Here is a 230,686-nt window from a genome sequence, read left to right on the forward strand (position 1 = left end):
GTCGGCTCTCAGAGGCGCGCATCCGGGGCCTAATCTGCGTCACAAAGTCCAGGCTTTCGGTGTCAGAACAAACTCACCGGATACGCTAGTAGCGATAGCTAATCACCACCGCCTTCAAGATACAAGGTGTCAGACACCCCCAGTCCCGCACATCCGCTCCAAAGGCGTCAGACACCCGCCAACGCACCCCGCCCCGTCAGCGGAATCCGCCGAAGCGCCCCAGGCCTTTCATGCCGCCCATGGCGCGCATCATCTTCGACATCCCGCCCTTTTTCATCTGCTTCATCATGCCCTGCATCTGTTCGAACTGGGCAAGCAGGCGGTTGACTTCCTGCACCGGCACTCCCGCGCCGGCCGCAATGCGGCGCTTGCGCGAGGCCTTGATGAGCTCGGGCTTGGCGCGTTCGCCGGGTGTCATGGAATTCAGGATGCCCTCGGTGCGACGCAGCTGCTTTTCGGCCTGGCCGCCCTGCAGCTGGCCGGCGGCCTGCTGGAACTGCGCGGGCAGCTTTTCCAGCAAAGACCCCATGTCGCCCAGCTTCTTCACCTGGCCCAATTGCTCGCGGAAATCGTTCAGGTTGAACTTGTCGCCCGACTTCAGCTTGGTCGCCAGCTTCTGCGCTTCGGCGATATCGATGTTCTTCTGCGCCTGCTCGACCAACGACACAATGTCGCCCATGCCCAGCACCCGCTGGGCCATGCGGTCGGGGTGAAAGGGTTCGAATCCATCGAGCTTTTCGGACACCCCCACGAACTTCAGGGGCTTGCCCGTTACATGCCGCACCGACAGCGCCGCGCCGCCGCGGGCATCGCCGTCGAGCTTGGTCAGCACCACGCCGGTCAGCGGCAACGCCTCGGCAAAGGCGCGTGCGGTGTTTACCGCGTCCTGGCCCTGCATGGCGTCCACCACGAACAGCGTTTCCACCGGACGCACCAGGTCGTGCAGCGCGCGGATCTCGCGCATCATGGCTTCGTCGATGCCCAGGCGGCCCGCCGTATCCAGGATCAGCACGTCGTAATGATGCCGCCGCGCGTGTTCTACCGCATCGCGCGCGATATCTTCGGGCTTCTGGCTGGGGTCCGACGGCAGGAAATCAATGCCTGCCTGCTGCGCCACCGTTTTCAGCTGTTCGATAGCTGCGGGACGGTAGACGTCGGCGCTGACCGTCAGCACTTTCTTCTTGCCGGTGTTGCGCCCATTCTGCACGTGCAGGCCCTGCGCCAGCCAGCGGCCCAGCTTGCCCGTGGTCGTGGTTTTGCCGGCGCCCTGCAGGCCGGCCATCAGGATGACGGCCGGCGGCTGCACCGCCAGCGACAATTCGCCCGCCGCCGCGCCCAGGTCGCCGCCCATGAGCGAGGTCAGTTCCCGGCTGACCACACCCACCAGGGCCTGGCCGGGGCTCAGGCTGCCCACCACCTCTTCGCCCAGTGCCTTTTCTTTTACCCGGGAGATAAAGTCGCGCACGACCGGCAAGGCCACATCGGCCTCGAGCAGCGCCATACGGACCTCGCGCAGCATTTCCTGCGTGTTGGCTTCGGTAAGGCGGGCTTCGCCGCGCAGTGTCTTGACGACACGCGACAGGCGTTGAGTAAGGTTATCGAGCATGAGAGGCGTTTCCGCTTACACTAGTTGATTGAACAGAGGCCCGGGCGGACGGCTTTTGCGCCCACCGGCGACGAGCGCCCCAGGGGCCCCATCCAGACAACGGTATTTATGTCATTAGGCATTGTATTTCACGCCGTGGCCGCGCTGGCATACGCCGTACTCGTTGCGGGGTTGTGGCGCCGCCTGCAAGGGGCGGGCAGCATCGAGAAAACCGGCCGCATCGCGCGCGCGTTCCTGCTGCTCGCGCTGGTAATCCATGGCGCGGGGCTGCAGTACGCCATGCTGAGCGGTTCCGGGTTGTTTGTCGGGTGGGCGCTGGCCCTGTCGGCCACGGTCTGGCTGGGGCTGGTGGTATTCTGGCTCGAAAGCCTGCTGGTGCGCATCGACGGCCTGCAACTGCTGCTGTTGCCGGCCGCGGCCGTCGTATGCGCCATGGCGGCGTTGTTCCCGCAGGGCCAACTGGTTCCGCACGCCGACAGCGGCTGGCTGCGCCTGCACTTGCTGATCGCCCTGGCCGCCTACGCCCTGATCACCGTTGCCGCCCTGCATGCCCTGCTGATGGCCCTGCTCGACCGCCATCTGCACCGGCCGCTGGACGCACCCGCCGAACGCAGCATCGTCGGCCGCATCCTGGATGCCCAGCCGCCGCTGCTGGTGCAAGAACAGCTGCTGTTCCGGGTGATCTGGATCGGTTTCGCCGTACTGACGGCCGCGGTGGCCTCGGGCTCGATCGCGTCCATGCAGCTTACCGGCAAGGTGCTGCCGTTCGATCACAAAACCGTTTTCACCCTGCTGTCATGGCTGACCTTCGGCGTATTGCTGCTCGGGCGCCATATCCGGGGGTGGCGCGGGCGCGTGGCGCTGCGCTGGACGCTGACGGGCTTCGCTTTCCTGATCCTGGCCTATACCGGCAGCCGGTTCGTACTCGAAGTCATACTGCATCGGAGCTGACGTGGGTAAGTTGTTACTTTGGGTCATCATCATCCTGGCGGTCATGATGATCGCCCGCATTGTGTCGTCCCGCGCAGCCAGCCGGCGCGAATCCAGGGGCGCCGGCACGCCAGCGCGACGGCCCGGCGAAGAGCCTGTCGAATCCATGGTGCGCTGCGCCCATTGCGGCATTCACCTGCCGCGTTCCGAAGCCGTGCTGCTCGACGGCAAGACCTGGTGCAGCAGCGACCACGCCCGTCTGGGCCAACGCTAGGCGCCCCGGCCGGGTCGGCCAAGGCAGGCATAATGGGGGCAACGCTTACCCCACGAGATGAGCCGTACCCATGTATTTTCAGCTCGATCGACACGGGTGGCTGGCGCCCGCGCCGGGCGTGCGCCTGATGCCATCGCCGAATTGCGACGCCCGCCCCCGCGGCATGCCGGTTTCGCTCCTGGTCATTCACAACATCAGCCTGCCGCCCGGACAATTCGGCGGCCCGCACGTTGCCAACCTGTTCCTGAACCGCCTGGACTACGGCGCCCACCCCTGGCTCGAACGCCTGCGCGGCCTGCGCGTATCGGCGCACTTTTTCATTGATCGCCAGGGCAATATCACGCAGTTCGTCTCTACCGAAGCGCGGGCCTGGCACGCCGGCGTGTCGCGCCTGGACGGGCGCGAGCGCTGCAATGATTTTTCGCTGGGCATCGAGCTCGAAGGCACCGACACGCAGCCCTACACCGACGCGCAATACGCCACGCTGGCGAAATTGGCGCGACTGCTGCGCACGCGCTATCCTTTGCGAACGGTTCGCGGCCACGAGCATATCGCCCCCGGCCGCAAAACCGATCCCGGCCCCGCTTTCAACTGGCCACGCTTTGGCCGGCTGGCCAGCTTCGCGCGCCGCCAGCTGCCGCCACGCTAATCAAGGAACCAACATGCTCAAGATCTGGGGACGCCCGAATTCGGTCAACGTACAGAAGGTGCTCTGGACTGTCCGCGAACTGGCGCTGCCTCATACCACCGAGCACGTGGGCGGGCAGTTCGGCGGGCTCGACACACCCGAATACGGCAACATGAACCCCAACCGCAAAGTGCCCGTCATCGACGATGGCGGCCTGGTGTTGTGGGAATCCAATGCCATCGTGCGCTACCTGGCCGCCCGATACAACGAGGGCGGGCTATGGCCCGCCGATGTGGCGGTGCGCGCTCAGGCCGACCGCTGGATGGACTGGACTGCCACCGAATGGCAGGTCGCCATGGTGCCGGCCTTTGTCGGCCTGTGCCGCACTCCCGAACCGCAACGCGATGCGACCGCCATTGCCGAATCGATCCACAGAACCAACCAGCTGGGCCAGATGCTCGATGCCGCGCTGCAAGGTTGCGAATACATAGCCGGCAGCCATTTCACCATGGGCGACATCGTCCTGGGCTGCGTGGCCCATCGCTGGCTGGGCATGCCCATCGAACGCCCTGCCACGCCGGCCCTGTCGGCCTGGTATCGCCGCCTGATGATGCGCCCGGCGCCGCAAGGCGTGCTGACACTGCCGTTGTCGTGATCCGCGCGGGCGTCCTAGCCCAGCCGGCCCAGCAAGGCAATCAGCTGCGCGCGCTCGGCGGCGCCCAGCCGGGCGCTGATACGCGTATCGTGGGCGCGCACTGCCCGGGTTATTTCCACATGCGCGCGCTTGCCGGCCGGCGTGGCCACCAGTGAATACGCGCGGCGGTCGCCGGCGGCATCTTCCCGACTCACATATCCCAGGGCCTGCAGCTGATCCACCAGCTGCACCGCGCCCGACCGGGCGATGCCCAGGATGCGAGCCAGCTCGGTCAGTTTCAGGCGCGGGTTCGCGGCAATCAGCGTCAGTGCAGAAAACCGCTGCGGCGTAATGTCCCAAGGCGCCAGCGCGGCCAGGAAATCTTCGTAGATAAGAATCTGCGCCCGCCGTATGGCGTAGCCCACCAGCTCGTCCAGCACGCCATATTCCACGCCGGGCACGTGCGGGTCGAAGTGCTCGCCGCGGGCCAGGGGCCGGCGCGGCCTGAACGATGAAGCTGGTGGCATGGCAAACACAATCGCTGAAAAGGGGACTACACACTACCCCAGACTTCCCGTGCGCGCTACCGGCTCGGGTTAGTCCCAGTGTGCGTCCGCCGACACATTTGTTATGGTGCATAACAATAAAAAAATGCCTGGAGAGAGACCATGCAGATCACCATCGCCGGTGCGGGCATCGGCGGGCTGGCGCTCGCGCTGATGCTGCACCAGCGCGGCGTCGATTGCCGCGTCTACGAAAGCGCGCAGGTGCTGCGCCCCCTGGGAGTCGGCATCAACCTGCTGCCTCACGCGGTCAACGAACTTGAACAACTGGGGTTGCTCGACCTGTTGTCCGAACGGGCGATTGCCACGTCGTCCCTGCACTACTACAACAAACTCGGCCAACCCATCTGGCGCGAGCCCCGTGGCCTGCAGGCCGGCTATCCACTGCCGCAATTTTCGATTCACCGCGGCGAATTCCAGATGCTGCTGGCCGACACCGTACGCGCGCGGCTCGGGCCGGATGCCATCGTCACCGGCATGGCCCTGGAAAGCGCCAGCCAGGACGGTGACCGCGCCTGCGCCACGTTCCGCAGCCGCGCCGACGGCTCTGTGCATACCGTCCAGGCAGACGCGGTGGTCGGCGCCGATGGCATCCATTCCGCCTTGCGCCGCCAGTTCTATCCCACTGGCGACGAGCCCCGTTTTTCCGGGCGCATGCTGTGGCGCGCGGTTACCGAAGCAGACCCGTACCTGGACGGCCGCACCATGTTCATGGCCGGCCACCAGGACCAGAAATTTGTTTGTTATCCGATTTCGGAACCCCTGCGGCGCGACGGCAGGTCGCTGATCAATTGGATTGCCGAACTGGCGATTCCCGACGCCACGCTGCCCGCCACCGACTGGAACCGCAGCGTCGACAAGTCGGTGTTCGCCGACCGGTTCGCCGACTGGCGCTGGGACTGGATCGACATTCCGGCCATCATCGATGGCGCGCAGGCCATCTACGAGTTTCCGCTGGTCGACCGCGACCCGCTGCCGCGCTGGACGCGCGGCCGCCTGACCTTGCTGGGCGATGCCGCCCATCCCATGTATCCCATCGGGTCGAACGGATCCGCGCAAGCCATTCTGGATGCCCGGTGCCTGGCCGACTCGCTTGCGCAGGTCCGGCGCGGCCAGTTGCGCGCACTGGAAACCGCCCTGCTCGAGTACGAGGCCGAACGCCTGCCGCGCACGGCCGGCATCGTGCTGCGCAATCGCCTCAATGGCCCCGAGCAGGTCATGCAAATGGCCGAAGAACGCGCGCCGCAAGGCTTCCAGAACATCAACGACATCATCTCCAACGACGAACTGCAGGCCGTCTCGCTGCGCTACAAGCAGCTGGCCGGGTTCGACCCCGCGGCGCTGCGCCGCCAAACCGGAGCCCAACCATGACCGAGATCACGCATCCCGCCCCGCCCGGGCTCGAGCACATTGCCACGCTGCACGTACAGGTCGGCCCGCCGCAAGAAGTCGGCGACACGCCCCAGGGGCGCCGGCGCATCATCCCCATCCTGGGCGGGCAGGCGTACGGCAAGCTGGCCGGGCGCATCCTGCCGGGCGGCGCAGACTTCCAGGCCATACGCTCGGCCACATACACCGACATCCACGCGCGCTACATCATCGAAACCGACGAAGGCCACCGCGTCTACGTAGAAAACACCGGCATCCGCACCGGCAACGCCGATGACATCGCCCGGCTCGCCCGGGGCGAAGCCGTTGATCCGGCGCGCCTGTACTTCCGCACCTACCCGCGCTTTGAAACCGCTGCGCCGGGCCTGGCCTGGCTCAACGAACACCTGTTCGTGGGCACGGGCGCCCGTTACCCCGACCGTGTCGAGCTGGCGTTCTATCGCGTCTGCTGACCCTTTCCCCACCTAGCTGAAACGCCCAGCCGCAGGCCATGTACCCGCGGCATTCTTCCAGGAGACACACCATGCAACTGCGATTGCGCCGCCTGTTCGCCGCCGCCCTGTTCTGCCTGCCCGCGGCCGGCCTTGCACAGTATCCCGATGCCCCCATCCGCCTGAACGTGGGCTTTCCTCCCGGAACAGGCCCTGACATCGTGGCGCGCACCCTGTCCCAGCAACTGGGCGAGCGCCTCAAGCAAAGCGTGGTGGTCGAGAACCGCGCCGGCGCGGGCGGGCAGATCGCGGCGCAGGCCGTCGCGCGCAGCCCGGCCGATGGCTACACCCTGTTGCTGGGCGAAGTCGGCTCAATCAGTATTTCGCCCGCCACCTACAGCAACCTGAACTACAACCCCACCAAAGACTTCGCGCCGATCTCGGAAGTGGTGCGCGTGGACTTCGTGCTGGTGGTGCCCGCCAACTCGCCCTACAAAGACCTGCAGGCCTTCATCGCCGCCGGCAAGCAGGCGGATGACCGCATCAACTTCGGCACCTTCGGCGCAGGCACGCCCGGCCATTTCGGAGCCGAACTTTTCGCGCGCGAAGCGGGCTTAAAGATCGAACCGGTGCACTACCGCAACACGGGCGATGCGGTGTCGGCCCTGGTCTCCGGCGGCGTACAGGCCGCGTTCGTCACCACCGCGCTCGCGGCCCCGCAGGTCAAGGGCGGCAAAATGCGCGCACTGGCCGTAACCGGAAGCGAACCTTCGGCAACCATGCCCGACGTGCCCACCTTCAAGCAAGCGGGTTACGGCAAAGTGGATTTCGGCGCCTGGTTCGCGCTGTTCGCCCCGGCCGGCACGCCAGACGCCGTGCTGAACCTTCTGCAAACCGAAAGCGCCGCCGGCCTGCGCGCCCCCGAAGCCGCCCGCACCCTGCAAGGCGCCGGCTTCACCATCGTCGGCTCCTCGCGCCAGGACTTGCAACGCCTGCTCGACAGCGAAGCAAAACGCTGGTCCGACATCGTCAAAGCCACCGGCTTCAAAGCCGACTGACCCAAATCCGCCCCCTCGCGCGAGCAACATTCAGAAGACGCAAAAAAGGTGTCTGACACCAAAAGGTGTCAGACACCCCACAACCTCACACAGACAACCAATCTCCCCACAAAAAGGTGTCTGACTCCGAAGGTGTCAGACACCCCACAACCCCACACAGCCAACCAATCTCCCCACAGAAAGGTGTCTGACACCAAAAGGTGTCAGACACCCCCCGCAAGCAATCAAGCCTTCAACAGCAACGCATTCATGCGCTTCACAAACGCCGCCGGATCGGCAATCTGCGCGCCTTCGGCCAGCAGCGCCTGATCCAGCAGCAGCCGCGCCCACTGTTCGAAATCGGCATCATCCGCATCGCGGATCTTCGTCACCAACGCGTGCTCCGGGTTGATCTCCAGCACCGGCTTCACGTCCGGCGCCTGCTGGCCGGCGGCCTTCAACATACGCAGCAGATGCGGGCTCAGTTCATTCTGGCCCACCACCACGCAAGCCGGCGAATCCACCAGGCGCAGCGTCACGCGCACTTCCTTCACCTGGTCTTGCAGCGACTTCTGCAGCCGCTCCACCAGCGGCTTGAACGTCTCGGCCACCTCGGTCTGGCGCTTCTTCTCGTCCTCGTCCGCCAGCGCTTCCAGGTCCAGCCCGCCCTTGGCCACCGACACCAGCGACTTGCCGTCGAACTCGCGCAGGTACGAAAGCATCCATTCGTCCACGCGATCCGACAACAGCAGAACCTCGATCCCCTTCTTGCGGAAGATCTCCAGATGCGGGCTGTTGCTGGCCGCGGTAAAGCTGTCGGCCGACACGTAGTAAATCTTGTCCTGCCCTTCCTTCATGCGCGACACATAATCAGCCAGCGAAACCGTCTGCGCGGCATCGCCCGTGTGCGTCGACGCAAAGCGCAGCAGCTTCGCGATGCGTTCCTGGTTGGACGGGTCCTCGCCCGTGCCTTCCTTCAGCACCTGGCCAAACTCCGTCCAGAAAGCGGCGTAATCTTCAGGCTTGTTCTCGGCCAGGTCTTCCAGCAGCGACAGCACCCGCTTGGCAGACCCTTCGCGTATCGCGCGCACATCGCGGCTTTCCTGCAGAATCTCGCGCGACACATTAAGCGGCAGGTCGGCCGAATCAATCACCCCGCGCACAAACCGCAGGTACGACGGCAGCAACTGCTCGGCATCGTCCATGATGAACACGCGCTTGACATACAGCTTCACGCCGCGGCGGGCGTCGCGATCCCACAGGTCAAACGGCGCGTGCTTGGGCACATACAGCAACTGCGTATATTCAGTCCGGCCTTCCACGCGGTTGTGCGTCCAGGCCAGCGGATCATCATAGTCGTGCGAAATCGTCTTGTAGAACTCGCGATACTGCTCCTCGGTGATATCGCCCTTGCTGCGCGACCACAACGCATTGGCCTTGTTCACCGTTTCCAGCTCGTCGCGCCTGACCTGCTCGCCCTTATCGGCATCCCACTCTTCCTTGGCCATCTGGATGGGCAGCGAAATGTGGTCGGAATAGCGCCGCAGAATCTCGCGCAGTTTCCAGCCATTGAGCAGTTCGTTCTCGTCGGCGCGCAGATGCAGCGTAACGTCCGTGCCGCGCGTTTCTTTCTCGGCGGCCGCAATGCTGAACTCGCCCTGGCCGTCGGACTCCCAGCGAATGGCTTCCGACGAGCCCGCCCGCCGGCTCAGCACCGTTACCTTGTCGGCCACGATAAACGCAGAATAAAAACCCACGCCGAACTGGCCGATAAGCTGCGCGTCTTTCTGCTTGTCGCCCGTCAGCTGCGAAAAGAACTCGCGCGTGCCGGAACGGGCAATGGTGCCCAGATTGGCGATGGCCTCGTCGCGCGACAAGCCGATTCCATTATCCGAAATGGTGATGGTACGGGCGCTCTTGTCGTAGTCCACCCGGATGGCCAGCTCGCCATCGCCTTGCAGCAGGTCGGGCTGATCAATCGCTTCAAACCGCAGCTTGTCGCAGGCGTCCGACGCATTGGACACCAGCTCGCGCAGGAAGATCTCTTTATTGCTGTACAGCGAGTGGATCATCAGGTGCAGCAGCTGCTTCACCTCGGCCTGAAAGCCCATGGTCTCGGGCGTAGAGGGCGTCGTGGTCTCAGTCATAGTGGCATTTATGGTTTAAAAAACGGGACGGAACCCTGCGGCGCTGCCGCGGGCCCGCAACCTCGTGGTCATAAAGGGCTCGCCAGTTATAGGGGCAATCCGCAGAATTTCAAGACCCCGGAGTATCGTTGGCCTATCACCCCTGAGCACCCAAGACATTGTTTTTCGTCAAGGTCGACACTCGCCCCCATCGATAAACTGTGCTCTTGTGCGACGCGTCACCGGCGTACCGCCCGGCTCGCCATCGCCTTATTACCGGAGATTCCCCATGTTGGTCAAAGCCTCACTCGCCATTCTGCTCTCGGCCGCCGCCCTGCCCGCGCTGGCCGCGCAGTGCGAAACCACCGTCGAAAGCAACGACGCCATGCAGTTCCTCACCAAAGAAATCGTCGTCGACTCCAGCTGCAAGCAGTTCACCGTGCACCTGAAGCACGTGGGCAAAATGGCCAAGGCCGCCATGGGCCACAACTGGGTACTTACCAAGCAGGCCGACATGCAGCCCGTGGCCACCGACGGCATGAGCGCCGGGCTGGCCAACGACTACGTCAAGCAGGGCGACGCCCGCGTCATCGCGCACACCAAGGTCATCGGGGGCGGCGAATCCGACTCCGTCACGTTCGACACCGCCAAGCTGGCCGCTGGCGAAAACTACACGTTCTTCTGCTCGTTCCCCGGCCACTGGGCCATCATGAAGGGCACGCTCAAGCTGGGCAGCTGATCCGCCTCTAAGCATGCCATCGGGCGCCCCTAGCGGGCGCTTTTCTTTTGCCTTTTGTTTCTACTTGACTTCAGACAAGGCGGTATCCACGGCCACTGCTTAGCATGGTGCGCAAACAAGTTCACAGAGTTGTCGCATGCCAAGGCGCACCGTTTCAGCAGGCTTCACCCCCACGTTTCGGGCGCTGTTTCTTCTTTTCCTTGCATTGGCCGCCCTGCTGGCCGCACCCGCCCACGCGCAACGCCTGGCTCACTTTCTTTCTGCGTACCCGCCCGCCGAACTCTACCCCGGCGCCGACCGCATCGGTCCGCCCGAAGGCAAGCCGCTCGCGGCCCGGGCCTATGCCGGCAACCAGCCGCTTGGGTACGTCTACCTGACGACCGACATCGTCAACACCCGCGGCTATTCCAGCAAACCCATCGACATCATCGTCGCCCTGGCCGACAACGGCCAAATCGCCGGCGCACGCCTGGTCGAACACCACGAACCCATCGTCCTCATCGGCATCCCGCAATCCAAGGTCGAAGCCTTCATCCATGGCTACGTGGGGCTGAACTTCATCGAATCCCCGCCGCGCCATGGCGCCCCGCCGCCTGTCGACATCATCAGCGGCGCCACGGTCACCCTGATGGTCATCGGCGACAGCATCACCCGCTCGGCCATCGCCGTGGCCCGCGCCCACGGCATAGGCGGCGCGGCCCAGCCATCCGCCCCAGGCCAGGCTCCGGCCCAATCCGCGCCCGCGCGCGAACCCGACCCCACACTGGGGCCCGCCCAGTCCTGGCAAACCCTGCTCGACAACGGCGCCGTCCGGCGCCTGCAGCTATCGGTCGGCGACGTCAACCAGGCGTTCGCCCAAACCGGCCGCGCCGATGCCGCCGCGCGCCCCGAAACCTCCGACCCTGCCGATACTTTCATCGACCTGTACGCAGCCCTGGTCAGCGTGCCCACCATCGGCCGCAGCCTGCTGGGCGACGCCGCCTGGCAGCACCTGTCGCAGCGGCTCTCGCCCGGCCAGCATGCCCTGCTCGTCGCCGGCAACGGGGCATATTCGTTCAAAGGCTCGGGCTACGTGCGGGGCGGCATCTTCGACCGCATCGAAATCATCCAGCAAGACGCCAGCTTCCGGTTCCGCGACCGCAATCATCAACGCCTGGCCGACGTCGTCGCGGCCGGCGCGCCGGCGTTTTCCGAAGTCGCCCTGTTTGTCGTGCCCGACGACGCCAGCTTCCATCCCGTGCAGCCCTGGCGCCTGCAACTCATGGTGCAACGCGTGCTTAGCGTGCAGGACAAAGCCTTCGTCACCTTCGACCTGCCCTACGAACTGCCCCAGGCCTATACCCGCCCAACCGCTGCAGCGTCGCAGTTCGAGCCGGCGCCCCCAGCGCCGGCCCAGGCCACGCCCCATGACGCGCCCGCCCTCGACGCCGCCCCCGCCCTCTGGAAACAGATCTGGGCCGCCAAACAAGGGCAAGTGACCATCCTGGCCATCGGCCTAGCGGTACTGGTGGGTATCTTCTTCTTCCAGGACCAGCTCGCCCGCCGCCCCATTCTGTACGACCGCACCCGCCTGGCGTTCCTGGCCTTCACACTCTTCTGGATCGGCTGGTACGCGCAGGCCCAGCTGTCGGTCGTCAACGTTCTGACGTTCACCACGGCGCTGCGCAACGAATTCCGCTGGGACGCCTTCCTGATGGACCCGCTGGTGTTCCTGCTGTGGTGCGCCACCGCCATCTCCATGGTGTTCTGGAACCGCGGCGCCTTCTGCGGCTGGCTGTGCCCCTTCGGCGCGCTGCAAGAACTCGCCAACCGCGCGGCCCGGCGGCTGGGCGTCCGGCAGATTGCCGTTGCGCACGGAGTCAACCAGCGCCTGGCCACACTCAAATACGTCATCTTCCTGCTGCTGTTCGGTTTCTCGCTGTACGACCTGGCCTTTGCCGAGCGCCTGGCCGAAGTCGAACCCTTCAAAACGGCCATCATCCTGCGCTTCCTGCGCGACTGGCCTTACGTGGTGTTCGCCGTGCTGCTGCTGGTGGCAAGCCTGTTTATCGAGCGCTTCTTCTGCCGATACCTGTGTCCGCTTGGCGCCGCCCTGGCCATTCCTGCGCGCCTGCGTGTCTTCAACTGGCTGCGCCGCTACCACGAATGCGGCAACCCCTGCCAGCGCTGCAACGTCGAATGCCCCGTTCAGGCCATCGAACCCACCGGGGCCATCAACCCCAACGAATGCATCCAATGCCTGCACTGCCAGATGCTGTACCACCACGAGGGCAAGTGCCCTCACCTGATCCAGAAAAAGGCCAGGCGCGAACGCCGCAAGGCGCCACCCCACGAGGCCGTGCTGCAGCGCATGCCCAGCCCCAAGGTCCACGCCGAGCCGCCCGCCGATTTCTGACCCACCGGCACCACGCCAACACTCACTAGGAGTAACCATGTCCGATCAGAAACCAGACCGAACCGGACTCAGCCGCCGGGGCTTCCTGGGCACCGCCGCATTGTCCGGCGCCGCAGGGCTCATGGGCGGCGCGCACCTGACCGGCGCGCACGCCAAAGACAACAAATCGGCCGGGCAGTCTGGCCACATCGCCCCCGGAGAACTCGACGAATACTACGCGTTCAACTCCGGAGGCCAATCGGGCGAAGTCCGCATCCTGGGTCTGCCGTCCATGCGCGAACTCATGCGCATCCCGGTGTTCAACCATTGCAGCGCCACCGGCTGGGGCGTCACCAACGAAAGCCGCCGCGTACTTACCGAGGGCCTCACGCCTGAAACCCGCGAGTTCCTCAAAGACAAGGGCGGCGTGTTCCTCAATGGTGATGCCCATCACCCGCACATGTCGTTCACCGACAGCACCTACGACGGGCGCTACATCTTCATCAACGACAAGGCCAACAATCGCGTCGCCCGCATCCGCTGCGACGTGATGAAAACCGACAAAATCATCGAAATCCCCAACGCGTCGGGCATTCACGGCCTGCGTCCGCAACGCTATCCGCGCACGGGCTACGTGTTTGCCAACGGCGAACACATCGTCCCGCTGCCCAACGACGGCATCAAAACCGACAACCCCAAAGAAAACTACTTTGCCATCTACACCGCCATCGACGGCGACACCATGAAAGTCGCCTGGCAGGTGCTGGTAGACGGCAACCTCGACAACGGCGACGCCGACTACCAGGGCAAATACGCCTTCGCCACCTGCTACAACTCCGAAAAAGGGGTAACCGTCGAAGAAGCCTCGGCCAACGAGCAAGACTGGGTCGTGGTCTTCAACATCAAGCGCATCGAAGCCGCCGTCAAGGCCGGCGACTTCAAAACCATGGGCGGCGTGCCCGTTGTCGACGGCCGGCACGGCTCCAAGTACACGCGCTACATTCCGGTGCCCAACTCGCCGCACGGCTGCAACGCCGCGCCCGACGGCATCCACGTCGTGCTCAACGGCAAGCTCTCGCCCACTGTCACCGTGCTAGACGTTCGCAAGCTCGACGACCTGTTCGACGACAAAATCCAGCCGCGCGACTGCGTGGTGGCCGAACCGCAGCTGGGCCTGGGCCCCCTGCACACCGCCTTCGACGGCCGGGGCAACGCCTACACCACGCTGTTCATCGACAGCCAGATGGTCAAGTGGAACATCGACAAGGCGCGCCGCGCCTACCAGGGCGAAAACGTCGACCCCATCCTGCAGAAGCTGGACGTGCACTACCAGCCCGGGCACAACCACAGCACCATGGGCGAAACCCGCGAAGCCGACGGCAAGTGGCTGGTGTCGCTGAACAAGTTCTCGAAAGACCGCTTCCTGAACGTAGGGCCGCTCAAACCCGAAAACGACCAGCTGATCGACATCTCGGGCGACGAAATGAAGCTGGTGCACGATGGCCCCAGCTTCGCCGAACCCCACGACATGCTGCTGGTGCACCGGTCCAAGGTTCATCCGGTCAGCGCCTGGAAGCGCGACGACCCCATGTGGGAAGACGCCCGCCAGATGGCCAAGAAAGACGGCGTGGTGCTCGAAGAAGCCGCCAAGGTCGTACGCGACGGCAACAAGGTGCGCGTGTACATGATCGCCGTCGCGCCCATGTTCAGCATCCAGCACTTCGAAGTCAACCAGGGCGATGAAGTCACCGTCGTCGTCACCAACATGGAAGTCATCGAAGACCTTACCCACGGCTTCACGCTCGAAGGCCACGGCATCGCCATGGAAATCGGGCCGCAGGCCACGGCGTCGGTCACCTTCACTGCCGACCGGCCAGGGGTCTACTGGTACTACTGCCAGTGGTTCTGCCATGCGCTGCACATGGAAATGTCCGGGCGCATGATCGTGCGGCCCAAAAAGGCCTAGCGCGCATGCCTGATGTGCCTCGCGCCGCCTTGCGCGGCGCAGCCGCCATCGCCGCCGTCCTGGCCGGGCTTGCCCTGGCCGGCACGGCGGCATCGGCCGTCATTCAGGTACCGCCCGGCGCCGATCTGCAGCAGGCCGTATCGAATGCCGGCGAAGGCGATATCTTGCAGCTGGCGCCCGGCACTTACCCGGGCAACCTGGTCATCTCCAAACCGCTTACGCTCGAAGGCCCGCCCGACCGGTCCGCCGTCATCGTAGGCGAGCGCCGCGGCCGCACCGTATGGGTGCAGGCGCCGCACGTCACCCTGCGCCACCTGGGCATCCGCCAGTCGGGGCTGAGCCTGCCCGACATGGACGCCGGCGTCTTCCTCGACCGCACGGCCCACCACGCCGTCGTCGAGCACAACGACATCATCGACAACCTCATGGGCGTGTACGTATGGGGCCCCACCGCCGCCCTGGTACGCGCCAACCGCATCGTCGGCAACACCGAACTGCGCATGTCCGAACGGGGCAACGGCGTATCCGTATGGAACAGCCCCGGCAGCCGGGTGTTGAACAACGACATATCCGCCGGGCGCGACGGCATCTTTTCCAACACCAGCAAAAACAACCTGTTCAGCGGCAACCGCTTCCGCCAGCTGCGCTATGCGGTGCACTACATGTACACCAACGACAGCGAAGTCAGCGACAACATTTCCGAAGACAACGACATCGGCTACGCCATCATGTATTCGCACCGGCTGGTGGTGCGCAACAACGTAGCGCTGCGCAGCCGCGACCAGGGCCTGATGTTCAACTACGCCAACGACGCCACCATTACCGGCAACAGCGTGCGCGGCGGCGGCAAATGCGCGTTTCTGTACAACGCCAACAACAACCGCTTCGAACTCAACCACTTTCAGGATTGCGACATCGGCATTCACTTCACCGCCGGGTCCGACGGCAACACCATATCCGGCAACGCGTTCATCAACAACCAGAACCAGGTCAAGTACGTGGGCACCCGCGTCATCGACTGGTCTCGCGACGGCCGGGGCAACTACTGGAGCGACAACACCGCCTTCGACCTCGATGGCGACGGCATTGCCGACACGGCATATCGCCCCAACGGCATCATCGACCAGATCCTCTGGCGCGCTCCCGCCGCCCGCATCCTGCTCAACAGCCCAGCCGTATCCATCGTGCGCTGGGCGCAGGCACAGTTTCCCGCACTGCTGCCCGGCGGCGTCATCGACAGCGCGCCCCTGATGCGCCCGCCGCCGCTGCCGGCCGCCGTTTCACACGAAGCATCGCCATGACCACCACGCAAGTCGAACTTGCCGCCGCCGCCCGGCATTACGGCGCCCATCGCGCGCTGGACGGCGTGCATCTGCAATTGCAGGCCGGCGAATGCGTCGCCCTGGCCGGCCACAACGGCGCCGGCAAAAGCACGCTGATCAAGCTCATACTGGGTCTTATCCGCCCCACCCAGGGCCGCGTACTGCTCATGGGGCACGACGCCGCCAGCCGCCAGGCCGCGCGCCTGCGCCATCACATCGGTTACCTGCCCGAAACCGTGGCCCTGCACCCCGCCATGACCGGCGCCGAAACCCTGGACTTCTACGCCCGCCTCAAGCGCCAGCCCGTGGGGCGCAACGCCGCCCTGCTCGAGCGCGTGGGCATCGCCGACGCCGCCCGGCGGCGCGTGGGCGGCTATTCCAAAGGCATGCGCCAGCGCCTGGCATTGGCCCAGGCCTTGCTGGGCCAGCCGCGCATCCTGCTGCTGGACGAACCCACCACCGGCCTGGACCCGGCCTCGCGCCTGATGTTCTACGACATCGTGCGCGAACTGCGCAACGCCGGCGCCACCGTCCTGATCAGCACCCACGCCCTGGCCGAAATCGCGTCCCAGGTCGACCGCGTCATCATCATGAAGCGCGGCCGCAAAATCGCCGACGGCACGCTTGCACAATTGCGCCAATCCATCGGCATCCCCCTGCGTATCGCCGTCACCCTGTCGCAACCGGCGCCCGCCCATGCCCTGCCCCACCCCTGGCAGCAAACCGCGCCCGCGCGCTTCGAATGCCTGTGCACCGAAGCCAGCAAGGTCGACACCTTGCGCGGCCTGGGGGCCATCAGCCTGCCCATTGCCGATATCGACGTCCACGCGCCCAGCCTGGACGAAATCTACGCGCACCTGCTCGAACGGACCCCATCATGAACGCCGTACTCGCCATCATCGGCAAAGAAATCCGCGACGGCCTGCGCAACCGATGGGTGCTGGCCACAGCGCTGCTGCTGGCCGCGCTGGCGCTGTCCCTGGGCCTGCTGGGCAGCGCGCCCACCGGCGACGTCAAGGTCGACCCGCTTACCGTCACCGTCGTCAGCCTGTCCAGCCTGTCGATCTTCCTGGTGCCGCTCATCGCCATGCTGCTGGCCTACGACGCCATCGTCGGCGAAATCGACCGCGGCACACTGGCCCTGCTGCTCAGCTACCCCGTATCGCGCTGGCAGGTCATCGTAGGCAAATTCATCGGGCACCTGGCCATCCTGGCCCTGGCCACCACGGCCGGCTACGGCTTTGCCGGCCTGGCATTGCAGTGGCTGCACGGCGGGGCCGACGCCGCCGCATGGCGCCCCTTCGCCATGCTGATCGCCGCCAGCGTGCTGCTGGGCGCCAGCTTCCTGGCCATGGGTTACCTCATCAGCACCCTGGTGCGCGAACGCGCCACCGCGGCGGGCATCGCCATCGCCGTCTGGCTGTTCTTCGTCGTCATCTACGACATGGCCCTGCTGGGCCTGCTCGCCGCCGACCAGGGCCGCAGCGTCACCCCCGCAGTACTCGACATCCTGCTGCTGCTCAACCCATCCGATGTCTACCGGCTGATGAACCTTACCGGCTTCGAAAACATCGCCATGTACGCCGGCATGGCAGGCGTCGGCAGCCAGGCCAGCCTGGCCGTGTCCACCCTGGCACTGGCCCAGCTGCTGTGGATCGCCGTTCCCTTCCTGCTGGCGGCCCTGTGCTTTCAACGCAAATCCCTATGAACCCATTGCACCACCTTCGCCGCCCCGCCCGGCTGCTGGCCGGCGCACTGCTGGTGGCCACCCTGGCCGCCTGCGGCAACGACACCCAACAGGCGGCCGACATGCCGGCCCCCCACACCAACCTGGCCGACGCCGTCGGCCACTACTGCAGCATGGCGCTTGACGAACACACCGGCCCCAAAGGCCAGATCTTCCTGCAGGGGCGCGACACGCCCGTATGGTTCTCGGCCATCAAGCAAGTCTTCGCCTACACCGTACTGCCCGAAGAACCCAAAACCATCCGCGCCATCTACGTCAACGACATGGCAGGCGCCGAACTCGGCCACGAACCCGATCCGGCCGCCTGGATAGACGCCCGCCAGGCCCACTACGTCATCGAAAGCCGCTACATCGGCGGCATGGGCGCCGAAGACGCCATGCCATTCAGCCAGCGCAGCCAGGCCGAAGCGTTCGCCCAGATCCACGGCGGCCGCGTGCTGGGCTTTGCCGACATACCCGAAAACTACATCTTCTCGCAACAGCCGCCCGTCGCGGCCCCCTGATCGTCGAGACCAACATGAGCACCCCGCTGCCCGCCCGCCGCCGCTTCATCGGCATCACCGCCGCCGCCGCGGCCCTGTCCCTGGCGCCCGGCGCGCTGCGCCTGGCGCACGCCACATCCCGGCCCCAACCTGCCCAAAGCATCAACCCCATCACCTGGCGCGGCGTCGCTTTGGGCGCCGACGCCGAACTGCGCCTGTACCACCCCAGCCCCGCATTTGCCCAGCGGCTGCTGCACCAGGCCCTGGCCGAAATCCACCGCCTGGAAAGCCTGTTCAGCCTGTACCGCCACGACAGCGCCCTTGCCCAGCTCAACCGACAAGGCCACCTGGCGCATCCGCCCGCCGACCTGGTGCGGCTGCTTAGCGAAAGCACCCACTACAGCCGGCTGACCGGCGGCGCCTTCGACCCCAGCGTGCAGCCCCTGTGGAACCTGTACGCGCAACACTTCCAGCAGGCCGGCGCCAACCCCGCAGGCCCCGCGCCCCGCGCCCTGCAAAAAGCGCTTAAGCGGGTCGGCTACCAACACATCCACATCAGCCGCAGCCACATCCGCCTGCAGCAGCCCGGCATGGCCCTGACACTGAACGGCATCGCCCAGGGCTACATCACCGACCGCATCACCGACCTGCTACGCGCAGGCGGCCTGCCCCGCGCCTTGGTCGACCTGGGCGAAATCCGGGGCCTGGACGACCAGCCCGGCTCGGCCCCATGGCGCGTAGGCCTGGCCTGGCCCGACCAACCCAATCAAACCCACACCACCGTCGCCATCCATAACCAGGCCCTGGCAACATCGGGCGGCTACGGCACCCCGCTGGACCCCGCCGGCCGCCACACCCACCTGTTCAACCCCCGCACCGGCCACGCCCAACCACGCCATCGCAGCGTTTCGGTATTGGGCGGCACCGCCACCATGGCCGACGCCCTGTCCACCGCCTTCTCCAACATGCCCCTGGCCGATACCGCGCCGTTAGTGCAGCAACTGGGGCTGACAGCCTGGTTCGTACTGGCAGACGGCACCGTCCAGATACAGGGCAGCCCGCCACCTGCGCAAAGTTAAAAGTCAGCTTATAATTGCCAGCTTTCCGCCAGCCAACCTTCGCAGGTTGCGCGCGCCCCGTGCCCGGGTGGTGAAATTGGTAGACGCAGGGGACTCAAAAATAGGGACTTCTACCTATACGCAGAACCCCAGCAACGCTGCTAAAGCCGCGCCAGGCAAGGATTTTGAAGGTTTTAGGGCTGTTGGACAGAAAGCCGTTTTTTCGGTCCAGGAGCCAAATAGGAGCCAACTGTCATCCAGGTGGCTCCTGACAGGTAGTACGAGGTAGTAGTTGCTGTAGACTGCTTCACGATTTTGCCCGGGTGGTGAAATTGGTAGACGCAGGGGACTCAGACCAAATTTGAGCCCTCCGAGGGAAACCTCAGAGGTGAAGCCCGTCAAACTCGGTGAAGGCCCTGGACGCAAGTCCGAGCTAATGCCGAGCCAAGCCCTGGAGCCGAAAGGTTCCTCGGAAGGTGTAGAGAGCAGACGGCGGGCACCTAAGGCTGAAAAGCTATGGTGAAGGCGTGCTCCAGACCACGAACGTCATGCGCAGGCATGCCGGCGGCGAAAGCCGAAGTGGGAAGAAAATCCCCCGCCGCAAGGCGTGCCGGTTCGATTCCGGCCCCGGGCACCAGCCACAAGAGAAAGCCGCCCCTGTTCACGCAGGGGCGGCTTTTTCATTTCTAACCTACACGCTCGGGGCAACAAAAAAGAGCCGGTGTCAAGCCCTTCGTACAAATCGCGCGGGGCTTGAAATCATATACGGGGCAACAGGTTAGCTCTGTTTCGTGCCACTTGCAGGGGATGCGGCGTTGTGGGCGGGGAGCCACATAAGAGCCTTGCGAAAGCAAGTCGGGGCGCGCTGTAGCGGCGACGTTCTGCAAAGCACGGGCAGATGCCCAGCCATCATAGCTCACTCCTTCACGCCACTGAATTATTCGAGCTGCTCGATCAGTTCGGTCGCCTTTTCCCAAGTGCTCCCTATCCTGACAGACACTCTAATCGGGATTGCCTTTTTGATGGGGTCTGTAAGATTGGATGCATGAATTTCCACATGCAACGCCCCTACACAGTCATCCCTATCAAGTGCTGAAATAATCTCGAATTCAAACGATTCGGGCTCTGCACGGTGCCGCCATTGTTCGCAGGTGAGCTCAGTCCCAGGCCTTGGGTATTCCGGACGTGACCCCATTTTCCAATAGAAGGCATCGGGTTCGCGGGGAGTAGGAAACGCAGGGGGATTGATAAGAGGCGTTAGAGGACGCGCCAATGAGGACAGCCTCGCTGCTTGCTCCATTGCCCCCATCAAACTACTGCCACTAGTTCTCTTCCAATGCCCAGTTGGTGCGGACGGCGGACGCGGCAGTGCAATGCGAGGCCTACCTATTTCAATTTCTCCACTTAGGTTTCCGTCGCCATCACTCTCCGACACATCGTCTTCTTGAGGCAGTTTCAGCAATAAGCCGCCACCACGAAGATAAAATACCACCCTCACTCCTTCGGCAGGGCGTGAACCTTCGTTGAGCAAATCCATTTCGATTCTCGGCAGTTCTTGAGCATTTTGGAGTTGGTAATGCAGCTCGTGGAAACACGTCTCACAGCGTGACAGCCAATCTGGATATTGCTCTTTCTGGTAGAGAGCTATTTCGTCATCGGACGCGGGAACGAACTCCTCCCGTCCATAAAGTGCATAAATTCCGCTTAGTCCGAGTCCTGGACGGCGCTCAGCTTTTTCTCGTGAACCGAAATCAGTTGCCGCTGGAAATCGTTCCTTAACCATCTCAATCAATGATTGTATTTGTTCTTCCGTCAAAGGCTGGAAGCGCTTCGCACCGAACTCCCATGGTTCCCCATGTGGCTGGATAACGCACATCGGCTCAGCACTTTTCAAGCGTTTGACTTCCCCCTCCAGCGCTCGTAGGCGCTTTTGATCATCGTCACCCTCCGCAGGAAGCAGCCAATCTGACGGCACCCGATGAAACGGAACGCTTACACGGCGCGCACTCATCAATGGCCCATTGTCATTTGATAACAGGGCAGCTTGCCGCCCTTCTTGAGCATTTATAAACGCTGAAACGATACCCACGATGGAATCATCAGCCTGGGTGTAATCTAAGTCGTCTTGAAGAGAGGGATTTGGCCTGAGCTCAGGCATAGCAACCAAGGTTACTGTCGGCTTCTCTCCATCGGCTGCAAGTTCAACGGCAGATGAGTCAATGAGCCGGCCAATTAGGCTATTGGCAGTTCTCGCACGTTTAGCCAAACGGCCCTGTCCTCCTTTTTGCCTATCAATTTCCCTTATTACGGGCGCAACAAGCACCACGACAATGGCATCCCATTCTGGAAATGCCGTACTCCAAGGCAACTCGTGAAGGTGCCTGCATTGCATGAACACATTAGTGTCTGGAATGAGGTGAAGTGTCTTGTGTGTGGCAGGCATCGAGGCGGCGTCCAAGCTTCCGAACAAGCAAGGTTTCAGGATTCGTGTCATGGAAATTCTGCGTATCTCCTTGCAACCTATGAATACCATTTAATCACCAAAAGGGGCCTTTCGCCCTGGAGTCAGGAGGTTTTCCTCTTGAATCCGCGATCTCCGGCAACGAACGCCCCCAGCATGTGCGGGATCAGCGTCACGGCATCTACGGCCTCGCCATACGCCTGCGCGTGCAGCGCGGCGTAGCGTTCCAAGTCGGCTTTCAGGTCAGCCGGGCATGAGAATATGACCTTGACGGTCTCGGTCTTCGGCAGTGGCCCGAGCCGCAGCTTCTTGGTCGTGCTCATCGTGAAGTCCCCCTGTTGAAGAAAAGCGGCTGGTATGGCCGCAGCACCAGATCACGATTGACGATGATGCGAACCGGCAGGCCTGGCCGCTCGGTCAAGGTGGGCTGAATGTTGAGATTTCTGCGGGTCATCTCCTGGCCGACCTGATTGATGCTGTCCTGCGCGCTATCACGCCCGGCGATGATGACGCGATCGCCGTCCTGCCGGTTCTCCGGCGCGGCCAGCTCGGCGCCGATGCCCAGCAGCGTGGTCAGCGCCGCCCCGGCAAAGACACGATCCCAATGCCAGTCCACATCGTCTTCCAGGCCGGAATAGCCGGCCGGGTCGGTGCCGGCCAGGTTGTCGAGCGTCAGCGAAGACGTGTCCGGCAGGATGATGCGGTTCCACACCACCTGCACGCGGCTCTGCCCGTAACTGACCTGGCTGTTGTAGCGCCCGAGGATGCGCGAACCCTGCGGGATCAGCAGGAACTCGCCGGTAGCAGTGTCTTTGACCGGCTCCGTCACCGTGGCGATCACGTCGCCCGGAAGGTCGGACTTGATGCCCGTTACCAAGGCACCTGCAATCACCGTTCCGGCCATGACCTGATACGGCGAGGCCGGCAGGGTGAGATTGCCGGAATTACGGGTTTCCGTAGAACCACTTTTCAGGAAAGCCTCTTTCTGGTCTTGCCGGTTCTGCACGGCGGTCGGGTCGGCCGGCTGGGCCGCCGTCGAGGCCGGCCCGGCGGCCATCGGGTCGAACGCCGCATTGGCGGCGAAGCCCGGCGCGGCTGCGACCTGCGACTGCGCGACCGGCGTGGCCTTCTGCGAACCCGAGCGGAAGAACACGGACGAAGCCGCGGCCGCTTCGGCCTCCTTGCGCAGCGCGTCGTTCGGGTCATGGCCAGGGGCCGCATAGGCGGCTGTCACCGGCTGTTGGGACTTAACGATGGCCGGGCCAAGATCGCCCGGCAGCGGCGGCCCCAGCTCGGGAACGGTGGGCGGTAGCTTCGAGTAATCCGACGGCAGCGCATCCAGTCCTTCGGACTTCGACACGCGATCCACGTTGTAAAGCTCGGTCTGCTCGCTGGCTCCGCGCCGCTGCGGTTGCAGCGACCACATCAGCGCGCCGAGCACGGCGACCGACAGGCCGCCGGCGAGGATGGTAAGCGTGCGCCGGTTCAGACGCGTAACCGGGCGCGGCTGCGCGCGCAGCGCCACCGCCTCGGGCGCGATCTTGCCCGCCGCCTGCGGCGTGGCGAGGTCTGAGGTGTCGTCCTGGCTCATGGTCAGTTCGCGGGTCAGTGGCACGTTGCCGGCTTGGCCGGCGAGTGCTGCGGGATGCAGCGACAGCGCAGCCGTGGCCGCGCCAGCGGCAGGCGAAGCGGATGCGGTCATGGTGTGTTCTCCATCCGGTGTTCTGGAAACTCTCGTTCCAGCAAACCGCGCAGCAGTTCCGCGACGGTCACGCCCTGCGTGAATGCCGACACCTTGATGCGCGCCCGCATCGCGGGCGTGATGTCGAGGGTCAGGCGCGCGGTGTAGAGGTCGCCTTTCTGGATGCCGTCGGCCTCGCCCTGGCGAACCCACGCCTCGGCGTGCGGATTCGCCGGCGGACGTGCGCCGATGCCGACGCGCTTGCTGCGCGGGCTCCTCATGTCGGCCACCGCAGCAGTTCATCGGCGAGCGCGGCAATCTCGCGCGCGGCGGCACTGTCGGGTGCCGTCTCGCCGGCGAGCCGGCCAGCGGCCACGCTGTCGGCGAAAGCGATGCGCTGGCGCACCTCGGCGCGCAGCGCCGGCAGCGGCTGTTCGGCCAGCGATTGCCGTGCTTCCCTGCCGATGATGGTGGTGCTGACGCGCCGATTGATGACGAAGGCCGCGCGCAGCGCAGGCCGGAACACCTGTGCCTCGCGGATCAGCGCCACCATCTCGGCGCTGGCCCAAAGGTCATACGGGCTGGGCTGCACGGGAATCAGCACGCGCTCGGCCGCCAGCAGCGCGGAACGCGCCAGGGCGGCAATGCGCGGCGGGCCGTCGATGATGACGTGGTCGGCGCGGCGGGCCAGCTCCGGCGCTTCCTGATGCAGCGTTTCGCGGGCGAGGCCCACGGCGCTGAACAGCCGTGGCAAGCCCTGCTGACTTCTGCGTTGCGTCCAGTCCAGCGATGAGCCTTGCGGATCGGCGTCCAGCAGGATGACGTGCAGGCCGCGCATCGCCAGTTCGCCCGCGATGTGGGTGGCGAGCGTGGTCTTGCCGACGCCGCCTTTCTGATTGAGAAACGCGAAGATCATGGCGCGGCCCTCCCTGCTGGAAAGCCGGCCTGGCGGTGCCGTTTCATGGTTGTCCACCGAAGCGGCACGCTTCTACTAAAAGTTAGAGATTTATAGTTAGGTAAGTTAGAGGGAGCGAAAACCCGCGCCGTTACTGGCTTTGCGGCGTTTTCATACTCCTGATAGCACGATGGTCGTACTCCCGATAGCACGATACCCCGTACTCCTGATAGCACGAGGCCGTCCGCATCTTTTCCCGCAGTTATCCCCGTGCCGTGAACGGCACGGGCCGGAAGGTCAGCAGTTCCAGCCTTTCGCCCGGCATCGGCTCGATGCCCAGGACGTAGCCGGGCAGCGACTGACGTGCGACCAGCACGCGCAGGTCGTAGGCGAAGTCCGAGAAGCGCGCCGCGCTGCCGGACTTGCGGTGCAGATGCCGGAAGTCGAACTGCCAGCCGTGTTCCTGCCGCCCGCCGTGCTTGCGCACCAGGCGGTACAGCCAGCGTTCGATGCCACCCTTCAGGCGGAAATACGCCGGGTCGATGGTCAGCACCAGGGCGGCGTCGAGTACGCCGGCATAGAACCAGTCCGGCAGGATCAGCTCGATGCCCAGCGGCGTGCCGCTGGCGTCGGCCAGCTCGCGCCATTCGTTCACCCACGAGAAGCGATGCAGGCACCGGCCGGTAGTTTCGCGGATGGAAGTCGCCACGCTGGTCGATTGCAGCCGGTCGAGCGCGGCTTTCAGGCGCCGGTAGTCGTTGAGGGACGTGCCGCGCCCGATGAAGCGCAGAATTTCGTATGGGGTGGCGTATATCAAGCGCGACGGGCGAATGCCTGCGTCGCGCGCTTCCACGATCTGCGAGGCCGCCCAAATCAAAACGTCGGCGTCCCATATCGTGGCGATGCCATGCTCGGCCGTGCCTTCCACGCGGATGGTGAGGTTCCCGCTGCGGAAGTCGATCGGCGCCGTGCGCCGCGACTTTGCCAGCGAGAAGAACGGAAAGGCCATCAAGTCCTGGCTGTCGCGCGGCGCCATGCCGTCGCCCGGCAGCGCGCGGAACAGGTCGAGCTGTTCCCGCTGCTGCGATCGCTGCCCCGATGGCAGCGATGGGCTGGACATGATGGTGGCCACCGGCGAGCCGACGATCAGCGGCCATCGCGATAGTCGCCTGCATGGCGCTCGGCGTATTCCAGGTCGGACGTGGCCTCGTAGCTGCGCTGGTCGGCCCAGGCATCGAGGTCGGCCACGGCGTACATGACGCGGCGGCCGAACTTGCGAAACTTCGGGCCGCCGCCGATCACGCGCTGCTTCTCCAGCGTGCGCGGCGACAGGCGCAGGTATTCGGCGGCTTCGTCGTTGGTCAGGTAGCGTTGGGCCTGCACGGGCGCAGCGACAGCAGCGGCGGCAGGCCGCAAGGGAGCGGGTCGCATGGGATGTACCTCCATCAAGCCCGGCCACACCACGCGGCCGGATAGAGGCACTTTCAAGAAAGCAAGGCTTCCTGCTCAGGGACGTTTTGCAGGGGATGCAGCACGTCCCTGTGCAAGGGGCGGAAGCTGTGCAAGGCGGCGGTAGCCGCCGCGCATCAGCGCATCGCCGCGGCGTACCAGCCGGCGAACGCGGGCGCGCAAGGCGCTGTCGGCGTACCAGTCGTCCGAAACGGCATCGATACCGAACAACCCTTCGGCCACGTCGCGCAGCGACGCGCCCGCCAAGGTGCCATCGAGCGCCTGGAGCGTGTTCAACTCCAGTAACGCGGCGGTTGATGGCCGTGGCCGTGCTGTTCCCGCAGGCACGGCATCGCCAGCGGTGGCCAGCTTGTCCAACTCGGCCACTAGCGCCTGAAAGCTCGCGCAGGGCGCGGTGCAGGCACGGATGGCATAGGCGTAGGCCATGCCATCGGCCAGGCCGGGAGCGACCACGAGCCGCAGGCAGCAACGCGGCCAGCGTGTCAGCAGCACCAGGCGCTTGCCATCGTGAATCAGGTTCTTCCGGCCGGGGATGCACCAGAAGGCGAAGGCCGCCGCGTCAGGTGGCGGGTCGGCGTCAGGATAGAGCTGCACGACGGCATCGTGGTCGGGGAACCAAGCCGGGTGCGCGTCGCGCGCATCCAGGGCGGGATCTTCCAACAGGCGCAGTCCCCAGCGTCCGGCGGCCTCCGGTTGGCGACGCCGGCGCAGCCAGTCGCGGCGGTAATCTGGGTGACGGCGCAGGTACTCCCAAGCCAGCGCGGGGCCGTCGAGGTGCAGTGTGTAGAGATACGCAGCGGTCGGATACCAATGTTCGGCGCTTGGGTCAGCCATGACGCAACCTCCTGTCGATCAGCAGGAACGTCGCCACGGATTCCAGTACGCGGAAGCTATCGAATCGCCATCAAGTCGTCATCAGAATCGGAGTACGCTGTTAAGCGCTGGGGTCAAGACCGATTGGCTCCAAGGCATTGCGGAAATCGTCTCAATGCGACGGCTGCACCGCCGGGAAAGTGGCGTGCAACATTGGGCACCATGCCGCAGCCCGCTCCGGAGATCATGACTGTGTGCATCAGAAGCGCACCGCTTCGGTGCAAGGGTGCAGATTCAGACCTTCCGGGTCTTGAGTAAGACTGAAATAGTCAGGATGCGCCATTTTGGCTGAGGTTGGTCAGTCAGTGATCGAGCCGTTTCCCTCGGCCAGCCGCAGGTACTCCGACAGCCGCCGTACCGGCTGGAAGTAGCGATCGCGCATCACCGGCTGCTTGCGCGGCCCGACGATGGACGCCAGATCGGACAGCTTCACATGGCCCAGGCCAGGCATGCCTATTCCCAGGTCGATTAGCCCCCAGGCCGTATCGCCATCGGCTGGGTCGAGCGCGGCCAGCAGCCAGGTGGCGTGCGCGTCAGGGGTGAACAGCCGCACCGCCGGCGTCGGGTCGATGCTTCGGCCAGCGGCGCGCGCCGCTCCGACCGCGAGCAGTTGCGCCCGCTGTTCAGCGGTGACGAGCGGCTGGGTCATGGCCCGAATCCCCACGCATCCGAGGATGCACGGATACGATTTTCCACCGAAGCGCGGAACCGCCGAAGCGCATACGTGCTTTGGCGGGAAAGCACGAAGGCGCAAGCCATCGAATCCGTACATGCACGGAAACGCAGAAGCGGAATTACGCAGGCCAAGAAAGACACAGATGCGGTTCCCCGATTCTGTCGGAATCCGCCGATGCGGATTTCCGTAAAAGCACGAAAGCGGTTCGACCAGGCAGGAATGAACACTTTAGATTGTAGCTCTATTGGGTGCAATGGGCTGTCATCTTGGTTTTTACGGGGAACCCAAGTTGGTGACAGCGAAACACTCATTGGCAACGGCAATACGGACGGTCAGGAAAGCGCGCGGCTTGAGCCAGGAAGCGTTCTCCGACGTGTCCAGCCGTACCTACATGAGTTCGCTGGAGCGCGACTTGAAAAGCCCGACCATGCACAAGCTGACCGAGCTGTGCGAGGTCATGGACGTGCATCCGCTCACGCTGCTGACGCTGGCCTATGGCCGATCAGCTTCTGGCGCAGGTGCGCCAGGAGCTTGAGGCGGTGTTGAAGGAACGCGACACGCCGTAGGCGCGTGCGTGACGTGCTGCGCCAGCAGCACGGCGCCCCGCCGCAATGGGCGGGGCGCCGTGGGCGTCCGTCAGGCAGCCTTGGGCTTGCTGCGCGACCAGATCAGGTCGTGCGTGCCGTCCTCGTTCTCGATCAGGCGGGCATAGACCGTCGCCGGGAACGAAGGATCGTCGAGGGATACGGACACATAGGGCCGCCCGGCTTCGCTGGTCTTCTTCCACGCCGCGCCGATGTCGTGGCCGGCCGCCTGAAGGCGGAAGTCGGGGGCGTTCTCGGTGTCGCCCTTGTCGTTGGGAATCAACTTGACCTTGACGTTCAGGGTCAGGGTGCGGAACTGGCCGGTGAAGCCGTCTTTCTCTGCGGTGAAGGTGCCGATGTTAGCCATGATGTTTCTCCTTTCGGGTTGAACAAGGTCGCGCCAGTGCGTCCTTGTTGTGATCCGGCCGGCGGGGGATGGGCTGGCCGCACCGCGCAACGGTCGCAACACCGTGGAGAGTCTGGAAGCGAAAAGAATTTGTCCCGCGAGGAATGCGCGCAGCGCAGGGGAAATTGTTTTCGCTGGAAGGTTGCGGGCATGAAGCCCAAGGCGCAGCAGTTCCCTCGCGAGGATTTACGACAAGCCAAGGACGCACGGGCCACCCGCTCCCGAATGGAGACGTGGCCGACTCGGCATCCCTGCGTGACGGCTTCACCGGCTTGCGCCCTGACGCGGGCAAGGCCGACACCCCAACGACGAGCGAGAACGCTCCTTGCCGCAGATTGCGGCGACGGGCTTGAGGCGTGGCGCGGATGCTCCATAGCGAAGCCGGGGACGTGTCGGTAAACCGTCCTTCGTGACGTACAAGCGCGAACCGCCAGCGTCGAGGACGGCACGCTTTGGCACAACCTGCCGCAGCAAGCCAGGGCGCAGCCCGAAGACCCGGCGGCACATCGTGCCGACACGCCCATACAGCCTTAACACCCAGGTAGAGTGACAGCGGGAAATGACTCGTCACCGCTATTATTCGACAACGAGTCATCAAGGGAACAGGGAGAACCATATATGCCATATCCCGTTGTGCCGTGGGAGCACATTGCCCCCAATTACCATCGAGGTACGATTCTATTGGGCAATGGGGCGAGCATTGCTGTTTCAGCGGGCTTTGGCTATGGCTCGTTGCTGGATCATGCCCAGCGAGCAGGCTTACTCGGAAATGATGTACAGCAACTCTTTGGCTCTTTCGGAACATCCGATTTCGAGTTGATCCTTCGACTGGTCTGGCAAGCGTCAAACGTCAACAGGTCACTACGGATACCAGACAATCGCACGCATCAAGCCTACCTGAATGTCAGAGAATGTTTGATTCAAGCCGTTCGCGACGTGCATCCGGCATATGATCTAGTGAGTGGTCATTTGCCAAGCATGTACCAGTTCCTCAAAGGGTTCGATACGGTAATTTCCTTGAACTATGACTTGCTGGTCTATTGGACGATGACCTATGGGCTCGACATTCAGGACGGCCATCTATTCAAGGATTGCTTCCTGAGGAATGGCATGTTTGACGATGCTTGGCAAAGATTTCGCGCCCCCTATAGGGAGCGGACTAACACCTTGGTGTTCTATCCGCACGGAAGTCTGGCTCTATGCCGAACGGTAGTGGAGCAGGAGTTCAAGATTCACAACGCTGGGGAAGGTTTGCTGGAGGCCATCCTTGCGGAGTGGCGCAGTGAACGAGTTGTGCCGCTATTTGTCAGCGAAGGAACTATGCTGCAAAAAGTTTCATCCATCCAGAATAGTTATTACCTTTCTATGGTGTACCGGGAGGTACTTACTTCACAGCGATTCACATTGACGTTATTCGGCTGGGGACTCGGAGAGCACGACCGGCATTTGTTGCGACGGATGCGCGGAACTGGCATCCAACGGGTGGCAGTCTCCGTTTTTGGTGGCAATCAGGTCTATTGCAACTATGCCTACCAAGTCATTCAGGATGATTTAGGGCCTGTCCATGTGGACTTCTTTGATAGTGAAAGTCCTGGATGCTGGATTCATGCGGTGCCGCCGGCGTTGCCAGGACTTGGCTAACCCTACGCTGGCTTCCAGCGTTATTCGATGACATCGCACAGCATACAATGCCATCACAAGCGCCTGCGTCGCCGCGAAGACGCGCCGCTGTTTTGCGGTGGACATTTAAACCGGGCGCGGCAGACCTTCCGCGCCCGGTTGCTGCGTCGTGGCGCGAAGCGTCGCCACGTCCACCGTGGAAGCCACGCACACGGCCAGCAGTCGCACTAGTTCGTCTTGCGGCTTCGCCAGCAGCGCGGCGAACAGTTCGGCGCCGTCCTCCGGAAAGGCTTCGCCCGCGACTTCCTATAAGGTACGCAACGCCACCGCAACAGGCGATTCGGGCCAGTCGGGGGCAGGCCTTCCAGCCGGTCCTGCACGGTCAGGCGCACGCCCAGCGGCAAGTTGCGGATAAAGCACAAGGAGCGCCTTGCGGCGCTCCAGGGCCGGTCAGACAGCGATCCGCCCAGCCAGCCGCGCATCGCGGGTGTAGGCACTCAACCGATTCTCGGCGCGGAACGACAAGTCGCGCTCAATCGGCAAGCCGAGTCGACCCCGCACCGTTGCCAGCTCGGCCAGGCTGACCCAGCCGATTTCCGGCATCCCCGTGCCCAGGTCGCACAGGCCAAAGGCGCGGTCGTGTTCGCCGGGATCAATCTCCGTCAACAGCCAGGTCGAACCGGCATCTGGCGTGAACAGCTTGACCACGGGCACCGGATCGAAGTCCGGGTTCTCCAAAGATTCACGGCCGTTGGCCAGCAGCATGACGCGCTGCTCGTCAGTTATGAGTGCGTTGTTCATGGTGAACTCCTAAAAAGTTGCCGGGCGGAATTGCCCGACCCTTCCGGAGCACGGCGCAGCACACGCGGTCAGGGGGCGGAGACGGCCGGAGGCCGCAAGCGGGGAACACGCGCAGCCCTTGACGGCGCGAACGCCGTGGCATGATGAAGGGAACAGCAAGCCGCCTCCCCTCCAACAGAAGGCACGGACGGGCAAGCGAAGCGCGCAGCGCCGCAGGCGCAGAGGAACGGCACTGGATGCAGCAGAAAAAGTGCGCAAGCCCTTGCAGAGACGATGCACCGACGGATGTCCGAGCAGCGCCTGGGAGCCCAATCTGCCACTTCAATAGGAAGGATTGTTCAAGCCTGCCGCAGCGCTTATCCCCGGGGGAAAGTGGGCAGTCTGGATAGGCTTAACATACGTTTGTTTACCAGCAAACAAACATGATAAATTCCTACCTATGGCAGAGAATTTTTCCTACGTTTTTCCAGCAATTCGCGGGATACAAGCGGGGCGTGAATATTACGTTTCGATGTGTCCCATGAAGCTATTGCCCCGGCTGTTTTCCTTTGACGAGGAAGAGTTGGTGCCGGAATTGCGTGCGCAACGCACCTTGAACAAGGCTCGTATTCCCGATATCGCCCGCTATATCGTCGAAAACAAGGATAGTTACACCTTCTCGGCGATCACTGTATCGATCGATGGAGAGATTCGTTTTGAGGCGATAGGAGACAAGGGCCCTGCCAATTTTCGCATGGGCTCCCTGACGGTCTCTATGACGTCCAAATTCATCGTCAATGACGGGCAACATCGCCGTGCAGCCATCGTTCAAGCGTTAGAAACACGTCCGGAAATAGGTGAAGAGACTATTGCTGTCGTGTTCTTCGTTGATCGCGGGTTAGAGCGCTGCCAGCAGATGTTCGCTGACTTAAACAGATATGCGGTCAAACCATCTGCCTCGCTCGGTGTTCTTTATGACCACAGAAGCGCTACGGCAAGCTTGGCGCGCCATCTCAGCCAGACGTCGCCAGTATTCAAGAACTTGATCGAGACAGAGAGGTCGTCTTTGTCACCTCGATCAAGGAAACTTTTTACGTTAAGTGCTATCAATTTCGCTACCAGCGAGTTGTTGACCGACAAAGAAATAGAGGACTTCCATACTGCGAGCGAAAAATGCCTCGAATTTTGGGAATCGGTTGGTGCTCAAATACCTGAATGGACGTACGTTCGCGAGTCAGAGATGACCTCCGGCGAAGTACGACGAGACTTCATTCATTCCCATGCGATTGTTTTGCAGGCACTGGGGCGAGCTGGTCGTGCGCTGTACCAACTGCCACCCGCCGAGCGCGCTAAACGTCTCAAGCGGTTGAGAAAAGTGGACTGGTCTCGCAAGAACGCCATTGTATGGGAAGGGCGGGCGATGGTGGGTGGCGCGATGGCCAAGTCTGGACAGAACATTACGTTGACATGTAATCAGATCAAGCGTGTGCTTGGTCTTGAATTATCGAATGACGAGGCCACGGCGGAGGCAGCGCTAGGCGCCGCCCGCACGCAGTTGGATCAACGTCGAAGGAAATCATGAGTAGACCATTCGAAGAGATCGTCGAGGAAATACGCGATCTATATCAAGCCGACACGATTCCTTGGGTCGTGGGCTACAGCGGAGGAAAAGACTCGACCGCTTGTTTGCAACTGGTATGGACGGCAATATCTTCGCTTCCAAAAGCAAAACGCCATAAGCGTGTCTATGTAATTAGCACAGATACCTTGGTGGAAAATCCGATTATTGCGGCGTGGGTCGAACTATCCCTGACAAGGATAAATGTTTCGGCACAACAGCAGGATCTACCCATCGAAGCACATCGTCTAACGCCCTCGGTCGAAAATAGATTTTGGGTCAACCTTATCGGGAAAGGCTACCCAGCCCCTCGGCCCAAGTTTCGGTGGTGTACCGATCGACTCAAGATTAGCGCTTCAACGAAGTTCATCCAGGAGCTTTCGGAAGCTAACGGTGAAGCAATCCTGGTGCTAGGGCAACGCCGCGGGGAAAGCAATGTGCGCGACAAAGTAATGGATCAGTACAAGGACAGTACGCGCGCGCGACTAAGCAAGAACAAGGACCCTCGACTATCTCGCGTATGGGTGTACCCGCCGGTGGAAAGCTGGAGTAGCGACGATGTCTGGGAGTACCTAATAACGGAGCCAAACCCATGGGGCATCGACAATCAAGAGCTTTTTGGTATCTACCGCGGAGCGACGCCAGACGCCGAATGCCCTATTGTCGTGGACACCTCAACGCCGAGCTGCGGCGATAGCCGCTTCGGGTGCTATGTTTGCACTATGGTGTCGCAAGATAAGTCAATGCAGGCGATGATCCAGAACGATGAACAAAAGCAGTGGATGCAGCCCATCCTGGACTTCCGCAACAAACACTTGGCGATTGAAGACCGAGAGCTTCGTGATTTTAGGCGTATGAACGGCCGCTTGACGGTATTTCGCGGCGAGCTAGTCCACGGTCCCTACACACAGAAACACAGAGAAAACCTGTTGCGTGAACTGCTGCACACGCAACGCATCGTACGTAATGCTGATAAGAAGCAAGGCACACACCTCATCGAATTGATCCCTATCGAAGAACTCGAAGAAATACGCCGAATTTGGGTCGAAGAGAAAGGTGAGATTGAAGATTTGGTTCCACGCATCTACACCGAGGTGTTCGGGGAACCGTACCCGGGCAAAGATCTCGAACAATCGCCACTAAACCCCGCTGATTTCGCTTTGTTAGAAGCTGTCGCTCAAGAAGTAGACGGCGAAGCCGCTGGGGAGCTTTACAAACTCACTCGAAGCCTCTTGGCGGTGCAATTTCAAACAATGGAGTCACACAAACGCTCCAAGCATTTGAACCGTCTAGAAAAGGTACTGAATCACTACGCCTTCCGCGATGAAGATGAGGCGCTGGAATTTGCCCTCTCCGACATGACGGGTAAAGATCAGGAGGCTGATTCAGCAGATACGACCGCAATAATTGTTTGATTCATGGCAAAAATAACAATTTCCAGTATTTCCATTGAGAATTTTGGCCCTTTTCGTGAGCGGCAGACCATAGATCTGACCGTTAAGGCCGCGCGCCCCGTCATTCTCGTTAAAGCACTCAACGGTAGCGGCAAGACCACGCTATTGACGGCCCTGCAGGTTGGGCTTTATGGCCATAAAGCGCTGACGGACTTTCGCCGCTCCGAGTACGAACAATTGCTACGCGGGCTGCAACGCAAAGACACCCAAGGCAATGCTGTAATTGAGATTGGAGTGGCCGTCGAAATTGGCGGCTTACGCCGCCGCTTGATGGTCCAACGCGAATGGACAAGAAAAGGTAACGAGCTCGTCGAAAGACTGTCCGTGTTTGAAGGCGGAAACAAGGATCTTCATTTCTCCTTAACCTGGGATGAATTTATTGGGTCTATCCTTCCGGCGGAATTGGTCCAACTGTTTCTTTTTGATGGCGAAAAAATCGAGGCACTTGCAAATCCCGATCGACTTCCTGATCTGCTCAAGCGCGCGACGGAAGTATTTCTAGGTATCGGTGGAATTGAATCACTAGCGAACGACTTGAAAGCGCTCGAGCGTCGTGCGATGTTGAAGAGTAAGAATGTGTCGGCAGACTTCGATGCTGCTCGAACAAGCGTCAGCACGTGGCGGCAGCAAGCTGAAGAATTAGAGGAAAAGCTGCAACGCCTGGCTCAAGACCAAGCGGCCTCTCGGAACTCTGTAGAGCAAGCGCAGTTGGAGCTAGATAGGTTTTCTGTGGAGGCTCAGCGACACGGCTTAAAAGCATACGAACAAGCTGCTGAGATCAAAAATTCCGTCGTCGTAGGAAAGAAGAATGCCGAGCTCGCTCGCGCCAAACTGGTAGAAGCTATTTCCGACCCCGTATTGCCGATCGCCTGGCTACCAAAGCTATGGGCCAAATACCGAGAGGCTTGGGACCAAGACCAACATGCTCGCCATGCAAGGCTTCTCGCGCAGGAGTTTAAAAGGCGCGATCAACGTATCGTGACACTGTTGGAAAGCTCATTGCCGAGAGACATGTTGGACGCGCTGCGCAAAACTCTGTCTAGCGATCTTCGCTCCTATACCGTGCCGCCGACCCAGAGTGTAGCCCTCCAAGAGGCTCCTGCAAAAGATACAGAGCGCGATCTGAGCAACAGTAAGTCTCGCCTTAAGGAAGCGCTCGCTGATCTGAAAAAAGCTCAGTCTGAATTGGATAAGGCGGAGCAACGCATTGGACAAATTCCGGCGGAGGAACAAATAGCTGGGGTTTTGAGAGAATTACAAGAGCGATCTAAAGTGGTATCTGCTGCCGAGACCCAACTGGCCGATACCACACGTCGAGTTGAAGAAATGCAGGGACAATTGAATCATGTTCGAATTCGTCTAAACGCCGCACAGGAACGCCTAGGAGTCGAGTTTCGAGACCGTTCGCTAGAAGCAAAGAGCCTGGACGCATCGGGGCGTGCGCGAAAAGCACTCGCACTCTTTAAGGAACGTTTGCTGGCTTCGAAGGCACAATGGCTGTCCACGGTGATAACGGCGGAGTTTCGCAACTTGTTGCGCAAACGCAATTTGATCGCTAAGGTTCTTGTCGATCCTGAAACCTATCGTGTTTCGATTGAGGACAACAAGCATCAAGAGTTACCGATGGATCGGCTATCGGCCGGGGAACGCCAATTGCTTGCAATTTCAGTTTTGAGCGCCTTAATTAAAGAACGCAAAGGTCGGTTTCCTGTCGTTGTCGATACGCCTCTCGCTCGACTTGATCAACAACATAGGTCTACGCTCATCAAGCGCTTCTTTGCAACTGTCTCGCATCAGGTAGTCGTTCTATCAACCGACCAAGAAGTAGACGGTCTCGCATATGAAACTCTTAAGCCATTTACTAACGCCGAATATTCACTTGATTTTGACGACGCCACCGGGTGCACTGCAATTAATTCAGCACAAGGTGCGATAGCATAATGGAACGCATCAAACTTACATCAAGTGCTCGCACCCAGCTTGCTACTATTAAGCGCCGCACGGGCATTGAGCATAACAATGCAATATGCCGTCACGCGCTCTGTATGTCCTTGGCAAATCCTTCCCTCCCCCCGGATGAAAATTACAATTTTTCAGGCGGACTGGAAATTGACTGGAGAACATTGACCGGTGGCAAAGAAGCTCTCTACCACAATCTATTAGTAGTTCGACTGATAACGGATAAAATTGAAGTAAATGACGAATCGATTCGACAAACGTTCATAAAACATGTGCATCGCGGGCTTTCATATCTCGTGAGCAGACGGGACGATGACCTTCTTGTTGCTCTTGCGAACGATTTAGTTCCCTAGCATGGATACAGTTCCGTGAGGGCTGTATTGGGTGCACTATTTGACCTCCAAATGTCACTGCCGGGGCACATAATATCTGGAGAGTCGGCGCGGGGATGACCAGCTAAGAGCTAGCGGTCCACTCAGGGAGTTTGCGATAAACCATTAATCCCCGCAGGGTGTTGACGGGAGCGCCTCAAACCGCTTTCATCATTTTCTCGTAAGTACCGACAAGCTGGGAAATCTTTGCCAGAATGGGGCGCAAGTGCTCTTGCTGGGACACTAGCGTGTCCACCTTAAGGTCCTGCAGCGTGTTCAACAACGAACTCAACGCTTCGATCGGTGTTCGTTGCGTCTTGTGTTGTAGAAATTCAGCCTCAATAACTCGGATGGGGCGCGCCTCCTCAGGGGCATTGACGTCCAGCTGCTTTGCGAAGTTGGTACGCGCCTTACCGTCGTAGGTAGCCATCTGATTCCATAGACGCACGCTCTCGGCCTTGTAAAAGATGTTCTCGTTCTCATCCTCTTTGCCGCTACGCGGCTTAGAGAATGCCCACTGGAACAAGACCTCCTCCGACTCAGGCGGTAGACGTAGGGCATCTTTGGTAACGCTGAATTGTTCCTTGGGGTAAGAGTTCTGCAGGATCAACTCAAAAAAGTAGTGGTCCTCGTCGCTAAACGACTCACCTTCGGGCAACCGGTCCTCAAAATCGCGTTTGAAGTGGGTGAATGCTGACGCTGCTTGGATATTGCGGCGAGTCTTGGTGCTTCCCAGGGAGACAAGCTCGCTTACTTGATTGACAAGATCGTCTTCCAGCCTCAAGGCACCCTTGTCGCCGTGACGCTGGCGAAACAGCCGTTCGTACAGGGAGAGGATGTACAAGTTGGTTGCATACGGCTTCCATTCGCGTGCGTGGCTGATGTGCCGTACGCCCAGCAGGCGCGGCAGAATAGCTTGCAGTTCCTCTACGGTCTTGGCCGCCACCGGGAAGACGCGCAGCATGCTCGTCTTGGCAACAATGGCTTCCAACCGGGCGACCGTCTCCTCCTGCACTTTGAGCTCCTCGGCAAAGCGCGAGGGTGTCTTCTTCAGCTTTGCCAGCTTCTTCTGTTCGCGCTCTAGGCGCTCGCCTCGTAGCGAACGCAGAGCCACAGTGCGCGTGTTGCCTTCGACGACGACAAAATGGCCCGGCTTTCTAGGGTGTTCCCAAACGATGATGGAGTCGATCGGCACCCAGCCGTGGGCGACGATAGACTCCTCGAGATTAGTAACGTCATACACTTCACGCACGCGCCGCTCAAGGTCGAGTTGGAGATTGGGTGCGAACAATGCTTCTGTATCGCTGTACCCGGGTGGGCTCTCCGGGGCGATGCGGGGATTGTTTGGGTCGAGGTATATCTTGTCGAACGAGACCTCTTTCGCGTCTTGCAGTTCGCTGATGGGCTTCTGGTTGTCAGGCATGGAACACCTCTTTCAGGTCAAGGTTCAAGGGATCTTTCAGGACGAGAACGCGCTCGCGGCGGTCAGCGTTCACAAGAAATTCAGCACGGTGCAGCAAGCGCGCGGGAAGTTCCTTGTAGGAAGCGCCGACGATGAATGCTGCTAGCACCCCAAATTGGTCTTCCGGCTCGGCCTCGGCCAGCTTGGTACGGAGCGTAGAAGTCGCGTCATCGAACTCCTGCTTCGCCACGCTGTCCAGAAGGAACGCTTCGCAGCCCCCCAGAGGAAGCGGCACTTTCACCGCAACGGCATACTTAGCAACGTCCTCCAAATACAGCGATGCGACTTGTTCTGCGTTGTGACAGTCACCCAAAAAGTCCCCCAGCGCCGAGGGCACAGCGGGTCGATAGGAGAAGGTGACGTACTTCAGCCAGGTTGTTGCACCGTTAGCGCGGTAGGGACGGCTACCGGAGGAATCGATCGGCGTCGGCCCGTGCACTTCACGCTTGGCGAAATAGGCAGCTGTGAGCAAGCCGGTCATGGCCAGCCATATGCTGCCCGGCGACGTGTCTTTGACAAGGCCGTGTGCCGCCCCGTCGCGCAGCAGGTAATCCGAGGGGTCTGACAAGTCTGCGCCCAATGCGCAAAACCCATTGAAAAGAGCGCGCATCAGGTTCGACACTTCAGGAGATTCGAGCGTAGCGCCCCATTTTGCGTCGACCTCGAAGTGCTCTGCAGCACCAAAATACGGCAATCCATATAGGAAGAGCCGACAAGTCTCGCCCGGAACGATCGATTCAATACGAGTCAGTAGGCGGGCCGACACGGCAGGATCGACATTGTGCGCCAACAGCACTTCGGTAGCTGCCGATCGCAGGTCGTCTAGGCTGCCATATTCCAGGTCCAGAAGCCGAGGCCGTAGGAAATCGTCGATCTCCTGGTAGAGCCAACGCTGGTCGAAGTGGTAAGCCAAGCTATCATTACGGGCCTGTACCACGTAAGCCGCTCGCTTGTCTGGCGCGTAGCGTACACATCGACCTGCAGCTTGCATCAACCGAATAATGGAGCTAGACGGATAGGTCAGGACTACCGTGTTGATGGCAGGATCGTCGAACCCTTCCAGTAATAGCTGTGCGGAGATGAGGATGGCGCGCGGCTTATTGCTAAAGCGTGCCAGGAAGTCTTCGTTGCCGATACCCAAAGAATTGCCTGTGCCGTGGACATAACCGAGATCCTCCTGCTCCAACGGGTGGTCCAGCGGGAGTCGGTTGGCGAGCGCGTGATAGAACTCCTCCACCCGATCAACACGTGGTGCGAGCACTAACACCTTGGTGAATTCGGAGGCAGCACGCTCGACGATGAAGTCGGCAAGGTCATCGATCGCCTCTGGGGACCAATCAAAGTTGTCCACCGGCAGGTCGAGGAACTTGGGCGTAAGGACCGCACGGCGTTCGGCCAGCTCACGATAGGTGATCGTGTACGCGATCTCGTCGATACCGATAGGAAGCGCGTCAGAGCGGTTCGGCGTGGCAGTCAGAAGGAGCACGGGTGCATTCCATGGATTGACGAAGACCGGACCATAGGAGGGAGCAGCTGCGTGGTGCGCCTCATCGACAACAATAAGGACCGGCTTGATCACCGCCCCCTCGAGCAAGGCTGGGAGGTCGCCGACCATGACGAACTTAATTCGGTTTGCGAGTTCCGTCAGCCGCTCAGCTGACAACTGCTCATGTCCCTGGACGATCAGTTTCTGCAGTTCGCGGTGCGCTTGCTCGCGCAGATTGCGACGGTGTGTGACCCAATAGACCGGCGACTTCACATCCGCAGAGCGGGCGAGCATCGCCAGGACGATGCGAAGAGCAGTTCGCGTTTTGCCGGCCCCCGTCGGAAGGATGAGGCCAATGCGGCCGTTGGGCCGGCGGCTGAATGCTTCCAAGCAGCGCGAGACGGCGGTGTCCTGATAGCCCCAATCTGGCGGCAAGACGCGTTGGTCTGCTAAGTCCTCGGCAGAGATGGTCGATGGGTTGGCCAAATACGCTCCTGCTGCGAATGCCGGGTTCAGCCGGATGGCAACCGCCAGCGGAAGACCCAGACGGGTAGCCGCCTCTGAGCCTGTCGCATCAGCAAAAAGGTGCAGACGCGAGGCTTCGCTTCGCAACGCAGCGATGGCCTCAGCGGCGCGATCCTTCAGCGAGGAATCCTGCGCAAAAGCCAAGCCGGCAGCCTTCTCAATGAGCTCAATAGTGGATTCATTGACGCCTCGATCGAGGTCGTTGGAAAGGAGGGTATGAAGCCGATTCGGGTGGAGCGTGCCAGCAACGCGGGCATCCCGCAGCACGCTGTTGAGCACTCTGGTCAGAGCACCAATACTGCCGTGCACAAAGAAGAGTGGAATGAGACGCTCGTCGATCAGGCGCTGCACCCGCTCGCTTTGTACGTTCAGTCTAGCCACGAGAACACTCCAACAGTTGATGCAGGCCATTCTACAAAAATGGAATTAGAATTGTCAATTCCATAATTTTGGAATTTCAGTAAAACCGTTTGCCTGATGGCCTGCAGAGGCTACTACGGAGTCAGGTCACACCTACGCGGACGCCAGCCCTCGCAATCAAGAGGCATACACAAACGTGATACGAAGCTCAATGAAAGCCTGGGGCCCACGCGCTTGTCGCAAATTCCGGCCAGCACCTGACGAGGCACAAACGCCTCCTCCAATCCGCCTGAGTATCAGGAATGGGAAGGCGAACCGTCGTTCATACAACGAGGCGGGTTCGTAATGACGCACAAAGCCGTATTTGCGCCTTGAAGGCGGCATCCGCACGGGCATAGTACGAGGTCGCCCTCTCTGAGACAGCGACCGTCGACGACCAAACAAAGATAATCAAGCCTTGAGCGGAGTCATCCGCGCAAGGTAGTATAGGTAACGAGGCTGTGGAACCCGCCTATAGGCGCCGTGGCAAGGACACTTTTGCCGCATCGACACCCAGAGTTAGACCGTAAGCGCTTTGTAGTTCGGCCGGATCAACTGAAAGCCCGGCCATGTAACGCACCAGTTTGTGCGCCAGCACCTTCTCCCGAGCCACCTTATGTCGATCCGGGTCCCAAATGACATTGAGATACGGCGCCCGAGCAAGGTCAGTGGGCAACCGCTTCAACCTCATCACTGCGTCAGGCAAAGTGATGCCGTGAACTTGAGCAATTTCAACGGCAGTCTTGGTGACGATGTCCAACCCGATCGGACGAAACAATAGATGACCACCATGCGGCCCCCGGTGCACCTCAGCAACCGATGCAGGATCCTTGGCGGAAAACAGGCTACCAACAGGTTTGAACGTTTTGCCAAGCGCCGTAAAGTATGAGACAGCAAGATCGTAAAACTCGTCCAAGCGTGCGTCGGATGGCCGATTAAATTGCAACTTTTGATCGGCCCGCTTTTCGAAACGCTGTTTGATTTCGTACGTGAAGATGACCTTCAGCGTGTCGTACAAACTCGAGATAGTGGTGAAGCACGTCCGGTTGGCGACGGGAATATTCTGGCTGGCTATAACAGCGATCTTGGGGTCGCGAAACCATGCATTAGTTTCAACTAGCCGGCGCGCAATAATCGCCATCACGTCATCCTCGTCCAGGGCGATGATGTCTCGTTTGTGTACTGGCTTAGCAGTCTTGTTCAATGTGGTGAACAGGCGACGCGTCCGCTGAAGCCCTGCCGCATTCTTCTTGTGTCCCACCAGGAGCACTGGCAACTGCTCCCCGGACACATCAACGCCTTCGTTTATAACGCGCTTGATACCAGCAAGGCGATGCTGCCCATCCACAGCGAAAATCCTCTCCATACCAGTTAGACTCAGGAAGCCGAGCGAATCCGTCGCACTCTCCGGAAGAGACTCCACCAGAGCTTGGTTAGCGGTCGATTTGAAGTTCCCTATCTCAAGCCAATCCGGACTGCCGCCATAGGTTGCCAACACAAGGGAGCTGAAAAACCGCTCCTTGGTAGAGGTAAGATACTCGGCAATGTGGCGCGCCCGAGCCCCCTCTAGGCTCCGCTGAATCAGCTGGGACAGAGCCTTGTCAGGATGTATCGCTTCCGCGTAATCCACCCGCGTCCCGATCTCAACCATAGGCATCAGGCAGGCGTAATAGATCCAGTCGCCGATCGCGCCCCGCAAGGCGGGTATGATTAAAGGATCGTGTTTCATCAAAAGGCCGCCCTCCTCACCGCGGTAATTTCCGCGCTGAAATCTTTAATGTTGATAGGAGGTATCACAGCGTCCAGAAAGGCATCCTCCAGCTTACGGAGGTCGACCTTAGGATTTGGGAGTGGAACGAAATTGAAGAATAGGTCATCCGACCAATTTTCCAAGAACATGGACACACGCGGGCGCCCGACCTTGTTTTTCATCTGTCTCAGATATTGGGCATATCGCTTGTATAGATTTGCACTGGAGGTATCTCCGGTAATACCCATGTACAGGATATATCCGTGCATGGGCAACTTGGACGGCGCAAGTTCCACTGTAAAGGCATAGATGCCTCGTTCCTTCGGCACGGATGCATGACTCGCGTCACCGAAACGCAGTTTTTGCCATTTCAAGTTGTGCCTTGTTTTAAACTTCCGCCAGCGCTTCAGATCGAGAAAAAACTCGTACAAATCGCCTTTGTACTTCTTGGTGAAATTCACTAGGTCGTGATGTTTACCGGCCACTCGCCCCCTCCACTAGAACTGCGGCTATTGGCTTATGAGCAAAGCAGCATACCGCGATTATTTCAAGAAGTAAAATGAGTTACATTCAACTATCCTGTCCCGCAACTCGGGATGGCTAATTTCGTGGAGGCGGTGGTGGCCCTCGATTATCAAGCGCTTGAACGCAACGACGAGTACATAACGGACCTCGGCTTCGAGACATGGTTGATGGACAACCATAAGTGGGCGCTGTGGGTCTGGGAACGCCACGCCGAAGGGGCTGGCGTGAGGAAGTTCACTCTTGTCCACGCGGATTATCACTGGGATGGATGCTATGACTTCTTCGAAAGTCCCGCAGAGGAGGCAGCAATGCTGGCCGCCGACCTCAACGGACTGCATCTTTTGATCTCTGAAGACGACTGGATCCGATACGACTCGTTTATTGCACCGGCAGTTATGCGGGGCCGCTTCGATGTCGTCCATTTCTTTTGCAAACAGGATAATGAATGGGACATCGGGGTCGGAGACGAAGTTCTCGCTGCGTCTGGCACCACACAAATGCTGCACACCTCCGCCGAATCGTTAGCCAGCATAGACCCGGCATACCCACTGATATTTGACCTTTGCCTCGATCTCTTCAACAGAGAGTCTACGACGGAATATGGCAGCGATCTATGGCCGGATGAAGAAATCGTTAGATTCTTGAATACCGTGCAGCCTCTCATCGAATCGGCTTGCCTTGTTACTATATCGCTCTCATTTGGCTGCTCGGGAACTTCGGATGACACCAAGCGCCTTGCCGAGCTTGTCGTGCCTATAGTTCTGGCCTGGCGTGCGAAGCAGCACCAATAGCAGCTTGGCGCGCCGGGCCATCCTCGGTGTGAACGTTGCGCATAAACATTACCACGGTTTTCTTATCGAATCCTTAACCCAGTCAACGTTCCCGATATCCGTCAATTAGCCGAGCGACGTCACTCGCACGAAAATAAACTCTTCGACCAATCTTCTTCTTGATAGAGCACCACGTCCTAGCGAACTCCGAATTTCCTACCAATGCGATGCGTAACCCATCTTTGCTTCGCTTAAGTACATCTGCCAAATCACCCAGCGATAGCAAGATGCCGTAGCGCTCTACGAGTTGCTCTTCTGTCGCCGTTCTCTCAGTCACCATGGCTACCTCACCTTCGACGTATCGGCGTGGTTGCTCCCAGGACGAACAGCTCGATCCAGTCCCCTGCGATGTCGATATGGTCGATACTTCCCCAAACTGGTACGCAGCCAACTATTTTCAACCGGCCTGAGAGCAACCTGGAAATCAGCTCTCTCTTTTTGTCCTCCCACCAGATCCTTACGCAAGCTGGCGACACGCTCGGCAGCCTCCCGGACAGGACTATCTTCTGCATGTACATAGCGCATGAACATCGTTGCTGTTTTATGCGCCGTAAGTGCCATACCGATCTTGACCGACACCCCAGAATTGGCAATATCTGTAGCCGCTCGATGTCGAATACCGTGTGTGCCGACATGAGGGACCTCAGCACGCTTCAGAATACGCGTCCAGCCATTCTTATACGTGCCCTCAGACATCGGCTTATCTGCACGAAACACGCTAGGACACACATACGGTGATCCTTGTATACGAGGAGCCGTAGAGAGGAGCTGATAAGCATCTTCGCTCACCGGCTTGGAAATTTTTCCCGTCTTGCTGTCAGGCCACTCCACCCGACGCTTCTCAAGATCCACCCAAGCCCATTCGAGCATCCTAATTTCAGACATGCGTGCCGCAAAAGAAAACTGCAGACGTATACCAAGGGTCAATAGCGGATGCTCCAAGCCCTCTTCATCCGCTCGATCCAGATACTCGTATATCCGCACCAACTCCTCGTCGGTGATGAAGCGAGTCTTTCCTTTCTCTGGATACATCGGCACATGACGACAAGGATTCGAGCCGTCTGGACGATAGCCCCACACCTCAGCCATATTCAGCATCTTACGCAGGCACGCAAAAGCCCGGTTGATGGTCGAAGGTATTCGTGAATAAGCACGCATCATTTCACTCACATCAGCGCGTGTTAGGTCTGGCACTTTGATGCGGCCTAAGGTCGGGATGATGTAGCGATCGATGTGCTCTTGATAAGTCTCAACCGTAGTGGGCTTGTTCCGCGGCGTCGAGTACTCCTCAATGAATTTTTTGCACAGATCTTTGACAGTCAAAGCTCGACGGGCTGCAGCCTTCTCCGCGCTAGGGTCGTGCCCCTTCCGAATATCGGCAAGCCAGTCTCGTGCAATCTCTCGCGCCTGTTCAACGGTCAACTCTCCAAAGCGACCGATGGTCGGCTTACGGCGCTCCCCCGCATTTGTGCGATACTGAAGCGCAAATATCCTTTTTCCCTTGGTGGTGACTTTGCAAACGAAGCCTGGAACGAGTGTGTCACGAAGCTCGTAGTCCTTGGCCGCAGCGACGGCGGTTTCCACAACGGTTTTGGTCAACTTCAAAATAGCCATAACGCCTCCTGTTAAATGACGATTTCCAGGAACCAAATAGGAGCCACGGGAGAGCGAAGCTGCCCAAAATCGTCCAATTCCAGCGTAATGCTAAATTGAGCCGACCCTCCGGAAAACCAAGCCTGGCGCGGCTTAGCGGGTTCCAGCGGGTTTTATCATCTCAAATTCCGTCATTCTCAAAATCCCCCGCCGCAAGGCGTGCCGGTTCGATTCCGGCCCCGGGCACCAGAATTTAAAAGCCGCCATGGCTCAGCTCTTTTCCTCATCAACGAGGGATGGGCATTCATCAGACCCGGTCAATCCCCCCATTTCCACCGCACTCAGCGACGACGCCTGATTAGCTTGGCAGCATTGACTGAACCCGCCAGCCAGACTAGCGCCATCAAGAACGGCCACGCCCGACGTTTCCTCAGCCCGGTCGTCCACCACGCGTCGCTTCAGGGCTGATATCGGTGCTTTGGCACCTGATTGATCGCCCCATCGAGGGCCTTGCCGGCATGGGCCTGGGCGTCGGTAGCTGCCGTACCGGCCAACAAATGTGGTACCTCCATGAGAAAGCATAAACAAAGGCCGCCTGGAACGTTTATGCTAACCATCGCTCAGTAACATTCACTGCATACGATGTATATCGACAAGCCGATGAAGGGCCATAACCTGATGCAGGCCATCGCCCATGTGAACCGCGTATTCCGCGACACACAAGGCGGCTTGGTCGTGAACTACATCGGTATCGGCAACGAACTCAAAGCCGCGATGAAGGAATACACCGCCAGCAAGGGTCGTGGCAGGCCGACCGTCGACGCCCCCGAGGCCTTGGCGGTGATGCTGAAAAAGCTCGATGTGCTGCGCGCCATGTTGGACGGATACGACTACTCTGGATTCAAGACCGGTGGTCACAAGACGCTGGCGGGAGCGGCGGACCACATCCTTTCGATACGTCCGCCGCCGGGCCCAAAAAACGCCAAACTCGACGGCAAAAGCAGCACGGGATCGGCACGCATATGCGCCATATCGCGGATGGCCTTTTCCAATTTCTTGTCGTGTGACGTCAAAATCTTGAATGGGTACCGAAGAGGTTACGGGAAATATGAAAACCATGTGGATGATTCGAGGAGACGCCGGGCGCCTCTATGACGAGTTTCGCGATAAGAACGTCGCTGCTATCGGGTGGCGTCAAATTGCCGCGCAAGCGAAGCCTGGCGTTTCCCGACAAGCATTAACCCAGAAATACCTGGCGGTAGAACCCGGAATCAAAGAAGGCACCGCTATTTCAGGTGCATCGCAGGTCTACCGCTTTGTGAATGAAGTGAAAGAAGGAGATGCGGTCGTCACCTATTCACCGGCGACCCGCACGTATTTAATCGGAAAGTTCACTAGCAGCGCTCGATACGACCCCGAGATCGTTGAGGACGGAATGGCGCTCATCCGCACCGTCGAATGGAGCACGACCGAGGTTGATCGAGACTTGCTCAGCACGGCCAGCAAGAACAGCCTCGGTTCAACCCTCACTGTGTTCAAAGTTCCCGACTTTGCACGAGACGAACTTCTGGCATTAGCGTCGGGCAAGCCTAGCAACGTAATACCCACGCTCGAAAAACTCGATGACGAACAGCTGGACGACCCCCTCAAAGGTCTGAGCGAAATCGCATTCGAGCGTATCAAGGATCAGATCAACCGCTTGGATTGGGATGAGATGCAAGAGCTCGTCGCCGGTTTATTGCGGGCGATGGGCTACAAGACAAACGTGTCCCCGGCTGGTTCAGACCGAGGAAAAGACATTCTTGCGTCTCCCGATGGATTCGGGTTTCAACAACCACGCATCGTCGTCGAAGTAAAGCACCGCGATGGCCGTATTTCCAGTCACCAGATACGGAGCTTCTTGGGTGGTCGCCACAAAGATGACCGAGGCCTTTATGTCAGTACCGGAGGTTTCACCAAAGACGCGCTGTACGAAGCCGACCGCGCCAACGTACCGCTCACGCTTTGGACGCTAGACGAACTCGCTAGAACACTCATGGCGAATTATCAGGAAACGGATACGGTCACTAAGCAATTAGTGCCACTGAGGTATTTTTATGTGCCGGCATAGGGGAGCTGGTCCTTAGGCTGATTAGGGGCGACTTCGTGCGGAGATGACGGCTTTCGGCCAACTCCGGCCGCTCGGCCGTGCTGCGACGATCGTCGACAATGGGGTTTCAATCGAAAATTAACTCGAGAAGCTATGCCAGTTTATGAAATGCGCAGTGACACGATTCGGCCTTTACAGGAAGTCACGTTTTCTAGCCTCGGTTTGCATGAGCGGGCCGACATTCAGCGCCTTTTACGGGAATGCATCGACGTCATCTCACCGGACACGTTGGTTATTTCTGAAGAATTCAATAGTTGGTCTGAAGGCAACCGGCGAATCGATCTGCTCGGGGTCCACAAGACGGGCGATCTAGTGGTTATTGAGCTAAAGCGAGACGATGCAGGCCACATGGAACTACAAGCGCTCCGCTACGCTGCGATGGTGTCAACAATGACACTTGCGCAGGCTATTGACACGTACCAGACCTATCTGAGCTCCCGTGGGATTCCTGGCGACGAAGCCGAACGGAAGATTGCCGACTTTCTTGAAATCGACGCGAAATTCGGCGAATCCGTGCGCATAGTTTTGGCTGCGTCGACGTTCCACAAGGAGATCACATCGACCGTCCTTTGGCTCAACGATAGGGGCCTCAACATTTCATGCGCCCGACTGACGCCATACAGCAATGACGGCAAGGTCTTCCTCGACGTCGATCGTTTTATACCGCTACCTGGAGCGGAGGAGTATCAAATCGCGGTCAGAAACAAGGTGGCTGTTGAAAGAATAGCTGAAAGCGAGCGGATTGCACGCAGTCTCGCAAAGTACTCTCTTCACACACCGTTCAAAGACTTCAATTCCTTGAGTAAACGAGATTTAATCTTTAACGTTGTGAAGGTCGCGCTCGAATTGAACGTTGGGGTTCAGCAGATTCAAGAAGCAATACCCTGGAAGCGGGACCTCTTCGTGTCTGCGAAAGGCTCGCTTCCGATAGATGAATTCCTCCGACAGGAAGGGCCAAGGGCTACAGCTGCCGGGTTAAATCTCGAACGTCACTATTTCAAAGATCAAAAACGATTACTAGAGCACGCCGGCATGACTCACCTCATGCGCCGGGATTGGGGCCCCAAGACCGAGCAAGCCGTACAAAACGTTATCAGGCTTCTACCTGTAGGGCACGGTGTTACTTACAGCCTTCAGGAAGGAGACGAATCCGTTTAAGGCCGCGGTGCATTGAACGGCCGCTCCCGGCAAGATCGAACGTCCCTTCCAGGTCGAACGCGGACAGACACTCTCCTACCGCGCAAGTTGCGATGCGCAGTGAACAGCGATATGAAAACGGTACAAACCGGATTGTGCGTCCGCGCCGATATACGCCCTCCCCGCCCACTAGCCATAAAACCCAATGTGGGTCGCTTCGATTCCGGCTTACAACGCTGCGCCCCCGTTTGCCTCGCTGCGCTCCGCTGATATGTCTATCGCTCAAGCAACCGATATTTGCTCTTTTCGGTTATGACCCTCACCAACCACCCACCCACCCCACCACCCCATAATCAAACCGATAACCCCCCACCAAAATCCACCGCTTCTACGCAGTCAGGCAGCAAGCAAAACCCCTCGGCGAATATGTCATTCCCCGACGCCTGCCAGATCAAATCCCCATTTAGTGATAAGCGCGCAATACCGAGTTCCCCCTGGGAAATCAGAGCGGCCCGCTCTGGCGCCCAATAGACATCAGAACACGTCGCTGTATCCACTTGCGTTGACCAGGCAAGCTCAAAGGGCGACGCCATCGACAAGCACGCCACCTGGTTACCAACGGCCGAGTAAAGCTTATCGTCAATCGCCACTGCCGAATGAGCATGCACCCTGGAACGTCCTCCCGTGGGGCCAATGACCAAAATGCGGTGGCCGTCTAGCGCCAGGCCGTGGATGGACGTGAGCGAGTCGCTTGAAAGACGCATTTCGTGTGTCTACAAACGGACATTGCCTTGCGACATGAACGAGTAGGTCGGCTCATCAACTATGGCGACCTAGCCATATCGCTTATCCATTTCCAATCACACTTTCGATTCTCACGTCTTTTCGGACGCCGGTCGATCTGGGACGAGCCCATCTGCATCCGAAGTTCATTACCCCATCTCCCCGCTACCAGCTTTCGCCGCTCTGCGCGCACCGGCGACCCGCCGCGATTGGTGCCCAATTATCAACAGTATGCTTCCCGGCATGTGTCTACCGCGCATTCTCGCGCGCTCCTAGGATACAGCCATCCTTTTCGTTTATACGGCGCGCATCTGCAAACCGGTACCCCCGGGCATTCAGGGCAAGCCGTTGCCGGCATACCAAGCTGGTTTGAAAGGGATGGGCTTCACGCCGGACGACGCCGCATGTTCCTGCTCCGTCCGCGACCTAACCTGGAGAAACGACCATGCTTGCTGTTGAAACACCTTTGTCTTCCACCGTCCAGCCACCCAAGGACCTGGTTCCGTCCCGCTACGCGATTCAGATCGGCAAGATCGAAGCGCTGGTGATCAGCGACGGTGTACTGCCCTTGCCTACCGCCACGATGGCTACCAATGCAGACCCGGCAGACCTTGCGAACTGGCTGGATTACATGTGCATGCCGCCCGATGCCTTCGACTGGCCGTTGAACGTGATGGTGGCTCGCAGTGGCGACCAGACGATTCTTATCGATGCGGGCTTGGGAGGCCAGTTCTCCGGCTTTCCTCGTGCGGGGCAGCTGCCGCAACGACTGCAGGCCGCGGGCATCGCGCTGGAGTCGATCACGGACGTGATCATTACGCATATGCACATGGACCATGTCGGCGGCCTGCTGGTGGATGATATGAAAGAGCGCCTTGGCTCGCATGTACGCATCCATGTCTGCGCTACAGAGGTGGACTTCTGGGTGTCGCCCGATTTCTCGCAGACATTGATGCCGAAGCCGGTTCCCAATGTTCTGCGCACGACGGCCACCAGCTTCTACAACGAGTATCGCGACCGGATACATGTCTTTCATGACAAGTGCGAAGTCGGGCCGGGCGTGTTTGTGCGAATGACGGGCGGGCACACCCCGGGCCATAGCGTAGTGGACCTGGTATCCGGCGACGCAAGACTCACCTTTGCCGGCGACGCCATGTTTCCGGTTGGTTTCGACCATCCCGAGTGGCACAACGGCTTTGAACACGACCCCGAAGAATCGGCGCGTGTGCGGATCGGGCTGTTTCGTGAACTCGCGGAAAACCGCGGCTTGCTTGCCGCCGCGCACCTTCCGTTTCCCTCGATCGGTCGCGTCATGATCGACGGCGACGCCTTTCGTTGGGTGCCCGTTCTCTGGGATTACTGACCGCCTTCCCTGGGCATCAATAGGGGTGCCCCTGCGCCCCGCTGCCCGCACTGAAATATCAACTACCAAGGAACCATCATGGCCCAACGACTGAATGCCTACTCGCAATCTCCCGAACTGTTCAAGAAGTTCGTGGAATTTGGAATGCTGCTGAAATCGGGCGCAATTGAACAATCGATCCTGGATCTGATCGAGGTTCGTGCTTCACAGATCAATGGCTGCGGCTTCTGCCTGGATATGCACGTCAAGCAGGCCAAGATTCACGGCGAGCGTGAACTACGCCTGCACCATGTCGCGATCTGGCGGGAATCCACTGAGTTTTCGCCACGCGAACGCGCGTGCCTGGCCTGGACGGAAGCGCTGACGACGCTGGGCCAGCATGGCGTGTCCGACGAAATATACGAACGCGTGCGCACACAGCTGTCGGAAAAGGAAATCTCTGACCTTAGCTTTGCCGTCATGGCGATCAATGGATGGAACCGCCTGAATGTGGGCTTCCGCACTGTGCCTGGCTCGGCTGATAAAGCGTATGGCCTGGACAAAGCCAAGTTCAATTAAGGAGCAGAACATGAAAATCCTTGTTATTGGCGGCACGGGCCTCATCGGCTCAAAGCTGGTAAGCCTGCTCGAAGAACGCGGCCATGAAGCCATAGCCGCCTCGCCCGCTACCGGTGTCAACACGATTACCGGCGAAGGCCTGGACGCAGCGTTGGCGGGGGTGCAGACCGTTGTGGACGTGGCCAACTCACCGTCTTTTGAAGACAAGGCGGTGCTTGATTTCTTCCAGACATCGGGGCGCAACCTGCTGGCAGCCGAAGCGCGCGCCGGAGTTCGGCACCATGTGGCGTTGTCGGTGGTGGGCACGCATCGTCTGGCCGAAAGCGGGTACTTTCGGGGCAAGATTGCCCAGGAAACATTGATTCAGGCAGGCGGCATACCTTTTTCCATTGTGCAAAGCACGCAGTTCTTCGAGTTCCTGGGTGGCATTGTGCAATCTGCCACGGTGGATGACGAGGTGGTGCTTTCACCCGCCTTTGTGCAGCCTATTGCGTCAGACGACGTGGCGCTGGCCATGGCCAACGCCACGCTGGCCCCGCCTGTCAACGCATCGGTGGAAATCGCCGGCCCGCATCGGGTACGCCTGGCGGAGCTGGTGCAGCGCTACATGGATAAAATTGGCGATGCGCGCAAGGTGCGGGCGGATCCGGCAGCGCGCTATTTCGGCGCACAACTCGATGACGCCACTTTGGTGCCCGGGCCTGCTCCCTGGCTGGGCGCGACAACCTTCGAAGCGTGGTTCGACCGGTCACGGACGCAGTAGCAACGGGAAATTCGAGGATATACATGAGCAATTTGCAGCCCCCTCCGCAGTCCATCCTCGAAAAGTACCGGGGTGGCGACTTCCACCCTCTTTACACGACCAGCGTCACGGTGCGCGGCGGCGAAGCCGCGCACGGACGCGCTTCGGGCATCGCGATCTCGGACGACGGCGAATTGGCGGTCGAGCTGCGGCTGCCCGTCGAACTGGGCGGCCACGGGGGTGGGACCAACCCGGAGCAACTGTTCGCCGCAGGCTATGCCGCCTGTTTTCATGGTGCGCTGGCCATGCTGGCCGAGCGCGCCGGCGTCGTCCTGACGGACGCGGCAGTGACGGCCACTGTTGCGTTCGGGCGCGACCCGGTCGATGGCCTGTTTGCGCTGACAGCTGATATCAATATTCATCTGCCCGGGCTCGACAAGGCAGTGGCCGAGGAACTGGTGCGTAATACCGAACGCTTGTGCCCCTATTCCAAAATGGCCCAGGGCGGCATTCACAGCGTGGTCGCGCTGACCCAGTGAAAATCAAGTCGCCGGGGTCAGCACGCTGTCCAGGGTCTGCAGATCCAGGGCACGGATGTGCTCGGTCATGTAGTCGATGAATACGCGCATGCGAACGGGCAAATGCTGGCGGCTGAGAAAGCACAGGTAATGGCCTCGGTCCTCTGGGGCATATTGCGGAAGGCAGGCCACCAACGTGCCGTCACGCAAATGCTCGCATACTTGATAACCCGCCATCTGCGCGATGCCCTGCCCTTCGAGCACGGTTTGCAGCACCAGGTCGGCGTCATTGAACGTAAGCCTGGCGGGCGGCGACACTTTGTGCAGCCGGCCGCCTATCTTGAATTCCCACTCGAACGCCCGGCCTGATGCCAGCCTGAAATTGACACACTTGTGCTTGGCCAAGTCTTCCACACTGGCCGGCAGCCCATAGGTGGCCGCATAGGCTGGCGATGCGCACAGCAGCATCTGCATGGGTATGATCTTTTTCGCGATGATCTGGCTGTCTTCCATGCGCCCATTGCGAAAAGACACATCGATGCGATCGGCACTGAAATCGGTGGGGCCATCATCGAGCACCAGCTCTACCGATACATCGGGGTAGGTGTCGCAGAATCCCCGCAACAGCGGCGCCACCACTTTGCGCCCGAACCCCACCGTTGAACAAACATGCAGCTCTCCGGCCGGAGGGCCTTCACGAAGTTCGCGCATACTGTCCAGCGCCTGCACAATGCGCTCGACGCCCGGTCGACATTGCTCGTAAAAGCGCTGCCCTTCCGCAGTCAGTGACGTATTGCGCGTGGTGCGCACGAATAATCGCGTGCCCAGCTGGTCTTCGAGCTTTTGTACGCTGCGACTGACCGCCGAGCGGCCAATGCCCAGCCGGTCGCCGGCTTTGGCGAAGTTGCCTTCGGCGGCCACGGCGATGAACGCTGTCACGCCTGCGTAGCTGATCGCAAAACTTTCGGCCAGCGAGTTGCGCCCCTGGGTCGGCTGTGCGACTGAAAACGCAGTGGAAGGTGTCGTCATGATGGTGCCGCCGTGAGTAGTTTGATTCTAATCACTAAGACGTACCAGCCGGTCAGTTTGTGACGCGCCAAGCAAAAAAAATGGCCTTATTCAACAAAGGCCTTTTTAATCAAGCAGTTAAGCAGATCTTTTACTGCATTACTGAAATTTCTTGGTTTATTTCAGGGGGATCAGCGCTGGCGCCCCCTGTTTCTTGATCAGAACCGCCAGGAATTTGGCCGGCTCGGTCTGGCTCGCGTTGCGCCCCACAAGATGAATATCGTTCGGGCCTTCGTAATAGGTCTGGCCCGGCCGCAGGGTGACTTCCTTACCGCCTTCTACCTGCATGACGATGCTGCCTTCAAGCACATAGACGAAGGCGGACGCATCGTGGCGGTGTACGGGGTCGGCGCCGCCGGGCGGGTAGTCAACGATGATCATCATGCCTTCGTTGCCGGGGAAGTTCGGCAACGACTGCGTCATCAAGGCGGTAACGGTAGGGTCGGCGGCGCTGCCTGCCGGGGCGCTGTGGTGTGCCGGGCCGGCGTGCGCAACCAAGCTGGCAAACAGCAGCGCGCCAACGGCCGCGCAGCGCAAGCCATGTGTGCGGATATGGAACATGGGATCTCCTTTGATGATGATTGGCCATCCCATCGTAGGATCTCTGAAGATATTCCGGTACCGCCACACTAGGGATCACCGTGTTGAGCGCCACGCACCAAAGGTAGGCAAGAATGCCTGTTCAACCGCGTCCCAGCGACTTCGCGATGCGCTTGAGTTTGTCGGGATTGCGCTGCACCAGCACACGAGTCAGGCGTTCGCCGTCGGTTTCGTATGACTGTACGGACTCGAGTTCGCCGTCGATAAAGCGCAGCAGGGCCCATTGCCCGTTGATTTCATGTATTTCGGTGTGCAGCGCCTCGCGGAACCGTCGCTTACCGGCATAAAACAATTGGGCCAGGCGTTTGCCGCCAACCAGGCTGGCAAAACTGGTAGCTTTGCCGCCACCGTCGCCAATAAGTTGCGCGTCGTCGCTCAACAAAGCATGCAAGCCGTGGAAGTCGCTCGACTGCATCGCGTCAGAAAATGCTGTCAACAAGCGCCGCAACGTGGCGCGAGGCACGGACTGCCGCGGCTCGCCGCCGCGCAGTTGCTGCCTGGCACGGCTTACCAGTTGGCGCACCGCCGCCTCGGTTCTGCCGAGCGTCTGGGCGATGTCATCATAGTTCGCGCCAAACACGTCGCGCATCAGGAATGCCGCACGCGCGCCAGGGGACAAGCGTTCGAGCATGAACAGGAAAGCCACCGACACATCGTCTGCCTGCTCCTGGAATTGTTCAGGAGTGACTGGCACAGGCATCAACATGGGTTCGGGAAGCCAGACTCCCACGTAATTGGCGCGCTCGGCCTTGGCTGCCCGCAAGCGGTCGAGCGCCAGCCGCGTGGTGACCCGAACCAGCCAGGCCTCGGGATTTTCTAGCGTCGCGCGCTCGGCGCCATGCCAGCGCAGCCAGGCGTCTTGCACCACGTCTTCGGCGTCGGCGACCGCGCCCAGCATGCGGTAGGCGATGCCGTACAGGCGCTGCCGGTACCGTTCGAACACTTGCACAGAGTCGGTCATGAGTGGGTCACGCCAGAAACTCTAAGGGCGGACGACAGCCGTACCGCCGCCGGGCCGCCGCCACGGGGCGACGTCATGGCCTGATCAATTCAGGCCCGGCCTGTAGCGGTGCGCAGATTTTACTGCGTAAGACGGGCCCGGGCCCGTCTCGTACTGCGGGGGCGATACACGACAGCGACGCCTTCGGCGCCTGGGCAATGGTGCCTATGACGCAACAGCGTGCTTCCCGCCGCATGTCTACCGCGCCGTGCGAGACATCCCTACGATGGCATCACCACCCAACACCCAACCACGCCCCGCCAAGCCAGGAGTTACCCACCATGAAGCGCAACACCATTACCACCGCCGACGGCACGCAAATCTATTTCAAAGACTGGGGTGACGGCCCCGTGGTCACCTTTTCGCACGGCTGGCCATTGAATTCCGATGCGTGGGACGGCCAGATGCAGTTTCTCGCCAGCAAGGGCTTTCGTGTCATCGCCCATGATCGCCGCGGGCATGGCCGTTCGTCGCAGCCTTCTACGGGCAACGACATGGACGGCTATGCCGATGATCTGGCTCAGCTGATCGAGACCTTGGATTTGCGCCAGATTACGATGGTGGGCCATTCCACCGGCGGCGGCGAGGTAGTCCGCTACATTGCTCGTCATGGCAACGCGCGCGTGGCACGCGCCGTCTTGATCGGTGCGGTGCCGCCGGTGATGGTTAAGTCGGCGGCGAACCCCGACGGACTGCCTTTGTCGGTCTTCGACGGAATTCGTGCTGGCGTCGCCAGCGACCGGTCTCAATTCTATAAAGACCTTGCCGCACCCTTCTATGGCGCCAACCGCCCCGGCTCAAAGGTATCGCAAGGCTTGCTGGACCAATTCTGGCTTTGGAGCATGCAAAGTGGCCAGTTGAACGCCTATGAGTGCATCAAGGCATTTTCCGAAACCGACTTCACGGAAGATCTCGGAAAGATCACGGTACCGACGCTATTCATGCACGGCGACGATGACCAGATCGTGCCGGTAGACGGCGCCGCCAAAAAAGCCGCTCGGCTCGTGAGCAAATCGCGCGAGATCTATTACCCCGGCGCGCCCCATGGCCTGACCGCCACACATCAGGACCAGATCAACGCAGATCTGCTCGCGTTCATCGTAGAAACCGCCACACCCGCGCGCGCCGCCTGAAGCGGCGAGGCAAGACCTGGCCCTTGGCTTCGTATGCAGGCGGCTTGGCTCACAAAGGAACACCAATGAACTCATTATCTGGAAAAACGGCCGTTATTACGGGTGGAAATAGCGGCATCGGCTACGCCATCGCGCAAGCCTTCATCGCTGAAGGGGCGTGCGTCGCCATTCTGGGAAGACGCCGGCAAGCGGTGGACCACGCCGTCACTGAACTGGGCAGCGCCGCCTTTGGCATCGTCGGCGATGTGGCCGACCTGGAAACACATGACAGATTGGCCGCCGAGGTCGGAAAACGCTTTGGTGCGGTGGACATGTATGTGGCAAATGCCGGCATGAACCGTATCGAACACACCGAGGCCGTCAGCGAACAAAGCTTCGATGAACAATTCGCAACCAACACCCGGGCCGTGTTCTTCGGCGTCAAAAAGATACTGCCTCTGATGCGCGATGGCGGCTCGATTATCTTGACCGGCTCAATCGCCAGCACCAAGGTGCTGGACAACCACGCTGTTTATGCCGGCTCCAAGGCGGCGATCTGCGCCTTTGCGCGAGCTTGGGCATTAGAACTGAAAACGCGCCGAATTCGGGTGAACGTGCTGAGCCCGGGCCCCACCGATACTCCGATACTCGCCAAGCTGGGCGTTTCGGAACAGCGCCGGCCGGCGTTCGAACAACACATGGCCCACGCCATTCCGCTCGGACGCCTGGCAAGCGCCCACGAACTCGCTCGCGCCGCAGTATTCCTGAGCTCGGACGACAGCACCTTTATTACGGGTACCGAACTACGAGTCGACGGCGGCCTTGCGCTGACTTGACGACAGCCGCCCACTATCTATCCCACGCATCCTAAGGAAAGCCACCATGAAAACCCATTTCGCTATCACTGCCCTGACCCTTTCTGTATTAGGTCTGAGTTCTTACGGGTACGCCGCCGAGGAAACTGATGTTCCCGCCAGCCAATCTACCGAAACTCGCGCCGCCGTAGCGGCTGAGCTGGCGTCCGCCAGGTCGAACGGCCAACTGCATGACGAAGAGCAGACCTACGTGCCGGCAAGCCACTCCACGCTCAGCCGCGATCAGGTTGCCGCTGACCTTGCGGCTTGGAACCGCGCTGGCCTGGCACAGGAATGGCAAAGCAATCTCACGCCGGATACCGCCAGCGCCGCTTATCAAAACAAGCAACTGCAGTATTTGCGGTACACCGGTACGCAGCAGATCGTTCATTTGAACTGATGCAGCACTGCCCTGACCTTCGAGACGACTCGTTGCGATATGCAGCCGGGCATGATGGTTACTGCTGGGCGAGCCAACAGCATGATTGCGGGCAACAATCATGTGGGATCCAACCTATCGGCAACACGTCTTGCAGAACATGGGCAAGAACGGGGACCGGCAACGGGCGGCTCCGTCAACGGTAAGTGATGTGTATGTTGCGTCCGCATCGGCCTCGCCATCAGCGAGGCCTTTTTATTCATGGGCGCACATATCTCGGCGCCACGCTTGGGCAACCCCTTCGGTTGCATCCCGTGTCCGTTCTTGCCGAACGGGCTGCGGGGGCGGGCCCAGCGGCTTCGCCTAGTTTCTCCCCCCGGCCGACAGGCTGCATGGCTTCCAGAGGCATCAAGGGTGAAGGCTTCGCCCGGGATCCTCGCCCGTTCCCTGCGCTGCGCTTCGGGCTGCGGCTTCCGGTCCCGCCCTTGACCCCTCTTCCGGCCAAACGGTGTCAGTAGCAGACACGGCCCCTTGACGCGGCAGGAGCGCCCCACGCTATGCCCGAGGGAAGGAATTCCGGGCCAGAGCCCGCAACCCCTGCTCCCGAGGCTCCCGCCGGCGAGGGTGGAGAGCCCAGAGAGGCAAAGCTTCTTTGGAAACTACGGCTAGTACGCAGCCGATATTGGCGTCCATAGCAGGTAAAACAAGACACTCAGCACACCACCTCTGTGGCTGCGCGTACCTAAACCAAATTTCCCATACTTCTTGTAAGATCGAGTTACCCACAGCAAGGAGACACCATGGCTGGCACGGGTAAATGCAGGCAACAGCCCCGCAAACCATATCGGATGCCGAACGCAGCCGCTGGCGATCGGCAGTTAACTATGCGCGCGCTGACGCATTAGCGCCCCCCCAAGTCTTCGTCATGACGAAGGAATTTAGGGTTTGGGGACTAGTTCAGGATAGGCTGTCGCCGGTTATTGTGTTGCAAGCGCGGAGACAAACCAGTGCACGACCAATCTTTTAACCAGAAAACACTGGCGCAAGCCTTCAATAAGCCCGATTTCGTCGGAATAACTGCGCCTGCGCATCTGGACGCATTCCGCGAAAACATGCTTAGTAAAGCAATAACTTGCTCCACTAACGGATTTGTAGTTTCAGCGAATCCACTTACGACCTTCCCTTTGAACGGGCGAAGAGTTTTTGTTTTTAAAAACCTCTGGGAAGAGCTAGTCGCACGAAAGCTCTGCATAAACATTAAGGAGGTGACGAGAACAGTGCCGCGAGGGCGCACACAGATTGTGTCGAACTTACGCTTGCTACTAGAGGAAGGCGTTCCTTTTCGAATTTATCGCCTCGATATAAAAAGCTTCTACGAGTCTTTCAAAGCATCTTATGTGATGTCGAAAGTTAACGAAATCGCTGAACTTAGTCCGTTGAGCAAGCGATTATTGCACGATTTGCTGTCTTGTCATGCCGCTCTTGGCGGCACCGGAATACCCCGTGGTCTCGCACTTAGCGCAGCGTTGGTCGAGCACTTAATGAAAGAATTCGACTATAAAGTAGCTAGCCATCAAGAGGTGTTCTTCTTCTCCAGATACGTCGATGACATTATAATAGTTACATCGGCGAGAGAAAACGAAGCCGACTTTGTCCGTCAAGTTAAGAATTTCTTGCCTTCAGGTTTGAATTTCAACCCTTCAAAGCGTCAAATAATTGGAGCAGAAAACCGGGTTAGCCCAACAAAGCCATCCGCCATAGCGACAACTCTGTTTCGCTTTGATTATTTGGGCTACTCTTTCAAAGTCAGCGAACCCGAAAGAAATAGCGACCAGCTCCCCTGCGCACACCATCGCATAGTTGTCGTGGATATAGCTGACAAGAAAATATCTCGATTTAAAAAGAGAATATCCAGATCCTTTCTTGATTTTTTGAGAACGGGGGATTTTTCGCTGCTACAGGACAGAATTAGATTTCTGACAAAAAATTTTAGCGTCTATAACGCAAAGGCCGGTGGAAAAAAAATCGCGGGAATTTTTCATAGTTATCCGCTAGCAGCAACTGACGCCGGAGGAATGGCGGCACTGGACCGATTCTTAAAAAATGCAATTCTGTCTAGAACAGGGCGCATATCTTCTCGGACCTTCCCCCTCCTAACAGGAGCGCAAAAAAGACGGCTATTGTCTCATAGCTTCACTGACGGGCATAAAAAGGCAACTTTCGTACACTTTTCCGGGACGAGACTCAAGGAAATCCAAATGTGCTGGGAATATTGAGGCGGCATGAAGAAGAGAAACCGAATTAAGCGCTCTGATTACAATCGCGTTCTAATTACCGAAACGTTGCCTTTTGAGACGCCAATAATTTTCTCAAACGATGGACTATACAATCAAATATCATTGCTTGAGTCGGCTGGGGCAATACAGAAGACAATTACAGACACTCTCATTCTTGGAAAAGAACTCCCTAAAAGGATAAGCTCAACAAGCCCTTATCTATATAAGATTCGAAAAAACTCAAAAGAATTTCGACGCTTAGCGCTTCTGCATCCCTTATCTCAGTGGAAAATGAAGTGCTTCTATCAGAAATATGAGCAGTTAATACTGCACTATTGTTCGCACAGTCCTGCATCGATCCGCGCACCTCACAAAATTGCGGGAAGTTTTTATAGCAAGACCTCATGGGAGAATTTAAATCAGTACAAGAAAGGCGCTGTGGCGCTAACAAGCCTCGATCGCTATGTCAAGCACACACCTTCTTTTTTTTCCTACTTGGGTTACGATCGTCTGTATAAATTTTTTAATTCAAGAGACTACTTTTCCCTGGAAAAACAATTTTCTATACTGAGCACTCTCGACGTCTCGAAATGCTTCGACAGCATTTATACCCACTGCCTATCATGGGCTGTTAAATCCAAGGAATTTACGAAAAACCATGTTCAAGTCTCATCTACTTTTGCACAGGATTTTGACGAAGCTATTAGGCATGGAAATCATAACGAGACGAACGGAATCCCAATCGGTCCAGAAGCTAGCCGCGTTTTTGCTGAAATTATTTTTCAAGAGGTTGATCGCAGGGTAATTGCCAAGCTACATGGTCGCAAGTTTGGTGCAGACTATGCGTTCCGTCGATACGTGGACGATGTTTTTATCTTCACCCCTAATGAAGAAACCGCGCAGCACATCTACGAAGTTTATTCGGATGTCCTATTATCTTTTAACCTACACGCTAACCAAGCCAAGTCCACGACTCTTCGCCGCCCTTTTTTAACGGCTAAATCTCGCCTTATCCATGAAGCAGGAAGAAACACAAATGACTTTCTTTCCAAATTTTTAGATGAGCCCACTACCGGTTCCCTATATCCGAAGCGAATATTCTCGAAATGGAAACTGACTAAGAGTTACGTTGATTCAATAAAATCACTTTGCTCAGCCAACTCTTCCAGTTACGATGACGTCGCCTCTTTCCTGATTTCCGTCATCACTGAACGGGTAAAAAAATTAGTAAACGAGGAATTAGATAATTGCGATGCCGATTTACAGAACGACTACTTTACCGCCATCGAAGTTCTAGTTGATATATTGTTTTTCTTATATAGCGTAGCCCCTTCAGTTGGAGCATCTTACAAGCTAAGCACCTCCCTAATATTAGTTTGCAGATTTTCAAAGAAGTATTTACCTATCCACTCCAGCACCATCTTTCACTACATATACACTTTAGCAGCGCGTCTCCTACTGGAACAATGTGGCAAGCCACATGCGGAAAGCGTTGATGGCTTTGTAAATCTAGAATATTTAAATGTTGCACTTGCGATTCGCGAGTTAGGAGACCATCATCTTCTCCCTCCGCGGGTCTTGGATGAACTTTTCATTAAAGACAGAAAGCTTTCATATTTCACAATAATCTCGTGTCTTTTTTACATAAGAAACAATGAACAGTACAAGTCGATAAAAAAGAAGATTATTAGATCTGCGAGGTCAAAGCTAAAAAATATGTCTGATATTCTGGTTAATAGTGAAAAAGCATATTTATTTCTTGACCTACTTAGCTGCCCTTTTATTCCAGAGCAGAATAAATCACAATGGCTGACGACGTTTTATTCTACTTTTGGGAAGACTTTTCCTAACGCCGCCGAGGTCAGAGAATTTTTAGGAGTTTCTGGCGGCCGTTCCTGGCATACAGATTGGCAAGATATTGATCTTCTTAATTCCCTAGAGAAAAAAGAGCTTAAACGGGCGTATTAATGCTACACTTCCCGCTGAAGGGTGAGTTGACTTCTCCTCGATCGCTGGGTAACCGGCGATCGCAATGGGCTGCCCTAAAAAGCAGCTTTTCAACGTTTTATCGAATTTGCCAGCCAGCAATGGGGGCAACGGCGCTGGAACGTTTGAGCGGTGACTCTGTCATCCACACACTCAGCTAGTCGCTCATCCTTCACCATCAGTGTCCCGCGCGGTTCCACAGCCCCTCTAAGGTTGTTGGTAACCATGCATATTGCGTCGTGATCCCATCGTCATAGTTGTCGCGGCGCTGCGTAAGTTGCCGGCGCCAACAGCAAGCATTCCCGCCAATGCAAGGCTGGCCATTCTGCCTTGTAGAATCTTTCTGTTATGCCGTTGTACCGAAATATCGGTACAGGGCAGCCGCGGCAGTCAGCTCGCCTAATTCAGTAAAAAATGCGCTACTGACTTGATCCTGGTTTTTCCTATTCCAACCTACGCTAAAATTCGCCGAGTTTCCCTGTAGAAACACTATAAATCACCCACTCAAAATCCCCCGCCACGAGTGCCAGCTCATTTCTGCCCTTGGATATTATTCGAGACCTCCTGACACCTCCCCTCTACCGCGTATACAACGGATACGCATGCATTACACGCGGTCGGTGCTCACTCGGCCACAATTCCACCCCACCGAAATTCTCCAAAGCAGGCCTGGCGAACACCCGACGCCGCGCAGCCGATCCACACCGACGCACTCAGTCGTGCGCAAGGATCTCCGTCACGATCTCAGCCTTGAGCTTTTCGTTGACATACATCGTGCGCACGCGGGCGTTCTTCCTGCCCGCCATAGCGACAAATCCCTGCCGCAACACCTCTAGCTCCCCTTGCAGGCCGTCCCCAACTGATACCAAGTTCCCGCCATAGCCTTTGTCTCTACCATCAAACAACCACCCCACGACCCCCATAATCAAACCGATACACGCCCCCAGAAAAATCCACTGCTTCAACGTAATCGGGCAGCAAACGAAACCCTTCGCAGAATATATCTTTCCCCGCAGCCTGCCAGATCAAGTCGCCCTGTAGTGACAAGCGCGCAATGGTGAGTTCGCCATGGGAGATCAGGGCGGCCCGGTCTGGCTCCCAATAGACACCAAAGCAAGTAGCGGTATCGACCTTCGTTGACCAGGCCAGCTCAAGGGACGGCGCTATCGCCAAACACGCCACCCGATTGCCGACAGCCAGGTAAAGCTTATCGTCTATCGCCACTGCTGAATGGGCATGTGCCGCCGAACGTCCTCCCGTGGCGCCGATGACCAGAACGCGGTGGCCGTCCAGTTCAAGGCCGTGGATGGACGTGAGCGAGTCGCTTGAAAGACGCAATTCACGCGGATATGAACGGACGTTGTCCTGGGACGTGAAGGTGTAGGTCGGCTCGTCAACTACGGCGATCAGGCCGTATTGGGTGTCTATTTCCAATCGCACTGTCGCGTCTAACCTTTTTTCGGATGTCGGTCGGTTTGGAACAAGCCCAGCTGTACTGTATCGAAGGCGAGTAGCAGCCGTTCTACCAGTTTTCGCGCATCCACGCGATCCTGCTTTCCGGATTAACTACTTCTTCCACCCTTCCCCACTCACCATCGTCTCGATCATTCTTACTCCCACGCCCACGCCATCCTCTTTCGCCATAGCGCGCCCGACCTCGGCCGCGCGCGCGGCAACGCCGGGCTGCTCTACAAAAGCGATCGCTCGGGCAAGCGTGTGGACGTTCAACCGCTTTGCATCGACCGCCTTGGCCGCGATGCCCCGCCGATGCAATCTATCCGCCCAGAACGCCTGGTCTCCGGCAAAGGGTATGAGGATGGATGGCTTGCCTGCCCGGGCGGCGGAGTGTGATGTGCCCGAGCCGCCATGGTGAATGACGGCGGACATTTGGGGAAACAGCCAGTCGTGCGGCGCGGCGTCGATGCGCAGGATATTGTCTGGAAGCGCCATCGTCCCCATGTCGCTCCAGCCCGGCCAGACGACGGCGCGGCGGCCGTTCAGGGCTTTGACGACGATGCGCAGCATGCTGGGCAGGTCGATGCCTGTCATGCTGCCAAAGCCTACGTAGATGGGCGCAGGGCCGGCGGCGAGGAACTGCGTCAGCTCGGGCGGTGCAATGAAGTCGGCGGCAGGCGGCGGCACCCATTGGCCGCACATTAAGGCGTGATCGGGCCAGTCTTGGGGCTGAGGCAGCAGGCTGGGCGATATGCCGTACAGCATGGGATGCCGGGTCCAAAGCCTGGCCCGGGGCGGCAAGCCCAGCACGTCGGCCCGGGCCTGGTTCAGCGCGTTTTTTAGCGCGCGCCACAGCAGCTGGTTGGTCAGGGCAAGGCTGGCTCGGTTCAATCGGGCGGGAACCCAGGACGGGGGCAGGAAAGGGGATGGAAACTCGCGCGATGGCGTCAGGGGGATCATGCCGGCGCCGATGGCCGGAATCGCCAGGTGTTCTGCGACGGAAAGTCCCACGAAACCAGCCAGCCCCGACACTACGATTGCGTCGCAGCCTTGCGCGGCCTGCAGGGTTTGCGCCATCCAGGCGGCGGCGTTGGCGTTGGTCAGTTGCACTAGCGCCTTGGCTGTGCCTCGCGCTCCGGACTGGCCCCAGTGGGTGTACAGCGTTCGGATGTCACCGGATAACGGCGCAACCGGCAGCGCGAACTGGCGCGCCGCCCCCAATGATCGCGCTTCGCCTAGCAATGAAACCTGATGGCCCGCGCGCATCAGCGCGTGGCTCAGTGCAATCAATGGACGCGTGTCGCCTTCGGTGCCGTAGGTAAGAACGACTAGTTTCATGGGCGCGCCAATTAAGTAAACGACGTATACTTTAGCAGATTCATCGTTATCGACCACCACGCGTCCAGCATGCCCCGCCCCCCTGTACGACCCGACCGCCGTGCCGAGATTCCTGCGCATATTGTTCGCGTGGCTCGCCTTCTGTTCAGGTCCCGCGGCTATGCGAACGTGACAATGGAACAAGTCGCGGCCAAGGCGGCAGTGTCCAAGCGCACGCTGTACAAGTATTTTTCGGTGAAAGAGGCGCTGCTCGAACGTGTGCTGGAAGACGAGCTGGCGAATGATCTTGCCCACCGGAATTTCCACGTTGATGTGCAGGCAAGTTTCGGCAGCAGTGTTTTGCAGGTGCTGTACTTATCTGCGCAATGGTGCGAGCAGCACACTGATTATCTGCTGCCGTATATCCGGCACAAGTTCGCAACGTTTGATCCGGGCGCGACGGCAGACAAGAACAATGGGCTTTTGCCGGTGTGGACGATGCTGATCGCCGCGGCGCAACAGCGTACGGAACTGCGCGCAGACCGCCCTGCGGGGCAGCTGGCCACCTATTTTCATTACCTGTATCTGGGTGCGTTGATGCGCTGGCTTACGGAGCCTGGCATCGACCTGCGCCGGGAGTTCGACATGGTGGTTGCGCTGTTTGTGGACGGCGCCACCCTGGCAAAACCCTTCCCAGCGTATGCATTTCATGATGCAATCCCCGAAGCACCATGAGACGCCACGGCATTTCCATGCCCCGCCGGCCAATAACCAAAAGGGAGAAGGATAATGATGCAGGGTAATACTCGGCTTGCGTATCTTAGTGATCAGATAACGATCTGGGGCCCCAGGATCCTGGTAGCGATCCTGATATTGGTGGTTACCCACTTTGTTGCCCGCGCAGTTCGATGGGCGCTGATCAAGCTGATGGACGGCATTCCCTGGCTCAAGAAAAGTGCCTCGGCCCCGGGTGAAAGCCTGTCTGCGTCGATGGGCACTCTGGGCTACTGGCTGGTGTGGCTGGTGGGGTTGCTGGTGGCGTTGCAACCGCTGGGCCTGACACAGGCCATGGCGCCGATCAATGCGCTGACCCAAGAGGTGTTCACCTATCTGCCGCGCATCGTGGGCGCGGCCATCATCTTCTTCGTGGGGGTGCTGATCGCGCGCATTGTGCGCACAATTGTCGAAACCGCGCTGGGCGCGGTCAGGTGGAACAAGCTGTGCGCCCGCCTGAGCGGCGCGGGTTCCACATCGGCAACCACACCGCCGCAGGACGCGCCGCCCCCGGGCGATCGGTGCGGCGCGCTGGTTCGCGCCGCCGGTATGCTGGCGTTTACCGTCGTGGTGATTCCCGTTGCGATTTCGGCTTTGGAAACCCTGGGTATTGCGTCGATTGTGCAGCCCACGGTGTTTGTGCTGCAAACCATCCTGGATGCGATTCCGCGCATTTTTGCAGCGGCGTTGCTGATGGCGATTGCCTATGTGATTGCGCAATGGGTGCGCGGGCTGATCGAGCAGGTGCTGGCGTCTACGGGCTTTGACCGCGCGCTCACCGGCTTTGACGGGCTGCCGTCCAATGCGCACCCGTCGCGCATTGCGGGCTGGATCGCCCTGGTGGCGATCATGCTTTTTGCGGCGATCGAAGCGGCCAGTTTGCTGAAGTTCGAGCTCGTGGCCATCATGCTCAGCCAGGTTACGGAACTGGGCGGGCAGGTGGTGTTCGGCAGCGTGATCGTGCTGGTGGGCGTCATCATGGCGCGCCTGGTGGCCAAGCTGGTGGGCGACTCTGTGGGCGAAAGCGGGCTGCCTTCCATTCTGAAGTACGCCATTATTGCCCTGGCGGTGGCGATGGGGCTGCGCTTCATGGGGCTGGCCAACGAAATCGTCAATCTGGCGTTCGGGCTGATCCTGGGGTCGGCGGCCGTGGCGTGCGCGTTGGCGTTCGGCCTGGGTGGCCGCGAAACGGCGCACCAAGTGTTGCAGCGTTGGCTGCACAACCGCAAGACCAGGCCTGCCGATGAACGCGACACATAGCCGGCGCACGGCAGTAATCGCGCGGGCTGGTACCGTTATGGCCATACCGCTATAGCAGCGCCAGCCACGCCACACAGGCCATTAGCAACATCAAGGAGTACCGATGGCAGAAGATAGCCCAGAAAAGAAAGACCCGATGATTCCCGACGGAGAGGTCAACCCCATCGACACCGATTACCAGGTGGGGCAGGACAATGTCATTGTCAATGTCGGGCCGTTCGGCCTGGATATCCACAACCCCGTGTTCGGGGTAGCGGCCGGCCTGGTGATTGTGTTCGTGGCGTTGACGCTGGGTTTTCACGAAGAGGCCGAGCTGTTGTTCAACGGGATGAAAGACTGGCTGACGTCGCAGCTCGACGGGTTCTTCCTGGTGGCCGGCAATATTTTTGTGTTGACCTGCCTGATCATCGCCTTTTCGCCATTGGGCAGGGTCCGGCTGGGAGGCACCGAGGCCAAGCCCGACTACACGTACGTGGGCTGGTTCTCGATGTTGTTCGCCGCGGGCATGGGCATCGGGTTGATGTTCTTTGGCGTATCGGAACCTCTGACGCATTTCGGCACGGCGTATGACGGCATCGAGATGGCCGACGGCGTGCGCACCGACTGGGCGCCGCTGGGCGGGGCCGCCGGCGATGCGCAGGCAGCCGCTCGCCTGGGCATGGCGGCAACCATCTACCACTGGGCGCTGCACCCCTGGGCGATCTATGCCGTGCTGGCGCTGGGGTTGGCGCTGTTCTCGTTCAACAAGGGGCTGCCGCTGACGATACGTTCGGTGTTCTACCCGCTGCTGGGCGAACGCGTGTGGGGCTGGCCGGGTCACGTCATCGATATTCTGGCGGTGCTGGCGACACTGTTCGGCCTGGCGACTTCGCTGGGGTTCGGGGCGTCGCAGGCCAGCTCGGGGCTGAATTTCTTGTTCGGCACCCCGGAAGGCACGGGCTTCCAGGTTGTGCTGGTTATCGGCATTACGGCCATCGCGCTGTTTTCGGTCGTGGCCGGGCTGGATGCGGGGGTCAAGCGCCTGTCCGAAATCAACATGGCGCTGGCCTTGCTGCTGATGCTGTTCGTGATTGTGGTGGGGCCCACGCTTAGCATCATCACCGGCTTCTTCGCGAATCTTGGCGCCTATTTGCAGTACCTGCCCGCGCTATCGAACCCTGTGGGCCGCGAGGACACCAATTTCCTGCAGGGCTGGACGGCCTTTTACTGGGCATGGTGGATTTCCTGGTCGCCCTTCGTGGGCATGTTCATCGCGCGTGTGTCGCGTGGCCGCACTGTTCGGGAATTCATTATTTCGGTGCTGATCGTGCCATCGCTGGCCTGCACGCTATGGATGACGGTATTTGGCGAAACGGCTATTTCGCAGGTGGTGCGCTACGGCTATGAAGCCGCCCGCGATGCCGACCTGCCGCTGCAGCTGTTCATGATGCTGGATGCGTTGCCGCTGAAGTCGATCACGTCTTTCATCGCCATCGTGCTCGTGGTGGTGTTCTTTGTCACCTCGTCGGATTCGGGGTCATTGGTCATCGACGTGATTTCTGCCGGCGGCAAGGTCGACGCGCCCATGCCTCAACGCGTGTTCTGGGCCATTTTCGAAGGCCTGGTTGCCATCGCGCTGATCCTGGGTGGCGGACTGGTGGCCCTGCAGGCCATGGCGGTATCGACCGGATTGCCGTTTGCAATCGTATTGCTGGCGGCAACGCTGGCTATCGTGAAAGGGTTGATGTCAGAGCCCAGGCGCTGATCGGCCGCGCCCCGGCCGGATCGGCCGGGGCCGTCCCGCGCTCGGCTTCGCCGCCCCCCACCTCGGTAGTATTGGAACCATGCAGATCGAGCAGCTTGAGATCATCGATTTTCTGCGCGCTCACCCCCCTTTCGACGCGCTGCCGGATGACGTGCTGGAAAACCTGGCCAGCGCCATCGACGTGTCCTATTACAAGGCAGGCGAGCAGATCATCGAACTGGGCCAGCCGTCCGGGCACTGGTATGTGGTGCGCAGCGGGGCGGTCGAGGTCTACCGGCGCGACGGCACGCTGTACAACCGCCTGACATCGGGGGGGTATTTTGGCGAGTCGGGACTGTTGCGGCATGGCCGGGTACGGTTTCCGGCCAAGGCGCTGGAAGACTCGCTTGTATATCTGATTCCGGGCCCGGCGTTTCTGGACCTTTTCGAAAACCACGACGCGTTCGCCGACTATGTAGAACTGGAAGACCACGCCCGCCTTCGGCAAGTGATGTCGCGCCGTGAAGATGCCAATGACTTGTCGTCGGCCACCGTAGACACCCTGGTCACGCGCGAACCGGTAACCCTGGAACGCAGCGCCACCGCTCACGATGCCGCGCAGCGCATGACGCAAGAAGGCGTGTCGTCGCTGCTGATCGTCGACGAAAACCCGGATGTTGCCGGCACGCCGTTGTTGTCGGGCATTCTTACCGACCGCGACTTGCGCACCCGGCTGCTGGCGCCGGGCCTGCCGCTGGACACGCCGGTGGCAGACATCATGACGCCGAACGTGGTAACGGTGGCCCACAACCAGCTGGTGTTTGAAGCGATGCTGGCGATGTTGCGCCATAACGTGCACCATCTGCCCGTCATGAAGCACCAGCGTCCGTTGGGTATCGTTGTGCTGTCGGACATCATCCGCTACGAATCGCGCAACAGCCTGTTCCTGGTGGGCAGCATTTTCCGCGCGCAGAACACGGATGAACTGGCCGCCCTGGTGCCGGACATGCGCGCCAGCTTCACCCGCATGGTGGCCGAAGACGCCAGCGCCCATATGGTGGGCAGCGCCATGTCGGCCATCGGGCGCGCCGTCAAGCAGCGGCTTCTGGAACTTGCAGAAGCCGAACTCGGGCCGCCGCCCGTGCCGTACTGCTTCCTGGCCCTGGGGTCGATGGCGCGCCAGGAACAGTTGATCGTAACGGACCAGGACAACGCGCTGATCCTGGACAACAGTTTCGATGCCGCCCGACACGATGCGTGGTTCAAGGCGCTGAGCACCTTCGTTTCCGATGGCCTGGCGCGTTGCGGCTATACCTATTGCACCGGCGGCGTCATGGCCACGAACGAAAAGTGGCGCCAGCCGCTGGCGGCATGGGAACGCCTGTTTACCGATTGGATAGAACGCCCCACGCCGGAATCGTTGCTGCACGCCGGTATCTTCTTCGACCTGGATGGCGTGTGGGGCCGCACGGATTGGGCCGTGCACCTGCGCAAGCTGATCGCGCGCAAGGCCCGCGGCAACACGCGATTTCTGGCCTGCATGGCGCGCAATGCGCTGCTGCGCACGCCGCCGCTGGGGTTCTTCAAAGACTTTGTCGTCGAATGCGACGGGCGCCACACGCGTGCCATCAACCTCAAGCGGCGGGGCACAGCGCCGCTGGCCGACCTGATCCGCGTGCATGCATTGGCGATAGGGTCGCAGGCGCTTAACTCGTTTGACCGCCTGCGCGAAATCATCGATGCGGGCATTCTTCCGCAGGGCCGCGGGCAAGACCTGTACGATGCGCTGGAATTCATCTCTACGGTGCGCGCCCGCAACCAGGCCGATGAAATTGCCGCGAATAACGAACCGGACAACAGTATCGAACCGGAAACGTTGTCGGACTTCGAGCGCAAGTCGCTGCGCGATGCGTTTCTGATACTGAGCAACGCGCAAAAGTACCTTAAATTCCGTTATCAGCCGGGCCGTTCCAATTGATGATGGCGACGCAATGCTGCACCTGGACGACCTGAAGCCCAACGCCGCAAGGCGCGGCGGCGCCGCCCCCGATTGGCCGCAGCGGTTTGCCGCGCTGGCCCGCGCGGCGCAAGACCCGCGCCTGCAGGCCTTTTATCGGCAGGGCGCGCCGTCCGGCGACTGCCCTTTGCGCGACGTGCCCATGGCCGCGCTGGATGTCGAAACCACGGGGCTGGATGTGCGGCGCGACGAAATCGTCAGCATCGGCATCGTACCCATGACGTTGGCGCGCATCCAGGCCAGCGCCTCGCGTTATTGGGTGGTCAGGCCCACCACCGATTTAACGCCGGAATCGGTCACTATCCACGCGATCACGCATTCCCAGATCACCACGGCGCCGGACCTGGGCGCCATACTGGAAGATGTGCTGGATGCCCTGGCGGGGCGGGTCGTGGTCGTGCATTGCCGCGACATCGAACGGCTTTTCCTGAACGCGGCGCTACAGTCCCGCATTGGCGAAGGCCTGGAGTTCCCGGTGATAGACACGATGGAACTCGAAGCGCGACTGTATCGCCAGCCGCCCGGCCTGCTGAACAGGCTGCTGGGGCGCAAGCCGCGCCACGTGTCGATACGGCTGGCCCCCAGCCGCGAACGCTACAGACTGCCGCGCTACCGCGCCCACCATGCCCTGACCGACGCCCTGGCCACAGGCGAATTGCTGCAGGCACAGGTTGCGCACCGGTTCTCGCCGGATACGCCTTTGCGCAAACTTTGGAAGTGATGCCGCCATGAACAGCCGTAAAGACCACGGCAATTACTTCAACCCTGTAGAATCGTCACGCCAGTTCACTGCGCCCACCAATCTACGAAGGTACAAAGGAGCCTGCATGACGCCCGGATATTCATATCGCCGCTTTGCCCGCCTTTCTTTGCTGGCCGCATGCCTGACTGCGGCAACCGGTGCGGCGGCGACCGACAACGTGCCGGCCGTGATGCAGGTGCCGGCCGGCAACTATCCCGCGTGGCGCGCGTCCGCCGAAGGCGTCGTGACGTATGTATGCCAGCAGGCTTCGGGCATCCCGCCCCGGCAGGCCTGGTCTATCCAGAGCGCCAAGGCCACGCTCACGGGCGACGGCCAACAGGGCGAATACGCCTATCCGCCCGAAACCTGGCGCGCCGCCGACGGCTCGACGCTTACGGGCCTGGGCATAGTGCGATTCAATGCCGCCCCCGACCGCCTGGACGACCAGCTCGTCATCGCAAATCCGGCGGGGGGTGCGGGGGTGCTTTCCGGGGTGACATACATCCAGCGGCTGGTGCAGTCGGGGGGCGGCGCCCCTGCCAGGGCGTGCGATGCCGCTGCGACGGGTCAACGCGTGGATGCGCCGTTCCGGGCGGTGTACATGTTCTGGAAGCCCAACTGATACCTGCGCCGAAGGTATAGGCGGGCTTGCCCGACCGCTGCCCGATGTACGGAACACTGTAGCGTTGTTCTTGCCGGGATACAGCCTGCAACGCACACTCGGCAGGCCCCGATCCAGCACCAACTCTATGGAGCCACATTGAACATGCGCTACGACGACTTCCAATTCCTGGTATGCGAGCCGCAGGCCGACGGCGTTGTGCTCGTGACACTCAATCGGCCAGAAGCGATGAACGCCACCAATGACCGCATGCATTGGGAACTGACCAAGATCTGGGGCATCCTCGATGAGGACCCTGGCGTCAAAGTGGTGGTAGTTACCGGCGCGGGGGATCGGGCGTTTTCGGCGGGCGGCGATCTTTCTATCGTAGAAGCCATGTCCAACAGCCACGACACCACCATGCGCGTCATGAAAGAGGCATCGGACATTGTCTACAACATGCTCGCCTGCAACAAACCGATTGTCTCGGCGATCAATGGCACGGCAGTGGGCGCCGGCCTTGCGGTGGCGCTGCTGGCCGATGTCAGCGTCATGGCTGAAGACGCCAGGCTCACGGATGGACATGCGCGGCTGGGCGTGTCGGCGGGAGACCATGCCGCGATCATCTGGCCCATTCTCTGCGGCATGTCCAAGGCCAAGTACTACTTGATGACCGCCGATTTTGTAGACGGCAAAGAGGCCGAGCGCATTGGCCTGGTTACATTCTGCGCGCCACGCGCCGACGTGCTGCCGAGGTCGCTTGCCATTGCCGCGAAGCTGGCACAAGGCAGCCAGACAGCTATACGCGCCACGAAAAAATCCCTGAACAACTGGATGCGTATCGCGGGGCCCGTATTCGATAATTCACTTGCACAGGAAATGCTCTGTTTCCTGGGGCCTGACGTCAAGGAAGGGTTGGCCGCATTGCGCGAGAAGCGCGCGCCGAAGTTTCCATCCGCACAGCTTCCCGCCCACTGACGCAAACACATCGCCCAAGGCGGCGGGCGGTTACGCCGGCCCCCCGCCGGCGCCCTTAAATTACCCCCTGCTTTCTCAGCCGCGCGATACTGGCGGCATCGACGCCGATATCGGCCAGTATCGCGTCGGTATGCTCTCCGTTCAGCGGCGCGCGGCGCTCGATGGAGGGCGGTGTGCGCGATAACGCCACCGGGGTATTGAAAACAGGCACTTTCCCGGGCGCGCCGGGGTAATCCATCCACCTGATGAGATTGGCGGCCTTGACTACATCGTCTTCCAATGCCTGCCGTGGCGAATTGATGCGGGCAGCGGGAATGCGCGCCTGCTCCAGCAGTGCCAGCGCTTCCTCCAGACTCTTGTCCAGGCACCATTGGCTCATGATGCCGCTCAGAAGTTCCCCGTGTTCGCCACGCAGTGCATCATCGGCGAACCGCTCATCCGCAAACAGCTCGGGGCGGCCTACGAGCCGAGTCCAACGCTTGAACATGGCCTGCCCGATAACCTGGATAATGAACCAGCCGTCGCGTGCCTTGAATATGTCCGACGGGGCATAGCCCGATGCGCGGTTCAGCGTAGCCTGCCGGTTCACATGCAAAAGCGCTTCTTCAATCAGGGCGCCACTGGCCATGTTAAGGCCGGTGCACAGTAACGATGCACTGACCTCCTGTCCTGTACCGCTACGTTGGCGTTCATACAGGGCGAGCACCGCACCCAGCGCGCAGGCGAACGATGTCGCGAAATCCACGACGGGCACCATGGACTTCTGCGGCTGCTCGGGCGTACCCGCCAGGTAAACCGATCCGCTTAGCGCCTGTCCAACGCCATCGAAGCCCACCCTGTCCCGCACCGCCTGGGCATTGCCGAATGCACTGGAAGCAACGAGGATGATCCGGGGATTGACGGTCTTGAGCGTCTCATAGTCCAGGCCCAGGCTCTTGAGCGTGCGCGGCGGCATATTGGCGACGACTACATCAGCGCGAATCACCAGCTTGCGGACGATCTCGCGTCCCTGCTCGCTATCCAGATCGAGAGTCATCGACCGCTTGTTGCGGTTCAGCTGCAGAAACATGGCGCCCTCGCCGTCATCGGTCACGGGCACGATGTAACGATCCTCCCCTCCTTCCACGCGCTCGACTCTGATGACATCGGCGCCGTAGTCAGCCAGCAGAGCGGCGCAGTACGGACCCGCGATAAAGCGGCCGAAATCCAGGACTTTGATACCTTCGAGTACCTTCATAAATTGCTTCTCGTTGTCCATGAGCCCATATGTACGGATCACCAGGTGCTCAGGGTTCTATGGCGTTGAATTCGCGTTGCAGAGCTTCTCCCATGGCGAGCAGGCGCGGACCCAGTTCTCTGGTTACGCGAGCCCGCGTCATGGCGCGGCTGGCGCCTACGCACGCCAGTACAAATGGCGAGTTTCCTTCCAGCAATACAGGGGTGGCCAGCGCGCCGAGTTCAGGTTCCCACTCGCCGATGGACACGCAATACCCGGTTTCGGCGACCTGCGCCATGCCTTCCCATACGCGGCGCCGCAACCGGCTCCAGTCCCGCGGCATCCGACGTTGTACGTTCTCCAGCAAATAGTTGCGCTCGAGCTCCGGCAATCCGGCGAGCAACGCCCAGCCCATCGGAGACTGCGCAATTCCTACGCGTATGCCGACATGCAGGGGTAGCGCCACCGGCGACTCCGGACTGCGACGGCATTCCAGCACGACCAGATCGAGCCGGTCGCGCAATGCCAGGCATACGTGCACCTTGTGCTGCCGCGCAAACGCTGCCATGCGTTCGCCAGCCAGACCCTGGATGGCGGAGTGCGCCATTGCCGCATAGCCCAGTCCCAGCACCTTGGGCGACAGCCGGTACTTGCGTTCGTCGGCGTCATGCAGCAGGTAGCCCAACTGCGCGAGCGATTGAGCCATGCGCGACACCGTGGACAAGGGCAGCCCCGTCCGTTGCGACAACTGACTGTTGCCCAGCCAACGCTCCTGGGGAGAAAACGCCGAGATAATGAGCAGCGCGCGCACAACCGGGGTAACGACGGCGACCCCGGGCTCGCGCTGCAGCGAGGCAGACATGCCGAGCAATGCGGGCTGTGCGGCACTGGTTCTGGTGCCGACCTGGGCGCTGTATGCCATTTGACGCGCCGCGTCAGCGTGCCGCCGCACGCACTTCATCAAGCGCGGCCGGGTTATCCAATGAAGAAAGATCGCCGGGCGGCTGACCGCAATAAACACTGCGGATGGCTCGCCGCATGATCTTCGAACTGCGGGTCTTGGGCAGCTGGCTTAGCACGTGTACCCTGCCTGGGCGGAAAGGTCGGCCCAGACGTTTCTCTACATGTCTTGCCACCAAGGCCTCGAGCTCGCTCTCGGCTACGTTCGCATTGGGACGGGGCACCACGAATACAACAAGTTTCTGGCCCTTGACCTCGTCCGCGACGCCAATGGCGGCGGCTTCGGACACGTCGTGGATCTCCAGGACCACCTCTTCTACTTCGGCCGGACCCAGTCGCTTACCGGCGACCTTCAGGGTATCGTCCGAACGTCCCATCATAAAGAAGCACCCGTCCGGCGTGCGCACGGCCAGGTCTCCATGCACCCATACGCCCGGGATCGTTCGCCAATAGGTTTCCAGGTACCGGGCATCGTCGCGCCAGAAAGACTGCGTCATGCCCACGAAGGGCGCACGAACCGCCAGCTCGCCAACTTGTCCCGTCAGACTGTTTCCCTGGTAATCGACGACATCCACCGCCACACCGGGCGAAATAGTGTTGAAGCCGCTCGGTGGTATGGGCCGGATGGGCACGCTGGACAGCAAAGCTCCGGAAACCTCTGTTCCGCCGGTGTAATTCACCAATGGAGCGGTGCCGTCGCCGAAGCGCTCCTGGAACCAGATGAAATGCTCCGGCGCAATGCCTTCCCCGGCCGTGATGAGCACACGCACGGTGGAGCGATCCCCCTGCAGGGCCACGGCTTCGTTGCCTGCCATGCCGCGGATGAGCGTCGGCGCGGATCCAAAATGCGTAACTTTGTGGCGCTCTATCAGGCGGGACATGCGCGACCAGTCGGGATAATCCGGCGCACCGTCATAACAAACAAGCGTCGCCCCGCGCAGCAGGGCGCTGGCCAGTACGAGTGTTCCGGCGATCCACCCCATGTCGGCTGGCCAGCAGTACACATCACCTGGCTTGACATCAAAATGGACCAGCGAGTCATGAGCGATTTTGATGGGAAAGCTGCCGTGTGTGTGTACGACGCCTTTCGGCTTGCCTGTCGTGCCGGAGGTGTAGATCACCATAAACGGCGTGTCGGGCGTTACCGACAATGCGTCCTGCCCTGGCCCGTGCGCACCGCAAGCAACTTCTTGCCAGTCCAGATCGCGAGCGTCCTGCGCGCGCTCACCCTCTGCATACTTCCAGACTACGTGTTCCAGCAAGGGTAGCTGCCGCCATGCATCGCGTAGTGCGCCCTGGACATCCACGCGCTTGGTACGGCGCTGGAACCCGGTGGACGCAATTACCATGCGGGCCTCGGCGGCAGACAGGCGGGCCACGATGGCATCGACGCCAAACCCGCTGAAAAGCGGCACCACGACGGCTCCGAGATGCACAATGGCCATCAGCGAAATCGTGGCGTCCACCCCATTTTCCATCAATAGGCCTATGCGATCGCCGGGCCCAATGCCGCTGTTGGACAGGCCGGCGGCGAATTTCCGCACTCGCTGCTCCAACTCCCGGAAAGTCAGCGAACTGCTGCTTCCGTCTTCTCGTTCGCCGACCACGGCTATTCGTTCGGCCGTGTCCGCACGCCTGGCCCAGCTATAAATGCTGTTGACCCAGTTCAGTCTACCGCCAGGAAACCAACTGGGGAATTCGGGCCCGCGCGACAGATCTACGTAATCCTTGGGCGGTTCATCCCAGACGATGCAGCACTCCTGCATCACGGTTTCCCAGTAGTGACGGGGCTCTTTCACTGACGCACGCATGAGCTCCTCGTAAGAGGTGACTCGCAGCGCTCCCATCAGGTGCGCAATTCCGGAGTTCTGCAATTCGCGCTGGCCGGGCTGCCAGACATGTGAAGGTTCTTGCTTGCTCATTGTTCAGATCTTCTCGGGTGCATGGAAGGGCTTGAACGTGGTTCGAGACCCCATGGCGGTATGACGGGCCGCCACGGGAAAGCGTGGGGCGCGCTGTTGCGTAAGATGAAATCCGCCTCGAAAGAGGTCAAACGTTATCCATAGCGCGTTCCGTACCTCGGCACGCCCCCGCCGGTCCCAAGATGACGATTTGCCGTAGAAACCCACAGTTTTCCTATTCCAACACTCGGAACATTGCTCACAATCTGCTTGCCCCCTTGCGTCCGGGCTGCGACATAATTGGCGCTGGGCCTGCCAAGGCCCCGTGTATCCTCCGCCGACGCTAGCGCATGGCCAGGGATAACCCTAGGATTGCGTCACCGATTAACGTACCAAGTGGTTAAGTGTGTTTTATGAACGACATGCTTCCCCAATCCCCCGAGCAGCAGCACGGCCTGCGAGTCTGCCGTCCCACTGTTGCCCCGTTCGCTCGCGCGTTGTCGATTCTTGCCTCGTTTTCCCCCGGGGATCAATGGCTCACCAACCGCGACTTCGCCATCCGCAGCGGCCTGCCGGCGTCCACCGTCACCCGGATGACTAACACGCTGGTTACGCTGGGATACCTGCATTGCGATCCGGGCACTCGCAGGTTTTGCCTGAAGTCGTCCGTGCTGGCGCTGGGCTACGGGGCCGCAGTGGACGCCGAGATTCATCACCCCACTAACGAGCTGATGCGGGTTTTTGCCGAGCAGTACCAGGTCAATGTGCAACTAAGCTGCCGCGACCGACTGGATCTGGTCGTTACCGACAGCTGCCTGACGAATGCCCTGCCTGCGATGCTGCAAACCGGCATAGGAACCCGGCTTGGCGTGGCATCATCGGCGCCGGGCTGGGCCCTGTTGGCCAGCCTGCCCGAAGCCGAGCGCGATTTCCTGTTGCGCAGCGCTCGTCAGCAGCCCCCGGATGAAGTCAAGCACGGACGCCACGCGCTGCATAAGTATGCGGGCGAAGCGATTCTGCGGGTTCGCGAAAACGGATTCTGCGTCGCGTTGGGGGAGTCGGGCCGTCCGATGACGACGGTAGCCGCTCCCGTCCGCCGGCCGGGCCTGGCGCCGCTCGCGGTCAGCTGCATGGGTCCCGCAACCCGTGTCGACAGAAACCGTAGCGCACACGAACTCGGGCCGGCGCTCGTGCGCATGGCGGAAAAGATCCAGCGCGTATGGACGACGCCATGAACGCCCAGCCCATGCATGGCGAAGCGCAGGATTCCGAGAGCGCGGCGCTGATGACGGTAGAGCGGGGCCTGAAGGTGCTGCGCGCGTTCCGATCCGACCGCACGCCATTGAGCAATGCCGAGTTGGTGCGTCGTACCGGTCTGCCCAAAGCCACCATATCCCGCCTGACCTCCACCCTGATCCAGGTAGGTTTTCTGCGACAGGTTCCGGGCCGCCGCGAGTTCGAGATCGCCACTGGCTCGCTCAGTATCGGACACGCCTACCTGGACACCAACGAAATGCTCCAGGCTGCGCAGCCGCTTATGCAAGATCTGGCCGACCAGCTGAATGTGTCCGTTGCCCTGGGCATTCAAGATGGCCTGGATCTGCTTTACATTGCCTATCGAGTCAGCCGCAAGGTCGCGACGCTGCGCCTCGGCGTCGGTTCAGTGTTGCCCATGGGCACCACCTCAATCGGACGCGCCTACTTATGGGCCCTGCCCCAGGCGCAAAGAGAGCCGCTGATCGCGGAATACAAACAACAGGCCGGGCCCGACGGCGATGCCCTGGAACAATCGATACGCGCTTCGTTTGACGATCTGGAAGCCACGGGAACCTGCGCTGTGCTGGGTGGATTCCAGCGCAGCACTTACGGAGTCGCCACCCCCATCTGGGCGGGGCGCAACCGTATACCTATCGCCATGAGCTGCGGCAAAGCAGACGTCAATCTCGATCTGGAAGCCGAGCGGCAGCGCATCGCGCCTGCGCTCAAGCAGACAGCCGCGGAGCTCCAGGCAGCGCTGCGCGACTTCGAAGGCCCCCTCTGATCCGTATTTGTAGGCCTGACCCAAGGGCCCGATCAGCATACCGGGCCTGCGCCGCCGTTGTACGGAACGCGCCATACGGCGACATTGATACACGCAGGCTGCCCCGATGTAATTCCCACTAACAGGAGACAAATATGGATCTGAAACTATCGGGTCAGCGCGTGTTGGTAACCGGGGCCTCGCAAGGCATCGGCGCGGGTCTCGCCCACGCCTTCGCGGCCGAAGGCTGTCACCTGGCTCTGGTGGCCCGTTCGGCAGACAAGCTCCAGGCGCTGGCAGACGGCTTGATATCTGACTACGGCGTACAGGTTTCGTTGCTGCCGCTGGACATGACCCTGCCCGGAGCGATCGAGCGGGTGGCGGAATTCGCGGGCGATGTGGACGTACTGGTAAACAACGCGGGCGCGATTCCGGGCGGCGACCTTTGGGATGTGGACGCGCAGGCCTGGCGCAAGGGCTGGGAACTGAAGGTCTTTGGCTATATCGACCTGGTCCGCGCCATCTATCCGCGCATGAAGACGCGAGGCAGAGGCGTCATTCTCAACAACATCGGCAATGGCGGCCAGAACCCCGACTTCAACTACATCGCAGGCTCGACAGGCAACGCCGCTCTGATGGCGTTTACCTGTGCCCTGGGCGGCCGAAGCCTGGAAGACGGTATTCGTGTCATCGGCGTGAATCCCGGGCCGGTGGCGACGGAACGCATTGCCAAAGTGCTAAAGAGTCATGCCGCCCGGCTGCTGGGCGACGAAAACCGATCCAGCGAACTGCTGGCTGCCTATCCGCGTGGGCGCGCCGCTACGGTAGAAGAAGTGGCGGACGTGTTCGTCTATCTGGCCTCGCCGCGCTCTTCGTACACCAGCGGCACCATTGTCACTATCGACGGCGGCATCTCATCTAAACGTTCGGTGGCATGACTGCGTATAGAAATCTCTTCTCGCCGCTGTTGATCGGAGGCGTCGAGATTTCGAATCGCATCGTGCGGACGGCGCATGCGACGCGGCTGGCGCAAGGCTATGTCAACGACGACCTGATCGCCTATCACCTCGAACGAGCCAAGGGCGGAGTCGGACTTTCCATTCTGGAAAGCACGTCGGTTCATCCGTCCTCTACGTTCTCGCTCACTGCAGCGGACGACGGCGCGATCGCACCTATGCGCCGCCTGGTGGACGCCATTGCACCCACCGGCATGAAGCTCTTCACCCAACTGTGGCACGGAGGATATACCGACCCGGCGGCAGATGGAGGCCTGCCCTGGGCGGTAAGCGCGCTGCCCGGTCGCTACTCGGTGGCGCCGCCGGTTCCGATGACCACCGGCCAGATCGGCGAGCTGGTCGAGGCTTACGGAAAGGCAGCGGCCCGCATGCAGGCAGCCGGCCTGAATGGCGTCGAGGTTCTGGCGGGCGCGGGTTATCTGTTTTCACAGTTCTTCTCGCCGGTGCTCAACCAGCGAACAGACGTCTACGGTGGCCGCCTGGAAAACCGCATGCGCGCGTTGCTGGAAACTCTGCGCGCCATACGGAGCGCAACCTCGGCCGAGTTCGCCGTCGGTATCCGCGTCAGCGCAAGTACGGACCCACGCATTCTGTCGACCGAAGATGTCAACGCGATTCTGCTGAGGGTGCAAGACGAAGGCTTGGTCGACTTCGTCGATATCACCCACGGCGACTATTACTTCCATGTGGAACGCTACGCCGGAATGGATCGGCCGGTTGGCTACCAGCTTCCCGCAAGCGACCGCATAAGCCACGGTGTCACTGTGCCGCGCATCATTGTGGGCCGTTACGCCACGCTGGACGATGCGGAACAGGCCATCAGGGAAAGCCACGCCGAAATGATAGGCATGGTGCGCGGCATGATCGCCGACCCGATGCTGATCGAGAAAGCGCGTGCCGGACGCGGCACCGATGTGCGCCCCTGCATCAGCTGCAACCAGGGATGCATCGGCGGTGTATTCACCGGGCGCATGCGCTGCGCCGTGAACCCGGTCGTGGGCGACGAACGGCATCTGGCGGAAAGCCGCCTTGTCGCCGCGGCGGCGCCTCGCAAGGTCGTGGTGGTTGGTGGTGGGGTGGCAGGCATGGAGGCAGCGCGCGTTGCCCGGCTGCTGGGCCATCACGTCACATTGCTGGAAGCCGGCGCCACGCTGGGAGGCCTGCTCAACTATGCCAAGCAGCTGCCCAAGCTGCACCTGATAGGCGACATCGCCCTTTGGCTGGAGAACGAAATCTACCGGCTGGGCGTAGAAGTGCGCATGGCAACCTATGCCGAGGCAGAAGACGTCTCGGCCGAGCAACCTGACGTGGTCATTGTTGCAACCGGGTCCATGCCGACGGACGCCACCGCTTTTCGCCAGACGGCCGACCCGGCCGCCAGCCTGGCCATTGCGCCTGATGCAAACGTGCTGACGTCATGCGAGCTATGCATGAAAACGCAAGGCCAGTATGGAACGACCGCTTTGGTCTTTGACGATATCGGCCATTATGAGGCCATTGGCTGCTGCGAAGCCTTGATCGAGTCTGGCGCCGCGGTAACCTACGTCACCCGCCATTCGATGTTCGCGCCCGCAGTAGAAGGAACAGGACGCACACAGGCCGCGCTGCAACGGTTTTACAAAGCAGGCGACTTCCGCATCTTGACGCAGTTCGCTCTCGTTTCCATTGACCAGGGATCGGCGCGAGTTCGGCCGCTATATGGCGAGCACGCTACTGTCGTAAGTGCCGACACCGTGGTATTGGTTGGGTACCGGCAATCATTGAACGATGTCTGGAGTACGCTGCAAGGTCGGGTTCCACAGCTGCACATCGTCGGCGATGCCCTTTCAACGCGTGACGTGCAGGCGGCGATTCGCGAAGGGCATCTGGCGGCGCGGGCCATCACGTAATCTGCGGCGGCCGCGGTGCCGCCGATCAAAGACCCAAGTATGCCTTTTTGATGTCCGGGTCGTTAAGAAACACGGACGCCGGACCATGCTTGACGACCTTGCCCGATTCCAGCACATAGCTGTAGTCGCTGACTCGTAACGCGACTTCCGCGTTCTGCTCTACCAGCAGCACTGTCACGCCCTGCCGATTGATATCGCGCACCACCTTGCTGATGACGTTGACGAAGGCAGGCGCCAGCCCGATAGTAGGTTCGTCCAGCAACAGCATACTTGGCGAGCTCATAAGGGCGCGCGCCACTGCCACCATTTGCTGCTGCCCTCCGGAAAGCGAATTTGCCGGACTGGACAGCTTTGCCTCCAAATCTGGAAAGTAATGCAGGCACGTCGCGAGCAGATCGGATCGTTTCTGCACACTATCGATCAGGTACGCTCCCATCTCCAGGTTTTCGCGCACCGTCATGCTGCCGAACAGGCGCCTGCCTTCCGGCACCAGCGCCACGCCATGACCAAGGATAATGTTGGGCTCGCAATTGACGAACGACTTGCCTCCATAGGCGATGTCACCTTTGGAAGTTTTCACCAGGCCGGTAATTGCTTTGATCAAAGTGGATTTTCCGGCGCCATTGGCCCCGATCAGGCTCACGATGGCCCCGCCTTTCACCTCCAGGCTCACATCCATGATGGCGGGTACGGTTCCGTAACTGACTGACAGGTTCCGCACCATCAGAGAATTTTCAGAGGTCATGCGCTTCCCCCAGATATGCCCGAAGCACGGTTTCACTCGCCTTTACCTCATCCGGCGTACCGCTGCAGATTATCTCTCCGTGATGCAGTACGTAAATTCGATCGCAGATGTTCATCACGGCGCGCATATTGTGTTCAACCAGCAAGATCGACATATCGTGCTCTGCCCTGAGCCGCCTGAATACGCCCAGTGTCTCGGCCACTTCTGTCTGGTTCAGGCCGGTCAGGGGCTCATCCAGGCAAAGCAGCGAAGGGCCGGCCGCGAACGCCATGGCCATGCTGACCAGCCGCTGTAACCCATGCGGCAGGTTCCTGGCGATCTCGCGTTCATACCCCGCCAGGCCGAACAGTTCGATGGCCTGCGAGATCACCCGATCTTGATCGCCGGACGACACCCGACCTACGCGCTTGCCTCCCAGGCATCCGATCAGCACGTTATCGCGCACCGACATCGAAGGCAGATAGCTGCCATGCTGGAACGTGCGCACCAAGCCTTGCTTGCTGATGCGCTCGGGTTTGGCGTTAGTCATTCTTGCGCCGTTGATCTCAAGGCGTCCCGATGTCGGCCTCAGGAACCCGGACAGCAGGTTGAACGTGGTGCTCTTTCCGGCACCGTTGGGGCCGATGAGACCTACGATTTCACCTTGCCTGATCTCGATATCGACCTTGGAAACTGCCAGCAGCCCCTTGAACTGCTTGGATAGGTTCTTGCCTGAAAGTAGCGTTGATCCCGTCTGCATGGTGTCCTCTCAGCGGCTCTTGAACAGGCCCATCAGGCCCTTGGGCAGGAACAACACCGAGACAATGATGGCCAGGCCATAGAGTATGTGCTCATTGCCGCCCAACGTCTGCGCGTAGCTGGCGATGCCCACGAGCAATACGGCCCCGATGACTGGCCCCAGCGGACTGTCTTCGCCACCCACTTTCAGGTATGCCAATGCAAATGTAGAGAGCATGAAGCCAAAGTCCAACGGGCTGATTACATTGTTGGCATAGGCATGTACAGACCCAGCCAGTCCAGCCACCGCCGAAGCCACCGCGAAGCACAGGACCTTGGTCATGAACACCGGAATACCAACGCTGCGCACCACGTTTTCGTTATCGCGGATGGCGATGAACACCTTGCCCAGGTTGGAACGCTCGACGAACCACATCGCCGTGATCAACCCGAAACTTAGTATTGTCACAAAGTACTGGTAATAGGCGTCGAGCCATTCTGGCGGAAATATGCCTACCAGGCCGGAGTTGCCGCCCAGTACGTCGGTGCGGCTGTACAAAATGCGCATCGCCTCTGTAAACGCAAAGCCGATAAGCAGGAAGTACGGCCCCTTTACCCTGAGCGTAATGCATCCGAACACCACACTGACCAGCAGTGCCAGGATCGTGCTGGCAGCCAGCGTCAGCAAGAATGGCCATTCCAGATAGTTCACGATATAGCCGGTGCAATATGCACCGATACCGAAGAACGCAGCAGTGGCGAAGTTCAGTTCGCCTATCAGCAACACAAACCGCAGGCTGGCCGCCATGACGGCGGCGATGCTCATCCATACGACCAGGTTTCCGGTGTAGCCGCCGCCAAACGCGATGCAGCCCACCAGTACCGCGGCAATGAGCAAGATAAGTGGAAGGTCGGTTCTTTTAGTCATTGCCGAAGAAGCCCTTGGGTTTGATCAGCAGCACCAGCATCACGATCACAAAAATAGTCAGGTTTGCGGCCGACGGATCAAAGTAAAAGCCGACAAAGGTCTCCAGGATGGCGATCAGCAAACTGCCGAGTATGGCGCCCACGATGCTGCCCATGCCCCCCACCACCACGGCTATGAAACCCTTGACCAAGTATGAATCGCCCAATGTGGGAGTCACCGCCGCAACGGGTGCGATCAGCATGCCCGCAATCGCCGCCACGCCGGTCGCGATCAGAAATCCATGCAGTGCTATTTTTCGGTAGGCAATGCCCTGCAGCATCGCTGCTTCGTGGTCGATCGCCACGGCCCGCAGCGCCTTGCCGAAACGCGTGCTCTTGAGCAGGGCGATGATGACCCCCGTGAGCACCGCAGCAAAAACAAACAGGATCAACCGTTGCTTTGAAACGGAAATGCCTGCGACATCGAGATTGCCTTCCACGAGAGATGGAACCGGCCGGACTGCGCCGCCGAAGACCTCGAGCATGAGGCCCTCAAAAAGCAGCACCAGCCCCGCCGACAGGATGAAGGAGCCGATCATGTCGCGCTCCAACCGCTTGAATCCGAACTGATATAGCACCAGTCCGAACAGCAGGCACGCGGCCAGCCCGCCCATACCGGCCAGCGCATACACCAAGTAGGGGTTGCCGATGCGCGGAGCCAGCCAGGACAGCCCCAGCGACAGCATCAAGGCTGCAAACGTAAAGAACTGACCGTGCGCAAAGTTCACGACCTTCAGTACGCCGAAGATGATCGTCAGCCCTAGTGAGAAAAGGATGTACACCGAGCTGATCTGCAGCGCCGTGAACAGCAGCTGGAGGTTGTCCTGCATGTGCATGGCTCCTTATTTCTGCACGCGCCCAACTTCCTTCAGCGTCGTCCCGGCGATTTGGGTAATGATGACGGGCAGTTGCATCTGCTGGTCGCTACCGTATACATCCTTTCCGCCGAAACCGACCTCGCCGAAGAACGACTGGAACTTGACCTCCGGCATCACTTTGGCCACCTGCTCCGGGTCAACGCTCTGCGCCTTTTCCATTGCGGCTTTCAGTGCCCATACGGCGTCGTACATTCCGATCTGCACCGAGTTGATGTCTTCCCCCGTTACTTTCCGCACCCCGTCGTTCAGCTCTTTCTGGTGCGGATTCATGCTGGAAACCGCAACCGCGGCTCCAAGGTAGGTGCCATCAACGGCGTTCTTGCCAGTGGCCAGCAGGCCGTCGGCCCCCGTGCCGACTTCCACGACCTTGATGCCGTTCCATCCCAAAGCGTTCAACTCTCGGAACACCAGCCCTGCGTCGGCGGGCGGAGTGGATGCCAGATCAACCACATCGGGTTTGAGCGAGTTCAGCTTCGCCGCAATCGGCTGGAATTCGCTGGTGCCGCGTTCATACCAGTCGCTGACCAGTACCTTCACGCCATGGCGCTCCCATGCGGCGCGCGCCACCTTCTCGGTTTCCTGGCCTGTGGCGTCGTTGGGATTGAGCAATGCCACCGTCTTGATCTCTGGATGCAGCTTCTTCACATGAGCGATCATCGGGTCGGATATCTCGTTGACCGAATTCATCTGCGAGAAGGTCAATGGGAACTTGGGCCCCTTGATCGAGTTTCCCCAGGCGGCAGTGAACAGCAGCACACCCCTGCGTTCAGTCAGTGACTGCAGCGCCCGCACGGGCGCCACGCCGATACTGCCTGCGACATACTTCACGCCATCGCGTGCGACCAACGCCTGCGCGACCTTGGCTCCTTCCGCCGCGTTGTACTTGTTGTCGTAGCCTACACATTCGAAGTTATAGGTGGCGTCCTTTACCTTGACTCCGCCGGCAGCCTTGATTTCTTCGGCCGCCTTGGTGCACAGCCACTCAGACCCTTTCCCCCAATTGGCGCCCGCGCCAGACAATGGGATGGACATGCCCAGCTTGATGGTTTCCGCGTGGGCAAAAGCGGACGCGGCGAACAAAGCAATCGCGAAGCCGGCCTTGATCGACATCGTCTTTTTAATCGGTGCTTTCATAGTCTCCTCCGGTAGGGTTCGTATGGCGCACGCGCCAGACCCGTACGAATTAGAGTCTTCGCCACAGAAGCGGGTCAAATTAGATTCTGCGCTCGTTCCGTACCCTGGAATCGTTGCCGGCGCGGCTGATATGCCCAATTCGCGACGATCACCCTGCCCGGAGCGACGTGGATGTCCCGCGACAGACGACATCCTTGGACGGCGCGCAACGCGCGCCGAATAAGCCAGTAGAAGCCCGATTCCAGTCGACGAACTAGTTGGCCCGCGCCTCGGCCTTCCATTCCCGAGGCGACCTGCCCGAATGCGCCTTGAATGCGCGCGATAGCGCGGCTTCGCTGCCGTAACCCACCTCGGCCGCGATGATCTTCAACGGGCGTCCGCGCTGAAGCGCCTTTTGCGCAAGCCGGACGCGCCAGCTTTGCAGGTACTGCCCGGGCGTGATGCCCACGGTGTCGCGAAAGGTGGTGGCAAACACGCTGCGCGACATGCCGGCCGCCTCGGCCAGCGAATCCAGCGTCCATTCCTTCGCGGGCGCTTCGTGCATGGCCACCAGGGCATTGCGCAGGCGCGCATGCGCCAGGCCCGACAGCAGGCCGCCGCGTACTTTGCCGGTTTCCATCAACTGGCGCAGCACCTGAATCATCACGACTTCGAACAGACGTTCTACCAGCGCGACGCGCCCGCACCGCTGTTCCTGCGCCTCGTCGAACAGCACGGCCAGCACGGGCGCTGCGCCATCGATCTCTTCAAGCGGCAGGCACACCAGGTCCGGCAAGGCTGCGGCGATGGGGTTGTAGGCGCCCCCCTCGAACGACAGCGTGGCGCCCACCATGTCGGCGCCGGGTTCGGGCGCGACGACGAAGCCCGGGTTGGGCAACCTTGAAATAAGCAAGAGGCTGGGCCGCTCGACGCACAAGGCCTGCTGGCCATATCGAAAATCCACCCGGCCGCTGCGCACCAGATGCAGTTGGCCGTGAAGGTCGTTGCTGCGCGCAGCGATGAAGCCCGGGGCGGCGCCTGCTCCGTACACCTTTGCGCTTACGGGGAAATGCGCCATCAGCGCAGCGAGCCGGTCGGCCATATCGTACTCGTGATCAAGTTTTCAGAACTTTACATCACCAATGGTGTTGCCGGGGCCTGCAGAATACGCCTTACCCAAGCAGCAAACACCACATCAACCCCTTTACAGGAATCAACGCCATGAATGCTACCACCCGCAACCTTGTCGCCGGCGTGCTCGCCGCCACCTTGCAATCGGGCGTCGCCGCGCAAGCCGGCACCCCGGCCGAAGTCGCGGCGCAAGCCACCGTGCAAGGCAACTACGTCGTCACCGCCGACGGCGTGCGCCTTTACTACAAAGACTGGGGCCCCAAAGATGGCCCGGTCGTCACGCTGAGCCATGGATGGCCGCTCAGCTCCGATAGCTGGGAATCGCAGATGCTCTTCCTGGCCGAGCAGGGCTACCGCGTGGTCGCGCATGACCGCCGCGGCCATGGCCGATCGAGCCAACCCTGGGACGGCAACGATATGGACCATTACGCCGACGACCTGGCCGCCGTGATCCAGGCACTGAACCTGAACAACATTACCGCCGTGGGCTTCTCGACCGGCGGCGGCGAGGTCGCCCGCTATATCGGACGCCACGGCACAGACCGCGTAAAGAAGGCGGTGCTGGTCAGCGCCGTGCCGCCGTTGATGGTGAAGACGCCCGACAACCCCGGCGGCGTGCCGATTGAAGTGTTCGACGGGCTGCGCAAAGCGTCGCTGGATAACCGCTCGCAGCTGTACCTGGACGTGGCGTCGGGCCCGTTCTATGGCTTCAATCGCCCGGGAGCGAAGGCCTCGCAAGGGCTGATCAACAGCTGGTGGTCGCAAGGCATGCAGGCCGGCCACAAGAACACCTACGATTCCATCGCGGCGTTCTCGGCCACTGACTTCCGCGCGGACCTGAAGAAGTTCGACGTGCCTACGCTGGTGATCCATGGCGACGACGACCAGATCGTACCGCTGGACATCTCGGGCAAGGCGTCAGCCGCGCTGGTCAAGGGCGCAAAGCTGATCGTGTACCCGGGCGCACCGCACGGCCTGACCGACACGCACAAAGACCGCTTCAACCAGGACTTGCTGGACTTCTTGAAGCAGTGAACGTCGGGCGCGGCATGCCGGCTGCGGGGCAAGCCCCTGCAGCCGGCCCGTAACAACCCGATAGTCAGGCCCGCATATCCTGCCTGGCGGCGCGGGCAGCGGGAAGCCCCGCGAAAGCAGCCGCCGCGCCTGCCACCGCCACGCCCACCGCAAGGCCTATCCACGCGCCATGCAGCGCATGGCTCAACAGAAGCCCGCCTACAACGGGCGAAGCAACATCGGCGACGGCGATCAGGGCTTGTGCCGCGCCCAGCATCGCCCCCTGGCGCGGCAGCGGCGTTCGCACGGACAGGGCGGCCAGGTAGGTAGGTTTGGCGATGGCGTCTCCGATACTGACGCACAGCACCGCGAAAACGAGCACGGGTATGGTGCCGGCCAGCCCCAGAACCACGAAACCGGTGCCGAGCAAGGTAAATATCAGGACGATCAGGCTCCTGTCGCTGAACCTTGCTCCCAGCCAGCCCAGCAGCGTGAACTGCACCAGCACATTGACCGCCCCATCGGCCATCATCAAATAGCTCAGTTGTTTCGGCCCGAAAGGATGGCCGTTCCAGACAAACGTGTCGGCCAGAAAAACCGGCACCTGCGAGGTGTACATGCCGAAGGCAAAGAAATGGCACATCATCACCGCGAGCAGAATGCGGATGGCCGGCGCCCGCAGGACCGACGCAATCGAGCCGCCGGCTCGATTGGCCTGGCCAGGCTCTGCCGGCGCGGCGTGCCCGTCGTCCAGCCCGTACGTCGCCGCGCACAGCGCCAATAGCGTCAGCACCAGAGCTGCATATATGGGCGCGTTCAGCGACACATCGGAAAGCAGGCCGGACAGGCCCGCACCGACAATGCCCCCCAGCCCGACGCTACCTGTCAGTATGCCGATAGCCTGGCGCCGATGGTCGGGATGGGACCGCTCCGCAACATAGGCCGCCGCTGCCGAAAGGTTTCCCGCGGCGGTGCCGAATAGCGCGCGAGCCAGTAGTACGCACAGCAGCCCCGGGGCAGCCGCCAGCAACAGCAGACTTGCCGCCGCGACAACCTGGGTGCCCAGCAGGACACGCTTGCGGCCATAACGGTCGGACAGTTGGCCGATAAGCGGCGCGAAGACGAACTGGCTTAGCGCTTCAATGGCAAAGACTACGCCGAGCATCAGCGCAGAGCCGCCCATTTCCCTGACATAGAACGGCAGTACCGGCAGCACCGCGGCCATGCCGGCCCCGTACATGCAGACGATAAAGCCCACGATGGCAACAGTGCGCCACGGGATGGCCTTGTGGCCCGGGCGGTGCTCGCCCGCCTGCATGCATGCGGTCATGTTGGGTACTCTGGTGTGCGTCTTAGTCTGCGCGGGCAGCGTACGCCGGCATGGCCATGCGGCGCAGGTAAGCGTCGAGCTCGGCAAGGCGGCCGGCATGGGCGATGGCCGCCACGTAGCCGTCAGGCCGCACCAGCACACAATCGCCGGGCGCCAGGCCGTATGCGTCCTGGACATGGCTCCATGCGTCGACCGTGTCGCCGTCAGGGCCGACATGGCGCACGCGCAGCCCAGCGCGGGTAGCAAATGCGCCGAGCCGCGCCTGGTAAGCCAGCAACGTCCAGTGCGTACCCTGGAACAGTTGGAACAAGCGCGTCGGCTGGCCCGATGCGCCGCGTACAGGCGCATCCGGTGCGCGGTCGCCTGCGCGCAGGCCGTGGATGCGCGCAGGCAGTTCCAGGGCAAGCGCGGAATCGCGGTAGCCAATATCCAACTGGCGCACCTCGCGGCCGCGCCGCATGTCGCCGTGTTGCTGGGCCTGTAGCAATCGAGTGGAAAGGCCCAGCATGGATTCGGCTACCGGACGCCGCTCGGCCTCGTAGGTATCGAGCAACGCCTGATCCGCTCCTTTCAATACTGCCGCGAGCTTCCAGCCCAGGTTGTAGGCGTCTTGCACACTGGTGTTCAGGCCCTGGCCACCCGTGGGAGGATGCACATGCGCGGCGTCGCCCGCCAGAAACACCCTGCCCGCGCGATACTGGCCCGCAAGCCGCGCGCTCATTTGATAATCGGACGCCCACGATACGGACTGGACCTTGATGTCATCGCGCCCGCTGCGCTCGGCCACGAGAGCGGCCAGCCCGTGGCCCGTAAGATCCACCGGCGCATCCGAGGCGACGGCGGCCTGAACCTGGAAAAGCCCGGTGCCCGCCAGCGGGCAGATGGCCATCATGCGATGCCTGTCGCCCATGTTGAACTGGTGCCAGGCGTCGCGGCCCAGGCCCGACAGGATCACGTCGGCCACGATGGCGCGCGCTCCCAGCGACCTGCCCGCGAAGGGCACGCCCAGTGCGCCGCGCACGTAGCTGTGGCCGCCATCCGCGCCGATCAGGTAGCGGACCCGGACGGTCGTGTCGCCCCCGGCGCTGTGCACGCGCGCCGTGACGCCGTTGGCGTCCTGATCGAACCCGGTCAGCTCCGTGCCCCATTCGACCTGGTGCCCTAGTTCGGCCAGCCGGTCGCGCATGACGCGTTCCGTGAGAAACTGCGGCACCATCAGCGCAGACGGGTGCGGTTCGGCCGCCGTAGGTTCGACGCGTTCGGCGATATCGGCGTCGAACCAGCTGCCGTCGTCGCGGTACGTGCGCGCGGGCGGATAAATGCCGCCCGCCGCGAACAGGGCGTCGAGTATGCCCAGGTCTTCGAATATTTCCTGTGTTCGCGGTTGTATTCCCTTGCCGCGCGAGCCGGGAAAAGGCGTGGCGCTTTTTTCGATCAGCCGGAAGGGTATGCCCCTTCGGGCGAATTCCAGGGCCAGCGTCAAGCCCGTGGCGCCGGCGCCGCAGACCAGTATGTCGGGGGACGAATGCATGGTCGTCTCGTGGTAGATGTGTGTATTATGCACACGATAGGAGCAATACTATGGCATCGCGAAAAAATGTGCAAGATACACATATATCGGCGCAGATGAAGGCGCTGCATGGGGCGCTTATCAGCATCGCAAGCACGCTGAACCGGCCCCAGAATGACGAGAACATGATCCAGAAGGCCGGCATACGGCTGGATCGCGCCCTGTTCTCGGTGCTGGTCAGCATCGAGCGGCTTGGGCCGGTAGGTATCGTGGAGCTGGCCGATCGTACCGGGCGCGACTACACCACGATCAGCCGCCAGGTGGCCAAACTGGAAAGCCTGGGGCTGGCACGGCGCCACGAAAACGCGCAAGACCGCCGCATCCGCGAGGCGTTGGTCACACCCGAGGGCAAGGCGATGACGGATCGCATCGACGCCGCACGAGAACGCATGGCCCGGACGATATTCAAAGACTGGACCGCTGACGAAATCGGCAGCTTCGTCGCTCAGTTGCGCCGCTTCGCGGACGCCCTGGAAAAAGAAGCGCAGCGCTCATGATCAAACGGGTTGCGACGCGCCGTGCGCCCGACGTGTTGCGCCGCGCGCGCAAGACCCCAGGCGTCAGCCGGCCAACGCCCTGTGCAGGACGCGCGCCACATGCTCGGCCTTCATGCGCGCGTCCGCCCGGGTGCCGTCGGCAATCTGGTGCCGGCAACTGGTGCCGTCGGCCACCAGCAGCGTATCGGCCCCGGCGTTGCGCACCGCGGGCAACAGCGACAGTTCGGCCATTTTCATGGACGTGTCGTAATGCGAAGCCTCGTAGCCGAAGCTGCCTGCCATGCCGCAGCAACTGGATTCGATCAGCTCCACTTTCAGTTCAGGAATCAACCCCAGTATCTGCTGCACCGGCCTGACCGCGTCGAAGGCCTTCTGGTGGCAGTGCCCGTGCAGCAGCGCCCGCTTTTGCGGCAACGGTTTCAGCTTCAGGTTCAAGCGCCCCGCTTTCAGCTCGGTGGATAGAAACTCTTCGAACAGGTAGGCATGCCGCGACAACGCCTGGGCATCGTCGCCCAGGCCCATGACCAGGAACTCGTCGCGCAGGGTCAACAGGCACGACGGTTCCAGGCCCACGATCGGCACGCCGCGTTCGACAAAGGGTTGCAGGGCATTGACCACGCGGCGGGCTTCGGCCCTGGCCTGATCGACCATGCCCGCCGCCAGATACGTGCGGCCGCAGCACAGGGGCCTCCGCGGTTCGGCATCGCCGGGCGCGGGCGCGGCGACGTGCACACGGTAGCCGGCCGCCTGCAGCACTTGCTGCGCGGCACGAGCATTGTCCGCCTCGAAGTAATTGTTGAAGGTGTCCGCGAACAGCACCACGTCTGCCGTGTTCGAGTCGGCGGACTTGGCGTGGCGGGTGAAGACATCGCTGCTCCATTGCGGCAGCGTGCGCTGCGCGGAAAAGCCCAGCAGCCGTTCGGACAACCGCGCCAGCCCGGGCAGCGCGTCGCGCAGGTTCAGCAAGAACGGCACGCGGCTGGCCCAGGGCGCCCAGCGCGGCAGCGTAGCGACCATCTTGTCTTTTAGCGCCAGCCCGCGCTTCTGCCGCCATTGGTTCAGGAACTCGATTTTCATGCGGGCCATGTCGATGCCGGTGGGGCAGTCGCGCTTGCAGCCTTTGCAACTGACGCACAGGTCCATGGTGGCGCGCATTTCGTCGGACACCAGCGCATCGGGGCCCAGCTGCCCCGACAGGGCCAGCCGCAGGGTATTGGCGCGCCCGCGCGTCAGGTGCTGTTCATCGCGCGTGACACGGTAGCTGGGGCACATGGTGCCCGCATCGAACTTGCGGCAATGGCCATTGTTGTTGCACATTTCCACGGCCTTGCCCAGCCCATGGGCAGGGTCTCCGCCAGTGCCGGGCGCGGTCAGCGTCTCGGTGGCGGGGTCGCTGTTCACGTTCCAGGCCGACCAGTCCAGCGCGGGCTTCAGCGCAATGACCTGGTATTCGGGCTTGAAGCGGAACAGCGTGCGATCGTCCATGCGTGTGCTGCGCACGATCTTGCCCGGGTTCATTAGGCGGTCGGGGTCGAAGGCGTCTTTGATTTCTTCGAAGGCGCGCGTCAGCCGGGGGCCGAACTGCCACGCCACCCACTCGCTGCGCACCAGCCCGTCGCCGTGCTCGCCGGAAAACGCGCCCTTGTAGCGCCGCACCAGCGCCCCGGCCTCTTCGGCGATGGCGCGCATCCGGGCCGCGCCGTCGCGGCGCATATCCAGGATGGGCCGGACGTGCAGCGTACCCACCGATGCATGCGCATACCACGTGCCCTTCGTGCCGTGCCTGGCGAACACCTCGGTCAGCTGGCTGGTGTATTCGGCCAGGTGCTCCAGGGGCACCGCACAGTCTTCGATGAACGACACAGGCTTGCCGTCGCCGCGCATGCTCATCATGATGTTCAGGCCGGCCTTGCGCACGTCCCACAACGCCTTTTGCGCGGCCGCGTCGGGCATTTCGACCACCGACCCCGGCAGGCCCAGGTCGCCCATCAGTTCCACCAGCCTGGCCAGGTTGGCCAGCTGGTCTGCATGCGACTGGCCCGCGAACTCCACCAGCAGGATGGCCTCGGGTTCGCCGATGAGCGCCTTGTCGATCACCGGGCGGAAGGCCGGGTTGCCGCGCGCCAGGTCTATCATCGTGCGATCCACCAGTTCGACCGCACAGGGCCCCAGCCCCACGATATGGCGGGTCATGTCCATGGCCTGGTAGAACGTGGGAAAGTTCACCACGCCTAGTGCCTTGGCAGCGGGCAGCGGCGACAGCTTCAGGGTGATGCCGCGCGTGTAGGCCAGCGTGCCTTCGCTGCCCACCAGCATGTGCGCCAGGTTGACCTGCCCGTCGGCCGTATAGGGGCGCGGGCTTTGCGGGTGAAAGATGTCCAGGTTGTAGCCGCCCACCCGGCGCAGCACGGCGGGCACCTTGCCCGCGATTTCGTCGCGCTCGCGCGCGGCAATGTCGGCCAGCCGGTCCATGATGGCGCGCACGCGCGGCGGCGCGTTGCCCATGCGGCTGGTGTCGGTGAACGTGGCCGCCGTGCCATCGAGCAGCAAGGCATCGATGGCCAGCACGTTGTGCACCATGTTGCCATAGGCGATGGATCGCGACCCGCAGGAATTATTGCCCGCCATGCCGCCCAGCGTGCACTGCGCCGATGTGCTCACATCCACCGGGAACCACACGCCATGGGGCTTGAGCCAGGCGTTCAGGTGATCCAGCACGATGCCGGGCTCCACCGTGACGGTCATGGCTTCCAGGTTGAAATCAAGGACGCGGTTCAAGTACTTGCTGTTGTCGATGACCAGCGCCGCGCCCACCGTCTGCCCGCACTGCGATGTGCCCGCGCCGCGAGCGAGCACCGGCACGCCCATTTCGCGACACAGCCCCAGCGCCGCGGCGACATCATCGGCCGACCGCGGCACCAGCACGCCCACCGGATCCACCTGGTAGATGGATGCATCGGTGGCATAGCGCCCCCTGGCGCCCCGCTCGAACAGCACTTCGCCCTGTGTGGCGCCCTGCAATCGCGCGGCCAGTTCCAGGTGCAAGGGGTTCAGTTCGGCATGCAGGGGCGGGGGCAGGGGCGCGTTCATAAGCCTTTTGAACAGAGAGTGGCGGGTCAGGCGGCATCCGACGGGTCTGGCCCATCGGCGCCGTCGGCGGACTGAAGGTGCTCTAGCACCGCTTCGCACTTGCGCCGCAGGTGCTGGCGCAGTATGTGGGCTAGCCGGGGACCGTCTCGCGAGGCCAGCGCATCGGCCATTTCCAGGTGTTCCTGCATGGCCTTGTCCCACTTTTCGAGGTTCAGGTTGGAACGGAACCGCAGGTTCTGCAGGCGCAGATTGATGTTGGTATATACCTGCGCCAGCAACTGGTTGTGCCCTGCCGCATTGATCCGGTCGTGGATGACCCGGTTCAAGTGGTAGTACGCCGACAGGTTGCGTCGGGCGTGGCATGCCTGCATTTCGAACGTCAGCGCCTTGATCTCGGCGATTTCCTGGTCGCTGATGCGCTCGCAGGCCAGTTCGCCGGACAGGGCTTCCAGCGCGCCCATCACTTCGAAGCTTTCGCGGACATCGTGCTGGGACAGCGCCACCACATGCGCGCCGCGGTTGGGCTGCATGCGTACCAGCCCTTCGGCCGACAACAGGCGGAAGGCCTCGCGCAATGGTGTGCGCGACACCTGCAGGCGGTCGCACAAGGCGCGTTCATTCAAACGCACGCCCGCGGCCAGTTCGCCCTCGATGATCATATTGCGCAAGCGCTCGGCAATCGCGGCCGGCAGCGTGCGCCGGTCTACCGCCGCAGACGGGGGGATGGCTTCGGATGCGGAAGGGACCGCCGGGGTATGCAGGCTCACGGGCTCGATCTTCATTGGTATACAAAGTGGCAAGGGCGCATATCGTCGCCGGATTGGCCCCCGCGCCGCGTCGTGGCGTTGGAGCCGCCCCATTTTAATGGCTGCTTCCTTTCCAGAAATTGCTGTGCCGCCGCATTGAATCTGCTTGCAGAACTGCTTGTTTAGTGCGTATTCTTCCCCACAATTGGTATTTTGTATACCAAATTCTCAGGAGCTCAACATGCAGCCGTTGTACTCGCACCCTTCCGGTCGTCACTTCCTGCAGATTCCGGGGCCCACCAATGTGCCCGATCGCGTGCTGCGAGCCATAGACCACGCCACCATCGACCATCGCGGCCCGGAATTCGGCGAGTTGGGCAAGACGGTGCTGGCCGGCATGAAGAAGGTGTTCAAGACCGACGGCGACGTCATCATCTACCCGTCATCGGGCACCGGCGCCTGGGAAGCCGCCCTGGTCAACACCCTGTCGCCCGGCGACAAAGTGTTGATGGCCGAAACCGGCCATTTCGCCACGCTATGGAAAAAAATGGCCGAGCGCCTGGGCCTGCAGGTCGAGTTCCAGGATGGCGACTGGCGCCACGGCGCCGACCCCGAGCAAATAGGCAGGCGCCTGGCGGCGGACCCGGGCCACGAGATCAAGGCGGTGTGCGTGGTGCACAACGAAACCGCCACGGGCGTGGTCAGCAACGTGCCGGCGGTGCGCAAGGCCATCGACGCCGCCGGGCACCCTGCCCTGCTGATGGTGGACACCATCTCGTCACTGGGGTCGCTGGACTACCGCCACGATGAATGGGGCGTTGACGTCACCGTGTCCGGCTCGCAAAAGGGCATGATGCTGCCGCCAGGGCTGTCTTTCAATGCAGTCAGCGCCAAGGCCCTGAAGGCTGCCGATACGGCCCGGCTTCCCCGTTCGTACTGGGACTGGAAAGAAATGCTGGCGATCAACCCGCGGGGTTATTTTCCGTACACGCCCGCAACCAACCTGCTCTACGGCTTGCGCGAAGCGCTGGACATGCTGTTTACCGAAGGTCTGGACAACGTGTTTGCGCGCCACCAGCGCCATGGCGAGGCCACCCGCCGCGCCGTGCGCGCATGGGGCCTGGAGATTCTGTGCGCGCGGCCCGAAGAATACAGCCCCGCCCTTACCGCGGTGATGATGCCCGACGGACATAGCGCCGACGCCTTGCGCAAGACCGTACTCGACCATTTCAACATGTCGCTGGGACAAGGCCTGAGCAAGCTCTCGGACAGGGTTTTCCGTATCGGGCACCTGGGCGACTTCAACGACCTGACGCTTTGCGCCACCTTGTCGGGCGTGGAAATGGGCCTGAAGAAGGCCGGCGTGCCGCATCGCGCGGGCGGCGTGCAGGCGGCCATGGACTATCTGGCAGAGACCAGCCGGCCCTGCCCGGCGCAAGCGACGTAAGCGCGTACGGCCGGGCCGCAAGCGTAGCGCGGCATCAACAAGGAAGTCCGCAGCAAGGGGAGCAACAACAGGACTAGCAGTACAGGAAGGCTCGAACCAGGCGTACCGATACCGGGCGTCCCCGTGACACCACCGGAGGAGACACACATGAAGCACCTGACTCAAAGACTGTCGAAGAAAACCTGCTTGATCGCATCGCTGGCCGCACTGGGCGGCCTTGCGGCTGTGCCGGCCCAGGCCTGGGAACCTACGCGGCCGGTAGAAATCATCGTGCCGGCCGGCGCGGGCGGCGCATCGGACCAGATGGCGCGCACGCTGCAAAGCATCATCCTCAAGCACAACCTGATGAAGCAATCGACGCTGGTGCTGAACAAGGGCGGCGCCAGCGGAGCCGAAGGCATCATGGACACCAAGGCGTCGTCCGGCAACCCGCACAAACTGATGGTGGCGTTTTCCGCCATCTACACGCTTCCCATTGCGGTGAACCTGCCCTTCAACTGGCGCGACCTGAACCCCGTGGCCATGATCGCGCAGGACGAATTCCTGCTGTGGACCAACTCGGAAGAGCCATACAAAACCGCCGCTGAGTACCTGGATGCGGTGAAGGCCGCGCCGCCGGGCAAGTTCAAGATGGGCGGCACGGGCGCCAAGCGCGAAGACCAGATCATTACGGTGGCGCTCGAAAAAGCGGCCGACGTGAAGTTCACCTACGTGCCCTACAAAAGCGGCGGCGAAGCGGTGACCCAGCTTGTGGGCAAGCACACCAACTCCAACGTCAACAACCCCAGCGAGAACATCGCCCAGTGGCGCGCCGGGCAAGTCAATGCCTTGTGCGTGTTCTCGAATGAGCGCATGACCTTCAAGGACAAGATCACCAAGGATCAGTCCTGGGCCGACATTCCCACCTGCAAGGAAGAAGGCTATGACGTGCAGTACCAGATGCTGCGCGCGTTCTTCCTTCCGCCGGAAACCACGCCCGAGCATGCGGCCTACTACGCCGACCTGATCAAGAAGATCAGCGAAACCCAGGAATGGAAGGATTACCTGGCCAAGCAGGCGCTCAAGGGCGACTACCGCACCGGCGAAGCTTTCGTGAAGTTCCTGGAAGAGGACGAAGCCAAGCACAAGACCCTGATGCAGGAAGCCGGCCTGGCCGCGAAGAAATAAGCCGAGGAGCGCAGGATGGATCAACAGCAAGCGCAGGGCGGCGCGTCGTCGGGCGGGCTGACACACAGCACGGTCGACGCCATAACCGCAGTCGTGTTCTTCATCATCGGCGCGGTGATGATGGTGGACAACCACCGTATCGGCACCAGCTGGGCGGCAGACGGGCCGGAAACCGGCTATTTCCCGTACCACGTGGGAATGATCATCTGCCTGGCCAGCGTGGCGGTCTTCGTGAAAGCGGTTTTCGGCAAGAACCGCAACCGCGAAGTGTTCGTCACCTGGAACCGGTTCCGCCTGGTGCTGCTGGTGCTGCTGCCCACTGCCGTGTATGTGCTGTTGATCCAGTTCCTGGGCATCTACGTCGCATCGACGCTCTTCATTGCCGCGTTCATGCGCATCCTGGGCAAGATCTCCTGGCTGAAGACGCTGCTCGTCAGCGTGGGCGTGAACGTACTGCTGTTCTGGATGTTCGAGGTCCAGTTCCTGGTGCCTTTGCCCAAGGGGCCGCTTGAAGCCCTGTTTGGCTACTGATCCGGCAACGGGAGACCGCAAGTGGATGAACTGAACGCGTTATTCCATGGCTTTGGCACCGTCCTGAGCTGGTACAACCTGGCCATGATGTTCATCGGCCTGGTGCTGGGCGTGATCATCGGTGTGCTTCCCGGGCTGGGCGGCCCCAACGGGGTGGCCATTCTGCTGCCCCTGACCTTCACCATGCCCCCCACGTCGGCCATCATCATGCTGTCGTGCATCTACTGGGGGTCGTTGTTCGCGGGGGCCATCACCTCGATCCTGTTCAACATCCCCGGCGAAACGTCATCGGTGGCCACCACCTTCGACGGCTATCCGCTGGCGCAGCAGGGCCGGGCCGGCAATGCGCTGACGGCATCGTTCACCGGATCGTTCTTCGGCGCCCTGTCGGGCGTGCTGCTGATCACCTTCCTGGCGCCGCTGGTGTCGAAGTTTGCCCTGCGGTTCGGCCCGCCCGAGTTCTTCGCGGTGTTCCTGCTGACCTTCTGCAGTTTCGTCGGCACCGACAAAAAAACGCCCTTCAAGACCATTATTTCCATGATGGTGGGGTTTGGGCTGGCCGCCATCGGCATGGACACCATCAGCGGCAGCCTGCGCATGACTTTCGGCTGGTCCGAGCTGTTGCGAGGCGTCGATTTTCTGGTGGTCGTGATCGGCCTGTTCGGCATAGGCGAAATCCTGGTCAGCATGGAAGAAGGCCTTAAGTTCGAAGGCAAGAACGGCCGCATCAACCTGAAAGTGGTGCTGCAGACCTGGAAAGAAATGCCCCGGTACTGGATGACGCTGGTGCGCAGCACGGTGGTCGGCTGCTGGATGGGCGTGACGCCCGGCGGCGCCACGGCGGCGTCGTTCATGGGCTATGGCCTGGCGCAGCGTTTCTCGCGCAATGGCCACAAGTTCGGCACCGGCCAGATTGAAGGTGTCATCGCCCCCGAAACCGCTGCCCATGCCTCGGGCACGTCGGCGCTGCTTCCCATGCTGGCGCTGGGCATCCCCGGCTCGGCCACCGCGGCGGTATTGCTGGGCGGCCTGATGATCTGGGGCCTGCAGCCCGGCCCGCTGCTGTTTGTGGAACAAAAAGACTTTGTATGGGGATTGATCGCCAGCATGTATCTGGGCAACTTCGTCGGCCTGCTCATCGTGTTGAGTACGGTGCCCCTGTTTGCCGCGATACTGCGCATTCCGTTTGCCATCGTGGCCCCCATCATCATCGTGGTGTGCGCCATCGGCGCCTACTCGGTCAACAATGCCATGCTCGACGTGTGGTTCATGTTGCTGTTCGGGGTGATCGGCTATGTGTTGAAAAAGCTGTCGTACCCGCTGGCGCCCATGATCCTGGCGCTGGTGCTGGGCGATCGCATGGAAGACGCCTTCCGCCAGTCCATGCTGGGGCCGGGCACCGGGCTGCACGTGTTCTGGTCCAACGGGCTGGTGGGCACCATCACCACGCTGGCGCTGATCATGCTGGTATGGCCCTTGGTGCAGGCGCTGTGGCGCCTGGCGCGCGGACGGGGCGGCGGTGGCGCCAACGGCGCGGCCGTCGGTCACACGGGCGAAGAACTGCCGCGCTGAGCGTCGCGCCCTGGTTGTAAGCTGTATCGAGACGTACCCGTCGGTGTATCCCGGTAGTCAACGCGGGGCGGGCGGCACACAATAAACCCATGCCGCCCCCGGCGCGCCTTTTCTGGCTCGCCGCCCACCCGCCGCGCATGCGTCTTCGCGCATGCCTGCCCACTACGGGAGCCCGCCCATGGATAGCCAGGTGCGCCATTGCCGCCGCAACATCAACGGTATCGATATCTTCTATCGCGAGGCCGGCCCGCCCCGCGCCCCCGTCGTGCTGCTTCCGCATGGCTACCCATGTTCTTCGTACGAATTCCGCAATCTGATGCCCAGGCTGGCCGACCGGTGGCGCCTGGTGGCGCCCGACTTTCCCGGCGCGGGGCATAGCGCCACACCAGACGACTTCGACTACAGCTTCGACGGCTACGCGGCTTTTCTGGACAGTTTCGTGCAGGCCCTGGGCCTGGACCGCTTCGTGCTTTATCTGCATGATTTCGGCTCGCCCATCGGCGCCCGCCTGGCGATCATGCGGCCTGGGCGCATCGTTGCCCTGGTCATCCAGAACGGCGATATCCCCTACGAAGACGCGCTGGGCCCCAAGTACGCCGACATCGAGGCCACCTGGAACCTGCCCGAGCCCGACATGCGCCGGGCCATCGCCGGCAGCATTACCGAAGATATTTTCAAAGAAGAGTTCCTGAACGCAGTACGCCCGGACATCGCGCAGCGCATACCGCCCGACCTGTGGAAGCTGCACTGGCTGCTGATGACGCCGCGGCGCAAAGAGGCCGCCATCGACCTGATAGCCGGCCTGAAGCAGAATCGCGCCTGGTTTGCGCGCCATCGCGAATATCTGGCCCGGCACCGCCCGCCCACGCTGATAGTGTGGGGGCCGCAAGACCACTACATGCCCGAGGCCTCTGCGCGCGCGTACCTGCGCGACCTGCCGGATGCCGAGCTACACCTGCTGGACGGCGGGCACTGGCTGCTGGAAACCAACCTGGACGAAGTAACCGCGTTGATGCGCGAATTTCTGGAACGGGTGCATCCGGGATAGCCGGGCCCGCGCTGCGCGCTTATTCCGGCGGCATCACCCTGCGGCTGTCTTTGCGCCAGATGCGCCAGGCCCCGTCTTCGTACACCAGGTCGTCCGTCGAATCACGAATGCCCAGCAGCTGAGGCACGGATACGCCCGGGCGTGTTTCGTAGGCAGTCATGTAGAAGCGGACCCGCGCCCGGCCGGGCTCCGCGCTTTCGACGCGCAGGTTGCTGACCACGTGCGCAGTGGCCCGCTGGGGGTCGCGTTGCTCCAGCGCCTTGAGCACCGCATCACGGCCCTTGAGCTCGGCGCCTTGCCGCACCCAGGTGCCGTCGCGGGCCATCAGCGCCGCCGCCTGTTCATGGTTGCGCGTGTCCAGCGCGCTGAAGAACTCGCATACCACCGAGGCCAGGGCGTTTGTGTCCGGCGTATTCATACTTGCTTCCTGTCAGTGAAAAATAAAACGGTATGTCGTCAGCCCGCGACGGCCAGCCTGGCAACTTTTTCAAGCGGGGTCGACAGATCGGCCAGGCCGTCGCGATCCAGCAGCGTCCCCTCGGCGATATGCCGCCGCAAGAACCGCAAGTCGCGCGGCGCATTGATGCCCAGCCCGAACAACAGGCGGCCACCATCGTCCAGCGCGATATGCGTCTGGCGCAGGCCATCGTGTGCGCGCACCACCCAGTCGGCGGCGCATGCTGCATCGCCCGCCATCTGCATCAGCACGTCGTACTGCTGCGACCAGAAGAACGGCACCGGGTCGTAATGCACGGGCTTGCCCAGGATGGCCTGCGCCGCCGCGATGCCCTGGTCTTGTGCGTTCTGCCAGGATTCGAGCCGCCGCAGCGATCCGTCGGGCCGCCGCAGCACGGCCACGTCGCCAGCGGCATAGATGGCCGGGTCCGATGTGCGGCAATGCGCATCCACCACAATGCCGCCCTGGCATTCAAGCCCGGCGGCCACGGCAAGTTCGTCATTGGCCTTGAGGCCGGCTCCCACCACCACGAAGTCAGCCTGCTGCTCGTTCGCATCGGTAAACACCGCCGTGCAGCCGCCCCGTTCCCCCGGCCGCAGGGCCGTAACGCTCACGCCCAGGCGCACGGACACGCCCCGCGAGGCGTGCAGGCCGGCCAGATAGCTCGACAGTGACGCCGGGGCGCTGCGCGCGCACAGGCGTTGCGACATCTCGACGAGCGTCACCTCGCAGCCCGCATCCCGGGCGGCCGCGGCCACCTCCAGGCCTATCCAGCCGCCGCCCACAACCAGGACGCGCGCGCCGGTTTGAAACCTGCCGCGCAGGCGGCGCGCGTCGGGCAAGGTTCTTAACGTATGCACGCAGTCCAGCTCGAACCCGGGCACCGGCGGCAGGTAGGCGCGCCCGCCGGTGGCGAGCACCAACGCGCCATAGGCCAGCGTTGCGCCCGACGCCAGCGCTACCGTGCGGGCGTCCCGGTCGATACGCACGGCCGCATCGCCGCCTATCCACTCGACCTGCAAGGCGGCAAATTCCTCGTGCGCAATCAGGTAGGGCATGCACGGCGGTTCGGCCTGCAGTTGTTCCTTGGACAATGGCGGCCGTTCGTACGGAGGATCTTGCTCATCGCCGCACAGTACGATGCCGCCGCCATAGCCCTCGTTTCGCAGCGTGCGCGCCACCCAGGCCCCCGCCTGGCCCGCGCCGATGATCAATACGGATTGCGTCATGGTTGTTTCCGTAAGCCTTGTGTGTGTGCCGCGACGCTAGAAGCCGCCACGCACGTCCAGCAATGCGCCCGTGACATACGCCGCCGCAGGCGAGGCCAGCCACAGCACCGCGTTGGCAATTTCGTCGGCGCTGGCCATGCGTCCCAGCGGAATCGCCGCCGTCATGCGCGCCAGCTCTTGCGGGCTGCGGCCCGCCTGAATATCGGTATCGACCAGTCCCGGCCTGACGGCATTGACCCGGATACCTTCGGCCGCCACTTCCTTGGAAAGCCCGATGGTCATCGTGTCGATGGCGCCCTTGCTGGCCGCGTAGTGCACCCAGTGATTGGGCGATCCCAGTACCGACGCGCCCGACGAAACGTTGATGATCACGCCGCCCTCGCCGCCTGCCGCGGTGGACATGCGGCGTACCGCTTCCCGCGCGGCGAGGAACGCGCCTTGCACGTTCACCCGCAATACCTCGGACAGCGCCTGGGCCGACACCTCGCGCACGCGGGACAGCCCGCCGGTGATAGCAGCGTTGTTGACCAGCACACCCACCCGGCCCAGCAGATCCAGCTGCTCGAAGGCGTCCATCAACGCCATTTCGTCGCCCACATCGCACTGGATCGCCGTGCAGACACCCCCTTCGCGCTCGATGCTTGCCACCACGCGGGCAGCCTCATCGCTGTTGGACCGATACAGAATCGCCACGGGATAGTGCCGCGCGGCCTGCTGCGCGATGGCAGCGCCAATTCCACGGCTGCCTCCGGTTACCAGGAATATCGGGCGGCGGTACATGGCTACACGCTAAGGTGGGTGCCAAGCACCTCTTCATTGCCGCGCAGCGCATCGCTGGTGCCGGTAAAACAGATTTCTCCCTTGGACAGCACGTAGTGAATGTCCCCCACGTCCAGCGCGGCGCTCAAGTTCTGTTCCACCAGCAGCACGGCCAGGCCCTCGGATTTGAGCTGATGCAGTATGGCCACGATCTCATCGACGATCATGGGCGCCAGGCCTTCGGAAGGCTCGTCCAGTATCATCACCGACGGGTTCAGCATCAGCGCGCGCGCGATCGACACCATTTGCTGTTCGCCGCCCGATAGCTGGAAACCCCGGTTGTTGCGGCGTTCCTTCAGGCGGGGAAACAGCTCGTAGATGCGCTCGCATGTCCATTTGCCATCGCGCCCGGGGCGCGCGGCCACCGTCAGGTTCTCTTCTACGCTAAGGCTGGGAAACACGCCGCGTTCCTGCGGCACGAAACCCAGGCCCAGGCGCGATATCCGATGCGAAGGCATGCCCACCAAGCTGGTTCCGTTATAGGTGACAGCGCCCTTGCGGGGCTTCAGGTATCCCATGATGCTGAGCACGGTCGTAGTCTTGCCCGCGCCGTTGCGGCCCAGTATGGACGTTACCTGGCCGGGCTGCACCTGCAGTGAAATACCGCGCAGGGCATGGCTCTGGCCATAATAGGCATGGATGTTGTCGACGACCAGCATCAGTGCTTTCCTCCCAGATACACTTCGCGCACGCGCTGGTTGGCCTGGATCTGCTGCGGCGTGCCGCTGGCCAGGATCTCGCCGTAATAGAGCACGGTGATGGTGTGCGCCAGCGACAGCACGACTTTCATGTCGTGCTCGATGATCAGCAGCCCCAGCGATGCGGGCAGGCTCTGCACCAGCGCGATCATGCGATTGGTCTCGGCCGGCGACATACCCGAGGTAGGCTCGTCCAGCAGCAGCAGTTCGGGCTCGGCGGCCAGCGCGATGGCGATTTCCAGCTGGCGTTGTTCGCCATATGACAGGTTGGCCACCGGCCGCCCGGCGCAGTCCTGCAGATGCACCTGGGCGAGCAGTTCTTCGGTGCGCCGCCATTGCTCGCGCCGCGACGCCACGCTGCGCAGAGCTTCGTACCAGCCGCCCTGCTTGGCCTGCACCGCCAGCCGCACGTTTTCTTCGACCGTCAGCGAGCGGAACAAGGTGTTCTTCTGGAACGTGCGCCCCACCCCCAGCTGGCAGATTTTCTCGGGCGCCGCGCCGGTGATGTCCATGCCCTTGAACAGGATGCGGCCGGAGGTCGGGCGCAGGGTGCCCGTCAGCTGGTGCACCAGGCTGGTCTTGCCGGCGCCATTCGGGCCGATGATCACGTGGCGCTCACCTTCGCGCACGACCAGGTCCACATTGCGCGTCACTTCCAGGCTGCCGAACGCCTTGCACAGGTTTTCTGTCTGCAGCAGTGTCATTTGCTGTCTCCCAGCGCCTTGTCCAGGGCAGACGGCGGCGTCGTGGCCGCGGCGGGCGCGTCGGCCGCCGCGCATCGCCGCGCGCACAGCCGCGACATCAGGTAGCCCCACACTCCTTCGCGCATGAACATCACGCAGAAGATGAAGATGATGCCGATCCAGAAGGCCCAGTAGTCGTTGTACGAGCTGAGGAAGTTTTTCATCAGCAGGAACAGCGCGGCGCCCACTGCGGGGCCGAACAGGGTGCCGCTTCCGCCCAGGATCACCATCAACATGGCGTCGCCCGACAGGTGCCAATGCAGGATGTCGGTGGACACGTAGCCGTTGAACAAGGCGTAGAGCGCCCCGCCCACGCCGGCGAGCGCGCCCGCCAGGGTGAAGGCAATCAGTTTGAAGCGCTGTACCGGGTATCCGATGGAACGCATGCGCTGCTCGTTGTCACGGATGCCGATGAAGATCGAGCCCAGCGGCGACTTCACCAGGCAACCCATGAACCCCAGCACCAGCAGGAAGCCGGCCACCACCACGACATAGCGGGCCACGGGGTCTGAACCCAGGTTGTAGCCGAACAGTTCGGGAGGCATGAAGCCGATCAGGCCATCCGTGCCGCCGGTCACCGTGCGCCACTTCAGGGCGGTGGCGAACAGCAGCTGGGAAAACGCCATGGTCAGCATCAGGAACGGAATGCCGCTTACCCGGATGCAGGCCAGGCCGATCAGCGCCGCCAGGCCGGTGGACACCAGTATGCCGACCAGCGCGCCTATCCAGCCCGAGATCCCCAGGTGCACTCCCAGGCCGATGACCACATACGTGGATACGCCGAAGAACGCGGCATGCCCGAACGACAGCAGGCCGGTGTAGCCCACCAGCAGGTTCAGGCTCATGGCGAAGATCGCGAAAATCAGGATCTCGGACGTAATGCCCAGCAGATAATTGCCGCCCAACGGAGCCGCCGCCAGCAGCGCGCACAGCAGCAGCACGCCAAGTACAGAAGAAGTTCTTTTCATGTTCAGGCCTTTGCCACGCCAAACAGCCCCTGTGGCCGGGTCAGCAGCACCACCACCATGAGCAGGTAGATCATGAACAACGCGTAGTCCGGAAAGTAGGCCTTGCCGAACGTGTCGATCAGGCCCACCAGCAGGCCCGCGGCCAGCGCGCCGCGCAGGCTGCCCATTCCTCCCACCACTGTGACAATGAACGCGGGAATCAGGATCTCGATATCCATGCCCAGGTAGGTTCCCAGGATCGGGCCCGCCACAATGCCGCCTATGGCCGCCAGCGCCGCGCCCAGGGCGAAGATGCCGCCGAACAGCAGCGGCACGTTGATGCCGATGCCCGCGGCGGTAGCGGCATCGTCGACACCGGCGCGCACCATGGCGCCTATCCGGCTGCGCTCCAGGAACCACCACAGCAGCGCCGCCACCACGGCGCCGAACAGCACCAGGAACACCCGGTACTTGGGCAGCATCGTGTCGCCCAGCGCAAACACTCCCGCCAGGGCCTCGGGCGGCGCAATGTTGCGTATGTCCGGCCCCCACAGGTATTTGCAGATATCGCCAAATACAAAAATGAAGCCGAAGGTCAGCAACACCTGGTCCAGGTGCGGCCGGCTGTACATCGGCCGGATGAAAAGGCGCTCCATCATGACTGCCGCGGCCACCGCCGGCACCCAGCCCACGGCCAGCGCGAACCAGAAGTTGCCCGACCACTGCGCCAGCGTGAACGCGGTAAACGAACCAATCATGAAGAACGAGCCGTGCGCAAGGTTGACCACGTTCATCAGGCCGAACGTCAACGACAGGCCCGCCGACATCATGAACAGCAGCATGCCGAACACCAGGCTGTTCAATAGTTGTGTAATAAGAAAATCCATAGCGCCATCGAATACAGACAGGAGGACGCCGGCCCAGCCGGGCCGGCGCGCGGGCCGTGGCCGATCAGGCGGGGCGCTCGGCCGGGTCGGTGATGTTTTCCACGGTGTGGATCACCTTATTGGTAATGCGCCCGTCGATTTCCGCCACTTCGCGTATATAGATGTTGTGGACAGGGCCCTGGCTCTTGGGATTGAAGCTGAAGGGCCCGCGCGGCGCGGCCAGCTTCACTTCCAGCATGGCCTTGCGCAGCTTTTCCTTGTCGGATGCGTCGCCGTCTATGGCTTCCAGCGCGGCGTGGATGACGCGCGCCGCCACGTAGCCGTACTCGGAATACACGCTGGGATACTCGTTGTGCGCCTCGCGGTAGCCGGCCACGAATTTCTTGTTGGCTTCGTTATCCAGCGTATCGGCATAATGCAGCGCGTTGCGCACGCCCAGCGCCGAGGCGCCCTGCGCCGGCAGAGTGTCGCTGTCCAGCATGAACCCGGAGCCCGTCATGGGCACGGCCTTTTTCAGCCCGTACTCGTCGTATTGCTTGACGAAGCGCACGGCGTCGGTACCCGCGTAGAAGCTGAAGGTCGCCGGCGGGTCGATGTTGCGGATGTCGGCAAGATAGGGGCTGAAGTCGTTGTTGCCCAGCGGCGGGTAGATCTCTTTGATGATCTTGCCGCCCCGCCCGGTGAACCCTGCCTTGAACTCCTTGAGCGACCCGCGGCCGCCCGCGAAGTCCGACGCGCTGAGCACGATTTCCTTGGTGACGTTGTCGTACACCCATTCGCCCATCGTCGAATGCAGGGGATAGGTGTCGACCGAGCACCGGAAGAAGTACGGCAGGCCGGTGAACGCCAGGTCTACCAGGCCCGCGCCCGAACAAAGCATGAAGGCCCCGCTCTGGCGCAGGTACTGCACGGCCGCCATGGCGACGTTGCTGGCCTGGATACCCGTGATGATGTCGCAGTTGTCGCTTTGCACCAGCTTGCGCAGTTTCTGCAGGCCAACCTGCGGATTGATCTCGTCGTCTTCGCGTATGACTTCGATCTTGCGCCCGGCAATGGTGTTGCCGATTTCGTTGAAGTACAGGTTCATGCCGCGTACGTTGGCATTACCCAGCGCCGCAAACACTTTCGAATAGGAGTTCAGCGCGCCGATCTTCAATGGCTGCCGCGATTGCGCCAGCACTGCCGGCGGCATGCCGCCGAACAGACTGGCCGCGCCCACCGCGCCGACCCCTTTTATAAACCCCCGCCGTGTCAGGCCTGATTGTGTGATGTTGTGCTTTTCCATGTCTCCATCCTGGCTCTTGGTAGTTAAATGAATAGCCGTCTATTGGTCATCTATTAATCTGACGAGCTGTTTACCCGTGTTTCGCCCCGACAGCAGGCCGATGCAGGCGCCGGGTGCCGCCTCGATGCCCTGGGCGATGGTTTCCTGGTAGCGCAGCCGGCCTTCGTCGAACAGCGCGCCGAGCTCATCCACCGCCTGGCTCCAGAGGTCGACGTGGTCCCAGACGATGAACCCCTGCGCGCGCAGCCTCGATATCAGCAGGTAACCATGCGCTGCAAGGTGGTTGGGCGCCTGCCCGTAACGCGCAATCATTCCGCACAGCGCAATGCGCCCGTGCAGGTTCATGCGCGGCAGTATGGCGTCCAGCACCCACCCGTTCACATTGTCGAAACAGGCGTCGAAGCCTTCGGGTGCGCAACGTGCCAGCGCGTCGCCCAGCGCCTGGCCCGACTGTTCCTGCTTGTAATCGACGCAGGCGTCCGCACCCAGCACCTGGGTGACGTAGGCGCACTTGGCCGCGCCGCCAGCGATGCCCACCACGCGGCAGCCGCGCGCCTTGGCCAATTGAACGGCAACGCCTCCCACGGCGCCCGCCGCGGCGCTGACCACCACCGTCGAGCCGTGCTCGGGCCGGCAGATCTGCGTCATGCCATACCAGGCCGTAACCCCCGTCATGCCCAGCGCCCCCAGGTAAGCCTGCAGCGGCGCGCGCGAGGTGTCTGCGCGCCGCAGGCCCTGGCCATCCGAAACCGCCTGCTCCTGCCACCCCAGCGGGCCGACGACGTATTCGCCCACCGCGAACCCGGGGTGCCGCGATTCCACCACCTGCCCGGCCGTCTCGCCCGGCATGATCTCGCCGATGCCGGTGCTGGCCGCATAGGAACGCGATTCATACATGCGTCCCACCATGTAGGGGTCGATGGACAGATAGTGGTTGCGCACACGCACCTGCCCCGCATCCAGTGCCGGCGCGGCGCTCTGCTCTACCCTGAAGTTGTCGGGCTGTGGAAGGCCGGCCGGCCGCGACGCCAGCACCACCCGCGTGTAGGTCGCGGGCCAGCTGGCGCCGGCCTGGGCCGGGGTAGGCGCCTGGCTATGTTGCATCACAACCCCATCGCCGCGCGGTAGTGTTTATAGAAGGCGCGTATCAGCACCTCGGTGACCATGTGGTCTTGTTTTTCCACATCTTTGCCCCCCATTTCCACCACGGCGGCGCGGTGCCCGTAATGGTGAGCGCCCAACTGCGATTCGCTGAGCACCTCGCCGTCTTCCATGGCGACAAAGCCGGCCGGCCCATACAGGTTGGCGTGCCGCACGCGCAGGCGGGTCATTTCATCGTCGTCGTCCTCGTATCCGAAGAAGGTCCAGGCCAGCTCGAACGATCCGGTGCCCTTGGGAATGACATGCCGCATGCCAAAGGTATTGGCCTGCTGGTGCACCACCACGGTGGGGAAATGCGTAATGGCCACGACTTTGCCGTCTTCGAACTCCGTACGCGGCGTCACCGTGTCGCGGTCGTGCAGTTCCAGTTCTTCCTTGAAACGCGCGATCTCGGCGGCGGCCTCGTTGCGCTTCTTGCCTACGTTGCGCGACACCATGATGCTGTGGCCTTCGCCGGTGGGAATGCTTTCCGACTGCGTGTCGGCGCGCCACAGGCCGAACGTAATAAGGAACGAGTGCAGCAGTGTCGCGTGATACGGGTCTTTCAGGTTTTCGAAGTAAAGCTTCCAGTTGCTGGCGATACGCTGGCGGTTGTATCCCAGCAGCTTGAGCTTCTTTCCGGGAAACTGGCGCCGCAGGCCGGCCATGACCTCTTCGCCGCAGTACTCTTCAAACGGCATCGGGTTTTCGTGAAAGCTGGCCCATATCGACCCGCCTTCAACATGCACGCGCAGTTGCTTCAGGCCGTGGTCGGCGTTGTCGAAATCGGCCGGCATGCCGCCCTGGCGCATCATGCCCCGCTTCAGGGGAACACCCTGGAGCTTGCCGTCCAGCGCGAAGTTCCATTGGTGATACGGACAGGTAAACGACTCTTCCTTGCCCTTGTTCTTCCAGCACACCCGGGCGCCGCGGTGCGCGCAGCGGTTTTCCCACACGTGAATCTGGTCGTTGTCGCCGCGCACCACCACGACCTGCCGCTCGCCTATCCAGCTGCGCTTGTACGACCCGCGCTCGGGCACTTCGCATTCCAGGGCCACGTAGTTCCAGCCGGGGCCATAAAAGAACGTGTCCAGCTCTTGCTGATAGATGGCAGGGTCGGAATAAACCCAGTACGGCACGCGCGTCCAGCCGGCGTCCGGCCAACGGCGGTCTGCCAGAGCCACAGTACTTTCCTGTTGCATTTTCGGTCTCCTAGGCCTTAGACGGGTACGATCAGCGAGCGGGTGACGTGGTGGTTGTCGAACACCGCCAGCCGCTGCCTGAACTTCAGCCCGTCGCCGTCTCGCACCAGCACGTCCAGGTATTCGCCCACCAGGAATATCGTCGGGTCCATGTCCGACATGGCTTCGGTAATCAGGAAGTTGGCCCGGGCGTGAATGCCGTCTTTTTCCACTGCCGTCACGCGAACGCCGCTGATGAAATGTCGCCATACGCGCGGCACGTATACCTGTGTTTCGCGCAGTGCTATCACCCTGTCGCGCACCATGCCGATGCCGTCGCAATAGATCGTGGCCTGTGGCAGGTCTTCGGCGTAGTTCTCGCGCGACACCACCTGGTACAGGCAATCTTCCACGAAGTGGTCGGGAAAACTTTCCACGTCGTCTTCGTCCAGCTGCGCCGCGACCACATCGTAGAAGCGGCGGATCTGGTTCTCGAGTTCATACAGTTCGCTGCCGGCAGGCAGGCTTGCGTGCAAAGGCGCTATACGATTGAGCATGACTGTTACCCCGCTACGGCGGCCAGGTTGGTCTGCACGCCCGACTCCGATCCCAGCTTGAGAATCGGCGACTTCAGGGTTTCCTGCCACAGCAGCGATTCCATCGCGATGTGCAGCGGATGGTCCTGGATGGTAAGCGCGACAAAGCCGTTTTCGCGCGACGCATGGTTGTGCACCGACCAGCCGGGCGCCGAGAAGTGCAGGTCGCCTTCCTGCCACTGGATGCGTTCGCCATTGACCGCGCTTTTGCCGTGCCCCCACATGATGTAGTTGATGGCGGCCGAGGTGTGGCGGTGCGGCATATCCACCTTGCCCGGCGGCAGCTTGGCGATGGTGGCAAAGAAACTGTGCGACGTGCCGATGCGGCGTTCGGTGGCCGGGTTGTACAACACGTACAAGTGGCGGCCGGTGTAGCGCAGGTCCATGCCGTACACGATTTCCAGGTGCGGCGCGACTTCTTTCCAGGGCCAGTGCAGCATGCGCGAATCGACCTTCTCGATATCCACCAGCCATTCGTAGCCCAGCATCTGGGCGCCGTCGCTGCCGATAATGATGGGCCTGGCGGCGTCGCGCGCGCTGTGGACCGCGCCGCCCGCCGACTCGGCCGCTGCGCCTTGCGGGCGCGGAATCGATTCGGAGCCGTCTTCGACGTAGTGAACTTCCAGGCGTTCGAGCAATGGCGCATTGCTGTACGACAGCCTGACGAACAGGTCGTTGCCGTCATTGCGATACCGCACCGGCTGCAGGGCCGGCGTGTTCCAGACGTCGAACTTTTCGACCTGGAACGTCTTGCCGCCGCTTTCAACGGTGCCGGTGCCGCGGATGCACATGTCCACGTGGCTGGAATTGCGCAACGCCGCCACGGTTTCTTCGCCGGGCTTGAGCACGACGATATGCACGTCGATACCGGGCGCGAAGGCGGGCACGGGGCCTTTATTCTGCGGATGATTCACCGCGGCCGCGCGACGCCCGTCCGACGGGCGGGCGATATCCGCCAGCCGCTCGATTTCCTGGTCGATGCGCGCCTTGGGCAGCACCACCGTGGACCACCGCTCTTGCTGCCGGGGCCCCTGGCCGCTTACGTCTACGAGCGTAATGTCGGACTGCATCGTTGTCTCCTCTGAACCTGTTTAAGTAGCTTGCGCCGTCTGGGCGGAAGACCACCGCAGCCTGGCGCCGGTAGTTAATGGAATTTCCTGCCCGATGCCGGCCTCGCGGGCCCGGCGGTAGGCCAGCGCCGCCACCGATAAGTCCGATATTCCCATGCCCATCGACTTGAACAAGGTGATATCGGCGTCGCCGGGACGGCGTTCGCCTTTGGCAATGAGTTCGCCCAACGGGCGCACACGGCCCCAGTCTCCGTCGCCGAACTGGTCGATGAATTCGCGCGAGGCCTTGCGGGTGTTGGCGACGTCGTCAACGGCGATCATGTTCGCACGCTTGAATACGTCCTGGTGGAACTCCGCGTTGGCCGGCAGAATAGCCCCCACCGCGTTCAAATGCGCGCCGCGCGCGAGCATGTCCGCGTGCAGGAAGGGCGTGGTGGCGCGTGTCACCGTGGTAACCAGCGGAGCGTCCCGCAGCGCCTGTTCCAGGGTGGGTTCTTCAATGACTTCCATGGAAAACTGCTGGCGTACCTGTTCGCAGAAAGCGCGCCGCTTGTCTGCGGTGGGGCTCCAGATACGCAGCCGCTTCAGCGGGCGTACCAGGTTTACCGCCGCCACCTGGGCCAGCGCCTGGCGGCCCGATCCCACCATGGCCATTTCGTCGACGCCTTCCGGCGCCATCCACCTGGTGCCCAGGCCAGTCATCGCCGATGTGCGCAACTGGCCCAGCACGTTGGCTTCCATGAACGCCAGCAGGCGGCCTTCGTGCGAGTCGAACAGCACGAACATGGCCTTGGCGCCGCGTGGCGTGTTGATCCAGTTCTTGTAGCCGCATACGTGCGCTTCGGTCAGCGCCGACCCCAGCGAATGCATGGACGAAGCGGCGTCGATGGTGCCCAGCGCCTTGGGAATATTGAATCCCTTGCCCTCACCCAGCGAGCGCATGCCCACTTCGAGCTCGTCGATGATGTCGTTGAGGCTGACCAGCGACGCAACGTCCTGTTCACTAAGCCAGATGGCGGATTGATGCATGGATAACCCTCGGTCAGGTGGCCTGTGCCACGGAATTGCGCAGTACGCCGACACCCGAGATATCGACCTCGAATACGTCGCCGGGCCGCAGGTAGCGCGGCGGCTTGCGAGTAAAGCCGACGCCCGCGGGGGTGCCGGTGGCGATGACGTCGCCCGGCATGAGTTCGGTAAAGGTCGACAGGTAGGCGATGACCTGCGCAACCGTAAAGATCATGTTCTTGCCCAGGTCGTCCTGCATGGTTTCGCCGTTCAGGCGTCCGATGATGCGCATCTGCTCTACCGGCCCGGCCTCGTCGGGCGTGACCAGGTACGGGCCAAGCGCCCCCGAACGCACGAAGTTCTTGCCGGGCGTGGCCTGGTTGGAATGGCGCTGCCAGTCGCGCACCGAGTTCTCGGCCATGCAGGTGTAGCCCGCCACGCAATCCATGGCCTGCTCTTCTGTCACCTCGTAGGCTCGGCGGCCGATCACCACCGCCAGCTCGGCCTCGTAGTCGAATTGCTCCGACACCTTGGGCCGCAGCACGGGCTGTTCGTGACCGGCCAGCGACGATCCGAAACGCACGAATATGGATGGCTTGCCCGGCACGGCCATGCCCGCTTCTTCGGCATGCAGGAAGTAGTTCAGCCCCACGCACAGGATCTTTTCCGGGTCGGGAATGGGGGGCAGCAGCCGCACTTCGCTTTCCGCCACGCCGTCTTGCGCATCCAGCGCGGCGCGGGCGCGCCTGCCCAGGCCGTCTATCCCCTCCAGGGCCAGCGCGTGGCGCAGGCTCGGAGCCTGTGCCGTCGTAAGCCGCACGATCCGGCCGTCGGCCAGGACGCCGTAGTCTGCCGCCGCGTCCGAGCCCTGCGTCGCCTGATAACTGACGAATTTCACTACTGTCTCCAAGTTGCATGCGAGTTCTTGTCGACTCGCTGTCTATTTATGTATGTGTCGCGTCGAGTATGTCGCACCCCTGCCGCCCCAACAACGAGCGGCCAGGAAAAGCAATTGTTCCGATCCGTTTAAAAGATCAGTCGATGCCTATCGAAATGCGGCCATCGACGAGCTTGACGGGGTAGGTGCGCACGTCGGTGGTCAGGGGCGCGCACAACGCCCGTCCGTCGCGGATATCGAACCGCCCCTGGTGCAGCGGGCATTCGATCTCGTAGCCTTCCAGGTAGCCATCGCACAGCCGGGCGTTGCCGTGGGTGCACAGGTTGTCGGTGGCATAGATTTCTTCGCCCACCCGATACAAGGCCAGCTCTTTGCCGGCGACCACGACCGATGATGGATATTCCTCTCCCACGTCATCGACGGGGCCCGCGTCCAGCCACTGCTCGCTCATGCGCTTTGTCTCCATAAGCCATTTTTTGTTGGCGCTATGTTGGCCTGCGGCAAGCAAGCCGGCAAGGCACGCGACGTAACAACACCTGTTCCATTTGGAATAAGGCAGGCGTGGGCCGCGGTGGGATAATCCTGGCAAAAATCATATTGCCGCTGCCGCACGACGGCCGGAAACGAGGAGACAAATGGCCAACCCTGGCATGCATCCGGTTACCCAAGCCGCCGCCTGGATGGGCGGCGCGCTGGTCGCACTGGCCGCCATGGCGGTCGCATCGCGCGAACTGGCCGCCCACCTGAGCATCTTCCAGATACTGTTCTTTCGCAGCGCATGCGGGCTGCTGGTGGTCAGCCTGATTCTGTGGCGCGCCGGATGGGGCCAGGTGCGCACCCGGCGGCTGCGCGGCCACCTGGTGCGCAACGCCAGCCATTTCTGCGCCCAGTACGGCTGGGTGTACGGCATGGTCTATATACCGATGGCGGCCGTCATCGCCATCGAGTTCACGGCCCCGGTGTGGACCATTCTTCTGGCCGCCGTCATAGTCAATGAAAGAATCACGCCGCCGCGCATGGTGTCGGTGGCGCTGGGCCTGGCCGGTGTATGGCTGATCGTGCAGCCCGCGGGCGCGCCCGTTCATCCCGCCGCGTTGGCGGTGCTGGCCAGTTCGGTTGCCTTTGCCCTGACGTATGTCATGACCAAGAAGCTGACGCCGACCGAAACCCCGCTGTGCATCCTGTTCTACATGAGCGCGGTGCAGCTGGCGCTTGCGGCCGTGCCGTCGGCGTTCGACTGGCGCCCCATTCCGCTGCAGGCAATACACTGGATCGTCGTAGTGGGGCTGGCCTCGCTGGTGACCCACTACTGCCTGGCGCGCGCCATGAAGCTGGCCGACGCCACCATCGTCGTGCCGCTGGACTTCCTGCGGCTGCCTTTCATCGCCATGATAGGGGCGCTGCTGTACGGAGAATCCGTAAGGATGTCGCTGTTTGCCGGCGCAGCGCTGATACTGGCCGGCAACCTGTATAGCGTGGCGGCCGAAAAGCGCCGCTCGCGCAGCCTACAGGGCAGCGGATCGTAGTTCGGTATCCGCGGGCGCCTGGCTGCCCGACAGGCACGACTTCAGGAACTCGAGGCCCGCCTGGATCTTGAGCGACCCCGCCGCCCGGTTCGGCAGCACCGCGTACACGGCCCGGTTGCGGGGCACGAAATCGGCCAGCACTTCGACCAGCCGGCCAGTGCGCAGGTCGGCATCCAGCAGCCAGCGGGGCGCCATCATGATGCCTATGCCTTCCAGGCATGCGTAGCGCACCGCCTCGCCGTTATCGGCAAGCAGGTTGCCCTTGACGCTTACATGCGTGATCTCGCCGTTTTGCCACACGGGCCACCGCGACGTCATGGTCAGGCCCTTGGTGATCAGGCAATTGTGGTTGATCAGGTCGGAAGGCACTTGCGGGGTGCCATGGCGTTCCAGATATTCGGGCGAAGCACAGAAGGCGCGCACATAGGGCGCGAGCTTCACCGCCACCAGCCCGGCGTCGATGGAGTCGGCGATGCGCACCGCGATGTCCATGCGCGCTTCATAGAGATCGACCTTCTCCATGGAAAAGTTGATCTCGACGGAAAGCTGGGGATAGGTCTTCAACAGGCGGGGAATCTGCGGGGCGATGAAGGCGCGGCCCAGCATGGCCGGCACCGTCAGGCGCAGGCAGCCGCTGGGCGTGTGCTGCATGCCGGCCAGGGCCTCGGCAGCGTGGTCCAGTTCGATCAGTGCCCGCATGCAATGGGCATACAGGCGTTCGCCTGCTTCGGTGACGACCAGGCGACGGGTATCGCGGTTGAGCAACCGCTGCCCGACTTCAGCTTCCAGCGTGGCGATGCGCTTGCTTACCATGGCGGGCGTCACATCGATGCGCCGCGCCACTTCAGAAAAGCTGCCGATTTCTACCGTGCGCACGAAGATGCGCAAGGTGGTCAGGTCTTTGAAAATCGCCGAGTGCATGATCTGCGACTCTGAAAATTTTGCCGATCCACTAGTCGTCATGGGGCTCTCCATGCATACCCGCCATCACAGCCCCTGCGGCAATCGCACCCAGGAAGCTGGCCCGCCATCATAGTACGGCCCGCGCCGCCACCCCGTGCTGCGATGCCGCGAGGCGGTGCCGAGGCGAGTCGGAGGCGGGGTCAGAGACGTGTCAGAGGCGGTGTCCAGGTGGGGGCGGAGACGAGTCAGAGGCGGTGTCCAGGTGGGGCCAGAGACGAGTCAGAGGCGGTGTCAGACACCTTCGGAGTCAGACACCGCAGCGCCGGCATACCGCAGCCCTGCACCAACCTCTCCAGGTGTCTGACCCCGAAAGGTGTCAGACACCCCACCGCACCAACCACACCATTCAGAGGCGGTGTCAGACACCTTCGGAGTCAGACACCGCAGCGCCGGCATACCGCAGCCCTGCACCAACCTTTCCAGGTGTCTGACTCCGAAAGGTGTCAGACACCCCACCGCGCCAAACACACCATTCATGGCGTCAGACACCCCATGCAACCCCAAACACTTCATTCAAGGTGTCTGACTCCGAAAGGTGTCAGACACCCCCACCGCGCCACCCACACCCTTCATGGCGTCAGACACCCACGCAACACCTAACACGCCCCGATTATTAACGATTTTTGAATTCTTAAACCGATTTCGGCCCATTTATTCAATATGCACAAACGATCATCATGACTCCATCGCGCCAGATTCCTCGGCGCACCGATAAACACTTCGACGGAGCTCAATGATGACCAAGCCCATTACCCCAGTTTCCACCCCGGCCGTTCGCACGGCGATTGTCACGGGCGCGTCGCGCGGCATAGGCAGGGCGATCGCCATGCGCCTGGCCCAGGACGGCTATCGAGTGGTGGTGAACTACTCGGGCAACCAGGCCAGCGCGGCCGACGTGGTGGCCGACATCCGGGCGGCAGGCGGACAGGCGGTTGCCGTGCAGGCCGATGTCTCGAACGGCGATGACGTGCGGCGGCTGTTCCGGGAAGGCCGCGCTGCCCTTGGCGCAATCGACGCCATCGTGCACAGCGCCGGCGTCATGTCGCTGGCGCCGATATCGCCCGACCACGTCGACGTATTCGACCGGATGGTCAACACGAACCTGCGCGGCGCCTTCCTGGTGCTGGCCCAGGCAGCGCAGGAACTGACGCAAGGCGGCCGCATCATCGCGATATCCACCAGCGTCATTGCCAAGGCCTTTCCCAACTACGGCGCCTATATCGCATCGAAGGCCGGCGTCGAGGGGCTGGTGCACGTGCTGGCCAACGAACTGCGCGGCCGCGGCATTACGGTAAACGCCGTGGCGCCTGGCCCGGTAGCCACCGAGCTTTTCATGGAAGGCAAGAGCCAGGCGCAGATCGCGGAGCTTTCCAACATGGTGCCTTTGCAACGGCTGGGCACTCCGCAAGACATCGCCAACGCCGTGTCGTTCCTGGCAGGCCCCGACGGCGGCTGGATCAACGGACAGGTATTGCGTGCCAATGGCGGCTTTGCCTGACGGCGCGCCCGCCGATCGGGCCCTTCTGCCCATTGACCGCCAACCGCGGCATCGGGTGCAATTGGCTTTCGCCCATTTACGCGACGACTGACACCTATGGACCGCTTCGCCGCCTTGCAGTTATTCAACCGCATTGTTGAGTTGGGCAGCTTCACCGAAGCAGCCGAAGTGCTGGACATCCCGCGCGCGACGGCCACGCATGCGATCAAGCAACTGGAAAGCCGCCTGGGCGTCAGGCTGCTCGACCGCACCACCCGCCAGGTCAGGCCTACCCTGGACGGCCAGGCCTTCTACGAGCGCAGCAAGCGTGTACTGGCCGAACTGGAAGACGCCGAAACGTCGCTCAGCACGCACGTGGCCAACCCGCACGGCACGCTGCGGCTGGACGTGCATGGCGCGCATGCCACGGCGATTATTCTGCCGCACATCACCGAATTCCGGGAACGCTATCCGAACATCGACGTGGTGCTCAGCAGCGGCGACCGGCTGGTCGACCTGGTAAAAGAAGGCGTCGATTGCGTGGTGCGCGCCGGCCACCCGCGCGATTCATCGCTGGTGGTCAGGAAGCTGGCCAGCATGCCGGAAATCATCTGCGCCAGCCCGGCGTACCTTGAACGCTACGGCACGCCGCAGCACCCCGTCGAACTCGAAGCGCATCATGGCATCGGATTCTTTACGCGCGGCAACGACAACCGCTATCCGTTCACCGTGATCATCGATGGCAAAGTTACCGAATTCGAATCCAGCGGCTGGATCAAGGTCAGCGATGCCGACTGCTACACCAGCGCCGCGCTGGCGGGCTGCGGCCTGATACAGGTGCCGCGCTTCCGCCTTGAAGAACACCTGAATGCGGGTCGGCTGGTGCAAGTTTTGCAGGCATGGCGTTGCCCCGACATGCCCGTGTCTGTGCTGTATCCATCGCACCGGCAACTGTCGCCCCGCGTGCGTGTTTTTATAGACTGGGCGCGCGAGCTGTATGCCCAGAAATTCGGCGCGCCCGGCCATTGATGCCCACATGAAAGCGGCCCGCGCAACTGGCCGGCGGGTGGACAGGACTGCTCTATATCCCTATACTTACGCATCTTTACAGGCGTTCCAGGCTGCACAAGCCAATCGGGGCGCCTATCAACAGGCCGCGTACAGCGGCCCGGCATTTTGCTGAAACACATCAAGCCGGCCTACTTGGGCCGCGCAACAATATAGCCGGCTCACCAGGCTGGCTCAGCGCTTACCGACACCGGGGCCAATTTCCAGGACTCCACCCGTGGGGTAGCGATGCACCTTTGTGTGCGATTTTTTTATGCTGCGTGCGCAGCCGTCGATCCGGCTCGTCCGCACATATTGCTCGCGCGTACCGTTCGTACGAGCCGTGTTTCAGCGCGCCAATGGGGTAGTTGCCACCCATCGCGTAGCGCGAAATGGCATGGGCGCATAGCACCCGCCTGACGGCGAGTCGCTGCAAAGGAGCAAGGACCACCTAATGCAGGATACGCAGTTTTTTCAGTTGTCCGCCTCTACGGCAATCTTGTTATTGATAGGGTTCTACGGCCTGACTTTCCTGATGTCGCTATGCATCGGCAAACGCCAGGAAAGCGTAGATGGCTACATGACGTCGAACAATGCGGTCGGATTCGGCCTGTCGGCCGCCAGCATGATCGCTACCTGGATCTGGGCGGCATCGTTCTACGCCAGCGCCACTTCCGGGTTCAAGTACGGCTTGTCCGGCCCCATCCATTACGGCTTGTGGGGCGCGCTGATGATTCTGTTTATCTACCCGTTCGGCCGGCGCTTCCGTGCGCTTGCCCCCAAGGCCCATACGCTGGCCGAGATCATGCACGCCCGCCACGGCGCATCCAGCCAGATGATCATGGCGATTTCCAATATCGTGGGCAGCTGCATCAGCCTGATGGTGAACTTCACTGCGGCCGGCGCGCTGGTATCTATCCTGAGCCCGCTGACGTTTATCCAGGGTGTGCTGATCGCCGGACTGGGGGTGTTGTCGTATTCATTCTGGTCGGGGTTCCGCGCATCGGTGATGACGGACTTCGCGCAACTGGTGGCGATGATCCTGTCGGCCGTGGTCATTATTCCGCTGATCTTCTTCAACGCGGGCGGCACTGACGTCATCACGTCCAACATGTGGCGGCTGTCGCCCGAGCAGGCAAGCTTTTATTCGCCGCAAGCGATCCTGGAACAGGGCGCCCCTTACTTCGTGGCGGTGCTGGCGTATGCGATCGGCAACCAGACCATTGCGCAGCGGCTTTTCGCGGTGCGCGAGGACCTGATCAAACCCACCTTTCTGACCGCCACGATAGGCTACGGCGCGGTGGTGATCGGCCTGGGCATGCTGGGCCTGCTGGCCTTGTTCGTGGGCCTGCAGCCGGCCGACGGCAACATGAACAACATCATCCCGCAAATGGCCTCGGCATATCTGCCGCCGGTGGGCATTGCGCTGTTCTTCATACTGGTGATCGGCTCGCTTTCGTCTACGGCCGACTCCGACCTTGCCGCGCTTTCGGCCATTGTAATGACGGACATCTATGCGAAGAACCTGGCGCGCAATCGCCCGGATCCGCGCCGCATGCTGTGGTGGGGCCGCGCCACCATGGTGGTGGCGACCATGGCCGGCGTCATCTTCGCCAGCCTGCGGCTGGACATCCTGGTCATGCTGGTGTTCGTCGGCGCGCTGTGGGGCGCCATCGTGTTCCCCGTCATCGCCAGCTTCTTCTGGGACCGCGTGGACAACCGCGCGTTCGTATGGTCGGTGCTGTCCGCGGTCGTGCTGTTTACCATCGTGCGTTTCGAACTGGTGCCCATTGAAGGCGCAATCGCGGTGTTCTATGAGATCTGCGCCGGCATAGGCGCTGGCGTGGTGCTGGGCTTGATGGCGTTCGGGTTCTTCGGCCGCCGCGTCGCGCTGGTGGTGGGCGTACTGGCCGCCGCCGTGGCGACGCCCTTCTTCCTGGGCTTCCTGCGCGACTACATCGTGTTGACCGGGTCGCTGACCGCGTACGGCGTCAGCGCAGCGGTATGCACGGCGCTCAGCCTGCGCAGCCGTGAGCGCTTCGATTTCAGCGTGCTGGCAGACCGCGTGACCTCGTTCCAGGAGGACGATGACGGCCAGCCTGACGCCATCTCGCCGCGCCCCGCCCCCCAACCGGCGCAAGCCTGAGCAAAGGAGACCTCTATGTTGACGCTATACATACTGATCTGGCCCGTGATCTCGGCCGCCATCCTGGCCCTGCTGGTCGTGGCCCTGTGGCGCGACCTGCGACGCGCCCGGAAAAACGGCGAATCCATGGTCTGAAGCCACGGGCGGCGCAGTCCGGCCTGTCGCTACAATGCCGCCCGTCACTTCACTCCATAGGTGCGTTATGTCTTATCGATTCAAGCGCCTGGCCGCCATCGCAGCCGGCGTTCTCATTACCGCAGCCGGCGCCGCGCAAGCGGCCTACCCCGACAGGCCGGTCAACATGATCGTGCCCTTTCCTCCCGGACAGGCCACCGACATCTTCGCCCGTATGCTGGCCGAACGTCTTGCCAAAGACATCGGCCAACCCGTGGTCGTCGAAAACAAGGCGGGCGCGGGCAGCAACATCGGCATGCAGTACGTAGCGCGCTCGGCTCCGGACGGCTACACGCTGGTCGTGGGCGGCAGCGCCGCCGCGGTCAACCAGACGCTCTACAGCAATCCGGGTTATTCGCTGCGCAACGACTTCACACCGGTAGGCGGCATCTTTACCGTGCCGCTGGTGTTCCTGGCCACGCCCGCCAGCGGCATCACGTCGCTGCAGCAGCTTATTGAGCAAGCCAAGGCGCGCCCGGACGAACTGGCCTATGCCAGCGCCGGCATAGGCGGCACGCAGCACCTGTCGGCCGAGATGTTCAAGGCCGACGCCAACGTCGAACTGCGCCACATCCCCTACAAGGGCAGCGGCCCGGCGCAGGCGGACTTCCTGGGCAACCACGTGCCCCTGATGGTGGACTCGGTTACCGCCGCCCTGCCCCACGTGCAATCGAAGGCGGCGGTGCCCCTGGCCGTAACCACGCGCGAACGCGTGCCGCAACTGGCGCAAGTGCCCACGGTGGCCGAATCGGGCCTGCCGGGCTTCGAGGCCGTAGGCTGGGCCATGGTGTTCGCCCCCGCAAAAACGCCTGCGGACGTCGTGAACTACCTGAACGAGCGGATCAACGCCATTCTCCGGTCGCCCGAGATGTCGCGCGCGCTGGCCGAACGCGGCGGCCAGCCGCTTATCTACCAGCCGGAAGAAGGTCGCCGCTTCGTGCAAACCGAAGTCGACAAGTGGGGCAAGGCGGTCAAGCGCTCTGGCGCCACCGTCGATTGAGCGGCAGCGGGCCCGCGCATTGCGGGCCCTGACCCTAGGGTGACTTATGAGCGCGGGCGGCTTTTCGCGCCGCTTCGCGCGCCGGCCGACTCGTCCGGACGCGCGGCGCGGCCAGGCCTGGCGGGCTTGGACTCGCGCCGCTTCTGCGGCGTTTTACGCGGCGATATCACAATCAATACCTTTGCATCCGCGCCGCTGAGCGACGATATTTTGTGCGGCACCGTGGAATCGAAGTGCGCACAGTCTCCTGTCTCGAGCACTTCCTTGCGTTTGACCAGTTGCAGCTCGACCCGCCCAGCCAGCACGTAGACCAGTTCTTCGCCATCGTGATGGCCGGTGGGATTGGCTGGCGATCGGGCATCGTCCGGGTGGATCACGAAGGCCAGCATATTCCAGCGTGGCGAGGCGCCCGCCACCAATTGCAAGGCGCCCGTGGCGTTGCCCCCGCGTGCTAACGGATCACGGATGACTGACACCGAATCCGTCGGCTCATCGGTGTCGAACAGAGACTCGATGGGAACATCCAGCGCCCGCGATATGCGCAACGCCGAACTGATGGACGGCGTCGAGATCCCGCGCTCGATCTTGGACAGATAGCTGCGCGTGAGATTCGTCTGGGCGGCGAGTTCTTCCAGCGTCAATCCCGACTGGACTCTCAGCACCCGTAGCGTTGCGGACATCGCCCTATCTCCATTTTTTTGATAACCAACTTCGGCCGGGCACGGCGGCGGCTGCCCACTGGCGCGCCGGGTAAGTACTTTCCCGAAGTATGGCGAAATACCCACATGTCCTGTAGGACACTTGTGTCATACTGGATTCACGGCACACAAACTATCACGTTTCTACCGAGAAGTGTGCCGGAACTGGATTTTACGTGTATTGCCCGTGCGCACGGCCCGACTGCCGGGCCGCGCCTGCGCGCGCCGGCGGTACGTCCGGCAAGGCAGCAAAGGAGCTTCAATGGCCACGACTTTCGCGGAAAACAAAGAACAACTGCTCAAGCAGGCAGAGGAAAAACTCCTGGCGTCGTTCGACGACCAGGACGAATACACGATTCAGCAAAAAATCGCCCTTACCTGCCGGGTGTTGCATGAACACGGCCACGGCTCGGGCGTGGCCGGCCAGATCACCGCCAGGGGCCCCGAACCGGGCACCTACTACACGCAACGTTTCGGCCTGGCCTTCGACGAAATCAAGGCCAGCAATCTGCTGTTGGTCAACGAAGACCTCGACGTGCTGCAGGGCAAAGGCATGCCCAACCCGGCCAATCGCTTTCATTCCTGGGTTTACCGTGCCCGGCCGGACGCTCAGTGCATTATCCACACGCATGCCATGTATACGGCGGCGCTCAGCCAGCTTGAACAGCCGCTGGTTATCTCGCATATGGACAACTGCCTGCTGTACGAAGATGTGGAATTCGTCGGCGCCTGGCCAGGAGTGCCGTTCGGCAACGAAGACGGCGACATGATCTCCCAAGCGCTCAATGGCAAGCGGGCCCTGCTGATGGCGCACCACGGACTGCTGGTGGCAGGCGGATCGGTAGAGGAAGCCTGCATGCTGGCAGTGACGTTCGAACGAGCCGCCCGCCTGCAGTTGATGAGCATGGCGGCCGGCGAGATCAAGCCCATCGACCCCCAGAAAGGCCGGCAGGCGCACGATTGGCTGATCAAGCCCAAGCACACCAAGGTAGCGTTCTTCAACATGGCGCGCCGCGTCCTGGACAGGCACCCCGACTGCTTCGAATAATCGTCGCCCCGCACACGGGGAAAACGCTTATGTCTTATATGACACAAATGTCATAGGATCAACACGAACTTCCAGCCGCCCCTCAACAGACCTCAAGTGTCATGGGCGGGCGGATCATGATGACGGAGCAGGGCAATGACATATCAATCCGATCTATTCGCCGGCAAGCGGGTATTGGTCACGGGCGGCACGCGCGGCATAGGCGCAGCCGTGGCCGATCGCATGGCCGGCCTGGGCGCCCGCGTGCTGGCGACCGCGCGCAGCACGGCTGACGCGGAAGTCAGCGACAAGGTGGAAGTCGCTGTCATGGACGTCAGCCGCGCCAGCGACGTCGATAGCGTCCTGGCGAGCCTGGACAGGCTCGACGTGGTCGTGAACTGCGCCGGCGCCATCCAGCGCGGCAAAGAGCACGAGATCGATTCATTCGAACACGTGGTTGGCATCAACCTGACCGGCACAATGCGCGTTTGCTCGGCCGCTCGCCCGCTGTTGGCAAAAACAGGCGGTGTGATCGTGAACATGGCGTCGATGCTCAGCTACTTCGGCGGCCCGCTGGTGCCTGCCTATTCGGCCAGCAAGGGCGCGGTGGCGCAATTGACCAAGTCGCTTGCCATTGCCTACGCGGCCGAGGGTATCCGAGTCAACGCGATCGCGCCGGGGTGGATCGCCACGAAGTTCACCCAGGGTGTGCAAGATGATCCGGCGCGCAATCGGGCCATTCTGGAGCGTACGCCCATGGGCCGGTGGGGCACCCCCGATGACATCGCGACGGTGGCGGTGTTTCTGTGCACCGAGGCGGCGGGCTTTATTACAGGCGCCATCATCCCGGTAGATGGCGGGTATCTGGCAGTCTGAACACATGGAACAGCCCTGTCAGGGGGTTACCTGACTTACTGCATAACGACAGCACAACAAAAAATTGCCTGGAGAGAGTAATGAAGATTTCCCGTCGCAGCATGCTTTCGGTTGTAATGTCTGGCGCGTTCGCCGTGGGTATGGCGATGCTGCCCGCGCAAGCCGCCACGACCCTGAAGCTGGCCGAAACCCTGCCGATTGGCTACCCCACCACTGAAGCGCTGACCGAGATGTCGGATCTGCTCGGCGCAAAGACCAATGGCGAGCTCAAGATACAAGTGTATGCGGGCGGCCAGCTCGGCAACGAAAAGGAAACCATCGAACAAACCCAGCTTGGCGCGATCCAGCTCAGCCGCGTAAACGCGCTGGTGCTGGCGTCGATCGTGGACGAGCTGAACGTACTGGCCCTGCCCTACTTGTTCAAGGATCAGGCGCATCTCGAACGATTGATCGAGAGCCCACTTGGCGACCAGTTGCTCGATCGCATTACCAATCAGCCCAATTCGCGTCTGGTTGCGCTTACATGGATCGGCGCGGGCGCGCGCAGCATGCTGACCACCAAGAAGCAGGTAGAAACTGCACAAGACCTGCAAGGCCAGAAGATCCGTGTCATTCCCAACCCCATTCTGTCTGACGCGATTGAAGCCATGGGCGCCGCCGGCGTGCCGCTGGGTTTTGGCGATGTGTTCGCAGGCATGCAGACGGGTATGCTGGACGGCGCAGAAGGCGCGGCGCCCACGCTGGTGGCGGCCTCGTTTCACCGGGTAGCCAAGCATTATTCACTGACCGAACACCTGATCGTTCCCGACGTGCTGGTCATGTCGCGACGCGCCTGGGACAAGCTTACCCCGCAGCAGCAGCAAGCCGTAAAACAAAGCGCGAAAGAAGCAGAAAAGCGCCAGCGCGAGCTGTGGAAGGCGGCCGACGGGCAAGCGCTGCAGGACATGCGCGCGGCGGGCGTGGAAGTGATTGAATTCCAGGGCAAGGATGTGCTGCGCGAGAAAACCGCGCCGGTGCGCGAGAAGTATGGCGCGAAGCACCAAGACCTGATCCTGGCTATCGAAGCCATCTGAGCCCACGGCCGCCCGGGTTACGCAAATGCAGAAGCTTGCTTGCTGGGCCAGGAGCATCTCGATGTTCCTGGCCGCGATTTCACTGGCGTTGATTGCCATACTGATACCGGTGGGCGTGGCTGCGCGGTATGGGCTGAACGCCCCCATAGGGTGGATAGAGCCGGTGGCGGCGATTCTGCTGGTGGCGTTTACCTTCCTATCGGCGGCCGTCACGATGGCCGACCGTCTGCATGTGTGCGTCAACACCTTCACCAACATGCTGCCTGCGCGGCTGCGCATTATCAACGCCAACGTCGTGCACGTCCTGCTGCTTGCACTGCTGGTGGCAATGGCCGCGGCCAGTTGGGAACTCGTCCAGTCCACGCTGGGCCAGAGCCTGCCGGAAGTGCCGGCCCTGCCCGCGGCGGTCGTGTACGCGGTGGTGCCGCTGGGCTTCGGCCTGATGGCGCTGATGGTGCTGGCCAACCTGCTGGCGCAGCGGCTCGAAGAAAACTCACAAGATAAAGCGGATCTGCAACTGGACTGACCATGACCACATACGTTCTGCTATTGGTGTTTGCGGCACTGCTGGTCATGGGCATGCCGGTGGCCTTCGCAATGGGTGCGGCAGCGGCTGCCGCCGCGTATGTAAGCGATATCCCGTTTGCCGCGCTGGTGATCAAGCTGGTGGACGGCACCAACCAGGTGCCGATGCTGGCCATACCATTGTTCATTCTTGCCGGCGCCATCATGGCCGAAGGCGGCATGGCGCGCCGGCTGGTAGACCTGGCCAAGGCATTGCTTGGATCGCTGAAAGGCGGCCTGAGCCTGGTCAATGTGTGCGCGTCGACACTGTTTGGCTGCATATCGGGCTCGACAGTGGCAGATACCGCGTCGATTGGCTCGGTAATGATTCCGCAAATGGAAAAGAACGGCTATCCGCGCACCTTTGCCACCAACATCACCATGACCGGCTCGCTGCAGGCCACCATCCTGCCGCCTTCACATAATTTTGTGATCTATTCACTGGCAGCCGGCGGCATGGTGTCGGTGCCCGCCTTGTTCCTGGCCGGCATCCTGCCCGGCCTGCTGCTGGGCCTGTGCCTGGCAGCGCTATGCCTGTACTACGCCTACCGGCATGACTTTCCTCGCGGATCAGCCACAGGCCTGCGGCTGATCCGCGCCCGCTTCATCGACGCGGGATGGGGGCTGATCACGGTCGTCATCATCACCGGCGGCATCCTGTCCGGCGTGTTCACCGCCACCGAGTCCGCGGGTGTGGCGTGCGTGTACGCGCTGGCCGTGACCATGTTCGTGTACCGGGACTACCGCTGGAAAGACCTGCCCAAGCTGCTGTCGGGCGTGGTTCGCACCTGCGGCATCATCATGATCATGATGGCCACCGCATCGGCCTTCGGCTACATGATGGCGCTGGAACGCGTGCCGCAGCAGATCGCTGAGTTGTTCCTCGCGTATTCCAGCAACGTCACCGTGTTCCTGATCCTGGCCAACATCGCCTTGCTGGTGCTGGGCATCTTCATGGAACTGACGCCCATGCTGCTGATCTGCGTGCCGGTGTTTATGCCCATCATCATGGAGCTGGGTATCGACCCCGTGCATTTCGGCGTCATCATGGTGTTGAACCTGGCCATCGGGCTGGTGACGCCACCTGTTGGGGCCACGCTGTTTGCGGGCATTGCGGTGGGACGCGTCACCATGGAACAGATCACGCGCACGATATGGCCGTTTTACGTGGCCATGCTGATATGTCTGTTACTGGTGACGTATGTCCCTGCCCTGAGCTTGTGGCTGCCGGCGCTGGCGGGCGCACTCTAAAGCCACGGGCAACCCGGGCGGCGCCGCCCCGCCTGCCACACAGGGCGGGGCTACAATTCGCCCCAACCACGGCTACCGGCGTTGCCATGCTGACCTTCAAGCAAATCGAGGCGCTTTATTGGGTAGTGCAGCTGGGCGGCTTCGCCAATGCGGCCGAACGCCTCAATACCACCCAGTCGGCCATTACCAAGCGCATCCAGGAACTGGAAACCAGTTTCAACATCCAGATCTTCGATCGCAGCGGCCAGAAGGCCACGCTGACGCGCACCGGCGAAGACTTGCTGGAACTGGCTGCCGACCTGCTCGCGCGGCGCGACCAGATGCTGTTGAAGATGAAGGGGTTCAAGCCCTTTACGGGCTCGCTGCGCCTGGGCATTACCGAAATTACCGCCATGACGTGGCTGCCCCAGTTGATGCAGGCCTTGCGCGCGGCGTTTCCCGAACTGGCGGTGCAGCTGAAGATCGGCATGGCGTGGAACCTGCAGCAGAACCTGCTGAGCGGCCAGCTGGACATGGCCATTCTGCACTGGGAAATCCGTAACCCCCACCTGGAAAGCGAGCCGCTTGCGCAGGTGGACTTCGGCTGGGCAGGCAGCCCGGCGCTGATTTCGCCGGCCAAGGTCTACACGCCGGAAGACATATCCCGCATGAACGTCATCAGGCAGGACCCGGATTCGGCCCTGAATGTTATCTATGACGAATGGCTGGCGCCCTACACGGCGCAGACAAACCTGTTCACCATCAACAGCCTGCAGGCCATGGTGGGCCTGACGGTGGCCGGCCTGGGCGTGGCCTGTATTCCGCTGGGGTACTTTTCAGACCTGTTCAAGAGCCGCAAGCTGGTGCAGGTGCGCACCACCAAGCCGCTGCCTACGTCTATGTACTGCGCCATGTACGCCCGGCAATCCAATCCGATGTTCTATCGGGAAATCGCGCGCATCGCGCGCGACGTATGCGACTTTACCCGCCCCTATGGCGGCGGGCTCAGTGTCTGATGTCGGCCAGGAACTTGCGCGCCCGTTCGGTTTGCGGCTGCGCGAAAAACTGCGCGGGCGGCGCCTGCTCGACCAGGCGTCCGGCGTCCATGAACCACACAGAGTCGGCCACGTCCCGGGCAAAGTTCATTTCGTGCGTGACGCAAACCATGGTCATGCCTTCGGCCGCCAGTGACTTCATCACCAGCAGCACCTCGTTGACCATTTCGGGATCCAGCGCGCTGGTGGGCTCGTCAAAAAGCATGATGCGCGGCTTCATGGCCAGCGCGCGCGCAATGGCCACGCGCTGCTGCTGGCCGCCCGACAGTTCGCCCGGATAGGCGTCGGCCTTGTGCGCCAGGCCCACGCGCTCGAGCAGGGCCTCGGCATGCTGTCGCGCCTGGCTTTTGCCCATGCGCTTGAGCAGCACCGGCGCCATCATCAGGTTTTCGCGCACGTTCATGTGCGGGAACAGGTTGAACGACTGAAACACAAAGCCTATATGGCTGCGCATTTCATCGAGCGACCCGCAGCGGTAAACATCCACCCCGTCGACCAGGATGCTGCCTTTCTGGATGGGTTCAAGCCGGTTGATGGTGCGGATCAGCGTCGACTTGCCCGACCCGGACGGCCCGCACACCACCAGGACTTCGCCCTGTCGCACGCTGGCGTTGATATCGTCGAGGGCAAGGTAATCGCCATACCATTTACTGACGTTCTTGAATTCGATCATGTTAGACAAAGCCTAGGCAGCCACGGTGCGCTTTCCGCCCATGCGGGCCTCAACGAGCTTGACGATGCCGGTAAGAATCAGGTTTAGCACGAAGTAAGTCAGCGCCAGCAGCGCAAACACTTCGAACGGCTTGGTCAGCAGCATATTGTTTACCTGCGCCGCGGCGAACGTGAGTTCGTGCACGCTGATCACAAAGCCCAGCGATGTTTCCTTCACCGTCGAGATGAACTGGCTGAGCATGCTGGGAATGGTGTTGTACAGGGCCTGCGGCAGCACGATCTTGCGCATGGCCTGCATGTGCGACAGGCCCAGCGAGCGTCCCGCTTCCATCTGGCCGGCCGGCAGCGCCTGGATGCCGCTGCGGATGATCTCGGCCAGGTAGGCGCCTTCGTAGATGATCAGCGCCGCGGCCATGGTGACCACGCCGCTGACGGAATTGCCTATCAGCAGCGGAAGGAAGAAGTACGCCCAGAAGATGAACATGATGAGCGGCAACCCGCGCACCAGGTACACCACGGCCGTGGCCGGCCAGTAAAACACCTTGAGCGAGCTGATGCGCCCCAGCGCCAGCAGCACGCCCAGCGGAAACGCCAGCGCCAGGCTCACGAGCGCCAGGCCCACTGTTGCCACCAGGCCGCCCATGGGGCCATGGGGCCACTGGCCCACCAGCAGCAACAGCCAGTTATCAGAAAGTATTTCCAGCATGACGGCCTACCGGGTCCTGGCCACGTACGCGACCCGCTTGGATAAATGGGCGCCGCCGGCCATCAGCAGCAGCGAAATTGCCAGGTACAGCACCGTCACGACGAAATAGATCTCGAAAGTCTTGAATGTGGCGGATTCGATCTCGCGCCCCGCCCCGGTGAGTTCGATCAGGCCGATGGCCATGGCCAGGCTGGTGTTCTTGAACAGCAGCAGCGTCTGGTTGGTAAGCGGCGGAATCGATATCTTGAACGCCTGCGGCAGTATCACCTTGCGCATGGCCTGCAGATAGCCCAGCCCCAGGCTGCGCGCCGCTTCCATCTGGCCACGCGGAATGGCGCGTATGGCGCTGCGCAGATCTTCGCTGACATACGCCGCGGTAACCAGGCCGATGGCAACCGATGAGTAGAAGAATTCGCCGCCCACCAGGTTGATGACATCGTTGATGGCCGGCGGCACGATGGACGCCACGCCGAAGTACCACAGCAAAATGTGCACCAGCATGGGAACATTGCGGTGAAACGCCACGTATACCGCGATGGCGTAGTTCAGCACGCGTATGTTCAGCATGCGCAGCACCGCAAGGGCGCTGCCCAGGCCGAAGGCCAGCAGCCAGGCGAACAAGGTCATCTGAAGGGTGGTGACCAGCCCTCCAAGAATCAGCGACGGGTAGCCGTTACTCAGTAACGCACCGAAATCCAATGTGTAGTTCATAAGCAGCTACCCGCCCCGCCGGGCTCAACCCTTGATTTCTTCGACCTTGAACACGCGCTTGGTCGGGAACTTGGTATCCGGACCGAACCAGCGTTCGAAGATCGCCTGCATCTTGCCCGATGCTTCAAGGTCGGCCAGCACCTTGTTCACTTCGGTGCGCAGGCCGTCTTCACCCTTGGCCATGCCGATGCCCCAGGGTTCGACGAACAGCGGGTCTTCGATGATCTCGAGCTTGACGGGCGACTGCTCGGCGTCTTGCTTGAACTTCAACAGCATCAGCTCAGACCCCACGAAACCCGACACCTTCTTCTGCTGCAGCGCCATGAACGCGGTGGGCGGATCCTTGAACGTCACCGTGGTCACATCGGGAATCAGGCGCTTGGCGCCGGCCTCGGACGACGAGCCCGATACGGCGCTGACGCGCTTGCCGGCCAGGTCGCCGTTGGTCTTCAGGGCGTCGGCATCGTCGCGGCGGATCAGGATTTTCTGCGGGCTGACGTAGTGCTGGTAGCTGTAGTCGATCTGCTTGGCGCGGTCGGGGCTCCAGCCCAGGTTGGCCGCCACCACGTCGACGCGCCCGCCGGCCAGTTCGGGAATACGGGCCGCCACGGCGATCATCTTGACGTCCAGCTTCACGCCCAGGTGATCGGCAATTTCTTTGCACAGGTCGATTTCATAGCCCACGACCTGGCGGGTGGCCGGGTCCTGGAAGCTGAACGGCTCGGACGTGCCCAGCGTGCCGCACACCAGCGTGCCGCGCGCCTTGATATCGGACAGCGCATCGGCATGCGCGACGCCGGCCACGCCCAGGCAGGCCACCAATGGCAATGCCTTCAGAATTTTCTTGAAGTTCATGGTTTTCTCCTTGCGATGTTATTGAAGTTGGCCGCATGCCCACGACAGCTTTTCGCAGCCGACCCGTATGGTGTCCAGGTCGGTGGCAAAACTCATGCGCATATAGCCGGGGTTGCCATAAGCGGTGCCATCCAGCACGGCCACGCCTGCGGCGTCAAGCAGGTAATGCACGAAGTCCAGGTCGTTGGCGATGATCTTGCCCTGGGGGGTGCGCTTGCCCAGGAAGCCCTGGATATTGGGAAACACATAGAACGCGCCGGCCGGGCTGGCGCACGACATCGACTCGATGCCATTGAGCAGGCCGACGATCAGGTCGCGCCGCTCTTTGTAGATGGCCACGGTGTCGGCCACGCATTGCTGGTCGGCCGTCAGCGCCGTGGCCGCCGCCACCTGGCAGATCTGGCTGGCGCACGAGGTCGACTGCGATATCAGCGTGGAAATCGCCTTGGCCATCCAGGCCGGGCCGGCCGCGTAGCCCACGCGCCAACCCGTCATCGCATAGGCCTTCGATACGCCATTGACCAGCAGCACGCGCGGAGCCAATTCCGGCTTTACCGACAGCGCCGACACATAGCGGCCATCGTAGCAAAAGTGCTCGTAGATCTCGTCGACCATCAGCAGCACGTGCGGGTGGCGCTCCAGCACCGCCAGCAAGGCGGCCAGCTCGGATTCGGTGTACGTAGCGCCGGACGGATTGTTGGGCGCATTGAGCAGCAGCCACTTCGTGCGCGGCGTAATGGCGGCTTCCAGCGCTTCGGGAGTCAGTTTGAAGTCCTGCGCCTCGGTCGTGGACAAAATGACCGGCTGCCCCTCGTTGATCAGCACCATGTCCGGATACGAGACCCAGTATGGCGTGGGGATGATCACTTCGTCGCCGGCGTCCAGCGTTGCCTGCAGGGCCGAGAAAATCAGTTGCTTGGCGCCCGTGCCCACCACCAGCTGGTCCAGGCCGAACGACAGGCCGTTTTCGCGTTGGTACTTCTGCTGCACGGCCTGCAGCAGTTCGCGAATGCCTGACGAAGATGTGTACTTCACATCGCCGCGCTCGATGGCGTCAATGCCCGCGCGGGCAATATGCGCGGGCGTGCGCAGGTCGGGCTCGCCTATGGTGAAGTCGATGATGGTCTGGCCTTCGGCGCGCAGGGCATCCACCTTGCGCTTGGCCGCCATGCTGGGCGACGGCTTGATGGCGCTCATGCGCCGGGCCAGGAACCTGGCGGAATCTTGTTGCTCGGGTGTTGCGGTCATGATGTCTCTTACAGCAGGTTCTTCGCTTCCAGTACGGGGTGCAGCCAGCTCTGGCGTTCGGCGCCAGAGGCGATCTCGGCCATGATCCGTTCTTCCTTGGCCGCGTGCTCGCGCGCCTTTTGCACCAGCGCGTCGGCCTGGCTTGCGGGGAAGGACACGATGCCGTCCTCATCACCCACAATGACGTCACCCGGCTGGATGACCTGCCCGCCGATGCTCACCGGCGCATTGACTTCGCCCGGGCCGTCCTTATAGGGACCGCGGTGCACGTGCCCGCGCGCATAGCAGGGAAAGTCGTCGTTCTCGAATGCCGCCACGTCGCGAATGGCGCCGTCCACGATCAGGCCGGCGCAGCCGCGCTGCTGCAGGTACCGCTTCATGATCTCGCCCACGCAGGCGTTGGACAGCTCGCCGCCGGCATCCACCACCAGCACATGTCCGGGCTGGATCAGCGTCATGGCCTTGTAGATGAACAGGTTGTCGCCGGGACGCGTCTTTACGGTCAGCGCGCTGCCCACCAGCTTGCCGCGGCGGTTATACCGGTTCAGGCCGACCACGCCCCGCTGCCGGTGCAGGTGGTCGCTCAGGTGCGGCGTGACGATGGACTGCAAAGCGGTGGCCAGTTCGGCACTGAGAACCGGCGGGGCGGGATGGATGGCGTATGAGTTCTGCATGGTTAGGCTCCTGAAGTGCCGATCATGCAAAAAACCCCCGCAAGCTAAAAGGGAATTAAAGTCCTTAAGTCTTATTCTTTTTAGGAATGTTACGTCGCCTTGTTCTGAAATACCTGGCGCGAGTTAGATTTTCATTCTATTAAACAAGAACTTACGATTCGGCATGCCGCTGCGCGCCCTGAACGGCGCACCGGCGCCCCATGCACCAAACGAGGGCAGACAAGGGTAAATCCCGATAAGTTGCAAGGTGCATATCGTGCGCAGCAAGGCGTTTGTCTTTTAAACAAAAACAATTTCTATTACCATCCAGACGTCCTCTCCGAAACCGCCATGGAGCGACCGGATCTTGACCGCCGCGCCCCCCCTATCGCCCCAGCCGTCGATCGACGCGCTCTACATCGATCACCACGCTTGGCTCAAGGCATGGTTGCAGCGCCGCCTGGGGAACGCCGCCGATGCGGCCGACCTGGCCCACGATGCTTTCTTGCGCCTTATTGTGAAACCCGCGTCCAGAGGCTTGGCCAGCGGACCAGAGGCGCGCGCGTATTTGCGCGCCATGGCGCAAGGCATGTGCATCAACCTTTGGCGCCGGCGCGAGATCGAGCAAGCCTGGCTCGACACGCTGGCTGCACAGCCCGCGAGCGTCGCACCTTCTGCCGAACGCCAGGCCGTCGTGCTGCAAGCCCTGCAGGAGATTGCCGCGCTGCTGCAAAGCCTGCCCGCAAAGGCCTCGCAGGCGTTCTTGTTGTCGGCCGTAGGCGGCATGACGGCGGCGGAAATCGGCAGCGAACTCGGTGTGTCATCGCGCATGGTGCGCAAGTACGTGGCGCAGGCCATGCTGCGCTGCATTCAGGCGCAGGCGGCCCACACCGCCGCCGGGCTGCGAGGCATGCCGCCCGACTGATATGGCCGATCCGCACGACATCCCCGCGCATCTGCGCCTGTCGGGAAGCGGCAACGATCACGCATCCCCGCCACACGAAGTCATGGAGCGAGCGGCGTCCTGGTACGCACTGTTGGTGTCTGGCGACGCGCGCCCCGCCGACTGGGAAGACTGGCAAGCGTGGCTCTCGGTCCATCCGTACCATCGCCAGGCATGGCAATATGTGGAGTCGGTCAGCCAGCAGGTGCTGTCGCCTCTGCACGGCGCAGCAGACGCGAAGCTGCTCGCCGCCAATGTCGGAAATGCACAGTCGCGGGCTCGCGCAAGGCGACGACTGCTGCTGGGCTTGGGCGTGACCGCCGGCGCCGGCATGCTGGGCTGGGCCGCCCGTCCGCAAGGGCCGCTGGAAGGTATCACGGCAACGCTGGGGGCAGACTACCGCAGCGGCATAGGTGACATCCGCGAATTCACCCTGCCCGACGGCTCCCGGGCGTGGCTCAACACCCGCACCGCCCTGGACGTTGCCATGGGCGGCGAGCTGCGCCGTCTGACATTGACGTATGGCGAAATATTGGTGGCCACGGCGCACGGTGATCCGCGGCCCTTCGTCGTGGACACGCCGCAAGGGCGGATGCAGGCCCTGGGCACCCGATACACCGTGCGCCGCGAGGCGGGGCAGACCTTCCTGGCCGTCTATGAAGGCGCGGTCGAAATCCGCACGGCGGGCCCCGGCGGCGCCCGCGTCGTCGCGGCCGGATGGCAGACCCGGTTCGATAGGGATCACATCGCAAGCCAGTCACCCGCCGACATTGCCCGCCAGGCCTGGGCGCGCGGCGAACTCATTGCGTCGGATTTGTCCGTAGCGCAGGTCGTCCAAGAACTGGGCCGCTACTACCCTGGCCACATCAGCCTGGCTGCCGACGTGGCGCAACGGCGCGTATTCGGCACGTTTCCGCTGCGCGACCTGGACGGCGCGCTGGCGATGCTGGCGCAAGCGGCGTCACTACATGTGCGACGGCCGCTGCCGTTCTGGATATCGGTCGCAGATCGCGCGGCTGCTTCGCCGCCCGAATGATTTTGCCCCTTTGAGTTCCGCTTTTCGCCCTTTCGATTGATTCATGGGTAGAGAAGGCCTCGTCGTCACTATCCGCCTGACAGCGGACGGGCGAGCGCGGCCCTGCCCTATTGAATCTAAAGGAACTCGCCTGATGCCCCGGTGCCCACAGCCCCATTCCAACCCTGCCCCGACCCGGCCTCGCCCCCAGGGTTGCCGCGCCGGCGCGTGGCCGCGCGCGGCGGCGGCTGCGGCCGTCGCCACGACGATGGGGCTGAGCCCGCTGCCCGGTCGCGTGTACGCAGCGGCCCCGCCAGGCCACCCCTCTATCCCCGGCATGCCAGCGCCCCAACGCAGCTATGACATACCGGCGGGCCCGCTGCACGCGGCGCTGATGCGTTTTGCAAGCGAAGCCGGCATTTATCTGGCCGGCTCGATTGAGCTGACCAACGGCAAGAGCAGCCCGGGCCTGCGGGGCAGCTATACCCCACAACAAGGCCTGGCGCGCCTGCTCGCCGGCAGCGGCCTGCGCGCCGTGCCCGATGCTAACAGGCGATATGTGTTGCAACCCATGCCTCAGGCTGCGGTAAGCGAGCTGCCGACAGTGACCGTCACCGGGCAGTCTGAATCCGCTACCGGGCCGGTAGTGGGGTACATGGCGCAGCGCAGTGCCACAGCCACCAAGACCGACACTGCCATTCTCGAAACACCGCAATCGATCTCCGTGGTCACCGCCAGTCAGATCCGCGATACGGCGTCCAACACGCTGGACCAAGCCCTGGTGTACAGCGCTGGTGTGCGCACGTCCATCTATGGGGCAAGCTCGCGCATGGACACGGTACAGGCGCGCGGAGTGGAAATTGAAGACATCTTCCTGGACGGCCTGAAAGACCGAGTCAACTTCTGGACCAGCACGCCGCGCGTCGAACCGTACCTGATGGAACGCATGGAAGTGCTGCGCGGCCCTTCATCCATGCTGTATGGGCAAGGAGGCACCGGCGGCCTGATCAACAATGTGAGCAAGCTTCCGCAAGCCGAAGCGAGCCACGAACTGGGCGTACAGATAGGCAGCCATGACGCGCGCCAGCTACAGGCCGACCTGACCGGCCCGCTGACCGAAGACGGAACATGGCTGTACCGCCTGGTGGCGCTGGGCCGCGAAGCCGGCACACAGGTCGACTATGGCAAGGACGACCGCCAGCTGATCGCGCCCTCGCTCACCTGGACGCCCAGCGCAGACACTGAACTGACGTTGCGGCTCAAGTGGCAGAAAGACCGCGCCAGCGGCGACTCCGGCAGCACACTGCCCTGGGAGGGCACGATCTGGCCCAATCCCAACGGCCGCATCTCAAGACACACGTTCGTGGGGCAACCCGGCCTGGATCATTTCAACGCCGACAGTCTGCAGGCCGGCTGGTCGTTCCGCCAGGCATTGAGTGACCAATGGACGTTCCGGCAAAGCACCCGCTGGACGGACAACAGAACCGACTACGCAGCCTTCGATGTATACGCCCCGTACCTGGACCCGCAACAGCGCACGCTCAACCGCGCCGGATACTTCTGGAAGCACCACACGCAGATACTGGCCACCGACCAGAACCTGCTGGGCAACTTCTCCACCGGCCCGGTCTCGCACCAACTGCTGGTGGGCCTGGATTACATGCGCTATCGCGACTCGGGCTCGGGCATCGACGACTACACCGGACTCGCGCCTATCGACGTATACGACCCGGTCTACCAAGTGGGGTACCAGCCGCCGCCGCGCGAGCCGATTGCGACCAGCGGCGTCAAACAACTGGGCATCTACATCCAGGACGAAATGCGCTGGCGCGACTGGATACTGCTGGCCGGGTGGCGGCACGACGAATCCACCAACTGGGAAGACGGCACGGACGACCGCAACGACAGAGCAGATTCACTGCGCGTCGGGCTGATGTACGAAATCGCGCCGGGCCTGCTCCCCTACGTCAGCTATGCCGAATCGTTCATGCCGCAAGCCAACACCAGCCAGGGCCAGCGCCTGCGGCCGCTACGCGGCAAGCAATGGGAAGCCGGCGTCAAGTATGAGCCGCCCGCAAAGAACTGGCGCGCTTCGGCAGCCGTGTTCGAACTGCGCGAAGTCAATCGCGCCGTCGAGGTGTCGCCAACCCAGGTATCTCAGCGCGGCAAGACGCGCAACACCGGCCTGGAACTGGAGTGGGTCGGCTCCCTTACGCCACGCCTGGACATTAACGCCAGCTTTACCTATTTGAATGTCGATCGCGAATTGACCGGCGTGCCCAAGCGTCAGGCGGCAATATGGAGCACGTACCGGTTCTCGCTGGGCAATATCGACGGCTTTACGGCGGGCGCAGGCGTGCACTACGCCAGCAGCTTCGTGGATGAATCCGTCAACGGCACCAACGTGCCCCGCACGCCATCCGTAACCTTGCTGGACGCCATGCTGGCCTGGGAAAACCGCAACTGGCGCGTCGCGCTCAACGCCAACAATCTGACCGACAAGGTGTACTTCACACAGTGCTGGGAATGGGGATCCTGCGCGTATGGGCTGGGCCGCATCGTGACCCTGACCACTACCTATCGGTGGTAACCAGGCGTTTCGGCGCCCCCGGGACCGGCATCTGCGCCGTTTTACTCATGCGGCCGACTAAGGCAATATGGGCGTTCGCTTTAAAAAACTAAGGAATCCTCATGACCCAAGCCACCGCCCGCCATATCCTGGTTTCTACCGAGGCCAAGTGCAACGAGCTGAAGGCCGCCATCGAAAACGGCGCCGATTTCGCCCAAGTGGCGCGCGAACATTCCTCTTGCCCGTCGGGCCGCGACGGCGGCAACCTGGGCACCTTCAGCCCGGGGCAGATGGTTCGCGAATTCGATACCGTCGTGTTCAGCGCCCCGCTGAACCAGGTACAAGGCCCGGTAAAAACACAGTTCGGCTACCACCTGGTAGAAGTCACCGACCGCCAGGACTGATCGCCGCCGCCCGCAGCGCCACGCATGGCGCTGCGCGGCCAGCCGGGCGCTATGCTGCATTGGCTCTGCTAGTATTTGCAGGCACCTTAGGAGCCGAGCATGCATACCCGCGCAGATTGCCAGCACGCCGACCTGCGAGATCCCCTGGCGCCCCTTCGGCAGCAGTTCGAGCTGCCGGACGGCATCATCTACCTTGACGGCAATTCGCTGGGCGTGTTGCCCAAGGCAGCGGCGGCGCGCGCAGCCAGCGTAGTCACCCAGGAATGGGGCAGCGGCCTGATCCGCAGCTGGAACACCGCCGGCTGGTTCGACTTGCCGGCGCGGCTGGGCGACAAGCTGGCCCGGCTGATCGGCGCCGACCCCGGCCAGGTAGTCATCACCGACACCACATCGCTGAACCTGTTCAAGGCGCTGGCCGCCGCATTGCGCATCCAGCAGCATGCCGCGCCCGAGCGGCGCGTCATCGTTTCCGAGCGCGACAACTTTCCCACCGACCTGTACATGATCCAGGGCATGATCGACCTGCTGCAGCAGGGCTACGAAATGCGCCTGATCGACGAACAGCTGCCCCTGGAACAGGCGCTGGACGATTCCGTGGCGGTGGTGGCGCTATCCCATGTCAACTACCGCACCGGCCACCTGCACGACATGGCCGCCGTTACCGCGCGTGCGCACAGCCACGGCGCACTGACCATCTGGGACCTGGCCCATTCCGCCGGCGCCGTGCCAGTCGACCTGACGGGATCGAACGCCGATTTCGCGGTAGGCTGCACATACAAGTACCTGAACGCCGGCCCGGGCGCGCCGGCGTTCATCTGGGTAGCGCCCCGCCACACCGACCAGTTCTGGCAGCCGCTGTCGGGCTGGTGGAGCCACCAGCGGCCCTTCGACATGGCTGTCGACTACGAACCCGCCGCCGGTATCCGCCGCTACCTGTGCGGCACGCAACCCATCGTGTCGCTTTCACTGGTGGAATGCGGCCTGGATATCGCCCTGGCCGCCGACATGAACGAAGTGCGCAAAAAGTCGCTGGCGCTGGGCGACCTGTTCATCCAATTGGTAGAAAGCCGCTGCGCGCAGCATCCGCTGACACTGGTCACCCCCCGCGACCCCGCGCGGCGCGGCAGCCACGTCAGCTTCCGCCATCCGCACGGCTACCAGGTGATGCAGGCGCTGATCGAGCGCGGCGTCATCGGCGACTACCGCGAACCGGAAGTCTTGCGGTTCGGGCTGACGCCGCTGTACCTGGGATATGCCGACGTATGGGACGCTGTGCAGGTACTGAAAGAGGTGCTGGACGGCGAAACGTGGAAGCAAGAACGGTATTCGCGGCGCGGCGCGGTAACCTGATGCGCCGCGGCGCACGCGTTCCGGCAACCGCGCATACCCATCGGAAAAATCCGGCACACAGGGGGAAGTTTCAGACGAAGTAATAACGCACGATCGGACATCATCAGCAAGCATTCCGTCAAGCTGTATCACGGGGCGCCTGCATCGTTGCTGGCGGCGCCCAAAAGAGCCGATCATGACAACCGTCCGACTGCTGCGCTACCTTACGTTGCTCGCCTTAACTTCCGTCGCGCCTTGCGGCCTGGCACAATCCGGCACCTTGTTGTTCCAGGGCACGATCGCCGCCAACAGCTGCGCCGTACATACTCACGCCCATGGCGCACCGGTACGAAGCCTATCGCCCACATTTACCGTCGATCTTCCCACCGTAGGTACCGACGCACTCACCACGCGCGGGCAAACCGCCGGATGGTCGCCGTTTGTCATCCGTATAGGGCAATGCGGCGGGTTCGCCAGGCTGGTTCGAGCACACTTCGAGCCGGGCACCTTCGTCGACCCTGCTACCGGTCGCCTGGACGTCGACGCCCACAGTTCCGCCCGCAATGTGCAGATCGCGCTGCGCGAACAGGGTAGCGCCCGACACATACTCATCGGTGCGCCCGTCGGGCAACAAGGGCCGACGCCGCAACTTCTGCAAGACCACGCCATGCTGGTCTATGAAGCGGGCTATTACGCCCTGGGCCAGGCGTCGCCCGGCAGTGTGCGAACTAGCGTCGAATACAACCTGGTCTATCACTGAGCCTGGCGCCGCTTGGGTTCCATCACCGGGCCCCGCTCGATAAGAACTTTCCTATACCTTGGTCGGAATTTTCATCCATTTTTAAACAGGCTTCATACCTAGACTCCTCTTGCTGCGATCGGCTCTTGAGTGCGCCTGCTCGCCAGCCTTTCATCTTTTAGGAGTCAAACATGAAACTGTCTCGCATTGCCAGCCTGCTCGCGGGCGCTGGGGTTCTGGCCGCCGCCAACGTGGCCCTCGCCAGCGAAGGCACCATCCATTTCACTGGCGAAATCCAGGCCAGCACCTGCGTGGTTGACCACGCCAACCCGCACAGCCAAACAGTAGGCCTGCTGCCGGTCAACGCCACCGCGTTCACCGGCACCGGCAGCACCGCCGGCTGGCAGCAGTTCGAAATCAAACTGAAAGACTGCTCGGGCACCACGTACAGCACGGCCCGTGCCATCTTCGAATCCGGCACCACGGTCAACGCGCAAGGCCGCCTGTACAACACCGATGAAACCGGCAGCGTGGCCGGCGCGGCCACCGGGGTCGAACTGCAGTTGCGCCAAGCCGCAAGCGGCCAGCTGATCACCATCGGCAGCCCCACCCAGGCCGCGCTGGACGGCTTTGACATCGACACCACCGCAGGCACCGCCACGATGCGCTACGAAGCGGGCTATTACGCCGCGGATGCCACGGCCGTAACACCCGGCAGCGTCGCCTCGTCGGTGACCTACTCGGTGAACTACGAGTAAGCGTTTACCGCCTGCGCAGTTTGCGCCTTACCAGGCGCGCTCGTGCGGCCGCGCATGCTTGCTTGCGCGGCCGCACCCCGGCCGCGGCGAACCCTTGGCCGGGCTCGCAAGACCAGGAATTTCCATGCTCATCCGCCGCTTGTTCTCTGCCATATCCGTAGCCATCACATGCGCAGCCGCCTCCGCCCCGGCCGACGCATCGATCGTCATCGGCGCCACCCGCGTCGTTTACGACGCCGCCAGCGGTGAAAAAACCGTGCGTCTTACCAACAAGGCAGCGGCGCCCGTACTGATGCAGGCCTGGCTGGACACCGGAGATCCGCAAGGCGCCCGCTCGGCGCTCGTCGTACCGTTCATCGTCTCGCCTGCCATGGCCCGCATCGATCCTGAGAAAAGCCAGACGCTGCGCATTCTTCATACCGGCGAGCCTCTTGCGCAAGACCGCGAAAGCGTGTTTTGGCTGAACGTGCTTGGCATCCCGCCGCGCCCCGACGCCAACGACCAAAAGAATTTCCTGCAGTTGTCCATCCGCTCGCGCATCAAGCTGTTCTACCGGCCGGCAGGGTTGGCGGGTAGCGCCATGGATGCGGCGGCGAAGCTCAACTGGCGCCTGGCCCGCTCGGGCCCCACCGCACTCGAAGTCACCAATCCCACGCCGTTCTACGTGAGTTTTGCCAGTGTCGAACTCGTTTCAGGCGCCCAGGCTTCTGCAGTGGACGAACCCGGCATGCTGGCTCCCTTCGAAACGCGGACGATGCGCTTGCCACGCGCCGCATCCTCCTCGGCAGGAGCCCGGGTCCGCTATCAGTTCATCAACGACTATGGCGGCACGACTTCCGGCGAAGCCGCATTGCACGACGTTCCGCGCTAGCCGCGCAGCCCTCAGGCAAAGGCTAGATAACATGCTGCCCGTACGCTACATCCCGACCCGACGCCACTCGCTCAACCTGATACTGGCCTCGCTGGCTGCGTCGCTGTGGAACGCGGCCCAGGCTCAGGCCGCACCCACACAGGTCGCAGAAGTTCGGTTCAACGCCGACATGGTGCGCAACTTCGGCGACACGGCTGTGGACGTCAGCCGTTTCAACCGCGGCAACTATGCCGCGCCGGGGGATTACACCGTTCCTGTGGTGGTCAACCACATACAAGCCGGACGCAGCACCGTGAGGGTGCGCCAGCTGGCCGGCGAAGCGTACCCGCAGCCCTGCATAGACGCCGATCTGCTGCTCCTCGCGGGAGTCAACCTTGGTCGGCTGGACGAGCCCACCCATGAACGCCTACGATCGGCGCCGTGCGGTCGATTGCACGACTTCATCCCTGACTCGCACGCCGAATTCGACAACGGCGAACAGCGGCTGACCATGAGCATTCCGCAGATATGGCTAAACCGCAGCGCACGCGGCTATATCGACCCAAAATACTGGAATGAAGGTACCACCGCAGGCGTGCTGCGCTACAACGCGAACTTGTACCGGTACGCCGCCCGCCACGGCAACGACACCACACAGGCCTATGTGGGGCTGGACAGCGGCCTCAATCTTGGCGCCTGGCGACTGCGCCATCGCGGCAACCTGAACTACAGCAAAACCCAAGGTACCCGGTATCAAAGCATACAAACCTATGCGCAGCGTTCGATTGGAACCATAAAGAGCCAGCTCACCGCCGGCGAATTCCATACCGAAGGCGCCGTGCTCGAAAGCATAGGTCTCACGGGCGTGGCCCTGTCCAGCGACGAACGCATGTACCCGGAATCGCAGCGCGGCTATGCCCCCACGATACGCGGCATTGCCAACAGCAATGCCCGCGTACGCGTGCTGCAGAATGGCAACGTCATATACGAAACCACGGTGGCGCCGGGCGAGTTCGAAATCGACGATCTGTACCCCACCGGATATGGTGGCGACCTGCAAGTCGTCGTAACCGAAGCCGATGGCAGCGAACACATATCCATGGTGCCTTACTCGGCACCGGTCAACGCCCTGCGGGCCGGCACAACGCGCTACAGCGTGGCGGCCGGCCAGTACCGCAGCGCGCTGGTCAACGACAAGCCGTATGTCTTCCAGGGCACGGTACGCCATGGTTTCAACAACTTGCTGACGGGGTACGGTGGCGTACTCGCATCCAAGCATTACCTTGCCGGCCAATTGGGCACAGCGCTCAATACCGCCATCGGCGCCTTCGGGTTGGACGCCACCTACGCGCGTGCCAAGTTGAACAACCAGGCCAACCGCACGGGCCAGAGCTATAGCGTGAGCTACTCGCGCTTCTTTGTACCCACCAGCACCAGTGTCACGCTGGCAGCCTATCGATACTCCACCCGCGGGTTTCTCAGCCTGAGCGACACAATGGCATTGCGCTCGCCCGGATCACGGCACGGGTTGCCGCGCCACTATGGCGCCAATGCCAAGGGCCGCCTTCAAGTCATGTTGAACCAGCCATTGGGCGATCGGCTCGGATCAGTGTATTTGTCGGGATACAGCCAGAATTACTGGGGCTACGAAGGCCGTGACACAGAATACCAGGCGGGCTACCGCAACACGTATAAGCAGATCGGCTACAGCATCAGCGCTGCGCGCCAGTACAACGTGTACGACGGCAAGTGGGGCAACACCTACATGCTCAACGTCACCCTGCCGCTGGGCCGGTCTGCGGGTGCACCGAGATCCAGCACCAGCATCCGCCACAACAACCGTGACCACAGCACGTCGATTTACGAAACAGTCAACGGAAGCCTGGGCCGGTCCGACAATCCGCTCTACTACGGCCTGAGCGCGAATCACGTACGGTCGCGCCACGGCATTGCGAACAACGTCAGCGCCAACGCGTCATGGATGTCGCCCTATGCCCAACTGGCAGGCAGTGCCAGCCGATCAAGGTCCGGCAGCCAAAGCAGCGCCAGCATTTCCGGCGCCGCCGTAGCCTGGGGTGGAGGAATGGCGCTGGCGCCAGCGTTAGGCGACACCTTCGCCATCGTGCAAGCGCAAGGTGCCGAAGGGGCGCGCCTAGCCAACATGAACGGCCTGCGGGTAGACGGGCGCGGCTACGGCCTGGTGCCTAACCTGACGCCATACGTACAAAACACGATCGAAGTCGACCCCAAAGGCTTGCCCCTGAACGTGCAGTTCAAATCCACCATCCAGCATGTGGCCCCCACCGCCGGCGCCGTCGTACCCGTGAAGTTCGAAGTGGAAGCCGGCGGCCACGCGGCAGTAATACGCGCGCACCTGGCAGACGGTAGCCCGCTACCCTTCGGCGCCGAAGTCCAGGATGCCCATGGCAACAGCATAGGCACCGTGGCGCAGGGCAGCCGCATCCTGGCCAACAACCTGAAAGACACGGCGGGCCGCCTGCGCGTCAAGTGGGGCGAATCCGTGCTGGAGCATTGTTCGGTGGATTACCGCATTCCCGACAACAACGGCAAGGACACACAGCAGTTCCATCTGTTGCAAGGCACCTGCGCGCAAGGACACTAACATGCCATTGAATGCCATTTACGCCGCGCCCCGTGCCTTTGCACGACAGCCAGCCAGGCCCCTGCTCGCCCGGCTGGTTGCCGTCGCCTCACTGGCATTGGCCTGGGGAACCGCTGATGCGGCGCAGTACTCATGCACCTTCTTCAACCCGAATCGCACACAGTACATTCCGACTCCGACCCAAATCGTGCTAATGCCCGGAATGGAAACCAGCGGAACAAAATTCTCGGCGACCGATCCCGGCCCAGGGGGCCCGGGCCGTACGGTCGACTGCGAGCACGGAGCAAAGATCGAACCTACAGAGGGGTTGCGCAGGAATATTGACATCTACCTATACTTTGACACCCCCTACTACCAATATGTGGATTCGAAAACGATACGCCTGGGAACCTCGAACTTCGGTCTGCGCCTGACGACCGCCGGCCGCACAATCCAGAACAATCCACTGCGCATGGCGTGGGGCGATATAGGGTACCGAAACGATACCTTCGAGATCTGGTACGGCAATGGTGGTCAGGTAGATTTTGAACTGGTCCACTTGGGATCGGGCCCAGTCGACGGAAGCGTGGTAAAGCTGTCGGAATCTGGGCTATTCGCGCGAGCGATGGTTGCGATCAAGGGGGTAGATCCTTATGGCCGGGATTTGGTCTCCAACGAGCTGGTGACTCTATTGTGGAGCAACAACGAAGTTCCAGTTTCTCAAACGACTTGCAAGGTCGCCGATCGCACAGTAACGCTGGGCACCCACGATTTCGGCGGCGGCACGATAGGATCGACGTCGCCCGCCCAAGACTTTGCAATTTCGATGACCAATTGCCCTACTGGCGTGCCGATCTATTACCGCATCGATCCCGCCACTGCGGTGGTTCCTGGCCCCCCGGGCGCAAACTCGTCGCTGATGGAACTGGATAGCAGCACGTCCATTGCGTCTGGTGTCGGCATCCAGCTGCTGCACCAGGACACCTCTCCGTTGCCCCTGGAAACCAAGATCACGCTCACGTCATCCGGCCTTGCTTATCCCAATTATGACCTGCAGCTAAAGGCACGCTATTACCAGATCAGCAATTCGGTAGTGCCCGGAACGGCTAATGCATCGGCCACGGTCACGATTACACACCAATGACTCGACTGCATGGCAAGTGCGATTTGTCGCACGCTCGGCGGCATCTACTTATAGACCCAGGGCGACATCTGCGTAGCATTGCCGGAAGGCTCCGCATGCGCACCGCTTTCATGAACTCGCACGAATTCGCCGCCATGGGTTTGCCGCACCTTCAATGGCCGGAGTGCTTGGCCTCAACCTCTTCGGGCGTCGGCCCATTTGCGTCCACGAACAAGGGCTCGGCCGAGCAAAGTGACATACGGGTCGATTACCTCTCTTTGGCATAGTTTGCCGGGCGTTCCGACTGCATCGATGGCCGTCGCCTGCGTTGCGATACTTGCGGCAGTTGTCGTTCTGGCACTGGGTGCCACGCGCCCATCGAAAAACAATGCCAAACACGGCCACACGCCGGGCAATACGTGCCATACCTGCCGCCAAGCCGAAGCGGCATTGCGCACCAGATCGGCGTTCCTGGCCGCAATAAGCCATGACCTGCGCACCGCCATGAACGCGGTGGTGGGCATGCTGGAACTCACCCTGGTCAGCGGCTCGCTTGGGTTTGCCGAAAAACGTCAGCTCTCCACCGCACTGGATGCGTCGCGCTCGCTGCTGACGCTGGTGAACGACCTGCTCGATCTATCCCAACTGGAGTCGGGCAAGTTTGCCATCAGGCCGCAGGTGGCATCGGTGCCGAACGTGGTGCACGAAGTGCGTGAGCTTTTCGCGGCAACGGCACAGCGCAAGGCGCTGACGCTGGACGCCCGGGTGTCGGGCAGGCTGGCGCCTGCTCACCTGGTTGACACGCTGCGTCTGAAACAAGTCTTGAACAACTTGGTGTCCAACGCCATTTGCCATACACGACGCGGTCGCGTGCGCATCCGGGTGGCGGCGGCGCCTGCCAGCGTATTGCCTACGGGCGCAGGCATTCAATGGATACGGTTTACGGTGTCGGACACTGGCGTCGGCATTCCGCCCGCTGCGCTGCCAACGCTGTTCGAACCGTTTGTGCAGGCCAACACGCCGGGCGCCGAGGGCGGCGTCGGGCTGGGCCTGTCTATCTGCAAGCAGCTGGTAGATGCGATGGGCGGGCGTATCCGGGTCTATAGCAGGCCGCAGCGTGGCACCCGGGTGCACGTAGAACTGCCGCTGGCCATCTCGGATGGCCACGCGGGCGCACTGGCGGGCCCGCCTGCCGCAAAAGCCCGGCTGCCCATACTTGTTGTGGACGATCATGCGCCGAACCGCATTTTGTTGAATCAACAGTTGCAGACGCTGGGGCACCGTGCCGTATGCATCGAAGACGGCGCGCAGGCTTTGGCCGCCACGGAACGGCAAGCCTTCAAGCTGGTGATTTGCGACTGCGCCATGCCGCGCATGAACGGGCTGGAGTTTGTGCGCGCGTTGCGAGCGGGCGGCAGCATGAATGCGGCGGTGCCGGTGCTGGGCTATACGGCCGGCGTGCAGAAGAGCTACGAGCAAGCGCTGCTGAATGCCGGCATGGATGCGGTGCTGGTAAAGCCCGTAGGTCTGGCAGACCTGCAACGGGCCCAGCACGCGCATCTGGCTGGTGAACAACAACCCGGCGGGTCATAGGCGCATTAACGCCGGTGCGAAGCTTCTGCCGTGAACGATCGCTGGGTGGCCGCAAGGTTGGCCCAGCCCTGCAATGCGTGCGACAGGCGCTGCACCGCAGCCGAGAATACGCCAAGCAGGCTTAGCAATGCCTGGCCATCACGTTGTTCGGCCAGCGCTTCCACGCGATGGCATAGCGCGGCCAGGGTGCCGGCGCCCGACAGTTGCGCAGTGTTCTTTATGCGATGCGCGTGCGCGCGCACGTCGGCCCAGTTTTTTTCGGCACAGGCGATCTGGATGTCGTGCAGGTCGGCCTGGTTGGTTTCCAGCAGGCTGGCCAGCAGTTCCGCGGCCACGGCGCTGTCATCGTTGACCAAGCGGAAAACATGCGCGCCTATGGCGCGGCATTCGTCTGCCGTGGGCAATGCTCCGGCTGTAATGAACTGGAAATGCGGCGCCGCAGCGCCTGGCGCGGCCGGCGCCGACGGGGCGGGGTGTGGCGGGCGGGGTAAGACATCCCGTGCTGAAACGACAGCGGCAGTCATGGAATCAGGAAACGATACGGTTCTTGCGCGCGAAGTCGACAAGTTCGACCAGGGTGCGCACGCCCAGCTTGGCCATCAGCCGCGTCTTGTATGTGCTGACCGTTTTGTTGCTGATGAACAGGGTTTCGCCGATGGCTTTGTTGCTCATGCCACTGGCCAGCAGTTTCGTGACGGTGATTTCGCGGTCGGACAGCAGGCTGATGACGTCGGCGGCCGGGCGGGCCGCCGCCTGGGGCGCGGCGCAATCGTCCGGGTACACGCTATAGCCGGCCAACACGGTTTCGATGGCGCGCACGATTTCGGTGACGTCCTGGGTTTTGCTGATGTAGCCCTGCGCCCCCGCCGCCCTGACACGCGGCGCGTACAAGAGGGGATCTTGCGCGGATATGACCAGAATGCGGGTGTCGGGCCTGGCCTGCTTGATACGAGGGATGGTGTCCAGGCCGTTGAGCCGGGGCAAGTCCAGGTCGAGCACTACCAGGCGGGGTTGAACCTCGCGCACCAGACGGACGGCATCTTGCCCGTTGCTTGCTTCGATGATCTGCGTAACGCCCAGCATCTGCGAAAGCTGCTGCCGTATTACCAGCCGCAATGACGGGTGATCGTCGACGATGAGCACGCTAGTCACGAGTTGGTTTACCCATTGCTGTTTGCCTTTTCGGGGTCTTTGCCACAGATAGGCATTGTCGCGACGCAAGCCGTAAACTTTATTGATCTAAGACAAACCGAGCTTGCGTGGCTGATGGCAGTAGCGTCGCCCGCGCCCGCCTGGCAACAGTAGGAACCTGTATATGACGCGCGGCGCGGATGTATTTGCCACCGCCCTGGCCCCGGCCATCTGGGGCAGCACGTATATCGTGACAACCGAGTTCCTGCCCCAGGGGTACCCCTTGACGGTGGCCATGCTGCGAGCCCTGCCTGCAGGGCTGTTGCTGCTGCTGTGGGCGCGACGCCTGCCTCGTGGGATCTGGTGGCTGCGCAGCCTGGCCCTGGGCTCGCTGAACTTCGCGCTGTTCTGGGCCATGCTGTTCGTGACGGCCTACCGGCTGCCCGGCGGGGTCGCCGCCACGCTGGGCGCTATTCAGACACTGATTGTGATCGGACTGGCGCGCGTCCTGCTGGGTTCGCCGGTACGCGGCTGGTCGGTCGTGGCGGCGCTGGCCGGCATAGGCGGCGTGGCCTTGCTGGTGCTGACGCCATCCGCCGCGCTGGACCCCTATGGTGTGGCCGCGGGGCTGGTCGGGGCGGCGGCAATGGCGCTGGGCACCGTCCTGAGCCGCCGGTGGCAGCCGCCGGTGTCTGCGCTTACCTTCGCAAGCTGGCAACTGCTGGCCGGCGGGCTGGTGCTGCTGCCTTTTGCGGCGTGGCTGGAACCGCCCCTGCCGGAACTGACCGCGGCCAATATCGGGGGGCTGGCGTACCTGGCCGTGATAGGCGGCGCTTTTACCTACGCGCTGTGGTTTCGCGGGCTGGCGCGGCTGGGGCCTGCGGCGGTGGCGGCACTGGGGTTTCTGAGCCCCATGACGGCCGTGATACTGGGATGGGGCTTGCTGGGGCAAAGCCTGACGCTGCCGCAACTGGTGGGCATGATCGTCGTTATTGGCAGTGTGTGGGTAGTGCAACGCGCGCAGGCCTCCGCGCCCCGCGCGGCGCCTGGGGTTGCGCGGGCAGAGCGGCGTTGATCTGACGGCCGGAATGTTGGGGACGGCGTGCGTCGGTGTCTGACACCCTTCGGGAGTCAGACACCTGGATTGCTGGCGATGTGCTGCGTCCGGCTGTGAGTGTCTGACACCCTTCAAGAATCAGACACCGGGATTGCTGGCGATCTGCTGCGTTCGGCTGTGAGTGTCAGACACCCTTCGGGAGTCAGACACCTGGATTGCTGGCGATGTGCTGCGTTCGGCTGTGAGTGTCTGACACCCTTCGGGAGTCAGACACCTGGGTCACCTGAGCGGCGCCTGGACTGCGGAACGCGTTGCGCTCGGGTGTCTGACTCCCGAAGGGTGTCTGACACCGGACTGCGCTAGGCACGCTGCTGCCGCGGTGATGGCTGCGCCCGTGCATGCCCTTGGCTGCGGCGCGGGAATTCGGTTGGCGGCGGCGCGCCCGTTTAGAATGAGAGTTGTTCGCAAGTACAACCTCTGTCCGGAGCAGCACTCTTGAGTTCTACCTCGTACGATGAACAGGCAGCTGCGCTGCGCGCGCGCAACGACGCCCTGGCCGCCAGCCAACCCGGGTTGCGGGCCCGCAACCTGGCGCAAGCCCTGGGGGTGTCTGAAGCGCAATGGGTCGCGGCGCAGTGTGGCGGGGTGCGCGCCACCGCGTTGACACGAGCGGAATCGCCGCAGGTTATCGTTCGCGAATTGGGGTCGTTGGGCGAAGTGATGGCGCTGACGCGCAACGAATGGTGCGTGCATGAGCGCCACGGCCGATACGAATCGATCCACGCCGACGGCCCGGTGGGCCTGGTGCTGGGCCCGGATATCGACCTGCGTGTGTTCTTCAGCCAGTGGGACACGGCATGGGCGGTGCAACACGACGGGCGGCACAGCCTGCAGTTTTTCGACAAAGCGGGTGTGGCGGTACACAAGGTGTATTGCACGGACGCCACAGACCGCGCCGCATATGACGCACTGGTGGCGCGCTACGCCGGCGAGCCCGCATGGCCGCAGGCGCAGCCCTACCCTTGCAGCGACGAATCCCATGCGGTGGCCGACCCGCAGGCGCTGCGCGCGGCCTGGCTGGCCATGCAGGACACGCATGAATTTTTCCCGATGCTACGCAAGTTCAAGGTATCGCGCCTGGCCGCGCTGCAGGCTGCCGGCACCGACCTGGCCCAACGCGTGGACCCGGCTGCGGCCGAACAGGCGCTGACCGCCGCCGCCGCATCGGGGCTTTCCATCATGTGCTTCGTGGGCAACCGCGGCATGATCCAGATTCATACCGGGCCGGTATCGAACCTGCGCCGCACGGGCCCCTGGTTCAACGTGCTGGATGCGCGCTTTAACTTGCATCTGAACACGCAGGCCATCGACCAGGCCTGGGTGGTCAGCAAACCCACCAGCGACGGCTGGGTGACTTCGCTGGAGCTTTACTCGGCCAGCGCGGAGCTGATCCTGCAGTTCTTTGGCGAACGCAAGCCCGGCAGACCTGAACTGGCCGAATGGCGCAGCCTGTTGGGCAGCTTGTGCCCGCAGCCGCTGGCCGCCTGACGCCAACTGGGGAACATCATGGCAGCACGTATCCGCAAGACGGTAGCCGCTGTGCTGGCATGCGCCGGCCTGCTTGCTGCCGTGCACCCGGCCCGGGGCGCGCAGGCGCCTGCCGCCGAACGGGTGGTGTCGCTGGGCGGCACCATTACCGAGATCGTCTATGCGCTGGGCCAGGGAAACCGGCTGGCGGGGGCCGACCTGTCCAGCCTGTACCCCGAGGCCGCGACCCGGCTGCCTCGAGTCGGCTATTACCGCGCGGTGCCTGTGGAAGGCGTGCTGGCGCTGCGGCCCGACTTGATTCTGGCGTCCGACCAGGCGGGCCCGCCGCCGGCCATCGCGCGCTTGCAGGAAGCAGGCGTTCCCCTGGCGATTGTGTCTGACGAGCCGACCGTATCGTCGCTATACGCGCGCATCCGCCAGGTGGCAGATGCGCTGGGCGTGCCCGGGCGCGGCGCGCAACTGGCCGATTCGGTAGCGCTTGCGCTGAACAAGGCGCAAGCCTTGCCCGAGTCGCATGCCCGCGCGGTGCTGATCATGAATCGAACGGGCACGCCGCTGGGCGCGGGCAGCAATACCGCGGCATCGCTGGTGCTGCAGCTATCGGGGCTGGTGAACGTGCTGGACGAGCAGCAAGGCTACAAGCCGTTGTCGGCCGAGGCGTTGATGTCCCTGGCCCCGGACGTGATCGTGGTGCCGCGCACGGCGCTCGAAGCATCGGGGGGAATGCGGCAACTGATGGCCATGCCGGGCCTGGCAGGCACGCCGGCCGCGGCCAACCAGTGTATTGTCGTCATGGACGACCTGCTTATACTCGGCACGGGGCCTCGCCTGCCGCAGGCCATACGCACATTAAAGGAGACCGATTGTGTTGCTCGCCAAGGCCGGCGCGCCGATGGCGCCGCGTAGGCGCCCTGCCGGGCCGGCGCTGCTGGCATGCCTTGGCGTGGCGGCCTTGCTGGCGGCGGTGCTCGCATCGCTGAGCGGCGCAGTCGATATTCCGCTGGGCGATGCGCTGCGCGTGTTGTTTACCGACGCGCCCGCCCAGCCCGACGACATGCTGTGGCGCAATGTGCTGCTCGACATCCGCCTGCCCCGCGTACTGTTCGCCGCCGTCGCCGGCGCTGCGCTGGCGATTGCGGGCGCTGCGATGCAGGCGCTGTTTCGCAACCCGCTTGCCGAGCCCGGCCTGGTGGGTATTTCGGCGGGAGGCGCTTTGGGGGCGGTGGCTGCCATCGTGCTGACCGCGGGCGGTTTTGCAATGACTGCGCCAGCGGCGTTCGCGGGCAGCCTGCTTGCCACAGGCGCCGCCTACGCGGTGGGACGGCGCGTGGCCGGCGTGGCGGGGCTGCTGTTGGCAGGCATCGCCATCAATACGGTGGCAGGCAGCTTGATCGGCCTGCTGACCTACATGGCCTCGGACGCGCAACTGCGCGACCTTACCTTCTGGAGCATGGGCAGCCTGGCCGGCGCCAACTGGGCCTTGCTGGGCTTTCTGGCGCCGTGGACGCTGATATGGTCGGCATGGCTGATGCGGCAATGGCGCGCCATGAACGCTTTGCTGCTGGGCGAGCGCGAAGCGCAGCATTTGGGTTTTGCGCTGGTTGCGGTGCGGTACAGGCTGGTCGTGGCCACGGCCTTGATCGTTGGCCCCCTGGTTGCCGCCACCGGCGGCATCGGGTTCGTGGGGTTGGTCGTGCCGCACCTGGTGCGCATGACGCTGGGCGCAGACCACCGCTGGCTGCTGCCGGGCTCGATGCTGGCCGGCGCGCTGGCGCTGACGCTGGCCGATTGGCTGGCCCGCGTTGTGGTTGTTCCGGCAGAACTGCCGATAGGCCTGGTCACCAGCCTGGTGGGCGGCCCGTTCTTCTTGTGGCTGCTGGCCAGGGGTAGGCGCTACTGATGAGCCTGCGCACCATCGACCTTGCCCTGTCGCGCAATGGCGCGCGCCTGCTGTCGGGCGTGTCGCTGACCATCGAACCCGGCTGCGTGCTGGGGCTGCTGGGCGCCAACGGCGCCGGCAAATCGACGCTGCTGGCGGCGCTGGCCGGCGAGCTTGCGCCCGACAGCGGCCACATCGAAATGAACGGCGCCGCGCTGGGCGCACTGCCGGCGCGACGCCAGGCGCGGCAGCGCGCGGTGCTGCCACAGAAGCCCTCTTTGACCTTTGACCTGGGCGTGCACGAAGTGGTAGCCATGGGCGCCTACCCGTTCCCCGAACTGGACCCCGTGCAAGTGCAGGAGCTTGCCGACGCCGCGCTGGCCATGGCCGGGGTGCCGCAACTGGCGGCGCGCCGCTATCCCGAGCTATCGGGCGGCGAGCAGCAACGCGTGCAGTTCGCGCGCGTGCTGGCGCAATGCCAGGCGCTGTACGACCGGCAGGCGCCGCGCTATATGCTGCTGGACGAGCCGATATCCAGCCTGGATCCCAGGCACCAGATCGAGCTGCTGGGCACGACCGCGTCCCTGGCGCACGATCACGGCATGGGTGTACTGGTGGTGCTGCACGACATCAATCTTGCCGCGCGCTGGTGCGACCGTATCGTCATGCTGGGCGGGGGCACGGTCGCGGCGGATGGGCCGCCGGCCGCGGTGCTGACACCCGCCACCTTGCGCCAGGTATATGACATCGAGGCGGATGTGCTGGCGCATCCCACCTTGCCGGGGCGGCTGCTGGTGCTGCCGCACTGACGCGTGCGGCATCGGCTGCGCGCTACTCTTTGCGAAACGGGAATGTCATTTCGGCATACCGCACAAACCGCGAACCGCGCGTGATGCGGTAACCCGCCCATACGGCCAGGAAAACCGGTATGCCGATATACGTTGCCGCCGCGCCCACCCAATCGATGCGGTCCTGCAGGAAGGCTTCGTAGTTCTGCCCCAGGGTGATCAGCAGGCACAGGGCAAACGCAAATATCGGCCCGAACGGGAAGAACGGCGATACGTACGGCAGATCGGCCAGCCGGCCGCCCTGGGCAACGTATCCGCGCCGGAAGCGGTAGTGGCTGATGGCGATGCCCAGCCACGCAATGAAGCCCGTCATGCCGGACGTGTTCAACAGCCAGATGTACACGTCGTTGGGGCTATAGACGAACGACAGGAAACACAGCGCGGCCAGCGCCGTGGTGGCCAGCAATGCCCGCACGGGCACGCCCGCGGCGGACACGCGGGCGAACATGGCCGGCGCCTTGCCCTCGCACGCCAGGGCGTACAGCATGCGCGTGGCCGCATACATGCCGGAGTTGCCGGCCGACAGCACCGATGTCAGCACCACCGCGTTCATGATGGAAGCTGCAGCCAGCAGCCCCGCGCGCTCGAAGATCAGCGCGAACGGGCTGACGCTGATGTCGGTGACGTCGTTGCGCAGCAGCTGCGGATCGGTATAGGGAATCAGCAGGCCGATAACGCCGATGGCCAGCACATAGAACAGCAGGATGCGCCAGAATACCTGCCGCACGGCGCGGGGAATGTTGCGCGCCGGGTCTTTGGATTCGCCGGCCGCGATGCCGATGAGCTCGGTGCCCTGGAACGAGAACCCCACCACCATCGCCACGCCTATCATGGCCGCAAAGCCGCCGGCAAAGGGCGCGTCGCCGGTCGTCCAGTTCTGCCAGCCACCGGCTTCGCCGCCGCGGATGATGCCCAGCAGCATCATTACGCCCAGCGCGATGAACACCACCACCGCCACCACCTTGATAAGCGCGAACCAGAACTCGGCCTCGCCGAAGCCGCGCGCGGACAAGGCGTTCAGGCCGAAGGTCAGCGCCAGGAACAGCGCGCTCCAGTACACGCCCGGCACGTCGGGAAACCAGTACGCCATGACCAGTTGCGCCGCCACCAGGTCCACGGCCACCGTAACGGCCCAGTTGTACCAGTAGTTCCAACCCAGCGCGAAGCCGAAGCCGGGCTCGACATACCGTGCGCCATAAGTAGAGAACGAGCCCGACACCGGCATGGCGGCGGCCAGTTCACCCAGGCTGGTCATCAGGAAATAGACCATGAGGCCAATGAGCGCGTAGCCCAGCAGCGCCCCGCCCGGGCCTGCCTGGGCGATGGTATTGCCGGATGCGACAAACAGCCCCGTGCCTATCGACCCGCCGACCGCGATCATCGACAGGTGGCGCGTGGCCAGGGTGCGGCGCAGGCCGCCGGACGGCGCGCCGTGGGGGGAAGCCAGGTCCGCTTCGTTGCGGCGTTGAGATTCGGCCAAGGTGGGCATCCTGTATACGCGAGGCCTCAGAACTCTTCAAGGAAGCGCATGCGAAAGCGCCGGCCCTTGATGTTGCTGTTGGATATGCGCGCAAACGCCTGCTTGGCAATCGAGCGGTCGAGCGCGACATAGGCGCTGTACTCGGTGATATTGATCTTGCCCACTTGCTCGAAGGCCAGGCCGCCATCGCCCGTCAGCGCGCCCACCACGTCGCCGGGACGCAGTTTGTCTTTCTTGCCGCCTTGTATGCACAGCGTCACCATGGGCGCGCGCAACGGGCGGTCGGACTTGGGCCGCAACGACTTGATGTCGCCCCACTTCAGGGGCGCGCCTTGATATTGCTCGATCAGGTTCGCCCAGCGCATTTCGTCGGGCGAACACAGGCTCAGCGCCAGGCCCTTCTGGTCGCCACGGCCGCTGCGGCCCACGCGGTGCACGTGCACCTCGGTGTCTTTGGTGACGTCTACATTGATTACGGCGCCCAGGTGCTGGATGTCCAGGCCGCGCGCCGCGACATCGGTGGCCACCAGCACGGCGCAGCTCTGGTTGGCAAACTGGATAAGTATCTCGTCGCGCTCGCGCTGTTCCAGATCGCCATTGAGCGCATGGGCGCTGATGCCTTCGGCCCGCAGCCGTTCAACCAGGTCATGGCTGCGTATCTTGGTATTGCAGAACGCCAGGGTGGATGACGGCCGGAAATGAGACAGCAAGGCCACCACGGCGTCCAGCCGGGCATCTTCGTCGATTTCGTAGAAGATCTGCTCGATGCGGCTGGCGTCGTGCTGGGCCTCGACTTTGACTTCGGCCGGGTTGCGCAGGAAGCGCGCGCTGAGCTTGCGGATGTTGTCGGGGTAAGTTGCCGAGAACATCAGCGTCTGGCGGCGCGGCGGACAATGCGACGCAATCGCGACGATTTCATCGTAGAACCCCATGTCGACCATGCGGTCGGCCTCGTCCAGCACCAGCGTGGTCAGCGCCGACAAGTCCAGGCTGCCGCGCTGCAGATGGTCTTGCACCCGGCCGGGCGTGCCCACCACCAGGTGCGCGCCGCGCGCCAGGGATTCGGCTTGCGGACGCGCCGCGGCGCCGCCGCACAGCGTCAGCACCTTGACGTTGGGAATCAGGCGCGCCAGGCGGCGCAGCTCCTGCGCGACCTGGTCGGCCAGTTCGCGCGTCGGGCACAACACCAGCGCCTGGGGCGCAAGCCGGTCGATATCGAGCTTTTGCAGCAGTCCCAGCCCGAACGCGGCCGTTTTGCCGCTGCCCGTCCTGGCTTGCGCAATAACGTCGCGGCCTTCCAGGATCAGGGGCAGGCTCTGCGCCTGGATGGGCGTCATCTGGGTAAAGCTCAGGCTCTGCAGGTTTTCCTGCAAGGCGGGGCCGAGGGCAAGCGTGGAAAAGGAGGTAGAAGTCACGAAACAAGGAAAAATCGGTGCCTGGAAATGGCCAACAGTGTAATCGCGCCGAGCCTGACAGCTGATAACCTTGAGAGCTTATACATTGAAGGCCGGCCTTCGGCAGACCGGCGTGGCGCTCTTGAACGGGACGGTTACATCTGATGGTCGCGATAAACAGATTTGCGTTGGCATGCACAGCCCTGGTGTTTTCCACTGTATGGCCGGCAATGGCCCAGCACCATGGTCACGGGCCCCGTGGCCACACCGACGGCCAGGCCGGCCCGTACGCCGGCATGCAAGGCCGTGCGATCAAGGCGCTTTCTCCCCAGCAGATCGATGGCCTGCTCAACGGCCGAGGCATGGGCATGGCGATGCCGGCCGAACTCAATGGCTACCCCGGGCCCTTGCACGTGCTGGAGTTGGCCGCCGAACTCAAGCTATCTGACCTGCAAGCCGCGCGCACGCGCGAGCTATATGCGGAAATGCTGAAAGATGCGCGGGCCGCCGGCCAGCAGGTGATCGACGCGGAACGCGAACTGGACGCGCTGTTCGCCGACAAGAAGGCTACCCGGGACAACGTGGCAGCGTCCACCGCCAAAGCCGCGGCAGCCCACGGCAAGTTGCGCGCAACCCACCTGCGGTACCACTTGAGCATGATGGAAATCCTGTCCGCCGGCCAAGTTGCCCAGTACGAGATGTTGCGCGGGTATTAGCGCCCTGCTCCTGCCCCGGGGCCAATGGGCAGGCACGGCACTTGCGACGCTCTGTCGGCACGCGGGCATGTCGCCCGACCATCCCACCCATTACGGAGAAGAGCATGGCCGACAATGTGATCAAGGTACTGAACGACCTTATTGAAACGTCCAAGAACGGTGAAAAGGGCTTTGAAGCCGCCGCCGAAGACACCAAGAACGCCGAACTGCAGACCCTGTTCCGTAACCGGGCGCGCGACTGCGCGGCGGGCGCGGCCGAACTGCAGACGTTGGTGGCGCAATTGGGCGGCAAGCCCGAGGACAGCGGCACGGTGGCCGGCGCGGTGCATCGCGGCTGGACGAACCTGAAGGCCGCCGTCACTGGCCGCAGCGACGCGGCCATCCTGGAAGAATGCGAGCGCGGCGAAGACGTCGCCAAGGCGCAATATGCCGATGCGCTGAAGGAAGCGCTGCCGGAGAACATCCGCGCAGTGGTCGAACGCCAGTATCAGGGCGTGCTGCGCAACCACGACCAGGTGCGCGACCTGCGCAACCGCTATAAGGCCGCAGAATAGTCGGCCAGATGCGCCCGGCCCCGGGCCGGGCGTTTCACGACGCTCGCAATGCGCGGGCTGTGCGGCAGACGTGCCGGATAGAGGGCTACCCGATTGGCGCGTTATCGAACAAAAAGCGAACGGTTGCCATCATGCGCGGCTGGTTCGTGGTGTTGATCGATGGTGTGTGCAGTACACGCATGTCCATCAAGAACACGTCGCCGGCGCTGCCGGCCATTTCCACCAGCGTCGTGTGTAAGTCGCGCAGGCGCGCGGCCAGATCTGGGCCGCCCTGCTTGAGCGCATCGCGCAGGTCCGCGGCCGCCGCACCCATGCGGTGCGAACCCGCCAAGGCCAGGGTGGCCCCGCCCCGCTGTGCGACGTCATCGATCAGAACGAACGCCTGGATGCCCGGCAGGCTGCCGGGCAGGGCGCCTTTTACGTCCACATGCCAGTTCAGGCGCTGCAGTGTCCAGTCGCCCTGGCGCGGCGGGGACAGCAATAAGCGCGCGTCCTGGATTACCGCGGGCCGGCGCCCGGCAAGCCCCGCGACTTCGCCAAGAAGCGCCGGGGTGACCAATGCCTGATGCAGGCCCGGACACTGCGTCAATGACGACAGTTTCGCTATTTGCTGAAACGCCGGCATGGTGCGCAGCGATCTGGACAAACCCGGCACGCCCGACAATCGCTTCCATTCTTCTTTCAACGCCTGACGAAGCGGCGCCAGATACTTCACGGCGTAAAAGCCGGGAAACCGCACGTAGCCGTGCGTGGCAAAGAACTGGGCAGTGGCAGGCGTCATGGCGGTTTCAGTCGTTGCAACGAGCCGCGGGACGCTGCGCGCCTCATTGCAGGCACCCTAACCTATCTGCCACCACGCGGGCAGCAGCGCCTGCACCTCGGCGCGCCGGTAGCGGTCGTCGATCAGGTGCAGCACGCCGGTGTCGTTTTCGCTGCGGATGACCCGGCCGGCGGCCTGCACCACTTTCTGCAATCCCGGATACAGGTAAGTGTAGTCGTACCCCCGGCCGCTGCCGTAACGCTGGTCCATGGCCGCCTTGATCTCTTCGTTGACCGGGTTGACCTGGGGCAGCCCCAGCGTCGCGATGAAGGCGCCGATGAGCCGCTTGCCCGGCAGGTCCACGGCTTCTGAGAAAACGCCGCCCAGCACCGCAAAACCGACCCCCGCGCCGTCGTCGGTGAAGCGCTGCAAGAACGCGGCGCGGCTGCCTTCGTCCATGCCGGGGGCCTGGGCCCAGACGGGGACGTGCGGATGGCGCTGCCGCAACAGGGCGGCGACTTGCTCGAGATATTGAAAGCTGCTCACAAAGACCAGGTAGTTGCCCGGGCGCTGGGCATACTGGCGGGCGATCAGGTCTGCAATGGGTTGCAACGAGCGCTCGCGATCGCGGTAGCGCGTGGATACGCCGCGCGCCAGCCGCACGGTGAGCTGTTCGGGGCGAAACGGGCCTGCCACATCCATCCATGCGGTTTGGGCGGGCAGGCCAAGCGCGTCGCGATAATACTGCTGCGGATTCAGCGTGGCCGAGAACAGGACAGTGGCATGCGCGGCCGCGTACCGCGCCGCGAGGTAAGGCGCGGGCACGACATTGCGCACGCACAAGGTGGATGCCAAGGCCGATGGCGCGGCGCCGCCGGCCGCATGCTGATCGGCATCGAACAGCGCATGCGAGCCGAATTGTTCGGCCAGGCGTATGAAATGCAGCGCATCGAAGTAAAAGCGCAGCAGCGGGTCGTCTTGCGGCAAGGGCGCGTGCCCCAGGTGTTCCGCGATCGCGGCGGCGGCTTTCTGCAGGGCGGCCAGGATGCCCGCCGGAACCGCGTCGTAGCGTTGGTAGGCGGCTGCCTGCTTGCGATTGAACGCCGCCCAGGCGCGCGACACGCTGTCCAGGGGCTTGTGCAATGCCTTGGGCGCGGCGCGCCGGGCGGCCTTGAGGGCCGGCTGTGCAAGCTGCGCCGTATACATGCGGCGTGCACGGTCGACCAGGTTGTGCGCTTCATCGACCAGCACGGCCACCCGCCATTGGTGCGCCTGGGTCAGCGCATGCAACAAGGCGTGCGCGTCGTAGTAGTAGTTGTAGTCTGCCACGACCACATCGCTCCACCGCGCCAGTTCCTGCGCAAGGTAGTACGGGCAGACGTCGTGTTCGATGGCGGCAGCGCGCAACGCCGGGCCATGCTGATCGTGCTGGGCCAGCGCAGCGGCGCGCGCCTGGGGCAGGCGGTCGTAGAAGCCCTTGGCCAGCGGGCACGAATCGCCGTGGCAGGCTTTGTCGGGGTGGACGCAGACTTTGTCGCGGGCCTGCATGTCCAGCACGCGCAACACCGGACGCGGCAGCGACGCCTGCAGCGCGTCCAGCGCTTCGAGCGCCAGGCGCTTGCCCGCGTTCTTGGCGGCCAGGAAAAACATCTTGTCGATGCGCCCTTCGGGCATGGCCCGCAGCGCCGGAAACACGGTGCCCAACGTTTTGCCGATGCCCGTGGACGCTTGCGCAAGCAGACAGCCGCCAGCCCGCACGGTGCGATAGGTGGCCACCGCCAGTTCGCGCTGGCCGGGCCGGAATTCGCCCGGAGGAAAGCCCAGCGCTGCCAAGGCGTTGTCGCGCGCCTGCCGGTGCGCCAGCTCGGCGGCCGCCCAGGCCTGGAACAGGGCGCACTGCGTGTCGAAGTAATCTTTCAGCCACGCGGCGTCGCGGGTTTCGCACAACACGGTTTCTTCTTCGGTGACGACGTTGAAATACACCAGCGCGATGCGCAAGCTTTGCTGGCCGCGCGCCTGGCACAGCAGATGCCCATACATGCGCGCCTGCGCCCAATGCAACGCGCGATGGTTGTCGCACACACCGGATAAGTCGCCCCGGTAGGTTTTGATTTCTTCGAGCTGGTTCAGCTCCGGGTCGTACCCATCGGCGCGGCCCCGCACCAGCAGGTTCTGGTAGCGGGCCGACAAGCTGATTTCCGATTCATAGGCAGGGCCGCGCCGGCCCGTGACGACGGCGTGGCCGGCCACCCCTTCGGGGCCGGTAGGCGCGGGCGTGAAGCGCAGATCCAGGTCGCCGGCGCGGGCGGTGAATTCGCACAGGGCGCGCACTGCCACCGTGTAGTTCATGCAGACTCTTCCAGCCAGCGCACATGACACACCTGCGCCGGTATGTCATGCAGAGCACAGTACTGCAGCCATCGCACCTGGTTGTCTTGCAGTTTGTCGCCCGGCCCCTTTACCTCGATGAGCTCGTAGCGCTTTTGCGCCGGCCAGAAACGAACAAGATCCGGCAAGCCGGTGCAGTTGCTTCCGACGTTTTGCAGCATGCGCGTGAAGAACAGTTTCAGGTGTTGAGGCGGCAGGCAGTCCAGCGCCGTGTGCAGCAAGGGTTCGGACAGCGCGCCCCAGAAGACGAACGGCGACTGCACCCCTGCCTTGCCGGCATAGTTGTGGAGGATGACATCGCGATAGGCGCCCGTGTCGAGTTGAGCAAGGCTGGTCGCGAACAGCTCGGCGCGGCGCTGCGCGAAATCGGGCGCATGCAGGTCGGCCGGGCCGCGCTGGAAGGGATGGAAGAACGCGCCAGGCACGGGCGCGAAAACGGCCTGCCAGCACAGCAGGCCGAACAAAGATGTGATGAGCGTATTTTCAACGTAGTACACCGGCGCGGTATCGCAGTGCAGGTGGTCGCGCGCAACGTGCTCGACGGGCTGCGGCCGGGCCGGACGCGGCAGCATCAGATCCAGCCGGCGCGGCGCGAGCCTGCCCGCCCTGGGGGCCGCGGGGTGGCCGGCGTTGCGCCGCAGGCGCGGCAACATGCGCGCCACCCGCTGGTGCTCTTCTTCGTTTTCGGGCGCGTCCAGTGCCTGCATGGCCAGCCCCAGCGATTCGCGATGTTTGCCCATGCGTTCCAGAACGCGGATGCGCCGGTGGCGTGCGCCCGGATATTGGCAATGCTGGTACACCTGGAGCGCCGCCTGCCAGTCTTGCGCGCGTTCGCAGGCCTGGCCCACGCGCATCAGCGTCTTGGCCCGGCGTTGTTCGATCCAGGGGTTGGCACTGGCGCATGCCTGGATGTGGGGCAAGAGCCCGGCGGGCGGCGCGCCGTCTTCCAGCGCCTGGCGGCAGGCGTGCAGGGCAAGGTATCGGTCGACGTCGTCGCGATTTTGGAATGCGCGCGCGGCGGCATCAAAGGGAACCGCTTCGTACTGGAAAATGCCCAGGTCGGCCAGCACGAATTCCGACCAGTCCTGGTGCAAGTTGCCGAAGAACATCAGGCGCAGGCGATCGCAGCATTCGCCGAGCATGAAGCGCCAGGTGGGTTCCCAGGAAGGCCCGCACCATTGCGCGCAGGTGCGCGGCTGGTCATGGCGCGCGCGCAGGGTTTCGAGCAGGTCGGACTTGCGCGCGGATGCGGGCGCCTGCCCGGCAAAGATGGCCCGCAGCTCTGGCAAGGTGCAAAGACCGAAGAGCTCGTCGAGCGTCATGGGCGCGGCGGCGTCCAGCCAGCCCCGTTGCGCCAGGGCAGCGGCGGCCGCGGGCCCGTCCGGGATTTCTTCGTACACCAGCCGACTGGCGCGAAACCATGGGCCGCGCCGCATCGCCATGCGCACGAACAGCGCCTGCGCGGGCTGGGAAAGCATGGCGAACTGGCGAAGAAAGTCGTGCTCGGCGGGGTCGAGCAAGTCCGCGCAGCGGCTGGCCACGACTTGCAGCGCGCGCTGGAAGTTGTGCAGGTAGTAAAAGCGGTGGGGCGGCAGCATGGCGGCCGAAGAGCTGGATAAATGTCCAGTTATAGTACCAAACCGGGCATGGGCGCGGACAAGAGTCGGCGGTGTCAGGCACCTTCGGAGCCTGACACCCCACACGCCACAGACAGCCCCTCGATAAGCCAGGCCGCCCGCTACCCGGTGTCTGACTCCAAAGGTGTCAGACACCGCTGCGATACAGCCCAGGTGGCCCCGATGAGCCAGGCCGGCCCTCCACGCGGAGGCTGACCCAAAGGTGTCAGACGGAACCTGCTGAGTTATTCGTCGCCCAGCGGTACGCCGGGCGCAGACGCCGAGCGGCTGCCTGGCAGGGGCAGGCAGCTTTGCGGGTGGTACGTGTGAACCAGCGAGAACTTCACGCGGTCGGTGCCGTTCTGGCGGGCGGCATGCAGGGTGCGGCAATGAAAGAACACCACGTCGCCAGGCGCCAGTTCGGGGCAGACCGCCTGCTGGATCCAGCGCCGGTTTTCCGGTAGTTCATCCCTGAAGAATTTTTTCTCGTCGAACTGCTCGGCAGAATAAGACGCCGTGTGCGAGCCCGGGATGAAGTACAACCCGCCGTTTTCGGCGGTTTCCGGCCCCAGCGCCAGCCACACCGACACCAGCTCGGGCTGGCTGAACGACCAATAGCGGATGTCCTGGTGCCAGCCCGTAAGGCTGCCATACGCGGGATGCTTGGTCATCACGCAGTTGTGATGCACGGTGGACAGCACAGGCGTTTCGCCGAAGTACGCGCGCAGCCAGGCGGCCACGGCGGGCGACGTAGCCCACGCCTTGAACTGCGGGCCACGGCCAAAGGCGCCCAGCAGGCGCCTTGCGGTGGCCCCGCCCGGCGCCTGGCGCGACGGTGGCGCGCCAGGGTACTGCAGATCGGCTTCGTACTCGATGGGCCCGGCCTGGCTGGCCAATTGGCGCTCGGCTTCGTCGCGCAGCGCCGTGACCACTGCGGCAGGCGCGAATTGCCGTACTACGACATAGCCCTGCCGACGCAGAGTGGCCAATTGCTCGGCCACGCATGATGCAGACATTCTCAACCTCGGGAAGATGTAAGCCCGTACACGTTATGCCCGCCCAACGGGCGGATATCAATTGTCGCCCGATTCCGCGGCCGGCTGCAGCCGGGCCGCGTCACGCTCTTGCTCGACATTGCGCACCCATTCGCGCCACACCGCAACCAGCAGCGCCATCAGCACCGGCCCGACGAACAGGCCGACGATGCCCATGGTTTTTACGCCGCCCACCAGCCCGAAAAAAGTGGGCAGGAACGGCAGTTTGACCGGCCCGCCCACCAGGCGCGGGCGCAGCGTCTTGTCGACAATGAACAGTTCAATGGTGCCCCAGGCAAACAGCGCCAGCCCCGCCACCAGGTGCCCCGACCCCACCAGGTACAGCGAAACCAGGGTGAACGACAGCGGAGCCCCGCCGGGAATCAGGGCCATGAAGCCCGTTACCACGCCCAGCAGCACGGGCGACGGCACGCCCGCCAGCCAGTATGCAATGCCGAGCACCACGCCCTCGCCCGCGGCGATCAGGCTCATGCCGGTAACGGTGGACCCCACCGTGGCGGGCACCACCCGCGAGAAACGCTGCCAGCGCGCAGGCAGGATGCGCTCGCCCAGTACGTCCAGCTGCGCGATCATGCGGTCGCCGTCTTTGTAGACGAAAAACAGTGTGATCAGCATGAAGACCACGCTGAGCAGCAGCTGGAATGCGTTGCCGGTGGCCGACAGGACCATGCGATAGATGTTGCCCAGGTGTTCGCCGCTGACCATCTCGACCATGGCGCCCAGGGCATGCGGCTCGCCCAGGTAGGTCTGCCAGTACACCGCCAGGCGCGGCCCTACGCCGGGCAACGAAGATATCCAGTCCGGCACGGCCACTCCGTAGCGGTTGGCCGCCAGCGCCCACGCGAAAAAATTGCTGGCCTCTTTCACGGCGTATGTCAGGGCCAGCGTCAGCGGAATGATCAGTATCAGAATGACGCCCAGCAGCATCACCGTCGCCGCGGGAATCGTGCGCCCGCCGCACCGGTCGACGACGCGCCGAAACACAGGCCAAGTGGCCAGCCCGATGATCAGCGCGGCCAGGGCGGGAACGAGGAAACCGCTGAGAAAATACGCACCCGCCAGCAGCACCAGCAGAAGGAGCCAACGGGCAATCAGGTATGCGGGTAGGACGGGCTGCTGCATATAGCGGGACAAAGCTGCGTGGAAGCGACGCACAAATATACAGTAAGGCCGCCGCCGCCCGTCCGGCGACAGCCCTTGCGCAGCTTGCGCGAGCGCGTCGATACGAGCCCGGCGGGCCCGCTACAGCACGTATTCGGCTTCCACGGAACGGCCCAGCCGGGTGGCGCGCTCGGCGGCCGGGGTGAGCTCGGGCTTGCCGATATCCGCGCAGGGTTCGGAACCATCGCCGCCGTTCAGCAGCGGGCAGCGCGAGAACAGTTCGGCGACCCAATCCGAAAACACCCGCACTTTGGGCGACAGCTGCCGGCTTTGCGGATACAGCAGCGATATGGGCACCGAACGCGGCTTCCACTGCGGCAGCACTTCGATCAACTCGCCGGCCTGCAAGTGCGGCAGCGCCATGAAGCGCGCCGTCTGCACGAGCCCGAAGCCCTGCAGCGCGCAGGCCAGGTGGGCGCTCCAGTCGTTGACAGACACGCAGCCGGGCACATCGACTTCGCGGGTCTTGCCATCGATGACGAAGTCCCAATTGCAGTTGCGGCCCGACCGGCTCGAAAAGTAATGCACCGCGTAGTGATTCTGCAGGTCTTCTATCGTATGCGGCATGCCGCGGCGCGCCAGATACGAAGGCGCCGCGCAGGTCAGCGCCTGGAACGTGCCGATGCGGCGGGCCACCAGGCTGGAATCTTCGAGTTCGCCGCCGCGGATCACGCAGTCAACGGCTTCCTGGACCATATCGACGCGGCGGTCGCCCATGCCTATCACCAGTTCGACATCCGGATAGCGCGTGTGGAATTCGCACAGCGCCGGAATGAGGATCAACCGCCCGATGCTGGCGGGCACATCGATGCGCAGCTTGCCCTGGGGGCGCAAGGCGGCGTCCTGGAAGCAGGCTTCGGTTTCCTCGACCTCGGCCAGGATGCGCGTGCAATGTTCGTAGTAAGCGGCGCCGTCGGGGGTAAGGCTGATGCGGCGTGTGGTGCGATTGAGCAGCCGCACGCCCAGGCGTCGCTCGAGGTTCTGAATGGCGGTGGTGACGGTCGTGCGCGGCAGGGCCAGGCTGTCGGCCGCGCGCGTGAAGCTGTTGGCGTCGACAACGCGCACGAAGACCTGCATTGCCTGAAAGCGGTCCATGGTCGTGTCCTGGATGAGCAAAAAAGAGAAAGTGCGCTCAGCATAACGCGGTTTTTGCCGAGATTGTTCGTCTGGGCCGACTAGTGTTGACGATTTATCTGTGTTTATCCCTTAAGGGAAAACACTCAAAATGCAATCGCCCTGACATGGCCGATAGCCGCAACCGACGTCCCAACACGCCGGCAGCCGGCTTCCGGAATCGCATTTCCCGCTGCGCCGGCCAAATGTCCCCATTTAATTCAAGGAAACACCATGATTGTTTCGCGCCAACGTATTGTATTGGCGGTCGTCGCGGCCCTGTTGATTGCAGGCGGCAGTTACAGCTTGCTGGCCACCCCCGAAGGCAAGGGCGCTGCCCAGGCCCAGTCCGCGCCGGCGGCCGCCGCGGTGGATGTCGCCCCCGCCCTGGGAAAGCGCATCGTTGACTGGCAGGATTATTCCGGCCGGCTGGAAGCCATCGACCGCGTGGAAATCCGCCCGCTGGTGTCCGGCACTCTGATGGCCGTGCATTTTCAGGATGGCAGCCTGGTCAACAAGGGCGACCCCCTGTTCACCATAGACCCGCGCCCGTATGCAGCCGAAGTCAGCCGTGCGCAGGCGCAATTGGCCGCGGCGCGCGCGCGGGTGGCCTTCACGGCATCGGAACTGGCCCGGGGCAAGCGCCTGCTGGCCGAGAACGCTATCGCCCGGCGCGACTTCGAGTCCAAGCGCAATGATGCGCGCGAAGCCGAAGCCAACCTGAAGGCGGCCGAGGCGGCCCTGGAGACGGCGCAGTTGAACCTGGGCTACACCGAAATCGTGGCGCCGGTGGCCGGGCGCGTGTCGCGCGCCGAAGTCACCGAAGGCAATGTGGTGGCCGCCGGCGCAAACTCGGTGGCGCTGACCACGCTGGTGTCGGTATCGCAGATGTACGCGTCATTCGACGTGGATGAGCAGGCTTACCTGAAGTATGTCAGCCCGGCGCGGATGGCCGGCGCGCAGGTTCCCGTGCAATTGGGCCTGGCCAACGAAACGGGCTATGCGCGCGAAGGCGTGCTGCACTCAGTGGACAACCGTATCGACACCTCGTCGGGCACGATCCGCGTGCGCGCCGTGTTCAACAACGCCGACGGCTTGCTGGTGCCCGGCATGTATGCGCGCATTCGCCTGGGCAGCACCCAGCCGCACGATGCCGTGCTGGTTCAGGAACGGGCCATCGGCACCGACCAGGACAAGCGCTTCGTGCTGGTGGTGGACAACAACAACCGCACGGCCTACCGCCAGGTGGCGCTCGGCGCAGCCCAGGGCAACCTGCGCGTCATCACCAGCGGCCTGCAGGCAGGCGAGCGCATCGTGGTCAACGGGCTGCAGCGTGTGCGCCCCGGGGAAATGGTCGCCCCCAATCTCGTGTCCATGGACACGGCGCCGGCCGCTGTACAGACCGCCGCGGCCAACCTGAAATAGCCCTCGGAAGCCGAGCATGAATATTTCCAAATTCTTCATCGACCGCCCGATTTTCGCGGGCGTGCTGTCGGTGGTGGTGCTGCTGGCCGGCCTGTTGGCCATGTTCCAGCTGCCCATTTCCGAGTATCCGGAAGTGGTGCCGCCTTCGGTGGTGGTGCGCGCGCAGTATCCCGGCGCCAACCCTAAAGTGATCGCGGCCACGGTGGCCTCGCCGCTGGAAGAATCGATCAACGGCGTCGAAGACATGCTGTACATGCAGTCGCAGGCCAATAGCGACGGCAACCTGGCTGTGACGGTGCACTTCAAGTTGGGGGTGGACCCGGACAAGGCGCAGCAATTGGTGCAGAACCGCGTGGCGCAGGCGCTGCCGCGCCTGCCGCCCGACGTGCAGCGCCTGGGCGTTACCACCACCAAGAGCTCGCCGACACTGACGCTGGTGGTGCACCTGATTTCGCCTGACGACCGCTACGATATTACGTACCTGCGCAACTATGCCGTGCTGAACATCAAAGACCGGCTGGCGCGCATCGGTGGCGTCGGCGAAGTGCAGATATGGGGTTCCGGCAGCTACTCGATGCGCGTATGGCTCGATCCGCAGAAGGTTGCCCAGCGCGGGCTGACCGCCACCGACGTGGTCAATGCCATCCGCGAACAGAACGTACAGGTGGCCGCCGGCGTGATCGGCGCGTCGCCCACGCAAGGCGATGTGCCTATGCAGTTTTCAGTCAACGCGCAGGGCCGCCTGCAGGATGAAGTGGAGTTCGGCAACATCATCCTGAAGTCGTCGCCCGATGGCGCGGTGACCCGCCTGTCTGACGTGGCGCGCATCGAACTGGGCGCGCAAGAATATGGCCTGCGTTCGCTGCTGAACAACAAGCCGGCCATCGGCATGGGCATCATGCAGTCGCCGGGCGCCAATGCGCTGGATGTGTCGGCGCAAGTGCGCGAAGCCATGAAGGAACTGTCGGCGGATTTTCCGCCGTCGGTCGAATACCGCATTGAATACGACCCCACGCAGTTTGTGCGCGCCAGCATCAAGGCGGTGATCACCACGCTGCTGGAAGCCATTGCGCTGGTGGTGCTGGTGGTGATCGTGTTCCTGCAGACCTGGCGCGCATCGATTATTCCGCTTCTGGCGGTGCCGGTTTCCATTGTGGGCACGTTTTCGCTGCTGCTGATGTTCGGCTATTCGATCAACGCGCTGTCGCTGTTCGGCATGGTGCTGGCCATTGGCATTGTGGTGGATGACGCCATCGTGGTGGTCGAGAACGTAGAACGCAATATCGCGGCCGGGCTCACGCCGCGCGATGCCACGTACCGGGCCATGCGCGAGGTAAGCGGCCCCATCATCGCCATTGCCCTGACGCTGTGCGCGGTGTTCGTGCCGCTGGCGTTCATGACGGGCTTGTCGGGGCAGTTCTACAAGCAGTTCGCCATGACCATCGCCATTTCGACGGTGATCTCGGCCTTTAATTCCCTGACGCTGTCCCCGGCGCTGTCCGCCCTGCTGCTCAAGGGCCACCACGACAGGCCGGACATGCTGACGCGCGGCATGAACAAGGTGTTTGGCGGATTTTTCAACTGGTTCAACCGGTTCTTCGGGCGCGCGTCCGACTCATATGCCACGGGTGTCACCCGCGTGATCCGCCACAAGGGTGGCGCCATGGCGGTGTACGCCGCGCTGCTGGCGGCCACGGTAGGCATTTCGTATATCGTGCCCGGCGGGTTCGTGCCGGCGCAGGACAAGCAGTACCTGATCGGCTTTGCCCAGCTGCCCAACGGCGCATCGCTGGATCGCACCGAAGATGTGATACGCCGCATGTCGGACATCGCCATGCAAGAGCCCGGCGTGGAAAGCGCCATTGCTTTTCCAGGCTTGTCGATCAACGGGTTCACCAACAGTTCCAGTGCCGGCATCGTATTCGTGACGCTCAAGCCTTTTGCCGAACGCGACAGCGCCGGCCTGTCGGGCGACGCGATCACGGCAAGCCTGAACGGCCAGTTCGGGGCGATCAAGGACGCCTTCATCGCGGTGTTTCCGCCGCCGCCGGTGATGGGACTGGGCACCATGGGCGGCTTCAAGCTGCAGATCGAAGACCGTTCGGCCCTGGGCTACGCAGAGCTGGACAAGGCGACGCAGGCATTCCTGGAAAAGGCGCGCCAGGCGCCTGAGCTGGGCCCCACGTTCACCAACTATCAGATCAATGTGCCGCAGCTCGATGTGGATCTTGACCGGGTGAAGGCCAAGCAGCTGGGCGTGCCCGTGACTGAAGTGTTCGATACGCTGCAGATTTACCTGGGCTCGATGTATGTGAATGACTTCAACCGCTTTGGCCGGGTGTTCCAGGTGCGTGCCCAGGCCGATGCGCCGTATCGCTCGCACCCTGACGACATCCTGCAGCTGAAAACGCGCAGCGAAACCGGCCAGATGGTGCCGTTGTCGGCGCTGGTGGACGTGAAGCAGACGTTCGGCCCCGAAATGGTGGTGCGATACAACGGCTTTACCGCCGCCGACATCAACGGCGGGCCGGCGCCCGGCTATTCGTCGGACCAGGCCCAAGACGCGGCCGAGCGCATCGCGGCCGAGACCCTGCCGCGCGGCATCAAGTTCGAATGGACCGACCTGACTTACCAGCAGATCCTGGCAGGCAACGCGGGCATATGGGTGTTTCCCATCAGCGTGCTGCTGGTGTTCCTGGTGCTCGCCGCCTTGTACGAAAGCCTGACGCTGCCGCTGGCGGTGATATTGATCGTGCCCATGAGCATTCTGGCCGCGCTGACCGGGGTATGGCTCACGCAGGGCGACAACAACATCTTCACGCAGATCGGCCTGATGGTGCTGGTGGGGCTGTCGGCCAAGAACGCCATTCTGATCGTGGAGTTTGCGCGCGAGCTGGAAATCCAGGGAAGCAGTCCGCTCGACGCGGCTATCGAAGCCAGCCGCCTGCGCCTGCGGCCGATCCTGATGACGTCGATCGCCTTCATCATGGGCGTGGTGCCGCTGGTGCTGTCTACCGGCGCCGGCTCGGAAATGCGGCAGGCGATGGGCGTGGCGGTGTTCTTCGGCATGCTGGGCGTGACGCTGTTCGGGCTGTTCCTGACGCCGGTGTTCTACGTGCTGCTGAGGTCGATGAGCTCGCGCAAGCTGCACTCGGCCACCCATCACGAGGCGCCCGTCCCCGCGCCGCATGCGGGCCATTGAAGAGAGCATGACCATGAAGCACTTATTGACACGTTCGTCCGCGCTGCTGCCCTTGCTGATGTTGTTGGCCGGCTGCGCGGTGGGCCCCGAGTACCAGCGGCCGCAGGTCGACACGCCGGCCGCCTACAAAGAGGCGCTGCCCGCCCATGAAGCGGGCAGCTGGAAAACCGCGCAGCCCGCCGAAGAGGCCCTGCGCGGCGAATGGTGGAAGCTGTTTGGCGACCCGACGCTGAACGCGCTCGAGGCAGAGGCGCAACAGGCCAATCACAACCTGCAAGCCGCCGCGGCCCGTCTCAAGCAGGCGCGCGCCCTGCTGGGCACGGCGCGATCCGGGCTGTTTCCGACGGTGGACGCGGGTTTCGGGCCAACGCGCCAGCGCCCGTCGCCGGCCTCGCAGGGGCTGGCCGACGACGCCTCGGCCGACACCACCACACTGTGGCGCGCCCAGGTGGGGGTGGCATACGAGGCCGACCTGTTCGGCCGTGTGGCATCGACCGTGGACGCGGCTACCGCAGACGTGCAGCAGAGCGAGGCCTTGTACCGTTCGGTGTTGCTTGCCTTGCAGGCGGACGTGGCCGAAGCCTATTTCCAGGTGCGCGAGCTTGACGCCGGCCTGCAGTTATACCGGCAGACAGTGCAATTGCGCAGCGAAACGCTCGACCTGATCCAGCGCCGCTACGACGCCGGAGACATCAGCGAACTGGACCTGGCGCGTGCGCGGTCGGAACTGGAATCGGCACGCGCCGAAGCGCTGGGCTTCGAGCGCCGCCGCGCTACAGCCGAACACGCGCTGGCCGTGCTGTTGGGCAAGACACCGGCCGAATTCAGCCTGCCCGCCCAGCCGCTGACGCGGGTGTCGGTGAGCATCCCGGCCGGGCTGCCGTCCGCGCTGCTTGAGCGCCGTCCGGACATTGCGGCCGCCGAACGCGCGATGGCCGCGGCCAATGCGCGCATCGGCGCCGCCCAGGCGGCATTCTTCCCGCGCCTGGATATTACGGGAGCAGCAGGGTTCGAATCATCCGAACTGGGCAACCTGTTCCAGTGGTCCAGCCGCACCTTCCTGCTGGGCCCGCTTGTGGGCGCAGCGCTGTCGCTGCCGATCTTTGATGGCGGCCGCCGCCAGGCGGGGCTGGACCGGGCCCGCGCGGCGTACGAAGAAGATGTGGCGAACTATCGGCAAACCGTGCTGAACGCATTCCGCGAAGTGGAAGACAACCTGTCGAACCTGCGCATTCTGTCGAACCAGACACAGGCACAGGATGCGGCCCTGCAGGCGTCGCAGCGCGCGGCACGCATTTCGCATGTGCAGTATGAGGAAGGGTCGATCAGCTATCTGGATGTGATCGAGGCCGACCGCACCGTCCTTGCGCAGCAGCGTGTATCGGTGCAGCTCGACGGCGAACGCGCCCGCTCGGCCGTCCGGCTCGTGCGCGCGCTGGGCGGCGGCTGGGACACCCCGCTGGCGCCAGCATTGGCGCAACGCTGACGGCAAGGGATGCGCGGGAGGGTGTCTGACACCTGGCGGAGTCAGACACCTGTAGGCTGTCTTGAATGGGACGGGCTTGGTGTCCGGGAGATGGCCTGGGTGTCTGACTCCGAAAGGTGTCAGACACCTGTAGGCTGTCTTGAATGGGGCGGCCTGGTGTCCGGGAGATGGCCTGGGTGTCTGACTCCGAAAGGTGTCAGACACCGACGGGTACACCTAGCTGGCGCCCGCATTCGCGCAACGATGACGGCAAGGGGTGCGCGGGGGTGTCTGACACCTGGCGGAGTCAGACACCTGTGGGCTGTCTTGAATGAGACGGGCCTGGCGTCCGGGAGATGGCCTGGGTGTCTGACTCCGAAAGGTGTCAGACACCTGTGGGCTGTCTTGAATGGGGCGGGCCTGGTGTCCGGGAGACGGCCTGGGTGTCAGACACCGACGAATGTGGGGTGGCAACGGGGTTGCCGCTTTCAGCTGAGCGCGTTCGCCGCGGCGTGACTGATGTTGTTGTACTTGCGCACTGGTTTCGATTTGCCTGGAGTCGGCCATAATGTGGCGTCATGCCCGCCTCTTTCAATACCGCTGTGCCCGACGCTGCTACGGCTCCAGGCCGGGCACGGCTGTTTTTTGCGTTATGGCCTGGGCCAGGACTGGCCGCCACGCTGGCAGGCTGGGCCGCACAAGCCCGGGCCGCCTGCGGCGGTCGCGCCATGCGGCCCGATACCTTGCACCTGACCTTGGCGTTTTTGGGCGCGGTCGACGCTGACCGGGTGCCCGACCTGGTGGCCCAAACCCTGAACCAGCCCGCGTTGCCGGGCCGCATCACCCTGGACCGGTACGGCGTGTTCCGCCGCCAGGGCATCGTGTGGGCCGGCCCTGCGGACCCGCAGGCCGCGCTGCAGAACACCTACGACCGCCTGTGGGACTGGCTGCAGCCCATGGGTTGGCGTCGGCCGGCCCAGGCTTTCCGGCCGCACGTCACCTTGCTGCGGCGCGCCAGCCAGCTGGACAACCTGCCGCCCGCGCCGCCGCCGGCGAACTGGGCCTACGACGGCTATGTGCTGGTGCAGTCGCGCCCGCAGAACGGCGTCGCAAACTATCAGGTGCTGGCCCGCTCGCCGGGCTGACGCCGCATGGCACAATCTAGACCCCATCCTGCCTGTACAGCCCACATGCTGATCCTGCTTGACCAAGATGGCGTGCTGGCCGATTTCGAGCACGCTTTCATCGACGCCTGGCGCGAGCGCCACCCCGATATCGAGCCGGTGGCATACGAAGACCGCCGCGCTTTCCATATCCTGGAAGACTACCCGGCCGAGCTGCGCCCGCGTGCCGAAGCCATCTATACGTCGCCGGGCTTCATCAGAAACCTGCCCCCGGTGCCCGGCGCGGTCGAGGCCTACCACGCGCTGCTCGGCCTGGGCATGGACGTGCGCATCTGCACGTCGCCCCTGCGGCAGTTCGAGAATTGCGTGGCCGAGAAATTCCTATGGGTCGAACGACACCTAGGGCGCGCGGCCACCGAGCGCATGGTGCTCACGCGCGACAAGACGCTGGTGCGCGGCGACCTGCTGATCGATGATCGGCCCAGTATCAACGGAGCGGTGCCGCCCAGCTGGCGCCATATCGTGTACGACGCTCCCTATAACCGCCACGTTGCCGACCGCCCGCGGCTGACCTGGGCCAATTGGCGCAACGTACTGGCGGGCGAACTGTATCGCGCCGACCGATAGCGCCATGCGCAGGCCGCCCCCGCCGCCCAGGCAGCGGCACAAAATGTAGCGCCACAAGTACAAAAAAGCCGCTATTCTGGCCTTCGCAACATGCCCGCGTCGGGCCGCCTTGCGCGGGCCCCGGCGCCTGCATCGCCAAGGAGACCGAGCCATGAATCTGCACCGCCTGCTCAAGCAGCGCCAGGCCGACCACAAGCCGCTACGTGTCGCACTATTGGGCGCGGGCAAGTTCGGATCCATGTTTCTCAGCCAGGCGCGCCGCACCCCCGGCATCCAGCTGGTTGCCGTCGCCGACCTGCAACCGGACCGCGCGCGCGCGGCCATGACGCGGGTGGGATGGCCTGCCGATGCCTTGCGGGCCGCCAGCCCGCAGGATGCGATGCGTTCGGGGCGGGTGTATTTCACCGACGACGCAGCGTCGGTTATCGCCAGCCCCGAGGTCGAAATCGTGATCGATGCCACCGGCCAGCCCGCCGCCGGCATCAGCCACGTGCTGGCCTGCTGCGAACACGGCAAGCACATCATCATGGTCAACGTAGAAGCCGATGCCCTGGCCGGCCCGCTGCTGGCGCGCCGCGCACGCGAGGCCGGCATTGTCTATTCGCTGGCCTACGGCGACCAGCCCGCGCTGATCTGCGAAATGATCGACTGGGCCCGCGCCAGCGGCTTTGAAGTGATCGCGGCGGGCAAAGGCACGAAATACCTGCCCGAGTTCCATACCTCTACCCCCGATACCGTATGGCCGTACTACGGCTTTACCGACGAAATGGTGGCGGCCGGCGACTTCAATGCCCAGATGTTCAACAGCTTTCTGGACGGCACCAAAAGCGCCATCGAAATGGCCGCAGTGGCCAACGCCACGGGGCTGCGGCCGGCGCCTTCGGGCCTGCATTTTCCGCCCTGCGGCGTGGACGACCTGGCGCGCGTGCTGCGCCCGCGCGAAGACGGCGGCATGTTGCACCATCGCGGGCAGGTAGAAGTGATTTCGTCGTTGGAACGCGACGGACGCCCTGTGTTCCGCGACCTGCGCTGGGGGGTATACGTGACGCTAGCAGCCGACAGCGACTATGTGCAGCGATGCTTCAAAGAGTACGGCCTGATCACCGACCCCAGCGGCAACTATGCCGCCATGTACAAACCCTACCACCTGATCGGCCTGGAGCTGGGCATCAGCGTGGCAAGCGTGGGGCTGCGGCACGAGCCTACCGGGTCCGCGTCGGGATGGCACGCCGATGTGGTGGCCACGGCCAAGCGCGACCTGCCCGCCGGCCAGGAACTGGATGGCGAAGGCGGCTATACGGTGTACGGCAAGCTCACGCCGGCACGCGATTCGCTGCATGATGGCTTCTTGCCGCTGGGGCTGGCACACAAGGTAAGGCTCAAGCGTCCGGTACGGCAGTCGCAGCCGATACGGTGGCATGACATCGAGTTCGATGAGCATGCGCCGGCAGTGCGGTTTCGGCGCGAGATGGAAAAGTTGTTTGCCTAGACGCGCTGTGCCGCGAAGCGGGCAGGTGGTGTCAGACAGCGCCGTTTAAAGGTGTCTGACACCCAAAGGGAGTCAGACACCTGGCTCGAGCCGGTCCGCCCCCGCAACGGTGCCCGCAACGGTGCCCGCAAAGGTGCCTGCAAAGGTGTCTGACACCCTTTGGTTCCAGACACCTGATCAGCTGATTCGCCCCCGGAAGTTCAAATGGTGAAATTCCCCTGCCCGCAGCTATGGGCAGGCCCGCGGCGCGCCGATATGCTGGACTTCGATCCGGCGGCGTGCGTCGCCGCCATGTCTTTCAAGTAGGCCCGCCATGCCCGACCAGCGCATTGAACTGAATCACCAGATGCTGCACGACGGTTTCGTCGTGGAAGTGCAGGAAAAAATCGAGCTGCTGCTGCAGGATCCCGCCGCCATCGAACAACTGCGCCTGCTGTGGCAGCAAGCGCCCGTGATGGTGTTCCGGCGCCAGTCTATCGAAGAGCACGAGCAGGTGCAGTTCAGCCAGCAATTCGGCGCCTGCGAGGTCATCGCCCGCAAAGACATTCTTTCGCCCTACCACGACGAGATCATCTATTTCAGTACGCTGCGCTATGCCGACGGACGCGGCGTGGGCGGCTTCGCAGGCGGCGACGACGTGGCCTGGCATTCCGACCAGACCTTCATGCGCGAGCCGGCCACCGGCGCCATGCTGTACGGGGTGGAAGTGCCCAAGGGCGGCGGCGACATCTACTGGGCCAACCAATACGCCGCCTGGGAAAGCCTGCCGCGCGACATCCAGGCGCTTATCGACGGCCGCACCGGCATCTATCGCTATGCCAAGCGCATGGCGATCATGAACCCCCTCGAGCTCAAAAAAGACGCCAAACAGGCCAACGCGATGCTGAGCCTTCCGGACGCCAGCCATCCTGTCGTGCTGACCCACCCCATCACGGGCCGCAAGGCGCTGTACGCGGACCCGACCACGCTGGTGTCGATAGACGGCCTGAGCGAGGCCGAGAACGAGCGCGTGCTGCCGCTGCTGTTTGAAGCGGGCAGCCGCCCCGAACTCGTGTACCGCCACAAGGTGCACAACGGCGACCTGATCATGTGGGACAACGGCTGCACCATGCACCGGCGCGATGAAATGCGGCTGGACCAGCCACGCCTGATGAAACGCACGACCTTCCGCCTGTCGCCGCAAGCCTATTGCGTGCCGCACTAACCCTGGACTGCCAAAGGAACCGCAAGTGAATCGATCCCTAGTCTATCTGCGCGTCAACCGCGTGGACGCCGCCGTATGCGCGCAGGCGCGCGAGGTCAGCGTGTCTGACCTGCACGAGGCCGAGCACGCTGCGGGCCGTCGCGGCCTGATGTCCAGCCGCATGCGCCCGGTGGTGCCCGGCATGCGCATCGCCGGCCCGGCGGTCACCGCCTACTGCGCGCCTGGCGACAACCTGATGATGCACCGCGCGCTGTACCTGGCGCAGCCGGGCGATGTGCTGGTGGTCGTGTGCGAACCCGCCGTCTCGGGCGCCCAATGGGGCGACATGGCGGCGCGCTATGCATTGAAGAAGGGCCTGGCCGGCATTGTGGTGCAGGGCAGCGTGCGCGACACGGATATGCTGCGCGAACTGGGCAGCCCCACCTGGGCCACCCATATCTGCCCGTCGCACCCGGACAAGTCGGGGCACGGACGCGTCAACGCGCCGCTGGTCTGCGACGGCGCCCCCGTGTCGCCGGGCGACCTGATCGTGGCCGACGGTGATGGCGTGATCTGCGTGCCTCGCGAACACGCGGCCCAGTCGGTAGAGCGCGCGCTGGCGCGCATGCGCAAAGAAGACGCAGCCGCGATCGAGGTCGCCAATGGCGCGGCGGTCTGGGACCTGAGCGGCGCAGCGGCCAGCTACGCGCAGATGGATATCGTGGAAATCGACGCGGCCTTCGACGATCCGCGCTGACCCGCCCGCGCTGGCACGCGCCTGGCGCCGCCGGCGCGGCGGTGCCAGGCGCGTGCCGGGCTACATTCGTCGCGCGAAAAAATCCAGGAAGCAGGCGATCCGGCGCGCAAGCTGGGTGTTGCGGTAGTACACCGCATGCACCGGCTGGACGTGATCGGTGTGCGCGTCCTCCAGCAGGCGGACCAGCCGCCCCGCGGCCACGTCGGCATCCGCCATGAATTCCGAAAAGCAACCGATGCCCGCACCGTGGATAGCCAGCTGGCGCAACGTCTCGCCGCTGGAGGCGGCCAGCGTGGGCACGATGGCGAGTTCGCTGCCGCCGGCGTGGCGCAGCGGCCAGACGTTCAGGCTTTCCGGCTGGGTAAAACCCAGCAATTCGTGCCGCTGCAGGTCTTCAACACTGCATGGCGTGCCGCGCCTGAGCAGGTAGGCGGGGCTTGCCAGCACCCACCGGCGAGCCGGCCTGAGCGGCCGGGCGTGCAGGCTGGAATCGGCCAACGTCCCCACTCTTAATGCAATATCGGTGCGGTGCTCTACCAGATCGACGATACGGTCGTTACTGGTCAGCTCCAGTGAAATTTCGGGATACTGGGCGCGGAAGTCGGCGATATGCGGCGCAACACAGTGCAGCATCACGGGCACCGAGGCGTCCACGCGCAGCCGGCCCGACGGCTGCTGGTGGCGGATACGCATGCATTCCTCGGCATCGTCCAGGCTGGCCACGATCTCGCGCGCCCGCTTCAGGAACAACTGCCCTTCTTCAGTCAGTTCCATCCTCCGCGTGGTGCGCGCCAGCAAAGTCACCCCCAGTTGAGACTCCAACCGCGACAGGCCCCGGCTGACGCCGGACGCGGTTTGCCCCAGCAGCTCGGCCGCGCCGCTGAGGGTGCCGGTGTCCACCACCGCCAGAAACACACGCAAGGCGTCAGAATTCAAGGGCATTATTGACTCAAAAGCAAAGGTGATATGACCAGGGGAGTATTTTTCTCAAAAATAAGGCGGCGCACAATGCGGCATCGGGGTAAACCCCAACGTTTCAAGGAGTTTGATATGCCGATCGCGCTATGGGCGCTGGCCGTGGGAGCTTTTGGGATAGGGACCACGGAGTTTGTCATCATGGGCCTGCTGCGCGAAGTCGGGGCGGATCTGGGCGTGTCGCTATCGAGCGCCGGGCTTCTGGTCACCGGCTACGCCCTGGGCGTAGTGGCGGGTGCGCCGCCCGTGGCGATGCTCACGACCCGCATGCCGCGCAAGACGCTGCTGCTGGCCCTGATGTTGATCTTTACGCTGGGCAACCTGGCCTGTGCCATGGCGCCCGGCTACGGCGCGCTGATGGCAGCGCGAGTGCTGACTTCGCTGGCGCACGGCGCGTTCTTCGGTGTTGGTTCGGTGGTGGCCACCAGCCTGGTCAGGCCCGAAAAACAAGCCTCGGCGATTGCGCTGATGTTTACGGGCCTGACGCTGGCCAACGTGCTGGGCGTACCGTTTGGCACCTGGCTGGGCCAGCTGTGGGGCTGGCGCGCGACGTTCTGGGCGGTAACCGGGGTGGGCGTGGTGGCGATGCTTGCAATCGCCGTGTGGGTGCCGCGCATCCGCGGCGACCATGGCGGCGACCTGATGGTGGAATTGCGCGCGTTGGGCCGCCCCCAAGTGTTGCTGGGTTTTGCCATGACGGTGCTGGGTTTTGGCGGCGTGTTCACTGTGTTTACGTATATCGCAGCGCTGCTGACCGAACTGGCCGGATTCAACGCCGGCGCGATCTCGCCCATCCTGCTGCTGTTTGGCGTGGGACTGGTGGCGGGCAATACCTATGGCGGCAAACTGGCGGACAAGCGGCTCATGCCCACGCTGGCCGGCAGCCTGGCTTTGCTGAGCGTGGTCCTGGCGGTATTCAGTATCACTGCGCACGACAAGATCGCCGCTGTGATTACGGTGGCGGTGCTGGGCGCCGCGGCATTTGCCACCGTGCCGGCGTTGCAGATGCGTGTGCTCGAAAAGGCAGGCGACGCGCCCAATTTGGCTTCGGCCTTCAACATCGCGGCCTTCAATCTGGGCAATGCGGCGGGCGCGTGGCTGGGGGGAGTGACCATCGACCACGGCCCCGGCCTGGCAGCCACGCCACTGGTGGCCGCGGCGGTTACGGCCAGCGGCCTGCTCATTGCACTTTATAGCTGGAAGCTCGACCGCCAGCCGTGCACACTGGCCACGGCGTAAGAGCAAGGCATGCCGGCGCCTGGTGACGGATTGTTGAGGGTGTCTGACACCCTTCGGGAGTCAGACACCGGTGGCTTGTAGCCGAACTGGCCGGGGGGCATGTTAGGTGTCTGACTCCCACAGGGTGTCAGACACCGGCCGCGTTGCAGCCGAACTTGCCGAGGGACATGTTGGGTGTCTGACTCCCGCAGGGTGTCTGACACCGGCCGCGTTGCAGCCGAACTCGCCGAGGGACATGTTGGGTGTCTGACTCCCGCAGGGTGTCTGACACCGGCCGCGTTGCAGCCGAACTCGCCGAGGGACATGTTGGGTGTCTGACTCCCGCAGGGTGTCAGACACCGGACTGCTGCCCTCCCCCGCGCGCGGATGAGGTATCGTTGACCGCGACGTTATCTGCGACGGGGAACGAAGTGAATCTGAAACTGAACGGCAAGGTCACGGTCGTGACGGGCGGCAGCAAGGGTATCGGGCTGGCGGTAGCGAATGCCTTCGCCGCCGAAGGCGCATACGTGGTCATCATTGCGCGCAGCCCCGAAGGGCTGGAACAGGCGCGCACACAGCTGCAGGCAAGCGGCCACAACGTCGCGGCGTATGCGGCGGACTTGTCGGACCCCCAGGCAGCCGCACAGGTCATTGAACGCATCGAGGCCGACATCGGCCCCATCGACATCCTGGTCAACAGCGCGGGCGCCGCGCGACGCCACGAACCGGAAGAGCTGGACGCCGCCAAATGGCGCGCCGCCATGGATGCCAAGTTCTTCCCGTACATCTACGTGCAGGACGCCGTGCTGCCGCGCATGCGCGAACGAGCGGCGTCGCGCCCGCCGGGAGCCATCAACGGCATTGTGGTGAACATCATCGGCAGCGGAGGCAAGCATCCCAAGAGCACCCACCTGGCGGGCGGTTCGGCCAACGCCGCACTGATGCTGTCTACGGTGGGGCTGGCGGGGCACTACGCGCAATACGGCATCCGCATCAATGCCATCAACCCGGGCCCCGTGTTTACGCAACGCGTAGAACAGGCCCTGGACCTGGACGCCCGGCGACGCGGCATCACGCGCGATGAAGCCCTGCAGCAGAACCAGGCCGGCATCCCGATAGGCCGTTACGCCAAGCCCGAAGAAATCGCCGACGTGGCTCTGTTTCTGGCCAGCCCGCGCGCGTCGTATGTGGTGGGCGCGATTATTCCGATGGATGGCGGCGCATCGGCTGTTATCTGAAGAGGCGCGCTGCGCCCGGGTTCAGGGCCGCGCGGCTGCCGCGTCGCAAGGCGGCGCCGCCGGCCCGGCCAGGTACTGGGCCAGATGCGGCGGCACCGCGATTTCCGCAGTAAGCATCCAGTACGACAGGGCCTTGCCGTGCGCGTCCAGGTTCAGCGCGCCGTTGACGCCGCCGTCCAGTGTCGAATCCATGACGAAGTTCAGCGCGCCCAGCTTGGGCAGCAGGTAACGCCGCGTGGCCGACGGCCGGCGATGGGCAAACAAGGCCTGCACCGCCGCCGTGGTGAGCTGCTCGACCAGCAGCGGATAAAGCGCATGGTTCCAGGCGATGACGCTGATGTTGGTGCGGTCGCCCTTGTCGCCGGTGCGCGCATGGGCCACGCGCGACAAGGGCACGATGAGATCAGCCATGGGCATCCACCATTTCGAAGCCGGTTGCGACCAGGTCGCGCGGAACCAGGCATGACACCAGGTTCAGCCGGGGAGTAAGCGTTATGCGCACGCCGCCGCCGCCGGCGGGGCCGCAGCAGTACAGGGCGGTGACTTCGCGGGTAAGCCGGGCTGCGTCTTCGCGGGTTTTGCCGTGCGCGGCCAGCCGCAGCCTGACGTCGTCGCGATCGCCGGCCGGTTGGCTTGCCAGCAGGCGGCCGTCGTCATCGCCGAAAATGCTGACGCAACCGATCAGGTCGGCGCGGATGCGCATGTCGGGCAGGCGCGCGGTCACCACATCGGCCGCAAGCCGCGCCCGTGCTTCGGCGCGGGGGCCGGCATATGAGATTTCGCCTTCGGCCAGCCAGCCACCTTCGACACAGACATTGACCTTATAAGAAGACGGCCTGGGATGGCCTTGCACCCCGGTCAGGCGCACCTGATCGGGGCCCACTGCCCGTACCTCGGCCTGGGTAATGTCGGCGACCACGTCGGGCGTAAGGTAGCCGGCGGGGTCATGCACTTCGTAGAGCAACTGTTCGATGACGGTGGCCTCGGTAACCAGCCCGCCGGTGTTGTCGGCCTTGGTGATGGTGCAGTTGCCGTCGGCGTCGATCTCGGCAATGGGAAAGCCCACCCGGTGCAGGCCGGGCACGTCCTTGTAGCCGGGGTCGGCGTAATAGCCTCCGGTAACCTGTGCCCCGCATTCGAGCAGATGCCCGGCCATGGTGGCGCGCCCCAGACGGGTCCAGTCGTGCGGCTGCCAGCCGAAATACGACATGACCGGCCCCACCGTGAGCGACGGGTCGGCCACGCGCCCGCACACCACAATATCCGCCCCCTGGTCGAGCGCGGCGCGGATGGGCTCGCCGCCCAGATAGGCGTTGGCGCTGACGACATGCGACGGATCGTAGGATGGGTCCAGGTAGCGCGACAGCAGTTCCGCGTGGCGTTGCCCCGAAATGTCATCGCCCGTGACGACCGCGATGCGCGGTTTGCGCAACCCCAGTTCGTCCGCCATGCGCAGGATGTGGCGAGCGGCGCCTTTGGGGTTGGCCGCCCCGAAGTTGCTGACGATGCGTATGCCGTACTGCAGGCAGCGGGCCAGCACCGGACGCAGCATGTCGTCGAGCAGTGGCTCGTAGCCGGCCTGCGGATCGGCGCGCTTGCGCAGCTGCGCCAGGGCCAGGGTGCGTTCGGCCAGTGTCTCGAAAATAAGGAAGGCGCGGCCCTGCGCCGGCGCACCGCCCAGCCGCGCAATCAGGGTGTCGACCACCGGGCCTGCCGCGTCGGTCCGGTCGCCCGAGAAGCCCGCCGCACAGCCTATCCATAGGGAAGGAATCGAATTCATCGCCTTTCTGCCCGCCATCAGCCAATGCAGAGTCTAGAATAGGCGCAACGATAAGTTAAATCGATTCTACGTATCGATTAATCGGCAATCCGGATGAAACTCTCGGCAGACCTCTCGACGCGCCAGCTGCGCGCCTTTGTAATGCTGGCGGACCTGCGCCATTTCACCAAGGCCGCGCAGGCGTGCCACTTGTCACAGCCCGCATTCAGCGCGCAGATCCAGTCTCTGGAATCGGCGTTGGGCGTGCGCCTGTTCGACCGCAGCACCCGCCGCGTGATGCTGACCAAAGAAGGCGAACTTTTCGACCCGCTGGCCCGCAGCCTGCTCGCGGACCTGGGGCATGCGATGGCGCAGATCGAAAACTACGCCGAACTGCGCCGCGGCCGCGCGCATATTGCCGCCTTGCCGTCGCTGGCGGCGGGATGGCTGCCCGGCGTACTGAAGGATTACCACGCGGCGCATCCCGATATTGAGCTTGTGCTGTCTGACGTGCTGTCGGACCAGTGCATAGAGCTCGTGCGCAGGGGCCAGGCCGACTTCGCCCTGGCGTCGCGGGGCACGCGGCCCGCCGACCCGGCGGTGCTGCACGCACAGCCGTTGTGCAGCGACACATTCCACCTGGTTTGCCGCAAAGACCACCCGCTGGCGCAGGAACAGGACCTGACGCTGCGCGACCTGGCGCCCTGGCCGTTTATCCATCTTGCGCGCCACAGCAGCGTGCGCCAGGCGGTCGAGGCCGCATTGCATCCGCTGGTGGTGCGCACGCTGCTCGAGGTCGAACAGTTGGCCACCGTGGCCGGCATGGTCGAGGCGGGGCTGGGCATCAGCCTGGTGCCGACCTACACGCTTTATCAGTTTGAACGCCCCGGGCTGGCGGTGCGCCCGATCTCGCTGCCGGGCATGAAAAGGCAGATCTACATCATCCGCCGGCAGGACGAGCAATTGTCGATCGCCGCACAGGCGTTGTACGACCTGGTGATAAACCGCCTGGGAACGCCCGCGGCCGGGCCCGCGCGGCGTAGCCCGCGCCAGCGGATGTAGTGACGGCGGGCAGGTGTCTGACACCCTTCGGGAATCAGACACCGGTAGAGCAAATGGACGGCGTGTGCTGTATGGGCGTCTGACTCCCGAAGGGTGTCAGACACCGGTAAACGGCGGCCTGTGCTCTATTGGTGTCTGACTCCCAAAGGGTGTCAGACACCGGCCAATTGCTCAGCGACGCAGCTGCGAGACGTCGCGTACGGCGCCGCGGTCGGCGGAGGTGGCGAGCGCGGCGTAAGCCTGCAGGGCTTGCGACACCACGCGTTGGCGGTCGACCGGCTTCCAGGCTTGTGCGCCGCGCGCCTGCATGGCAGCCCGCCGCTCGGCCAGGGTTTCATCGGAAACCGCCAGATGCACCTTGCGGTTCGGGATGTCGATTTCGATAGTGTCGCCGTCTTCGACCAGGCCGATATTGCCGCCTTCGGCCGCTTCAGGCGAAGCGTGGCCGATAACCAGGCCCGACGACCCGCCCGAAAAGCGGCCGTCGGTGAAAAGCGCGCAGGTCTTGCCCAGGCCCTTGGACTTCAGGTACGAAGTCGGATAGAGCATTTCCTGCATGCCGGGGCCGCCCTTCGGGCCTTCGTAGCGGATGATCACGACATCGCCCGACTGCACCTTGTCGCCCAGGATGCCTTCAACGGCGTCGTCCTGGCTCTCGAACACGCGCGCGCGGCCGGTAAAGACCCACTGCGATTCGTCCACGCCTGCGGTCTTGACGATGCAGCCGTTGGGCGCCAGGTTGCCGTACAGCACGGCCAGGCCGCCATCTTGCGAGTAGGCGTGTTCTTTGCTGCGGATACAGCCCGACTGGCGGTCGAGGTCCAGCGTCAGGAAGGTGGCGTCCTGGCTGAAGGCCACCGTGGTGGGAATGCCGCCGGGGGCCGCGCGATAGAAGTCGAGCGCATCGCTGCCAGCGCCGCCGTTGACGTCCCACTTTTTGATGGCCTGGCCCAGCGTGCCGCTGTGCACGTTGCCGCAGGTCAGGTCGAGCAGATCCGCGCGGGCAAGCTCGCCCAGAATGCCCAGGATGCCGCCGGCGCGATGCACGTCTTCGATGTGATACTTGTCGGTGGCCGGCGCGGCCTTGCACAGGCAGGGCACCTTGCGCGAAATGCGATCGATGTCGGCCATGGTGAAATCCACGCCCGCTTCCTGCGCGGCGGCCAGCAGGTGAAGCACCGTATTGGTGGACCCGCCCATGGCCACGTCCAGCGTCATGGCGTTCTGGAATGCGCTCTTGGTGGCGATGCTGCGCGGCAGGACGGACGCGTCGTCCTGCTCGTAATAGCGGCGGCACAGGTCGACGACAAGACGGCCGGCCTGCTCGAACAGGCCCTTGCGCCACGCATGCGTGGCCACCAGGGTGCCGTTGCCGGGCAATGCCAGGCCGATGGCTTCGGTAAGGCAGTTCATGGAATTGGCCGTGAACATGCCCGAACACGAACCGCACGTGGGACAGGCGCTGCGCTCGAACTGCTCGGCCTCGGCATCGGTGACGTTGGGGTCGGCCGCCTTGATCATGGCGTCGATCAGGTCGATCTTGGCGATGACCTTGCCATCGGTAGGCGACTTGATCTTGCCGGCTTCCATCGGGCCGCCCGACACGAATACCACCGGAATGTTCAGCCGCATCGCGGCCATGAGCATGCCCGGGGTGATCTTGTCGCAGTTCGAGATGCACACCATCGCGTCGGCGCAGTGGGCATTGACCATGTATTCGACCGAGTCGGCGATAAGTTCGCGCGATGGCAGCGAATACAGCATGCCGCCATGCCCCATGGCGATGCCGTCATCGACGGCGATGGTGTTGAATTCTTTGGCGACGCCGCCAGCGGCTTCGATTTCGCGGGCGACCAGCGCGCCCAGGTCGCGCAGGTGCACATGGCCCGGCACGAACTGCGTAAAAGAATTGACGACCGCAATGATGGGCTTGCCGAAGTCGCCGTCCTGCATACCGGTGGCGCGCCACAGGGCGCGGGCGCCGGCCATATTGCGGCCGTGGGTGGACGTGCGTGAGCGGTATTGCGGCATGGTCTTTCTCGAGCGGGGTTGGGTTCGCAAAGTGCTAAATAATACGCCGGATCGCGAGCCGGCGTCCGGTTCCGCGCCCGCGCCCGCCCTAGCGGCGCGCGCCCCGCAACCCCAGCAGCGCCGCGTGCAGCTGCCCCAGGCCGCGATGCAGCGGCTTGTCGCCCCGCAACACCACGGCCAAGGTGCGCGACAGCCGCGGCGCCAGCGGCCTGACGCGCACGCCGTGCCTGCCCCGCCCTGCGGGAACCGCCATGCCGGGCAGGATTGCGCAGCCCAGGCCGGCCGCGACGATCTCTTTCATGGCTTCGGTGCTGCCCAGTTCCATGACGGGCCGCACGCGCAGGCCAGCGGTCTCGAACCAGCCATCGACCAGTTCGCGCGTGCGCGCGCCGGGCTCGAACAGCACCAGCGGCAATTCGGCCAGGGCCTGCGGGGTCACGCGCACCGGCCATTTTCCCTGCTCCGGAAAAATGGCGACAAACTCGTCCTCCAGCACCGGCGTTGTCTGGAACATGCGGCCCGGCGCGGGCAACGTCACCAGGCCGATGTCCAGCGTGTTGGCTTCGATGCCGCGCAGCACATCGGCGGTATTGCCGGTGCTGGCCACGATTTCCAGCGCAGGGAAGCGGCGCCGCAGGTCGGCCAGCAGCCGCGGCAGCAGATAAGCGCACGCCGTGGCGCCCGTGCCCAGGCGCACGCGCCCGACGATCTGGGTGCTGTGGGCCTGCATGCTGCGCTCGGCCTGCTCGACCTCGGCATCGATGGCACGGATATGCGCCAGCAAGTCGGCGCCGGCCGCAGTGGGCGCCACGCGGCGCCCCACCCGCTCGGCCAGCCTCAAGCCGTACCGGCGTTCAAGCTGGCGAATCTGCAGGCTGACCGCAGGCTGGGTCAGCCCGTGCTTCTGGGCCGCAGCCGAGAAGCTGCCCAGCTCGATCACGTCGAGAAAAATGCGCAGGTGATCCAGGTTCAGGCCGCGCATGACGGGGCAGTCCCAAAGAATTTCTTATGCATTGAATAATAAACCAAAGCTTTATTAATGCGGTGCCGGGGCGCAAACTTGCCGGGTTCGACACTGCGCCCTTTTGCCATGCCCAATCCCGATCCCGTGATCGTGCGCGACAGCACCGACGCCGACCTGGACGCCATCCAGGCGATCTACAGCTATCACGTGCTGCACGGCACGGCTTCATTCGAACTGGACCCGCCTTCCCTGGACGACATGCGCGCCCGGCGCGCGGCCGTGCTGGCGCAAGGGATGCCATACCTGGTGGCCGAGCAGGCTGGCGAGGTGGTGGGATATGCGTACGTCACGCCCTACCGGCCGCGCCCGGCCTATCGGCACACCGTGGAAGACTCGGTGTACGTCAAGCCCGCCAGGGCAGGACGCGGGATAGGCGGCCGGCTGCTGGCCGAGCTGATCCAGCGCTGCACCACGGCGGGCTGGCGCCAGATGCTGGCCGTGGTGGGCGACAGCCGCAACGCCGCATCGCTGGCCCTGCACGCCAGCCAGGGATTCCACCCGGCCGGCACGCTGCGGTCGGTGGGCCACAAGTTTGGCCAATGGCGCGACACCGTGCTGATGCAACGGGCGTTGGGCGACGGCGACTGCAGCGCGCCGTCGCGCCCCTGAACGGCGCCAGCCATGGCAGCCGCCATCCCCGCACGAGCCGTCGTCTGCCTGGGGCTGACCCAACTGGTGAGCTGGGGCATTTCGTTCTACTTGATCAGCAACTTCGGCCCCGCCATGCAGGGCGAGCTGGGATGGAGCGGCGCGCAGATCTATGCGGGGTTCTCGCTGGCGATTGTGGTGATGGCCTTTGCATCCCCCGCGGCAGGCCGCGCCATCGACCGGTGGGGCGGACAACGCGTGATGCCCGCGGGCGCGGTACTGCTCGCCATAGGGTGTGCGTTGCTGGCGGTGGCACATGCGCCCATCCCCTACTACGCGGCCTGGATAGTGCTGGGGCTGGGGATGCGGCTGACCCTGTACGACGCGGCGTTCGCCACACTGGCGCGCATCGGCGGTCCGCAGGCGCGGCGCGCAATGTCGCAGATCACGTTGTTCGGCGGGCTGGCCTCGACCGTGATGTGGCCAACCGGGCAGTTGCTGGCGCAGTGGCTGGGGTGGCGCGGCGCCGTGCTGGCCTATGCCGGCTTTGCGTTGCTGACGCTGCCCCTGTACCTGACACTGCCGCGGGCGCGCTACGCAAGCGGCGCGCACCAGGCGGCGCACCGGCCCGGCCTGGCACGCACGCCGGCCGACCAGAAACTGGCGCAAGGCCTGTACGCGCTGATCGCCATGCTGACCAATTTCCTGGCGGCGGCCAACGCCACGCACCTGATCGCCATGCTGACCGGACTGGGCCTGGCGGCGTCTGCGGCGGTAGGCATTTCGGCGCTGTGGGGGATAGGCCAGGTTGGCGCGCGGCTGCTGGAATTGCTGTTTGGTGCGCGCCTGCATCCCCTTACCCTGAACCTGGCCACCACGGTGGCAATGCCGTTGTGCTTCCTGGCGGGAGCACTGGCGGAATACCCGGTGGCGGCAGCCCTGTACGCGGGCCTGTATGGCGCCTGCAACGGGTTGCTGACGATTACGCGCGGCACGCTGCCGCTCGCGCTGTTCGACTATCGGGTGTATGGCGCCCTGGTGGGCCGGCTGCTGGTGCCGGGCTTTTTGCTGACCGCCGTCGCGCCGGTGGCCTATGCGGAATTGATTGACTGGCAAGGCCCGCGCGCGGCGATGCTGACGTCGATGTGCCTGGCCGCCGTGATCCTGTGGGCATCGGCGTGGCTGTACTGGCGGTTCCGGCCAGCGGCGCCGGGCCACGCCGACGCCATCGCAAGCCCGGCAACCGGCCCATCAGAAGACGGGCCGTGATGGGTGTCTGACACCCGCAGGGTGTCTGACACCTTCGGAGTCAGACACCTGTGCACCCTTGCATACTCGGCGACAACGGCAGCGCGTCCGGTGTCTGACTCCCGCAGGGTGTCTGACACCTTCGGAGTCAGACACCTATGCACCCTTGCATACTCGGTGATAACGGCAGCGTCCGGTGTCTGACTCCCGCAGGGTGTCTGACACCTTCGGAATCAGACACCTGTGCACCCTTGCATACTCGGTGATAACGGCAGCGTCCGGTGTCTGACTCCCGCAGGGTGTCTGACACCTTCGGAATCAGACACCTGTGCACCCTTGCATACTCGGCGACAACGGCAGCGCGTCCGGTGTCTGACTCCCGCAGGGTGTCTGACACCACCGGAATCAGGCACCTGCCCAGGGCAGCGCACCTTGCACCGCCATCACGCCTTGGCGCGGTTGCGCCAGCGTTCCCACCCCGCCTTGCGCAGCGCGCATGCCGGGCATGTTCCGCACCCGTAACCCCAGCCGTGCCGCGCGCCGCGTTCGCCCAGGTAGCAGGTGTGGCTATGTTCCACGACGATGTCCACCAGCGCCTGGCCGCCCAGCTGCCGGGCCAGGTCCCAGGTGTCGGCCTTGTCTATCCACATCAGCGGCGTTTCGATCGTGACGCGCGTGCCCAGGCCCAGCCCCAACGCCACCTGTTGCGCCTTGATCGTGTCGTCCCGGCAATCGGGATAACCCGAAAAATCCGTTTCACACATGCCGCCGACAAGCACGTCCAGCTGTCGCCGGTAGCCCAGCGCGGCGGCCAGGGTCAAGAACAGCAGGTTGCGACCGGGCACGAATGTGTTTGGCAGGCCATTGGCCTGCATTTCGATGGCGCGTTCGCTCGTCATGGCGGTATCGCCAACCTGGCCCAGCACGCGCAGATCAAGCACATGGTCGGCCCCGAGCTTTTCGGACCAGTGCGGAAACGCCGCCCGCAGCTGGTTCAGCACATTGATGCGCGCGTCGAGCTCGATGCGGTGGCGCTGGCCGTAGTCAAACGCCACGGTTTCCACGTGCGCGTAACGGGCCAGCGCCCAGGCCAGGCAAGTGGTGGAGTCCTGCCCGCCGGAGAACAGCACCAGGGCGCGTCGTTGATGGTTTGGCATAAAGAATTCAACCGGATTAATAGACAAGGCACTATCGAAATGTACCGCAGGCGTGTTTGCGCCGCCGCATGCGTACAATGGCCGCCGTCAACTGTTTTTGCTGCTGTTTCGTATCGCCGAAGAATCGATTGTCAACCTTCTCTTCCTGACGGATTTTCCATGAAAGCCATCCGCCCGCAGTCTGCCACTGCCGAACCCTTGCGCCACGACATCCGGCTACTGGGCCGATTATTGGGACAAGTCATTCAGGAATGCGAAGGCGAACGCGTTTTCGACACCATCGAAACCTTGCGGCGCACCGCGGTGCGATTTCGTCGCCAGGGCAACGAGGCCGACAGCAAACTGCTGGAGCAGCGTGTCAAGCGGCTGCGCAACAGCGACCCCAACTCGGTGGCGCGCGCGTTCAGCTATTTTCTGCACTTGTACAACCTTGCCGAAGACCGCGACCAGAACCGCGAACAGCGCAAGCGCGCCCTGACCGACGACGCCCCTGCGCGCGGCAGCCTGCGCGATGCCTTTGCGCAACTGAAAGAACAGGGCGTGAGCACGGCGCGCATCCGGCGCATGCTGGCCGAGGCCTTCGTGTCGCCCGTGCTTACCGCACACCCCACCGAGGTGCAACGCAAGAGCACGCTGGACGTGCACCGCGAAATCGCCGCCCTGCTGCTGCAGCGCGACGGCGAGCTCACCACCGAAGAAGCCGCCGACATCGACATGGCCCTGCTGGGCCGCGTGGCCACACTATGGCAGACCCGCATGTTGCGCTACACGCGCCTGACGGTGGCCGACGAGATCGAGAACGCGCTGTCGTACTACCGCAGTACGTTCCTTAACGTGATCCCGCGCGTCTATGCCGAACTTTCGCGCCTGCTGGGGCGGGATTCAAGCAAACCGTTTGCCGCGCCGCCCCCGCCGCTCGAGCCCTTTCTGCGCATGGGAAGCTGGATCGGCGGCGACCGGGACGGCAACCCCAACGTCGACGCCCGCACGCTGGAATTGGCCTTGCTGCGGCAGGCCACCGTGCTGTTTGAATACTACCTGCAAGAAGTACACGCGCTGGGCGCGGAACTTTCGATCACCACCTTGCTGATCGAGGCAGACCCTGCCCTGCACGCGCTGGCCGACAGCGGCGGCGACGACTCGCCGCACCGCCGCGATGAACCCTACCGGCGGGCTCTGGTGGGGGTCTATGCCCGCCTGGCCGCCACCGCGCAGCGGCTGACCGACCGCGACCTGGCGCGCCGCGTCACGCACCCCGCGCCGCCGTATGACGCGCCCGAAGAACTGGCCGCCGACCTGGCCGTCATTGCGGCCTCGCTGGCCGCGCATCACGCTGCGCCCATTGCGCGCCTGCGCCTGGCCGGCCTGCAACAGGCCGTTGAAGTGTTTGGCTTTCACCTGGCCACCGTCGACCTGCGGCAGAGTTCGGACGTGCACGAGCGCGTGCTTGCCGAACTGTTCGAACGCGCCGGCGCCCAGCACGACGGCAAGCCGGTGGACTACGCCAGGCTCGATGAAGACTCGCGTATCGCCGTGCTGCGCGCCGAGCTGGCGCTGGCCCGCCCGCTGGTATCGCCTTGGATCACCTACAGCGAAGAAACCCGGCGAGAGCTGGCCGTACTGCGCGCGGCGGCAGAAGGGCGCGCCCGCTACGGCAAGCTCGCCGTGCAGCAGACCATCGTGTCGCACACCGAAACCCTGAGCGATTTGCTCGAAGTGCTGGTGCTGCAAAAGGAAACCGGTCTGATCGTCGACCCGGCGCCCGGCGAATCCGTCGCCGCCGGCGACGGCCTGATGGTGGTGCCCTTGTTCGAGACCATACCCGACCTGCAGCGCGGCCCCGGCATCATGGCCGCGTGGCTCGATCTTCCCGAAGTCCGCCAGCGCGTCAAGCTTGCACAGGGCGGCACGCAGGAAGTCATGCTGGGGTATTCCGACAGCAATAAAGACGGCGGCTTTCTTACGTCGAACTGGACGCTGTACCAGGCCGAACGTGAACTGGTGGACGTATTCAGCGCGCGTGGCGTGCGGCTACGCCTGTTCCACGGCCGCGGCGGTTCGGTGGGCCGTGGCGGGGGTTCGAGTTTCGACGCTATCCTGGCGCAGCCGCCGGGCACGGTGGCCGGGCAGCTGCGTCTGACCGAACAGGGCGAAGTCATCCAGAGCAAATACAAGGACGCGGAAGTCGGCCGCTGGCACCTGGAACTGCTGGTTGCCGCCACGCTGGAATCGACCCTGGCGCCGCGCGCGGCCGCCACCAGCGCCGAAGATGCGCACATGGCGCATTACGGCCCGGCAATGTCTTTCATGTCCGACACCGCGCAACGCTGCTACCGCGGCCTGGTGTACGACACCCCGGGGTTCGCGGAGTACTTCTTTGCGGCCACCCCCATTACCGAAATTGCCGGACTGAACATCGGCTCGCGGCCGGCGGCGCGCAAGCAAGGCCAGCGCATTGATGACCTGCGCGCCATTCCGTGGGGCTTTTCATGGGCGCAATGCCGCCTGATGCTGACGGGTTGGTACGGCGTGGGTTCTGCCATCGAGACCTATCTGGAAAGCGGCGCACCCGGCGCACCGCGTTCGCGCCGCGCCCGCCTGGTCCAGCTGCGCGAAATGGCACGCGAATGGCCCGGGTTCCGTACATTGCTTTCGAACATGGAAATGGTGCTGGCCAAGTCCGACCTGGCCATCGCGGCGCGCTACGCACAACTGGTGCCCGGGCGCTCGCTGCGCGAGCGCATCTTCGGGCAGATCAGCGCAGAACACGCGCGCACCGTATCCATGTTGCGCCTGTTGACGCAGCGCGACCTGCTGGCGGACAACCCCGTGCTGCTTACCTCGCTGCGCGAGCGCTTTGCCTACATCGACCCGCTGAACTACCTGCAGATCGAACTGATCCGCCGTTGGCGCGCCGCGCAGCGCGACGGCAGCGGCGAGCCCGACCCGCGCGTACGCAGCGCCATTCACCTGACCATCAACGGAATCGCGGCGGGGCTGCGCAACACCGGCTAAGCGCCCACGCGCACGCCACGCGACGCCGGTGCCGGATACCTTCCGGCACCGGCGATTTGCTTTCTGGCTGCCGCCTTAAAGTCCACATTTCGATCTTTTAATTTTGTTGTCGGCCCCTCTTTCGCCCCATATCTGGAGTCAATCTCACACTGCGGACTATTTTTCATTGCCTCGGGTAGCGGGTACTGCATACGATTCGCCTGAATCGATCGATACACACAGGAGACAACATGCGATCCCCTACCTTCGTCCGTAAATTGCTGCTTGCGTCAACGATGGCCCTGGCTGCCTGCGGCGTCAGTGTCGCCAGCGACTTCCCCACCGGGCCCATGAAGCTGGTGGTGCCCTATGCCGCCGGCGCCAGTACCGACACGCTCGCCCGCCTGGTGGGCCAGTCGGTGGCCGAAGACCTGAAGCAGTCGGTCATCGTGGAAAACCGCGCAGGGGCAGGCGGCACCATCGCATCGGACTATGTCAAACGCCAGAAGCCCGACGGCTACACCTGGATGTTGACCACCGACGGCATGCTTTCGGTAAACCCGTCGATCTACAAGACGCTGAACTACGACTCGCTGCAGGACTTCTCGCCGCTGTCCATCGCAGTCGCTGCGCCGCTGGTGCTGGCCGTAACCGTGAACTCGCCTTTCCAGACCATGGAAGCTGTCATCGAGCACGCAAAGGCCCACCCGAGCGAACTCACGTACGGTTCCGCCGGCGTGGGCAGTTCGCAGCACATGGCGGGCGAACTGATGAAGCAGATGGCCGGCGTGCAGATCACCCACGTGCCCTACCGTGGCGGCGCGCCCGCCATGGCCGACCTGCTGGGCGGCCACATCGACATGATGTTCGTGCAGAGCGCGTCGGCGAAAGACCTCGCCGACCAGGGCAAGCTGCGGCTGCTGGCCATCGGCAGCCCGGCCCGCAGCCCCGCCCTGCCCGAACTGCGCACCTTCGAAGAAGTGGGCCTGAAAGGCTATGACTCGGACACCTGGTACGGCTTCAACATGCCGGCCAATGCCGACCCGGCCGTCGTAAAGACCCTGAACACGTCCATCGTGAAAGCGCTGCAGGCGCATCGTGCGGAACTGGAACGCCAGGGCTACACCGTGATCGCCAGCACGCCAGACGAAATGCGCGCCAGTATCGAAAAGAACATCGTCAAGTGGCGCGACCTGGCCAAGCAGGCGGGCATCTACCAGATGCAATAGCACCGGCCCACGCCGCGCCCATTCCTTGCAATTCGAGTATCAACCGGCAGTACAGATGCAAAAATCCACGAACGCCCCGGCCCGCGCCCTGGAGGGAATTACCGTCATAGACCTTGCCGGACCACTGGGCAACTATTGCGGCAAGCTCTACGCAGACATGGGCGCCGACGTCATACTGGTAGAGCCTCCGGGTGGCGCCGCCACCCGGCACCTCGGACCGTACATCCAGGGAGACCCCAGCCTCGAGGCCAGCCTCCGGTTCCAGTACGAAAACACCAACAAGCGCAGCATCGTGCTGGACCTGGACCAGGCGTCGGATCGCGAGACGTTCCTGCAACTGGCGCGTCGCGCGCACATTGTGATCGAGAGCGATGCGCCAGGGGTAATGCAACGACGCGGCCTCGGTTACGAGGCGCTGCGCGAGGCCAATCCGGCGATCGTGCTGACCAGCATCACGCCATTCGGCCAGGAAGGCCCTTATGCCGATTGGCTGGCCACCGACCTGACGGCCATGGCGATGGGCGGCATGATGTACCTGGCCGGCTATCCGGACACCGCCCCCATGGTGGCCTGCGGCGAACAGGCGGTAGCTGCTGCCAACCTGTTCGCCGCGGTCGCCAGCCTGGCCGCCTGCTACGCGGCGGAGGCATCCGGCCAGGGTCAGCACGTTGACGTTTCGATGCAGGAATGCGTAGTCATGGGCCTCGAGAATGCCGTGCAGTTCTACGACCTCGAAGGCACGATACGCAAGCGCAACGCCGGCACGCAGCGCCTGGCCGGCACCGGTGCGTTCCCTTGCCGGGACGGCTATGTCTATCTGATGGCCGGCGGCATCGGCAGCAATCGGTTCTGGGGCATCACCACGGAATGGCTGATCAGCGAAGGGCTGCAAGGCGCCATGCAGTTCAGGGAACCCTGCTGGAGCGACCAGGCGTTCCTCGCGACCGACGAGGCCAAACACCGCTTCCATGAAGTATTCGCGCCGTTCGCGCTGAAATACACCAAGGCAGAGCTGCAGGCCAAGGGCCGCCAGCAACGCATACCCATCGCCCCCATCTGCGATGCGGGCGACATTGCGCGCGACCCACAGCGCGAACACCGCGGCTACTTTGTGGAAGTGACGCAACCCGGCGGCACGGTGCTGCGCATGCCGGGCGCTCCCTACCGCATGGGCGCCACGCCATGGCGCCTGGAACGCGGGGCGCCCAGGCTGGACCAGCATGGCGCGGAGATCAGGACCGCACTGTCCGCCGAAGAACAGCCCGCTCGCATAGCGCGGGGAACTGCTGCAGGCGGCAAGCGGCTGTTGGCCGGGCTTCGGGTCATCGACTTTTCGTGGATCGGCGCGGGCTCGTATACCACCAAGATCCTGGCCGATCTGGGCGCGGAAGTGATCAAGATCGAAAGCTCGCAGCGCATGGATACGCTGCGCGTGACCAAGCCGTTCAAGGATGGCGTGGCCGGTGTGAATCGCAGCGGATACTTTGCCGACCGAAATTCCAGCAAGCGCAGCGCCACGATCAACGTCAAGGATGAGCGCGGCCTGCGCCTGGTGAAGCGACTGATCGCCGACGCACACCTGGTATCGAACAACTTCACGCCGGGGGTAATGGACAAGCTGGGCCTGGGCTATGGCGTCCTGCGCGAACTACGACCCGGCCTGGTATTCGCATCGATGTCGATGCAGGGCGCGAGCGGCCCCGCGGCCAAAGATCTAGGCTACGGCCTTACCATCGCCGCACTTACCGGTTTCATGCATCTTACGGGCCTGCCTGACCGCGAGCCCGCAGGAACAGGCACGAACTACCCCGACCATATTCCCAATCCCGGGCACGCGGCATTCGCCATCCTGGCGGCGCTGCGCCACCAGCGTCGTTCGGGCCAAGGGCAACTGATAGACCTGGCCCAGATGGAACCTACGCTGGCGATGCTGGGGCCCACTCTGATGAACTATTTCGTTAATGGCGTCATAGAGCAACGGGCCGGCAACACGCATCCGGAGCGCGCGCCGCATGGAGTGTACCGGTGCGCCGGCGACGACCGATGGATCGCGATCGCGGTATGCACCGACGAACAATGGCAGGCACTGGCCGCGACGCTGGCCCTGGATGACAAGGCAGAGTGGACCAGCCAGGCCGGCCGGCTGGCCGACCGCGCAACCATCGACGCAGCCATCAGTCTGGCCACCGCACAGCGCGATTCCCTTGAACTGGCGCGCGCGCTACAGGCAGCGAAAGTGCCTTGCGGCCCGGTGCAGGATGCGCGCGACGTGCTCGACCACGATCCGCAGCTCGCGGCGCGCGGCCACTGGGTCACCCTGGATCACCCCGAAATGGGGCCCAGCACCTACAACAGTGCGCCGTATCGCTACTCGCACGCCGAATCCGCGCCTTCTTCACCCGCGCCGTTACTGGGCCAACACACGCGCGAGGTGTGCAGCGATCTGCTGGGCCTGGACGACGACGAAATCAACCAACTCGAGCAAGACGGCGTCCTGTCGTGACCCGCCGTACAACCTGCCAGGGAGCCCATCATGCCGCTGCTGTTTGAAGTGCAAGACTATATCGCCACCATTACGCTGAACCGCCCGGAAGCGATGAACAGCATCGACCCAGAAACCCGCGCCGAGCTGCACGATGCCTGGCAACGCATCAAGCACGACGATGACATCCGGGTCGCCATCCTGACCGGGGCCGGAGAAAAGGCGTTCTGTACAGGCTCTGACCTGAAAAAGACGATGCCTCCGAAGGAGAGCTTTGCCGAGCTGACCTTCGGCCGGTCGGAATCGGATCATCTGCTTGCCGGGCTTGATACCGATAAACCGCTGATCTGCGCCGTAAACGGCTATGCCATGGGCGGCGGCATGGAGCTCGCCCTGGCCTGCGACATCCGCATCGCATCCGACAATGCCGTGTTCGCTTTGTCCGAAGTACGCATCGGCAGCATTCCCGGCGCGGGGGGCACGCAGCGCCTGCCGCGTGCCATCGGCGCTTCCAATGCCCTGCTCATGCTGCTGACCGGCGATCGCATCGATGCCCAGGAGGCGTTGCGCACCGGCCTGGTCAGCAAGGTAGTCAGCCAAGGCCAGCTGCTGGCCTCGGCCCGCCAGATCGCCGAACGCATCGCCGGCAACGCGCCGCTGTCGGTGCGCGCCATCAAACGGCTGGTGTACAGCGGCATGGACATGCCTCTGCCGGCCGCTATCGACACCGAACGCTATGTGTTCGGGGTGCTGCGCGACACCGAAGACCGCATCGAAGGCCGCAAGGCGTTCCAGGAAAAACGCAGCCCCGTCTACCGCGGCCGCTGATCGCCCGTCAACACAACGCTGCTCGCCCCGGCGCTGCAGTACAGGAAGCCACATGGATTTCGAACTACCCGAGTCGTCGCGCATGGTGCGCGACACCGTCGCACGCTTTGTCCAGCAAGAGCTGGTGGGGCTGGAGCCGCTCATCATCCGGCGCGAGGCCGAACGCGGTTACGAAGACACGCCGCTCATTCCGCCTGACGTCGAGGCGCAGCTGCAGCAGAAGGCGCGTGATATCGGCCTGTGGGGCATCGATGTGCCCGAAGAGTTCGGCGGGCAGGACCTCGGCATGCTCAATAAATGCCTGGTCGTCGAACAACTCAAGCACAGCATTGTTCCGTTTGTGCTGCCGCCAGAAAGCCCCAATCTGTTTCTGCTGAAAGAACTATGCAAGGGCAGCCAGGTCGACCGCTATCTGTTGCCCTACTCGCGTGGCGAAAAAAAGAGTTGCCTGGCGCTATCGGAACCGGGCGCCGGCTCGGACGCAGCCGCCATCAAGACCCGTGCCGAGCGCAAGAACGGCAAGTGGGTGCTCAATGGCACCAAACTGTGGATCAGCAATGCGAGGCGCTCGGATTTCATGATCGTCATGGCGGTGACCGATCCCTCGGCCGACAAGCGTTCGGCCTATACGGCCTTTCTGGTCGACAAGGGCACCCCGGGCCTGACGATTCCCACCTCTTTCCCCATGATCGGCGAATACCATCCGTACGAGGTGGTGCTGGACAACGTTGAACTGGACGACGACCAGGTGCTGGGCGAAGTGGGGGGCGGCTTTGCGCCGATCTCCAAGCGCCTGGGCGTGCGCCGCCTGGAAATCGCATCGCGCTGCCTGGGCCTGGCCACGCGCTGCCTGACGATGATGATCGAGCAGGCCAATACCCGCAAAACCTTCGGCGCTCCCCTTGCCGATCGCCAGGCGGTCCAATGGTGGATCGCCGACAGTTACCAGGAAATCGAAATGCTGCGCTGGGTGGTCTATCAGATGGCGTGGAAGATGGACAACGGGCGCAGCGACGTGCGCCTGGACGGATCCATGGTCAAGCTGCAGGGCACCGAAATGATCGCACGTGTCGTCGATCGCGCCATCCAGCTGTTCGGGGGCATGGGCGTGTCGAAGGAGATGCCGCTGGAATACATCTCGCGCATGTGCCGCGTCATGCGTATCGTCGAAGGCCCCAGCGAAGTCCACCGCTGGGTCATCGCGCGCGATCTGCTCAAGAACGGCCTGCCCGCCGTCTGAAGCGCGACAGCAGAGGCGCCCATGAGACCCTTCAGCTCCGTGACACCGTCGGTGCGCATCCATGCCGGCCCGCAGGCCCTGGAGCGCCTGCCCCGCGAACTGGACCGCCTGAATCTTCGCCACGCCTTTGTGCTGTGCGGCCGCAGCGTGGCCACACGCACGCCGCTGCTACGGCGGGTACAGGCCCTGGCCGGGCCGCGCTATGCGGGCGCCTACACCCTGCTTGGCAAGGACGCGCCGCTGGACGACGTCTTGGAAGCCACTGCCCAAGCCCGCGCCGCCGGCGCCGATGCGCTGATTGCCATCGGCGCGGGCAGCGTGCTGAAAGCGGCCCGTGTGGTAGCAATATTTCTGGCCGAATCAGGCGACCCCGCCAGCCTGGCGACACAGTATCCGCCAGACGGCCCCCCGGTCAGCCCCAGGCTGCGCGCGCCCAAAGCGCCGATTTTCAACGTGCTGACGGCGGCCACTTCGTCGCAACACCGCGGCGGGGCGGCCCTGAAGAACCCCGCAGGCGGCCCGCGCCTGGAGTACTTCGACCCCAAGACTCGGCCCGTCGCCATATTCTGGGACGCCGACGCACTGTTGACCGCGCCGACTTCGCTCGCTCGATCCACCGGATTAGGCGTGTTCTGGCGCGCCCTGATGAACGTCGGCGCGGTGCGCGAGGCCAACCCGCTGGTGCAGGCGTCACGCCTGCACGCGTTGATCCTGTCGCTGGCGGCACTGCCCCGGATGGCGGATCCCCATGACGTCGACGCGCGCATAGATATGTGTGCGGCGGCGATGCTGCAGAATCGCGACGAAGACGACGGCGGACGCCCCATGGATGCGCACTGGGTCGCGCGCGCCGTGTATGCGCTGGGGGCTGCGCTGTTCAACCAGGCTGCGCAGCTCGACCAGGGAACCACGCATGCCCTGCTCACCGGCCCCGCCATCCGCTACTTTGGCGAACTGTGTCCGGACGCGGTACGCGACATGGCACGAGCCCTGTCGATTCCGGACGCAGCCACTTCAGGCAACATGGCCGCCATCGGCGATGCGGTCGGACAATGGTTCGCTCAATGGGGGATACCGATGCGGCTGCGCGACTTCGACATATCGAAAGACCTCCTGGCGTCGGCCACCCAGCACGCCATGCAGAACTTCAATGCCGACCGCAATCGCGAGCTGTCCCAGCACCGCGGGCGGCTGGAGGCGGTGCTGGCGCACGCCTGGTGAGCTCGCCATGCATCGCCGCCGGATATCGTGACCTGCCCTAGACCTACGGGAAACATCCATGAGCCAGCAGTCATCCATTCTGGATACCGCCTCGATGCGCATTGCGCGCTTTGCTACTGACTTCGACCCGTCCGACCTGCCGCAGGCGGCATACCGCAGCGTGGGACGCGCCGTTGTCGATACGGTGGGAATCGCGCTGGCGGCCGCCGATGATGGCGCGTGCGCCATTGCATTGAACCTTGCACGCGCCGAAGGCGCCTCCGCTGCGGCGCGCATTTGGACCCACGCCGACTCGGCTTCGTTGACCAGCGCGGCCTTCTACAACGGCGTGGCCGCGCACGTGCTCGACTTTGATGACGTCAATTCGCCCTTGCGCGGACACCCCAGCGTGGTGATGCTTCCCGCGCTGCTGGCGTTGGCGCAGCATCGCGATATTCCCGGCCGACGGCTCGCGTCGGCCTACGCGGTGGGCCTTGAAGTCATGGTGAAGATTGCGCGCGCCATGGTGTCGGACCATTATGCAAAAGGCTGGCACGCCACCACCACCATCGGCGTGCTGGGGGCGGCCACGGCCTGCAGCCACCTGCTGGGGCTGTCTGCGGGCCAGACGGCCAACGCCATCGGGCTGGCCTTCGCGCAAAGCTCGGGGAGCCGGGCCAACTTCGGCACCATGGCCAAGCCGTTCCAGGCCGGGCATTGCAATGCCTCGGCCCTGCGCGCGGCATTGCTGGCAGAAGCCGGCATGGACGCGGCACCCGATGCCCTGGACGGCCCCCAGGGTTTCACCACGCTGTATGGCAACCGCGAAAGCCTGGATGCGGAGCTGGCCAGCCTCGGCCAGGCGCCGCTGGAACTGCTGGCCAGCGGATTGGAAATCAAGAAATACCCGATGTGCTACGCGGCCCACCGGTCGATAGACGGCTTGCTGGACCTGCGCCGCGAACATGGATTGCAGGCCGAGCAGGTGGTGGCTATTCATGTGGAATCGAACCGGCGCGCCATGGTGCCCTTGATCCACCCGCGCCCGCAAACCGGATTGGAAGCGAAGTTCAGCATGCCGTATGCCATGGCGGCCGCCGCGCTGGACGGCCACGTGCGCCTTGCCAGTTTCACCGACCAGGCGGTACAGCGGCCGGCCGTGCGCGCCTTGATGCAACGAGTGACCACCGAAGAAGCCGACGGGCCGGTAACCCCGCGCTGGAATATCGTGACCGTCACGCTCCACGACGGGACGAAGCTGCGCAAGGAAATCCGCACGTTGCGCGGTTCACACGACTGCCCGTTGTCGGACGACGAACTGGCAGACAAGTGGGACGATTGCCTGGCGTTTGGCGGCTATCGGGATCGCGGCAGGCAGTTCTTTGACGCCGCCCTGGATATCGCATCGGCTTCGATTCCGGAACTGCTCAAGCGCATGCCCCAGCGCGCCGTGGCCTCATCAGGATAAAGCACTGGCCGGCGCAACTCGCCACGCGACCTCATTCAAGGGGGAAATTTACCAATGTCCCAGACGCCCGGAGTTCCTTTTCATCTGCTGCGCGGCGGTACGAGCAAAGGCGTGTTCTTCGACCGCGCCGCCGTGCCTTCGGACCGCGACGAACTCGCGGCATTCCTGCTCAACGTGTTTGGCAGCCCCGACCCACGACAGATCGACGGCCTGGGCGGCGGCGACAAGTTGACCAGCAAAGCAGCAGTGCTGGGGCCCCCTACCCATCCGCACGCCGACGTGGATTACCTGTTCGCCCAGGTCGGGATCCGCCACGCGGAAGTCGACTACAAACTCAACTGCGGCAATCTATCCGCGGCGGTGGCTGCCCACGCCATCGAACAATGCTACGTGCCTGCCACCGAAGGGCAGACCGCCGTGCGCATCCATAACCTGAACACGCGCCGCGTCATCCACGCACGCGTGCCGGTTCGCGACGGCAAGGTGGTGTACACGGGCGATCTGGCCATCGACGGCGTACCCGGCACGGGCGCCCCTATCGAACTGGATTTCCGCGAGGCCACCGGGTCTATTACCGGCACGCTGCTTCCGCTGGGCGACGTGCGAAACCGGATGGAAATCGCCGGCGTGGGGCCTGTGGACATCACCGTCATCGATGGCGCGAACCTGGTGGTGCTCGTTGCAGCGCACGACCTTGGCATGCTGGGTATCGAATCGCCGCAGCAGATCGACAATGATGCGGCGCTGGTAACCAGGATGCAGGCCATACGTGCCCAGGTGGCCGAACACCTGGGGCTGGGCGATTACTGGCGCAGCCGCGCCGCGCCATCGAACCCCATGTTGGTCGCCGTGCAGGCGCCACGGTCATATGCAGCGCTCAACGGCGAGACCGTACTTGCCGATACGCTGGACCTGGTCTGCCGCCAATACTCCACGGGCGCAACCAGCAAGGCGCTGGCGGCCACAGTGACGGCAACCATCGGCATGGCCTGCCGGATTCCGGGTTCGATTGCCGCGCGCCATCTACGTCCGGGCGGCGGTACATCTGAACCACTGCGTATCGGCCACCCCGCCGGCCGCATCATGGTGCGCGCGCGTGTGCGCGCCAACGCGGCCCTGCAGGTAGAGCAGGCGGCCATCTATCGCACCGCCCGCACCATCGCCAGGGGCGAAGTGATGCCGCGCGAGACGGCATAAGGCCGGTGCGCAGCAGGCGCGCCGCTACGGTGTCAGTCGTCGGTGGCGTGTATGCGCAGCTTCTCTTCAATGGCGTGCACCGCCGACTGAAGATTCTTGACTTTGTCGGCCAGCGCCGGGCCTTTCAGGCGGCTGCTCAACGCCGAAATGCTGACCGCGCCGATAGGGCGGCCATGCGGGTCGAGAATGGGCACCGCGATGGACCGCACGGACTCGACCTCGAGCACTTCGTTTTCCAGGTAGCCCTGCTCGCGGGCGCGCGCAATGCGCTGGCGCAGGTCGTCCCAGCTGAAACGGGGATAGCCGCGCTCGGTGCGTTCTTTGTTGGCCAGGCATATACGCTGGATTTCGTCGTCGGGCAGCGCCGACAGCAGTGCAGTTGCTCCCGCCCCTACATTCAGCGGCCGCCGCCTGCCCACGTCCAGTACGAATACCTTGATGGGAAACGCGCCCTCGGCTCTGGCGATGCACACGCCATCCAACCCGGAGCGCACTGTGAGGAACACGGTATCGCCGGTGGCGTCCGCCACCTGCCGCAAGTACGGCACACAGGTATCGCGCAAGTCGTAGGTGTAGGGCGCCGCCGCGGCGACACCCATTTCGTAAGTCAACGAGCCCAGGAAATAGCGCTTGCTGCGATCGTCCTGCCTTACGAATCCTTCGGCCACAAGGGCTTGCAGCAAGCGGTGGGCGGTAGGCCGCGTCAGGTTGGCACTGTTATGCAGGTCGACCAGGCGCATGCCGGTGCGGTTGTAGGTGGTGATCAGCCGCAGCAGTGCGGCACACCGTTGAATCGCCTGGGTGCCTGTCCTGTCTTTGCGTGCATCGGTTGTAGCCATGAAATATCACAATGTGGTCGTTTTGGCGCATTTTTGCCAAGTTTCGGCCACTACAATACCGTGAATCCGGGGAGTTAGTCCACTATGAGGGAGTTTGCTGTGAGCGGATCTACAGAAGAGCGCTACAAGCGCACATCGGGAATCTCGGCGGTCGCGGGAGTCGGCCATACCGACTGGGCCGAAGACTACCGCCGAGTCCGCAACGGCGAGAAGCCGTTCGATTCCTACGGATACGCCGCGCTGGCATTCAGCCGCGCGTTGGAGGATGCAGGCATCAGCCGCTCCGATGTAGACGGCCTGATCGTCGGCCCCACCACCGCCTACGAGCGCATGGGCGAAATACTGAATATCGACCCGCGGTGGGGCGGGCAGGCCGACGCCGTCCAGGCGGTGTTTCAGGCCGTGCTGGCCATTCACTCGGGTATGGCCGAGGTGGTGGCGCTGGTGTACGGCAATGACCAGCGCTCGGCCGCGGTGCAGTATGGGGGGCCCGAAGCGATGGGGGGCGGCGCGTTCCTGTCATACGTGTATCACAGCCCCTGGGGCCTGACTTCGCAGGGCGCTCTGTATGCGCTGATGTTCCAGCGCTACAAAGAAATGTGGGGGGTCACCGACCACGACCTGGGCCAGGTGGCAGTGGGCCAGCGGCAATGGGCCAGCCTGAACCCGCACGCCATCATGCGCAAGCCGCTAACCATCGAAGACTACCTGGCGGCCAAGTACATCGCCGAGCCGCTGCGTCTGAATGACTATTGCCTGATCAACGACGGCGGCGTCGCGCTCATCATCATGGAAGCCGAACGTGCGCGCAAAACCTGCCGCAACCCTGTGTTCATCAAGGGGTTGGGCCGCTCGGACCTGAATCATCAAGCGACCAGCCTGGGTCCGCGCCTGATCGACTTCTACCGCCCGGCCCAGATGCGCGCGGCCGAACAGGTCTACGGCGCGGCGGGCATAGGCCCCAATGACGTGGACGCGCTGCTGGTATACGACAGCTTCAGCCCGCACATCTTCTTTGCACTGGAAGGCTTCGGCTTCTGCGGCCAGGGCGAAGGCGCGCGCTTCATTGCCGAGAACGGCATAGGCGTGGGCGGCCGCCTGCCGGTCAACACGCACGGCGGACACTTGTCGGAATCGTATATGCAGGGCTGGAACCACCAGATCGAGGCCGTGCGCCAACTGCGTGGCGGCCAGGGCGAACGCCAGGTGGCTGATTGCCAACACGTGCAGTACGTGTCGGACGTGGCAGGCAAGGCCATGTCGATCATCTACGGCAAATAATCACGGGGACGAACCACATCATGAGCAAGACACCACGCCTTTATTCGCCTTACGATGCGCCCCTGTGGGAAAGTATCCAAGAGGGCCAGATGAAGCTGCAGCGTTGCCGCAAGACCGGCGCCTTCTACTATCCGCCCGGCCCGGTCTGCCCGCAATCCCTGAGCTTCGATGTGGAATGGGCGCCGGTTTCCGGGCGCGGCACGATCCTGTCATGGACTGTGTTTCATCGCCAGTACCTGCCGGCCTATCCGGCGCCCCACCTGGTGGTGGCGGTGGCACTGGAAGAAGGCCCCATCATGATCGGCTACATGGACCACGCCAGCCTGCCCGACCTGAAGCTGGACAAGCCGGTGGCGATGGAATATGTGGAGCATCCCGACGGCTATCGCATTCCGAAGTTCACCCTGCAATGACTGCCTCTCGCGCAGCGAGCGTCCGCCCGCCCCCACGGGCGGGGACTCGCTGCGTTTAGTATTGGCATGCCGCTTTCGGGGCTGCCACTTGATGTCGGCACCGCCCCCCTTGCGCTATCCTGCTGCTTTTTGCATGGCCCGGTGCGCCGCCGCACCCTGGGCATATCAAGAGCAACATCATGAATCTACCCATCCAGAATGTGGCCGTCGTGGGCGCCGGCGCCATGGGCAGCGGCATTGCCGCGCTGTTTGCCGCCAGGGGGCTCGACGTCGTGCTGATCGACCCCGCACCCGGCGCGCTCGACCGCGCCGCCGCCATCATTGATCGGCAGTTGGGCGTGCTCGCGCCCGACACCGTCGATGCATCGCGCCGCCGCATCCGCATGGAAAGCGGCCTGGAAGCGGCGGCCCCATGCAGCCTGGTGATCGAAGCGGTTCCGGAAAAACTGGAACTCAAGCGCGACGTATTCGCCAGGCTGGACATCGCGTGCCGGCCGGATGCGATTTTCGCTACCAACACCTCGGGCCTGTCCATCAATGCCATCGCCCAGGCCGTGACGCGCCGCGACCGTTTCGTGGGCACCCATTTCTTTACGCCGGCCGACGTCATCCCGCTGGTAGAAGTGGTGCGCAACGACGAGACCAGCACAGCCACCGTCGACGCTGTCATGGCAGCCCTGCGCACGGCGGGCAAGCGGCCGGTGCTGGTCAAGCGTGACATTCCGGGCTTTATCGCCAACCGCATCCAGCATGCGCTGGCGCGCGAGGCCATCTCGCTGCTGGAACACGGCGTCGCCAGCGCAGAAGACATCGACGAAGTGGTCAAGTGGAGCCTGGGCATCCGGCTGGCGCTGTCGGGCCCGCTGGAACAGCGCGACATGAACGGCATCGACGTGCATCACGCCATTGCCACCTATCTGTACCCCGATCTGGAAAACCGTACGACGCCTTCGCCCCTGCTGGCCCAAAAGGTCGCCAGCGGCCAGATCGGGGCCAAGGCGGGCCAGGGGTTCTATGAATGGCCGGCCGACAAGCGCGAACAGGTGCTGCGCGACAAGAGCGCGGCACTGGCCGAACTGGTGGCCTGGCTGAACGGCCGGCAGGCGGGCCAAGGCCCGCTCGATTAATAACCCGCATCAAAATTTGTGATTGGACGCGCGGCGGGCGGCTGGCTACCTTGGGCAGACATTCCAACCATAATGGAGACAAATCATGCCCATGATGCGCGCTGCCCTCGCGGGGGCCTTGCTGGCGGCCTGCGCGCCGGCCCTGGCCGGCACCGTCACGGTGATCACGTCGTTTCCCAAAGACTTGACCCAGGCGTATAAAACCGCCTTCGAAAAAACCCATCCCGGCATCACGCTGGAAATCCTGAACAAAAACACGGTGTCGGGCATCGCGTTCGTACGCGAAACGCCAGAGGGCCAGCGGCCCGAGGTGTTCTGGGCCAGCGCGCCCGACGCGTTCGAGGTACTGGGCCGCGAAAAACTGCTGAGCCCGGCCGCTGACATGGCCAACCCGCAGGTGCCGGACAAGATCGGCAGCTATCCCATCAACGACCCCGGAGGCATGTACCTGGGCCAGGCGCTGGCGGGCTACGGCATCATGTACAACACCCGCTACACCAAGGCGCACAAGCTGACGCCGCCGGCCGAATGGAAAGACCTGCTGGATCCGCAGTGGTTCGGCCACCTGGGCATGACGGCGCCTTCCCGCTCGGGCACGATGCACCTGACGGTCGAGACCATTCTGCAGGGCGAAGGCTGGGAAGATGGCTGGCGCACCCTGTTGCGCATGTCCGGCAACGCCAGGCAGATGACCGAGCGCTCGTTCGGCGTGCCCGATGGCGTCAACAACGGGCAGTTCGGCGCAGGCCCGGTCATCGATTTCTTCGGCCTGTCGAGCAAGTACTCCAAGTTCCCGGTGGAATTCGTCTATCCCACCGAAACCGCGGTGGTGCCCGCCAACATCGCACTCATCGCGGGCGCGAAGAATACCGAGGAAGGCAAGAAATTCGTGGCGTTCACCCTCAGCCAGGCGGGCCAGGAACTGCTGCTGGAGCCGAAGATTTCGCGCCTGCCGGTGCTGCCCTATAAAGATCTGGCCGGCAAGATTCCCGAAGGTTATCCCGACCCGGCCCAGATCGCGCAGCGCAGCAAGGTGCATTTCGATGCCGACCTTTCGCAAAAGCGCTATTACGTTGTGCAGGCCTTGTTCGACCAGACCATCACGTTCCGCCTGGCCGATCTGCAGGCGGCCAACAAAGCCATCTACGATGCCGAGAAGACATTGGGCGACAAGGCCAGGTCCGGCAAGGCCGCCGAACTGCTCTCGCAGGCGCGCGCGCTTGCGTGGTCTCCCCTGATCGACGCCAGGACCGCCGCAGACCCCGAGTTCCTGGCCGTGTTCCTGCGCGACAAGAAAGACGCTTCGACCAGCAAGCAGATCACGCAGCTCGAAGGCGAATGGAGCAGCAAGGCCCGCGCCAACTACGAACAGGCGGTGAAACTGGCTCGCGAGGCCGCGGCGTTGTAGCCCCGCCGGCCCATTGCCGGCCCCAACCCGGATGAAGCATGGCCGGCCCGCAGTCGCGCACGCCGCGGGCCGGCCGCCACACCCGCCTGCCCGCGCGCGGGCCCGCCCCTGCCGCGCCCGCGGCGCCACGACTGGAGTTTCTTGATGACGTTTGCGAACGGCCCGCGCCTGCCTGCCGGTCCGCTCTTGACAGCGCTATTGGTGCTGGGCTTCCTGGGACTGTTCCTGGCAGTCCCGGTGGGCACCGTGTTCTATAGCGCGTTCGTCAATGCCGACGGCAGTTTCACCCTGGGGCACTTCGGCGCCTTCTTCGGCCTGCCCCTGATGCAGGAAGCGTTTTTCAACAGCCTGTATGTCGCGGGCTGGTCGGCCCTGCTCGCGTCGCTGATCGCCATCCCGCTGGCGTACTTCACGGTGCGATTCGAGTTCCGCGGCGCGCTGATCATCCAGACACTGGGCGTGCTGCCGCTCATCATGCCGCCGTTTGTCGGGGCGGTGGCCATGCAGCTGATCTTCGGACGATCGGGCACGGTCAACCTGCTGCTGGACGAATGGTTCGGATTCACCCTGCCCTTCATGGAAGGGCTCAACGGCGTGATTTTTGTCGAGTCCATCCACTACTTTCCGTTCATCCTCATGAACCTGGTGGTGGCGCTGCGCAACATCGACGGTTCCATGGAAGAGGCCGCCTTCAACCTGGGATCGCGCGGGTTCCGCCTGTTTCGGCGCATCATCTTTCCGCTGGCACTGCCCGGCTATATTGCCGGCACGTCGCTGGTGTTCGTGAAGGTGTTCGACGATCTGGGCACACCGCTGGTGCTGGGCACCACCAACATGCTGGCGCCGCAAGCCTATCTGCGCATCACGCAGGTAGGGCTCGAAGACCCGCTGGGTTACGTGATCAGCGTCATCATGATCGGCTTTTCCATCCTGGCCCTGTGGCTGTCGGCGCGGGTCATGAAGGGCAAGGACTACTCCACCCTGCAGAAGGGCGGCAACTCCATCCAGAAACGCCGGCTCAAGCCGGCGGAAAGCGTGCTGGCGTATGGATGGATCACGCTGGTGCTGCTGCTGGTGCTGTCCCCGCACATCGGCGTGCTGCTGCTGTCGCTGGCCACGGTGTGGAGCTACGCGCCCTTGCCCGACGGCTATACGCTGGAACACTATGCCGCGGTCTTCAGCGATTCGCACGGCATGATCACCAATACGCTGCTGTATTGCGGGCTGGCGGCGGGCATCGATGTGGTGCTTGGCACCGCCATCGCGTACCTGATGCTGCGCACGCGCCTGCCGGCGCGCCAATGGCTGGACTTCCTGGCTTCGGCCGCGCTGGCCATCCCCGGCCTGGTGCTGGCCATCGGCTTGCTGCGCACCTTCCGCGGCTGGGAAATTCCGCTGACCGGAACGCTGCTGACATCCTCCTGGGTGTTGATCATGATCGCCTATTCGGTGCGCCGCCTGCCCTATGCATTGCGCTCGTGCGTGGCCGCGCTGCAGCAGATCAACGTGTCGCTCGAAGAAGCGGCGCAGTCGCTGGGCGCCGGCCGCCTGCGTACGATCCGCCGGGTGGTGGTGCCGCTGATGGCCGGGGGCATGCTGGCCGGCTTTGTCACCAGCTTCGTGACCGCTGCCGTGGAGCTGTCCGCCACCATCATGCTGGTCACGCGCGACAGCCAGGCTCCCATGAGCTACGGCATTTATCTGTACATGCAAAGCGCCGCCGGCCGCGGGCCCGGCGCGGCGCTTGGCGTGCTGGCCGTGGTTGCCGTCGGCATCGGAACGTACATCTCGCACTTGCTGGTCGAACGTGCATCCGCGCGCCAGCAGCCCGCGCGCAATGGGGAATCAGAATGAAGAAAGTCAGCGTCGAATGTCGCAATATCCGGCTTTCCTATGGAAAGACCGAAGTCCTGAAAGACATCAGCATCTACATAGAGCCCGGCGAATTCTTTGCACTGCTGGGCCCTTCCGGCTCGGGCAAGTCCACTCTGCTGCGGCTGATCGCCGGCTTTAACCAGCACAGTCATGGGCAGCTGCTGATCGACGGCAAAGACATCGGGGGCACGCCGCCATGGGGCCGCAACATTGGCATGGTGTTTCAGAACTACGCGCTGTGGCCCCACATGACCGTATGGGACAACGTTGCATTCGGCCTGGTAGAGCGCCGCCTGCCGCGCGCAGAGATCCGCCACAAAGTCGAGGCGGCGCTGGAACTCGTAGGCCTGGCGCAATACGCCAATCGCCGGCCCAACCAGCTGTCCGGCGGCCAGCAACAGCGCGTGGCCCTGGCGCGCACCATCGTCATCGAGCCGCAAGTGCTGCTGCTGGACGAGCCGCTGTCGAACCTGGACAAGAAGCTGCGCGTGCAGATGCGGCAGGACCTGCTCAGCCTGCAACGCCGCCTGGGCATCACCACGATATTCGTCACCCACGACCAGGAAGAGGCCATGACCACCGCCGACCGGATGGCGGTGCTGGACCACGGCGTGGTGCAGCAGGTCGGCTCGCCCACCACCCTGTTCGACTATCCGGTGAACCGGTTCGTGGCGAACTTCGTGGGGACGATGAACGTACTGGAAGGAACGGTGCGTGAACGCAGCCGCAACAGTCTCGTGCTGAAGGTGGCCGGCGTGGGCGACCTGCAGCTGCCGCTGGCCAGCGAAGCTCCCGAAAGCGACCGCCTGGCCGCCAGCTTCCGGCCCCATACGGTGCAGATCGACATGGCCGACGGGCTGGGCGACGCGCGCTACGTGTGGTTGCCGGGCGTGGTGGAAACCAGCGAGTTCCTGGGCGAGTTCACCCGCTACCAGGTGCAGGTGGGCGAACACCGGATCACCGCCGACCAGCCGCACCTGGCCGGGCTTTCGCCATTTCCGGTCGGCGCCCCCGTATCGGTAGGGCTGGAGCCGTCGCAAATACGACTGCTGGCGGCATAATTGCCGCCATGGAAATCTATCAGATCCGCGCCTTTGTCACGGTCGCCCGGCTGGGCAACCTGACCAAGGCCGCGGATGCGTTGTCGCTGACGCAACCCGCCGTGACCGCGCAGATCAAGGCGCTGGAACAGAGCCTGGGCGTAGCGCTGTTCGAGCGCGCCGCCGGCCGGCTGACGCTGGCCAAGGCGGGCGAAGCGCTGCTGCCCACCGCCGAATCGCTGCTGGTGCTCGGCGCCCAGCTCAAATCCGAAGCCCAGCAACTGCAAGGCAGCCTGCACGGCGCCGTGGAGCTTGGCATCCCCAGCGAGCAGCCGGATTTCCTCAGGCTGGGCGAGCTTGCCTCGGCCGTGCGCGACCAGCTGCCCCTGATCGAACTGAAAACGCTCACCCTGTCCACTGTACAGTTGGACGAGTACGTCAATACAGGCAGGCTGCATGCCGCGCTGACGCTGGTGGTCAATCCGCCGCGCGGCACCTGCTGGCAGCCCCTGCGCAGCGTACGGTATCGCATTGCCATGCCTGCCGCGCTGGCGGGCACGGTCAAGCGCGGAGGCTGGCGCGACGTGGCGCAGCTTCCCTGGCTCGACGGCCCCGCGGGCAGCCATACCCACTTGCTGCTGCGCGATATGTTCGAACGCCATGGCCTGGCGCCGCGCGTCGTGATGCAGCACGACGACCAGGCCAACCTGGACGCGCTGGTGCGCGCGGGCGCAGGCTGCGCGCTGCTGCGCGAAGAAATCGCCCTGGCCGGCGCCGAATCCGGCGATTTCATGGTGTGGGGGCAGGCCCGGGCCGACGCCACACTGGGTTTCATGATATCCAACGAGCGCGCCAGCGAACCCATGCTGGTCGCGTTAAGCTCCCTGATGCAGAAAATCTGGCTGCCCAGCGCGTCGCGCCGCCCCTGACCCCTTATCTACCTGCTCATGACTGAAATCTGGTTCATCCGCCACGGCGAAACCGCGTGGAACCGAGAAGGCCGCCTGCAAGGCTGGCAAGACATCGCGCTCAATCCGGCCGGGCGATCCCAGGCCGCCCAGCTTGCCGCGCGCATCGGGGCCATGGACGCCCCCTTTCAGGCGCTGTACAGCAGCGACCTGCAGCGTGCATACACCACGGCCGAGCCGTTGTCCGATGCGCTGGGCCTGCGCATCCGCAGCGAGCCCGGGCTGCGCGAACGCTGCTATGGCGTGCTCGAAGGGCTGGATCCGCGCCGCATCGACGAGCTTGCGCCGCAAGCCGCCGCAGCGCGCCGCAGCCGCGACCCCGACCTGCCTATCGAGGGAGGCGAATCGCTGGGCCAGTTCCAGGCGCGTATTCTCGCCACAGTGGACGATATCGCGCAACGCCACGCTGGCGAGCGCGTACTGGCCGTCACGCATGGCGGGGTGATGGACATCATCTGGCGTCGCGCCAGCGGCGCCGCCCTGGACGCGGTCCGTCCGGTGCCGCTGCTCAATGCCAGCATCAACCGCGTCGGCATCGAAGGCCGCGCGTGGCAAGTCCTGGAATGGGGCGATATCGCGCACCTGGACGCCGAATCCGCGACCGACATCGTGCCGTAGCCGGCGCGGCGCGAGCCTCAGCGGCTGAGCAGCGCCTGGTTGATGTGCCCCGCGGCGCGCCGCAGAACCGGCAGGAATGCCTGGACCATGGCCTGGCGTGAATACCGGCTGGCATGGCTGCTGACGTTCATGGCGCCAATGACCCGGCCCGCGCGGTCCTGGATGGGCACCGCCACCGACTGCAGGCCCGGCTCGAGTTCCTGCACAACGCATGCGTAGCCATCGGCGCGCACCTGGCCAAGAATGCGCCTGATGACCGCCCGGTCAGTCACCGTATGAGGCGTCAGGGCGCGGATATCGCTGGCGTCGAGCACGCGGTCCTGTTCGGCGGGCGGCAAGCCCGCCAGCAGCACGCGGCCCATGGACGTGACCCAGGCGGGCAGCCGACTGCCCACCGACAGGTTGATGCTCATTACCCGGTGGGATGACAGCCGCAATATGTACACCACGTCCGTGCCATCCAGCACGGACACCGAGCAGGACTCGCGCGTGGCCTCGGCCACTTCTTCCATATAGGGCAACGCCAGATCCCACAGCGGCGTCGCCGACAGGTACGAGTATCCCAGTTCGAGAATCCGCGGGGTCAAGGCAAACTGGCGGCCGTCCACAGACACATAGCCCAGGCTGGCCAGCGTCAGCAGGATGCGGCGCGCGCCGGCCCGCGTCAGCCCGCACGCCGCCGCCACTTCGGACAGGGTCATTTGCGGGCGCTGCGGGCCAAAGGCGCGGATTACCGCCAGCCCGCGCGCGAAAGACTGGACGTAGGTATCGCTGGGCTGCGGGGGTTCGTGCGTGTCATGGGCCATGAGGCCATCCGTAATGTCCGGCCAGCAGACGCTTGGGCGAGTGAGCCTTGACACTGCCTGGCCAGCGTGGAACGATGTTCTTAGATAGAACGAATGTTCGAATATAGAACAAAATTATGACACGCCTTCACCTTCCGGGACCCTTATGATTTCCAAGATTGTTGAAAACGCGGCGGCCGCCCTGGCGGACGTTCCTGATGGCGCAACCGTTTTGATCGGCGGTTTCGGCACGGCGGGCCAGCCCATGGAGCTCATCGACGCCTTGCTCGAGCAGGGCGCCAGAGACCTCACCATCATCAACAACAACGCCGGCAATGGCACCACCGGCCTGGCCGCGCTGTTGGGCGCGGGACGAGTGCGCAAGATCATCTGCTCGTTCCCCCGCCAGACCGATTCGCAGATATTCGACGGCCTGTACCGCAGCGGCAAAATCGAGCTTGAGCTGGTGCCCCAGGGCAACCTGGCCGAGCGCATCCGCGCCGCTGGCGCCGGCATTGGCGCGTTCTTCACGCCCACGAGCTACGGCACGCCGCTGGCCGAAGGCAAGGAAATGCGCGAAATCAACGGCCGGCACTATGTGCTGGAATACCCCCTGCACGCCGACTACGCCCTGATCAAGGCCGATCGCGGCGACCGCTGGGGCAACCTGGTGTACCGCAAGACCGCGCGCAACTTCGGCCCCATCATGGCCAGCGCCGCCCGGGTGGCCGTGGCGCAAGTGCGCGAAATCGTCGAACTGGGCGAACTCGACCCCGAAAACATCGTTACCCCGGGCATTTTCGTCAAGCGCGTCGTGCAGATCGACGCCCCGGCCGCCAAGGAGCAGCAATGAGCAGCAAACTGACCCGCGACCAGATCGCCGCCCGCGTCGCGCAAGACATCCCCGAGGGCGCCTATGTCAACCTGGGCATCGGCCTGCCCACGCTGGTGGCCAACCACCTGCCCGCCGAGCGTGAAATCATTCTGCATACCGAAAACGGCATGCTGGGCATGGGCCCTGCGCCGGCCAAGGGGCAGGAAGACTACGACCTGATCAACGCCGGCAAGCAGCCCGTTACCGAGCAGCCCGGCTGCTCGTTCTTTCACCATGCCGATTCGTTCGCCATGATGCGCGGCGGCCATCTCGATATCTGCGTGCTGGGCGCCTTCCAGGTGTCGCAGCGCGGCGACCTGGCCAACTGGCATACCGGCGCGCCCGACGCCATTCCCGCGGTGGGCGGCGCAATGGACCTGGCCATCGGCGCCAAAGATGTCTACGTCATGATGGAGCTGCTGACCCGCGAAGGCGCAAGCAAGCTGGTGGCCGAATGCACCTACCCCCTTACGGGCGTGCAATGCGTGTCGCGCGTTTATACCGATGTCGCGGTGTTTGATATCGGCGCCAATGGGGTTACCGTCATCGACATGTTTGGCGACATGACTGCCGACGAACTGCTGCGCCTGACCGGCCTTCCCCTACAGTTTGCCCGCTGAATCCCCACCGGAGGTTTTGCCATGCTGTTCCTGGTCCAGATGCAAGTGAACCTGCCGGCCGACATGCCGGCCGAGCGGGCCGACAAGCTCAAGGCCGATGAAAAGGCCCTGGCCCAGCAACTGCAGCGCGACGGCAAATGGCGCCATCTGTGGCGCGTGGCGGGCCGCTACGCCAACGTCAGTGTCTTCGATGTAGAAAGCAACGATGAGCTGCACCAGTTGCTATCGTCGCTGCCGCTGTTCCCGTACATGGACATCCAGGTCACTGCCCTGGCCCGCCACCCTTCCGCCATCTGACCCGCACGCTCGCCATGCCCTACATCATCGAGACCTTCGACAAGCCGGGCCATCAGGCCGTCCGGCAACAAGAACGCCCCGCGCATCTCGAGTTCCTGGAATCCAACAAGCACCTGCTGCTGGCCTGCGGCGCCAAGCTGCATGATGACGGCCAGGACGCGGGCGGCGGGCTGTACGTGGTAGATGTCGACACCCGCGACGCCGCCGAAGCCTTTATCGCGGCAGACCCTTTCAGCAAGGCGGGCCTGTTCGAGCGTGTCACCATAACGCGCTGGCGCAAGGCCTATGTCAACGGCCAGCGCATGCTGTAGCGCACGCCGCCCCGCACAGGAAATCGTCTATGTCTTATGCTGATCTGAGCCAGGCCCGCCTGTATTACGTTGTCGACGGCCCCACCGATGCGCCGGTACTGGTGCTGTCCAATTCGCTGGGCACCTGCGCCGACATGTGGGCGCAACAGGTTCCCGCTCTGTCGCAGCACTTTCGCGTGTTGCGCTACGACACACGCGGGCACGGCAAGTCGTCGGTGCCCGAAGGGGCATACTGCTTCAGCCAGCTGGCCGGCGACGTGTGCGAACTGCTCGACCACCTGGATATCGGCCAGGTGCATTTCTGCGGCCTGTCGATGGGCGGCCCCACCGGCCTGCAACTGGCGCTGGATCATCCCCGGCGCGTGCAGAAGCTGGTGCTGTGCAACACCGCCGCCCGCATCGGCACCCCCGAAAACTGGTCTGCCCGCATCGCCGCCGTTTCGCAGAACGGCCTGGAAGCCATGGCGCCTGCCCTGGTCGAACGCTGGCTGACCCCTGCTTTCCGCACCGCGCAACCGGGCATGACGCAGGTATTGGTCGATATGTTGCGTCGCACGCCCAACGACGGCTACAACGGCAATTGCGCGGCCTTGCGCGATGCCGACCTGCGCGCGCGGCTTGGCGAGATCAAGAGCCCGACCCTGGTGATCGCGGGCACGCAAGACCCGGCCACCACGCCGCAAGACGGTCGCGACCTCGCGGCGGGCATAGCAGGCGCACGCTACCTGGAGCTGGACACCTCGCACCTGTCCAACTGGGAACAACCCCAGGCCTTTACCCGCGCGTTGCTGGACTTTCTTATGGAGTAGCGCATGGCACGCTGGAAGCAACGTCCCGAGGGCTCGAACTGGGGCGATTACGGCCCCGACGACCAGCTCGGCCGGCTTAACCTGCTGACCGAAGCCCAGGTACTGAAGGGCGCGCGCGAAATCCGCGCGGGCAAGACCTTCTGCCTGTCGCTGCCCCTGGACCTGCCCGGCGGCAATGTGCTGAACCCGCGTCGCCATCCTCCGCAGCTCAGCCCTACAAGGCTGCAAGACACGCCGTACCTGAACTTTCCGATGCGCAACCTGAACCCGGATGCGGTCGATGTGCTCAGCGACGACCAGGTGCTGCTGTCCATGCAGTACTCCACCCAGTGGGATTCGCTGGCGCACGTGGGCGCCTTGTTTGACGCCGATGGCGACGGCCGAGCCGAGCTTTGCTACTACAACGGCTATCGCGCCGGCGTCGACATCATCGGCCCTGCCGATGCCGACCATGCCGGCTGCGCATGCAACAGCGGCGGCCCGTCCGCCGCGCTGAAGCTGGGCGTCGAAAACCTGGCCTCGCATGGCATACAGGGGCGCGGCGTCTTGCTGGACCTGGCGCGCCACTTCGGCACGGGGCGCACCCTGGTGGGGCACGCCGAATTGACGCACGCGCTGCAGGCCGAGCGCATCACGGTCGAGCCAGGCGATATGCTGGTGCTGCGCACCGGTTTTGCCGAAAAAATCGTCGAGATGGCCGGCCAGCCGGATTCCGACGTCCTGCATCGCTACGGCGCGGCACTGGACGGCACCGACAACGCCTTGCTGCAATGGATTACCGATAGCGGCATTGTGGCCATCTGCGCCGACAACTATGCGGTAGAAGCCTACCCGGCGCGCGAACGCCAGGGCCCGCGCGCCATGCTGCCGCTGCATCACCATTGCCTCTTCAAGCTGGGCCTGCCCCTGGCCGAACTCTGGTATCTCAAAGACCTGGCCGACTGGCTGCACGCCAACGGCCGCCACCATTTCATGCTGACCGCCCCGCCGCTGCGCATGCCCCACGCCATCGGCTCCCCGGTCACGCCCATCGCCACGGTATAGGCTGGAGGCCCCGGCCCCGGGCGGCATCACCACAGCCGCCGGACCCGCCCGGGGGGTGTCCGGGGGGTGTCTGACACCCAAGGGTGTCAGACACCGAGCTGCAAGCCCCCGACACCTCCCGCGCATGCGCCCGGGGGGTGTCTGACACCCAAGGGTGTCAGACACCGAACCGCAAGCTCCTGACGCCACCCGCGCCGGCGCCGGGGGGTGTCTGACACCCAAAGGGTGTCAGACACCGAACCGCAAGCCCCCGACACCACCCGCTCCGGCGCCGGGGGGTGTCTGACACCCAAAGGGTGTCAGACACCGAGCCGCAAGCTCCTGACACGACCCGCGCTGGCGCCGGGGGGTGTCTGACACCCAAGGGTGTCAGACACCGAGCCGCAAGCTCCTGACGCCACCCGCGCTGGCGCCGGGGGGTGTCTGACACCCAAAGGGTGTCAGACACCGAGCCGCAAGCGCCTGATGCCACCCAGCGAAGCATCTGCCAACCATCCGACACCATCCGTTTCGCCCGGCCGCCGGCGGCGAATTATGGTGGAGCCTATAGGTTCGACCCACCCTGCAGGAGACCGTCATGAAACAGCTGTTCGCCTGTGTGTTGCTGGCAGCCGCCTCGGCCCTGGCCGGGGCCCAGAGCCTGCCCTATGGCGTTTCTATCGATAACCTGGCCGCGACGCGGCAGGCGGACGGCACATCGTCCATATCCGGCACCGTGGTCAACCACGGCGACAAGCCGTTGAACCGCCTGTCGGTCACTTTCGTGCTGTTCGACGACCAGGGCCGCGAGATCGGCCGCACCGGCGCCACGCGGGACATGCCCCTCGCGCCCGGAGAAACCTGGCAGCTGGTGGCCACCACGCCACACACCTTCAGCCGCTTTACCGCCCTGGACATCCAGGCACAGTAGCGCCGCAGCCGTGCCGCAGCCCGCCGTCCGAATGCTGTAAGGGTGCTGTGGGAAAATACGGGGGCAAGAACAATAGGACACCCCCATGTTTCCAAAACGACTTTCCGACGGTTACCAGGCCTTCCTGGATGGCCGCTTCCACAACGAACGCAAGCGCTACGAAGAGCTGGGCGAATCCGGCCAACACCCCGAAATCCTGTTGATCGGCTGCTGCGACTCCCGGGTATCGCCCGAAGTGATCTTCGACGCCGGCCCCGGCGAGATGTTCGTCATACGCAACGTCGCCAATCTGGTACCCCCCTATGAGGGCGATGCCAAGGCCTCGTCATATCACGGCACCAGCGCCGCCATCGAATTCGCCGTCAGCGCGCTCGAAGTCAAGCACATCGTCGTGCTGGGCCACGCATCCTGCGGGGGCGTGCGCGCGGTGTTCGACTGCGCCGAACCCCTGACCCGCACCGACTTCATCGGCAAATGGATGTCGCAGATCACCCCTGTGGCCAGCGCCATCCCGCGCACCGGCGACAGGGCCACCGACGTCCGACGGCTAGAATGGGCAGTCGTCGAGCACAGCCTGAAGAACCTCATGACCTTCCCGTCCATCCGTGACCGGGTCGAGCAAGGAAAACTCGAGCTGCACGGCACCTACTTCGGCGTGGCGACGGGGTTGCTGTTCCTGCGCGACCCGGTTACCGGCGAGTTCACCGCCTGCACGTCGCAGCCGGCCTGAATCCCACCACAATAATCAGAACAGCGCGGCAGCCCTATGCAGCCGCCGCGCCAGCATTACCCACAGGAGGAGTCCATGAAGCTGTTTTATTCGCCCACCTCGCCCTTCGTGCGCAAATGCATGGTGGTCGCACACGAAACGGGGCTGATCGAACGCATCGAGCCGCAACGCTGCGCCGCGCACCCGGTCAACCGGGACCAGTCTATCGTTGCCGCCAACCCGCTGGGCCAGGTGCCCACGTTGGTCACCGACGACGGCCAGACGCTGCACGACAGCCGCGTCATTTGCGAATATCTGAATCAGCTGGGCGGCGGGGCGCTGGTTCCGCCAGACGGGCCGGCTCGCTGGCAAGCCCTGACCGACCAATCCCTGGCCGACGGGCTGGTAACCGCTGCCATCCAGGCACGCTACGAGACGACTGTGCGCCCCGAATCCGCCATCTGGCAGGGCTGGGTAGACGCCCAGATGAGCAAGGTCGCCGATGCCCTGGCCCGGTTCGAAGAGCAGGCCGGCTCGCTCGCCGGCCGCTGGGACATCGGCACCATTGCACTGGCCTGTGCGCTAGGCTATCTGGACTTCCGCTACGCTTCGTACGATTGGCGCGCCCGGCACCCATCGCTGGCGCGTTGGCATGCCGCGGTCAGCGAGCGCCCGTCGCTCATCGAAACGGCTCCTTCCGCGCCGTAGATCCGTGGGCCGCGGGCTTCTTTTCTTATAACGAAAATGACTTAGACAGTGCGATCTATCGCCTGCTACGGTTGTAAGAATTGAACCCTGCGGCACCGGCCGGCGGCGTCTTGCCACGCCGCCGCGCTTCTTATCGAAGCAGCCCGCAGGTTGTTCCCTTGCGCCTCACGGCGCCTCCCGAAGGGCAACCGCCATGTATGTGTATGACCCCGTCGATCAACGGCTCGTGGAACAGCGCGTCGCGCAGTTCACCGACCAGACGCAACGCTTTCTTGCCGGCGAACTGAGCGAAGACGACTTCCGCACACTGCGGCTTCAGAACGGCCTTTATATCCAGCGCCATGCGCCCATGCTGCGCATTGCCATTCCCTATGGGTTGCTGGCGGCGCGCCAGTTGCGCACGCTGGCCCACATTGCCCGCACCTGGGATCGCGGCTATGGCCACTTCAGCACGCGGCAGAACATGCAGTTCAACTGGCCCAAGCTGGAAGATGTGCCCACCATCCTGGCCGAACTGGCCAAGGTGCAGATGCATTCCATCCAGACCAGCGGCAACTGTATCCGCAACACCACCAGCGATCATTTCGCAGGCGTGGCGCCCGATGAACTGGTGAACCCGCTGGTGTGGTGCGAAATCATCCGGCAATGGTCCACCCTGCATCCCGAATTTGCGTTCCTGCCGCGCAAGTTCAAGATCGCAGTCAGCGGTGCGGAAGAAGATCGCGCCGCCGTGGGCATTCATGACATCGGCCTGCAGGCCGTGCAGCGCGACGGCGTGCTGGGGTTCCGCGTGTGGGTGGGCGGCGGCCTGGGCCGCACCCCCATGGTGGGCCACCTGATCAACCCGTTCGTCGAATGGCAGCATCTGCTGACCTACCTGCAGGCCGCGCTGCGGGTTTACAACCTGCATGGCCGCCGCGACAACAAATTCAAGGCGCGCATCAAGATCCTGGTGAAGGACCTGACGCCCGAGGTGTATGCCCGGCAAGTCGACGAGCAATGGCAGCTGATCAAGGGCGGCCCGGACACGCTGACGCAAGAATACGTAGACACCATTGCCAGCCGTTTCACGTGGCCTGATTACGACCCCGCCGTCGCCAATGAGCCCGACCCCACCAGCACGCATGCCGCCGCGAATCCGGCCTTTGCGCAATGGCTGCGTAGAAACGTGCACCCGCACAAGGTGCCCGGCTACGCCGCCGTGACCCTGTCGCTCAAACCCACCGGCGTGCCGCCCGGCGACATCACCGCAGAACAAATGGAAGCCGTGGCGGATCTGTCGGAGCGCTACGGCTACGGCGAAGTGCGCGTATCGCACGAACAGAACCTGGTGCTGGCCGACGTGCGCCGGCCGCAGCTGTTCGAGCTGTGGCAGGAATTGCGCGCCCTGAACATGGCCACGGCCAACATCGGGCTGCTGACCAACATCATCTCGTGCCCCGGCGGCGACTTTTGCGCGCTGGCCAATGCCGTATCCATTCCGGTGGCCCAGGCCATCCAGAGCCGTTTCGACAACCTGGACTACCTTTTCGAAGTCGGCGAGCTCGACCTGAACATCTCGGGCTGCATCAACGCCTGTGGGCACCATCACGTAGGCCACATCGGCATCCTGGGCGTCGACAAGAACGGCGAGGAGTGGTACCAAGTTACCATTGGCGGCCGCCAGAACGGCGCGGCCAAGCCGCTGTCGGACCTGCAGTCGGTGCGCGGCGGCGGCGCGGCTATCGGCCGCATTATCGGGCCGTCATTTGCGCGCGACCAGGTGCCCGACGTGGTCGAACGCCTGGTGCGCACTTACCTGCGCCTGCGCGACAGCGACGCCGAACGCTTTATCGACGTCGTCGACCGCGTGGGCATCGCGCCTTTCAAAGAAGATGTGTATGCCGATCCGGGTGTGGCCAAATCCGCCCCGGCACCGCAACGCGAGGTTGCCCATGTCTGACACGATTCATCCTGCCGAACCACGCCTGATCCGCCACGGCCGCCTGCAAGCCAACGACGCGCGCGTCTTCGCGTCCGAGCCCGACGCCGAGCCAGGCGCGCAACTGCCTGCCGACGAACCCGGCTGGATCGTGCCCCTGCCGGTGTGGGCCGCCGCCCGCGATACCCTGCGCCAGCGGCAGCATCCCGTGGCGGTGCTGCTGGGGCCGGCCGCCAAGCTCGACGAACTGGTCGACGACCAAGGCCGCGTCGATCCGTCCGGCCTGGCATTTATTGCCATCGACTTTCCCATCTATACCGACGGACGCGGTTATTCACTGGCCCAGTTGCTGCGTACGCGGCATGGCTGGCAAGGAGAACTGCGAGCGCTGGGCGATGTCATGATCGACACCATTCATTACCAGGCGCGCGTGGGCTTCGACAGCTTCCTGGTCAAAGAAGGGCACGACCCGCACAAGGCGCTGGCCGCCTTCAAGACTTTCACGGTGCACTACCAGCAGACATACCCCAAACCGCCGGAATTGCTGGCAGCCTGAACGTTTGGAATGTGTGAATTGGCAGTGGGGTGGTGTCTGACACCCTTCGGGAGTCAGACACCTGGGGCCTGGGGCGATTTTGGGTGTCAGGCTCCCGAAGGGCGCCTGACACCGTCCGATTAGTTACCTGGCCGCCACTGCGCGATACCGTCCCGATCAGTCACCTGGCCACCACCGCCCCCACCCGCCGCCGATTGACCGTCACGTGCCTTCCCAGTGCGGGCCAGGCACGTTGATATCGAACAGTTCCAGCACGCGCGCAACGGTGTGGTCGACCATCTGCTCGATGGACGCAGGGCGGTGATAAAACGCAGGCAGCGGCGGAAAAACAATGCCGCCCATCTCGGTGACGGCGGTCATGTTGCGCAGGTGCGCCAGGTTGAACGGCGTTTCGCGCACCATCAGCACCAGGCGGCGGCGTTCTTTCAGGGTGACGTCGGCCGCCCGCGTGATGAGGTTATCGGACAACCCGTGCGCCACGGCCGCCAGCGTGCGCATCGAGCACGGCACGATCACCATGCCGGCCGTCTGAAAAGCCCCGCTGGCAAGGGTGGCGCCCACATCGCGCACGCTGTACACGTGGTCGGCCAGCGCAGTGACATCGTGGCGGCCGAGGTCGAGCTCGTGCTTGATGTTGAGCACGCCCGAGGCCGACACCACCAGGTGCGATTCGACGTCGTCGACCCCGCGCAGCGCCTGCAGCAGGCGTACTGCATATAGGGCGCCCGTGGCGCCCGTAATACCTACTACCAGTCGCCGGGGCGAACTCATGCAGCGGTTGCGCCGGAGTTGTCCAGCAGCGTCTTGAGTTCGCCGTTTTCGTTCATCTCGGTCATGATGTCAGACCCGCCGATGAATTCGCCGCTGACGTAAAGCTGGGGAATGGTGGGCCAGTTGGAAAATTCTTTGATGCCCTGGCGAACTTCTTCGTCTTCGAGCACGTTGACGGTGACCAGCTTCTTCACGCCACACGACTTCAGGATCTGGATGGCGCGCCCCGAAAAACCACATTGGGGAAACTGGGCGGTGCCTTTCATGAACAGCACTACGGGGTGCTGCGTGACGGTTTCGCGGATGAATTCTTGCACGTCGCTCATGGTGGTCTCACAAACAGGTAAAGCAGTGGTGGCGGAATAGACCCATTATAGGGACCCGCCGGAAATCCGTTCGATGCCGGCCAGGTCCCGGCGGCTGGTTATTTGACGGAACCCCGCCTGCGCCAGCAACCGCCGTACCGCTTCGGCCTGGTCCCAGCCGTGTTCTACCCACAGTGCGCCGCCCGGCCGCAGGCGTGCGGGCGCGCCGGCAATGATGGCGCACAGGTCACGCAGGCCGTCGGCACCGTCGGTCAGGGCGCATGGCGGCTCGTAACGCAGGTCGCCACGCCGCAGGTGGTCGTCGTCATGCGCGATATAGGGGGGGTTGGATACGATCAAGTCGTAGCGGGCGCGCGCCGGCAGCGCGTCGTACCAGCTGCCCTGCGCGAAGTCCACCCGCGCCCCCAGGCGCGCGGCGTTGCGCACGGCCACCTGCAACGCGGACGCGCTGGCGTCGGTGGCCGTTACCGACGCGTGCGGCGCATCCAGCGCGATCGACACGGCAATCACGCCGCTGCCCGTGCCCAGGTCCAGCACGGCGGCCTCGTGATGGTCTTGCAGCCATTGCAGCGCGGTTTCCACCAGCAGCTCGGTATCGGGCCGTGGAATCAGGACATCCGGAGTTACCGCGAAATCGCGGCCCATGAACTCGCGTCGGCCCACCAAGTAGGCCATGGGCTCGCCCGCCAGGCGGCGCGAAGCCAGCACCTGGTATTGCTGCGCCTGCCACGATTCGATGGGGTCGGTGTCGTGCGCCAGCATCCAGGCGCGCGGCTTCTGCAGCACGTGTTCGAGCAGCATGCGCGCTTCCAGCCGCGGCAGGCGCGGATCGTGCAGAAACGCGTGCAGAATCGGGCGGTCCACGTCAGATGTCATCCCCCAGCGCCGCCAACTGTTCGGCCTGGTGTTCGGCGATAAGGGCGCCAGTAAGTTCTTCAAGATCGCCTTCCATGATTTGCGGCAGCTTGTACAGCGTCAGGTTGATGCGATGGTCCGTCACGCGCCCCTGCGGATAGTTGTAGGTGCGGATACGTTCGGACCGGTCTCCCGTGCCCACCAGACTCTTGCGTTCGGCCGCCTCTTTGCTTTGGCGCTCGCGCACCTCGCGGTCTTTCAGGCGCGCGGCCAGCACCTGCATGGCCTTGTCTTTGTTGCGATGCTGCGACCGGTCATCCTGGCATTCCACCACCAGGCCCGTGGGCAAGTGAGTAATGCGCACGGCCGAATCGGTCTTGTTGATGTGCTGCCCGCCCGCGCCGCTGGCGCGGAAGGTGTCGATGCGCAGGTCGGCAGGGTTGATGACAATGTCGTTCATGGCATCGGCTTCGGGCAGCACCGCCACGGTGCAGGTCGAGGTATGTATACGCCCCTGCGCCTCGGTGGCGGGCACGCGTTGCACGCGGTGCGCTCCGGACTCGAACTTGAGCCTGCCGTAGGCGCCGTCCCCGTCGATGCGGGCGATGACTTCTTTGTAGCCGCCCAGTTCGGACGGGCTTTCGGACATGAGTTCGACGCGCCAGCCGCGTTGCTCGGCATAGCGGCTATACATGCGCAGCAGATCGCCCGAGAACAACGCGCTTTCGTCGCCGCCAGTGCCCGCGCGGATTTCCAGGAACAGGCTGCGGCCATCGTTGGGGGCGCGCGGCAACAGCAGCACCTGCAGCTCGGCTTCCAGCGCCTCGATGCGTTGGCGCCCGGTCTTGATCTCGTCTTCGGCCATCGCCTTCATGTCGGGGTCGGCCAGCATTTCCTGCGCCGTGTTCAGGTCGTCTTCGGTACGCGTGAACTGCGCAAAAGCCTGCACCACCGGCTCGAGCTCGGCGCGCTCGCGCGACAGCTTGCGAAAGCGTTCCATGTCGGCCGCAATTTCGGGCTCTGCCAATAATGCATCAAGCTCGATCAAACGGTGGGACAGCTGCTCCAGCCGGCTGCGCATGGAAGATTTCATAGGAAGAACCAGGAAGGCGTATAGCGGATTAGCGAACAGCGGGCGCCCGAAAAGCGAACGCCCGCCAGGGTGGCGGGCATTGCGGCAGCAGCGCTAACGGCGCGAATCGCGGCCCGGGAACAGGCGCGGCATCCAGGCGAGCAATTGCTTGCGCTCGTCGCCTTCGCTGCGGTTCAACGCCGCCAGCGGGCCGTGCAGATACTTCTGGGTGAGCCCGTGCGCCAGCTGTTCGAGCACGGCCTCGGGGGATTCGCCCCGCGCCAGCAGGCGGCGGGCGCGTTCGAGTTCGGCGGCGCGCACGTCTTCGGCGGCCTGGTGCAGGTCGCGGATGACGGGCACCACTTCACGCGATTGCATCCAGTGCATAAAGCCCTGGACGCGCGTTTCGATGATGGCTTCGGCCTGCACCACGGCGGCCCGCCGCGCATCAGTGCCGCTTTGCACCAGGCGGCCCAGATCGTCGACCGAGTACAGGTAGACGTCGTCCAGGCGGCCGACTTCGGGTTCGATATCGCGCGGCACGGCCAGGTCGATCATGACCATGGGGCGGTGCCGGCGCAGGCGCGTGGCGCGCTCGACCAGGCCCAGGCCCAGAATGGGCAGCGAACTGGCCGTACAGGACACCACCACGTCGAATTCGGCCAGGCGCTCGGGCAGATCGGCCAGCTTCATGGTGCTGGCCGAGAACCGGCCCGCCAGCGTTTCGGCGCGCTCGGCCGTGCGGTTGGCCACCACCATGCTGCGCGGACGCTGGGCCGCGAAGTGCGTGGCACAGAGTTCGATCATTTCGCCCGCGCCGATGAACAGCGTGTGCGCCTGGTCAAGGTTGCCGAACACGCGCTCGGCCAGCCGCACCGCGGCAGCCGCCATCGACACCGAATGCGCGCCGATGGCCGTTTGCGAGCGGACTTCCTTGGCCACGGAAAACGTGCGCTGGAACAGTTGGTGCAACAGCGTGCCCAGCGAACCGGCTTCGCCCGCGGCGCGCACCGCGTCTTTCATCTGCCCCAGTATCTGCGGTTCGCCCAACACCATGGAATCGAGCCCGCTGGCCACGCGGAACGCATGGCGCACTGCGTCGTCGTGCACGTGGCGATACAGATGGGGGCTGAGCGTGCCGGCCTCGATACGATTGTGGTCGGCCAGCCATACCGGCAGGTGTTCGGCCACCTGCGCCTCGGCGGCACAGTAGATCTCGGTGCGATTACAGGTGGACAGAATGGCTGCTTCGCGCACTGCGCCGCCAAACGCGGAGCGCAGCCCTTCCAGCGCCGGCCGCATCAGATCGACGGGCATGGACACACGCTCGCGCACCGACACGGGGGCGGAGGTGTGATTCAGACCGAAGGCGAGGACAGCGACGGACATTGGGCGTGAGGCAAGCGCCGTACGGACGGAGCACGGCGCATTTGTAACACTGAGTTGGTCAAAATTATACCTCTAAGGGTATTCCCGGGGGTAGCAAAACTTTTGATCGAATCGATAGCCCGCCTGCACGAATCGAAAAAATTGTGTATAGTGGCGGACTTCGTTGGCCTGGTAGCTCAGTTGGTAGAGCAGCGGATTGAAAATCCGCGTGTCGGTGGTTCGATTCCGCCCCAGGCCACCAAGAATTCAATGCCCAGCCGGATGGCTGGGCATTTTTTATTTGTGCGCTGGGGTCTGCGGCCCTACCCGATAAACGTGGGGTGGGCATTCATCAGACGCGGTTAATCAACCGCGTTGGGCAAGCTGCGGAATAGAATCGATCACGTACCCCAGCATTGCTTTTTATGGATTGGTTCTCGCCAACATGAGTCTAGTGCATGCTGGTGGCCATCAGTTATGAGGAACCGCCGCCTGCAGTGACTTATGCGCGAGCCGCTTACCCTGTCCATAGACCAAATCAAACGATCTGTCGTCAAGGCCATCCTATCCGACGACACGCTATTCGAAAATCTGGTACTCAAGGGTGGCAATGCGATCGACCTGATCCATCAGATCGCCGCGCGGGCATCGGTTGACATCGACTTTTCGATGCCGGGCGATTTCCCTGGCGGCGCCGACGAACTGCGTCGACGTGTCGACAGCGTTTTGACGCGAACATTCAGCATGGACGGCTATCGAGTCTTCGACCTCAAAATGCTTGAAAAACCCGAGCATTTGAGCGAAGGCATGGCCGCCTTTTGGGGTGGCTACAGCGTTGAATTCAAATTAATCAGCGAGCCTTTATACAAGCAGCACGGCCCTGACATAGACGTAATGCGGAAGTACGCGCTCAATCTCGGGCAGGGCAAGAAGTTCTTGATCGATATCAGTCGCCACGAGTATGTCGATCATAAGCAAAGCATGGAATTCGAGGGATACATCATCTATGTGTATTCCCCCGAAATGATCGTCTGCGAAAAGTTGCGGGCGATCTGTCAGCAGATGCCTGAGTATGGCCCCGTAATCCGCAGGGGGCGTCCCGGTAGCGCACGCGCGCGAGACTTCGTAGATATCTACTACTTAGTCACGATGTTGAACTTGAACGTCACCTCGGACGAATACCGGACGGTCATTGCAGAGATGTTCGCTCGCAAGCGTGTTCCGCTTTCCCTACTCGGACGTGTCCGGCACTATCGTGAGTTTCACCGCGCAGACTTCGCAGCCGTGCAGGCAACTATGAGCCCAAATTTTGTACTCAAGGATTTTGACACTTACTTCGAGTTCACCCTTGATCTCGTTGCGCAGCTACATTCCCTTTGGGACGTATAGACGCCACGCTTTCACATAGTCCATGTCGCCCATATCGTGTGCCAAGTAGAAATCGTAGTTCATCGGAAACCGCTTGATCAGGTCCAGCAAGTTTTGCCGATAGCCCGCCCGCTCAAGATAGAACCCAATGGCCTGATGGTAAGGATATGTGTGGTCTATCTTCTTTAGCATGGCGGCCAAAGCATTGACCGACAGTTGATCTTTAGCCAACCGGAAAGCCTTGAGTACCTCAAAGACTCCGCCGGCATAGGCCGGGCGAACCGTGATGTCGATAAGCGTGCGCTCCAGGTTGGTCAGGCGGACGGTGACCGGCGTTTCGCTGTCATAGGTTACGGACTCCGTGATCACGCCGAGTTCGTCCGTGTTCTTGCCATTGATGAGATAGATCCTGGCGCCTTCAAAATCAATAGCGTTGTTCGACTCGCGCGCCTTGCGCTTGAATGCGGCGTCGATGCGCTCCTGAGCCAATCCGCCCGTGGACTGGCTCTTGAGATGCTGCTCATGGTTCAGGTAGATCGTTTTGGGAATTTGCTCGGTCAAGCCGTGCATACGGACAGCGGTGTAATGGCTGTAGTAACAGCTTGGCTTGAGAGTGAGCAAGACCTCCAGCAACGGCACGGAGCCCCACACGAAGCGTGTTTCCGCCCGGTGAGGAAAAGGAAAGCGCAGGGTCTTGAGCTTGCCTTGCTTTTCCAGGAAGGTGATGAACTCTTGCGTGGTGGTGCGTTGAGCCAGGCGCCACCCCCGCCGCTGTTCGGCCAGAATCCGCTGTAGATCCGTCAGCTTGAAAACGGGCGACGACTGCCCAGCCAGATACTCAAAGATGTCAGGCTTGGCGATCTGAATGCGTGAAAAACCAACCATCTTCGTGTCGTGCTGTGAAGTATATATACTTCACAGTATATGTGATTTTTCGCTCCCGGATGACGAAGTTCCGGCCCGAACCGGCTGATTGTTAGGCAGAACCAGGCGGCGCTGAAGTATATATACTTCAGCGCTGCCTGTCGGAAAATACCTGTTTCTGCCGCTTGGGCTTCTGGTGCCATCTTCAGAGCAAGAATATGCATGTCCAATGAAGTATATATACTTCATTGGACTACGCACGCCATACTCCGTGCAGAACTCGAACTCCCTGTAGCTTTTCTCGTACGGCCTGGTCGAATTCAATGCAGTAACCCCTCGCTACAATCCCTACCCACAAGTCATGTCATCACGAGGGCCGCCGCCACGGCGGCAGGCAAAGGGACTACCGATCAATGGGTACACGCTACGGCCGCCGTCGCTCGGACGGCACTTATGAGTACCACGACAGTGAAGCCTCTTTAAAGGCTGCAAAGCGCCAAGAGAACCAACGGGCGCGAGCGGGCTTTTTCGGCCTGGTCGGCTTGGCGGTGGGCGGGTGGCTGGCCTATCTGGGGTTGCAGTACGCCGGCGCGGCCGACTGGCCGAAATGGACGCGCTTTGCAGGCGTGCTGGCAGGCGCGGGCTTTTGCGCCGTGCTGTTCTCGATGCTTGCAGAGGTGATCTGGAAGTTGATGGCCGGGCTGTTGGTGCTCGCCATTCTGACGGTGATCGGCACGTCAATCTGGCAGGCGGTGTAGCTCATTGACTTGATGGCAAGCTCACCCCAAGGTCGGTACGCACTTCGATAAACACCGGTCCATCCATGGCCATCGCCCGTTCCACCGTGGAATCGACCTGTGCCGCGTCCTCGATGCGAAAGGCCGGCATGCCGAAGGCCTGGGCGATCTGGACGAAATCGGGGTTGAACAACGATGTTCCGCTGACGCGGCCCGGGTATTCGCGCTCCTGGTTGATGCGGATCGAGGCGTAGGCGTCGTTGTTGGAAAGGATGAACAGCACAGGCAGCCGGCGGTGCGCGGCCAGGATCATTTCGTTGCCGGTCATCATGAAGCCGCCGTCGCCCACCATGCAGATGGTCCTGGTGTCGGGGCGCCGCAGCGCGTTGGCGATGGCGGCCGGTGTGCCGTAGCCCATGGCGCCTGCCAGCGGAGACAGCAGCCGTTGCGGCGGGCGGAAGCGGAAATGTCGATACACCGGCGCGGCGAACGTGCCCGCGTCCAGGCAGATGACCGTGTGGTCGGGCGCGCGGTCGGACACGCTGCGCACCACGTTCTCGAACGGCACGCCCCGCTCGGGCCTGCGGTCGGGCCAGGCCACGTGCTGCCTGATGTTATCGGCCAGCCGGGACAGCCATTGCGCATCGCGGTGCGCGCCGGCGTCGCTGTCGGGCGGCAGCGCATTGACCAGCAGGATGGGATCGCACACCAGGCCGAAGTCGGCCTGGAAGGTCTGGCCGATGACGCCGTTGTCAGGATAGCAGTGGACAAAGGCCTGTTGCGGGCGGGGCAGGTCGGGAAACGTGTAGCCCTGCGTGGGAATGTCGCCCATGCGGGTGCCCAGCGCCAGGATCAGGTCGCTTTCGCGAAAGGCCTGCATCTGTGCTGCAGAGGGCGCCAGGCCGAGTTCGCCCGCATACAGGGGATGGGTGGGCGGAAAAACATCGTGGCGGCGAAAGGAGATGGCCACGGGAATGTTCCAGCCGCGCGCGAACTGTTCGAGCGCCTCGCGCCCGCCTGGCCTTTCGAACCAGCCGCCGGCGATGATCAACGGCCTTTGTGCGCGCTTCAATGTCGCGCGCAGTTCGGCCAGGGTGCCGGCATCGGGCTGGCCGGCGCGCGGTTCCGTGCAGGTCCAGCGATGCTGCTCTACTACTTGCTGCTGCACGTTCTCGGGCAGCACGAGCACCACGGGCCCCGGCGTGCCGGATGTTGCCACGCGTATCGCCTTGAATGCGGCCTCGGCCAGCTGGCCGGGATCGGTGGCCTCGAACACCCACTTGGCGATGGAGCCGAACATCTTCTGATAGTCGATTTCCTGGAAGGCGCCCCGCCGCAGGTCCTGTTTGGGGATCTGGCCGACAAGCAGGATCATGGGCACGGCGTCTTGCTGCGCAGTGTGCACGGCGATGGCCGCATTGCTTGCGCCGGGGCCTCGGCTGACCATCGCGACGCCGGGGCGGCCCGTGATGCGGCCATCGGCCACCGCCATGAACCCGGCGCCGCTTTCGTGCCGACACACGACGGTGTCGATGTCGGGAAAGTCGATCAGCGCGTCGAGCACGCCCAGATAGCTTTCGCCGGGCACCAGGAAGACGCGGTCGATCTGGTTGGCGCGAAAGACGTTCAACAGGGCGTGCGAGGAAGTTGCGTTCATATACGGCCGTGGAGCGGGTTCGAGTGCCGCGCGGGGGCGCGGATCCGGCAAACATTGTCCGGAATACGAACCCGCCATGACAATGCGCGGCGGGGCATAGCAGCTATACCTTTCTGGCCTGGCAATTCACGGGCATAAACTATTCCGGCATATTATTGGCAGTTCATTGAACCGGTGGGCTTCCATGGATTTGACGCGGTTGGAGTACTTTCTGCTGGTGGCCGACCACGGCAGTTTCTCGCGGGCATCGAGTGTCATCGGGATTGCGCAGCCGGCGCTGGGCCGCCAGGTGCAGCGGCTGGAAAGCGAATGCGGGGTGCGGCTGTTCTACCGCCACGGCCGCGGGGTGACGCTGACGCCCGAAGGCCGGCTGTATGC

Annotated in this window: 208 protein-coding genes, 2 tRNA genes and 3 pseudogenes (1 of these 213 cut by a window edge); 127 read left to right on the plus strand and 86 right to left on the minus strand. The window is 63.0% G+C overall.

Annotated features, from left to right (window positions below; all coding sequences use genetic code 11):
* Positions 1-196 precede the first annotated feature (196 nt).
* A complete protein-coding gene (gene ffh, locus CAL19_RS15860; RefSeq protein WP_026638990.1) occupies positions 197-1,606 on the minus strand; it encodes a signal recognition particle protein in 1,410 nt (469 codons plus the stop codon).
* Between the two features lie 108 nt (positions 1,607-1,714).
* Here ffh and CAL19_RS15865 point away from each other — a divergent pair, with 108 nt between their 5' ends.
* The 4 genes from CAL19_RS15865 to CAL19_RS15880 all read left to right on the plus strand — a co-directional run bounded on the left by CAL19_RS15865 (position 1,715) and on the right by CAL19_RS15880 (position 4,093).
* Positions 1,715-2,557 (plus strand): cytochrome C assembly family protein, encoded by an 843-nt coding sequence (locus tag CAL19_RS15865; protein ID WP_026638989.1) that lies wholly within the window; start codon positions 1,715-1,717, stop codon positions 2,555-2,557.
* A gap of 1 nt (position 2,558) precedes the next feature.
* Positions 2,559-2,810 carry a PP0621 family protein gene (locus CAL19_RS15870; RefSeq protein ID WP_026638988.1) on the plus strand — a complete coding sequence of 84 codons (252 nt, stop codon included), beginning with the start codon at positions 2,559-2,561 and terminating at the stop codon, positions 2,808-2,810.
* Positions 2,811-2,880: 70 nt separating this feature from the next.
* Positions 2,881-3,459 (plus strand): 1,6-anhydro-N-acetylmuramyl-L-alanine amidase AmpD, encoded by a 579-nt coding sequence (ampD, locus tag CAL19_RS15875; protein WP_094797348.1) that lies wholly within the window; start codon positions 2,881-2,883, stop codon positions 3,457-3,459.
* 13 nt (positions 3,460-3,472) lie between these two features.
* Positions 3,473-4,093: a glutathione S-transferase family protein gene (locus CAL19_RS15880; RefSeq protein ID WP_026638986.1), complete on the plus strand. Its 621-nt coding sequence runs from the start codon at positions 3,473-3,475 to the stop codon at positions 4,091-4,093.
* Positions 4,094-4,107: 14 nt separating this feature from the next.
* Here the strand turns inward: CAL19_RS15880 and CAL19_RS15885 are convergent, their stop codons facing one another.
* Entirely contained in the window at positions 4,108-4,599 is a 492-nt protein-coding gene (locus CAL19_RS15885) for a MarR family winged helix-turn-helix transcriptional regulator (protein ID WP_026638985.1), read from the minus strand.
* 141 nt (positions 4,600-4,740) lie between these two features.
* On the opposite strand from CAL19_RS15885, the gene CAL19_RS15890 reads away from it, so the two are divergent.
* The 3 genes from CAL19_RS15890 (at position 4,741) to CAL19_RS15900 (ending at position 7,513) form a co-directional block, all read left to right on the plus strand.
* Complete coding sequence (locus CAL19_RS15890; RefSeq protein ID WP_094797349.1) at positions 4,741-6,006, plus strand: flavin-dependent oxidoreductase; 1,266 nt, start codon at positions 4,741-4,743, stop codon at positions 6,004-6,006.
* Complete coding sequence (locus CAL19_RS15895; RefSeq protein WP_094797350.1) at positions 6,003-6,476, plus strand: DUF3237 domain-containing protein; 474 nt, start codon at positions 6,003-6,005, stop codon at positions 6,474-6,476. Before CAL19_RS15890 ends, CAL19_RS15895 begins: the two co-directional genes overlap by 4 nt.
* A 71-nt stretch (positions 6,477-6,547) precedes the next feature.
* Entirely contained in the window at positions 6,548-7,513 is a 966-nt protein-coding gene (locus CAL19_RS15900; RefSeq protein WP_094797351.1) for a Bug family tripartite tricarboxylate transporter substrate binding protein, read from the plus strand.
* Between the two features lie 224 nt (positions 7,514-7,737).
* On the opposite strand, the gene htpG is transcribed toward CAL19_RS15900, so the two are convergent.
* Positions 7,738-9,639: a molecular chaperone HtpG gene (gene htpG, locus CAL19_RS15905; protein ID WP_094797352.1), complete on the minus strand. Its 1,902-nt coding sequence runs from the start codon at positions 9,637-9,639 to the stop codon at positions 7,738-7,740.
* A 268-nt stretch (positions 9,640-9,907) separates the two neighbouring features.
* Here htpG and azu point away from each other — a divergent pair, with 268 nt between their 5' ends.
* The 8 genes from azu to CAL19_RS15945 all read left to right on the plus strand — a co-directional run bounded on the left by azu (position 9,908) and on the right by CAL19_RS15945 (position 19,327).
* The gene (azu, locus tag CAL19_RS15910) at positions 9,908-10,357 is read left to right on the plus strand and encodes an azurin (protein WP_026638980.1); all 450 of its coding nucleotides are present in this window, start codon (positions 9,908-9,910) and stop codon (positions 10,355-10,357) included.
* A 136-nt stretch (positions 10,358-10,493) separates the two neighbouring features.
* Positions 10,494-12,752 (plus strand): NosR/NirI family protein, encoded by a 2,259-nt coding sequence (locus tag CAL19_RS15915; protein WP_094797353.1) that lies wholly within the window; start codon positions 10,494-10,496, stop codon positions 12,750-12,752.
* Positions 12,753-12,789: 37 nt separating this feature from the next.
* Positions 12,790-14,697: a TAT-dependent nitrous-oxide reductase gene (gene nosZ, locus CAL19_RS15920; protein WP_026638978.1), complete on the plus strand. Its 1,908-nt coding sequence runs from the start codon at positions 12,790-12,792 to the stop codon at positions 14,695-14,697.
* Positions 14,698-14,702: 5 nt separating this feature from the next.
* Entirely contained in the window at positions 14,703-15,998 is a 1,296-nt protein-coding gene (locus CAL19_RS15925) for a nitrous oxide reductase family maturation protein NosD (RefSeq protein ID WP_094797354.1), read from the plus strand.
* Positions 15,995-16,900, plus strand: a complete 906-nt coding sequence (locus CAL19_RS15930) for an ABC transporter ATP-binding protein (RefSeq protein ID WP_026638976.1) — start codon at positions 15,995-15,997, stop codon at positions 16,898-16,900. Before CAL19_RS15925 ends, CAL19_RS15930 begins: the two co-directional genes overlap by 4 nt.
* On the plus strand, positions 16,897-17,727 hold the full coding sequence (locus CAL19_RS15935; protein ID WP_026638975.1) for an ABC transporter permease: 831 nt from the start codon (positions 16,897-16,899) through the stop codon (positions 17,725-17,727). The genes CAL19_RS15930 and CAL19_RS15935 overlap by 4 nt, the downstream gene beginning before the upstream one ends.
* Complete coding sequence (locus tag CAL19_RS15940; protein WP_094797355.1) at positions 17,724-18,269, plus strand: nitrous oxide reductase accessory protein NosL; 546 nt, start codon at positions 17,724-17,726, stop codon at positions 18,267-18,269. Before CAL19_RS15935 ends, CAL19_RS15940 begins: the two co-directional genes overlap by 4 nt.
* Positions 18,270-18,283: 14 nt before the next feature.
* The gene (locus CAL19_RS15945; protein ID WP_094797356.1) at positions 18,284-19,327 is read left to right on the plus strand and encodes an FAD:protein FMN transferase; all 1,044 of its coding nucleotides are present in this window, start codon (positions 18,284-18,286) and stop codon (positions 19,325-19,327) included.
* 916 nt (positions 19,328-20,243) lie between these two features.
* Here CAL19_RS15945 and CAL19_RS15950 read toward each other — a convergent pair.
* The 9 genes from CAL19_RS15950 to CAL19_RS15995 all read right to left on the minus strand — a co-directional run bounded on the left by CAL19_RS15950 (position 20,244) and on the right by CAL19_RS15995 (position 27,335).
* The gene (locus CAL19_RS15950; protein WP_170941555.1) at positions 20,244-21,800 is read right to left on the minus strand and encodes a PIN domain-containing protein; all 1,557 of its coding nucleotides are present in this window, start codon (positions 21,798-21,800) and stop codon (positions 20,244-20,246) included.
* Between the two features lie 71 nt (positions 21,801-21,871).
* The gene (locus tag CAL19_RS15955) at positions 21,872-22,090 is read right to left on the minus strand and encodes a DUF2274 domain-containing protein (protein ID WP_094797358.1); all 219 of its coding nucleotides are present in this window, start codon (positions 22,088-22,090) and stop codon (positions 21,872-21,874) included.
* Positions 22,087-23,358: a TrbI/VirB10 family protein gene (locus CAL19_RS15960; RefSeq protein WP_094797718.1), complete on the minus strand. Its 1,272-nt coding sequence runs from the start codon at positions 23,356-23,358 to the stop codon at positions 22,087-22,089. Before CAL19_RS15960 ends, CAL19_RS15955 begins: the two co-directional genes overlap by 4 nt.
* A 107-nt stretch (positions 23,359-23,465) precedes the next feature.
* Positions 23,466-23,729, minus strand: coding sequence for a chromosome partitioning protein ParB (locus CAL19_RS15965; protein WP_094797719.1), 264 nt, complete (start codon positions 23,727-23,729; stop codon positions 23,466-23,468).
* Positions 23,726-24,364 (minus strand): ParA family partition ATPase, encoded by a 639-nt coding sequence (gene parA, locus CAL19_RS15970; protein ID WP_094797359.1) that lies wholly within the window; start codon positions 24,362-24,364, stop codon positions 23,726-23,728. The genes CAL19_RS15965 and parA overlap by 4 nt, the downstream gene beginning before the upstream one ends.
* A gap of 241 nt (positions 24,365-24,605) precedes the next feature.
* Positions 24,606-25,463: a replication initiator protein A gene (locus tag CAL19_RS15980; protein WP_094797720.1), complete on the minus strand. Its 858-nt coding sequence runs from the start codon at positions 25,461-25,463 to the stop codon at positions 24,606-24,608.
* A gap of 26 nt (positions 25,464-25,489) precedes the next feature.
* The gene (locus tag CAL19_RS15985) at positions 25,490-25,774 is read right to left on the minus strand and encodes a helix-turn-helix transcriptional regulator (RefSeq protein WP_094797360.1); all 285 of its coding nucleotides are present in this window, start codon (positions 25,772-25,774) and stop codon (positions 25,490-25,492) included.
* A gap of 75 nt (positions 25,775-25,849) precedes the next feature.
* On the minus strand, positions 25,850-26,647 hold the full coding sequence (locus CAL19_RS15990) for a DUF2285 domain-containing protein (protein WP_094797361.1): 798 nt from the start codon (positions 26,645-26,647) through the stop codon (positions 25,850-25,852).
* A gap of 337 nt (positions 26,648-26,984) precedes the next feature.
* Complete coding sequence (locus CAL19_RS15995) at positions 26,985-27,335, minus strand: DUF2958 domain-containing protein (protein WP_094797362.1); 351 nt, start codon at positions 27,333-27,335, stop codon at positions 26,985-26,987.
* 319 nt (positions 27,336-27,654) lie between these two features.
* Here CAL19_RS15995 and CAL19_RS16005 point away from each other — a divergent pair.
* Positions 27,655-27,928, plus strand: a pseudogene (locus CAL19_RS16005) (helix-turn-helix domain-containing protein).
* Between the two features lie 70 nt (positions 27,929-27,998).
* On the opposite strand, the gene CAL19_RS16010 reads toward CAL19_RS16005, so the two are convergent.
* A complete protein-coding gene (locus CAL19_RS16010) occupies positions 27,999-28,313 on the minus strand; it encodes a DUF736 domain-containing protein (RefSeq protein WP_094797364.1) in 315 nt (104 codons plus the stop codon).
* Positions 28,314-28,970: 657 nt separating this feature from the next.
* Here CAL19_RS16010 and CAL19_RS16020 point away from each other — a divergent pair.
* On the plus strand, positions 28,971-29,993 hold the full coding sequence (locus tag CAL19_RS16020) for a DUF4917 family protein (RefSeq protein WP_094797366.1): 1,023 nt from the start codon (positions 28,971-28,973) through the stop codon (positions 29,991-29,993).
* 126 nt (positions 29,994-30,119) lie between these two features.
* Here the strand turns inward: CAL19_RS16020 and CAL19_RS19755 are convergent.
* Both CAL19_RS19755 and CAL19_RS16030 read right to left on the minus strand, forming a co-directional pair.
* Positions 30,120-30,379, minus strand: a pseudogene (locus tag CAL19_RS19755) (chromosome partitioning protein ParB); the annotation flags it as partial.
* A gap of 43 nt (positions 30,380-30,422) precedes the next feature.
* On the minus strand, positions 30,423-30,773 hold the full coding sequence (locus CAL19_RS16030) for a DUF2958 domain-containing protein (protein WP_094797367.1): 351 nt from the start codon (positions 30,771-30,773) through the stop codon (positions 30,423-30,425).
* A 439-nt stretch (positions 30,774-31,212) separates the two neighbouring features.
* Between CAL19_RS16030 and dndB the strand changes: the two genes are divergently transcribed.
* From dndB to dndE, 4 genes are read left to right on the plus strand one after another with little or no spacing between them, the layout of a single operon-like run.
* Positions 31,213-32,334: a DNA sulfur modification protein DndB gene (gene dndB, locus CAL19_RS16035; protein ID WP_094797368.1), complete on the plus strand. Its 1,122-nt coding sequence runs from the start codon at positions 31,213-31,215 to the stop codon at positions 32,332-32,334.
* Positions 32,331-33,785: a DNA phosphorothioation system sulfurtransferase DndC gene (gene dndC / locus CAL19_RS16040; RefSeq protein ID WP_094797369.1), complete on the plus strand. Its 1,455-nt coding sequence runs from the start codon at positions 32,331-32,333 to the stop codon at positions 33,783-33,785. The genes dndB and dndC overlap by 4 nt, the downstream gene beginning before the upstream one ends.
* A 3-nt stretch (positions 33,786-33,788) precedes the next feature.
* Positions 33,789-35,765: a DNA sulfur modification protein DndD gene (dndD, locus tag CAL19_RS16045; RefSeq protein WP_094797370.1), complete on the plus strand. Its 1,977-nt coding sequence runs from the start codon at positions 33,789-33,791 to the stop codon at positions 35,763-35,765.
* On the plus strand, positions 35,765-36,136 hold the full coding sequence (dndE, locus tag CAL19_RS16050; RefSeq protein WP_249276334.1) for a DNA sulfur modification protein DndE: 372 nt from the start codon (positions 35,765-35,767) through the stop codon (positions 36,134-36,136). The genes dndD and dndE overlap by 1 nt, the downstream gene beginning before the upstream one ends.
* Before the next feature lie 175 nt (positions 36,137-36,311).
* On the opposite strand, the gene CAL19_RS16055 is transcribed toward dndE, so the two are convergent.
* The 4 genes from CAL19_RS16055 to CAL19_RS16070 form a co-directional block, all read right to left on the minus strand.
* Entirely contained in the window at positions 36,312-37,577 is a 1,266-nt protein-coding gene (locus tag CAL19_RS16055) for a hypothetical protein (protein WP_094797372.1), read from the minus strand.
* A complete protein-coding gene (locus CAL19_RS16060; RefSeq protein ID WP_212589909.1) occupies positions 37,570-40,008 on the minus strand; it encodes a DEAD/DEAH box helicase in 2,439 nt (812 codons plus the stop codon). Before CAL19_RS16060 ends, CAL19_RS16055 begins: the two co-directional genes overlap by 8 nt.
* A 490-nt stretch (positions 40,009-40,498) precedes the next feature.
* Positions 40,499-41,755: a DGQHR domain-containing protein gene (locus CAL19_RS16065; protein WP_094797374.1), complete on the minus strand. Its 1,257-nt coding sequence runs from the start codon at positions 41,753-41,755 to the stop codon at positions 40,499-40,501.
* Positions 41,755-42,261 carry a hypothetical protein gene (locus tag CAL19_RS16070; protein ID WP_094797375.1) on the minus strand — a complete coding sequence of 169 codons (507 nt, stop codon included), beginning with the start codon at positions 42,259-42,261 and terminating at the stop codon, positions 41,755-41,757. The genes CAL19_RS16065 and CAL19_RS16070 overlap by 1 nt, the downstream gene beginning before the upstream one ends.
* A 111-nt stretch (positions 42,262-42,372) precedes the next feature.
* Here CAL19_RS16070 and CAL19_RS16075 point away from each other — a divergent pair, with 111 nt between their 5' ends.
* Complete coding sequence (locus tag CAL19_RS16075) at positions 42,373-43,092, plus strand: UPF0489 family protein (RefSeq protein ID WP_094797376.1); 720 nt, start codon at positions 42,373-42,375, stop codon at positions 43,090-43,092.
* Between the two features lie 321 nt (positions 43,093-43,413).
* Here CAL19_RS16075 and CAL19_RS16085 read toward each other — a convergent pair whose 3' ends face one another.
* Positions 43,414-44,745, minus strand: coding sequence for a tyrosine-type recombinase/integrase (locus CAL19_RS16085; protein WP_094797378.1), 1,332 nt, complete (start codon positions 44,743-44,745; stop codon positions 43,414-43,416).
* Positions 44,746-44,865: 120 nt separating this feature from the next.
* Between CAL19_RS16085 and CAL19_RS19735 the strand changes: the two genes are divergently transcribed.
* From CAL19_RS19735 to CAL19_RS16125, 8 genes and pseudogenes are all read left to right on the plus strand, one after another.
* A tRNA-OTHER gene (locus CAL19_RS19735) sits at positions 44,866-44,973 on the plus strand.
* 384 nt (positions 44,974-45,357) lie between these two features.
* Positions 45,358-45,684: pseudogene (locus CAL19_RS19850) on the plus strand (type I restriction enzyme subunit R domain-containing protein); the annotation flags it as partial.
* Between the two features lie 148 nt (positions 45,685-45,832).
* Positions 45,833-46,834 carry a restriction endonuclease gene (locus tag CAL19_RS16095; RefSeq protein ID WP_094797379.1) on the plus strand — a complete coding sequence of 334 codons (1,002 nt, stop codon included), beginning with the start codon at positions 45,833-45,835 and terminating at the stop codon, positions 46,832-46,834.
* Between the two features lie 132 nt (positions 46,835-46,966).
* The gene (locus tag CAL19_RS16100) at positions 46,967-48,031 is read left to right on the plus strand and encodes an oxidoreductase (protein WP_094797380.1); all 1,065 of its coding nucleotides are present in this window, start codon (positions 46,967-46,969) and stop codon (positions 48,029-48,031) included.
* Between the two features lie 1,207 nt (positions 48,032-49,238).
* Complete coding sequence (locus CAL19_RS16110) at positions 49,239-50,156, plus strand: MBL fold metallo-hydrolase (RefSeq protein WP_094797381.1); 918 nt, start codon at positions 49,239-49,241, stop codon at positions 50,154-50,156.
* Between the two features lie 78 nt (positions 50,157-50,234).
* A complete protein-coding gene (locus CAL19_RS16115; RefSeq protein ID WP_094797382.1) occupies positions 50,235-50,714 on the plus strand; it encodes a carboxymuconolactone decarboxylase family protein in 480 nt (159 codons plus the stop codon).
* Between the two features lie 10 nt (positions 50,715-50,724).
* Positions 50,725-51,477, plus strand: coding sequence for an SDR family oxidoreductase (locus CAL19_RS16120; protein ID WP_094797383.1), 753 nt, complete (start codon positions 50,725-50,727; stop codon positions 51,475-51,477).
* A gap of 23 nt (positions 51,478-51,500) precedes the next feature.
* Positions 51,501-51,995 carry an Ohr family peroxiredoxin gene (locus tag CAL19_RS16125; protein ID WP_026641485.1) on the plus strand — a complete coding sequence of 165 codons (495 nt, stop codon included), beginning with the start codon at positions 51,501-51,503 and terminating at the stop codon, positions 51,993-51,995.
* A 3-nt stretch (positions 51,996-51,998) separates the two neighbouring features.
* Here the strand turns inward: CAL19_RS16125 and CAL19_RS16130 are convergent, their stop codons facing one another.
* From CAL19_RS16130 to CAL19_RS16140, 3 genes are all read right to left on the minus strand, one after another.
* Complete coding sequence (locus tag CAL19_RS16130; protein ID WP_094797384.1) at positions 51,999-53,003, minus strand: LysR family transcriptional regulator; 1,005 nt, start codon at positions 53,001-53,003, stop codon at positions 51,999-52,001.
* Positions 53,004-53,159: 156 nt separating this feature from the next.
* A complete protein-coding gene (locus CAL19_RS16135; RefSeq protein WP_094797722.1) occupies positions 53,160-53,603 on the minus strand; it encodes a cupin domain-containing protein in 444 nt (147 codons plus the stop codon).
* Between the two features lie 121 nt (positions 53,604-53,724).
* Positions 53,725-54,603 (minus strand): RNA polymerase sigma-70 factor, encoded by an 879-nt coding sequence (locus tag CAL19_RS16140; protein ID WP_094797385.1) that lies wholly within the window; start codon positions 54,601-54,603, stop codon positions 53,725-53,727.
* A gap of 320 nt (positions 54,604-54,923) precedes the next feature.
* On the opposite strand from CAL19_RS16140, the gene CAL19_RS16145 reads away from it, so the two are divergent.
* From CAL19_RS16145 to drt3b, 5 genes are all read left to right on the plus strand, one after another.
* Positions 54,924-55,775: an alpha/beta fold hydrolase gene (locus CAL19_RS16145; RefSeq protein ID WP_170941556.1), complete on the plus strand. Its 852-nt coding sequence runs from the start codon at positions 54,924-54,926 to the stop codon at positions 55,773-55,775.
* 65 nt (positions 55,776-55,840) lie between these two features.
* Positions 55,841-56,590, plus strand: a complete 750-nt coding sequence (locus CAL19_RS16150) for an SDR family NAD(P)-dependent oxidoreductase (RefSeq protein WP_094797387.1) — start codon at positions 55,841-55,843, stop codon at positions 56,588-56,590.
* A 46-nt stretch (positions 56,591-56,636) separates the two neighbouring features.
* The gene (locus CAL19_RS16155; RefSeq protein WP_038852739.1) at positions 56,637-57,008 is read left to right on the plus strand and encodes a DUF4148 domain-containing protein; all 372 of its coding nucleotides are present in this window, start codon (positions 56,637-56,639) and stop codon (positions 57,006-57,008) included.
* 986 nt (positions 57,009-57,994) lie between these two features.
* Positions 57,995-59,263 (plus strand): antiviral reverse transcriptase Drt3a, encoded by a 1,269-nt coding sequence (drt3a, locus tag CAL19_RS16160; RefSeq protein ID WP_094797388.1) that lies wholly within the window; start codon positions 57,995-57,997, stop codon positions 59,261-59,263.
* Positions 59,264-59,269: 6 nt separating this feature from the next.
* Positions 59,270-61,231, plus strand: coding sequence for an antiviral reverse transcriptase Drt3b (drt3b, locus tag CAL19_RS16165; protein WP_094797389.1), 1,962 nt, complete (start codon positions 59,270-59,272; stop codon positions 61,229-61,231).
* A 915-nt stretch (positions 61,232-62,146) separates the two neighbouring features.
* Here drt3b and CAL19_RS16175 read toward each other — a convergent pair.
* Together CAL19_RS16175 and CAL19_RS16180 are read right to left on the minus strand one after the other, a co-directional pair.
* Positions 62,147-62,689, minus strand: coding sequence for a hypothetical protein (locus CAL19_RS16175; protein WP_094797391.1), 543 nt, complete (start codon positions 62,687-62,689; stop codon positions 62,147-62,149).
* A 126-nt stretch (positions 62,690-62,815) separates the two neighbouring features.
* Complete coding sequence (locus CAL19_RS16180) at positions 62,816-64,042, minus strand: glycosyltransferase (RefSeq protein WP_094797392.1); 1,227 nt, start codon at positions 64,040-64,042, stop codon at positions 62,816-62,818.
* Between the two features lie 69 nt (positions 64,043-64,111).
* Between CAL19_RS16180 and CAL19_RS16185 the strand changes: the two genes are divergently transcribed.
* The 7 genes from CAL19_RS16185 (at position 64,112) to CAL19_RS16215 (ending at position 72,116) form a co-directional block, all read left to right on the plus strand.
* Positions 64,112-64,756 (plus strand): TetR/AcrR family transcriptional regulator, encoded by a 645-nt coding sequence (locus CAL19_RS16185; RefSeq protein ID WP_094797393.1) that lies wholly within the window; start codon positions 64,112-64,114, stop codon positions 64,754-64,756.
* 57 nt (positions 64,757-64,813) lie between these two features.
* Positions 64,814-66,055, plus strand: a complete 1,242-nt coding sequence (locus CAL19_RS16190) for a mechanosensitive ion channel (RefSeq protein WP_283162365.1) — start codon at positions 64,814-64,816, stop codon at positions 66,053-66,055.
* A 103-nt stretch (positions 66,056-66,158) separates the two neighbouring features.
* Positions 66,159-67,799, plus strand: a complete 1,641-nt coding sequence (locus CAL19_RS16195) for a BCCT family transporter (RefSeq protein ID WP_094797395.1) — start codon at positions 66,159-66,161, stop codon at positions 67,797-67,799.
* A 79-nt stretch (positions 67,800-67,878) separates the two neighbouring features.
* Complete coding sequence (locus CAL19_RS16200) at positions 67,879-69,756, plus strand: DUF294 nucleotidyltransferase-like domain-containing protein (protein WP_094797396.1); 1,878 nt, start codon at positions 67,879-67,881, stop codon at positions 69,754-69,756.
* Between the two features lie 13 nt (positions 69,757-69,769).
* Positions 69,770-70,516 carry a 3'-5' exonuclease gene (locus tag CAL19_RS16205; RefSeq protein WP_094797397.1) on the plus strand — a complete coding sequence of 249 codons (747 nt, stop codon included), beginning with the start codon at positions 69,770-69,772 and terminating at the stop codon, positions 70,514-70,516.
* A 106-nt stretch (positions 70,517-70,622) separates the two neighbouring features.
* Positions 70,623-71,159 carry a DUF3455 domain-containing protein gene (locus CAL19_RS16210; protein WP_170941558.1) on the plus strand — a complete coding sequence of 179 codons (537 nt, stop codon included), beginning with the start codon at positions 70,623-70,625 and terminating at the stop codon, positions 71,157-71,159.
* 144 nt (positions 71,160-71,303) lie between these two features.
* Positions 71,304-72,116: an enoyl-CoA hydratase/isomerase family protein gene (locus CAL19_RS16215; RefSeq protein ID WP_094797399.1), complete on the plus strand. Its 813-nt coding sequence runs from the start codon at positions 71,304-71,306 to the stop codon at positions 72,114-72,116.
* 55 nt (positions 72,117-72,171) lie between these two features.
* Here CAL19_RS16215 and CAL19_RS16220 read toward each other — a convergent pair whose 3' ends face one another.
* From CAL19_RS16220 to CAL19_RS16230, 3 genes are read right to left on the minus strand one after another with little or no spacing between them, the layout of a single operon-like run.
* Positions 72,172-73,353 (minus strand): CaiB/BaiF CoA transferase family protein, encoded by a 1,182-nt coding sequence (locus CAL19_RS16220; RefSeq protein ID WP_026641465.1) that lies wholly within the window; start codon positions 73,351-73,353, stop codon positions 72,172-72,174.
* Positions 73,354-73,402: 49 nt separating this feature from the next.
* Positions 73,403-74,254, minus strand: a complete 852-nt coding sequence (locus tag CAL19_RS16225; RefSeq protein ID WP_051423935.1) for an IclR family transcriptional regulator — start codon at positions 74,252-74,254, stop codon at positions 73,403-73,405.
* 13 nt (positions 74,255-74,267) lie between these two features.
* The gene (locus tag CAL19_RS16230) at positions 74,268-76,214 is read right to left on the minus strand and encodes an AMP-binding protein (protein WP_094797400.1); all 1,947 of its coding nucleotides are present in this window, start codon (positions 76,212-76,214) and stop codon (positions 74,268-74,270) included.
* A gap of 392 nt (positions 76,215-76,606) precedes the next feature.
* Here CAL19_RS16230 and CAL19_RS16235 point away from each other — a divergent pair, with 392 nt between their 5' ends.
* From CAL19_RS16235 to CAL19_RS16250, 4 genes are all read left to right on the plus strand, one after another.
* Complete coding sequence (locus CAL19_RS16235) at positions 76,607-77,428, plus strand: IclR family transcriptional regulator (RefSeq protein WP_249276337.1); 822 nt, start codon at positions 76,607-76,609, stop codon at positions 77,426-77,428.
* Complete coding sequence (locus tag CAL19_RS16240) at positions 77,425-78,234, plus strand: IclR family transcriptional regulator (RefSeq protein WP_094797723.1); 810 nt, start codon at positions 77,425-77,427, stop codon at positions 78,232-78,234. The genes CAL19_RS16235 and CAL19_RS16240 overlap by 4 nt, the downstream gene beginning before the upstream one ends.
* A 134-nt stretch (positions 78,235-78,368) precedes the next feature.
* Positions 78,369-79,151, plus strand: coding sequence for an SDR family oxidoreductase (locus CAL19_RS16245; protein ID WP_094797401.1), 783 nt, complete (start codon positions 78,369-78,371; stop codon positions 79,149-79,151).
* Positions 79,148-81,118 carry an FAD-dependent oxidoreductase gene (locus tag CAL19_RS16250; RefSeq protein WP_094797402.1) on the plus strand — a complete coding sequence of 657 codons (1,971 nt, stop codon included), beginning with the start codon at positions 79,148-79,150 and terminating at the stop codon, positions 81,116-81,118. The genes CAL19_RS16245 and CAL19_RS16250 overlap by 4 nt, the downstream gene beginning before the upstream one ends.
* 25 nt (positions 81,119-81,143) lie before the next feature.
* On the opposite strand, the gene CAL19_RS16255 is transcribed toward CAL19_RS16250, so the two are convergent.
* The 6 genes from CAL19_RS16255 to CAL19_RS16280 all read right to left on the minus strand — a co-directional run bounded on the left by CAL19_RS16255 (position 81,144) and on the right by CAL19_RS16280 (position 86,639).
* Positions 81,144-81,863 carry an ABC transporter ATP-binding protein gene (locus CAL19_RS16255; protein ID WP_094797403.1) on the minus strand — a complete coding sequence of 240 codons (720 nt, stop codon included), beginning with the start codon at positions 81,861-81,863 and terminating at the stop codon, positions 81,144-81,146.
* Positions 81,853-82,602: an ABC transporter ATP-binding protein gene (locus tag CAL19_RS16260; RefSeq protein ID WP_094797404.1), complete on the minus strand. Its 750-nt coding sequence runs from the start codon at positions 82,600-82,602 to the stop codon at positions 81,853-81,855. Before CAL19_RS16260 ends, CAL19_RS16255 begins: the two co-directional genes overlap by 11 nt.
* Positions 82,603-82,611: 9 nt before the next feature.
* Positions 82,612-83,508: a branched-chain amino acid ABC transporter permease gene (locus CAL19_RS16265; protein ID WP_026641456.1), complete on the minus strand. Its 897-nt coding sequence runs from the start codon at positions 83,506-83,508 to the stop codon at positions 82,612-82,614.
* A complete protein-coding gene (locus CAL19_RS16270) occupies positions 83,501-84,376 on the minus strand; it encodes a branched-chain amino acid ABC transporter permease (RefSeq protein ID WP_026641455.1) in 876 nt (291 codons plus the stop codon). Before CAL19_RS16270 ends, CAL19_RS16265 begins: the two co-directional genes overlap by 8 nt.
* Positions 84,377-84,388: 12 nt before the next feature.
* Positions 84,389-85,558, minus strand: coding sequence for an ABC transporter substrate-binding protein (locus CAL19_RS16275; RefSeq protein ID WP_094797405.1), 1,170 nt, complete (start codon positions 85,556-85,558; stop codon positions 84,389-84,391).
* A 253-nt stretch (positions 85,559-85,811) separates the two neighbouring features.
* Positions 85,812-86,639, minus strand: a complete 828-nt coding sequence (locus tag CAL19_RS16280) for an AraC family transcriptional regulator (protein WP_094797406.1) — start codon at positions 86,637-86,639, stop codon at positions 85,812-85,814.
* 119 nt (positions 86,640-86,758) lie between these two features.
* Here CAL19_RS16280 and CAL19_RS16285 point away from each other — a divergent pair, with 119 nt between their 5' ends.
* Positions 86,759-87,703, plus strand: coding sequence for an alpha/beta fold hydrolase (locus CAL19_RS16285; protein WP_094797407.1), 945 nt, complete (start codon positions 86,759-86,761; stop codon positions 87,701-87,703).
* A gap of 64 nt (positions 87,704-87,767) precedes the next feature.
* On the opposite strand, the gene CAL19_RS16290 is transcribed toward CAL19_RS16285, so the two are convergent.
* Both CAL19_RS16290 and CAL19_RS16295 read right to left on the minus strand, forming a co-directional pair.
* Positions 87,768-89,012, minus strand: coding sequence for an MFS transporter (locus tag CAL19_RS16290; protein WP_094797408.1), 1,245 nt, complete (start codon positions 89,010-89,012; stop codon positions 87,768-87,770).
* 22 nt (positions 89,013-89,034) lie between these two features.
* Positions 89,035-90,543, minus strand: a complete 1,509-nt coding sequence (locus tag CAL19_RS16295; RefSeq protein ID WP_094797409.1) for an FAD-dependent oxidoreductase — start codon at positions 90,541-90,543, stop codon at positions 89,035-89,037.
* Positions 90,544-90,593: 50 nt separating this feature from the next.
* Here CAL19_RS16295 and CAL19_RS16300 point away from each other — a divergent pair, with 50 nt between their 5' ends.
* Positions 90,594-91,079, plus strand: a complete 486-nt coding sequence (locus tag CAL19_RS16300) for a MarR family winged helix-turn-helix transcriptional regulator (RefSeq protein ID WP_094797410.1) — start codon at positions 90,594-90,596, stop codon at positions 91,077-91,079.
* Positions 91,080-91,142: 63 nt separating this feature from the next.
* Here the strand turns inward: CAL19_RS16300 and CAL19_RS16305 are convergent, their stop codons facing one another.
* Both CAL19_RS16305 and CAL19_RS16310 read right to left on the minus strand, forming a co-directional pair.
* Complete coding sequence (locus CAL19_RS16305; RefSeq protein ID WP_094797411.1) at positions 91,143-94,169, minus strand: FAD-binding and (Fe-S)-binding domain-containing protein; 3,027 nt, start codon at positions 94,167-94,169, stop codon at positions 91,143-91,145.
* Positions 94,170-94,195: 26 nt separating this feature from the next.
* On the minus strand, positions 94,196-94,951 hold the full coding sequence (locus tag CAL19_RS16310; protein WP_038852733.1) for a GntR family transcriptional regulator: 756 nt from the start codon (positions 94,949-94,951) through the stop codon (positions 94,196-94,198).
* 205 nt (positions 94,952-95,156) lie between these two features.
* On the opposite strand from CAL19_RS16310, the gene CAL19_RS16315 reads away from it, so the two are divergent.
* From CAL19_RS16315 to CAL19_RS16335, 5 genes are all read left to right on the plus strand, one after another.
* Positions 95,157-96,362 carry a pyridoxal-phosphate-dependent aminotransferase family protein gene (locus tag CAL19_RS16315; protein ID WP_026641447.1) on the plus strand — a complete coding sequence of 402 codons (1,206 nt, stop codon included), beginning with the start codon at positions 95,157-95,159 and terminating at the stop codon, positions 96,360-96,362.
* A gap of 147 nt (positions 96,363-96,509) precedes the next feature.
* Complete coding sequence (locus CAL19_RS16320; protein WP_094797412.1) at positions 96,510-97,529, plus strand: Bug family tripartite tricarboxylate transporter substrate binding protein; 1,020 nt, start codon at positions 96,510-96,512, stop codon at positions 97,527-97,529.
* Between the two features lie 15 nt (positions 97,530-97,544).
* Positions 97,545-98,060: a tripartite tricarboxylate transporter TctB family protein gene (locus CAL19_RS16325; protein ID WP_026641445.1), complete on the plus strand. Its 516-nt coding sequence runs from the start codon at positions 97,545-97,547 to the stop codon at positions 98,058-98,060.
* Between the two features lie 21 nt (positions 98,061-98,081).
* On the plus strand, positions 98,082-99,632 hold the full coding sequence (locus CAL19_RS16330; RefSeq protein WP_026641444.1) for a tripartite tricarboxylate transporter permease: 1,551 nt from the start codon (positions 98,082-98,084) through the stop codon (positions 99,630-99,632).
* 178 nt (positions 99,633-99,810) lie between these two features.
* Positions 99,811-100,680, plus strand: coding sequence for an alpha/beta fold hydrolase (locus CAL19_RS16335; protein WP_094797413.1), 870 nt, complete (start codon positions 99,811-99,813; stop codon positions 100,678-100,680).
* A 19-nt stretch (positions 100,681-100,699) separates the two neighbouring features.
* On the opposite strand, the gene CAL19_RS16340 is transcribed toward CAL19_RS16335, so the two are convergent.
* The 15 genes from CAL19_RS16340 to CAL19_RS16410 form a co-directional block, all read right to left on the minus strand.
* Positions 100,700-101,098 (minus strand): nuclear transport factor 2 family protein, encoded by a 399-nt coding sequence (locus tag CAL19_RS16340; protein WP_026641442.1) that lies wholly within the window; start codon positions 101,096-101,098, stop codon positions 100,700-100,702.
* Positions 101,099-101,136: 38 nt separating this feature from the next.
* Positions 101,137-102,366 carry an NAD(P)/FAD-dependent oxidoreductase gene (locus CAL19_RS16345; RefSeq protein ID WP_094797414.1) on the minus strand — a complete coding sequence of 410 codons (1,230 nt, stop codon included), beginning with the start codon at positions 102,364-102,366 and terminating at the stop codon, positions 101,137-101,139.
* A 36-nt stretch (positions 102,367-102,402) separates the two neighbouring features.
* Positions 102,403-103,146 (minus strand): SDR family oxidoreductase, encoded by a 744-nt coding sequence (locus tag CAL19_RS16350; RefSeq protein ID WP_094797415.1) that lies wholly within the window; start codon positions 103,144-103,146, stop codon positions 102,403-102,405.
* Positions 103,147-103,148: 2 nt separating this feature from the next.
* Positions 103,149-103,844 carry an ABC transporter ATP-binding protein gene (locus CAL19_RS16355; RefSeq protein WP_026641439.1) on the minus strand — a complete coding sequence of 232 codons (696 nt, stop codon included), beginning with the start codon at positions 103,842-103,844 and terminating at the stop codon, positions 103,149-103,151.
* Positions 103,844-104,587 carry an ABC transporter ATP-binding protein gene (locus tag CAL19_RS16360; protein WP_094797416.1) on the minus strand — a complete coding sequence of 248 codons (744 nt, stop codon included), beginning with the start codon at positions 104,585-104,587 and terminating at the stop codon, positions 103,844-103,846. Before CAL19_RS16360 ends, CAL19_RS16355 begins: the two co-directional genes overlap by 1 nt.
* Positions 104,584-105,594, minus strand: coding sequence for a branched-chain amino acid ABC transporter permease (locus CAL19_RS16365; protein WP_094797417.1), 1,011 nt, complete (start codon positions 105,592-105,594; stop codon positions 104,584-104,586). Before CAL19_RS16365 ends, CAL19_RS16360 begins: the two co-directional genes overlap by 4 nt.
* A gap of 2 nt (positions 105,595-105,596) precedes the next feature.
* A complete protein-coding gene (locus tag CAL19_RS16370; RefSeq protein WP_094797418.1) occupies positions 105,597-106,460 on the minus strand; it encodes a branched-chain amino acid ABC transporter permease in 864 nt (287 codons plus the stop codon).
* Positions 106,461-106,524: 64 nt separating this feature from the next.
* Positions 106,525-107,745, minus strand: a complete 1,221-nt coding sequence (locus tag CAL19_RS16375) for an ABC transporter substrate-binding protein (protein WP_026641436.1) — start codon at positions 107,743-107,745, stop codon at positions 106,525-106,527.
* A gap of 39 nt (positions 107,746-107,784) precedes the next feature.
* Entirely contained in the window at positions 107,785-108,849 is a 1,065-nt protein-coding gene (locus CAL19_RS16380) for an NADP-dependent oxidoreductase (protein WP_094797419.1), read from the minus strand.
* Positions 108,849-110,087 carry an aromatic ring-hydroxylating dioxygenase subunit alpha gene (locus CAL19_RS16385; RefSeq protein WP_026641434.1) on the minus strand — a complete coding sequence of 413 codons (1,239 nt, stop codon included), beginning with the start codon at positions 110,085-110,087 and terminating at the stop codon, positions 108,849-108,851. Before CAL19_RS16385 ends, CAL19_RS16380 begins: the two co-directional genes overlap by 1 nt.
* A gap of 17 nt (positions 110,088-110,104) precedes the next feature.
* Positions 110,105-110,623 (minus strand): aromatic-ring-hydroxylating dioxygenase subunit beta, encoded by a 519-nt coding sequence (locus CAL19_RS16390; protein WP_094797420.1) that lies wholly within the window; start codon positions 110,621-110,623, stop codon positions 110,105-110,107.
* A gap of 5 nt (positions 110,624-110,628) precedes the next feature.
* On the minus strand, positions 110,629-111,732 hold the full coding sequence (locus CAL19_RS16395) for a cupin domain-containing protein (protein WP_094797421.1): 1,104 nt from the start codon (positions 111,730-111,732) through the stop codon (positions 110,629-110,631).
* A 21-nt stretch (positions 111,733-111,753) separates the two neighbouring features.
* Entirely contained in the window at positions 111,754-112,761 is a 1,008-nt protein-coding gene (locus CAL19_RS16400) for an ornithine cyclodeaminase family protein (RefSeq protein ID WP_026641431.1), read from the minus strand.
* A gap of 13 nt (positions 112,762-112,774) precedes the next feature.
* A complete protein-coding gene (locus CAL19_RS16405; protein WP_026641430.1) occupies positions 112,775-113,638 on the minus strand; it encodes a fumarylacetoacetate hydrolase family protein in 864 nt (287 codons plus the stop codon).
* A gap of 136 nt (positions 113,639-113,774) precedes the next feature.
* Positions 113,775-114,089, minus strand: coding sequence for a non-heme iron oxygenase ferredoxin subunit (locus tag CAL19_RS16410; protein WP_026641429.1), 315 nt, complete (start codon positions 114,087-114,089; stop codon positions 113,775-113,777).
* Between the two features lie 184 nt (positions 114,090-114,273).
* Here CAL19_RS16410 and CAL19_RS16415 point away from each other — a divergent pair, with 184 nt between their 5' ends.
* Entirely contained in the window at positions 114,274-115,164 is an 891-nt protein-coding gene (locus CAL19_RS16415) for a DMT family transporter (RefSeq protein WP_094797422.1), read from the plus strand.
* Here CAL19_RS16415 and CAL19_RS16420 read toward each other — a convergent pair.
* Positions 115,144-116,127 (minus strand): LysR family transcriptional regulator, encoded by a 984-nt coding sequence (locus CAL19_RS16420; protein WP_249276338.1) that lies wholly within the window; start codon positions 116,125-116,127, stop codon positions 115,144-115,146. The two genes, CAL19_RS16415 and CAL19_RS16420, sit on opposite strands and share 21 nt — an antisense overlap.
* Positions 116,128-116,863: 736 nt before the next feature.
* Between CAL19_RS16420 and CAL19_RS16425 the strand changes: the two genes are divergently transcribed.
* From CAL19_RS16425 to CAL19_RS16440, 5 genes are all read left to right on the plus strand, one after another.
* Complete coding sequence (locus CAL19_RS16425) at positions 116,864-117,625, plus strand: SDR family oxidoreductase (protein ID WP_094797424.1); 762 nt, start codon at positions 116,864-116,866, stop codon at positions 117,623-117,625.
* Between the two features lie 96 nt (positions 117,626-117,721).
* Positions 117,722-118,633: a LysR family transcriptional regulator gene (locus CAL19_RS16430; protein ID WP_026641426.1), complete on the plus strand. Its 912-nt coding sequence runs from the start codon at positions 117,722-117,724 to the stop codon at positions 118,631-118,633.
* 472 nt (positions 118,634-119,105) lie between these two features.
* Positions 119,106-120,797 carry a sodium:solute symporter family protein gene (locus tag CAL19_RS16435; RefSeq protein WP_026641425.1) on the plus strand — a complete coding sequence of 564 codons (1,692 nt, stop codon included), beginning with the start codon at positions 119,106-119,108 and terminating at the stop codon, positions 120,795-120,797.
* 15 nt (positions 120,798-120,812) lie between these two features.
* The gene (locus CAL19_RS19760) at positions 120,813-120,932 is read left to right on the plus strand and encodes a putative transporter small subunit (protein ID WP_212589910.1); all 120 of its coding nucleotides are present in this window, start codon (positions 120,813-120,815) and stop codon (positions 120,930-120,932) included.
* 67 nt (positions 120,933-120,999) lie between these two features.
* Positions 121,000-121,971: a Bug family tripartite tricarboxylate transporter substrate binding protein gene (locus CAL19_RS16440; protein WP_026641424.1), complete on the plus strand. Its 972-nt coding sequence runs from the start codon at positions 121,000-121,002 to the stop codon at positions 121,969-121,971.
* Positions 121,972-122,015: 44 nt separating this feature from the next.
* Here the strand turns inward: CAL19_RS16440 and CAL19_RS16445 are convergent, their stop codons facing one another.
* A complete protein-coding gene (locus CAL19_RS16445) occupies positions 122,016-122,651 on the minus strand; it encodes an XRE family transcriptional regulator (protein WP_081745791.1) in 636 nt (211 codons plus the stop codon).
* 280 nt (positions 122,652-122,931) lie between these two features.
* On the opposite strand from CAL19_RS16445, the gene CAL19_RS16450 reads away from it, so the two are divergent.
* The 6 genes from CAL19_RS16450 to CAL19_RS16475 all read left to right on the plus strand — a co-directional run bounded on the left by CAL19_RS16450 (position 122,932) and on the right by CAL19_RS16475 (position 128,455).
* The gene (locus CAL19_RS16450; protein ID WP_026641423.1) at positions 122,932-123,717 is read left to right on the plus strand and encodes an aldolase; all 786 of its coding nucleotides are present in this window, start codon (positions 122,932-122,934) and stop codon (positions 123,715-123,717) included.
* 135 nt (positions 123,718-123,852) lie between these two features.
* Complete coding sequence (locus CAL19_RS16455; protein WP_026641422.1) at positions 123,853-124,572, plus strand: SDR family NAD(P)-dependent oxidoreductase; 720 nt, start codon at positions 123,853-123,855, stop codon at positions 124,570-124,572.
* Between the two features lie 80 nt (positions 124,573-124,652).
* Positions 124,653-125,645, plus strand: a complete 993-nt coding sequence (locus tag CAL19_RS16460) for a TRAP transporter substrate-binding protein (protein ID WP_026641421.1) — start codon at positions 124,653-124,655, stop codon at positions 125,643-125,645.
* 25 nt (positions 125,646-125,670) lie between these two features.
* Positions 125,671-126,171 carry a TRAP transporter small permease gene (locus CAL19_RS16465; RefSeq protein ID WP_081745790.1) on the plus strand — a complete coding sequence of 167 codons (501 nt, stop codon included), beginning with the start codon at positions 125,671-125,673 and terminating at the stop codon, positions 126,169-126,171.
* Between the two features lie 2 nt (positions 126,172-126,173).
* Complete coding sequence (locus CAL19_RS16470) at positions 126,174-127,460, plus strand: TRAP transporter large permease (protein ID WP_094797425.1); 1,287 nt, start codon at positions 126,174-126,176, stop codon at positions 127,458-127,460.
* An 86-nt stretch (positions 127,461-127,546) separates the two neighbouring features.
* Positions 127,547-128,455 carry a LysR family transcriptional regulator gene (locus CAL19_RS16475; protein WP_094797426.1) on the plus strand — a complete coding sequence of 303 codons (909 nt, stop codon included), beginning with the start codon at positions 127,547-127,549 and terminating at the stop codon, positions 128,453-128,455.
* Here the strand turns inward: CAL19_RS16475 and CAL19_RS16480 are convergent.
* The 6 genes from CAL19_RS16480 to CAL19_RS16505 are packed head-to-tail and all read right to left on the minus strand — an operon-like array spanning position 128,445 to position 133,360.
* Complete coding sequence (locus CAL19_RS16480) at positions 128,445-129,167, minus strand: amino acid ABC transporter ATP-binding protein (protein WP_026641417.1); 723 nt, start codon at positions 129,165-129,167, stop codon at positions 128,445-128,447. The genes CAL19_RS16475 and CAL19_RS16480 overlap by 11 nt on opposite strands.
* A gap of 12 nt (positions 129,168-129,179) precedes the next feature.
* Positions 129,180-129,872, minus strand: coding sequence for an amino acid ABC transporter permease (locus CAL19_RS16485; RefSeq protein WP_026641416.1), 693 nt, complete (start codon positions 129,870-129,872; stop codon positions 129,180-129,182).
* A 6-nt stretch (positions 129,873-129,878) separates the two neighbouring features.
* Positions 129,879-130,583: an amino acid ABC transporter permease gene (locus CAL19_RS16490; protein WP_026641415.1), complete on the minus strand. Its 705-nt coding sequence runs from the start codon at positions 130,581-130,583 to the stop codon at positions 129,879-129,881.
* A 24-nt stretch (positions 130,584-130,607) separates the two neighbouring features.
* Entirely contained in the window at positions 130,608-131,438 is an 831-nt protein-coding gene (locus CAL19_RS16495) for an ABC transporter substrate-binding protein (RefSeq protein ID WP_051423925.1), read from the minus strand.
* An 18-nt stretch (positions 131,439-131,456) separates the two neighbouring features.
* Positions 131,457-132,686: an aminotransferase class I/II-fold pyridoxal phosphate-dependent enzyme gene (locus CAL19_RS16500; RefSeq protein ID WP_094797427.1), complete on the minus strand. Its 1,230-nt coding sequence runs from the start codon at positions 132,684-132,686 to the stop codon at positions 131,457-131,459.
* Between the two features lie 8 nt (positions 132,687-132,694).
* Complete coding sequence (locus CAL19_RS16505; RefSeq protein ID WP_094797428.1) at positions 132,695-133,360, minus strand: RraA family protein; 666 nt, start codon at positions 133,358-133,360, stop codon at positions 132,695-132,697.
* Between the two features lie 346 nt (positions 133,361-133,706).
* Here CAL19_RS16505 and CAL19_RS16510 point away from each other — a divergent pair, with 346 nt between their 5' ends.
* The 11 genes from CAL19_RS16510 to CAL19_RS16560 all read left to right on the plus strand — a co-directional run bounded on the left by CAL19_RS16510 (position 133,707) and on the right by CAL19_RS16560 (position 147,264).
* Positions 133,707-134,264 carry a sigma-70 family RNA polymerase sigma factor gene (locus CAL19_RS16510; protein WP_026641411.1) on the plus strand — a complete coding sequence of 186 codons (558 nt, stop codon included), beginning with the start codon at positions 133,707-133,709 and terminating at the stop codon, positions 134,262-134,264.
* 1 nt (position 134,265) lies between these two features.
* Positions 134,266-135,318 (plus strand): FecR domain-containing protein, encoded by a 1,053-nt coding sequence (locus CAL19_RS16515; RefSeq protein WP_094797429.1) that lies wholly within the window; start codon positions 134,266-134,268, stop codon positions 135,316-135,318.
* Positions 135,319-135,634: 316 nt separating this feature from the next.
* Positions 135,635-137,887 (plus strand): TonB-dependent siderophore receptor, encoded by a 2,253-nt coding sequence (locus tag CAL19_RS16520; protein ID WP_170941559.1) that lies wholly within the window; start codon positions 135,635-135,637, stop codon positions 137,885-137,887.
* A 101-nt stretch (positions 137,888-137,988) separates the two neighbouring features.
* Positions 137,989-138,270 carry a peptidylprolyl isomerase gene (locus tag CAL19_RS16525; RefSeq protein ID WP_026641408.1) on the plus strand — a complete coding sequence of 94 codons (282 nt, stop codon included), beginning with the start codon at positions 137,989-137,991 and terminating at the stop codon, positions 138,268-138,270.
* A 99-nt stretch (positions 138,271-138,369) separates the two neighbouring features.
* Positions 138,370-139,620 carry a kynureninase gene (gene kynU / locus CAL19_RS16530; RefSeq protein ID WP_094797431.1) on the plus strand — a complete coding sequence of 417 codons (1,251 nt, stop codon included), beginning with the start codon at positions 138,370-138,372 and terminating at the stop codon, positions 139,618-139,620.
* Positions 139,621-139,795: 175 nt separating this feature from the next.
* Positions 139,796-140,359 (plus strand): fimbrial protein, encoded by a 564-nt coding sequence (locus CAL19_RS16535; protein ID WP_081745788.1) that lies wholly within the window; start codon positions 139,796-139,798, stop codon positions 140,357-140,359.
* 170 nt (positions 140,360-140,529) lie between these two features.
* Entirely contained in the window at positions 140,530-141,096 is a 567-nt protein-coding gene (locus CAL19_RS16540; protein WP_094797432.1) for a fimbrial protein, read from the plus strand.
* 124 nt (positions 141,097-141,220) lie between these two features.
* Positions 141,221-141,967 carry a fimbrial biogenesis chaperone gene (locus CAL19_RS16545; RefSeq protein ID WP_094797433.1) on the plus strand — a complete coding sequence of 249 codons (747 nt, stop codon included), beginning with the start codon at positions 141,221-141,223 and terminating at the stop codon, positions 141,965-141,967.
* A 31-nt stretch (positions 141,968-141,998) separates the two neighbouring features.
* Positions 141,999-144,569, plus strand: a complete 2,571-nt coding sequence (locus CAL19_RS16550; RefSeq protein WP_094797434.1) for a fimbria/pilus outer membrane usher protein — start codon at positions 141,999-142,001, stop codon at positions 144,567-144,569.
* Position 144,570: 1 nt separating this feature from the next.
* Positions 144,571-145,692, plus strand: a complete 1,122-nt coding sequence (locus tag CAL19_RS16555; protein ID WP_094797435.1) for a fimbrial protein — start codon at positions 144,571-144,573, stop codon at positions 145,690-145,692.
* Between the two features lie 429 nt (positions 145,693-146,121).
* Complete coding sequence (locus tag CAL19_RS16560; protein ID WP_170941560.1) at positions 146,122-147,264, plus strand: hybrid sensor histidine kinase/response regulator; 1,143 nt, start codon at positions 146,122-146,124, stop codon at positions 147,262-147,264.
* A gap of 5 nt (positions 147,265-147,269) precedes the next feature.
* Here CAL19_RS16560 and CAL19_RS16565 read toward each other — a convergent pair whose 3' ends face one another.
* Positions 147,270-147,668 carry an Hpt domain-containing protein gene (locus CAL19_RS16565; protein ID WP_170941561.1) on the minus strand — a complete coding sequence of 133 codons (399 nt, stop codon included), beginning with the start codon at positions 147,666-147,668 and terminating at the stop codon, positions 147,270-147,272.
* Positions 147,669-147,792: 124 nt separating this feature from the next.
* Positions 147,793-148,416, minus strand: coding sequence for a response regulator transcription factor (locus CAL19_RS16570; protein WP_094797438.1), 624 nt, complete (start codon positions 148,414-148,416; stop codon positions 147,793-147,795).
* A gap of 163 nt (positions 148,417-148,579) precedes the next feature.
* Here CAL19_RS16570 and CAL19_RS16575 point away from each other — a divergent pair, with 163 nt between their 5' ends.
* The 5 genes from CAL19_RS16575 (at position 148,580) to CAL19_RS16595 (ending at position 153,688) form a co-directional block, all read left to right on the plus strand.
* Complete coding sequence (locus tag CAL19_RS16575; RefSeq protein WP_026641400.1) at positions 148,580-149,470, plus strand: EamA family transporter; 891 nt, start codon at positions 148,580-148,582, stop codon at positions 149,468-149,470.
* A 477-nt stretch (positions 149,471-149,947) separates the two neighbouring features.
* Positions 149,948-151,000 (plus strand): hemin-degrading factor, encoded by a 1,053-nt coding sequence (locus tag CAL19_RS16580; RefSeq protein WP_094797439.1) that lies wholly within the window; start codon positions 149,948-149,950, stop codon positions 150,998-151,000.
* A gap of 30 nt (positions 151,001-151,030) precedes the next feature.
* Positions 151,031-151,906, plus strand: coding sequence for a heme/hemin ABC transporter substrate-binding protein (locus tag CAL19_RS16585; protein WP_432759170.1), 876 nt, complete (start codon positions 151,031-151,033; stop codon positions 151,904-151,906).
* Positions 151,893-152,900: a FecCD family ABC transporter permease gene (locus CAL19_RS16590; protein ID WP_038852743.1), complete on the plus strand. Its 1,008-nt coding sequence runs from the start codon at positions 151,893-151,895 to the stop codon at positions 152,898-152,900. Before CAL19_RS16585 ends, CAL19_RS16590 begins: the two co-directional genes overlap by 14 nt.
* Positions 152,900-153,688 (plus strand): heme ABC transporter ATP-binding protein, encoded by a 789-nt coding sequence (locus tag CAL19_RS16595; protein WP_026641396.1) that lies wholly within the window; start codon positions 152,900-152,902, stop codon positions 153,686-153,688. Before CAL19_RS16590 ends, CAL19_RS16595 begins: the two co-directional genes overlap by 1 nt.
* Positions 153,689-153,710: 22 nt before the next feature.
* Here the strand turns inward: CAL19_RS16595 and CAL19_RS16600 are convergent, their stop codons facing one another.
* Together CAL19_RS16600 and dbpA are read right to left on the minus strand one after the other, a co-directional pair.
* The gene (locus CAL19_RS16600; RefSeq protein ID WP_170941571.1) at positions 153,711-155,174 is read right to left on the minus strand and encodes an amino acid permease; all 1,464 of its coding nucleotides are present in this window, start codon (positions 155,172-155,174) and stop codon (positions 153,711-153,713) included.
* Positions 155,175-155,233: 59 nt separating this feature from the next.
* Positions 155,234-156,622 carry an ATP-dependent RNA helicase DbpA gene (dbpA, locus tag CAL19_RS16605; RefSeq protein WP_094797442.1) on the minus strand — a complete coding sequence of 463 codons (1,389 nt, stop codon included), beginning with the start codon at positions 156,620-156,622 and terminating at the stop codon, positions 155,234-155,236.
* Positions 156,623-156,831: 209 nt separating this feature from the next.
* On the opposite strand from dbpA, the gene CAL19_RS16610 reads away from it, so the two are divergent.
* Positions 156,832-157,317, plus strand: a complete 486-nt coding sequence (locus CAL19_RS16610; RefSeq protein WP_094797443.1) for a periplasmic heavy metal sensor — start codon at positions 156,832-156,834, stop codon at positions 157,315-157,317.
* A 104-nt stretch (positions 157,318-157,421) separates the two neighbouring features.
* Positions 157,422-157,871, plus strand: coding sequence for a PA2169 family four-helix-bundle protein (locus tag CAL19_RS16615; RefSeq protein WP_026641393.1), 450 nt, complete (start codon positions 157,422-157,424; stop codon positions 157,869-157,871).
* Positions 157,872-157,956: 85 nt separating this feature from the next.
* Here the strand turns inward: CAL19_RS16615 and CAL19_RS16620 are convergent, their stop codons facing one another.
* From CAL19_RS16620 to CAL19_RS16645, 6 genes are all read right to left on the minus strand, one after another.
* Positions 157,957-158,652 (minus strand): phytanoyl-CoA dioxygenase family protein, encoded by a 696-nt coding sequence (locus CAL19_RS16620; RefSeq protein ID WP_094797444.1) that lies wholly within the window; start codon positions 158,650-158,652, stop codon positions 157,957-157,959.
* A gap of 57 nt (positions 158,653-158,709) precedes the next feature.
* A complete protein-coding gene (locus tag CAL19_RS16625; protein ID WP_094797445.1) occupies positions 158,710-160,980 on the minus strand; it encodes an ATP-dependent DNA helicase in 2,271 nt (756 codons plus the stop codon).
* A complete protein-coding gene (locus tag CAL19_RS16630; RefSeq protein WP_094797446.1) occupies positions 160,977-162,617 on the minus strand; it encodes a VRR-NUC domain-containing protein in 1,641 nt (546 codons plus the stop codon). Before CAL19_RS16630 ends, CAL19_RS16625 begins: the two co-directional genes overlap by 4 nt.
* A 263-nt stretch (positions 162,618-162,880) precedes the next feature.
* On the minus strand, positions 162,881-163,651 hold the full coding sequence (locus tag CAL19_RS16635) for a phytanoyl-CoA dioxygenase family protein (protein WP_026641389.1): 771 nt from the start codon (positions 163,649-163,651) through the stop codon (positions 162,881-162,883).
* Positions 163,652-163,708: 57 nt separating this feature from the next.
* Positions 163,709-164,812 (minus strand): AI-2E family transporter, encoded by a 1,104-nt coding sequence (locus CAL19_RS16640; protein WP_026641388.1) that lies wholly within the window; start codon positions 164,810-164,812, stop codon positions 163,709-163,711.
* A 120-nt stretch (positions 164,813-164,932) separates the two neighbouring features.
* Positions 164,933-165,946, minus strand: coding sequence for a LysR family transcriptional regulator (locus CAL19_RS16645; RefSeq protein WP_026641387.1), 1,014 nt, complete (start codon positions 165,944-165,946; stop codon positions 164,933-164,935).
* A 252-nt stretch (positions 165,947-166,198) separates the two neighbouring features.
* Between CAL19_RS16645 and CAL19_RS16650 the strand changes: the two genes are divergently transcribed.
* The 8 genes from CAL19_RS16650 (at position 166,199) to CAL19_RS16685 (ending at position 177,236) form a co-directional block, all read left to right on the plus strand.
* Positions 166,199-167,389: an efflux RND transporter periplasmic adaptor subunit gene (locus CAL19_RS16650; RefSeq protein WP_094797447.1), complete on the plus strand. Its 1,191-nt coding sequence runs from the start codon at positions 166,199-166,201 to the stop codon at positions 167,387-167,389.
* A 16-nt stretch (positions 167,390-167,405) separates the two neighbouring features.
* Complete coding sequence (locus CAL19_RS16655; RefSeq protein WP_026641385.1) at positions 167,406-170,591, plus strand: efflux RND transporter permease subunit; 3,186 nt, start codon at positions 167,406-167,408, stop codon at positions 170,589-170,591.
* Between the two features lie 13 nt (positions 170,592-170,604).
* Positions 170,605-172,077 carry an efflux transporter outer membrane subunit gene (locus tag CAL19_RS16660; protein ID WP_432759168.1) on the plus strand — a complete coding sequence of 491 codons (1,473 nt, stop codon included), beginning with the start codon at positions 170,605-170,607 and terminating at the stop codon, positions 172,075-172,077.
* A gap of 557 nt (positions 172,078-172,634) precedes the next feature.
* Positions 172,635-173,201 carry an RNA 2',3'-cyclic phosphodiesterase gene (thpR, locus tag CAL19_RS16665; RefSeq protein ID WP_094797448.1) on the plus strand — a complete coding sequence of 189 codons (567 nt, stop codon included), beginning with the start codon at positions 172,635-172,637 and terminating at the stop codon, positions 173,199-173,201.
* A gap of 45 nt (positions 173,202-173,246) precedes the next feature.
* Positions 173,247-173,807: a 5'-3'-deoxyribonucleotidase gene (locus tag CAL19_RS16670; RefSeq protein WP_026641382.1), complete on the plus strand. Its 561-nt coding sequence runs from the start codon at positions 173,247-173,249 to the stop codon at positions 173,805-173,807.
* A 151-nt stretch (positions 173,808-173,958) separates the two neighbouring features.
* Complete coding sequence (locus tag CAL19_RS16675; RefSeq protein WP_094797449.1) at positions 173,959-175,296, plus strand: NAD(P)H-dependent oxidoreductase; 1,338 nt, start codon at positions 173,959-173,961, stop codon at positions 175,294-175,296.
* A 313-nt stretch (positions 175,297-175,609) separates the two neighbouring features.
* The gene (locus tag CAL19_RS16680; protein WP_026641380.1) at positions 175,610-176,500 is read left to right on the plus strand and encodes a TauD/TfdA dioxygenase family protein; all 891 of its coding nucleotides are present in this window, start codon (positions 175,610-175,612) and stop codon (positions 176,498-176,500) included.
* Between the two features lie 25 nt (positions 176,501-176,525).
* Complete coding sequence (locus CAL19_RS16685; RefSeq protein ID WP_094797450.1) at positions 176,526-177,236, plus strand: RraA family protein; 711 nt, start codon at positions 176,526-176,528, stop codon at positions 177,234-177,236.
* Between the two features lie 60 nt (positions 177,237-177,296).
* Here the strand turns inward: CAL19_RS16685 and CAL19_RS16690 are convergent, their stop codons facing one another.
* Positions 177,297-178,178: a LysR family transcriptional regulator gene (locus CAL19_RS16690; RefSeq protein ID WP_094797451.1), complete on the minus strand. Its 882-nt coding sequence runs from the start codon at positions 178,176-178,178 to the stop codon at positions 177,297-177,299.
* Positions 178,179-178,286: 108 nt separating this feature from the next.
* Here CAL19_RS16690 and CAL19_RS16695 point away from each other — a divergent pair, with 108 nt between their 5' ends.
* Positions 178,287-179,450 (plus strand): MFS transporter, encoded by a 1,164-nt coding sequence (locus CAL19_RS16695; RefSeq protein WP_094797452.1) that lies wholly within the window; start codon positions 178,287-178,289, stop codon positions 179,448-179,450.
* 410 nt (positions 179,451-179,860) lie between these two features.
* Positions 179,861-180,670, plus strand: a complete 810-nt coding sequence (locus tag CAL19_RS16700) for an SDR family oxidoreductase (protein ID WP_094797453.1) — start codon at positions 179,861-179,863, stop codon at positions 180,668-180,670.
* A 21-nt stretch (positions 180,671-180,691) separates the two neighbouring features.
* Here CAL19_RS16700 and CAL19_RS16705 read toward each other — a convergent pair whose 3' ends face one another.
* Positions 180,692-181,081 carry an AtuA-related protein gene (locus tag CAL19_RS16705; protein WP_094797725.1) on the minus strand — a complete coding sequence of 130 codons (390 nt, stop codon included), beginning with the start codon at positions 181,079-181,081 and terminating at the stop codon, positions 180,692-180,694.
* Positions 181,074-182,450, minus strand: coding sequence for an acyclic terpene utilization AtuA family protein (locus CAL19_RS16710; protein ID WP_094797454.1), 1,377 nt, complete (start codon positions 182,448-182,450; stop codon positions 181,074-181,076). The genes CAL19_RS16705 and CAL19_RS16710 overlap by 8 nt, the downstream gene beginning before the upstream one ends.
* Positions 182,451-182,543: 93 nt before the next feature.
* Here CAL19_RS16710 and CAL19_RS16715 point away from each other — a divergent pair, with 93 nt between their 5' ends.
* The gene (locus tag CAL19_RS16715) at positions 182,544-183,491 is read left to right on the plus strand and encodes a LysR family transcriptional regulator (RefSeq protein WP_094797455.1); all 948 of its coding nucleotides are present in this window, start codon (positions 182,544-182,546) and stop codon (positions 183,489-183,491) included.
* A gap of 171 nt (positions 183,492-183,662) precedes the next feature.
* Here CAL19_RS16715 and ilvD read toward each other — a convergent pair whose 3' ends face one another.
* Together ilvD and CAL19_RS16725 are read right to left on the minus strand one after the other, a co-directional pair.
* Positions 183,663-185,522, minus strand: coding sequence for a dihydroxy-acid dehydratase (ilvD, locus tag CAL19_RS16720; protein WP_094797456.1), 1,860 nt, complete (start codon positions 185,520-185,522; stop codon positions 183,663-183,665).
* A gap of 88 nt (positions 185,523-185,610) precedes the next feature.
* Complete coding sequence (locus tag CAL19_RS16725; protein ID WP_094797457.1) at positions 185,611-186,504, minus strand: LysR family transcriptional regulator; 894 nt, start codon at positions 186,502-186,504, stop codon at positions 185,611-185,613.
* A gap of 108 nt (positions 186,505-186,612) precedes the next feature.
* Between CAL19_RS16725 and CAL19_RS16730 the strand changes: the two genes are divergently transcribed.
* Positions 186,613-187,155, plus strand: coding sequence for a GNAT family N-acetyltransferase (locus tag CAL19_RS16730; RefSeq protein ID WP_026641370.1), 543 nt, complete (start codon positions 186,613-186,615; stop codon positions 187,153-187,155).
* A 12-nt stretch (positions 187,156-187,167) separates the two neighbouring features.
* On the plus strand, positions 187,168-188,403 hold the full coding sequence (locus CAL19_RS16735) for an MFS transporter (protein WP_094797458.1): 1,236 nt from the start codon (positions 187,168-187,170) through the stop codon (positions 188,401-188,403).
* 422 nt (positions 188,404-188,825) lie between these two features.
* Here the strand turns inward: CAL19_RS16735 and queC are convergent, their stop codons facing one another.
* On the minus strand, positions 188,826-189,539 hold the full coding sequence (gene queC, locus CAL19_RS16740) for a 7-cyano-7-deazaguanine synthase QueC (RefSeq protein ID WP_094797459.1): 714 nt from the start codon (positions 189,537-189,539) through the stop codon (positions 188,826-188,828).
* Positions 189,540-189,698: 159 nt separating this feature from the next.
* On the opposite strand from queC, the gene ppc reads away from it, so the two are divergent.
* From ppc to CAL19_RS16780, 8 genes are all read left to right on the plus strand, one after another.
* Positions 189,699-192,554 carry a phosphoenolpyruvate carboxylase gene (gene ppc, locus CAL19_RS16745; RefSeq protein WP_094797460.1) on the plus strand — a complete coding sequence of 952 codons (2,856 nt, stop codon included), beginning with the start codon at positions 189,699-189,701 and terminating at the stop codon, positions 192,552-192,554.
* A gap of 230 nt (positions 192,555-192,784) precedes the next feature.
* A complete protein-coding gene (locus CAL19_RS16750; RefSeq protein WP_094797461.1) occupies positions 192,785-193,762 on the plus strand; it encodes a Bug family tripartite tricarboxylate transporter substrate binding protein in 978 nt (325 codons plus the stop codon).
* 55 nt (positions 193,763-193,817) lie between these two features.
* On the plus strand, positions 193,818-196,265 hold the full coding sequence (locus CAL19_RS19855; RefSeq protein ID WP_249276339.1) for a CaiB/BaiF CoA transferase family protein: 2,448 nt from the start codon (positions 193,818-193,820) through the stop codon (positions 196,263-196,265).
* A 30-nt stretch (positions 196,266-196,295) separates the two neighbouring features.
* Positions 196,296-197,072, plus strand: coding sequence for an enoyl-CoA hydratase/isomerase family protein (locus CAL19_RS16760; RefSeq protein ID WP_094797462.1), 777 nt, complete (start codon positions 196,296-196,298; stop codon positions 197,070-197,072).
* A gap of 52 nt (positions 197,073-197,124) precedes the next feature.
* Positions 197,125-198,312, plus strand: a complete 1,188-nt coding sequence (locus CAL19_RS16765; protein ID WP_026639784.1) for an acyl-CoA dehydrogenase family protein — start codon at positions 197,125-197,127, stop codon at positions 198,310-198,312.
* A 21-nt stretch (positions 198,313-198,333) separates the two neighbouring features.
* On the plus strand, positions 198,334-199,533 hold the full coding sequence (locus CAL19_RS16770; protein WP_094797463.1) for an iron-containing alcohol dehydrogenase: 1,200 nt from the start codon (positions 198,334-198,336) through the stop codon (positions 199,531-199,533).
* A 58-nt stretch (positions 199,534-199,591) separates the two neighbouring features.
* Positions 199,592-200,980 (plus strand): MmgE/PrpD family protein, encoded by a 1,389-nt coding sequence (locus tag CAL19_RS16775; protein ID WP_094797464.1) that lies wholly within the window; start codon positions 199,592-199,594, stop codon positions 200,978-200,980.
* 54 nt (positions 200,981-201,034) lie between these two features.
* Positions 201,035-202,177: a 2-methylaconitate cis-trans isomerase PrpF family protein gene (locus tag CAL19_RS16780; protein WP_094797465.1), complete on the plus strand. Its 1,143-nt coding sequence runs from the start codon at positions 201,035-201,037 to the stop codon at positions 202,175-202,177.
* A 32-nt stretch (positions 202,178-202,209) separates the two neighbouring features.
* Here the strand turns inward: CAL19_RS16780 and CAL19_RS16785 are convergent, their stop codons facing one another.
* Positions 202,210-203,016: an IclR family transcriptional regulator gene (locus CAL19_RS16785; RefSeq protein ID WP_026639782.1), complete on the minus strand. Its 807-nt coding sequence runs from the start codon at positions 203,014-203,016 to the stop codon at positions 202,210-202,212.
* A gap of 99 nt (positions 203,017-203,115) precedes the next feature.
* Here CAL19_RS16785 and CAL19_RS16790 point away from each other — a divergent pair, with 99 nt between their 5' ends.
* The 8 genes from CAL19_RS16790 (at position 203,116) to CAL19_RS16825 (ending at position 211,746) form a co-directional block, all read left to right on the plus strand.
* Positions 203,116-204,297, plus strand: coding sequence for a thiolase family protein (locus CAL19_RS16790; RefSeq protein ID WP_249276340.1), 1,182 nt, complete (start codon positions 203,116-203,118; stop codon positions 204,295-204,297).
* A 20-nt stretch (positions 204,298-204,317) separates the two neighbouring features.
* Entirely contained in the window at positions 204,318-204,710 is a 393-nt protein-coding gene (locus tag CAL19_RS16795; protein WP_038852355.1) for a Zn-ribbon domain-containing OB-fold protein, read from the plus strand.
* A gap of 179 nt (positions 204,711-204,889) precedes the next feature.
* The gene (locus CAL19_RS16800; RefSeq protein ID WP_094797467.1) at positions 204,890-205,837 is read left to right on the plus strand and encodes a 3-hydroxyacyl-CoA dehydrogenase family protein; all 948 of its coding nucleotides are present in this window, start codon (positions 204,890-204,892) and stop codon (positions 205,835-205,837) included.
* 85 nt (positions 205,838-205,922) lie between these two features.
* Positions 205,923-207,245: an ABC transporter substrate-binding protein gene (locus tag CAL19_RS16805; protein ID WP_094797468.1), complete on the plus strand. Its 1,323-nt coding sequence runs from the start codon at positions 205,923-205,925 to the stop codon at positions 207,243-207,245.
* A gap of 144 nt (positions 207,246-207,389) precedes the next feature.
* Positions 207,390-209,099: an ABC transporter permease gene (locus tag CAL19_RS16810; protein WP_026639777.1), complete on the plus strand. Its 1,710-nt coding sequence runs from the start codon at positions 207,390-207,392 to the stop codon at positions 209,097-209,099.
* Positions 209,096-210,181 carry an ABC transporter ATP-binding protein gene (locus CAL19_RS16815; protein WP_026639776.1) on the plus strand — a complete coding sequence of 362 codons (1,086 nt, stop codon included), beginning with the start codon at positions 209,096-209,098 and terminating at the stop codon, positions 210,179-210,181. The genes CAL19_RS16810 and CAL19_RS16815 overlap by 4 nt, the downstream gene beginning before the upstream one ends.
* 8 nt (positions 210,182-210,189) lie before the next feature.
* Entirely contained in the window at positions 210,190-211,089 is a 900-nt protein-coding gene (locus CAL19_RS16820) for a LysR family transcriptional regulator (RefSeq protein WP_026639775.1), read from the plus strand.
* A gap of 18 nt (positions 211,090-211,107) precedes the next feature.
* Positions 211,108-211,746 (plus strand): histidine phosphatase family protein, encoded by a 639-nt coding sequence (locus tag CAL19_RS16825; protein ID WP_026639774.1) that lies wholly within the window; start codon positions 211,108-211,110, stop codon positions 211,744-211,746.
* A gap of 17 nt (positions 211,747-211,763) precedes the next feature.
* On the opposite strand, the gene CAL19_RS16830 is transcribed toward CAL19_RS16825, so the two are convergent.
* Positions 211,764-212,552, minus strand: a complete 789-nt coding sequence (locus tag CAL19_RS16830; RefSeq protein ID WP_026639773.1) for an IclR family transcriptional regulator — start codon at positions 212,550-212,552, stop codon at positions 211,764-211,766.
* Positions 212,553-212,697: 145 nt separating this feature from the next.
* Here CAL19_RS16830 and CAL19_RS16835 point away from each other — a divergent pair, with 145 nt between their 5' ends.
* The 11 genes from CAL19_RS16835 (at position 212,698) to CAL19_RS16885 (ending at position 221,290) form a co-directional block, all read left to right on the plus strand.
* The gene (locus CAL19_RS16835) at positions 212,698-213,384 is read left to right on the plus strand and encodes a 3-oxoacid CoA-transferase subunit A (RefSeq protein ID WP_094797469.1); all 687 of its coding nucleotides are present in this window, start codon (positions 212,698-212,700) and stop codon (positions 213,382-213,384) included.
* Positions 213,381-214,025, plus strand: coding sequence for a 3-oxoacid CoA-transferase subunit B (locus tag CAL19_RS16840; RefSeq protein WP_026639771.1), 645 nt, complete (start codon positions 213,381-213,383; stop codon positions 214,023-214,025). The genes CAL19_RS16835 and CAL19_RS16840 overlap by 4 nt, the downstream gene beginning before the upstream one ends.
* A 21-nt stretch (positions 214,026-214,046) precedes the next feature.
* Positions 214,047-214,322, plus strand: a complete 276-nt coding sequence (gene catC, locus CAL19_RS16845) for a muconolactone Delta-isomerase (RefSeq protein WP_026639770.1) — start codon at positions 214,047-214,049, stop codon at positions 214,320-214,322.
* A 14-nt stretch (positions 214,323-214,336) separates the two neighbouring features.
* Positions 214,337-214,633, plus strand: coding sequence for a YciI family protein (locus CAL19_RS16850; RefSeq protein WP_026639769.1), 297 nt, complete (start codon positions 214,337-214,339; stop codon positions 214,631-214,633).
* Between the two features lie 29 nt (positions 214,634-214,662).
* Positions 214,663-215,442 carry a 3-oxoadipate enol-lactonase gene (gene pcaD / locus CAL19_RS16855; RefSeq protein ID WP_094797470.1) on the plus strand — a complete coding sequence of 260 codons (780 nt, stop codon included), beginning with the start codon at positions 214,663-214,665 and terminating at the stop codon, positions 215,440-215,442.
* Between the two features lie 3 nt (positions 215,443-215,445).
* Entirely contained in the window at positions 215,446-216,486 is a 1,041-nt protein-coding gene (locus CAL19_RS16860) for a cyclase family protein (protein WP_094797471.1), read from the plus strand.
* A 577-nt stretch (positions 216,487-217,063) separates the two neighbouring features.
* Complete coding sequence (locus CAL19_RS16865; RefSeq protein ID WP_249276341.1) at positions 217,064-217,396, plus strand: FxLYD domain-containing protein; 333 nt, start codon at positions 217,064-217,066, stop codon at positions 217,394-217,396.
* Between the two features lie 85 nt (positions 217,397-217,481).
* Positions 217,482-218,126 (plus strand): carbonic anhydrase, encoded by a 645-nt coding sequence (locus CAL19_RS16870; RefSeq protein ID WP_026638898.1) that lies wholly within the window; start codon positions 217,482-217,484, stop codon positions 218,124-218,126.
* Positions 218,127-218,201: 75 nt separating this feature from the next.
* Entirely contained in the window at positions 218,202-218,813 is a 612-nt protein-coding gene (locus tag CAL19_RS16875; RefSeq protein WP_026638899.1) for a glutathione S-transferase, read from the plus strand.
* A gap of 193 nt (positions 218,814-219,006) precedes the next feature.
* Entirely contained in the window at positions 219,007-220,755 is a 1,749-nt protein-coding gene (locus tag CAL19_RS16880; protein ID WP_094797473.1) for a nitrite/sulfite reductase, read from the plus strand.
* The gene (locus tag CAL19_RS16885; RefSeq protein WP_094797474.1) at positions 220,748-221,290 is read left to right on the plus strand and encodes a DUF934 domain-containing protein; all 543 of its coding nucleotides are present in this window, start codon (positions 220,748-220,750) and stop codon (positions 221,288-221,290) included. Before CAL19_RS16880 ends, CAL19_RS16885 begins: the two co-directional genes overlap by 8 nt.
* A gap of 201 nt (positions 221,291-221,491) precedes the next feature.
* On the opposite strand, the gene CAL19_RS16890 is transcribed toward CAL19_RS16885, so the two are convergent.
* From CAL19_RS16890 to hemA, 5 genes are all read right to left on the minus strand, one after another.
* Complete coding sequence (locus CAL19_RS16890) at positions 221,492-222,061, minus strand: UbiX family flavin prenyltransferase (RefSeq protein ID WP_026638902.1); 570 nt, start codon at positions 222,059-222,061, stop codon at positions 221,492-221,494.
* On the minus strand, positions 222,058-222,387 hold the full coding sequence (gene grxD, locus CAL19_RS16895; protein ID WP_026638903.1) for a Grx4 family monothiol glutaredoxin: 330 nt from the start codon (positions 222,385-222,387) through the stop codon (positions 222,058-222,060). The genes CAL19_RS16890 and grxD overlap by 4 nt, the downstream gene beginning before the upstream one ends.
* Before the next feature lie 45 nt (positions 222,388-222,432).
* Positions 222,433-223,263 carry a peptide chain release factor N(5)-glutamine methyltransferase gene (gene prmC / locus CAL19_RS16900; RefSeq protein WP_094797475.1) on the minus strand — a complete coding sequence of 277 codons (831 nt, stop codon included), beginning with the start codon at positions 223,261-223,263 and terminating at the stop codon, positions 222,433-222,435.
* Entirely contained in the window at positions 223,253-224,335 is a 1,083-nt protein-coding gene (prfA, locus tag CAL19_RS16905; protein ID WP_094797476.1) for a peptide chain release factor 1, read from the minus strand. The genes prmC and prfA overlap by 11 nt, the downstream gene beginning before the upstream one ends.
* Before the next feature lie 93 nt (positions 224,336-224,428).
* On the minus strand, positions 224,429-225,703 hold the full coding sequence (hemA, locus tag CAL19_RS16910; RefSeq protein WP_026638906.1) for a glutamyl-tRNA reductase: 1,275 nt from the start codon (positions 225,701-225,703) through the stop codon (positions 224,429-224,431).
* Positions 225,704-225,868: 165 nt separating this feature from the next.
* Here hemA and CAL19_RS16915 point away from each other — a divergent pair.
* Positions 225,869-225,944: transfer RNA gene (locus CAL19_RS16915), tRNA-Phe, on the plus strand.
* Between the two features lie 242 nt (positions 225,945-226,186).
* A complete protein-coding gene (locus tag CAL19_RS16920) occupies positions 226,187-227,071 on the plus strand; it encodes a nucleotidyl transferase AbiEii/AbiGii toxin family protein (protein WP_094797477.1) in 885 nt (294 codons plus the stop codon).
* On the opposite strand, the gene CAL19_RS16925 is transcribed toward CAL19_RS16920, so the two are convergent.
* Complete coding sequence (locus CAL19_RS16925) at positions 227,048-227,935, minus strand: type IV toxin-antitoxin system AbiEi family antitoxin domain-containing protein (RefSeq protein WP_094797478.1); 888 nt, start codon at positions 227,933-227,935, stop codon at positions 227,048-227,050. The two genes, CAL19_RS16920 and CAL19_RS16925, sit on opposite strands and share 24 nt — an antisense overlap.
* 392 nt (positions 227,936-228,327) lie before the next feature.
* On the opposite strand from CAL19_RS16925, the gene CAL19_RS16930 reads away from it, so the two are divergent.
* The gene (locus tag CAL19_RS16930) at positions 228,328-228,672 is read left to right on the plus strand and encodes a hypothetical protein (RefSeq protein ID WP_094797479.1); all 345 of its coding nucleotides are present in this window, start codon (positions 228,328-228,330) and stop codon (positions 228,670-228,672) included.
* Between the two features lies 1 nt (position 228,673).
* Here the strand turns inward: CAL19_RS16930 and CAL19_RS16935 are convergent, their stop codons facing one another.
* Positions 228,674-230,308, minus strand: coding sequence for a thiamine pyrophosphate-dependent enzyme (locus CAL19_RS16935; protein WP_026638922.1), 1,635 nt, complete (start codon positions 230,306-230,308; stop codon positions 228,674-228,676).
* A 184-nt stretch (positions 230,309-230,492) separates the two neighbouring features.
* Here CAL19_RS16935 and CAL19_RS16940 point away from each other — a divergent pair, with 184 nt between their 5' ends.
* Positions 230,493-230,686 carry the 5' portion of a LysR family transcriptional regulator gene (locus CAL19_RS16940; RefSeq protein WP_026638923.1) on the plus strand. Its footprint extends 751 nt past the window's final position, so 194 of the gene's 945 nt are visible here — the first part of the coding sequence; the start codon lies at positions 230,493-230,495; its stop codon lies beyond the right edge, outside the window.

It is taken from the genome of Bordetella genomosp. 7 (assembly GCF_002261265.1).
Taxonomy (GTDB): Bacteria; Pseudomonadota; Gammaproteobacteria; order Burkholderiales; family Burkholderiaceae_B; genus Bordetella_A.

Coding starts and splice junctions, on each gene's coding strand:
- ffh (WP_026638990.1), bottom strand. CDS start 1,606: ATGCTCGATAACCTTACTCAACGCCTGTCGCGTGTCGTCAAGACACTG.
- CAL19_RS15865 (WP_026638989.1), top strand. CDS start 1,715: ATGTCATTAGGCATTGTATTTCACGCCGTGGCCGCGCTGGCATACGCC.
- ampD (WP_094797348.1), top strand. CDS start 2,881: ATGTATTTTCAGCTCGATCGACACGGGTGGCTGGCGCCCGCGCCGGGC.
- CAL19_RS15880 (WP_026638986.1), top strand. CDS start 3,473: ATGCTCAAGATCTGGGGACGCCCGAATTCGGTCAACGTACAGAAGGTG.
- CAL19_RS15885 (WP_026638985.1), bottom strand. CDS start 4,599: ATGCCACCAGCTTCATCGTTCAGGCCGCGCCGGCCCCTGGCCCGCGGC.
- CAL19_RS15890 (WP_094797349.1), top strand. CDS start 4,741: ATGCAGATCACCATCGCCGGTGCGGGCATCGGCGGGCTGGCGCTCGCG.
- CAL19_RS15895 (WP_094797350.1), top strand. CDS start 6,003: ATGACCGAGATCACGCATCCCGCCCCGCCCGGGCTCGAGCACATTGCC.
- CAL19_RS15900 (WP_094797351.1), top strand. CDS start 6,548: ATGCAACTGCGATTGCGCCGCCTGTTCGCCGCCGCCCTGTTCTGCCTG.
- htpG (WP_094797352.1), bottom strand. CDS start 9,639: ATGACTGAGACCACGACGCCCTCTACGCCCGAGACCATGGGCTTTCAG.
- azu (WP_026638980.1), top strand. CDS start 9,908: ATGTTGGTCAAAGCCTCACTCGCCATTCTGCTCTCGGCCGCCGCCCTG.
- CAL19_RS15915 (WP_094797353.1), top strand. CDS start 10,494: ATGCCAAGGCGCACCGTTTCAGCAGGCTTCACCCCCACGTTTCGGGCG.
- nosZ (WP_026638978.1), top strand. CDS start 12,790: ATGTCCGATCAGAAACCAGACCGAACCGGACTCAGCCGCCGGGGCTTC.
- CAL19_RS15925 (WP_094797354.1), top strand. CDS start 14,703: ATGCCTGATGTGCCTCGCGCCGCCTTGCGCGGCGCAGCCGCCATCGCC.
- CAL19_RS15930 (WP_026638976.1), top strand. CDS start 15,995: ATGACCACCACGCAAGTCGAACTTGCCGCCGCCGCCCGGCATTACGGC.
- CAL19_RS15935 (WP_026638975.1), top strand. CDS start 16,897: ATGAACGCCGTACTCGCCATCATCGGCAAAGAAATCCGCGACGGCCTG.
- CAL19_RS15940 (WP_094797355.1), top strand. CDS start 17,724: ATGAACCCATTGCACCACCTTCGCCGCCCCGCCCGGCTGCTGGCCGGC.
- CAL19_RS15945 (WP_094797356.1), top strand. CDS start 18,284: ATGAGCACCCCGCTGCCCGCCCGCCGCCGCTTCATCGGCATCACCGCC.
- CAL19_RS15950 (WP_170941555.1), bottom strand. CDS start 21,800: ATGACACGAATCCTGAAACCTTGCTTGTTCGGAAGCTTGGACGCCGCC.
- CAL19_RS15955 (WP_094797358.1), bottom strand. CDS start 22,090: ATGAGCACGACCAAGAAGCTGCGGCTCGGGCCACTGCCGAAGACCGAG.
- CAL19_RS15960 (WP_094797718.1), bottom strand. CDS start 23,358: ATGAGCCAGGACGACACCTCAGACCTCGCCACGCCGCAGGCGGCGGGC.
- CAL19_RS15965 (WP_094797719.1), bottom strand. CDS start 23,729: ATGAGGAGCCCGCGCAGCAAGCGCGTCGGCATCGGCGCACGTCCGCCG.
- parA (WP_094797359.1), bottom strand. CDS start 24,364: ATGATCTTCGCGTTTCTCAATCAGAAAGGCGGCGTCGGCAAGACCACG.
- CAL19_RS15980 (WP_094797720.1), bottom strand. CDS start 25,463: ATGTCCAGCCCATCGCTGCCATCGGGGCAGCGATCGCAGCAGCGGGAA.
- CAL19_RS15985 (WP_094797360.1), bottom strand. CDS start 25,774: ATGCGACCCGCTCCCTTGCGGCCTGCCGCCGCTGCTGTCGCTGCGCCC.
- CAL19_RS15990 (WP_094797361.1), bottom strand. CDS start 26,647: ATGGCTGACCCAAGCGCCGAACATTGGTATCCGACCGCTGCGTATCTC.
- CAL19_RS15995 (WP_094797362.1), bottom strand. CDS start 27,335: ATGACCCAGCCGCTCGTCACCGCTGAACAGCGGGCGCAACTGCTCGCG.
- CAL19_RS16010 (WP_094797364.1), bottom strand. CDS start 28,313: ATGGCTAACATCGGCACCTTCACCGCAGAGAAAGACGGCTTCACCGGC.
- CAL19_RS16020 (WP_094797366.1), top strand. CDS start 28,971: ATGCCATATCCCGTTGTGCCGTGGGAGCACATTGCCCCCAATTACCAT.
- CAL19_RS16030 (WP_094797367.1), bottom strand. CDS start 30,773: ATGAACAACGCACTCATAACTGACGAGCAGCGCGTCATGCTGCTGGCC.
- dndB (WP_094797368.1), top strand. CDS start 31,213: ATGGCAGAGAATTTTTCCTACGTTTTTCCAGCAATTCGCGGGATACAA.
- dndC (WP_094797369.1), top strand. CDS start 32,331: ATGAGTAGACCATTCGAAGAGATCGTCGAGGAAATACGCGATCTATAT.
- dndD (WP_094797370.1), top strand. CDS start 33,789: ATGGCAAAAATAACAATTTCCAGTATTTCCATTGAGAATTTTGGCCCT.
- dndE (WP_249276334.1), top strand. CDS start 35,765: ATGGAACGCATCAAACTTACATCAAGTGCTCGCACCCAGCTTGCTACT.
- CAL19_RS16055 (WP_094797372.1), bottom strand. CDS start 37,577: ATGCCTGACAACCAGAAGCCCATCAGCGAACTGCAAGACGCGAAAGAG.
- CAL19_RS16065 (WP_094797374.1), bottom strand. CDS start 41,755: ATGAAACACGATCCTTTAATCATACCCGCCTTGCGGGGCGCGATCGGC.
- CAL19_RS16075 (WP_094797376.1), top strand. CDS start 42,373: ATGGCTAATTTCGTGGAGGCGGTGGTGGCCCTCGATTATCAAGCGCTT.
- CAL19_RS16085 (WP_094797378.1), bottom strand. CDS start 44,745: ATGGCTATTTTGAAGTTGACCAAAACCGTTGTGGAAACCGCCGTCGCT.
- CAL19_RS16095 (WP_094797379.1), top strand. CDS start 45,833: ATGAAAACCATGTGGATGATTCGAGGAGACGCCGGGCGCCTCTATGAC.
- CAL19_RS16100 (WP_094797380.1), top strand. CDS start 46,967: ATGCCAGTTTATGAAATGCGCAGTGACACGATTCGGCCTTTACAGGAA.
- CAL19_RS16110 (WP_094797381.1), top strand. CDS start 49,239: ATGCTTGCTGTTGAAACACCTTTGTCTTCCACCGTCCAGCCACCCAAG.
- CAL19_RS16115 (WP_094797382.1), top strand. CDS start 50,235: ATGGCCCAACGACTGAATGCCTACTCGCAATCTCCCGAACTGTTCAAG.
- CAL19_RS16120 (WP_094797383.1), top strand. CDS start 50,725: ATGAAAATCCTTGTTATTGGCGGCACGGGCCTCATCGGCTCAAAGCTG.
- CAL19_RS16125 (WP_026641485.1), top strand. CDS start 51,501: ATGAGCAATTTGCAGCCCCCTCCGCAGTCCATCCTCGAAAAGTACCGG.
- CAL19_RS16130 (WP_094797384.1), bottom strand. CDS start 53,003: ATGACGACACCTTCCACTGCGTTTTCAGTCGCACAGCCGACCCAGGGG.
- CAL19_RS16135 (WP_094797722.1), bottom strand. CDS start 53,603: ATGTTCCATATCCGCACACATGGCTTGCGCTGCGCGGCCGTTGGCGCG.
- CAL19_RS16140 (WP_094797385.1), bottom strand. CDS start 54,603: ATGACCGACTCTGTGCAAGTGTTCGAACGGTACCGGCAGCGCCTGTAC.
- CAL19_RS16145 (WP_170941556.1), top strand. CDS start 54,924: ATGAAGCGCAACACCATTACCACCGCCGACGGCACGCAAATCTATTTC.
- CAL19_RS16150 (WP_094797387.1), top strand. CDS start 55,841: ATGAACTCATTATCTGGAAAAACGGCCGTTATTACGGGTGGAAATAGC.
- CAL19_RS16155 (WP_038852739.1), top strand. CDS start 56,637: ATGAAAACCCATTTCGCTATCACTGCCCTGACCCTTTCTGTATTAGGT.
- drt3b (WP_094797389.1), top strand. CDS start 59,270: ATGAAGAAGAGAAACCGAATTAAGCGCTCTGATTACAATCGCGTTCTA.
- CAL19_RS16180 (WP_094797392.1), bottom strand. CDS start 64,042: ATGAAACTAGTCGTTCTTACCTACGGCACCGAAGGCGACACGCGTCCA.
- CAL19_RS16185 (WP_094797393.1), top strand. CDS start 64,112: ATGCCCCGCCCCCCTGTACGACCCGACCGCCGTGCCGAGATTCCTGCG.
- CAL19_RS16190 (WP_283162365.1), top strand. CDS start 64,814: ATGCAGGGTAATACTCGGCTTGCGTATCTTAGTGATCAGATAACGATC.
- CAL19_RS16195 (WP_094797395.1), top strand. CDS start 66,159: ATGGCAGAAGATAGCCCAGAAAAGAAAGACCCGATGATTCCCGACGGA.
- CAL19_RS16200 (WP_094797396.1), top strand. CDS start 67,879: ATGCAGATCGAGCAGCTTGAGATCATCGATTTTCTGCGCGCTCACCCC.
- CAL19_RS16205 (WP_094797397.1), top strand. CDS start 69,770: ATGCTGCACCTGGACGACCTGAAGCCCAACGCCGCAAGGCGCGGCGGC.
- CAL19_RS16210 (WP_170941558.1), top strand. CDS start 70,623: ATGACGCCCGGATATTCATATCGCCGCTTTGCCCGCCTTTCTTTGCTG.
- CAL19_RS16215 (WP_094797399.1), top strand. CDS start 71,304: ATGCGCTACGACGACTTCCAATTCCTGGTATGCGAGCCGCAGGCCGAC.
- CAL19_RS16220 (WP_026641465.1), bottom strand. CDS start 73,353: ATGAAGGTACTCGAAGGTATCAAAGTCCTGGATTTCGGCCGCTTTATC.
- CAL19_RS16225 (WP_051423935.1), bottom strand. CDS start 74,254: ATGGCATACAGCGCCCAGGTCGGCACCAGAACCAGTGCCGCACAGCCC.
- CAL19_RS16230 (WP_094797400.1), bottom strand. CDS start 76,214: ATGAGCAAGCAAGAACCTTCACATGTCTGGCAGCCCGGCCAGCGCGAA.
- CAL19_RS16235 (WP_249276337.1), top strand. CDS start 76,607: ATGAACGACATGCTTCCCCAATCCCCCGAGCAGCAGCACGGCCTGCGA.
- CAL19_RS16240 (WP_094797723.1), top strand. CDS start 77,425: ATGAACGCCCAGCCCATGCATGGCGAAGCGCAGGATTCCGAGAGCGCG.
- CAL19_RS16245 (WP_094797401.1), top strand. CDS start 78,369: ATGGATCTGAAACTATCGGGTCAGCGCGTGTTGGTAACCGGGGCCTCG.
- CAL19_RS16250 (WP_094797402.1), top strand. CDS start 79,148: ATGACTGCGTATAGAAATCTCTTCTCGCCGCTGTTGATCGGAGGCGTC.
- CAL19_RS16255 (WP_094797403.1), bottom strand. CDS start 81,863: ATGACCTCTGAAAATTCTCTGATGGTGCGGAACCTGTCAGTCAGTTAC.
- CAL19_RS16260 (WP_094797404.1), bottom strand. CDS start 82,602: ATGCAGACGGGATCAACGCTACTTTCAGGCAAGAACCTATCCAAGCAG.
- CAL19_RS16265 (WP_026641456.1), bottom strand. CDS start 83,508: ATGACTAAAAGAACCGACCTTCCACTTATCTTGCTCATTGCCGCGGTA.
- CAL19_RS16270 (WP_026641455.1), bottom strand. CDS start 84,376: ATGCAGGACAACCTCCAGCTGCTGTTCACGGCGCTGCAGATCAGCTCG.
- CAL19_RS16275 (WP_094797405.1), bottom strand. CDS start 85,558: ATGAAAGCACCGATTAAAAAGACGATGTCGATCAAGGCCGGCTTCGCG.
- CAL19_RS16280 (WP_094797406.1), bottom strand. CDS start 86,639: ATGGCCGACCGGCTCGCTGCGCTGATGGCGCATTTCCCCGTAAGCGCA.
- CAL19_RS16285 (WP_094797407.1), top strand. CDS start 86,759: ATGAATGCTACCACCCGCAACCTTGTCGCCGGCGTGCTCGCCGCCACC.
- CAL19_RS16290 (WP_094797408.1), bottom strand. CDS start 89,012: ATGACCGCATGCATGCAGGCGGGCGAGCACCGCCCGGGCCACAAGGCC.
- CAL19_RS16295 (WP_094797409.1), bottom strand. CDS start 90,543: ATGCATTCGTCCCCCGACATACTGGTCTGCGGCGCCGGCGCCACGGGC.
- CAL19_RS16300 (WP_094797410.1), top strand. CDS start 90,594: ATGGCATCGCGAAAAAATGTGCAAGATACACATATATCGGCGCAGATG.
- CAL19_RS16305 (WP_094797411.1), bottom strand. CDS start 94,169: ATGAACGCGCCCCTGCCCCCGCCCCTGCATGCCGAACTGAACCCCTTG.
- CAL19_RS16310 (WP_038852733.1), bottom strand. CDS start 94,951: ATGAAGATCGAGCCCGTGAGCCTGCATACCCCGGCGGTCCCTTCCGCA.
- CAL19_RS16315 (WP_026641447.1), top strand. CDS start 95,157: ATGCAGCCGTTGTACTCGCACCCTTCCGGTCGTCACTTCCTGCAGATT.
- CAL19_RS16320 (WP_094797412.1), top strand. CDS start 96,510: ATGAAGCACCTGACTCAAAGACTGTCGAAGAAAACCTGCTTGATCGCA.
- CAL19_RS16325 (WP_026641445.1), top strand. CDS start 97,545: ATGGATCAACAGCAAGCGCAGGGCGGCGCGTCGTCGGGCGGGCTGACA.
- CAL19_RS16335 (WP_094797413.1), top strand. CDS start 99,811: ATGGATAGCCAGGTGCGCCATTGCCGCCGCAACATCAACGGTATCGAT.
- CAL19_RS16340 (WP_026641442.1), bottom strand. CDS start 101,098: ATGAATACGCCGGACACAAACGCCCTGGCCTCGGTGGTATGCGAGTTC.
- CAL19_RS16345 (WP_094797414.1), bottom strand. CDS start 102,366: ATGACGCAATCCGTATTGATCATCGGCGCGGGCCAGGCGGGGGCCTGG.
- CAL19_RS16350 (WP_094797415.1), bottom strand. CDS start 103,146: ATGTACCGCCGCCCGATATTCCTGGTAACCGGAGGCAGCCGTGGAATT.
- CAL19_RS16355 (WP_026641439.1), bottom strand. CDS start 103,844: ATGCTGGTCGTCGACAACATCCATGCCTATTATGGCCAGAGCCATGCC.
- CAL19_RS16360 (WP_094797416.1), bottom strand. CDS start 104,587: ATGACACTGCTGCAGACAGAAAACCTGTGCAAGGCGTTCGGCAGCCTG.
- CAL19_RS16365 (WP_094797417.1), bottom strand. CDS start 105,594: ATGAAAAGAACTTCTTCTGTACTTGGCGTGCTGCTGCTGTGCGCGCTG.
- CAL19_RS16370 (WP_094797418.1), bottom strand. CDS start 106,460: ATGGATTTTCTTATTACACAACTATTGAACAGCCTGGTGTTCGGCATG.
- CAL19_RS16375 (WP_026641436.1), bottom strand. CDS start 107,745: ATGGAAAAGCACAACATCACACAATCAGGCCTGACACGGCGGGGGTTT.
- CAL19_RS16380 (WP_094797419.1), bottom strand. CDS start 108,849: ATGCAACATAGCCAGGCGCCTACCCCGGCCCAGGCCGGCGCCAGCTGG.
- CAL19_RS16385 (WP_026641434.1), bottom strand. CDS start 110,087: ATGCAACAGGAAAGTACTGTGGCTCTGGCAGACCGCCGTTGGCCGGAC.
- CAL19_RS16390 (WP_094797420.1), bottom strand. CDS start 110,623: ATGCTCAATCGTATAGCGCCTTTGCACGCAAGCCTGCCTGCCGGCAGC.
- CAL19_RS16395 (WP_094797421.1), bottom strand. CDS start 111,732: ATGCAGTCCGACATTACGCTCGTAGACGTAAGCGGCCAGGGGCCCCGG.
- CAL19_RS16400 (WP_026641431.1), bottom strand. CDS start 112,761: ATGCATCAATCCGCCATCTGGCTTAGTGAACAGGACGTTGCGTCGCTG.
- CAL19_RS16410 (WP_026641429.1), bottom strand. CDS start 114,089: ATGAGCGAGCAGTGGCTGGACGCGGGCCCCGTCGATGACGTGGGAGAG.
- CAL19_RS16415 (WP_094797422.1), top strand. CDS start 114,274: ATGGCCAACCCTGGCATGCATCCGGTTACCCAAGCCGCCGCCTGGATG.
- CAL19_RS16420 (WP_249276338.1), bottom strand. CDS start 116,127: ATGACGACTAGTGGATCGGCAAAATTTTCAGAGTCGCAGATCATGCAC.
- CAL19_RS16425 (WP_094797424.1), top strand. CDS start 116,864: ATGACCAAGCCCATTACCCCAGTTTCCACCCCGGCCGTTCGCACGGCG.
- CAL19_RS16430 (WP_026641426.1), top strand. CDS start 117,722: ATGGACCGCTTCGCCGCCTTGCAGTTATTCAACCGCATTGTTGAGTTG.
- CAL19_RS16435 (WP_026641425.1), top strand. CDS start 119,106: ATGCAGGATACGCAGTTTTTTCAGTTGTCCGCCTCTACGGCAATCTTG.
- CAL19_RS19760 (WP_212589910.1), top strand. CDS start 120,813: ATGTTGACGCTATACATACTGATCTGGCCCGTGATCTCGGCCGCCATC.
- CAL19_RS16440 (WP_026641424.1), top strand. CDS start 121,000: ATGTCTTATCGATTCAAGCGCCTGGCCGCCATCGCAGCCGGCGTTCTC.
- CAL19_RS16445 (WP_081745791.1), bottom strand. CDS start 122,651: ATGTCCGCAACGCTACGGGTGCTGAGAGTCCAGTCGGGATTGACGCTG.
- CAL19_RS16450 (WP_026641423.1), top strand. CDS start 122,932: ATGGCCACGACTTTCGCGGAAAACAAAGAACAACTGCTCAAGCAGGCA.
- CAL19_RS16455 (WP_026641422.1), top strand. CDS start 123,853: ATGACATATCAATCCGATCTATTCGCCGGCAAGCGGGTATTGGTCACG.
- CAL19_RS16460 (WP_026641421.1), top strand. CDS start 124,653: ATGAAGATTTCCCGTCGCAGCATGCTTTCGGTTGTAATGTCTGGCGCG.
- CAL19_RS16465 (WP_081745790.1), top strand. CDS start 125,671: ATGCAGAAGCTTGCTTGCTGGGCCAGGAGCATCTCGATGTTCCTGGCC.
- CAL19_RS16470 (WP_094797425.1), top strand. CDS start 126,174: ATGACCACATACGTTCTGCTATTGGTGTTTGCGGCACTGCTGGTCATG.
- CAL19_RS16475 (WP_094797426.1), top strand. CDS start 127,547: ATGCTGACCTTCAAGCAAATCGAGGCGCTTTATTGGGTAGTGCAGCTG.
- CAL19_RS16480 (WP_026641417.1), bottom strand. CDS start 129,167: ATGATCGAATTCAAGAACGTCAGTAAATGGTATGGCGATTACCTTGCC.
- CAL19_RS16485 (WP_026641416.1), bottom strand. CDS start 129,872: ATGCTGGAAATACTTTCTGATAACTGGCTGTTGCTGCTGGTGGGCCAG.
- CAL19_RS16490 (WP_026641415.1), bottom strand. CDS start 130,583: ATGAACTACACATTGGATTTCGGTGCGTTACTGAGTAACGGCTACCCG.
- CAL19_RS16495 (WP_051423925.1), bottom strand. CDS start 131,438: ATGAACTTCAAGAAAATTCTGAAGGCATTGCCATTGGTGGCCTGCCTG.
- CAL19_RS16500 (WP_094797427.1), bottom strand. CDS start 132,686: ATGACCGCAACACCCGAGCAACAAGATTCCGCCAGGTTCCTGGCCCGG.
- CAL19_RS16505 (WP_094797428.1), bottom strand. CDS start 133,360: ATGCAGAACTCATACGCCATCCATCCCGCCCCGCCGGTTCTCAGTGCC.
- CAL19_RS16515 (WP_094797429.1), top strand. CDS start 134,266: ATGGCCGATCCGCACGACATCCCCGCGCATCTGCGCCTGTCGGGAAGC.
- CAL19_RS16520 (WP_170941559.1), top strand. CDS start 135,635: ATGCCAGCGCCCCAACGCAGCTATGACATACCGGCGGGCCCGCTGCAC.
- CAL19_RS16525 (WP_026641408.1), top strand. CDS start 137,989: ATGACCCAAGCCACCGCCCGCCATATCCTGGTTTCTACCGAGGCCAAG.
- kynU (WP_094797431.1), top strand. CDS start 138,370: ATGCATACCCGCGCAGATTGCCAGCACGCCGACCTGCGAGATCCCCTG.
- CAL19_RS16535 (WP_081745788.1), top strand. CDS start 139,796: ATGACAACCGTCCGACTGCTGCGCTACCTTACGTTGCTCGCCTTAACT.
- CAL19_RS16540 (WP_094797432.1), top strand. CDS start 140,530: ATGAAACTGTCTCGCATTGCCAGCCTGCTCGCGGGCGCTGGGGTTCTG.
- CAL19_RS16545 (WP_094797433.1), top strand. CDS start 141,221: ATGCTCATCCGCCGCTTGTTCTCTGCCATATCCGTAGCCATCACATGC.
- CAL19_RS16550 (WP_094797434.1), top strand. CDS start 141,999: ATGCTGCCCGTACGCTACATCCCGACCCGACGCCACTCGCTCAACCTG.
- CAL19_RS16555 (WP_094797435.1), top strand. CDS start 144,571: ATGCCATTGAATGCCATTTACGCCGCGCCCCGTGCCTTTGCACGACAG.
- CAL19_RS16575 (WP_026641400.1), top strand. CDS start 148,580: ATGACGCGCGGCGCGGATGTATTTGCCACCGCCCTGGCCCCGGCCATC.
- CAL19_RS16590 (WP_038852743.1), top strand. CDS start 151,893: ATGGCGCCGCGTAGGCGCCCTGCCGGGCCGGCGCTGCTGGCATGCCTT.
- CAL19_RS16595 (WP_026641396.1), top strand. CDS start 152,900: ATGAGCCTGCGCACCATCGACCTTGCCCTGTCGCGCAATGGCGCGCGC.
- CAL19_RS16610 (WP_094797443.1), top strand. CDS start 156,832: ATGGCCCAGCACCATGGTCACGGGCCCCGTGGCCACACCGACGGCCAG.
- CAL19_RS16615 (WP_026641393.1), top strand. CDS start 157,422: ATGGCCGACAATGTGATCAAGGTACTGAACGACCTTATTGAAACGTCC.
- CAL19_RS16620 (WP_094797444.1), bottom strand. CDS start 158,652: ATGACGCCTGCCACTGCCCAGTTCTTTGCCACGCACGGCTACGTGCGG.
- CAL19_RS16625 (WP_094797445.1), bottom strand. CDS start 160,980: ATGAACTACACGGTGGCAGTGCGCGCCCTGTGCGAATTCACCGCCCGC.
- CAL19_RS16630 (WP_094797446.1), bottom strand. CDS start 162,617: ATGCTGCCGCCCCACCGCTTTTACTACCTGCACAACTTCCAGCGCGCG.
- CAL19_RS16635 (WP_026641389.1), bottom strand. CDS start 163,651: ATGTCTGCATCATGCGTGGCCGAGCAATTGGCCACTCTGCGTCGGCAG.
- CAL19_RS16640 (WP_026641388.1), bottom strand. CDS start 164,812: ATGCAGCAGCCCGTCCTACCCGCATACCTGATTGCCCGTTGGCTCCTT.
- CAL19_RS16645 (WP_026641387.1), bottom strand. CDS start 165,946: ATGGACCGCTTTCAGGCAATGCAGGTCTTCGTGCGCGTTGTCGACGCC.
- CAL19_RS16650 (WP_094797447.1), top strand. CDS start 166,199: ATGATTGTTTCGCGCCAACGTATTGTATTGGCGGTCGTCGCGGCCCTG.
- CAL19_RS16655 (WP_026641385.1), top strand. CDS start 167,406: ATGAATATTTCCAAATTCTTCATCGACCGCCCGATTTTCGCGGGCGTG.
- CAL19_RS16660 (WP_432759168.1), top strand. CDS start 170,605: ATGAAGCACTTATTGACACGTTCGTCCGCGCTGCTGCCCTTGCTGATG.
- thpR (WP_094797448.1), top strand. CDS start 172,635: ATGCCCGCCTCTTTCAATACCGCTGTGCCCGACGCTGCTACGGCTCCA.
- CAL19_RS16670 (WP_026641382.1), top strand. CDS start 173,247: ATGCTGATCCTGCTTGACCAAGATGGCGTGCTGGCCGATTTCGAGCAC.
- CAL19_RS16675 (WP_094797449.1), top strand. CDS start 173,959: ATGAATCTGCACCGCCTGCTCAAGCAGCGCCAGGCCGACCACAAGCCG.
- CAL19_RS16680 (WP_026641380.1), top strand. CDS start 175,610: ATGCCCGACCAGCGCATTGAACTGAATCACCAGATGCTGCACGACGGT.
- CAL19_RS16690 (WP_094797451.1), bottom strand. CDS start 178,178: ATGCCCTTGAATTCTGACGCCTTGCGTGTGTTTCTGGCGGTGGTGGAC.
- CAL19_RS16695 (WP_094797452.1), top strand. CDS start 178,287: ATGCCGATCGCGCTATGGGCGCTGGCCGTGGGAGCTTTTGGGATAGGG.
- CAL19_RS16705 (WP_094797725.1), bottom strand. CDS start 181,081: ATGGCTGATCTCATCGTGCCCTTGTCGCGCGTGGCCCATGCGCGCACC.
- CAL19_RS16710 (WP_094797454.1), bottom strand. CDS start 182,450: ATGAATTCGATTCCTTCCCTATGGATAGGCTGTGCGGCGGGCTTCTCG.
- CAL19_RS16715 (WP_094797455.1), top strand. CDS start 182,544: ATGAAACTCTCGGCAGACCTCTCGACGCGCCAGCTGCGCGCCTTTGTA.
- ilvD (WP_094797456.1), bottom strand. CDS start 185,522: ATGCCGCAATACCGCTCACGCACGTCCACCCACGGCCGCAATATGGCC.
- CAL19_RS16725 (WP_094797457.1), bottom strand. CDS start 186,504: ATGCGCGGCCTGAACCTGGATCACCTGCGCATTTTTCTCGACGTGATC.
- CAL19_RS16730 (WP_026641370.1), top strand. CDS start 186,613: ATGCCCAATCCCGATCCCGTGATCGTGCGCGACAGCACCGACGCCGAC.
- CAL19_RS16735 (WP_094797458.1), top strand. CDS start 187,168: ATGGCAGCCGCCATCCCCGCACGAGCCGTCGTCTGCCTGGGGCTGACC.
- queC (WP_094797459.1), bottom strand. CDS start 189,539: ATGCCAAACCATCAACGACGCGCCCTGGTGCTGTTCTCCGGCGGGCAG.
- ppc (WP_094797460.1), top strand. CDS start 189,699: ATGAAAGCCATCCGCCCGCAGTCTGCCACTGCCGAACCCTTGCGCCAC.
- CAL19_RS16750 (WP_094797461.1), top strand. CDS start 192,785: ATGCGATCCCCTACCTTCGTCCGTAAATTGCTGCTTGCGTCAACGATG.
- CAL19_RS19855 (WP_249276339.1), top strand. CDS start 193,818: ATGCAAAAATCCACGAACGCCCCGGCCCGCGCCCTGGAGGGAATTACC.
- CAL19_RS16760 (WP_094797462.1), top strand. CDS start 196,296: ATGCCGCTGCTGTTTGAAGTGCAAGACTATATCGCCACCATTACGCTG.
- CAL19_RS16765 (WP_026639784.1), top strand. CDS start 197,125: ATGGATTTCGAACTACCCGAGTCGTCGCGCATGGTGCGCGACACCGTC.
- CAL19_RS16770 (WP_094797463.1), top strand. CDS start 198,334: ATGAGACCCTTCAGCTCCGTGACACCGTCGGTGCGCATCCATGCCGGC.
- CAL19_RS16775 (WP_094797464.1), top strand. CDS start 199,592: ATGAGCCAGCAGTCATCCATTCTGGATACCGCCTCGATGCGCATTGCG.
- CAL19_RS16780 (WP_094797465.1), top strand. CDS start 201,035: ATGTCCCAGACGCCCGGAGTTCCTTTTCATCTGCTGCGCGGCGGTACG.
- CAL19_RS16785 (WP_026639782.1), bottom strand. CDS start 203,016: ATGGCTACAACCGATGCACGCAAAGACAGGACAGGCACCCAGGCGATT.
- CAL19_RS16795 (WP_038852355.1), top strand. CDS start 204,318: ATGAGCAAGACACCACGCCTTTATTCGCCTTACGATGCGCCCCTGTGG.
- CAL19_RS16800 (WP_094797467.1), top strand. CDS start 204,890: ATGAATCTACCCATCCAGAATGTGGCCGTCGTGGGCGCCGGCGCCATG.
- CAL19_RS16805 (WP_094797468.1), top strand. CDS start 205,923: ATGCCCATGATGCGCGCTGCCCTCGCGGGGGCCTTGCTGGCGGCCTGC.
- CAL19_RS16810 (WP_026639777.1), top strand. CDS start 207,390: ATGACGTTTGCGAACGGCCCGCGCCTGCCTGCCGGTCCGCTCTTGACA.
- CAL19_RS16815 (WP_026639776.1), top strand. CDS start 209,096: ATGAAGAAAGTCAGCGTCGAATGTCGCAATATCCGGCTTTCCTATGGA.
- CAL19_RS16820 (WP_026639775.1), top strand. CDS start 210,190: ATGGAAATCTATCAGATCCGCGCCTTTGTCACGGTCGCCCGGCTGGGC.
- CAL19_RS16825 (WP_026639774.1), top strand. CDS start 211,108: ATGACTGAAATCTGGTTCATCCGCCACGGCGAAACCGCGTGGAACCGA.
- CAL19_RS16830 (WP_026639773.1), bottom strand. CDS start 212,552: ATGGCCCATGACACGCACGAACCCCCGCAGCCCAGCGATACCTACGTC.
- CAL19_RS16835 (WP_094797469.1), top strand. CDS start 212,698: ATGATTTCCAAGATTGTTGAAAACGCGGCGGCCGCCCTGGCGGACGTT.
- CAL19_RS16840 (WP_026639771.1), top strand. CDS start 213,381: ATGAGCAGCAAACTGACCCGCGACCAGATCGCCGCCCGCGTCGCGCAA.
- catC (WP_026639770.1), top strand. CDS start 214,047: ATGCTGTTCCTGGTCCAGATGCAAGTGAACCTGCCGGCCGACATGCCG.
- CAL19_RS16850 (WP_026639769.1), top strand. CDS start 214,337: ATGCCCTACATCATCGAGACCTTCGACAAGCCGGGCCATCAGGCCGTC.
- pcaD (WP_094797470.1), top strand. CDS start 214,663: ATGTCTTATGCTGATCTGAGCCAGGCCCGCCTGTATTACGTTGTCGAC.
- CAL19_RS16860 (WP_094797471.1), top strand. CDS start 215,446: ATGGCACGCTGGAAGCAACGTCCCGAGGGCTCGAACTGGGGCGATTAC.
- CAL19_RS16865 (WP_249276341.1), top strand. CDS start 217,064: ATGAAACAGCTGTTCGCCTGTGTGTTGCTGGCAGCCGCCTCGGCCCTG.
- CAL19_RS16870 (WP_026638898.1), top strand. CDS start 217,482: ATGTTTCCAAAACGACTTTCCGACGGTTACCAGGCCTTCCTGGATGGC.
- CAL19_RS16875 (WP_026638899.1), top strand. CDS start 218,202: ATGAAGCTGTTTTATTCGCCCACCTCGCCCTTCGTGCGCAAATGCATG.
- CAL19_RS16880 (WP_094797473.1), top strand. CDS start 219,007: ATGTATGTGTATGACCCCGTCGATCAACGGCTCGTGGAACAGCGCGTC.
- CAL19_RS16885 (WP_094797474.1), top strand. CDS start 220,748: ATGTCTGACACGATTCATCCTGCCGAACCACGCCTGATCCGCCACGGC.
- CAL19_RS16890 (WP_026638902.1), bottom strand. CDS start 222,061: ATGAGTTCGCCCCGGCGACTGGTAGTAGGTATTACGGGCGCCACGGGC.
- grxD (WP_026638903.1), bottom strand. CDS start 222,387: ATGAGCGACGTGCAAGAATTCATCCGCGAAACCGTCACGCAGCACCCC.
- prmC (WP_094797475.1), bottom strand. CDS start 223,263: ATGACATCTGACGTGGACCGCCCGATTCTGCACGCGTTTCTGCACGAT.
- prfA (WP_094797476.1), bottom strand. CDS start 224,335: ATGAAATCTTCCATGCGCAGCCGGCTGGAGCAGCTGTCCCACCGTTTG.
- hemA (WP_026638906.1), bottom strand. CDS start 225,703: ATGTCCGTCGCTGTCCTCGCCTTCGGTCTGAATCACACCTCCGCCCCC.
- CAL19_RS16920 (WP_094797477.1), top strand. CDS start 226,187: ATGCGCGAGCCGCTTACCCTGTCCATAGACCAAATCAAACGATCTGTC.
- CAL19_RS16925 (WP_094797478.1), bottom strand. CDS start 227,935: ATGGTTGGTTTTTCACGCATTCAGATCGCCAAGCCTGACATCTTTGAG.
- CAL19_RS16930 (WP_094797479.1), top strand. CDS start 228,328: ATGGGTACACGCTACGGCCGCCGTCGCTCGGACGGCACTTATGAGTAC.
- CAL19_RS16935 (WP_026638922.1), bottom strand. CDS start 230,308: ATGAACGCAACTTCCTCGCACGCCCTGTTGAACGTCTTTCGCGCCAAC.